Source organism: Streptomyces sp. NPDC051218 (assembly GCF_044455475.1).
Lineage (GTDB): Bacteria > Actinomycetota > Actinomycetes > Streptomycetales > Streptomycetaceae > Streptomyces.
The window spans coordinates 287,187-515,799 of the sequence record NZ_JBITEU010000005.1; the positions used below are offsets into that span (position 1 = coordinate 287,187).

Below are 228,613 nucleotides of genomic sequence, written 5' to 3' on the forward strand. Positions count from 1 at the left end.
TGGCAGCACCGGCGCGGGCGCCGGCGCCGGCGCCTCTCAACTCCCGGCAGGCCGCGGCGAAGCAGCAACCCGCGGCCTGCCGGGCTTCACCACGGGCGAGCTGACGAGTGACCGCCTGGTGGGCCGCCGGGCGGGAAGCCGGACGGCGGGGCGGGGCGGGCGCTACGGCGGCCTGCTGGGCTCCGCTGCGGCCAGCTCCGGCAGCGTCGCTTGGCGGGCCGGAGCTCGCGGTGCCGTTCAAGCCGCGCTCGCCGTCACCTACGCGGCTACCGCCGCCCGCCCCCTCTTCCATGCCGCGCTCAACCCCTCGCCCCAGCTCACCCAACGGGCGGTCGGCGGCGGCATCCGGGCCATGATCCCGCTCCAGGCCGCCCTCTCCGCCCGGGCAGGGTCCATCGCGCCCGCCATCCTGACCGCCGCTCTGGCCCCGGCGGCCCGCAAGTTCGGCCGGAAGGTGAGCGTCACATGACGGAGACGACGGACCGAATGAACCGGACGCATCAGATGGACCGCACGGACCGCACGGACCGCACGGACCGCACGGACCGCACGGACCGGGCGAGCACCCCGCAGCCGCAGGCGGGACCGGCAGTTTCGTCCCCCCTCCGCTTCGGATACGGCACCAACGGCCTGACCGACCTCCGGCTGGACGACGCCCTGGGCCTCCTCGCCGACCTCGGCTACTCCGGCGTCGGACTCACCCTCGACCACATGCACCTCGACCCCCTCGCCCCCGACCTCGCCGCCCGCACCCGCCACGTGGCCCGCGGCCTGGAACGGCTCGGTCTGACGGCGACGATCGAGACCGGCGCCCGCTACGTACTCGACCCGCGCCGCAAACACGGCCCCTCCCTCCTGGACCCCGACCCGGACGCCCGCGCGGCCCGCGTCCGCCTGCTGATCCGTGCCGTGCAGGTCGCCGCCGACCTAGGCGCCCACGCCGTGCACTGCTTCAGCGGCATCACCCCTGAAGGCACCCCCGAGGAAACCGCCTGGCAGCGGCTGGCCGAAGCACTCGGTCCCGTACTGGACGCCGCGCTCGGTGCCGGCGTTCCCCTGGCCATCGAACCCGAACCCGGCCACCTCCTCTCCACACTCGCCGACTTCCACCGGCTCCGTCACGAACTGGACGACCCTCCGCTCCTCGGCCTCACCCTCGACATCGGCCACTGCCAATGCCTCGAACCGCAGTCCCCCGCCGACTGCGTACGCGCCGCCGCCCCCTGGCTACGGCACGTCCAGATCGAGGACATGCGCCGCGGCGTCCACGAGCACCTCCCGTTCGGGGACGGAGAGATCGACTTCCCGCCCGTCCTCGAAGCCCTGGCCTCCACCGGCTACCAAGGCCTCACCGTCGTCGAACTGCCCCGCCACTCCCACGCGGGCCCCCAACTCGCCTCCCTCTCCATCGAGTTCCTCAACAAGGCAGCGACCGAAGCCCTCCGTCAAGGTCAGACCCCCATCCCCGCCGGAGGAGGAACACCGTGACCGAAGCCCCCGTCATCGACGACCTCCGCACCCGCCTCGAAGCCACCCTCGGCGGAGCCGCCCGCGCCTGGCTGGACCAGGCCACCGCGGAGGCCACCGCCCACCGCGGGCGACCGGAGCAGAACGACACCCCCACCTGGGAGTTGCGCTTCGCCGAAGCCGGCCGACGCTGCGGCCAGGACCACGCCGACGCCGCCCGCGTGCTGCTCCTGCACGCCGCCGACGCGGCCCCCGCCACTCTCACCCGCGTCTACGAACAAGGCACCGCGGCCGAACGCCGCGCCGTCCTGCACGCCCTGCCCCACCTGGTCCACGGCCCTGAGGCACTGCCCCTGGTCGAGGACGCCCTGCGCACCAACGACACCCGGATCGTCGCCGCCGCCGTCGGTCCGTACGCCGCCCGGCACCTCGCCCCGCACGACTGGCGCCACGCGGTGCTCAAGTGCCTGTTCACCGGCGTCCCCGTGGAAGCCGTCGCCGACCTGGACCGCCGCGCCCGCGCCGACGCCGAGCTCGCCCGGATGCTCGGCGACTACGCCGCCGAACGCACCGCCGCCGGCCGCCCCGTCCCCAGCGATCTGCACCGCGTCCTGGCCCTGACCAACGCCCCTACAGCCCCCGCGACCCCTTCCACCGGCGAGGAGCAGGAGTCCTGATGCGCATCTTCGACCCCCACATCCACATGACGTCCCGAACCACCGACGACTACCAGGCCATGTACGCCTCGGGCGTCCGTGCCGTCGTCGAGCCCGCGTTCTGGCTCGGCCAGCCCCGCACCTCACCCGCCTCCTTCTTCGACTATTTCGACTCCCTTCTCGGCTGGGAGCCCTTCCGCGCGGCCCAGTACGGAATCGCCCACCACTGCACCATCGCCCTCAACCCCAAAGAGGCGAACGACCCCCGCTGCACGCCGGTCCTGGACGCCCTGCCCCGGTATCTCGTCAAGGACAACGTCGTCGCCGTCGGTGAGATCGGCTATGACTCCATGACCCCTGCCGAGGACGCCGCGCTCACCGCCCAGCTCCAGCTCGCCGCGGATCACGAACTGCCCGCGCTCGTCCACACCCCGCACCGCGACAAGCTCGCCGGTCTGCGCCGCACCATCGATGTCATCCGGGAATCCGCGCTGCCCCTGGACCGGGTCCTCATCGACCATCTCAACGAGACCACGGTCAAGGAGGCCAAGGACAGCGGCTGCTGGCTCGGGTTCTCCGTCTATCCCGAGACCAAGATGGACGAAAACCGGATGGTGGCCATCCTGCGCGACCACGGACCCGAGAAGGTCCTGGTCAACTCTGCCGCCGACTGGGGCAAGAGCGACCCGCTCAAGACCCGCAAGGTCGCCGACACCATGCTCGAGTCCGGGTTCAGCGAGGACGACGTCGACCTGGTGCTGTGGCGCAACCCGGTCGCCTTCTACGGACTCAGCGGCCGCCTCGCGCTCGACGTCACGGACACCGAAGGCACCCACGAGGGCAACTCCATCCTCCGCGGCGGGGAGTGAGCCATGCGCTTCCGGCACCCCGACGGCAGCGTCGTCCACCTCGCGTACTGCACCAACGTTCACCCCGCCGAGACCCTCGACGGCGTCCTGGCGCAACTGCGCGACCACTGCGAACCCGTGCGCAAACGGCTCGGCAGGGACCGCCTCGGCATCGGTCTGTGGCTCGCCAAGGACGCCGCGCACGCCCTGGTCACCGACCCGGCCGCCCTGCGAGGGCTGCGTTGCGAACTCGACCGGCGCGGCCTCGAAGTCGTCACGCTCAACGGCTTCCCGTATGAAGGGTTCGGCGCCGAGGAGGTCAAGTACCGCGTCTACAAGCCGGACTGGACCGACCCCGAGCGGCTCTCCCACACGACTGACCTGGCCCGCCTCCTTGCCGCCCTCCTCCCGGACGACGTCACCGAAGGCACCATCTCCACCCTTCCTCTCGCCTGGCGCACCCCCTTCGACACCCACGACGCCGAGGCCGCTCGCGCCGCCCTCACCGTGCTTGCCCAACGCCTCGATGCACTGGCGGAGTTGACCGGAAAGTCGATCCGCATCGGCCTCGAACCGGAACCGGGCTGCACCGTGGAGACCACGGGCGACGCGATCGCCCCCCTCACCGCGATCGGCCACGACCGCATCGGTGTCTGTGTCGACACCTGCCACCTCGCCACCTCCTTCGAGGACCCCCAGACCGCGCTCGACGCGCTCGCCACCGCGGGCATCCCTGTCGTCAAATCCCAGCTCTCCGCCGCCCTGCACGCCGAACACCCCCATCTCCCCGAAGTCCGCGAGGCCCTCGCCGCCTTCGACGAACCCCGATTCCTGCACCAGACCCGCACCCGCACCGCGGCCGGACTACGAGGCACCGACGACCTCGGTGAATCCCTCGCCGGCGGCGCCCTGCCCGAGACGTCAGCCTGGCGCGCCCACTTCCACGTCCCCCTGCACGCCGCTCCCGCGCCGCCCCTCACCTCCACTCTCCCCGTACTCAAGGACGCCCTCGCCCACCTGGTCGGCGGGCCCGAACCCCGCACCCGTCACCTCGAGGTCGAGACCTACACGTGGCAGGCGCTGCCGCCCGAACTGCGACCGCGCTCCCGCCCCCAGCTCGCCGACGGCATTGCCGCCGAACTCACCCTTGCCCGCGATCTCCTGACGGACCTCGGCCTGAAGGAACTCCCATGAGCCCCACACCCCTCCTCGTCCTGGACGTCGTCGGCCTCACCCCCCGTCTCCTCGACCACATGCCGCACCTCAAGTCCCTCGGCCAGTCCGGCTCCCGGGCGCCGCTGGGCACCGTCCTGCCCGCGGTCACCTGCGCCGCCCAGTCCACCTTCCTCACCGGCACCACCCCCGCCGAGCACGGCATCGTCGGCAACGGCTGGTACTTCCGCGAGCTCGGCGACGTACTCCTGTGGCGGCAGCACAACGGCCTGGTGGCCGGAGACAAACTGTGGGACGCCGCCCGTCGCGCGCACCCCGGCTACACCGTCGCCAATATCTGCTGGTGGTACGCCATGGGCGCCGACACCGACATCACCATCACCCCCCGTCCCGTCTACTACGCCGACGGCCGTAAGGAACCCGACTGCTACACCCGGCCCCCGGCCCTGCACGACGAACTCACCGAGAAATTCGGCACGTTCCCCCTCTTCCACTTCTGGGGCCCTGGCGCCGACATCGTCTCCAGCCGCTGGATCGTGAACGCCACACGCCACATCATCAGCACCCGCCACCCCGACCTGGCGCTCTGCTACCTCCCTCACCTCGACTACGACCTGCAGCGCTTCGGCCCCGACGACCCGCGCTCCTTCCAGGCCGCAGCCGAACTCGACGCGACCATCGCGCCCCTCCTCGACGACGCGAAGGCGGAGGGCCGCACCGTCGTCGCCCTGTCCGAGTACGGCATCACCCGCGTGGACCGCCCCGTCGACATCAACCGTGCCCTGCGCCGTGCCGGCCTGCTCGAAGTGCACACCCAGGACGGCATGGAGTATCTCGACCCGATGGCTTCGCGCGCCTTCGCCGTGGCGGACCACCAGATCGCCCACATCTACGTGCGCAGGCCCGAGGACCTGGAGGTCACCCGCCAGGCACTCGCCGACCTTCCCGGAATCGAGCAGCTCCTCGACGACGAGGGAAAGAAGACCCACCACCTGGACCACCCGCGCTCCGGCGAACTCGTCGCCGTCGCGGAGCCGGACGCGTGGTTCACGTACTACTACTGGCTCGACGACGACCGCGCGCCCGACTTCGCGCAGCTGGTCGAGATCCACCGCAAACCCGGCTACGACCCTGTCGAGCTCTTCATGGACCCCGAGGACCCGTACGTCCGCGTCAAGGCCGCGTCCGCCCTGGCCCGCAAGAAGCTCGGCATGCGCTATCGCATGGCAGTCGTGCCCCTGGACCCGTCACCTATTCGCGGCAGCCACGGACGCCTCCCCACGAGCGACGACCCCGATTCCGGACCGCTCATCCTGTGCTCCACCCCCCGCGCTGTCGGTGACCGCGTCGCGGCCACCGATGTGAAATCGCTGTTGCTCCAACTCGCGGGCCTGCACTGAGCCCTGGTAGGCCACGCACAGGCGAGTTGGAATCGCTGGAATCTGCTTGATCTCCACTGAACCAGACGGCTCGGGCCGTGCCATCAGGGTCGGCCCCTGATCCACCCCTGATCCGTTGCTCGAACCCATCCCTGATCCATCCCTGACTCGATCCCGGGAGACCCGCATGACCCGCAACCACACCCCGGCCGACCCCGAGCTGGCCCAGAGGCTCAGCAGACGCGGAGTTCTCGGCGTCGCGGCAGGCGCCACCGCCGCGGCCCTGATCGGCACCGCCGCCACCGCGACGACCGCCACCGCCGCCCCCGCCACCGACGCAGCGGGGAAGGGCCGCGGCCGAGCCGTCCTGCCTCCGGGCCGACTCGGCATCCAGCTCTACAGCCTGCGCGACAAGGTCTCCACCCTCGGATTCGCTCCGGTCTTCGCCGAGTTGGAGAAGTACGGCTACGACGAGATCGAGTTCGCCGGATACACCCAGGGCTCGGCGGGCGACATCACCCTCGCCCAGCTCAAGAGGCTGGCCCACGACCACGGGCTGAACCCGATCGGCAGCCACGTCGGCTACTACGACGACAACAACCCGAACGCCTACACCTTCGCGCAGAACCTCACGAAGGTCCTCGACGACGCCGAGGCGCTCGGGCTCAAGCACATCGGAACCGCGTCGGGCCCCTTCCGCTATGGATCGACCGTCGACGGCTGGAAGCGCGCCGCCGAGGACTTCAACACGTACGGAGAAGCCGCCCGCAAGCGCGGCATGAAGTTCTACCAGCACAACCACGCCGAAGAGTTCTCCTTCGCCACCGACAAGCCGAAGGTCCGCCTCTACGACGTGCTGCTCGCGGAGACGGACCCCGACTTCGTCTTTCTGGAGATGGACATCTACTGGGCGTTCTCGGCACAGTTCCGCTTCGGCAAGCGGGCGGACGGCACGCCGGCGCCGTTCGAGCCGATCAGCTACGTCCTCAAGCAGCCGCACCGTTATCCGCTGTTCCATGTCAAGGACGGCATACGTGACGAGACCACCCGCGACGGCTTCCGCATGTCGGACGTCGGGGATGGCGACATCGACTACAAGAAGTTCCTGTCCAAGGTGACCGCGCGGACCCACAACGGCCGCCGCTACCACCACTGGCAGACGGAGCACGACAACCCGGTCGAGTCCTTCGCCTTCGCCCGCAAGTCCAGTGCGCACCTGCACTCGCTCCGCGAGCGCTGCGGGGACTGACCCGGGCCTCGGCGCCACTGAGCGCGGAACACAACAGCGGCCGCCCCGTGCACCTGAGTGCACGGGGCGGCCGCTGGTCTTACGGCACGTGACGGGGCTCGTGCGATCAGGCCATCTCCTCACCGAGGGGTTGCGGATTGGGTTTGATGCCTTTGTCCTTCGGCCTTCCGGGCTGGGACAGGAAGAGCGCGATGAATCCCGCGAACAGGGAGATCGATCCTGCCAGTGTGAAGGCCCCGGTGTGGCCCCAGTTGCTCACCACGACCGCGCCCATTCCGGAGCCGAGGAGACCGGACACCAGCTTGGAGCTGTAGACCAGGCCGTAGTTGGAGGCGTTGTTGTTCTCGCCGAAATAGTCCGCCGTCATCGCCGCGAACATCGGGAAGATGGCGCCGCCTCCGAAACCGGAGATACTGGAGAAGACCAGGAACAGCGGAAGGTTCTCTATGTCCGCGGCCCACAGAATTCCGTACTGTGAAAGGCCGAGCACGATACAGACGAAGATCAGGCAGCGTTTGCGTCCGTAGAGGTCCGAGAGCCAGCCGATGACACCTCGGCCCGTGCCGTTGACGATGGCCTTCAAGGACATGGCCGTGGCGACGATTCCACCGGCGAATCCGGCTTCCTTTCCGATGTCCACCTGGAAGGCGATGCCGAAGATGTTCACGCCGGATGTGCACAGCAGACAGAACCACATCAGCGCGACCCGGCCGGTCTGCCACGCCTCCTTGGGCGTGTACTGCCGCACGGCGGGCGGGTTCATCGCCAGCGCGCGCCTGGCCCGCGGGTCGTCCGGGGGCCGCAGCGGGTCCACGTCGGCCGGCCACCAGTTCTTCGGCGGGTCACGGAAGAAATATCCGGCCACGGCGACCATCGCCGCCAGGAAGAGACCGACGCTCACCAGCACCCAGCGGAAGTTCGTCAGGTCCATGTAGCCGGTGAAGATGAACACGAACGGCACCGAGCCGTAGGCGAATCCGCCGTTGACGAATCCGGTCTTTCCTCCCTTCCGTTCGGGATACCACTTGCCGACCATGTTCACGCACGTCGCGTACACCATGCCGGCGCCCATACCGCTGAACATGCCGAAGCCGATATAGGCGACGATGACATGCGGCGCGAACGCCAGTGACAGATACCCGAGCAGCGTTCCGACAGCGCCGCACATCATCGCCCAGCGTGCCGGAAGCCTGCCGCTCTCGCGCAGCTTGCCCGCCGGGAAGGCCACCGCTGCCTGGAAGAAGACCCAGACTCCCAGCATCCAGAAGATGTGCGTGTCGCCCCAGGAATGCGCGGTGTGCAGGGTGTCCTCGGCCGACGCGAACGCGTACTCGGCCGAGCTGATGCCCATCATGCCGATCCACGGCAGGATGACCATCCACTTGCGTTTGCGGCCCATGATGTCGATGTCGGTCTCGCCGACCCGGTACATCCGGCCGTTGGTGTCCGTCACCTCCCTGTACGGGACGGCTGTGTGTATGTCGGTTGTCGTCATGTTGGTTCAGCACCCCTTGCGTCGAAAAGATCCTGGCCAGCGCCCCCTGTCCAATTCCTTTCGTGTGCGCACGGGTCCCGGGGCCGGCCGGCGCGCACCGCCGACCGGCCCCCACACCGGTCACCTCATGGGCCGCCCCCCAACAGACCGGCCGCTCGGGCCCACCGGTACTTCGCGCCGAGCGCGGCCACCGGCTTCTCCGTCGTGTACGGGTACGCCACGACGCCTCGCTCGAAGAGGTACTGGCAGGCCTCCTCCACCTCGACATCGCCCGCCAGGGATGCCACGACGGGCTTCTCGATGCCGCGCTCCCGGAACTCCGCGATCACCCGGGCCGTTAGTTCGGCGAAGACCATGGGAGGGGTGACGATGGTGTGCCAGTAGCCCAGGACGAGTGCGTGAATGCGGGGATCCTCGAGGCCGAGCCTGATCGTCGCCTCGTACGTCGACGGGGGCTCGCCCCCGGTGATGTCGACGGGGTTCCCCGCCGCCCCGAAGGGCGGGATGAACGCCCGGAAGGACGCGTCCAGGTCGTCGGGGATCTCCATCAGCCGCAACCCGTTGTCGGTCACCGCGTCGGAGAGCAGCACCCCGGACCCGCCCGCCCCCGTGATGATCACGATGTTGTCGCCCTGTGGTGTGGGAAGCACTGGCAACGCGCGCGCGTACTCCAGCATCTCGTTGAGGCCGGGGGCCCTGATGACGCCCGCCTGCTTGAGGATGTCGTCGTACACGGCGTCATCGCCCGCCAGGGCACCCGTGTGCGATCCCGCGGCCTTCGCTCCGGCAGCCGTGCGCCCGGCCTTCAGGACCACGACCGGCTTCTTCGGGACGGTCGCCCGCGCGGCCTCCACAAAGGCACGGCCGTCCTTGAGATCCTCCAAGTGCATGGCGATGCACTGGGTGTTGGGGTCCTCGCCGAACCACGTGAGGAGATCGTCCTCGTCGAGGTCGGACTTGTTGCCGAGCCCGACGATCGCCGAGACGCCCGTCTTCGTGGTGCGTGCGAAGCCGAGGATGGCCATCCCGATGCCGCCGGACTGACTCGTCAGAGCGACCCCGCCCTTGACGTCGTACGGCGTGCAGAACGTCGCGCACAGGTCCTGCCAGGTCGAGTAGTAGCCGTAGATGTTCGGGCCGAGCAGCCGCACGCTGTGCCGCTCGCCGATGGCCACGATCTCGTCCTGGAGGGCCTGTTCACCGGTCTCGGCGAATCCGGAGGGGATCAGGACCGCGTTGGGAATGCCCTTGCGACCCACCTCCTCCAAGGCCGAAGCCACGAACTTGGCGGGGATCGCGAAGACCGCCACATCCACCTCACCGGGAACGTCCGTGACACTCTTGTACGCCTTGCGGCCCAAGATGTCATCGGCCTTCGGGTTCACCGGATGGATCTCGCCGGAGAAGCCGCCGTCGATGAGGTTGCGCATCACCGAATTGCCGATCTTGCCCTGCTCGTTGGAGGCGCCGATCACTGCGACGGAGCGGGGCTCCATCAGCCGCCTCATGGACGTGAGTATCTCCTCGCGCGTGTACGTAGGGCGCGGTTTCGTGACCCCTTCGGAGAGGATGACGCGGATGTCCGCGGCGATCGCGCCCTCCGGGGTGGCGATCACCGGGTTGAGGTCCACCTCCGCGATCTCCGGGAAATCGGTGACCAGTTGGGAGACCCGGCGTATCTGCTCGGCGACGGCCCAGCGGTCCACAGCCGGCGCGCCCCGCACCCCGCGGAGGATCTCTGCGGCGCGGATCGAGTCGAGCATGGAGGCGGCCTCGTCCGCGTCGACCGGCGCGAGACGGAACGTGACGTCCTTGAGGACCTCGACGAGTACACCGCCGAGCCCGAAGGCGACGACCTTCCCGAACGTCGGGTCGGTCACCGCCCCGACGATCACTTCCTGGCCGGAGGGCAGCAGCTCCTGCACCTGCACGCCCTCGATCCGTGCCTCCGGCGCGTACGCACGCGCGTTGTCGACGATCTCGCAGAAGGCGGCCCGTACGTCGGTGGCACCTTCCACGCCGACCATGACGCCGCCCGCGTCGGTCTTGTGCAGGATGTCGGGGGAGACGATCTTCATGACGACGGGCCCTTCGAAGCGTGCCGCGTACGCGACCGCCTCGTCCACGTCCGTCGCCAGCTCCTCGCCCGGTACGGCGATCCCGTACGCGTCAGCGAGCACCTTGCCCTCCGGCGCCGTCAGCGAGGTGCGTCCCTCGGCGCGCACGGCGTCCAGGAGCGCCCGCACCGTCAGTGCGCGGTCTTCGGCCATCAATCAGATCACTCCGTTCGACTTGAGCAGGCGCAGTTCCTCGTCGCCGAGGCCCAGCTCACCGACGAAGACCTCCGCGTTGTGCTCGCCGAGGAGCGGCGAACTGACCACGTCGACGGGGGAGTCCGACAGCTTCAAGGGGGAGCCGACCGTGGTGAAGGAGCCGCGCTGCGGATGCGCGACCTCGACGACCATCTCGTTCGCGGCCAGCGAGGCGTCCTCGATGATCTCCTTGGTGGAGAGGATCGGGCCGCACGGGATGTTGTGGGCGTTGAGCCGCTCGAGGACGTCCCACTTGGGGAGCGTCGCGGACCACTCCTCGATCAGCTGGAACATCTTGCCGAGTTTGGGCAGCCGGGCCTCCGGGGTGGCCCACTCGGGATCCTCGGCGAGCTCGGGGCGTCCGATGAGCTCGGTGAGCGGCTGCCAGCCCACGGGCTGCACGATGACGTACACGTAGTCGTTCGGCCCGCCGGGCGCGCACTTGACCGCCCAGCCGGGCTGTCCGCCGCCGGAGGCGTTGCCCGAGCGCGGCACCTCGTCCCCGAAGTCCTCGTTCGGGTACTCGGCGAGCGGTCCTTGTGCAAGGCGCTGCTGGTCGCGCAGCTTGACCCGGCACAAGTTGAGCACCGCGTGCTGCATGGCGACGTTCACGCGCTGCCCGCGACCGGTGTTCTCCCTCTGGAAGAGGGCGGCGAGAATGCCGGCGACGGCGTGGATGCCGGTCCCGGAGTCGCCGATCTGGGCGCCGGTCGCGAGCGGCGGGCCGTCCTCGAAGCCCGTGGTCGACATGGAGCCGCCCATGGCCTGTGCCACCACTTCGTAGGCCTTGAAGTTGGTGTAGGGGCCGTCTCCGAAGCCCTTGATCGAGGCGTAGACGATCCGGGGGTTGATCTCCTGGATGCGTTCCCAGGTGAAGCCCATCCGGTCCACGGCGCCGGGCCCGAAGTTCTCGACCATCACATCGGAGCGCCGGATCAGCTCGGTCAGGAGCTCCTTGCCTCGCTCCGTCTTGGTGTTGAGGGTGATGCTCCGCTTGTTGCAGTTGAGCATCGTGAAGTAGAGCGAGTCGACGTCCGGGACATCACGCAGCTGCTTGCGCGTGATGTCCCCCGAAGGGGCCTCGAGCTTCACCACGTCCGCACCGAGCCAGGCGAGCAGCTGGGTGGCGGACGGCCCGGACTGGACGTGTGTCATGTCGAGGACGCGTACGCCCTCAAGAGCCTTGGTCGTCATCGCACGGGCTCCTCACTTGTACATGGTCTGGTTCATGGTTCCGGGGGCGTACGCGTCCGGATCGACCCATACGTTGATCAGCGAGGGCTTGCCCGACTCGCGCGCCCGCCGCAGCGCGGGGCCGATGTCGGCGGGGTCGCGGACCTCTTCGCCGTAACCGCCCAGCATCTGGGCGAACTTGTCGTAGTGGACGTCTCCGAGGGTGTTGCCGATCCGCTCGCGCTCCTCGCCGTACTTGGCCTTCTGGCCGTAACGGATCTGGTTCATCGAGGAGTTGTTGCCGACGATCCCGACGAAGGGCAGGTTGTAGCGGACGAGCGTCTCGAAGTCCCACCCGGTCAGGGAGAAGGCGCCGTCTCCGAAGAGGGCCACCACCTCCTTGTCGGGCCGCGCCTGCTTGGCGGCAAGCACGAAGGGGACGCCGACGCCGAGCGTGCCGAGCGGTCCCGGGTCCATCCAGTGCCCCGGCGACTTGGGCTGCACGACCTGTCCGGAGAAGGTGACGATGTCGCCGCCGTCGCCGATGTAGATCGAGTCTTCGGTAAGGAAGTCGTTGATCTCGCTGACGAGGCGGTAGGGGTGGATGGGCGAGGCGTCGGACTTCAGGTTCGGCAGCCGCTTCTCGATCGCCGTCTGCTCGGCGGCACGCAGCTCGTCGAGCCACTCCTTGCGCTTGGAAGCACCTCCGTTGAGCCGCCCGGACGCCGCCTCGGTGACCGACTTCAGGATCAGCCCGGCGTCACCGACGATGCCCAGGTCGATGTCCCTGTTCTTGCCGACGGTGCGGTAGTCGAGGTCGATCTGCACGACCGTCGCGTCCGGGGAGAGCCGCTTCCCGTAGCCCATACGGAAGTCGAAGGGCGTCCCCACGATGACGATGAGATCGGCGTTGGAGAAGGCGTACCGCCGCGAGAGCTGGAAGTGGTGGGGGTCCCCGGGCGGCAGGGTCCCGCGGCCCGCGCCGTTCATGTAGGCGGGCACGTTCAGGGCCCGCACGAGCTCGATGGCGGACGCGGTGCCCCGCGTCGTCCAGACCTGGCTGCCGAGCAGGATCGCGGGCTTCTCGGCGTGCACGAGCAGGTCGGCGAGCTTCTCGATGGCCTCGGGGTCGCCGGCCGAGCGGGTGGACGCGCGGTACTGCCCGGCCTGCGGCACCCGGGCCTTGTCCACCGGCACCTTGGCGTCCAGCACATCGCGCGGGATCTCCAGGAAGGACGGTCCTGGAGCGCCGTGATAGCACTCGCGGAACGCCATCGACACCATGTCAGCGGCGCGTGCCGTGTCCGGCACGGTCGCGGCGAACTTGGTGATGGGCGTCATCATGTCGACGTGCGGAAGATCCTGCAGTGACCCCATCTTGTGCTGGGTGTGCGCTCCCTGGCCGCCGATCAGCAGCATGGGGGACTCGGCGCGGAAGGCGTTCGCTACGCCAGTGACGGCGTCCGTGGTTCCCGGCCCAGCCGTCACCACCGCGCATCCCGGCTTACCGGTGAGGCGCGCGTAGCCGTCGGCCGCGTGGGCGGCGACCTGCTCGTGGCGTACGTCGACGACATCGATCCCCTCGTCGACGCAGCCGTCGTAGATGTCGATGATGTGGCCGCCGCACAAGGTGTAGATGACCTCCACACCCTCTGCTTTGAGTGCCTTGGCGACCAAGTGCCCACCGGAGATGTGGGTTTGGTTCGTGTCGCTGCTGCCGTCGGGCATGGCGAAGTCCTGTCCCTTCGTAGGGGAGTTGGAGCGCTCAGATGCTGCTCGCACACTGCTCGGAGGTGCTCTCGCGGTAGATTGCATACAGTCGACGAATACTGTATGAAGCTTGTTATCCCGCATCCGGTCAGTGGTGTCCAGGGGGCGTGCGGCACTTTTCGGAGGCGGGGGGTTCGCTCCCCGGAACGACACGGCGTCAGGAGCCGGAATGGACCTGTTCGAGCACCAGGCAAGGGAACTCTTCGAGGAATACGGCATCTTGGTGCCGCATGCGGTGGTCGCCGACACGGCGAAGGAGGCACGCGCGGGCGCCGAACGCCTCGGCGGCCGAGTCGTCGTCAAGGCCCAGGTGAAGACCGGCGGACGCGGCAAGGCCGGCGGCGTCAAGGTCGCCGCGAACCCGGCCGCCGCCGAGATCACGGCACGGCAGATCCTCGGCATGGACATCAAGGGCCACACCGTGCGCAAGGTGATGGTGGCCCAACCCGTGGAGATCGAGAGTGAGTTCTACGTCTCGTACGTGCTGGACCGCGCGGCGGGGCGCTTCCTCGCGATCGCGTCCGCCGAAGGCGGCATGGACATCGAGGAGGTGGCGGCGAGCAGGCCGGAGGCCGTCGCGCGCGTCGAGATCGACCCGGCAGCGGGAGTGTGTGAGGCGAAGGCGGCCGAGATCGCCGCGGCGGCGGGGCTCCCCGAGGCCACCGCCGACGTACTGGTCAGGCTGTGGCAGGTGCTGACCCGCGAGGACGCGCTCCTCGTCGAGGTGAACCCCCTCGTCCGCACCGCACAGGGAGAGATCCTCGCCCTCGACGGCAAGGTCACCCTGGACGACAACGCCCGCTTCCGCCAGGCACGCTGGGGCGCGGACGACTCCGCCCACGACGACCCCCTGGAGGCGGCGGCCGCGTCCAAGGGCCTCAACTACGTCAAGCTCGACGGCGAGGTCGGCATCATCGGCAATGGCGCGGGCCTCGTCATGTCCACCCTCGACGTGGTCGCGGGCTGCGGAGCACGCCCCGCGAACTTCCTCGACATCGGCGGTGGCGCCTCCGCCCAGATCATGGCCGACGGCCTCTCCGTCATCCTCTCCGACCCCGCAGTCAAGTCCGTCTTCGTCAATGTCTTCGGCGGGATCACCGCATGCGACGCCGTCGCCGACGGCATCGTCCAGGCGCTGGAAGCAGTCCAGTTGACCAAGCCACTCGTCGTCCGCCTCGACGGCAACAACGCCGTACGGGGCCGCGCCATCCTCGACGCCCGCTCCCACCCCCTCGTCCAGCAGATCACCACCATGGACGGCGCCGCACGACGCGCCGCCGAACTCGCCGGTCACACCAACGCAGCCTAAGGAGCCGGGACATGGCGATCTACCTCACCAAGGAGAGCAAGGTCCTCGTCCAGGGCATGACCGGCGCCGAGGGCATGAAGCACACCCGTCGCATGCTCGCAGCGGGCACGGACGTCGTCGGAGGCGTCAACCCCCGCAAGGCCGGCCGGACCGTCGACTTCGACGACCGCGCCGTCCCCGTCTTCGGCACCGTCCGCGACGGCATCGAGGCCACGGGCGCCGACGTCACCGTGGTCTTCGTGCCCCCGGCCTTCTGCAAGGCGGCGGTCACCGAGGCCGCCGACGCCGGAATCGGCCTCGCGGTGGTCATCACGGAGGGCATCCCTGTGCACGACTCGGTCGCCTTCCACGCGTACGCCAAACAGCGCGGCACGCGCGTCGTCGGCCCCAACTGCCCGGGGCTCATCACCCCCGGCCAGGCCAACGCGGGCATCATCCTCGCCGACATCACCAAACCCGGACGCGTCGGCCTGGTCTCGAAATCGGGCACGCTCACCTACCAACTCATGTACGAACTGCGCGACATCGGCTTCTCCACCTGTGTCGGCATCGGCGGCGACCCCGTCGTCGGCACCACGCACATCGACTGCCTCGCCGCCTTCGAGGACGACCCCGACACCGAACTGATCGTGCTCATCGGTGAGATCGGCGGAGACGCGGAGGAACGCGCTGCCGCCTACATCGAGCAGTCCGTCAGCAAACCCGTCGTCGCCTACATCGCCGGCTTCACCGCCCCTGAGGGCAAGACCATGGGTCACGCGGGAGCCATCGTCTCGGGCTCGTCCGGCACCGCGCGCGCGAAGCAGGAGGCACTGGAGGCGGCCGGGGTACGCGTCGGCGCCACACCTACGGAAACGGCCCGCCTCGTTCTCGACCAACTCGGGGCATGAGGAATCCCGCCTCGTTCTCAGCCCGTACGAGCCATGCACCTCCCGCCCCGATCTGTGCACCGTGAGCGGAGACATACGAATGGCACCCACCCTCCCCAAACCTCGTGTCCTCAAGGCCGGTACAGCCTGGAGCGAAGCCTGGCGCCGCTGCCTCGCCGTCGCGCCGGAGGCCTTCCGCGACGACCGCGTCCTCAATCTCTGGAACGGCACCTGGCAGGCGGACGGCCGGGCCCTGCCCGCCACATCGCCCGTCGACGGCAGCCCCATCGCGGGCCCGCCACGCCTCGACTCCGCCGCCGCCCAGCAGGCCGTACGCGCCTCACTCGACCAGCACCGGGCCTGGCGTCACGTCCCGTTGGACGAACGGCGTGCCCGCGTCGCCGCCACCCTCGACGCTCTCACCGAGCACCGTGAACTGCTCGCCCTCCTCCTCGTCTGGGAGATCGGCAAGCCCTGGCGCCTCGCCCAGGCCGATGTCGACCGGGCCATCGACGGCGTGCGCTGGTACGTCGACGGCATCGAACCGATGGTCGACGGGCGGAGCCCGCTTGACGGTCCCGTATCCAACATCGCGAGCTGGAACTACCCGATGAGCGTGCTCGTTCACGCAGTGTTGGTACAGGCACTCGCGGGCAACGCGGTCATCGCCAAGACCCCGACCGATGGCGGCGTCGCCTGCCTCACCCTGGCCTGCGCGCTGGCCGCCCGCGAAGGGATCCCCGTCACCCTCGTCAGCGGCAGCGGCGGGGAACTGTCCGAAGCGCTGGTCCGCGCACCGGAAATCGGGTGCGTCTCCTTCGTCGGCGGACGTGACACGGGCGCCGCCGTCGCCACCGCCGTCGCCGACCTCGGCAAGCGGCACATCCTCGAACAGGAAGGACTGAACACCTGGGGCATCTGGAACTACAGCGACTGGGAAGCGCTCAGCGCCGTCATCCCCAAGCTCTTCGACTACGGGAAGCAGCGCTGCACCGCGTATCCGCGGTTCGTCGTCCAACGGGGCCTCTTCGACGAGTTCCTCGCCGCCTATCTCCCGGCCGTGCGCACCGTCCGCATCGGTCACCCCCTGGCGGTCGAACATGCCGAGGACCCCTTCCCGAAGCTGGACTTCGGCCCGCTGATCAACGCGGCGAAGGCGAAAGAGCTGGGCGACCAGGTGGCGGAAGCGATCGATCGCGGTGCTGTGCCGTTGTACCGCGGCGCTCCCGCGGCGGACCGCTTCCTGCCGGGCCAGGACACCGACGCGTACGTCCACCCCGTCACGCTCCTCAACCCGCCGCCGTCCTCGCCGCTGCACCACGCGGAGCCGTTCGGTCCGGTCGACACCATCGTCCTCGTCGACACGGAGGCGGAGCTGCTCGCCGCCATGAACGCGTCGAACGGGGCGCTGGTCGCCACGCTGTCGACCGACGACGCCGCGACGTACGAACGTCTCGCGCCGCAGATCCGCGCGTTCAAGACCGGCCGCGGCAAGCCGCGTTCGCGTGGGGACCGGGACGAGCTGTTCGGCGGGTTCGGGGCGTCATGGCGCGGGGCGTTCGTCGGTGGCGAGCTGCTGGTGCGCGCGGTCACCCACGGCCCGGCGCTGGAACGGCCGCCGGGGAACTTTCCGAGTTACCACTTGATGGCGTGAACCGGGGTCCGATGGCGTGAGCCCGGGGCCGGCAGGGGATCGGTTGCCTAGCCGATGCCCTGCCGGTCGGGCTGCAGTGCGAACGCGCGGTCCGCCGCTTCCGGGACCGTGCGTTCCACGGCCTGCGCGAGCAGCTCGCGGTGGCGCAGGAGCGGCTTCCTGCGGTCCTCGGGAACGAGCCGCAGCAGGTCGTCGAGGCCTGCCAGCATGCGCCGGGTGACCTGCGGGTTGCCGACCGCGCACCCCCGGATCTCGGCGAACCCGAGATCCACGAGCGCGGTCCAGTCCGGCACGGGCTGCACCATCCGCACGGCCCCGCGCCGGTCACGGTGGCGCAGGGCGCCCAGCGGATAGTGGGCCACCGAGGCCAGGAACAGGATGATGCGGTCAAGGGCCTGCACGGCGGTGGTCGGGTCGTTCACCGCGGGGGAGAGGGCCCGCAGCGCGATGTCGGCGAGCTGACGAAGACCGAACCCGAGGTCCTGGTGGAAGGTGCGCTCCACGCCCACGTACACCGTGTACCGCAGTGCACGCCGGGGCGGCGCCGTTCCGCCGTGGACGGTGAACACCGGGGTCCCCGGCACCACGAAGTCCCCGATGCGTGGCAGCAGCCGCAGCACCACACCGTGGCGGCCGGCCGCTCTCACGACGCGGGCGATGTGCACGTCCCGCAGCACACCGGCCCGCCCCTGGTGAGTGATGCGGGCGGTCGCGGGGCCGAGGTGCTCGTCGTCCAGGGCGCCTTCGGTCGGGTACTTCACCGCCACCCGCAGCGCCTCCCGGGCGATCCGGTCGATGACGAAGCTGATCCGCATCATGCGGAGCGTGCCGTTCACGTACGCCACGAAGAGCAGCAGGCTCAGGAACACCATGGCCATGGCCAGGAGGGACTCGATCAGCGGCACGTTCGTCAGGAGCCGCGGATCCTGCTCGCTGTCGAAGGACGTCAGCGTCATCAGCGAGAAGAGGAACGTCGCCAGGAACACGGTGAGCGTGGTCTTGGTGATCCGTGACCTGATGTACAGCCGCACCACCCGCGGGCTGAACTGCCCGCTCGCCATCTGCACGGCCACCAGGGAGATGCTGAAGACGACACCGATGAAGGTCAGCATCGCCGAGCCGATGGTCTTGATCACCTCCTTGGCGTCGTCGGCGATCCCGATCATGTTCTCGAGAAGGTCGTACTCCCCGGCGTCCTGCGCCGACGTCACGATCTGGCTGTCCAGCTCCGATGCGACGAACCACAGCACCATGGCCCCCACCAGCCCGGCCGTCGGCGCGAACCACATGGTGTCCCGCAGATGCTCACGCAACGGGGACAGCAACCGAGGCCGCCGCACCTTCACGCCACCGAGCGCTCCCGTAATCAAGCCGTCACTCATGGTGAGACTGTAGACGCGCGGGTACGGGCCGCCGGGCAGCCGCCCGCCGACGGGCGGATACGCAGGTGAAAGGCACTCCGAAAGCTTGGTATTGTTGTCCATGTCGCCGCGGGGAACACCCCGCGAACGGCAAACACCTAGTCCGGGTGGCGGAATGGCAGACGCGCTAGCTTGAGGTGCTAGTGCCCTTTATCGGGCGTGGGGGTTCAAGTCCCCCCTCGGACACCAGCCAGAACCCCACGGCCTCTCTGAGGCCGTGGGGTTTTGTCATGCTCCCGAGAGAGGCTGTCATGCCTCCCGAGGGATGCAAGGGGATCAGGCCGTGGCTTCCGACGTCGGGCGCGGGTCGGTCTCCGTCTCGGGGGTGTCGGTCCCGGCGTCCGCCTGGCGGACCGGAATGAATGCCGCGACCACCGCAGCCGCGAGGCCCACCCCGCAGCCCATCAGCATGGCGGCGCGGAAGCCGTTCTCCGACGGCAGGAAATGACCGCCGAAGTCCGTCGTCATCTGGGCAAGGACCACACCGATCACGGCTGCCGCCGCGGAGCTGCCGATCGAACGCATCAGGGTGTTGAAGCTGTTGGCCGACGCGGTCGCCGACTGGGGCACCGCGCTCATGATCAGGGCGGGCATGGCGCCGTACGCGAGGCCTACGCCCGTGTTGCAGATGAGCGTCACGACCAGCAGGCCCCAGGTCGAACCCATCAGGAGCAGGGAGGAGCCGTAGCCGAGAGCGATGACCAGGGCTCCGACCGACAGTGTCACCTTGGGGCCGCGGGCGGCCGAGAGCTTGGCGCCGAGCGGTGCGAGGGCCATCATCATCAGGCCGGCCGGGGCCATCCACAGACCCATGGCCATCATCGACTGGCCGAGGCCGTGGCCGGTGGCCTCGGGCAGCTGAAGCAGCTGGGGCACGACCAGCGACTGGGCGTACATCGCGAAGCCGACGAGCACCGAGGCCGCGTTGGTCATCAGGACCTGCGGCCGGGCGGTGACGCGCAGGTCGACCAGCGGCTCGTCGCTGCGCAGCTCCCACCGGCCCCAGACCAGCAGGACGACGACCGACGCGGCGAACAGGCCGAGGGTGGTGCCGCTCGTCCAGCCCCAGTCGGAGCCCTTGGACACGGTGAGCAGCAAGCAGACCAGACCGCTGCCCAGACCGATCGCGCCCAGGGCGTCGAAGCGGGCAGACCCGGTCGCCGATCGTCCCGCGGGTACGAACAGCCAGGCCAGGAGGGCGACCAGGAGACTCAAGGCGGCGGCGACCCAGAACAGCACCCGCCAGCTGGCGTTCTCGGCGACGGCCGCGGCGAACGGCAGGCCGAGCGCACCGCCCACACCCATGGACGCGCTCATCAGGGCGATGGACGAGCCGAGCTTCTCGGGCGGCAGCACGTCACGCAGGAGGCTGACGCCCAGCGGCACCACGCCCATGCCGAGGCCCTGCATCCCCCGGCCGACGATCATCGGCACCACGGAGGAGGCAAGGGCGCAGACCGCCGAGCCCGCGACGAGCGGCACCACGGAGACGAGCAGCATGCGCCGCTTGCCGTACATGTCACCGAGCCGCCCGGCCACGGGTGTCGCCACCGCCGCCGAGAGCAGTGTGGCCGTGACCACCCACGAGGCGTTCGGCGGGCTGGTGTCGAGCATGCGGGGGAGGTCGCCGATCAGGGGCACTACCAGCGTCTGCATGACCGCGGCCACGATGCCCGCGAGGGCGAGTACCCCGACGACGCGCCCCGGGCGGACGTCGGGCTCCGAGCTGACCACTGGCTTCTCCTTCGGCTTTCCGGGCGGCGCCGGACGGGTCCCGGGCGGCTTCCGGACGATCGCGTGAGCTGAGAGGGCATCGCGATATGCACTATACATATGAAGTGCATGATGCATATGACGGATAGAATGTCTGCATGGACAAGCACGGTCGTCGCATGGACAAGCCCGCTGGCCGCACGGAGAAGCCCGTTCGGCAGGTCGAATTCGAGACGATGCTGCTCGGTCGGCACTCGCATCTGTTCAACCCGCGCACACGTTCTTCGGGCGGGCGCCTGGACCGGAGCGCGTACATCCTGCTCAGCCGCATCCAGATGGACGGCCCCATGTCCATCGGCCAGCTCACCGATGCCTTCGGCCTCGACGCGTCCACGCTGAACCGGCAGACCGCGGCCATGCTGCGCGGCGGCCTCGTCGAGCGCATTCCCGACCCCGACGGCGGCATGGCCCGCAAGTTCCGCATCTCCGCCGAGGGCGCGCGGCAACTCGACGCCGACCGGGCCGAGTACACCCAGGGCCTTGAGAAGGTCATGGACACTTGGTCGCCGGAGGATGTGGCGTCGTTCGCCGCGCTGCTCCAGCGCTTCAACAGCGACATCGAGCGCCTGGAGGGGCATCCCTGGCCGCGCCCGTGAGCCCACCCACCCCGTGAGCCCGCCCGTGAACCCCCTCGTACCTCCGAACGGGCGATCGCGGGCCCGGGGCAGCTGTCGTACCGGCGCGCGGGCGTAACGGCGCCTGCCGTACGTGCGTGGCGCGGGGCCGCTGTGCGGGACACGGGCGGCCCTGCGCCCGTCGGGAGGCCGAGTGTCCGACGATGATGCAAGAAGTCGATCGGAGAACTCGATGCTCATCAGACACGCTCACCGCCGCCGTGCCGGCCGGTGCCACGGCCCTGTTGCCGACCACGCCCGTCAGCAACGGGGAGCAGCGCCCGCCACGCCAGCGCCCGCCACGCCCGTGCCCGCCACGTCCGCTCGGTCAGCCGTCACACCCGCCACCGGTCACCGCGGCGGCCTCATACGCCTGCGGGAACGCGCCCCCTCCGTCGGCGGTCACCCGTACGCGGGCCACCGCCCCGGGGCCGGGTTCGACGTCGCCGCCCACCTGCCGCCGCACCCCGAGAACACGGAAGAGAAACGCACTACATGACCCTCCGCGTCCTGCTTGCCGACGACCAGGCCCTCCTCCGGGCGACCTTCCGCATCCTGATCGACTCCTGCGACGACATGGAGGTGGTCGCCGAGGCCACCGACGGCGATGAAGCCCTTGAACTCGCCAGGACCCATCTCCCCGACCTCGCCCTCGTGGACATCGGCATGCCCAGCACGGACGGCCAGGATGCGACCGCCCTGATCTGCGCCGCCCCGGAGCTCGCCGCCACCCGCGTCCTCATCCTCACGACCTCCGAGACCGGCGAGCACGTGGCCCAGGCCCTGCGCGCGGGCGCGAGCGGATTCCTCGGCAAGGACGTGGGCGTCGAAGAACTCCTCGACGCGATCCGGACCGTGGCCGCGGGCGACTCGCTGCTCTCCCCGACGGCCACGCGCGCCCTCGTCACCCGCTTCCTCACCACCCCCGAGGCCGGCGACCACCTGGCGCCGCCCGAGAGCCTCGCCGCGCTCACCGACCGCGAGCGGGAGGTGATGACCCTGGTCGCCGAGGGAAAGTCCGACGCCGAGATCGCCGAACTGCTCTCCGAAAACCCGCAGACCGTGCGCACCCACGTCCAGCGCGCCATGGCCGGGCTCGACGCCCGCGACCGCGCCCAACTGGTCGTCATCGCCTACCAGTCGGGCCTCGTCCGCCCCGCGCCGCCCCTGTGCTGAGCCCAGGAACCCCCGAGCCGGTACCTCACTTCTTGAGCCCGTCCATCGCCGCACGCGTGTCGGACTTGAGCATCTCCTCGACCTCCGAGGCCGTCGGCGGCTCGGTCTTGTCGTCCGCGCCGCCGTAGTAGCTCCAGCGCGTCTCGATGGTGAACCAGCCGTCGCGCACGGCGAGGGTCATGCCGTTGAGATCGTCATCGTCGGAGCCGCTGGTGTCGGTCACCAGGTACGCCTCGTCGCCGATACCGCTCACGGCCTTGGTCTTGTAGGTGTACGTCTTCTGCGACTGGTCCTCGTAGGCCTTCTGCTCCGAGGCGAACTCGCCCTTCGGGTCGGTGGCCTTGTGCCACCGGGCGGTGGAGTAGACGTAGATGCTCGAATAGGTGTCGGCTCCCGCCTCCGGGTCCTTGAGCTTGCGGCTGCAGTAGCTCTGGTCGAAGCCCTTCTGCCGGGTGCCGTAATTGGTGGTGGCGGTGGAGTCCGAGTCGAGCTCGTACTTCTTCTTGAAGGCGTCGAGCGGGGAGACGTCGCAGAGGTTCTTCGTGTACTGGTATCCGGCGAGGTCCGCCTTCGCCTCGTCGCCGCCGCTGCCGCTGTCGGAGCCGAGATTGCCGGTGGCGAAGAGCGCTCCCGCCCACAGGGCCGACGCGACCACGACACCGCCGATGCCCCACACCCAGCCGGGCGTGGGCTTGCGCGGTCCTGCCGGGGGCGCCGGAGGTGCGGGCGGCTGGCCGTAGGGGCCGGGCTGCTGTCCGTACGGGCCAGGTGGCTGGCCGAAGGGTTGCGGGGAGCCCTGGGGCGGAACCGTGCCCGGCGGCTGCTGATACGGATTCGGGGTCTGCTGGTATGGGTTGGGCTGATTCGGTTGATTCGGATGATTCGGCTGGTGGGGCTGATTGGGCTGGTTGGGCTGGGAATTCGGTATCGACATAGGCGGCAATGTACCGCTGGGCTCCGGGCGGGTGGAGGTGGCCCGGACCTGGTCGCCCCCGGGGTGGCCTGCTCAAGTAAGGTCACCCTTAGCTGCGCGTACGCGATGACCCCCTGGAGGCTCCCCCATGCCGCTCACCGCTCCTCCCGACGGGGCCACCCGCCGGCCGCCCCGCATCCCACGGCCGCGGCCGGTCGAGCGCGTGGACAGTGCGTGGGTGGGCCGGGCCGTGGAGCGGGGCGACTTCTGGGGTGCCGTACGGGCGGCGGGCGGTGCGCCGGTCGTCGAGCCCGACCCGCAGGGCGACGACCAGTACCGGGTGGTCACCTTCCTGTGGCGCGGCACGGACGCGACCCGGGCGGTCCTCGTCATGCCGAACAAGATCGTCGATCCGCGTGACATGGCCCCCAACCTGATGGAGCGGGTGCCGGGAACGGACATCTGGCACTGGTCGATCCGGATGCGCGCGGACTGGCGGGCGACGTACAGCCTGTGCGTGGATGAAGGGGGCGGCCCTCGGCGACCGGAGGGCGAGTACTGGCCCTGGCTGCGCCAGCAGCAGCGCGCCGACCCCCTCAACCCGCGTACGCTGACGCGTCGTTGGGGCGGCGAGCCGGTCTCGTGCGTCGAGCTGCCGCAGGCTCCGGCCGGTGACGACTGGCAGCGGCGCGAGGGTGTCGCACGCGGCACCGTCAGCACGCACACGGTCCGCAGCGAACTCCTCGGCAACGAGCGGCGGGTGCATCTCTACGAGCCGCCGGGTGGCGGACGCGACCTGTCCGTCCTGGTCCTGATGGACGGCGAGATGTGGCAGCCGGGCCTGGACGTCGCGGCGCTCCTCGACAACCTCATCGCCGACGGCCGCATCCCGCCGCTGGCCGCCGTGCTCCCCGAATCCCTGAGCGCGGACCAGCGCTGGGCCGAACTCGCCTGCAACGAACGGTTCGTCGGGTTTCTGGAGACCGAGCTGCTGCCCTGGGCGGGCGGCCTGCTGCCCCTGACCGGCGATCCGGCACGAACCGTCGTCGCCGGTCAGAGCCTCGGCGGCCTCACCGCGGCATACGCGGCCGTCGTCGCGCCGGGGCGTTTCGGCCATGTCCTCGCGCAGTCGGGTTCCTTCTGGTGGCCGGACGGGCCCGACCTCGAACGCTCCGAGTGGCTGACCGCCCGTATCGCCGAGAGTGAGCGGCTGCCGGTCCGGTTCTGGCTGTCGGCGGGCGAGCAGGAGTGGGTGGCGCTACCCGCCATGCGCAGGCTGCGCGCCACCTTGCGCGAGAAGGGTTACGAGGACGCCGTGTACCGCGAGTTCAACGGCGGGCACGACTACTTGTGCTGGCGCACGGAACTGGCGGACGGGCTGGTCGGGCTGCTGGGTGCGGAGTCCGCGGGCGAGCCGTCGGCGGGGGCCGCTGCCGCGTAGGCATGGGCGCAGGCCTCGTGGGGTGGGGGAGGCGCCCTGTCCCGGGGGCCTACAGAGCCGGGGACTTCGCCGTGGCGACTGCTGCCGCGTAACCCTCGGGTGCGGCGACGTCTCGTACCGTCCAGCCTCGGACGTCAAGGGATGCGGTGCCTGTGCCCACCAGGAGCGATGCCATGCCGCCGCCGGCGAGGCCCTCGCCCGTTCCCTTGAGGCAGGCCTCCTTGCGGGTCCAGCAGCGGGCGAAGGCCAAGGGCCTTTCGCCGGATGGGAGTTCGGCCAGCTCCGACTGCTCCCGGGGGTGCAGGGACGCCGCCACGTCTGCCATCGTGCTCGCGGACGGGAGTCTCTCCACGTCGGCACCGACCGGGCGGTCCGCGAAGGCGAGCAGGGCCAGGCCTTGCGTGTGGGAGAGGGAGAAGTGCGGGCCCGCCCCTCCGGCGACGGCGGGGCGGCCGTGCGGCTCACCGCACAGCGGGCACGGCAGCCGCACCAGCTCAACCGCCGCCGGCTCGACGCAGAGATACGCGCCGAGCCGCAGACGGAGCGCGGTATGCGCCGCCGCGTACAGCTCCTGGTCCGCCGGGCGCCGCAACGCCGCGGCCCGGCGCCGCTCCTGCGTGTCGAGGAGCGACACGTCGAGCGGGGCCGGGCGGACGAACTGGATCTCCGTCACGTGGCCGGCTCCTGGAGGCGGGCCACACAACGGCCGTACGTCTCCGGCCCGTACACCGTGGTCCATCCCTCGGGCACGGCGCGGAAGACCGGCCACAGGGAGTGCTCCCCGAGCGCGTTCTCCAGGACCAGGTGGGTCGGCTCCGTGTCGGCGTCGGTGTTCACCGCGTCGAAGGGGCCTGGCGTGTTCGTCATGCGTGGTCCAGCTCCTTGAGGCGGGCGGCGAGTACGGCACAGACCTCGTCGAGGCGCCGCGGCTGCGTCAGCTCCGGGTGCAGGCAGTCCACGTCGTGGTTGCTGATCGAGCCGCTGATGTACGGCGCCCAGGCGTCCCTCGTCAGCCAGTCCTCGGCGCGCGGCGCGGCGGCCGTGAAGAACAGGGCGTCACCGTCGAAGGGGCGGTGGTCGTGCTCGCGCATCAGGCGGGCGTTGTTGACGACGATGTCGAGGACCGCCGACAGGGTCCTGTCCGGCAGGCCGGCCAGGGCGCTGCCTTCGCGCTGGAGCGTGGCCAGGACATCCTCGCGGGTCAGCTCGTGCGTCAGGTCGTAACCGGCCATCCGCAGCAGCGCCTTGAGGGCGTCCGCCTCCGCGGGGACCGCGGCGTCGCGCCACTGGTCGGAGGGGTAGGCGTCGAGCAGCGCGAGCAACTCGACCTCCTCTCCCCCCTCTTGGAGCAGCACCGCGACCGTGTGGGCGAGCACACCGCCCACCGACCAGCCGACCAGCCGGTAGGGGCCGTGCGGGCGCACCGCCCGCAGCGCGTCCACGTACTCCGCCGCCATCTCCTCCATCGTGGCCGGGAGTTCACCCTCGCCGTGCAGGCCGCGCGCCTGAAGGCCGTACACCGGCTGCCCGGGGTCGAGCCGTGAGAGCAGACCCGAGTAGCACCAGCTCATGCCGCCCGCCGGGTGGAAGGCGAACAGTGGGGTGCGGTCGCCGCGAGCGCGCAGCGGAAGCAGTACGTCCAGGGCGTGGTCGGCCTCGCTGTGGTCAGCGTCCAGGTGGGCGGCGAGCGCCGCCGGGGTCTGCGCCTGGAAGAGCGTGCCGATGGTGAGCTCGGCGCCCAGCGTGTCGCGGACCCTGGCGACCAGCCGGGCCGCAAGGAGCGAGGTGCCGCCCAGGTCGAAGAAGGCGTCGTCCACACCGAGTTGGGGCACACCGAGGATCTCTGCGAAGAGCCGGGTGAGCGTCTCCTCGCGGTGGCCGCTCGGCACCCGGCTGCCGTCGCCGGAGCCCTCGAAGGCGGGGGCGGGCAGTGCGCGCCGGTCCAGCTTGCCGTTCGGGCTGAGCGGGAAGTCGTCCAGGACGAGGATGGCGCCCGGCACCATGTAGTCGGGCAGTGTGCGGGCGAGCCCTGCGCGCAGCTCTTCGGGGTCGGGGACGGCTCCGGTGTCGGCGGGTGTCACGTACCCGACGAGCCGCTGGTCGCCCGGCCGGTCCTCGCGAACCAGCACGCCGGCCGCGCCCACCGCAGGGTCGGCGGCCAACTCGGCCTCGATCTCGCCCAGTTCGACGCGCAGGCCCCGCAGCTTGACCTGGTGGTCGGTGCGGCCCAGGTACTCGATCTCGCCGTGCTCGGTCCAGCGCGCCAGGTCGCCCGTGCGGTACATGCGGGTGCCGGGCGGACCGTAGGGGTCGGCGACGAAGCGGGAGGCGGTCAGTTCGGGCCGCCCCAGGTACTCGGTTGCCAGCTGGGTCCCTGCAAGGAACAGCTCGCCCTGGATGCCGGGCGGGCACGGCTGGAGCGCCGCGTCCAGGACGTACAGGCGCGTGTTCCAGACGGGCTTGCCGATCGGGACCGGGCCCGTCGCGTCGGTGCCGCACGAGTGGTACGTCACGTCGACGGCCGCCTCCGTCGGACCGTAGAGGTTGTGCAGCGGTACGCCGTCCAGTACGCGCCCGAACTCCCGCACCGTCTCGCGCGGCAGCGCCTCGCCGCTGCAGAAGACGTGCCGCAGGCCCGCGCAGTCAGCCGCGGCGGGCTCGGACAGGAACACCTGGAGCATCGAAGGGACGAAGTGGCAGACGGTGACGCCCTGTTCGCGGATGACGCGCGCCAGATACGCCGGGTCCTTGTGGCCGCCGGGTTCGGCGACGACGAGCGTCGCGCCCACCCGCAGCGCCCAGAAGAACTCCCACACCGACACGTCGAACCCGGACGGCGTCTTCTGCAACACCCGGTCACCGGCGTCGAGTTCGTACTCGGCCTGCATCCAGCGCAGCCGGTTGTCGATCGCCGAGTGCGGCACGACGACACCCTTGGGGCGGCCGGTCGACCCGGACGTGTAGATGACATAGGCGGGGTGGTGCGGGGTGAGCGCGCGCGGCGGGTCGTACGTGCCGTACGGCGCCGTGTCCAGCCGGTCCAGGGCGACGATCGGCACACCCGAAGCGGCGGGCACCCGGTCGGCACGGTCGGCGATCACGCAGGCAGGACCCGCGTCCTGAAGCATGTACGCGAGCCGGTCCGCCGGATAGTCGGGGTCCAGCGGGAGATAGGCGCCGCCCGCCTTGAGCACGGCGAGGAGCGTGATCACCAGGTCCAGGGAGCGGGGCACGGCGACGGCCGCGAGCGCGCCCGGACGTACGCCGACCTCGATGAGATGGTGGGCGAGCCGGTTGGCGCGGGCGTTCAGCTCGGCGTAGGTGAGCTCCTGGTCGCCGAAGACCAGGGCGGTGGCGTCCGGCGTGCGGACCGCCTGGGCCTCGATCGGGCCGATCAGCGTGGTGGGCGGCACCGGCTGCGCGGTGGCGTTGAACTCCTCCGTGACGAGGGGCAGTTCGACACGGCGGGCGATCGTGTGCTCGGCCAGCGGCGTGTGCGGGCCCGCGTCGGCGATGCGCTCCAGAAGCTCCATGAACCGCGCCTGGTGGACGCCGAGTTCGTCCGGCTCGTACAGGGCGGGATTGCCGTCGTAGTCGATGCGCAGGCCACTGCCGTCGGCGCGGTCGTAGACGTTGACCGTGAGGTCCTCGACGGGGCCCGCCGAGAGGTTGTGCGCGTCGGTGCGGGCGCCCGCGAAGGTCAGGCCGTAGTCGAACGGCATGACGTTGACCAGCGGACCGACCAGGGATCGGCCATCGCCGAGGAGGCCCAGGTCGCGGCGGATGTCCTCGTAGCGGTAGCGCTGGTGGCGGCGGGCCGCGCGGATGCCGAGCACGACCTGCCGGGTCAGCTCGGCGAAGGTGGCCTGCGGGGTCACGGTGAGCCGCAGCGGCAGCACGTTCATCACCATGCCGGGCACGCGCAGGGCCACCGAACCCATGCGGCCCATCATCGGCAGGCCGAGCACCACCTCGGCGGAGCCGGTGGCCCGCGAGACGTACAGGGCCTGCGCGGCGACGAGCACCTCGGGCCAGGTCGCCCGCATCGCGGACGCCGACTCCCGAAGGCGTGAGGTCGCCTCGGGGGAGAGGCGTGCGCTGCGGCGGTGGAAGGTGCGGGACGGCAGCGCGGTGCGCCCGGCCAGGTTGGGGGCGTCGGGGCGGTCGGCGAAGGCGCCGTCCCAGTGGCGGCGGTCCGTCTCGAACGTCTCGGACGCGCGGTACGCGGTGTCCTCGGCGACGAGGTCCTCAAGGCGCCCGAAGGGGCTCTCGGCCGGCTCCTCACCCGCGGCGAGCGCGGTGTAGACCTCGGCGGTGCGGCGGGCGAGCAGCGAGTAGCCGAAGCCGTCCATCACGATGTGGTGCACCCGCTGGTACCACAGCCAGCGCTCGTCGCCGACGCGGAACAGCGCGTGCGCGAACAGCGGTCCGGCGGCCAGGTCGAACGGCGTGGCCAGGTCCTCGCGCATCCACGCCTGCGCCTCGGCGTCCGGGTCGGCCGCGGCACGCAGATCGCGCACCTTCAGCGGAAGCGCCGGATCGGCGACCTCCAACTGAGCGGGCCCGTCGGCCCCTTCGATGATCCTCACACGCAACGCGTCGGCCTCGGACACCACCTGACGCAGCGTCCGCGCGAAGACGGACGGGTCGATGGGACCGTGGATCTCCAGGCACTCGGCCGTGTTCTGGGCCGGGCTGCCGGGGTCGAGCGCCTGCGCGAACCACATGCCCGACTGGGCAGCGGTGAGCCTCATGTGGAGGCTCCCAGAATCGGCGCCCAGGCCTCGATGGCGGGCTGCTCGGCCAGGTCCACGAAAGTCGCGGTGATGTCGTGCTCGCGGCGCCAGCGCTCGATCAGCGACATGATGCGCACCGAGTCGAGACCGTAGTCGACGAGGTTCTCGTCGAGAGGGATGTCGGCGGGCTCCTCGCCCAGGACGTCGGCGACGTCGGCCCGTATGAGTTCCACGCTCAGCGCCATGTCAGATCCCCTTCAGAACAGCGTCGGTGGTGGTGACGACCGCGCACCGTCCTGCCGCGTAGCGCAGCGCCATGTCGTGGTCCTCGCGGGAGAAGTCGGCCACCGCGTCCGCGACGACGAACGCCTGCACGTCACGCATCCACGCGTCGCAGGCCGTCATCAGGACACCGATGTGCGCGTACACGCCGACGATGACGATCTGGTCCCGGCCCGCCTCGCGCATGCGCTCCTCGAGGTCGGTGCGGACGTACGCGCTGTACTTCCACTTCGTGAGCACGGTGTCGCCGGGCTCCGGCGCGACCGGGCCCGCGATCGCCTTCGCGTGCTCGTCGTCGGGAAGGCCGGGGCCCCAGAAGTCCTGCTGCAGGCCGCGCTCCTCCGGCGTCTGACCGCCCGGCTGGGCGGAGTACAGGACGGGGATGCCGGACGCACGCGCCGCCTTCGCCAACTCGCCGACGTTGGCGAGGAGTTCCGTGGTCGGCGAGGTGCCGGGCGTGTAGGCGGTCAGGAAGTGGTTCTGCAGGTCATGGACGAGCAGCACCGCACGCTGCGGGTCGATGGTCCACGCGACCCGGTTGGCGGGCAGCTCCTCGGGCGAGGGCATCGGGTACGGCGTGACGGCGGGGAGCGCCATGGTGGGGCCTTTCGGGAACTCAAGTAGCTGGGTGGTTCGGGCGCTGCCGGGCGGAGGTCAGCCGACCGGAGCTGATGGCGGGGGTCAGCCGACCGGAGCCGCGGCGGTCGTCCGCTGGTCCTTCTTGCTGATCTTGCCGATGCCGGTCTGCGGGAAGGCGGTCACGAACTCGACCCGGTCGGGCACCTTGTACGCGGCCAGACCCCGCTCCCGTACGAACTTCTTGATGATGACGGGCTTCAGCGGTTCGGCGTCCGCGCGCAGGATCACGTAGGCGAGGGTCCGCTCGCCCAGATACTCGTCCGGGACGGCGACGACCGACACGTCATGGACGTGGGGGTGGGCGAGGATGATGTTCTCGACCTCCTCCGGCGCGATCTTCTCGCCGCCGCGGTTGATCTGGTCCTTCGCACGGCCCTCCACCACCAGATGCCCGGTGGGGGTGCGGCTGACGATGTCGCCGGTGCGGTAGAAGCCGTCGGCGGTGAACGAGCGGGCGTTGTGGTCGGGCGCGCGCCAGTAGCCGCGGATGGTGTACGGACCGCGGGTCAGCAGATGGCCCGCCGCGCCGTCCGGCACGTCCTGGTCGAGGTCGTCGACGATGCGCACCTCGTCGTCCGGGGAGATCGGACGGCCCTGGGTGGTGACGATCGTCTCCGCGGGGTCGTCCAGACGCGTGTAGTTGACCAGGCCCTCGGCCATCCCGAAGACCTGCTGAAGGGTGCAGCCGAGCGCGGGCGCGACCCGGCGCGCCGCCGACTCGCTGAACTTCGCGCCGCCCACCAGGAGCACCTCGAGGCTGGAGATGTCGTACGGCGTGCTGCGCCCCGCGTCCGTCCACACCAGCGCGAGCGGCGGGACGAGACCGGTGATCGTCACCCGCTCCCGCTCGATGAGCGGGAACGCGGTGTCCGGGTCGGGCTGCGGGCACATCACGACACGGCCGCCCGCGTAGAACAGACCGAGCGAACCGGGCGAGGACAGCGGGAAGTTGTGCGCCGCGGGCAGCGCCACGAGGTAGACGGAGTCCTGCGTCACGCCACAGATCTCGTTCGAGCCCCACAGCGAGTACATGTAGTCGTCGTGGGTGCGGGGGATGAGCTTGGGCACGCCGGTGCTGCCGCCCGACAGCTGGAGGAAGGCCAGGTCGGAGGGCTCGGGCCCGTCGATCTCGATCGGCTCGCGCGGTACGTCGGACAGAGCGGTGTGCTCGCCCGGGTCGCCCACCACGAACACGTCACGCAGGGTGGGTACTTCGGCGCGGACCTTGGACGCGAGGTCACGGTGGTCGAAGCCGCCGAGCCGGTCCGGGATCACATAGGCGACGGCCTCGGTGAACTCGCAGAAGTAGTGGATCTCCGTCTCGCGGTGCGCGGGCAGCGCGAAGACCGGCAGGGCGCCGATCCGGAAGAGCGCGAAGATCACCTCGAAGAACTCGGCGACGTTCGGCAGCTGGACGACGACCCGGTCACCCTTGCCGATGCCACGGGCGGCGAACCCGGCGGCCAACTGATCGGTGCGCACGTCGAGTTCGCCGTACGTCCAGTTGCGGTCCCCGTCGGTGATCGCGACCCGTGCGGGGTGCGCGTCGGCGCGCTCACGGAGCATGCCGCCGAAGGTCTCGCCGCGCCAGTACCCGGCGGCGCGGTACCGCTCGGCGAAGACCTCCGGGATGCGCGGCGCGTCCACGCGGCTCTCTGCCGTCGTCATCGGTCGACCCCCACGGCATCGAGGAACGTACGGAACTTGGCGCCCGTCTCGGCGCGTTCGGCCTCCGGCGAGGAGTCGGCGACGACACCCGCGCCCGCGAAGAGCCGCAGCCGTCCGGTGCCGTCCTGCGTCTCCTCGGCCTCCGCGCAGCGGATCGTGACGACCCACTCGCCGTCGCCGCGCGCGTCGCTCCACCCCACCATGCCGGTGTAGTGCCCGCGGCCGAAGGGCTCCAGCTCCCCGATCACGTCACGGGCGTGCCCGGTAGGGGTACCGCAGACAGCCGGAGTCGGGTGCAGGGCGGTGGCCAGCTCCAGGGCGGAGGTGGCCGGCTCGGCGAGGTCGCCGGTGATGGTCGTCGACAGGTGCCACATGGTGGCGGTGCGGACCAGGGTGGGCCGCTCGGGCACGTCGAGGTCGGTGCAGAACGGGGCGAGGGCCTTGTGCACGGCGTCCACGACGACCGCGTGCTCGTGCAGGTCCTTCGCCGATTCGAGCAGCGCTGCGGCCCGGCGCACGTCCTCGGCGAGATCGGCCGAGCGCGGCGTCGAACCGGCCAGCGGGTTCGCGGTCAGGCGACTGCCGTGCCGCGAGACGAGCAGCTCCGGGCTCGCACCGAGCAGAGTGCGGCCCGCGCCCGACGGCACGGCGAAGGAGTAGCCGCGCGGGTCGCGGCGGGCCAGGCGCTGCAGCATCGCGGGCAGGTCGAGCGGTCCTGCCGTGGACAGCTCCAGGGTGCGGGCGAGGACGACCTTGTCGAACTCGCCGCTCTTCATGCGGGCGACGGCGGCCTCGACGGACGCGGCGTACTCCGCGCCCGAGGGGACCTCGCGCACCTGCCAGCCGCCGGCCGTCGAGGGCGGCGGCGTGGGCAGCGCGACGAGCGGGTCGGTGCGCAGGGCGGGCGCCCAGCGCGCCGCCTCGGGCACCGCGAGCACGGCGGGCTCGGCGGGGTCGAAGGGGATGGAGCCCACCACGACCGGGGCGTGGTTGCCCGCGCGCAGCTGCGCGTCGAGGGTGGCGGCGACCCGATCCGTCAACGGCTGCTCGTCGTGCGGCACTTCGGCGGCCGTGCCGTGGGCGAGGAGGGTGCGGGTGGGCGACGCGAAGAACCGGGTGTCGCCGGGTCGGTAGGCGTCGAGCAGTGCGGTCGCCGCGCCGACGGCCCCGGGGGTGGTGGGGGCGGCGTCTGCGACCACGTCATGGGGGGGTGTCACGGATGACTCCTCGTCAAGTAGGGGAGGGCGGCGCGGCTTTCAGGCGCGCAGGGTGGCGCCGCCGTCCACGTACAGGTCGTGCAGGGTGATGTGCCTTGCCCGGTCGGAGACCAGGAAGGCGACCGCGTCGGCGATGTCGGAGGGGTCGGCGATCCGGCCGAGCGGAATGCCGACCCGGTACGAGTCCGGGTCGCCGTCGATGACCCGGGCGGCGGCCTGCTCGTGGTCGCCCGTCCACAACTGCCGCTGCATGTCGGTGTGCGTGGAGCCCGGCGACACGACGTTGCAGCGCACGCCGTCGCGGGCGACTTCCAGGCCGAGGCATTTGGTGAACATCGTGGCGGCCGCCTTGGACGCGGCGTACGCGGCCATCTGGGTGCGGGGCACCCCGGCGGCGTTCGAGCCGACCGTCACGATGGAGCCCTTGCCGCGCGCGGTCATGCGGCGGGCCGCGGCGCGCGAGGTGTGGAAGACGCCGTTCGTGTTGACGGCGAAGGTCTCCGCCCAGTCGGTGTCGGTGAGTTCGACGACCGGGGCGGGCCGCAGGATGCCCGCCACGTTCACGAGGATGTCCAACGGCCCTACGGTGCGCTCGACTTCATCGACCGCGGCGTCCACGGCTGCCGCGTCGGTGACGTCGAGGACGATGCCGCTGATGCGGCCGCCCGCCGCCCGCTCGGTGGCGTCCTGTTCCTTGACGTCGGGCGACCGGTCGGCGGCGACGACCCGCGCGCCGCGCTCGGCGAGCGCGCGGGCCACTGCCTGACCGATACCCCGGCCCGCGCCGGTGACCAGGGCCACCCGGCCCGCGAGCTCAGGGTCGGTTATGCCGGAAGTCACTTGCCCATCGCCTTCTCGACGTCATCGAGGACGGAGACGGCGGCCTGCGCGCCACCGAGGCTGGTCCACTTCGAGCCATCGATCTCGGTCGTGTGGTTCTTCTTGACCGCGTCGAGCTGCTTGTACGCGGCCTTGCCCTTCAGCTCCTTGAAGAGGTCGGCGTCGGGACCGGCCGACGCGAGGGTGCCGATGAACAGCCAGTCGGCGTCGATCTGCTTCAGGTCCTCGTCGCTGAGCGGCGTCGAGTGGCCCTCGCCCTTCTTGTTCTGGATGCCGGGCCGCTTGAAGCCGAGGTCCTTCAGGACGTCGGAGATGAACACGCCCTGCTGCATGACGGCGGTGCCCTTGGCGGAGTAGCGCGCCACGGAGACGCTCGCACCCGCGTTGTCGCCGAGGTTCTTCTGCACGGCGGCGGCCTTGGTGTCGTAGTCCTTGAGGTACGCGCTCGCCTCGTCGGACTTGCCAAGCACCTTGCCGGTGATCTCCAGGGACTTCTTCCAGTCCTTGGTCCTGTCGATCGTGACGACGGTCGGGGCTATCCCCTTCAGCTGCTTGAGCACCTGCGGGTCGGCGAGCTGCCCGGCGAGGATGACGTCCGGCTTGGCCTGGAGGACCTTCTCGATGTCGGGTCCGGTGACCGCGCCCACGACCGGGATGCCCTTGGCCTGGTCGGCCAGATACTCGGGGGCGCCCTTCTGGCCTCTGCCCGCGGACAGACCGACGGGCTTGACCTTCAGGGCGAGGGCCGAGTCCAGGTCCATCTCGCTGAGCGCGATGACCTTCTTGGGATTGGCCGGAACCTTTACCTCCGCACCGGAGGCGTCGGTGACGGTGACCTTCCCGGCGTTTTTGGCCTTGGCGCTGGATCCGGAGTCGTCGGACGAGTCCGAACCGCAGGCGGAGAGGGTGAGCGCGGAGGCCAGGGTGAGGGCCGCAACCGCGGTCAGCCGGGTGCGCGGGGAGTGGTTCGAGGACATGTCCGTGTCTCCATGCTTCAGTTGCCCGGCGGTCAGTCCGGACATAAGGGTTATTCCTGGCCGTGTCGGGGCATGGCGAAGTACCCCTGAAAGGACAGGGAGTTCGCCGCCACCCCGACTCGGGGCTCCAGGTCAAGGTTAGGTTAGGCTAACTTCATGTTGGTTGCGCAAGAGGGGCGGGTCCCAACGTCCGGATCCAGACCTCCGATACCGGGCTTGGCGAAGATGCATCGCCCCACGCTGTGGGCGGCTGCCGCCCTTGTTGTCCTGCTCCTGTTGCTCGGCCTGCTCTCGCTCCTGGTCGGATCCGGGTCGACGCCGATGGGCCGCGCCTGGGACTTCCTGACGGGGGACCCGTCGGCGCGGGCCGACGCCCAGATACGGCTCGCCGTCATGGACGTACGCCTTCCGCGTACGCTCGCCGGCGTCCTGGTCGGCGTCGCCCTCGGCGCGGCGGGCTGCCTGCTGCAGGCCGTCACGCGCAACCCGCTCGCCGAGACGGGCCTCCTCGGGGTCAACTCGGGAGCGGCGCTCGGCGTGGTGATCGGTCTCACATATTTCGAAGTGACCTCGGCGTACGGCGTGTTGGTGTGGGCCCTGGTCGGCGGCATGGCCGCGAGCGCGGTGGTGCTGCTGCTCGCCGCGTCGGGGCGGGCCGCGGGCTCGCCGCTGCGGCTCGTGCTCGCCGGGTCGGCGCTCGGCGCCACCTTCCACGGCATGACGTCGTACGTGCTCCTCGGCGAGCAGGCCACCTTCGACACCTACCGCTACTGGACCATCGGTTCGCTGGCCGGCATCAAGACGTCCGAGACGTATCCCTTGATCCCGCTGATCGCGGTCGGGCTGCTGATCGCGTTCTTCTGCGTACGCCCGCTCTCGGCGCTCGCGCTCGGCGACGACAGCGCACGCTCCCTCGGCCATCACCCGGGGCGGATCCGCATCACCGTCGCGGCGGCGGTCACCCTCCTCGCGGGCTCGGCGGTCGCTCTCGCCGGCCCCATCGCCTTCCTCGGCCTCCTCGCCCCGTACGCCGCGCGTGCCGTCACCGGCCCCCGGATGGCGGGCCAGTTGGTGCTCTCCGCGCTGGTCGCGGCGAACGTGATGATCGCCGCCGACCTCCTCGCCAGGGTCGTGATCCGCCCCTGGGAGACCCCCGTCAGCGTGCTCCTCGCCTTCATCGGCGGCCCGTTGCTGATCTGGATCGCCCGCTCGCAGCGGATGTCCACGGCGGGGGTCGCCGCGTGAGTACGGAACGCACGCCCGGCCCGGGGGCCGCGGACATCACCCCGCCCGACTCCACCGCCGTCCGCGTCGGCACCTTCTCCTGGCTCTTCCCTTACCGCAGCGCCCTCGCCGCCGTCGGGCTCACACTGGTGATCGCTGCGGTCGTCTCGCTCGCCACCTTCGCCAGCTCCACCGGAATGAGCTTCTCCGACAGCCTCTCCGGACTGCTCGGAACCGGCGACTCCGCGACCGTCATGCTGGTGCAGGACTTCCGCCTTCCGCGGATCGCCGTGGGGCTCATGGTCGGCGCCGCGCTCGGCATCGCCGGGTGCCTGACCCAGACGCTCGCCGGAAACCGGCTCGCCACCCCCGACATCATCGGCGTCAACGAAGGAGCCACGGCGGCCGTCGTCGCCTCCGTCGTCGGATCGTCCACCGGCATGATCGGTGACTGGTGGCTCGGGCCGCTCGGCGCCGCGGCCGCGGCCATGGTCGTCGTCGCCTGCGCGGGCGGTGCGGGCAGTGGGGGGTACCGGATCCTGGTCGTCGGCATCGGCGTCTCCACCGTCATCGGCGCCGTCACCGACCTCGTCATGTCCCGCGAGAACGACAACACCGCGGGTGGTGTCTTCCTCTGGACCGTCGGCTCGCTCAGCGGCCGCGACTGGAGTGTGGGTACGCCCCTTTCGCAGATCCTGCTCGTCCTCGTGCCGCTGGCCCTCGTGGCCGGGGGGCGCCTCCAACTCCTGCGGTTCGACGACGACATGGCGGCCACCCTCGGCGTGAACGTCCGCCGCGTCCGCGCCGTGACCCTCGCGCTCGCCGTCGCCCTGTCCGGCGTGGCCGTCGGCATCGGCGGACCGATCGCGTTCGTCGCGCTCGCCGCGCCCGTCGTCGCCGGGCGGCTCAGCGGTCCGACCCGCGTCCCGATCATCGGCTCGGCCCTGGTCGGAGCGGCGCTCGTGGGCGCCGCCGACGCGCTCGGCCGGGTCGTTGCCCCCGTGGAGATCCCCGTCGGCGTCATCACCAGTGTCCTGGGCGGACCCTTCCTTCTCTGGGTCCTCTTCGGCAAGAATTCCGAGCAGCAGACCGGAAAGGCCTGACCCCGTGCAACTGACCGTCGAGGCGCTCACCTCCGGCTACCCCGGCCACACGGCCGCCGTGGACGGCGTCGACCTCACCATCCCCAGCGGACAGGTCGCCGCGATCGTCGGCCCGAACGGCTGCGGGAAATCGACACTCCTGCGCTCCATCTCCCGCCTCCACAAGCCGAGTTCTGGCACGGTGCGGGCCGGGGACGAGGACGTGTGGCGGCTCACCCAGCGCCGCGCGGCCCACCGCATCGCGCTGCTCGCCCAGTCGCCGCAGGCCCCCGAGGCGGTCACCGTCGCCGGCCTCGTCCGCTACGGGCGCCACCCCCACCAGGGCCTGTTCCGCCAGTGGTCGCGTGAGGACGAGGCCGCTGTGCGCGAGGCCCTCGAAGCCACCGGCACCACGGAACTCGCCACGCGCCGCCTCGACCACCTCTCCGGCGGCCAACGCCAGCGCTGCTGGCTGGCGATGGTCCTGGCCCAGCAGACACCGATCGTGCTGCTCGACGAACCGACCAGCGCCCTTGACCTCGGGCACGCCGTAGAGGTCCTCTCCCTGGTCCGGGAGGTGGCCGCCGCGGGCCGCACGGTCGTCATGGTCCTGCACGACCTGGCAAGCGCCGCCCGCTACGCCGACACGGTCATCGCCATGAACGCAGGCAGGATCGTCGCGAATGGCCCGGCTCTCGAGGTGGTGACCGCCGAGCTGGTCAAGGAGCTGTACGGAATCGATGCGGACATCCTCCAGGCACCGGGCGACGGCTCTCCGGTGGTCGTACCGACGATGACGGCGAGGCCGCCGAGCAGGACGCCGGAGGCATCGGCGGAGCAGGCGCGGGAGAGGACGTCCGAGGGCGCGCCCAGCAAGCTACCGGAGCAGACCCCCGAACCGCCCACCGCGACGGCCTCCACCACGACCTCTCGCAAAGGCGGCTGATCGGGGCTGACGGGCGCCGGCGGGGCGGTACGGGGTGCCTCTGCTTGCGGAGGCGGGCAGGGCGGCTGGCTGGTGGTTCAGTCGGCGGCTGCCCGTGTGAGCGTGACGGCTGCGTCGGGCGTGGGCTGTTCGGCGGCTGGCTTGGTGGCCGCGGTGGTGGTGAACTGCGACTGGTGCGGGGTGCAGCCGCCCCTGCTGATGTCGGGCATGGGGTGGAGGGCCTGGGGGAGCGGCCGGAGAAAGCGCTGCTGCATGCCCCCGCCCGCGGAGGGGCGATGAGTCTGGCGGCGGAGCGAACTCCGGCCGGTGCGGGGTGCAGCCGCCTCCGCTCATGTCGGGCGCGGGGTGGCTGGCCAGGGCGGGTGCGTCGGGGAGGGGTGCCAGGGGGGGGGCTCTGCCTGCGGAGGCCGTTCAGGGTGGCTCTAGGACCGGCTGACAGCGAGGTCTGCTGCCGTCCACGCGAGCCCGACCGCCCCGTCGAGCATGGCCTGTTCGGCGAGGGGTGTGGCTGCCGCGGTGGTGAACTCCGGCTGGTGTGGGGCGCAGCCGCCTCCGCTGATGTCGAGTACGGGGTGAATCGACGGCACGACGTGCGAGACGTTGCCCATGTCCGTGGACGCGAAGGGGCCGCGCTGCTGCGGTTCGGGGCGGCCGAGGGCGCGGGCGTTCGCCTCCCACAGGGCGAGGAGGGCGGCGTCGGAACGGAAGTCGAGATAGTCCGGCGCGGGCTGTTCGAGCTCCACCGCGCAGCCCGCCGCGAGCGCACCTGCCCGGAAGCAGTCCGCCACCCGCTCGCGCAGCTCCCGCAGTTCCTCCACCGACGGCGTCCGCAGCGCGTACGCGGCGCTCGCCCGCTCCGGGATGGCATTGAGCGCCGTCCCCGCCTCGGTGGTGATGCCGTGCACCTTCCACTCGCCGGGCAGCTGCTGCCGGAGCAGCCCGAGGGCCACCTGCGCCACGGTCAGCGCGTCGGCCGCGTTCCGCCCGTCCTGCGGGTTGAGCGTGGCGTGCGCGGACTTGCCCGTGTACGTCGCCGACAGCGCCCCCATCGCGTACGAATGGAAGTCGGCCACCTCGAACGGGCACGGGTGCACCATCATCGCCGCGTCGACCCCCTTGAACGCCCCGGCGTCGAGCAGCAGCGCCTTCCCGGCCCCGCTCTCCTCGGCCGGGGTGCCCAACACGCGCACGGTGAGACCGAGTTGGTCGACGAACGGAGCGAGGCCGAGTGCGGCTCCCACGCCCGCCGCCGCGATCAGATTGTGCCCGCAGGCATGCCCCATACCGGGCAGCGCGTCGTACTCGCAGGCCAGCGCGACGGTCACGGGCCCCGACCCCAGGGTCGCCTCGAAGGCGGTCTCCAACCCGTACGCGGGCGCGGTCACCGCGAAGCCGTGTCCGCGCAGCACATCCGCGCACCACCCGGCTGCCTGCCGCTCCTCGAACGCGATCTCCGGGTGAGCGTGAATACGCCGGCTGAGCCCGATGAGCTCGTCCCGCACGTCACCGATCCGAGCCCGGATCTCCTCCTTGACCTGCTCCACGCCGCCTGCCACGTCGTCTCCTCGCCGCTCCGCTCACCGCTGCCGGGACAGCTTAAGGCGGCTCGGTCCGGGTGTACGGCTACCGGGTGCGGCGCGGAGCCGGGGCAGACACCGGCAAAAAACTTCTCGAATGGGCGTGGGTTTTGGGGCCGGTGGTGCATATAAGCATCATGGAACATCTACGGGGAGCACCGAGTGGTCCCGCAACCCCTCCGGCGAACGAGGGCCGGTACGCCGACGCTCTGCCGCGGGAGGTCCGTGATGACCTGGCGATGTACGGATACAGCACGTTGCTGAACAAGATCCGCTCGCAACAGATCTACGCGGACTGCGCCGCCAGGAACCGCGTCGTGCGCCCGACCTCGGCCGAACTGGAGGCCCTGCGCCACTCGCCCGACGAACGCCACGTCCTGGCCGGCGACACTCTCCTCGACTTGCTCAGGAAGCCGGACGGAATGTGGTCCACCTGGGACGAGGACAAGGGCGCGGCACTGAAGACGTACTTTGTGGGTGCCCTGATCGCGCGGTTCCCCCGGATCTTCCTCAAGTGGCAGGAGACGCGCCTGAGCCTGCCCCTCCCGATCGGCGTCGACGTGGCCGCACTGTCCGCCCGGGCCGTCGAGCCCGACCCTGCCCTGGGTGTCGTGACCCGGGACCGGTTGGAGCGGGCCCTGCGGTCAGCGGAGCCGGAGGTTCGCGCGGTGCTGGGACTTGTGGCCGCCGGCTACCAGCACAGCGAGATCGCCGACCGACTGCGGCTCAGCGAGCGTGCCGTCGAGGGGCGGATCTACCGCTTCCGCAGGAGCATCCGGAACCCGGTGCGCGGGACCGGCACACCCGGCACGTCCTGACCGGACCTCGGGAGCCGTTGTCCTGCCCGTCCATCCCGCCACGAGCCTGGGAGGGACACCAGGCCAAGCCGCTTCGCGGTCGCGCAAGCGCGAGCCTGGTGTCCCTCCCAGAACCGTGGCCGAATGGTGCGTGCAGGACGAACGACCCCCGAGGTCCGGTAGCTGAGTGACTGAGCAACCGAGCAACTGAGTGACCGGCCCCCGGAAGTCCATACGCCAACACCAGTCGAAGCCCCGCCTCAAGCAGGCGGGGCTTCGTGGTTTTCCCACTCCCTGGAGGACCGCAGATGAGCTCCAAGAACACACAGACGCCCGCCACGCCGTTCTTCGAACTGCGCATCGGCGGGATGCGCGTGACGATCCAGCAGGTCCCGTACCGCCTGATCGCTTTCGCCGCCGCAGTCGGCGGACCGCTCGCGGGCGCGAGCTGGTTCGCCCGGTGACGTGGCGACGAGCCGGACGGTTCAGACCGGCAGCAGCCGTTCGATCAGCGCGCTGAGCTGCCGTGCGTTGCGGCACTCGTGCATCTCCACAAGGTCGGCGTACGTGCCCGCCGCCGAGTCGCCCGTCTGCCACTGGGCTCGGCCCTCCGGGTTGAGCCAGTAGACCCGGCGGGCTCGGGAGGCGACCGCGCGGAGGGCGGGGACGTTGGGGTCGCTCATGTTTGTGCGGGCGTCGCCGAGCACGAAAACCGTGGAGCGCGGGGTGACCGCCTCCGCGTAGCGCTCGGCGAACTCGCCCAGGGCGGAGCCGTAGTCACTGCTGGCGTGGTAGCCGGTGACCGCCGCCCCCGAGATGATGCGGCTGCCCAGGCCCTCGGGGTCGGCCGTGCCGTGGGCGATGAGATCAGTGACCTCGTCGACACGGTTGACGAAGGCGAAGACCCGCACCTTGCTGAACTGGTCGTGCAGCGCCTGCACGAGCAGCATCGTGAAGTTGGCGAAGCCCGCCACCGAGCCGGACACGTCGCACAGGAGCACCAGTTCGGGGCGTGCGGGGCGGCGCCTTCGCAGCACCGGGCGCATCGGGATACCGCCCGTGGACAGCGAGCCGCGCAGCGTTCTGCGCAGGTCGATCCGGCCGCGCGCCGCCCGGCGGCGGCGCGCGGCGAGGCGCGTCGCCAGCTTGCGGGCCAGCGGCTGGACCGCTCTGCGAAGCTCGTCGAGCTGGGCGCGGCCCGCGATGAGGAAGTCGACCCGGTCGGCGGTCGGGGCGATGGCCCGCCGCGCGATCTCGTCCGCGCCGCGCCGCTCCGCGACCCGGCGGCGCGCTTCGGCGCCCACGAGCGTGCGGAAGTTCTCGATGCGGCGGCGGACCTCGTCGGCGGCGAGACGGTCGGTGAACTCGGCGTCCCCGTGAGCCCCTTGGCGGATACCGGCCATGATCCGCGCCAGCAGGGTCTCCGGGCGCAGCCGGGACAGCGTCTGGTGCGACGACCAGCCGTCCGAGCCTCCGGTGCCTCCCGACCCGGGCCGCGTCCCGTAGCCGCCCATGCCCTCCACCGCCTCGGCCGCCAACTGGGCCAGCAGGGAACGGTCGTTGGCGGCCAGGGCGGCAGCCAGACGGTCACGGAGGTCTTCCCTGTCGAATTCCTGCGCGGCGTCGAATTCCTGCTCGGCGCCACGGGAACTCGTCGCAGCGTCCGGAGCCCCGATCCCGCGCGGAAAGTAGAGGTCGAAGACGGGATCGAACACCGGACGCTGCCCCTCACTGTGCAGCAGCGCCGCGGCGAGCCCCTCCCGTACCCGCTCGCGGTCGGCGAGGCCGAGGGCCTCGATGGCCTGCCCGGCATCCACCGTCTCGCCCGTACCGATCCGGATGCCGTGCGAACGCAGCGCCTGCACGAGTGCGGTGAGCCGTTCCGGGACGCCGGTGGCCGCAGCGGTATCCACCCCGGTCACACGGCGTCCAGGTCCAGCTTGGCCGCCGCCTTCAGGACGTCGTCCTGGTGCTTGAGTACGACACCGAGGCTGTCGCGTACGACGCCCTCGTCGAGGGAGTCGGCGCCGAGGGCGAGCAGCGTACGGGCCCAGTCGATCGTCTCCGCGACCGACGGCACCTTGCGCAGGTCCATCGCGCGCAGCGCGCCGACCACCCGGACGACGGACCGCGCGAGGGCCTCGTCGAGGCCTGGCACCTTCAGACGCACGATGCGGCGCTCCAACTCCTCCTCGGGGAACCCGATGTGGAGGAAGAGGCAGCGGCGGCGCAGCGCCTCGGAGAGCTCGCGGCTCGCGTTCGACGTGAGGACGGTGAAGGGACGGCGCGTCGCGGTGATGGTGCCGAGCTCGGGGACCGTGACCTGGAAGTCGCTCAGGACCTCCAGGAGCAGCCCCTCCACCTCGACGTCCGCCTTGTCGGTCTCGTCGATCAGGAGCACCTTCGGCTCGTCGCCGCGGATGGCGGTGAGCAGCGGGCGCGGGAGCAGGAACTCCTCGCTGAAGATGTCCGTGCGCGTCTCGTCCCACGTCTCGTCGCGGCCCGCGGTGATGCGCAGCAGCTGCTTGGCGTGGTTCCACTCGTAGAGCGCGCGGGACTCGTCCACACCCTCGTAGCACTGGAGCCTGACCAGGCGCGCGTCCGCGACCTCGGCGACCGCCTTCGCCAGCTCGGTCTTGCCGACGCCCGCCGGCCCCTCCACGAGGAGCGGCTTGCCCAGGCGGTCGGCCAGGAAGACGGTGGTGGCGACGGCCGTGGAGGCCAGATAGCCCGTATCGGCGAGCCGCGAGGCGACATCGTCCACGGATGAGAAGAGCAACGGGGCCTCCGGGGCTGAACGAATCGGCGCGATGCCTCTCCTCACTTGATCAGCAGTACGCGCCGCTCCACAACGGCGGCACCGCGTTTGCGTCGAACGTCACGTGAGGGCGCCGGTACCCGCCGCGGGCTGCTGAGTCCGGTCCCGAGACCCACCGGGGAACGTGGACCCTTCTCGTATCCTTGCGGAATGAGGCGGACCTCCTTTGCCGACTGGCCCTGCTCCATCGCCCGCACCATGGACCTGCTGGGCGACTGGTGGACCCCGCTCGTGCTGCGCGAGGCGTTCTACGGGATCAAGCGCTTCGACGCCTTCCAGCAGGAGCTCGGCATCGCGCGCAACACCCTGACCGACCGGCTGCGCCGCCTGGTCGACGAGGGTCTTCTGGAGAAGCGCCCCTATCAGAGCGAGCCGGTGCGCCACGACTACGTGCTCACCGAGAAGGGCCGCGACTTCTTCGGCGTGCTCGCGGTGATGAACAGCTGGGGCAACCGCTGGCTGAGCGGCGACGAGGGCGCGCCGGTCGTCTTCGAGCACGACCGCTGCGGGCACGAGGCCGACGTGGAGGTCGTCTGCGGCCACTGCAAGCAGCCGATGTCGGCCGACGACACGCACGCACGCCTCGGCCCCGGCTACCCGGCCCGCCTCGCCGAACGCCCGGACATCCGGGCCCGCTTCAGCCGCTGACCCACCCCGCGTCTGCCGCGCCCTCACCCTTGACGAGTTAGTCTATCTACGCAACTCTCATGGTCAGCGAGGCAAAGGATGCCAACAGAGAGGCGACCCACGATGGAGTGGACAGGCGCGCGCTACGCGGACAAACCGACCGCCGAGGTGCGCACACGGATAGCCGCGCCACCGGAACGCGTGTGGGAGCTCGTCTCCGACATCGGTCTGATGCCCACCCTCAGTACGGAGCTGCGGTCGGTCGAGTGGCTGGACGGCGCGGCCGGGCCCACCCCCGGCGCGCGGTTCGTCGGCCGCAGCGAGCACGCGTCGTTCGGCGCGTGGCAGACCACGTCTTACGTCGTGGAATGCGAGGCCCCGCGCGTGTTCGCCTGGGCGGTCGAAGACCCCGAACAGCCCAGCGCGCTCTGGCGGTTCAGCCTCGCCGAGGCGGTCGGTGGCGGTACCGAGCTGACCCAGTGGATGCAGATGGGACCGGGCCGCTCCGGTCTGTCGTACGCGATCGACCGGATGCCGGAGAAGGAGCAGAAGATCGTGTACGTGCGGATGCGGGAGTTCGAAGCGAACATGACGGCCACGCTGGACGCGATCAAGCAGCTGGCCGAGGGCGCCGCTTCCGGGAAGGCGGACGCCTGATGCGCACCTCGACGACCATCGAGGCGTCCGGGGCGAACTGGCGGGAGACCGTCGACTTCGTCACCGAGGCCGAGAAGCTGGGGATGGACATCTGCTGGGTCGCGGAGGCGTGGGGCTCCGAAGCGCCGTCCCCGCTCGGCTACTTGGCCGCGCGCACGGAACGCATGCTGCTCGGCTCCGGCATCATCCAGCTCGCGACCCGCACCCCCGCGGCCATCGCCCGCGCGGCGATCACCCTCTCGAACATCTCCGACGGCCGCTTCCTCCTCGGGCTCGGCCCGTCAGGACCGCAGGTGATCGAAGGCCTGCACGGAGTGCCGTTCGCGAGGCCGCTGACCCGGATGCGGGAGACCGTGGAGATCATCCGCCGGGCGGCCACGGGGGAGAAGATCTCGTACGCGGGACGGGAGTTCACGTTGCCCCTGCCCGGCGGCGAGGCCAAGCCGATGCGGCTGTCCATGCGGGCCGAGCACGAACTGCCCATCTACCTGGCCACGCTCTCGCCCAAGATGCTGCGGCTGACCGGTGAGATCGCCGACGGCTGGCTGGGCACGAGCTTCGTCCCTGAGGGCGCGAAGGAGGCCTACTTCGACCACCTCGACGCGGGCCTGGCCGCCTCCGGCCGCACCCGCGGCGCCCTGAACATCTGCCAGGGTGCCGAAGTGGCCTTCGCCGATGACGAGGACGCGCTGCGTGCGATGGTCGCGGGCCGCAAGAAGGAGCTGGCCTTCAGCCTGGGCGGCATGGGCTCCGCCAGCACCAACTACTACAACAACGCCTACAGCAGGCAAGGTTGGGCCGACACCGCGGCGGAGGTCCGCACCCGCTGGCAGTCCGGCGATCGGGACGGCGCCGCCGCCCTGATCACCGACGCCATGGTCCTCGCCACCACCCTCATCGGCACCGAGGACATGGTCCGCGAGCGGCTGAGGGTGTGGTGCGGGGCGGGCGTGGACACGGTCCGCTTCTATCCGGCGGGCGAGAGCCTGGAGGCACGGCTCACGACTCTCGGGCGGGCGATCGATCTCGTACGGGATCTGGAGAGGACCGAGGTGGACAGGGGTGCGACCTGGGCATCCGAAGATCGCCAACTTCCGCTGCGGTAGGCGCCGTTGGCTCCGGGAACCCCCTGATCTAGTCTGGTAGCCGCCTGAGGGGGAGACGAATGAGCGGAAGCGTCGAGCACACCCGGGACAGCAAACGGCCTGGCCCGGCCGGCAAGGGTGAACGGGTGGCGGACTGGGCGGACGGCCGCCTCGGCATCCACACCTTGGCCAAGAGCCAGATGCGCAAGATCTTTCCCGACCACTGGTCCTTCATGTTCGGGGAGATCTGCCTCTACAGCTTCCTGATCCTGATCCTCACCGGGGTCTGGCTCACGCTCTTCTTCGAGCCGAGCGGCTCCGAGGTCATCTACGACGGTGTGTACACGCCGCTCAAGGGCATCCAGATGACCCGGGCCTTCGAGTCCACGGTCGACATCAGCATGGAAGTACGCGGCGGTCTGCTGATCCGGCAGATCCACCACTGGGCGGCGATCGTCTTCGTCGCCGCCATGCTCGTGCACATGATGCGGGTGTTCTTCACCGGCGCCTTCCGCAAGCCGCGTGAGGTCAACTGGCTGTTCGGCTGGACGCTGCTGTTCCTCGGGATCATCACCGGCCTCACCGGATACTCGCTCCCGGACGACCTGCTCTCGGGCACCGGCATCCGCTTCGCGCAGGGCGCGATCCTCTCCGTCCCGGTTGTCGGGACGTATCTCTCCTTCTTCCTCTTCGGCGGAGAGTTCCCGGGCGACGCGATCATTCCACGGCTCTTCAGCGTCCACGTCCTGCTGTTGCCGGGGATCATGCTGGGGCTCGTCGTCGCCCACCTGATCCTGGTCTTCTACCACAAGCACACCCAGTTCGCCGGGCCCGGCAAGACCGAGAAGAACGTGGTCGGGGCGCCGTTCATGCCCATCTACATCGCCAAGGCCGGCGGCTTCTTCTTCCTCGTCTTCGGCATTCTGGCGATCATGGGCGCGGTCGCCACCATCAACCCCGTGTGGGTGATCGGGCCCTACCGCCCGGATCTGGTCTCCACGGGCGCTCAACCCGACTGGTATCTGGGCTTCTCCGAAGGTCTGATCCGGGTGATGCCCAGCTGGGAGATCAACGCCTGGGGGCACACGCTCGAACTGGGCGTCTTCATCCCGTTCTCGCTCTTCCCGCTCATCCTGATGGCCATCGCCGTCTATCCGTTCATCGAGGCCTGGGTCACCGGCGACAAACGCGAGCACCACATCGCGGACCGGCCGCGCAACGCCCCGGTGCGCACCGGGCTCGGCGTGGCGTGGCTGACGCTGTTCGCCGTGCTGATGGTCGGCGGCGGCAACGACATCTGGGCCACGCACTTCCATCTCTCCATCAACGCGATCACGTGGTTCGTGCGGATCGCCTGCTTCGTCGGGCCGGTCCTCGCCTTCTACGTGACCCATCGATGGTGCATGGGGCTCCAGCTCCGCGACCGCGAGAAGGCGCTGCACGGCCGGGAGAGCGGCACGATCAAACGCCTGCCCCACGGTGAGTACGTGGAGGTCCATGTGCCGCTCACACAGGGCGAGTTGTACAAGCTGACCGCGCACGAGCAGCCGAAGCCGTACGAGATAGGCCCGGCGGTCGACGAGCACGGCGTGGCACGCAAGGTCACCCGCGGCGAGCGGGTGCGGGCGCGCCTGGGGCGTGCCATGTACGGCCCGTCGGCGCAGGTGCCGAAGGCGACGCCCGAGGAGTACCTGGAGATCCAGCAGGGCGGCGGCGGGGACGGGCATCACTGAAGCTGATCGCACCCCGCGCGGTCAGCGCTGCGGTTAGCCTCGCGGAGTGAGACAAGTGCCCGAGAAGACGCCGAAGTTGTACGCCATCAGCGATCTGCACGTCGCGTACGACGACAACCGCACGTTCCTCGACTCCCTGCGCCCGGAGACCGACGAGGACTGGCTGATCGTGGCGGGGGACACCGCGGAGCGCATGGCCGACGTCGAATGGGCGCTGCGCACCCTCACCGACCGTTTCGCCAAGGTGGTGTGGACACCGGGCAACCACGAACTGTGGACGCCCCGCGACGACCCGAACCAGCTGCGGGGCGAGGCCCGCTACCGCCATCTGGTGGAACTGTGCCGCTCCTTGGGCGCCGTGACCCCGGAGGACCCCTACCCCGTGTGGCGCGGCGAGGGCGGCCCCGTCACGGTGGCCCCGCTGTTCCTGCTCTACGACTACACCTTCCGCCCCGCGGGCACGCATACCAAGGCGGATGCCCTGGAGGCGGCCCACGCGGCGGGCATCGTCTGCACCGACGAGGTGTTCCTGCACCCCGACCCCTACCCGGGCCGCGACGACTGGTGCCGTGCCCGCGTGGCGTTCACCGAGGAGCGGCTCGCCCGGCGGACGCCGGGCCTGCCCACGGTCCTGATCAACCACTGGCCGCTGGTGCGCGACCCCACCCGGATCCTGACCTACCCCGAGTTCGCCCTGTGGTGCGGCACCGAGCTGACCGCCGACTGGCACGTGAAGTACGAGGCGGCGGCCGTCGTCTACGGCCACCTCCACATCCCCCGCACCACCTGGCACGACGGAGTCCGCTTCCAGGAGGTCTCGGTCGGCTACCCCCGCGAGTGGCGCCGCGACCGCCATCCCGCCCCGCGGCTCCGCCAGATCCTGCCGGAGCCGCTGGACGCCGGGTAGCGGGGGCGATCAGGGGCGTGCCGGTGAGGGCAGGCCGGCCGTCTCCTCCATCTGCCGGTCGGCGGCGATGCCGAACTCCCTGAGCCAGTCCGGGCGTACGGCCGCCATGCCGAACCCCGACGGGGTCGGCAGCGGTCCGTGCGACAGGTCCTCCTCGCGGTAGCGGCGGCAGTCGCGGTGCCAGGTGTAGATGCCGGCCATCCAGTTCTGCAGCTCGCGCACATAACCGTCGAGGATGCCCCGCGTCACCTGCGGCAGATTGAACTCGTCGTAGAGGGCGGGGAGTTCATGGGTGACGATGTGCTGGAACTGGCTCAGCCGTGACTTCATCAGGTCGTCGATGATGCCGAGCGCCGTCGGGTAGTCGCAGCCGAAGAAGTTCTGGACGACGAGGATGCCGTTGTGGATCTCGCCCTCGTACTCGATCTCCTTCTGGTACGAGAAGACGTCGTTCATCAGGGCGGAGTAGTCGCTGGCCGCGTTCTCCAGGTTCTGCATCGGGCCCGTGCGGTAGATGTCCGGTGGGACCTGAGGGCCGTGGCCGAGGCGGCACAGGCTCATCGTGAGCGGGGAGCCGAAGGTCAGGCGGCGCATCTCGATGTAGTCGACCGGGTCGGGGATGCGGTTCTGCGCCTGGTTGTCCAGCTCCCAGAGCCAGCTGGCCGTCATCACCTCGATGGCGGCGCGCAGCGTGCGACGCCCTTCCTGGTCCATCGGCTCCGCGGTGCGCACCCACAGGTCGGCGAGCCCGCGCTCCATGGCGCATGTCGGCGCCGGCATGCCGGCGAAGTCCAGCGGCATGAAGAGCGAGAGCCGTTCGTTGCAGAGCTTCGCTCCCGCCAGGTCGCGTGGCCTGCCGAACACCACGGGGAAGTAGTCGTCGCCGTACGTCCCCCAGGTCAGCCACTGTGAGCCGAGGTCGAGCGCATCGAGGTCCGCGTCCGGGTGGATGCCCGCCGCGCAGAGCGGGAAGTCGTAGCCGTACACCTTGCGCGCGTCCCAGATGCCCGAACTCGGCACTCCTGCCTGGGGTTCGAGCATGCCCATCCGGTCCGCCCACCGCACGGCGCGGGGGCGCGCCTCGTCCAGATGCGGCGAGAGCCGGGTCGCGTACGGCAGGTTGAACTCGGGCAGCCGGGAGGGGCCCACCCGCTGGAAGGGGATGTGCGTGTAGCCGCGCAGCCGCTGCGCTCCCGTCGCGGCGATCAGCGCCTTGATCCCGGCGGCCGCCGTACCGGGACCCGTCGGGCCGTCGAGCGGCGAGGGCGCGGCGCCGCCGTTGTTCATGTAGCGGCTGGACACCATGTGCCACTCCTGCCCGCCGGACTGCCAGTCCTGAAGGCCCTTGGTGTACGCGAGGACATCGGCGCACTCCTTCGGGGGCAGCCCGGTCTCCGCGAACAGCGGGGCGAGTTCGGTCAGCGCCGTGTTCTCGAACTGCTGCATCCGCGAGGTCAGGAGATCGTTCACGGCATCCGCCGCCTCCTGCGTGGAGCAGCCGAGGAACGTCTCAAGTACCAATACACCATTGGAGAGTTCACCCTCGTCCTCGATCTCCCGCTGGTACGAGAAGAGGTCGTTGCGCAGGTGGACGGCGTCGGAGAACGTCTCCTTGAGGACCCGCAGCGGCCTGGAACCGGCGACGGCCGGGGGAACCTCCGCGCCCGTCGCGTACTCGATGAGCCCCGCTGACCAGGGCGCGCCGCCCACTTTGCGGCGCATCTCGATGTACTCGACGGGGTTGGCGATCCGGCCCTCGTTGATGTTCGCGAGTTCCCACAGGGATTCGTTGAGCAGATTCGTCGTGCTTTCGGCGAATCGCGCACGCCAGTCCCGCGACATGAACGGCACCGTCCGCGCCCACAGGTCCGCGAGACCCGCCTCGACCGGATTGGTCGGCTCCGGCACGGGAGCGGAGAGGTCCATCGGCATGAAGGCGGGCAGCCGGTCAAGATAGGCCTTGCCGCCCTCGCGGTTTTGGGTCCGTTTGAACAGTTCGAGGAAGTGGTCGTCGAAGAAGAACACCCACACGTACCAGTCGGTGACCAGGGACAACGCGGGGCCGTCACAGTCGGGGTGGGTGTACGCGCACAGCAGCGCGTAGTCGTGGGCGTCCAGGTCGCGCTGATCCCAGACGCCCGACCCCTCCAGCATCCCCATGCCACGTGCCCACTCCCTGGAGTGCTCCCTCGCCTCTTCCAGGTGCGGGTTGAGACGAGCGGGATGCACCATGTAGAAGCTGGGGAGTTCAAAGGGCTGCGACATACGGCGTTCTCCTCGCGACGGCGGCTCGGGACCAGCGGAGCACTACCCGAGCGGGGATGACCGATGCCGGGACCGCCGCAGCGTCACACCATCGCGTGACCCAGCGTGGTTCAAACAGCGAGTCGGCGCACCGGAGTTCGGGCGGGTGAGTCAGCGCACCGGTGCGCCGGGTCCGAGCGGGATGCCGAGCGCCCACCAGGCGAGGAACAGCAGCGTCCAGGCCACGGTCATCGCGACGGCGAGCGGCAGCGTGTAGGAGGCGAGGGTGCCGAGCCCCGCGGACTTGCGGTACCGCTGGAGGAACCCGAGTGCCATCACGAAGTACGGACTCATGGGCGTGATGGCCGTCGAACCGGAGTCCGCGATGCGGAAGAGCGCCTGCGTGGTCTCGGCGGGGACGTCCACGAGCATCAGCATCGGTACGAGGACGGGGGCGGCCAGGGCCCACATCGCTGACCCGCTGGTGACCATGACGTTCACGACGGTCAGGAGCAGCAGGATGAGCAGGAAGACGGCCACGATCGGCAGTTGACTGTGTTCGAGTGCCTCGGCCGCCCTGACCGCGAGGACGTCGCCGATGTGCGTCCAGTCGAAGTAGGCGAGGAACTGGGCGATCGCGAAGAACAGGACGAGCACCGGAGCCATCTGCTTGACGCCCTCGACCATGAGCTTGGGCACGTCGCCTGGCTTGCGGACGGAGCCGGAGCGGACTCCGTAGACGGTGCCGACGAGCGCGAACAGGAAGGCCACGATCGCCGCGATGCCGGCCAGGAGCGGTGACTCGACGATGCTGCCGCCCTCGCCGCGCAGGGGTGATCCGGCCGGTATGACGGCGGCCGTGAGGGCGGCGACGGCCACGAGGAAGGTGAGGCCCGCCCGGCGCAGGGCCGAACGCTCGCGGTCGCTGAGGCTGAGTGCCCCGATGTCGTCGAGATCGGCGTCCGGGTCGGCGTCGAGGTCGGGCCGCTTGCTCAGGACGAAGCGCGTCACGAGGGTGATGACGGCGGCGAGCAGGAAGGAGGAGGCGATGTTGAAGAACCAGTTGCTGAGCGGCGAGACGTACGCGTCGTCGCCGCCCGCTATCTTCGCCGCCGTCGTGGTGATCCCGGCGAAGATCGCGTCGTTGGGAGTCGGGACGGGGCTCGCGTCGTAGCCGGAGGCGATGGCGGTGTAGGCGACGACGATGCCGAGGACGGGGGAGCGGCCCACGGCGCGGAAGGCGAGCCCGCCGAGCGGTACGAGGATGACGTAGGCGGCGGCCGACGCGACATGCGCCACCGTGCCCGCGAAGGCGACCGCGAAGACCACCCACGAGGCGGGGACGCGGGAGACGCCGACCTTCATCAACGCGGCCAGGAATCCGCTGCGTTCGGCGACCGCGACGCCCATGATGACCACCACGATCGTCGCCATCGGAGGGAAGGCGGCGAAGTTCTCGATCATCGTCGAGACGGCCATAGCGAGCCCGTCCCCGCTGAGCAGGCTCTGCACGGCGACGCTCTTGCCGTCTCCCGGTGCGATGACGGAGACGTCGAACCCGGCGAGGACCGCGCTGATCACGGCGAGGACGCCGGAGAGGATCCAGAACAGCCAGAAGGGATGCGGCAGCGCGTTCCCGGCACGCTCGACGACGGCCATCGCGCGGATCAGGCGGGGGAGCGGGGGCCCGCCGGGTGGTGGAGGCGGGGCGTCCGGCAGGGCGGGGGTCGGGGAGGACATGGCGGCTCCGCGGGGATGGGTGAGGAGGGGAGGGGGGGGAAGGTGAGGGGTGAGAGAGAAGGTGGCGAGGGGAGCGGCTCAGCGCAGGTGATGGCGGCGTAGGAACTTCCACATGACTTCGTGGGCCTCGATGCTCTGGGTGGTGTGACCGCCGCCGCTGTAGCTGTCGGCGCCGGGCCAGGTGTGACCGCCGCCCGCGACGGCCACATGCCGGACCTCGGCGCCGCCGGCGCAGTGCACCCAGCGGGACTCGGTGATGTCCGGCGCCGTCGACCGGTCCGGTGTGCGAATGCGGCAGCCGTCGCGGTCGGCCCAGGCGGTGAGCCAGTCACGGAGAGCAGGCAGGCCGCGGTCGGGATCTCCCGCGTACGGGATGGTGGCGTCCGCGGTGCCGTGGAAGTCGATCACCGGAACCGGGCGCGCGGGCCGGCAGTTCTCGCCCGTGCCCGGGTAGAAGGCTCCCGCCACCGGGGCGATCGCGGCGATCCGGTCCGACATCCGGCAGGCCAGGAGCGCGGTGAACCCGGCGCCGTTCGACTTCCCGGTGGTGTACACCCGCCGCCGGTCCACGCAGAGGCCGGTCTCCAGCGCGTCCAGCAGATCACCGGTGAACGTCACGTCATCCACGCCGGGCGCGGCGTACGGAGCGCCCTGCCATGCCTGCCGTTGCCCGTCACCGGTACCGACGACACCCTCCGGGTACGCGACGATCGCTGGCAGGGTGGACAGCTTGCTGAACTCCTCCGTTCCGCTGCCGGTGTTGCCACGCCCGTGGAAGGCGAGGACCACGGGCCACGCACGGCCGGCGGTGTATCCCTCCGGCAGGTGCAGCTGATAGGTCCTGGTCAGGCCGCCGCTGACGAGGGTGTGTGGGGTGGTGGTGCCGGGCGGCTGCGGCCCGGCCCGGCGGCAGCCGGGCGCTTCCCCCTGCGCGTACGAGGGAGTGGTCAGGCCCGCCCCCGCGAGGAGGGTGAGACCGGCGATGACAGAGGCGGCCGTGCGGGACAGTGCGCGTTTCAAGGCAGGCTCCTTCCGCCGACGGCGCGAGGCGCGGAGGGCGCGATGCGTGGACGGCTGAGAGAAGAGGGTCAGTGACGAAGTGTCAGCTGGTGGTGTCCAGCCACTCCTTGGCGAAGGTGACGATGCGGTGGACCGCGGCGCCGACGATCGCGCGGCCGTCCTCGGGGGAGGCGCGGCGCGGGTCGCCGAGCACGCCGTTGGGGCTGAGCCGGTCGTACGGCACGGTCAGGGCGGGGTGGCCGCCACGGCGTGCGAGTCGGGAGAGCGGGTCGAGGTCCGCCTGGGTGACGGCCCCCGGTGCGAGGCGCTCGCGATGCACCAACTCCGGTGCCAGGTGCAGCATTTGGGCGGTCTCTGCCTCGCCGCTGTGCCCATGGACCTCGCTGGGCCGCATGGCCGCGACGGCGTCCGGGGCGAGCGTGGTCAGTGGCGTCCAGGCGAACCGCAGGCCGGGGTGGGTGACGAGCAGGTCCTGCGCGACGGTGGTGAGCGTGGCATTGTTGCCGCCGTGCCCGGTGATCACCAGGACGTCCCGCCAGCCGTGCCGGTGCAGGCTGTCGACGTAGTCACGCACGAGCGCGGCCAGCGTCCCCGTCGACAGGCTCACCGTCCCGGCGAAGGCCAGATGGTGCGGGGAGACGCCGATGCCGAGCGAAGGTCCGATCACGGCCCGCCCGGCGAGCTGCGCGGCGACCAGGCCGGCGACGTGTTCGGCGCGGATGGTGTCGGTGGCGAGCGGCATCCCGGGTCCATGCTGCTCGAAGGCGCCCGCGGGAATGATCACGAGTGGACTGGCGCGGACCGCCGCGGCGGCCTCGACCGTGGTCATCTCAGCCAGCCGGTAAGGCAGTTGAGGGGCGGGAGGGCCGGGCTCTTCGGGGGTGTGGTCGGCCGCGGACCCGGGCCGCTCGGTGGAGTCGCTCATCGGGCGTCACCCTCCGGGAAGTCCGCCGCGAGTACCGCGTCACGGATCGACGTCAGGTGCTCGCGGGTCAGGCGCTCCGCCGCCGCCGCGTCGCCGGACCGTACGGCCTCGTAGATCTCGACGTGTTCGGCGTGGTCGCGCTCGCGGTCGTTGTAGCGGTGCCGGATCTCCACCTGCTCGCGCGCCCGTACGTGCAGCAGGGCCTCGACGGCCTCCCGCAGCAGTGTGTTGCCGCTGGCCGCCGCGAGCGCCACGTGGAAGTGGACGGACTGGCGCAGTGACTCTTCCGGCGGCAGCAGGGCGTTGCCCGCCGCGATGGCCAACTGCCGTACACCGTCGTCGGCTTGGGCACGTGCGGCGGTCGCCGCGATCGCCGGTTCCAGGACGAGGCGGGCCCCGACGAGTTCGAGGACCGAGGCGCGGTCGCTGCGCGGCTGATGCGGGTTGGCCAGGAGCCTGCGGTCCACGCCCGGTCCCACATACGTCCCTGATCCGTGCCGGAACTCCACCACTCCGGTGGCCTCCAGCCTGCGCAGCGCCTCGCGCACGGTCGGCGTGGTGACCTCGAAGCGCCGTGCCAGCTCACGGGACGAGGCCAGCGCGTCGCCGGGGGTCAGACGCTCGGTGCGGATGATGTCGACTATGTCGTCCGCCAGGCGCTCGGACAGGGAGGGATGACTGCCGTAACTCATGAAGTGAATAAATCACTTGGTCTCTTGGTGGTCAATGGCCGTGACAGATCTGGCGCTCCCCGCCCTCTTGTATGGGGCAACTTTCTCGATCTAGCCTTCTGGCGCGCAAGCGCTTTCCCGCGGACGAGGAGAACTGCCAGTGATCCAGCCGTGGTTCACGGACGCCAAGCTCGGGATCTTCCTGCACTGGGGCATCTACAGCGTGGACGGAGTGGCCGAGTCCTGGTCCTTCTACGACGACCGGGTGCCCTACGACCACTACATGGCGCAGCTCGACGGCTTCACCGCCTCCGCCTACGACCCCGAGGCCTGGGCCGACCTCTTCGTCCGCGCGGGCGCCCGCTACGCCGTCCTCACCGCCAAGCACCACGACGGTGTAGCCCTCTGGGACACGGCGGCGAACGACCTGTCCGTCGTCAAGCGCACCCCCGCGGGCCGCGACCTCATCACCCCGTACGTCACCGCACTGCGCGCCCGAGGCCTCAAAGTAGGCCTGTACTACTCGCACCTGGACTGGTCCCACCCCGACTACGCGTCCGTGCGCCCCGAAGGGCAGGACCCCGCCGTACGCGGCAACCGCTACTCGATGCCCGCCGCCGGCGAGGAGTCCGAGGAGAGGTGGGCAGACTTCCTCGCCTTCCACCGCGTACAGGTGCGCGAATTGCTGGAGCGCTTCGAACCGGACCTCCTGTGGTTCGACGGCGAGTGGGAGCGCGGCGCCGAACAGTGGCGGATGGCGGAACTCGCCGAAGAGATCAGGGCGCTCTCCCCGCACACCGTCGTCAACGGCCGCCTCACAGGACACGGCGACTACGCCACCCCCGAACAGGGCGTACCGATCGAACCGCCCACGCAGCCATGGGAGTTGTGCCTCACCGTCAACGACTCCTGGGGCTACCAGCCGCAGGACACGCACCACAAGTCACCGCGTCAGCTCGTCCGCATCTTCGCCGAGACCATCGGAGGGGGCGGCAATCTGCTCCTCGACATCGGCCCGAAGCAGGACGGCTCGCTCCTCCCCGAACAGGCCGAGCGGCTCGAAGCGCTGGGGGAGTGGACGGGCCGCCATGCCGAAGCGGTCCACGGGACGGTACGCGGCCTCCCGCACGGCCACTTCTACGGCCCTTCGACACTCTCCGCCGACCGCCGCACCCTGTATCTGTTCCTCTTCGACCGGCCCAACGAGTACGTGGTCCTGCGGGGCGTGCGCAACGGCGTGGCGTCCGCCCGCGTGCTGGGCACGGGCACCGTCGTCCGGCACGAGCGTGTCGGCGGCCTCGGTGACGTACCCGGCTGGGAGTACGTCCATCTCACCGACGACCAGCTCGATCCGCTGTGCACTGTCGTCGCCCTGGAACTCGACGGTGAACTCGACCTGTACCACGCGCATACGCGCGACTGAGCGCCCCGCTAGGTGTCGGTGCATGCACTGCGGGCCGGTGGGGGCTGGTCGCGCAGTTCCCCGCGCCCCTAGCGCGTCCCTCCGGCGCTCCCGCCCCTGACCCCACCCGCACCCCCATCCCGAAGTTCGGAGGCCCTATGCCCCGCACCACACGCGCTCTCAGACCCCGGACGGCGCTTCTCGCGCTCGCCGTCCTGGCGGTCCCCCTGGCCCCTTCGGCTGCCGCCGCACCGCCGTCGGCTCAGGAGGAGGCCGCTCAGAAGGGGGCCGCTCAGGAGGACACCGTGACCCGCAAGCTTCCCGTCGTCTCCCCGACCCCGCAGCGCATGGCCCGAGCGGGCGGAGACGTGCCGCTCTCTCGGCGCGCCGAACTGGTCGTAGGCGACGACACGGACGAGGTGGCCCGGCAGCGCGTCACCGAGACACTGCGCGCCCACGGGGTGCGCGACATCGACGTACGCGCCAAGGCGTCTGGCCGCGCCCCGCTGACCGTCCTGCTCGGCCCGGCGACCCGGCCCGACATCGCGAAGGCGCTCGGCGGGACCAAGGTTCCGGAGCAGGCGGAGGGCTACGCCCTGCGGGCGAAGCACCGCACCGTCGCGCTCGGCGGCAAGGACGCGACCGGCCAGTTCTATGCGGCGCAGACCCTCGGGCAGCTCATCTCCCGGGGGCGGATAGCGGGTGTCGAGGTCTCCGACTTCCCCTCCATGCCCCTGCGCGGCAGCATCGAGGGGTTCTACGGCCCGCCCTGGACCGAGGCCGAACGGCTCGACCAGATGGACTTCCTGGGCGACACCAAGGCCAACACCTACGTCTACGCGCCCAAGGACGACCCCTACCACCGGGAGAAGTGGCGCGAGCCCTACCCGGCGGACAAGCTCACCGAGCTCGGCAAGCTGATCGACCGCGCGAGCGCCAACCACGTGCGCTTCACGTTCGCGGTCTCACCGGGCGGCTCCATCTGCTACTCGGACCCGGCCGACGTCAAGGCGCTGACGGCGAAGCTCCAGGCGATGTACGACCTCGGAGTGCGGTCCTTCTCCGTGCCGCTCGACGACATCAGCTACACCAAGTGGAACTGCGATGCCGACAAGGCGAAGTTCGGCGAGCCGGGCCGCGGGCCCGCGGCGAAGGCGCAGGTGGGGCTCCTCAACACCATCCAGCGGGAGTTCATCGCCGAGCACGAGGACGCCAACCCGCTGCAGATGGTGCCCACGGAGTACGGGGACCTCACGGACACCGCGTACAAGCAGACGATGCGTGGCGAACTCGACGGCGCCGTAGAGGTGATGTGGACGGGCACGGACGTGGTCCCGCCCGAGATCACCAACTCCCAGGCGGAGAAGGCCGCCGAGCTCTTCGGGCGGAAGGTGTTCGTCTGGGACAACTACCCGGTGAACGACTTCGCGCGTACGGCGGGGCGGCTCCTGCTCGCGCCCTATGACAAGCGCGAGCCCGGCCTCTCCGGACACCTCAGCGGCATCGTGTCCAACCCGATGAACCAGGAGGGGGCCAGCAAGCTCGCCGTCTTCACCATGAACGACTTCTCCTGGAACGACCGGGGGTACGAGCGGGCGCGGTCGGGGCGGCAGGCGGCGCTGTATCTCGCCGGGGGTGACGACCGGGTCGCCGACGCGGTGCAGACGTTCGTGGACCTCAACCACGCGGCGCCCACGTTCGGTGAGTCGAACTGGCTGCCGCAGTCCCCGGTACTCGGGCCGAAGCTGGACGCCTTCTGGAAGCGGTACGAGAGTGACCCCGCCGGGGCGCTGCGGGCGCTGCGGCCCACGGCTCGGGAGATCGAGAAGGTCCCCGCGGTGCTGCGTGCCGGGGTGCCGGACCAGCAGTTCCTCCACGACGCGAAGCAGTGGCTCGACGCCACCGAGCTGTGGGGTTCCGCGATGCGGCACGGGCTCGCCGCGCTGACCGCCGCCCAGGAGGGGGACTCCGCGGCGGCGACGCGGGAGCGGGCGTCGATGGAGTCCCTCGCGGGACGGGCGCGGGCGATTTCCGTGGACCCGGCGGAGCATCATCAGCTGGGGGCGGTGAAGATCGCCGACCCCTACCTGGACGAGTTCGTGAAGGGGGTCCAGGACCGGACGTAGTCCGTAGCTACGCGACGGAACCTTCTCCCACCCGCCCTGTTGCCCCCGCGGGGGCAACAGGGCGGGTGTGCGTGGGCCCACCCGACGCCCTCGCTGTACGCGGTGACTGAGTCATCAGTCAGCATCTCAATCATGCCCGTGATTGCGGAGATGGTCACCTGTTGGATTGCGATCTGCTCAATTCACGGGTAGCGTCACCGCCCATGCAGCAAGACCCCGAGGTCGCGGACAGGGTCCGCAAGGTCATCGCCGACGCCGGCGCGACGCAGCGCGAATTCGCCCGCCGCATCGTGATGGACCCCTCCAAGCTCTCCCGCTCCCTCGGCGGCACCCGCCGCTTCACCGCGGCCGAACTGGCCCGCATCGCCGACACCGGCGGCGTGGACGCGGGCTGGCTCCTGGGTGCTCAGGTCCAGGTCCAGGCGCCGGCCGCCTCCCCCCAGGCGCGACGCGAACGCACCGCGGCGGCCCCCGAGGGCGGCCGCCCCCTCCAGATCGTCCGCGAGACCGTACGGCTCGTCGCTGAGCGCGGATTCCACGCCGTACGCGTGGCGGACATCGCCGAAGCCTGCGCCACGAGCACTGCCGCCATCCACTACCACTTCCCCGGGCGCGACGACCTCCTTGAGGCCGCCGTCCGCTGGTGCATGGATGAGGACACCGCCCGCCGGGCGGCCCGCATCGCCGAAGCGGCCGATGCCGCCGACGAGCTGGACCAGCTGATCGAGCTCCAGACTCCCCGCACCCCGCAGCAGCGCTGGCAGTGGAGCGTCTGGCTGGACCTGTGGGCGGAGGCCGCCCGCTCCACCGCCGTGGGGCGGCTGCATGCCGAGTACTACCGGCAGTGGCGCGCGACCGTCGCCGACGTCATCCGGCGCGGCGTCGACCAGGGTGTGTTCCGCCTCGTCGATCCGCAGTCCGCCGCGCTCCGGCTCACCGCGCTGATCGACGGCCTCGCGACCCAGGTGCTCGCCTCCACCCCGGGCGCCGACGGCACGACCCCCGACGACATGCACGAGGCGCTGCTCGTGTACGTCGACGCGACGCTCGCCGCGCCGAGACCCGCGTAAATACCGACAGAGTCCCGCCAGGACCCCGCAGTACTCCAACACCCCACCCCTGAGGGAGAGTTCGCCATGCCCGTGAACCAAGACGTCATCATCACCGCCGCCCTCACCGGCGCGGGCGACACCGTGCGCAAGAGTCCCCACGTGCCCGTCACCCCCGAGCAGATAGCCACCTCGGCCGTGGAGGCCGCCGAGGCCGGCGCCGCCGTCGTACACATCCACGTACGCGACCCCGAGACCGGCGACCCGTCGCGCGACCCCCGCCTGTACCGCGAGGTCGTCGAGCGCATCAAGGAGACCGGCACCGACGTCGTCATCAATCTCACCGCCGGGATGGGCGGCGACCTGGTCATCGACCCGGTCCAGCCGCTGAAGCAGCTCGGCGAGCTGCCCGGCACCGACCTCGTCGGCGGCCTGGACCGTCTCCCGCACGTCGAGGATCTGCTCCCCGACATCTGCACCCTCGACTGCGGCTCCCTCAACTTCGGCGACAACCTCTACATCTCCACCCCCGACATGCTCCGCCAGGGCGCCAAACGCATCCAGGAGCTGGGCGTACGGCCCGAGTTGGAGATCTTCGACACCGGCCAGCTGTGGTTCGCCAAGCAGCTGCTCGCCGAGGGGCTGCTCGACAACCCCACCGTCTTCCAGCTCTGCATGGGCATCCCGTGGGGCGCCCCGGCGGACCCGGGTGTGCTCCAGTCGATGGTCAACCTGCTTCCGGACGGCGCCCAGTGGGCCAGCTTCGCGCTCGGCCGCATGCAGATGCCGTGGGTCGCCCAGTCCATCCTGCTCGGCGGGCAGGTCCGCGTGGGCCTGGAGGACAACCTCTACCTCGGCAAGGGCAACAAGGTCAGGAACGCCCAACTCGTCGAGCGGGCCGTGCAGATCACCGAGAACCTCGGCTCGCGCGTCGCCACGCCGGACGAGGCCCGCCAGAAGCTCGGCCTCAAGCCCCGCGTCTGACGCCCCTCCCCCACGACGAGTAGGACCAAGGACCCGCATGAACGACACCATCACGACACCCCCCGCCCCCTGCGCCCCCGAGGACGTACGCCGTATCGCCTGCGTCGGCGCCGGAGTGATCGGCGGCGGCTGGGTCGCCCACTACCTCGCCCGCGGCTACGACGTCACCGCCTGGGACCCCGCCCCCGACGCCGAGCAGAAGCTGCGCCGCCTGGTCGACGCGGCCTGGCCCGCGCTGACGCAACTGGGCCTCGCGGAAGGCGCCTCCCCGGACCGCCTCCGCGTGACCCCCACTCTCGAAGAGGCGGTGGCCGACGCCCAGTTCGTGCAGGAGAGCGCCCCCGAGAAGCTGGAGCTCAAGCGCGACCTGCTGGCCGAGCTGGACGCCGCCGCGCCCGCCGGAGTCGTCATCGCCTCCTCCACCTCCGGCTACCCGATGACCGACATGCAGACCACGGCCGCCGACCCGGGCCGCCTCGTCGTGGGACACCCCTTCAACCCGCCCTACCTCATCCCGCTCGTCGAGGTGGTGGGCGGCGACAAGACGGCCGCGCACGCGGTCACTTGGGCATCGCGCTTCTACGAGGTCGCGGGCAAGTCCGTGATCACCATGGCGAGCGAGGTGCCCGGCTTCATAGCCAACCGCCTTCAGGAAGCCCTGTGGCGCGAGGCCCTGCACATGGTCGCCAACGGCGAGGCCACGGTGAAGGAGATCGACGACTCGATCACCGAAGGCCCCGGCCTGCGCTGGGCGTTCATGGGCCCCATGCTCACCTTCGCGCTCGCGGGCGGCGAGGGCGGCATGGCCCACATGCTCGACCACTTCGGCCCGTCCCTGAAGTCCCCTTGGACGCGCCTCGAAGCACCCGAGCTGGACAAGGAGTTGTACGACGCCGTGGTCGCCGGATGCGACGACGCGGCGGACGGCCGGACCATCGCCGACCTGGTCGCCGAGCGGGACCAGGGAATCATCGACGTACTGCGGGCGACGGGACGCCTGCCGCAGCAGCGGGCAGCACAGGAGGACACCAAGTGACCGAGCCGCTGCCTCTTGTGCACCGGACCGTACGTCCGGAATGGATCGACTACAACGGCCATATGAGCGAGGCGTTCTACGTCCTCGTCTTCGGCTACGCCACCGACGCCATGATGATCGAGACGGGCCTGCACGCGGGCTACCGCGAGTCGACCGGCTGCTCCCTCTACACGGTAGAGGCGCACATCCGTTACCTCGACGACGTGGCGGAGGGCGCCCACCTTGCCGTCCGCACCCGCATTCTGGGCGCGGACGCCAAGAAGGCCCGCTTCACCCACGAGCTGTACGTGGTCGACGAGCCCGAAGCGCCCGTCCCCCCGGACGCGACCCCGGTGTCGACCACCGAGCTCCTCGCCCTCCACGTCGACCAGAACGCGGGCCGGACAACCCCGTTCCCGGACCCGATCCGCGACCACCTGACGTCCCTCGCGGAACCGGCCCCCGAGTGGGCGGGCCGCTCCATCACCGAGGTCCCGCGTCAGCCCTGACGGCGCGGCCGCTCAGCTGTCACAGCCGACACCGTCACCGTCACGGTCGAGGTGAGGCCCGTAGCCGGGCTCCCCGCGATGCACGGGCGCGGCGCCCGCGGCACGGGCCTCACTACAGTTCCCGAAGGCGACGCCACCGCCCCCTCCGCCCCCGGAGTCACTGCCACCGGATCCGGGCGCGGCGGCCTCCGGCTGGGCGGTGACGGTCGCCTTCACCGTCTTCGTGGCCTCGACGGTCTTGGTGACCGTGGGACCGGGCTTCGGCTTCGCCGTCTCGGTCGCCGTTGCTGTCGCCGTGACGGTCGGCGTCGGGCTTGATTCCTTTGCGGCAGCCTTCGCCGAGGTGCTGCCGTCGTCACCGAGACCGGCCCCCAGGCCGATGAAGAAGGTGAGGGCGAGGGCGGGAAGCACGAAGCGCTTGCGAGCCCACTTGGGCGCGGGCCTCGGCGATGACGGCGGCGCGGGATACGGGTTGGCCATGGTTGCCCCCTTGCTGCGACGAAGAGGCATGACGCTAGTCCCGCGGTGTCAGTTGTGAAGGCTATTTGTGGAACCAGTGATGGAGCCGTGACCCCTCTGTCCCGGTTAGCGGTCCAGCTCCTTGTGGGCGGTTTCCGGGAGTTTCAGATATACCGCCGATGACGTCAGGCAGAGCGCGGCCACGTACCAGGGGAACAGGCCCGGGTTGCCCAGCTCCTTGAACAGGGTGCCCATGTACGGGGCCGTGCCGCCGAACAGTGCGACGGTGAGGGAGTACGGGAAGCCGATCCCCGCGGCCCGGACGTGGGCGGGGAAGATCTCCGCGTTCACGGCCGCCGAGATCGACGTGAAGCCGGTGAGCAGTACCATGCCCGCGCACTGCACCAGCAGGAGCGAGGCGAACGAGCCGTTCAGGGAACGCAGCAGCGGCACGCTCAGGACGGCGAAGCCGAGTCCGAAGAAGAGCAGGAGCGGCCGGCGGCCGAAGCGGTCGGAGAGCAGTCCGCCGATCGGTTGCAGCAGTGCGAAGAACGCGAGCGAGAGCGTGCCGGACAGGAGCGCCTGGCTCTTGCTGATGTCGGTGTTCAGCTCGGCGTACGTCGGAAGGTACGACGTCCACGTGTAATACGCGATCGTGCCGCCGGCGGTGATGCCGCAGATCAGCAGGGACTGCCGCGGATACGTGCGCAGGGCGTCGAACAGCCGGGGGCGTTCGGCGTCGTCACGCGGCGCCTCATGGGTCTCGTACGCGCCCTGCCTGATCCAGAAGCCGACCAGGCTGAGCACCGCGCCGATGACGAACGGCAGCCGCCAGCCCCAGCCGTCCATCTGCCCGTCCGAGAGCACGCTCACGAGCAGCGCCGCGACGCCGGAAGCGGCGAGCTGGCCCGCGCTCGTCGACACGTACTGGAAGCTGGAGAACAGGCCACGCCTGCCGGGCCCCGCGGACTCGACGAGGAAGGTCGTCGACGCCGCGAACTCGCCGCCCACGGACAGGCCTTGGAGCAGCCGCGCCAGGACCAGGACGACCGGGGCGAGCACCCCGGCCGACGCGTACGTCGGCGTCAGGCCGACCAGCAGACTGCTGCCGCCCATCAGCAGGATCGTGACGGTCAGGGCGGCACGCCTGCCGCGTCGGTCGGCGACCGCGCCCATGAGCAGACCGCCGACCGGCCGCATGAAGAAACCGACAGCGAAGACGGCGAACGTGGAGAGCAGCGGGACGAGGGAGTTGCCCGAGCCCTTGGGAAAGACCTGATCGGCGATGTACGTGGCGAGGAACGTGTACGCGTACCAGTCGTACCACTCCACGGCGTTGCCCACCGACGCGGCGAGCAGCTGCCGTATGGGACGGCGGGACGGGGCGGGGAGGGCGGCGGACCCGGGTCCGTGCCGGTGTTGCTGTGTCATGATCGCGACCATCCCCCGCCCGGCCCCTCCGCACACGTCCAGCGGGCCGGCTCAGCCCGTCGTCGGCTTGTACGAGTAGACCGACGTCGTCACCAGGCACGGCACCGGCGGTACGACCTCGGCGCGCAGCGTGCGGCGCTCGGAGTCGTAGTCGACACCCTCCGTCTCGAACGTGCCGCTGCAGATGCTCCGTTGCGGTACGGCGAACAGGCTCGTGACCTTGCCCGTGACGGGCTTGCCGTCGAGCTCGTGCGCCAGGTCCACCTGGAGGACGGGCCGGTCCTCGGGCCACAGCTCCTTCGACGCGTCGTTGGACGCGCACACCAGACGGGTCCCGGAGACGAAGTCGCAGCCCTGGATGTCACGGACCGGCTTGTCGAGCGAGATCTGACCGGCCTGGGGGAGCGCCCCACCGGCGGGCGGGGTCGAGGAGTTGAGGAGCGGCGCGGGGAAGACCTGGAGGCGGTCCTGGTCGCCCCACTCGCCCGACACCAGCCACTGGTTGTCGGGGGACACGGCCGCGAAGGAGTTGTTGAGTTTCTCGCCCGCGTCGAGCTGGTGCTCGTAGAGGTAACGCTTGCCGCCGGGCGTCGTGACGGCGAACATCTTCGACTTGGCGTCGTCGCCGCCCTGATAGGCGTCGACGGTGTGGCCGGCGGCTATGTCCGGGTCGCCGACGTGGCTCCAGCCCTTGACCCGCAGGTCGAGCGGGATCGAGGCGAGGCCCCGGTAGAGCAGGCTGCCGTCGGCGCGGCTCGCCAGGCCCTGGCTGCCGGTGAGGGAGTTGACGGACGAGACGCCGGTCTCCTGCCAGCCGCCGGGGGATCTGGGGGCGGTGTCGGCAGAAGCGCCGCCACCGGTCGCCATCGTGAGCGCGAAGGCGCCGAGCAGGGCCGCGGATGCCTTCGCGGACGTCTTGAGGAGTGTCATCGGTGCGCTACCTCCGTGGGGGGTCGATCGCTGCCGGGCAATCGTACGTAACGTGACCTCTGTCGACGGGTGAGTTCTGACAGGTCGACAGATGTGCGTGCGCCGGTTCCGACAGAAGGTGGTTGAGACGTGAAGCTGGTCATTCTCGGTGGCGGCGGATTCCGCGTTCCGCTCGTGTACGGCGCGCTCCTCGGCGACCGCGCCGAAGGCCGGGTCACGGAGGTCGTGCTGCACGACCTGGACGCGGGGCGGCTCGGCGCGGTCGCCCGTGTGCTGGCCGAGCAGGCGTCGGGGGTACCGGACGCCCCCACCGTCACGGCGACCACCGACCTGGACGAGGCGCTGCGGGGCGCGGACTTCGTGTTCTCCGCGATCCGGGTCGGGGGCCTGGAGGGGCGAGCGGCCGACGAGCGGGTAGCCCTCGCGCAGGGAGTTCTCGGGCAGGAGACGGTCGGCGCGGGCGGTATCGCGTACGGCCTGCGGACCGTGCCCGTCGCCGTCGACATCGCACGGCGCGTGCGGCAGCTGGCCCCGGACGCGTGGGTCATCAACTTCACCAACCCCGCGGGCCTGGTCACCGAGGCGATGTCCCGGCACATCGGAGACCGCGTCATCGGCATCTGCGACTCACCGGTGGGCCTGGGCCGCCGCGTGGCGCGCATCCTGGGCGCCAACCCCGACGAGGCGTTCATCGACTACGTCGGCCTCAACCACCTGGGCTGGCTACGGGGCCTGCGGATCGCGGGCCGCGACGAGCTGCCGCGACTGCTCGGCGACGCGGAGCTGCTGGGCTCGTTCGAGGAGGGCCGGCTGTTCGGCGCCGACTGGCTCAAGGCGCTCGGATCCATCCCGAACGAGTACTTGCACTACTACTACTTCAACCGCGAGGCGGTACACGCCTATCAGGAGGCGGAGCAGACACGAGGAGCGTTCTTGCGTGACCAACAGGTACGCTTCTACGAGGAGTTGGGACGCCCGGGGACCACTTCCTCCGCACTGAAGGCGTGGGACGCGACACGTGCGGAACGCGAGGCGACGTACATGGCCGAGAACAGGGAGGCCGCGGGTGTCGGGGAACGTGCGGCGGAGGACCTCGAATCCGGCGGGTACGAGAAGGTCGCCCTCGCCCTGATGCGGGCCATCGCACGGGACGAGCGGACGACGCTGATCCTCAACGTCCGCAATCGCACCACGCTTTCGGCACTGGACGCCGACGCGGTGATCGAGGTCCCGTGCTCTGTGGACGCCAACGGCGCGCACCCCATGGCGGTGGACCCGCTGCCGGGTCACGCGACGGGGCTCGTGTGCGCGGTGAAAGCGGTCGAAAGAGAGATCCTCTCCGCGGCGGAGAGTGGCTCCCGCGCCACGGCGGTCAAGGCGTTCGCGCTGCACCCGCTGGTGGATTCCGTGGCGGTGGCACGGAGGTTGATGGAGGGGTACGGGGAGGCGCATCCGGGGCTGGGGTACTTGGGCTGAGGGAGCCCCCGGGCTGAGATGATCACCGGATGAGCCCCGTCATCTCCATCGGATCCGCCGCCGCCCGCCCCTGCACACTGGTCGTGTGCCGAGGCTGCTGCTGCGGCGACGCACGGAAGCATCCCGGTACCGACCATGCCTGGCAGCTGGCTCGGATGCGGGCCGCCGCCGCGGAGTCGGCGGGGCGGTTCGCGGTCCGTACGAGTGAGTGTCTCGGGCCGTGCGGGCAGGCGAACATCATCGTCGTACAGCCCTCGCCCGAAGGGCGCAGGCGAGGTGGCAGAGCCGTCTGGATCGGCTTCGCCCTGGACGACGACTCGATCGACGAGATAGTCGCGTGGGCCGAGGCGGGCGGCCCGGGGATCGCCGCGCCGTCACCGGCGCTCACGCTGCAGGTGGTGGACCCCCGCAAAACCTGAGGGGGCCGCCGGTCAGGCCGTCGCCGCCGAGCCCTCGAGAACCTTGTCGAGGAAGCCGTGCAGGTTTGCCACCGTGCGGGCGTTCTGCTCCTCCAGGGTGAGGCTCTCCTCGAAGCGGCGGGCCAGCGCCGTGGTCTTCTTCCCCCTGACGTAGAGGGAGCAGGCGAGGTCGGCGCAGATGTAGATGCCGACCGAGTTGCCCTGCCGGCCCGCGGGGCCGGCGAGGGGTGCCACGAGCAGCGTGATGCCCGAACCGGACTGCGGGGTCACGCAGACCGAGCAGATGCTGGACTTCAGCAGGCTCCTGCGGGCCCCTGCCGATGCGCGCAGCGCGACGCCCACGTACGCGCCGTCCCGCTCCGTCACGATGTACCCGCGGTCCGGGGCCTTGGGGTCCCGCCAGCCGAGGAAGTCCAGGTCGGACCAGGGGGTGTCCGGGAAGCCCGCGGGGAGCGTGAGTCTGCGGGCCTCGCCCTTGGAGCAGTTGACGAAGGCCGCGCGAATCTCTTTCTCACCAATGGGTTCCATGATCGGCAACCTACCAACGCCCCCACGGTCAAGTCCTCCCCTTTTCCCCCCACAGCCACGGGCCCCGCACCGAAGCCCTCCTCCCGCCAACCGGCCTGGTCACCCCGCATCCACCAGCACAAGAACGGGCCTCTCCCACCCACCCGCCCGATCACCCCGCATCCACCAGTGCGAGAACAAACCTTTCCCACCCACCCGCCCGATTGCCCTGCGGCGGGCGGCCGGGGGCTGGGGACACCACCCTGCCCCGACACACCACCCGACCCAAGGCGACGGCCCCCGACATCCGCAGTCGGCAGCGAGACGCGAGGGGACGTGCCGGTATGTCTGCCCGGAGCACGGTTCGCGGCGCTCCCTCGCCGAAGTAGCAAGTCGGCCACCGGACGATAGCGAGGACGGACATACCGGCGCGGCCCCGCACCCACACACGGACCAGAACCGCCCGCGCCATCCCACCGCTTCGACCATGCCGACGACCTGGTCCCCCACGCACCAACCCCCACGCACCACCCGCAAAAACTGAACACCCCACAAAGTTTTCCCCGCACGAGCCTTGACCTTCACTGTTCAACCAATCAAGACTCAGGCCCCGTAACACCGCACTGGCGCGGACGACCCATTCAAAGCTTGGCGTCGCCGACCAGTTCGGCACGCCCAGAGCTGCGTTCAGAGCCCCGTTCGGAGGCCATCCCGCCATGCCTGCCACCACACGTCGTCAACTTATGAAGCAACTGGGCGGCACCGCAGCCGCCTTCGCCTTCGTCGCCGCCGCAGGTGGCTCCGAAGCAGCCGCGACCGCACCAGCCGCCTCCTCCCCAGGCGCCGCCGCCCCACGCACCGCCACCTCCCCGGACGCGGCCGCCGCCACGCGCCGCGTCCGGGGGCTCATCGCCCGCCTCACCCTCGACGAGAAGATCAGCCTCGTCCACGGCGCCACCGACCCGCGAAGACTGGGTCAGGCCGGATACCTGCCGGGCGTCAAGCGCCTCGGCATACCGGAGCTGCGCCTGAGCGACGGCCCCGCCGGCGTGAACGTCACGAAGTCCGCGACCGGCCTCCCGCCGGTCGCCACACTCGGCTGCTCCTTCAACCTCGAACTCGCCCGTGAGTACGGCGAGGTGATGGGCCGCGAGGGCCGCACCCTCGACATGGACGTCCTGCTCGCCCCGCAGATCGAGCTCTCCCGCACGCCCTACTTCAGCCGCAACAAGGACCAGTCCGGCGAGGACCCCTACCTCAACGGCCTGATCGGCGCCGCCCAGGTGGAGGGCGTCCAGGCGCAGGGCATGCTTGCCCAGGCCAAGCACTTCCTCGCCAACAACCAGCGCCTGCACGAGTTCGACCGCGAGAAGCCGGAGAACTCGTACGACTTCGTCGTCGACGACCGCACCCTGCACGAGCTGTACCTGCCCGCCTTCGAGGCCGTCGTCCGCGCCGGAGTCGCCTCCGTCATGTCGGCGTACAACCACCTCAACGGCGAGTGGAACTCCGAACAGCGCACGACCCTCACCGACATCCTCCGCGGCGAGCTCGGCTTCAAGGGCTTCGTCACCTCGGACTGGGGCGCCACCCACTCCACGGCCGCGCTCGAAGCGGGCCAGGACATGCAGATGTGGGACGGCTCGTTCTACGGGGAGCCCCTCAAGAAGGCCATCAAGGACGGCTCCATCCCCGAGGCGGCCCTGGACACCGCCGTCTCCCGCATCCTCGGCCAGTACGACACCTTCGGCATGCTCGACGGCAGCCGCGTACCCGCCCGCAGGAACATCGACGTCAGGGCCGGAGCCCGCGTCGCCCGCGAAGTCGCCACGCAGGGCGCGGTGCTGCTCGCCAACGACGGCGGACTCCCGCTCTCGCACACCGCGTTGCGCGACCTCGCCCTCATCGGCCCGACCGCGGGCCAAGTCGCCACATCGGTCTCGGGCGAGCGCGCGTACGGCTTCGAGGACCGCCTGATCAGCCCGCTCGACGCGCTGCGCCGCAGTACCAAGCGGAAGATCGCCTACGAGGTCGGCGTCGACCTCACGGGCACGGCAGTCCCCGCGTCCGCGTTCCCCAAGGGCCTGACGCGCAAGAGCAGCGGCGGCGCGAACAGGACCGACAGCAAGGTGGACTTCGTCGGCGACAAGGCCCTCCCCGTCGGCACGACAGCCGAGTGGACCGGCACCTTCGTGCCGCCCGCCACGGGCGAGTACGCGCTCAAGATCCAGGGCTGGGGCGCGGCCGTCTCGCTGACCCTCGACGGCAAGGAGCTGACGACCGCGGCGGGCGCCCGCGACAGCTTCGCGCGCAAGTGGTCCTCGATCGTCCCGACGACGGACGGCCTCGACAACGGCCAGGCGGACCCCGTCGAGCTCACCGGCGGCAAGTCCTACCAGGTCGTCGTCAAGGCCACCGGCTGGGCGGCGACCATCGCCGAACGCGGCCCGGTCCAGGTGCGGTTGGCCTGGGTGACACCGCAGCAGCGCGCAGCTTCGATCGCCGCCGCGGCGAGGCTGGCCCGGCGCGTCCACACCCCGGTCGTCTTCGCCTTCAACGGCTCGGGCGGATCGGTGGGCGGCAGCGGCGACTTCACCACGCTCACGCTCCCCGCCCACCAGGACGAGCTGATCGCGGCGGTCGCCGAGGCCAACCCGCGCACGGTCGTCGTCCTCACCACCGGCTGCCCGGCGACGATGCCCTGGCGCCGCGATGTCGGCACGATCCTGCACACCGGTTACGTCGGCCAGGAGGGCGGCTGGTCCACCGCAGACCTCCTCACCGGCCGCGCCAACCCGGGCGGCAAGGCCACCATGACCTGGCCGAAGAAGGACACGGACCACCCCACCCTGGACCCGGCCCACCCCGAGCGCTACTACGGCGTCGACGGAGTGGTCACGTACAGCGAGGGCATCTTCACCGGCTACCGAGGCTTCGACAAGGCGGACATCGAGCCCCTCTTCCCCTTCGGACACGGCCTGTCCTACACGGAGTTCGGCTACCGCGACCTGTCCGTGCGCAGGGCGGGCGAGGGCTACGAGGTGTCGTTCACGGTGTCCAACCGGGGGCGGCGCAAGGGCGCGGAAGTCCCACAGGTCTACGTGGGCGCGCCGCGCGGTGCCGACGTCGAGATGGCGGTGAGGACTCTGGCCGCCTTCGACCGCGTCGAGCTGCGCGCGGGGGAGTCGCGCCGGATCAGGGTGCGGGTCGCCGAGCGGCAGTTGTCGTACTGGGACACGGACCGCGGCCGATGGGTACGCCCCGAGGGGCGGCGCGCGGTGTACGTAGGGTCGTCGTCGCGCGACATCCGGCTGACGGGGGTGGCGCGCTAAGGGGGACGCGCAAGGGGTGCCGCGCTAGGGGCGACACGCACGGGTGCCGCGCTAGGCGGACGAGGGCCCGCCTGCCGGTTCACCGCACCCGAGCCCGTTGCCGTCCACGGTGAGGGCTCGGGTGAGCCGGTCCAGGTGGGCTCGGTACAACCCGACGAAGTCCAGGCGTCCTTCGGCGATGGCCCACTGGACCTGGAGCCCGTCGGACACGGCGAGGATCTCCCGGGCAACGCCCTCCGGGTCGGTCCCGGGTTTCAACTGCCCCGCGTCGACCGAGCGTTGCAGCACGGTGGCGAGGGAGCGCGCGACGCGTTCGTACCGCTCGGTGAAGTAGACGTGTGCCGGGTGCGAGGGATCGCCGGCCTCCGCGGACAGCTTGGTGTGGAGCTGGATGAGCCCTGGCTGGGTGAGGTTGTACGCGGCCAGCGCGAGCACCTCCTCGAACAGCGCACGCACGTCATCGCCGCCGGAAACGGGCCCGAGCCGTCCGAAGGTGCGGATGGTGCGCTCCTCGCGGGCTTCGAGCACGGCCATCAGGAGCCGCTGCTTCGACCCGAAGTGATGGGTGATGACGGTGGCCGACGTGCCCGCCTCCTCGGCGATCTTCGCGAGGGAGGAGTTCAGATAGCCCGCCTTGGCGAAGAACGCGAGAGCCGCGTCGATGATGGCCGCCCGGCGGGAGTCGGCGGCGGCGTACTGCCCGGTGGGGCGGTGTCGGGGGGTGTGCTGCTCCATGGGGGCAGATTACGTTCCCCCGCCCGCCGGACCTCGGCATCTCACGCCCCAGCCCGCACCTCAACCCACACCCTCACACCTCAACCCACACCTCTCACGTCAACCCGCACCTCACACCCCAACCCTCACCTCAGCCCCCGGTACAACGCCCCCACCAGGTGCACGCTCCGTAGATCCTCCCCCGAGGTCCCGCCGCCCATCCGGTTCATCACGTACGCGTACGAGACGCGGTTCTCGGGATCGGCGAACGCGTACGACCCGCCCGCGCCCCCATGCCCGAAGGCCCGCGGATTGGGTCCGGCCTGCCCGTACAGGTTCAGCATGTAGCCGAGGCCCCAGTCCCACTTCTCACCCCACGCCGTGCCCGCCGCGAGCACCAGGTCCGGCTCGTCGCGCTCACCCTGCCGCGTCCGGAGCCGCTCCAGGGCCGCGGGGCTCACCAACTCCCCACCCCCCAGCGCCGCGTACACCGTCGCGAGACCCTGGGCTGACGCATGGCCGTTGGCAGCGGGGATCTCGGCGGACCGGTAGGCCGCGCGGTTCACGTTGCCGACGGGCAGGTACCGCAGGGCGAGCGTGACGACGGCCATCGGGTGGTCGTCGATCGACGTGACCGGCGGCGCGGGCGGCGGAGCGGAGCCGAGCGCGCTGCGCGGACCGTCCGAGGCGAGCGGCTTCGCCATGTCCGCGCACCGGCCGTGCTCGCTCTCCGGAGTGCCCACGTACACATCCGCGCCCAGCGGCCCCGTGACCTCGCTGCGCAGAAACGTACCGAGGGAGACCCCGGTGATCCGCCGGACGACCTCACCGACCAGATAGCCGTACGTCAGCGCGTGGTAACCCTGCGCCGAACCCGGCTTCCACCACGGCGGCGTCGCGGCAAGGGCCCCGCACACCTTCTCCCAGTCGAGGAGATCCTCCGACGTCATGGGCTCGCGCGGCGCGATCACCCCGGAGCGGTGGCTCAGCAGCCAGCGCACCGGGATGTCCGCCTTGCCCTCCTGGGCGAACTCCGGCCAGTAGCGTGCGACCGGCGCGTCCAGATCGAGCTCGCCCCGGTCGGTGAGGAGATGCGCGCACAGCGCTGTCATGCCCTTGGTCGTGGAGTACACGTTCACCAGCGTGTCGCGCTCCCACGCGCGCGTGCCCGCCTTGTCCGCGTCGCCTCCCCACAGGTCGACGACGAACTCGCCGTCCACGGTGGCCGCGACGGCCGCGCCGAGGTCGCCGCGTTCGGCGAAGTTGCGCTCGAACTCCTCGCGTACGCTCTCGAGGCCCGGGGCGCAGGTGCCGTGGATGTGTGCGGTCATGACTCTCCTCGATCGCTCGAAGCGCCGGCCCGGCATGAGACAGCAGGAGACAACATGAGACACGAGGAGACAAAAAGAAAGGCAAGGAGGTGTTCCCACTCCTTGCCACTCTTAATTTATAGCGTAGTGGGGGGCTTGCGGCAAGGCCCCGGTGATGCCGCACAATCGCAGGCCTATCCCCAGGACCTGCGAAAACGGGAGATTCATTAAGTGCCTGCGTTGCTGTCTGCGTTCGACCTTCCTGCCCACCTCGCCCCCAAGGCCGACCCGGCGCTGATCGCCAGGGACGAGCGGCACTTCGCGTCCGTCGCACAGACCCTGGAGCAGACCCTCGCCGAGGTGTCCGAGCGCCTCGACGCACAGCGCAGGGCGCCCGGCGGCATCGGCCGTGAGGCGATGGACCGGGACCTGGAGATCCACCGCCTGTCCGGTCGTCTGCGCACCCTGAGCCGCTTCGGCCTCGACCTGTGCCTCGGACACATCGTGACCGCGGACGACCCCGAGCCCGTGTACATCGGCAGGCTCGGCCTCACCGACAGCGAGGGCCGTCGGCTGCTCCTCGACTGGCGCGCGCCCGCGGCCGAGCCGTTCTTCGCGGCCACCCACGCCGACCCGATGGGCCTGGTGAGCCGCCGCAGATACCGCTGGACCGACGGCCGGATCAGCGACTACTGGGACGAGGTGTTCACCGCCGACGGGCTCGAAGGGCACGCGGCGCTCGACGACCAGTCCGCGTTCATCGCCAGCCTGGGCAGCAACCGCTCGTCCCGGATGCGCGACGTGCTCGCCACCATCCAGTCCGACCAGGACGCCATCATCCGGGCGAGCTCCCGTGGCGCGCTCGTCGTCGACGGCGGTCCCGGCACGGGCAAGACCGTCGTCGCCCTGCACCGCTCCGCCTACCTCCTCTACTCCGACCCCCGTCTCGGGCACAGCCGGGGCGGCGTCCTGTTCGTCGGCCCGCACCGGCCCTACCTCAACTACGTCGCCGACGTCCTGCCCAGCCTCGGTGAGGAGGGTGTGCAGACCTGCGTCCTGGAGGACCTCGTCACCGAGGGAGCCAAGGCGGAGCCCGAGGCCGACCCGGAGGTCGCCCGCCTGAAGTCGTCCGCGGACATGGTGAAGGCGATCGAGAAGGCCGTCAGGTTCTACGAGGAGCCGCCCACCAAGGGCATGACGGTCTCGACCGACTGGGCCGACGTCCGGCTCACCGCCGACGACTGGGCCGAGGCGTTCGACGCGGCGGGCCGCGGCACCCCGCACAACGAGGCGCGCGAGCAGATCTGGGAGGAGCTCGTCGCGATCCTCCTCGACAAGCTCGACGGCGACGTCCCCGGCGAGCTCTTCGAGAGGTCGCTGCGGCACGACGAGGAGCTGGTCACCACCCTGCACCAGGCGTGGCCGCTGCTCGAAGCGGCGGACCTCGTCGGGGACCTGTGGTCGAACTCCGCCTACCTGCGGATGAGCGCGCCCTGGCTCGACCGGGACGAGGTGCGCACCCTGATGCGCAAGGAGGCGCCCCAGGCCTGGACGGTCTGCGATCTGCCGCTCCTGGACGCGGCGCGACAGCGGCTCGGCGACCCGGAGGCGGCCCGGCAGAAGCGCCGGCACGAGGCCATCCTCGCCGCCCAGCGCGAACAGATGGCGCAGGTCGTCGACAACCTCATCGACGCCGCGTCGGCCTCCGGCGCCGACGGTGACGACGGCGAGGGCCTGGTGACGATGTTGCGCGGTCAGGACGCCCAGGTCAGCCTGGTCGACGAGTCCGAGCTGCCGCCCGCCGACCCGGACCGCCTGGCGGGACCGTTCGCGCACGTCGTCGTGGACGAGGCCCAGGAGCTGACCGACGCGCAGTGGCAGATGCTGCTGCTGCGCTGCCCGTCCCGGAGCTTCACCATCGTCGGCGACCGCGCGCAGGCCCGGCACGGGTTCACGGAGTCGTGGCAGGAACGCCTCGAGCGGATCGGCCTCGACCGTACCGAAGTGGCGTCCCTGAGCGTCAACTACCGGACGCCGGAGGAGGTCATGGCGGAGGCCGAGCCGGTCATCCGGGCCGCGCTCCCGGACGCCAACGTGCCGACCTCCATCCGCAGCAGCGGCATCCCCGTCGTGCACGGCTCGGTGACGGAACTCGACTCGGTCCTGGACGGCTGGCTCGCCGCCAACGCCGACGGGATCGCCTGTGTCATCGGCGATCCCGCCTTCGAGGCGACGTCCCGTGTCCGGTCGCTGACCCCTGAGCTCTCGAAGGGACTCGAGTTCGACCTGGTCGTCCTCGTCGACCCGGAGAACTTCGGCGAGGGCATCGAGGGAGCGGTCGACCGCTATGTGGCGATGACCCGGGCGACCCAGCAGCTCGTCGTCCTCACGAGCTGACCGGGCTGCCCCAGGGCACCCGGCGTCAGAGCCAGCTGCCGTAGCGCCGGATGTACCGGCCCTTCACCACCTGGGTGAGCGTGCAGTACGCGAGCAGCGTCCCGATCAGCCACGGGAAGTAGCTCATCGGCAGCGGCCGCATCGACAGGGCCGAAGCCAGCGGCGAGAACGGCAGCCAGAGGCCGAAGGCCATCACCGCGCCCGTCATGAGCAGCACCGGCAGTGACGCGCGGGACTGGACGAACGGGATCCTGCGCGTGCGGATCATGTGCACGATCAGCGTCTGCGACAGCAGACCCTCCACGAACCAGCCCGTCTGGAAGAGGGTCTGCTGCGCGGGCGAGTTCGCCTGGAAGACGTACCACATCACCAGGAACGTGGTGATGTCGAAGACCGAGCTGATCGGACCGACCCGGATCATGAACCGGCCGATGCCCTTCGCGTCCCAGGTGCGGGGCTTGCGCAGGTACTCCTTGTCCATCCGGTCCCAGGGGATCGACAGCTGGCTGATGTCGTAGCAGAGGTTCTGCACCAGGAGGTGGATGGCGAGCATCGGCTGGAAGGGGAGGAACGCCGATGCGACCAGGACGGAGAAGACGTTCCCGAAGTTCGACGACGCCGTCATCTTGATGTACTTGATGGTGTTGCCGAACGTCTGACGGCCCATCAACACACCCTGTTCCAGGACCATCAGGTCCTTCTCCAGGAGGATGATGTCCGCGGACTCCTTGGCGATGTCGACGGCCGTGTCGACCGAGACACCCACATCCGCTTCGCGCAGCGCCGCCGCGTCGTTGATGCCGTCGCCGAGGAATCCGACCGTGTGCCCGTCGGCCTTCAGGGCCCGTACGATCCGCGCCTTCTGGACCGGGTTGACCCTCGCGAACACCGTGGTCGTACGGGCGAGACGGCGCAGCTCCGCGTCGTCGACCAGGTCGACCGTGGCGCCCGTGATGAGCTCGCTGACGTCGAGGCCGACGTCCGCGCAGACCCGTGCGGCGACGAGTTCGTTGTCGCCGGTGACGACCTTGACGGCGACGCCGTTCCCGGCGAGCGCGCGCAGGGCGTCGGCGGCATCCTGCTTCGGCGGGTCGAGGAACGCGAGGAACCCGACGAGGGTCAGGTCCGACTCGTCAGCCGTCGTGTAGGTGTCGCGGGCGGCGGGCACGGCGCGCGTCGCGACCGCGAGGACACGCAGCCCCTCACGGTTGTGGCGCGCGCTGACCTGCGTGACGTGGGCGCGCAGAGCAGCGGTGAGCTCGACGCGCTCCCCGCCGTCCATGACGTGCCGGCACCGTTCGACGACCTCTTCCACCGCGCCTTTGGTGACGATGACGTGCTCGTCGGCGGGGCCCGACAGCTCCTCGCGGCGCAGCACGACGGACATCCGTCGCCGGGCGAAGTCGAAGGGGATCTCGTCGACCATCGTGAAGAGCCGGTCGACGACAACCTCCTCGGCCTCGTCGATGCGGTCGATGACCGCCTGATCCATGAGGTTGCGCAGACCCGTCTGGAAGTGCGCGTTGAGGTAGGCGTACTCGAGCACCTCGCGGTCCTCGTGTCCGCGGGCGTCGAGATAGCGGTCGAGGACGATGCGGTCCTCGGTGAGCGTGCCCGTCTTGTCGGTGCACAGCACGGCCATCGCGCCCAGGTTCTGGATCGCGTTGAGCTGCTTGACGACGACCTTGTGCTTCGACATCGCGACCGCGCCGCGCGCCAGGTTCGCCGAGACCACCATCGGCAGCATCTCGGGGGTGAGCCCGACCGCCACGGAGACCGAGAACAGCAGCGCCTGGTCCCAGTCGCCCTTGGTGAAGCCGTTGACCGCGAAGACGACCGGGACCATCACCAGCATGAAGCGGATGAGCAGGAAGCTGACCCGCCGTACGCCGAGGTCGAAGGCGGTCTGCGGGCGGTCGCCGGCCAGGGCTCCCGCCATGGAGCCGAAGTAGGTGTCGGCGCCCGTGGCGACGGCCACGCCGGTCGCCGTGCCCGAGGTCACCGACGTACCCATCAGGCAGAGGTTGTCGGCCTCGACGGGGTCGACGGTGGTGCGCTGCCCGAGATCCGGGGCGCGCGTGTCCGCCTTGGCCGCCGGGAGCGACTCGCCCGACAGGGCGGCCTGGCTGACCATCAGGTCCTTGGCGGTGAGCAGCCGCAGGTCGGCCGGGACCATGTCACCCGCGGCGAGCTTCACGAGGTCGCCGGGTACGACCTGCTCCATCGGGATCTCTTCGGTGCCGGGGCGCTCGCTCCACCGGCGCTGGACCGCGCAGGAGGTGGTGACCAGGGCCTTGAGCGCCTGGGCGGAGCGGGTCGAGCGGAACTCCTGCCAGAACCGCAGCAGGCCGCTGATCAGCACCATCGAGGTGAGGATCCAGACGCCGGGGTCGGCCGGGTCCTGCCAGTACATGACCGCGGCGAGCACGACCAGTACGCCGATGAAGGGGTTGCGGAAGGACTTGGCGAGCTGCGCCGTCCAGTGCGGCGCACGCTCCTGGGCGACGACGTTCTCGCCGTGCCGCTCCAGGCGCTCCAGGACCTGGTCCTGGCGCAGGCCGCGGGTGCCCGCGCCGAGGCCGCGCAGGACGTCTCGGGCGGGGCTCGCGCTCAACTCGGCGAGGCGGACGCCGACTTCACGGGTCCGGGCGTCGAGCTCCGCGGCCTTGCGCTCGCGGGGTGTGGTGCGGGTGGGGTTCTCGCCCGGGGGTGCCGGGCGTACCTGGGGAATCAGCTTGTTCATGGCAGACCTCCCTCCGTGCGGGGGGCATGGCGAAGCACGCCCGTGCACAGGGACGTAGATGTGATGGGTGACCTGGGTGACCGCCCGCGGGCATGGCGGACTACCGCGCAGGCGTTACTGCGCGTGCATGACCGCGTGGCGGAGAAGGGGCTGGGCGGTATGCCGCCTCAGCCGGGGGAGCGGGGCTCGGCCGCGCTTCAGAGAGACGTGGCGCCGACGCAAGGACTTCCTTCGGGACTCATCCCGAACACCTCCTTGCGATCGCGGAACACGGAAGAACGCACCATCCAGCGGTGCAGGGCCAAGTCAGGCACGCCATTTCACCTATGTCAAATATGGGACTTAGGTCCCCAAAAGGTCAGGCCTTGTGTCCTGCCCACCAAGGGTTGGACTTCTCTTCACATACAGGTCACGGGCTCTTCCCTGATCCTTGCTCCCCTTGAAACACTTCACCCGCTCACGTCCCCCCACACCCCACACCACGAGGTCGAATCAACTCATGCCAGAACTCAATCGGCGCCGGTTCATGCAACTCGCCGGAGGCACCGCGGCCTTCGCGACGCTCTCGCAGAGCATCGCCCGCGCCGCCGCCCTGCCCGCCCAGCGCCGCTCCGGTTCCATCGAGGACGTCGAGCACGTCATCGTCCTGATGCAGGAGAACCGTTCCTTCGACCATTACTTCGGCACGATGAAGGGCGTACGCGGCTTCGGCGACCCGCGCCCCGTGACCCTGCCCAGCGGTAAACCCGTGTGGAACCAGTCGGGCGGTGGCAAAGAGGTGCTGCCTTTCCACCCCGACGCCGAGGACCTCGGCATGCAGTTCATCGCGGGACTCGACCACGACTGGGCGGGCGGACACAGCGCCTTCAGCAACGGCAAGTACGACAACTGGATCGCCGCCAAGTCCGAGCGGACGATGGCGTACCTGACGCGCGACGACATTCCGTTCCACTACGCACTCGCCGACGCGTTCACCGTCTGCGACGACTACCACTGTTCGTTCATCGGGGCCACCGACCCCAACCGCTACTACATGCTGACGGGCCACGTCGGGAACGACGGCAAGGGCGGCGGCCCCATCCTCGGCAACCAGGAGGCGGGCTACGACTGGACGACGTACGCCGAGCGCCTGGAGCAGGCCGGGGTCTCCTGGAAGGTCTACCAGGACATCGGCGACGGCCTCGACGCGGCGGGCCACTGGGGCTGGATAGACGACGCCTACCGTGGCAACTACGGCGACAACTCGCTGCTCTACTTCAACAAGTACCGCAACGCCAAGCCCGGCGACCCCCTCTACGACAAGGCGCGCACCGGCACGAACGTGAAGGCGGGCGACGGCTACTTCGATCGCCTGAAGGCCGACGTCAAGGCCGACAAGCTGCCGCAGGTCTCCTACATCGCCGCGCCCGAGGCGTTCTGCGAGCACCCCAACTGGCCGGTGAACTTCGGCGCCTGGTACATCGCGCAGGTCCTGGACGCGCTCACCTCCAACCCCGCCGTGTGGGCGAAGACGGCGCTGTTCATCACGTACGACGAGAACGACGGCTACTTCGACCACATCGTCCCGCCGTACGTCCCGAAGGACGCCAACCAGGGCAAGTCCACCGTCGACACGGCGCTCGACCACTTCCCCGGCAACGCGCAGTACGCCGCGGGACACTACGGCCTCGGCCAGCGCGTCCCGATGCTCGTCGTCTCCCCGTGGAGCACCGGCGGCTTCGTGAACTCCGAGGTCTTCGACCACACGTCGATCATCCGGTTCATGGAGAAGCGCTTCGGAGTCCGTGAGCCGAACATCTCGCCCTGGCGGCGCGCCATCTGCGGCGACCTCACCTCCGCCTTCGACTTCGCGGGCAAGGACACCGACCCGGCGCAGCTGCCGGACACCGACGCCTACGAGCCGCCGGACAAGGAACGCCACCCCGACTACGTGCCCAAGGCCCCCGCGCAGGGGAACCTGCCCAAGCAGGAGTCCGGCTCCCGGCCCGCGCGCCCGCTGCCGTACGCGCCGCTGGTGGACGGAGCGGCGGCCCCCGCGGTCGGCAAGTTCACGCTCACCTTCAGCGGCGGCGACGCGGCCGGCGTCTGCTTCCACGTCCGCTCCGACAACCGTACGGACGGGCCCTGGACGTACACCACGGAAGCGGGCGCAACAATCTCCGACACTTGGAACACGGCGTACTCGAAGGGTGCGTACGACCTGTCGGTGTTCGGCCCGAACGGTTTCCTGCGTGTCTTCAAGGGGCCCGGCAAGACCGCGGGCCCGGAGGTGACAGCCCGCCACGACAAGGCGACCGGCAACCTCAAGCTGACCCTGAAGAACGCGGCAAGCGCCGACGTGAACCTCAGCGTCTCCAACGCTTACGGCGGCGCGGCACAGACGTTCAAGGTGAAGGCGGGCAGCACCGTCGAGCACACGGTCGACCTGCGGTCGAGCAAGCGCTGGTACGACGTCACGGTGAAGTCCGACACGGACACCACCTACCTGCGCCGCTTCGCAGGCCACGTGGAGAACGGCCAGGCAGGCGTCAGCGACCCGGCGATCGTCTCCGCCTGAGGCACAGCTTGAAGAGCACTGCCTGAAGAGCACTGCCTGAAGACCTGAAGGGGCCGCCGCCGGATCACAACTCCGGCGGCGGCCCCTTCGCGCATCGGGCCGCGCTCCCCGATTTCCTACGACCTCGGGAACATCACGTCGCTGGCCGCGTTCACGAAGGGTGCGGCCATGCTGGCGAATGCCGAAGCACCTTGGGCGAGCGGCTTGAGGGGGTCGACCGAGGCTGACTTGCCGCTGGGCTTGCCGTGCGGCTTGTGGCCGTCGGCGACGGCGGATGTGCCGCCCGAGAGGGCGGCCACGGCTACGAGGAGGACAACGGCACGCTGAAGGGTACGAGATCGCATGCTTGCCTCAACGACGTGCGTTGCCCCTGGTCACAGGCCTGCCGAAAGTGTGATCTAAGGGGCAGCCGCGGGGCGTGAGGTCAACGGCGTACCTGCCGCCATTCCTTCGGTGGACGCGGTCGGCGCTCGGGCACGCCTCGCCGTGTCGCCGCACGAGGTCGCGGATGATCGTGACTCATCCCTCATCCCTCCCGCATGCCTCGTCCCGCATGCCTCGTCCCTCGTCCTTTCGCCGGAAAGGTGTATGCCGCCATGGAATTGCGACTGACCGAAGTGGAACTGCCGTCGCTCTACTGCCCGTTGGAATCCGCTGTTCACCCGCATGTCCGGGACATCGAAAGGCAGGCCGTGGAATGGATCGAAAGCAGCGGTATGTGCGCGTCGGAAAGGGAGAAGGCGGGGACGGTGGCGACGCACAGTGCCGATTTCTTCGCCCGTTTCGCTCCTGTGGCGGACGATGACCGGTTGCTGGCGGCTGTCCTGTGGGTGTACTGGGGATTCGCGTTCGACGACGCGCGGTGCGACAGCGGACCGCTGAGCAGTCGTCCCGCTCAGTTCAACGCCCTTGCGGGGTTGGTGCAGAGGGCGTGCGAGACCGACGGGGCCGCGGCCGTCGACCGGTTCATCGGCGCCTTGCAGGACATCATGCGTCGCTTCCGCTCCTTCGCCTCGCCCACGCAGGTGCACCGGTTCGTGCAGGCGCACCGGGCGTGGCTGTCGGGAGTGGCCTGGCAGATCGGCAACCAGGCGGCGGGTCGCATGCCGGGTCTCGATGAATTCCTCGCGATGCGGCTGCTGGCGGCGGGCGGATATCCCACGATGGCGCTGCTGGAACTGGCCACCGGGGCCGAGGTGCCCGACCGGGAGATGCACCACCCGGCGGTGCGGGCGTTGACCGAGATGGCGGCCATGGTGGCCTCCCTCGACAACGACCGGCACTCCTTGAACAAGGAGATGAGCCACAGCCAGGCCGACCAGAACGTCTACACCGTGCTCATCGCTGAGCGGGACGTCCCGTTGCAGGAGGCCGTCCACCTGGCCAACGCGCTGCGCGACCGTATCCTGCGGCGGTTCCTGCAATTGCACGACCGCGTCAGGCCGGGTGCCGGCGCGGACCTCGCCACGTATCTGCAAGGTCTGCGCCACGGAGTGCGCGGGAACAACGAGTGGGGGTTGCGCGTCCCCCGGTATCTCAGCCTCGGCCACTGGCCCACGACGGAAGAGGACGTGACCATCACGTGGGCCGACGAGCCGTCCGACCTCCGGCCGGGACCGGTGGAGAACGCGCCCTGCGTCGCCTGGTGGTGGGACCCGGGCCTCGGCTGACTCATCGGGGCGCGGCCAGATCCACCGCCCACCAGAGGCCGTACTCGCCCGCCGCCACACCGACGCCCGCATCCGCGTAGTGGCAGGCGAGGATGATGTCGCGGTGCGGTGGACTGTCCATCCACCGCTCCACGGCGGCAGCCGCGGTGGAGGGTCCGACGACGAGGACCTCGCCACTGGAGGCGGGCCGGTAGCCGGCGGCGCGCATCCGGTCGGCCGGACGGCTCCCGTCGTGCCCCCTGTGGGTGAGCTGTTCATGGTGGGCCATGTCGGCGCTGTGCCCCTGCGCGGCCCGGTTGAGCGAGTGCAGCAGCCGGATCGCCGGACAACCCGCCTCGGCACGGCGCCGGTTGATCTCATGGGCCATCTCGTCCTGCGGGTCGCCCTCGGCGACGGGGTGGGGTGACGCTCCGGGATCACGGGGTTCGGCCCACGCCGAAGGCGCGCAGAGCAGCAGCAACAGCAGCGCGAGGAAATACATCACGCGGCGCACCATCCCGCCTTTCCGGTCATCATTTTTCCCTTTTCCCTTCCCGCTTTCCCTTTTCCGGTGAGCTTTGAGAAAGTCGGCATCGTCCGGCCCGGCGTCAGTCGTGAAACTACTAGGCTGAAATCGTTCACTCCCCCCGCATTTCCCTTTCTTTCCGTAGGAGGACTCTCATGACGTTGCGTCTTCGTCACCTCGCTGTCGTGTCGCTCGCAGCTCTCGCCCTGACGGCGGGCGGCGCGGCCACCGCCGCCGCCTCGTCCCTGCCGTCGCAGACCGTGACCTACCCGGGTCCGGGCGGCTACCCCGTGCCCGACCACGACCACGACTACGACCGCGACGAAGACCCGCTGCGCGTCGGGCCGTTCGACGTCCCGCGCGAGGGCGCCGTCTCCGGCGGTTTCCGCTGGGACCTCAACGACTAGACACATCCCGGGCCGCGGCGGCCTCCTCCCGGATCGCCGGGAGGAGGCCGCTCGTCCGTGTCCGGCCACTCGTCCCTGTCCGGCCGTCCGTCCTGGGCCGGCCGGTCTCATCGCTTCAGGGTGGCGGCGCTCGCGACGAGCACGAGGATCACGCAGGCCAGGATCAGCAAGGCGTCCCGGACGAACAGCCCGGTCACGCCGGAGTGTTTGGCGGCCTCGCCCGCGGCCTGGACGGCGTACGTCATGGGCATCACCTGGGCCGCGCCCGACAACGCCCCCTGCATCTGGTCGCGCGGCACGAAGAGGCCGCACACCAGGAACTGCGGCAGGACACCCGCCGGCAGGAACTGCACCGCCTGGAACTCGTTGCGGGCGAAGGCACTCACCAGGAGCCCCAGAGCCAGACCCAGCAGGGCGCCGAGCATGGCGATGACCATCAACAGGTAGGCGGGGCCCTTGATGTCGAGTCCCAGCGGACCGACGGACAGGAGCGTGGAGAGCACCGCCTGGGCCAGGGCGAGGACGGTGAAGGCGAGGCTGTAACCGAGCACGATGTCCAGCCGCCGTACCGGCATCGTGAGCAGACGCTCGGCGGTGCCGGTGGTGCGTTCGCGCAGCGTGGACACGGACGCCACCAGGTACATCACGATGACCGGGAAGATGCCGAACACCTGAGGGCCCACCCGTTCGAAGCTGGACTCCGAGTCGTGGAACATCAGCTTCAGCAACACCATCAGCATGCAGGGGATGCCGAGCAGCAGGGCGGTGCTGCCCTTGTCGCGCGAGATCTGCTGCAGGACGCGCAGGGCTGTCGCGCCGGTGATGGTGGGCGAGAAGGGCAGCCGCTCGGCCAGACGGGTCTGGTTCACGAGCGGGCGTCCGTCGCGAAGTAGGCCCGCTCCGCGTCAGGCGCCGACGCCTGGTCGAGCAGTCCGGGGACGTCGGTCAACAGGCTCTGTGCGGCGGCCCGTTGCCGGGCGCGCGCCTCGGCCGTGGCGGAGGCCTCCACCAGATGCATGAACGCCTCTTCCACATCCGTGCATCTGGTGTGCCCGAGGAGCGTGGCCCGGTCCGCACTGGCGAGCAGCCGGCCGGCCCGCATCAGCAGCAGCCGGTCGCAGCGGTCGGCCTCGTCCATGGCATGGCTGGAGATCAGGAGCGTGGTGCCCTCCGTGGCCAGCCGCTGGAAGACCAGCCACAACTCCCGGCGCACCATGGGATCGAGCCCCACGGTCGGTTCGTCCATCACCAGCAGATCGGGCTTGTTCAGGAGGGCCACGGCGAGCGAGACCCGGGAGTACTGGCCGCCCGAGAGGCGGGTGACGAGCTTGTCGGCGTAGTCGGCGAGGTCGACCTCCTTGACCACGCGGACCACCGCGTCCTCGCGACGCCAGCCCCGCATCCCCAGGGCGGCGGCGAAGTACCGCAGGTTCTCCAGGACGGTCAGGTCCGCGTACACCGAGGGTGCCTGCGTGACATAGCCGACGCGGGTCTTCAGCTGTTGGGCGCCGGCCGCGTGGCCAAGTACCTGGACGTGGCCCGCCGTTGCCTGCTGCACACCCACCACGGACCGCAGCAGCGTCGTCTTCCCGCAGCCGCTGGGACCCAGCAGGCCGACGACGCAGCCGCGGGGGACGGTGAAGGTGACGTTCGACAGAATCGTCTGGCTGCCACGGGCCACGTGCAGCCCGTATGCGGAGACGGCCGGAAGATCGCCCGGGAGGTCTGGACTTGGCTCGGTCTGCTGCACAACTTCCCCGCGTTTCTTCACCACGTTCCGTTTCGCGCACCCACGCCACAGCGGGGCAGATGCCACAAAACGGCCACCGCACGGACAACGGCCCACCCGGGCCAAAGTCACGCCCGCGCGCTGCTCCTCTTCCGCGGACGCCGCCGGTCAGGAGTCGCTTTCGGCGGACGGCGGCCGGTCAGGAGTCCCTATCGTCGGACGGCGGCCGGGTCAGGATTCCCTGCGGATCATCGCCCAGGCGATCTCCTGCAGCTGCCGGTAGGCGTCCGCCGTCGGCCGGGCGCACGACAACGCCCGCAGTGCGGCGGCCATCTGGCGGTGTGCCTCCTGCTCGGCCGCCTGCCGCCCACCGGCCTTCTCCACCAACTCACGCATCAGGGCGACATCCTGTTCCCCGAGCGGGTGCGGCGAGCCGTACAGGGCACGCAGCTGGTCGGCGGCCGAGTCGGTTCCGGCGAGGGCCGCCGCCACCGGGAGCGACTTCTTGCGCGCCGCCAGGTCCGCTCCCACCGGTTTTCCGCTCCGCGCGGTGCGGCCCCAGATGCCGAGCAGGTCGTCGGCGCACTGGAAGGCGACGCCCAGGCCACGGCCGAACTCCCTCAGCCCGCGCACCCTTTCGGCGTCGGCGCCCGCGAGGACGCCGCCCAGCGCGCAGGCACAGCCCATCAGCGATCCGGTCTTGCCCTCGGCCATGGCCAGGTACTGCGCCACGGAAACCTCGGCCGCCTCTTCGAAAGCGACGTCCAGGCTCTGGCCTTCGACCAGGTCGAGCAGGGCCCGTACGAGCTCCTGCACCGCCGCGGCGGCAACGGGGGCCGGCGTCTCGGTGACGGCCCGCAGCGCGGCGACAAGGAGGGCGTCGCCGGTCAGGACCGCCGACGGAGTGCCGAACACCGACCAGGCGGCCCGCCGGTGACGGCGCAGGGCGTCGCCGTCGATGACGTCGTCGTGGAGCAGGGTGAAGTCGTGCACCAACTCCACCGCCACCGCGCCCGGCAGCGCGCACGGTGCGTCGCCGCCGACCGCCACCGCGGAGAGCAGGGTCAGCGCCGGGCGGACCGACTTGCCCCGGCTCGTCACCACCGGCAGGGGCGTCCCCTCGGTGTCGCACCACCCGCGGTGGTAGCCGGCCACTCTCCTCTCGGCTTCGGGGAGGGCGGCCACCGCCGCCGTGAGGGCCGGACGAAGCAGATCGTCGACCCACCCGAGACGTGGGAACACGGCGCCGGGGACGGGGTCGGTGAGCTGCGACATGCACTACTCCTCAAAGGCGTACGGGAGATGGCGCCGGCACCTGCCAACGCGCCACGTGCGCTCAGTCAATCGGCGGCGTCGGCCACGAAGCAGCCGCGGCGCTCCGCCCGCCGAAATGATCACTGAGGCGGACCAGCCTTCATACGGTGCACTCAGCCGACCATCGCAAGACGCCTCTCCCCGCCGGTGAGTCCGACGTCACAGGGGCCGCGCAGGGCTGGCGGACCGCCCCTGCCCGCGGGGTAGTGTGCCGGGGTGACAACGCATTCGAACACTCCTGCAGGTTGGTATCCGGACCCCCAGGGCGCGCCTCAGCTGCTGCGCTGGTGGGACGGTTCCCAGTGGACCGAGCACACCAACCCGGGCCAGCAGACCGCCGGTCAGCCCGCGCAGGCGCAGCAGCAGGCCCAGCCGATTCCACCGCAGGCCCAGCCGGCTCAGTCACAGCAGGCCCAGGCCGCGTACGGTCAGCAGCAGGCTCAATACGCCCAGCAGCAAGGGCAGTTCGGCCAGCAGCCGCAGCAGCAGGGCGCGTACGGTCATCCGCAGCAGGCGGCGCCGCAGGCGGACCCGGCCAAGGTGCAGCGTCAGGTCCAGCAGCAGGCGGGTGTCGCGCCCACGTCGCAGGGCGGCGGCTCGCTCTTCACCGAGCCGGTCCTGGTCGTGAACCAGAAGGCCAAGCTCATCGAGCTGACGAACGAATACAGCGTCATGGACCAGGCGGGCAACACGCTCGGCTCGGTCGTCCAGGTCGGTCAGACCACGCTGAAGAAGGTCGCGCGCTTCGTCTCCAGCGTCGACCAGTTCATGACGCACAAGCTGGAGATCCGCGACGCGTACGGCCAGCCGGTGCTCCAGCTGACCCGCCCCCGCAAATTCATGAAGTCGCGGGTCATCGTCGAGCGCCCCGACGGCCAGCCGATCGGTGAGATCGTCCAGCAGAACATGATCGGGAAGATCAACTTCGCGATCATGGTGAACGGCCAGCAGGCCGGAGCGATCAAGGCCGAGAACTGGCGCGCCTGGAACTTCTCGATCGTCGACCACGCGGACAACGAGGTCGCCCGGATCACGAAGACCTGGGAAGGCCTCGCCAAGACGATGTTCACGACGGCGGACAACTACGTCCTGCAGATCCACTACCAGCTGCCCGAGCCCCTCCTGAGCCTCGTGGTGGCGACGGCCCTGACGGTCGACACGGCACTGAAGCAGGACTCACGCGGCTTCGGGTGAGGTTGTTCCTCGCGCAATCCCCGCGCCCCTTACGGGACTACGGCAGGTGTAGTGCGGCCGGCTTCCGCCTGGCTCGGGATCGACGCGAGGAAGTCCTCGTTCCGCGGTGACCGGGTCAGGACCACCACTCCGTACGCCGCGATCGCCGCGCCCCCGGCCGCCAGGAAGAGCCCGGCCACGCCTCCCTGCAGCCGTTCGCCGAGCAGGGTCAGACCGATGGCGGCCGCGGCCACCGGGTTGGCCAGGGTGACGACGGCGAGCGGCGCCCCGAGGCCCCCGCGGTAAGCGGTCTGGGACAGGAGCAGGCCGCCCGCGGCGAACGCGGCGACGAGCAGCGCCACGACGATCACCTGCGGGTCGAGCAGCGGGCCCGAGCGGTCCGTCGCGGCGACCGTCACGGTCTGGGTGAGCGCGGACGCGACGCCCGAAGCGAACCCGGAGGCGGTCGCGTGACGCAGCCCCGGCCGCGTACCCGGACGGGACAGGACGCCGATCACGGCCATCGTCGCGCCCGCGACAGCCAGCGCCTCCGTCAAGGTCAGCGTGTCGTCGGGCGCGGGCCCGGAAGCGGTGAGGAGCAGGGCGCCGAGCCCGATGAGCGTGAGCCCCGTGCCGCGCCACTCCAGCGGGGTCACCCGCCGGCCCGCGAGCCGCGCGCCCAGCGGCACGGCGGCGACCAGGGTGAGCGCGCCGAGCGGCTGGACCAAGGTGAGCGGACCGTACTTCAGCGCCGCCACGTGGAGCAGCGCCGCGGAGGCGTTGAGCCCGACGGAGGACCACCAGGGGCCGCTGCCGAGCAGCCGCAGGACGCCGTTGCCGGTCCCCGTGATGCGGGAGGCGAGGCGTTCCTGGGCCACGGCGGCACAGGCGTACGCGGCGGCGGAGACGAGCGAGAGCGCGACGGCGAGGAGTGTGGCGTTCATCGCCCGGCCCCCGGGGCGGCCAGTTCACGGGCGGGCGCGTGCCGCCGTACGACGAGCGAGCGCGCGGGGTCCGGCAGCTTGATCACGGCGAGTGCGATGCCGAGCAGAGCGGTCACCGCGAGGGCGTCGAGCCAGTAGTGGTTGGCGGTGCCGACGACCACGAGCAGAGTGATCAGCGGATGCAGCAGCCACAGCCACCGCCACCGCGACGAGGTCGCGACGACGAGTCCGACGGCGAGCATCAGCGCCCAGCCGAAGTGCAGGGAGGGCATCGCGGCGAACTGGTTGGCCATCGAGTCGGTCTGCGGGGTGGAGCCGTAGACGGTCGGCCCGTACACCTGCCCGGTGTCCACGAGCCCCGTCGCCGCCAGCAGCCGGGGCGGCGCCAGGGGGAAGGTCAGGTGGAGCACGAGGGCCGCTGCGGTCAGCGCGGCGAGCACCCGTCGGCTCCAGACGTAGTGCCGGGGCCTGCGCAGGTAGAGCCAGATCAGGAACAGCGCGGTGGCCGGGAAATGCACGGTCGCGTAGTAGGTGTTCGCGATGTGCACCAGGGTGTCGCTGCTGAGCAGCGCGTCCTGGATCGCGCCCTCGCCCGGCAGGCGCAGCGTGCGTTCGGCGTCCCACACGTGGTGGGCGTTGCGGAAGGCCTCACCGGTGTGGCCATTGGCCAGCTGCCTGCCGAATTTGTAGACGAGGAAGAGTCCTACGACGAGGAGGAGCTCGCGGACGAGGGGCGGTCGGGCAGACGTGTCCGGCTCCCGGACGGCTATGTCCGGTTCCCTTTCGGCAGGCTCGGTTCGGGATTCCATCCCCCGGCCCCTTTACGTGATGACTGAGTGGTGCGGGTACTGAGTGGACGAGCGCCTCGCGCAGTCGGGGAACGCCCCACTCATCGATACGCCAGTGTACCGATACGCCAGTGTACCGATACGGAGGCGTACCGGTACACTGGCGTATCGATAGGGTCGGCACAGGCCACCGCACCGAGGAGAAGAGTCATGACGTCGCCGGATCGGGCAGTAGACGCAAGCACGGTGGACCCTGTGGGCTCGTCGCGCCGTTCCAAGATCACGCCGGAGCGTGAGCAGGAGTTCTACGAGGCCGTCCTCGACCAGCTCCGCGAGTGCGGGTACGACGCCGTGACCATGGAGGGCGTCGCGTCGACCACCCGGTGCAGCAAGTCCACGCTCTACCGCCAGTGGAAGACGAAGCCCCAGTTCGTGGCCGCCGCGCTGCGCGCCAACCGCTGCGTGCGGTTCGCGGGCATCGACACCGGCACGCTCGCCGGTGATCTGCGCGAGGCGGCGCGCGCCGCGGGGCAGTGGTCGACCCGGGACAGCATGCTGGTACAGGCGCTGAGCCACGCGGTCCTGCAGGACGAGGATCTGCGCAGCGCGCTGCGTGAGGCGCTGGTCGAGCCGGAGACGAAGGCGCTCGATGAACTGGTCAAGCGCGGGGTGGCCCGGGGCGAGATCGCCGCGGACCATCCGGCCACCAAATTCATCACGGCTCAGCTCATGGGCGTGGTCCGTGCCCGGCCCGTCCTGGAGGGCAAGCAGGCGGACGAGGCGTATCTCGCCGACTTCGTGGAGGCGTGCGTGCTGCCCGCGCTGGGTCTGACCCGGCCCACCTGATCGTGGACCGGGGCCCGGTGGATGACGGGCTCCGATCTGCCTGCCGCGCCGCACCGTGGGGACGGGGGTGGCGTGGCCGCTCCTGGCCGGGTGGGCGGAACCGTCGTGGTTCCGCCCACCCGGCTCCGACGCGCTCGGCCGGAGTCCTTCGACGCCCCGTCAGACTTCCTTGCCGTTGCCGCCCCCGCCGCCGGCCGCGGCCTTGATCCCCTTGGTGATCTCGTCCATGACGGACAGCTTCGGGGACTTGTCGTCGACGTCGATGCCGAAGCGGACGATGACGAGCTGGGACTTCAGGGTGGGGGAGGGAAAGGCCAGCGACTGGACGTACCCGTCGTCGCTCTTCTCGGTGACGGCCTTCCAGCGCACGAGGTAGCCCTTCTGGCCGGCCACGGTGACCGCCTTGGACTCCAGCTCCTTGTGCGAGGTGATCTTGCCGTAGGTCTTGCCGCCGTAGGACTCCTTGGCGTTGACGGAGATGTCGGCCTTGGCGGCCGCCTCCGCCGTCTTGGCGTCGATCTTGAAGCCTTCGGCGAGCCCGGCGTACGCGCCGCCGCGGGTACAGGTCTTGGCGGGCTCCCTGGGGCAGGGGTAGGGGCCCGTGGTCACCGAGGCGCCGCCCTGCTGCCCGCTCGTGCCGGTCCAACCGTCCGGCACCGGGATGCTGACGCCGCTGAGCAGGTCGGTGGCGTACCCCTCCTCGCTCGGCGGCGCGGCGGAGGGGCCGCCGCCGGGGGGCTGGGACTGCTCGGGGTCCTGCGGGTCCTGGGGCGCGCCGGGCTTCGAAGGGGCGGAGGACGAAGGGGGCTTGGCGGTGTCGTCGCTGTCCCCGTTGTCGTCGTCGGCGGTCAGGAAGTACACGCCGCCGCCTATCCCGGCCAGGACGACCAGGGCCGCGCCCACGGCTATGCCGGTGCGAAGGCCGCGCCTGGGGGCGGTGGGCTGCCCCGGGTAGGAGGGGTAGGCCGGATAGGCATCCGGGGCGCCCGGAGGATGGGCCGGGGGAGCCGCGGGGCCGGACCCGCCCCACCCGGCGGCGGATCCCACCGCGCGGACCTGGTCCGTCCATACGTTCCCGTCCCACCAGCGTTCGGTACGGGGGCCGTCAGTCGTCTGTCCGGGGTCGGGGTACCAGCCGGGAGGGGTTACCTGGGTCATGGGCGCCAGGGTATGAGCATTCGGTGAAAGTGGGATGAGAGGGGGCCTGTACGGGGGCTATGGCTCGGGAGCGGTGCATGGTCGACGGGGCGGCTGCTCGGTTGGCGGGGAGGCTGTCCGGTTGGCGGGGAGGCTGTCCGGCCGAACGGGAGGCGGAATCCGCCCGGGGGAGAGGTGAGTTCATCTCCCGTGGCCGTCCACCACCAACCGCACCGGTCCGCCTCCCTCAGGAGCGGGCACCCGCACCCCGGCCCTCCCCGGGGTGATCGACCCCAGCACGCTCGCGTGCCGGGCCCCCGTGCTCTCCGGCACCGTCCCCGGCAGCCCGTGCGCCGTCAGGAAACCGAGGACCGCGAAGGCGTACGCCTCCTTCGCCGCCGACGGCAGCCCGAGTTCGTCGGAGGTGCGCACCGGCACTCCGGGTCCCGAAGTGGCCGCCGATGCCTTTGCCCTCAACTCGTCCCGCAGGAAGGCCATCAGCGTCGGATTACGGGTGCCGCCACCGGAGGCGATGACCTCGGAGGCGTGCACCGACCTGACGGCATCGGCGACCGTGCGGGCGGTCAGGCGGGTGAGCGTGGCGACGATGTCCTCCGGGGTGAGGGCCTCGTACCCGGTGAGCGCCCTCCGTAGATAGGGCAGATTGAAGAGCTCCTTGCCGGTGGTCTTCGGGGCGGGGCGCGCGTAGTACGGGTCGGCGAGCAGGACCGCGAGCAGCCCTTCGTCGACCGTGCCGCGGGCGGCCATCTCCCCGTCCACGTCGTACGTGAGCCGCTGCCGGGTCAGTTCGTACACGGCCGCGTCGATGAGCGCGTTCGCCGGGCCCGTGTCGAAGGCGGTGCCGTCCGAAGCGGTGATGTTCGCGATGCCGCCGAGGTTCAGCGCCGCGGGGGCGCCGGGCCTGCCGCGCAGCCACATCCGGTCGACGATGCTGACCAGGGGTGCACCCTGGCCGCCCGCGGCGATGTCGCGGGGGCGGAAGTCGGCGACCACCGGAAGCCCCGTCGCCTCGGCGATCCACGCGGGCTGCCCGATCTGCAGGGTGCCGTGCACCCGGCCGTCCTCCACCCAGTGGTAGACCGTCTGCCCGTGCGATGCCACCAACTCGGCGCGTCCGTCGCACAGTTAGCGGTCCGCTTCGGCGGCCGCGGTGGCGAAGGCCCGGCCGACGAGAGTGTCGAGGCGGCAGACCTCAGCCAGCGTGGTGGCGGAGGGCGGCAACGCGGCACCGAGCGCCGAGCGCAGCTCCGCGTCGTACCCGCGGGTGATCAGGCCCAGCGGGGAGAGCAGCAGGCGGTCGCCGTCGATCGTCAGGTCGGCCGCCGCGGCGTCGATGGCGTCGTACGAAGTCCCCGACATCAGCCCGATCACGCGCACGTGCTGCCCCTTTCGCTCTCCTCACCAGTGCCTCCCACCAGTGCGTTTGATCATCGCAGCGACGAAGGGGCGCGCGCACTCGCACGTACGATCCAGTTCAGGCCATAGACGCCGAGGGAGGCGCGACTCGTCCATGTCCGACACAGGATCGCCCGGTCAGCGCCGGGGGACGCGACGCACGAACCTCACTCGAACCGACGGAACCTGGACCGGCCTGCTCCTGGAGGTGGCTGCACGGCCACGACCGGGCCTGCGCCCATGGACCGCCGAAAACCGCCTGCTCCTGACACAGGGGACCACCGGGAGTCCGCTGCTGTTGGCCCTGGTGGACCCTGACCGCGCCGGAGTCGACTTCTACCGGACGGGCCGCTACCGCCCCTTCGTCCCACCCCTGCGCGCGCACCTGGCCCGCGCCTACGAGGGCTCCCCGCAGCGCTGGTCCCACCACTTCGCGACCCTGCTCACCACAAGCCCCGACAGTCCTTTGCACGACGGGCGTTGGGTGCTGTCCGCGGAGCCGCGGCTGCTCCGGTGGAGGCGCGCCGGCGTCGGCGACGGGGAGTACTGGGGCTCGCTGGTCATCGGTGGCGATCCTGCCGGGTACATCGACTGGTTCGTCCACAGCGGTTCGTGGGAGATCTTGCCGATGCGGGCCATGCCGGATGACGGCGACCCGCGGGTCAAGGCGTACCGCAAGCAGGCCAGGGACGGCACTCTGCCGCCCGTACTGCTCTGGTGGGTGAGCGGGCTCGACTGCCATCTCGTCCTGGACGGTCACGCCCGGCTGGCCGCGGCGATCGCCGAATCCGTGGAGCCGGCCGTCCTGGAACTGCGAAGGACCGCCCCTCAGGAAGAGGTGGACGTCGGCACGGAGCGGGCCGTGGCGGCGTACGAGGCCGAGCTGGCGCGGTTCGGCGAACTGCGCGCCACGCAGGGCGCGAAGGTCCCCGACGGCGAAGAGTTCGCGGGGCCCGCCCTCGCCCGCCGCCTCGCCGAGCTGCGCACCGCGCCCCGCCCCACCTGGGCCTGGCCGCTCCCGGGCGGCGTTCGGGAGTGGCGCGAAATCGCCCGGGAGCAGGTGGGTGAGGGGGGTTGGGAGTGCGGGTGGTGATGGCCCGGGTCAGCGCAGGGAGAGGACGCAGAAGTCGTTGCCCTCCGGGTCGGCGAGGCACGTCCACGGCACATCGCCCTGGCCGACGTCGGCGTCCGTGGCGCCCAGGGCACGCAGCCTGGCCACCTCCGCCGCCTTGTCGTCATCGGCGTACGGCGCCACGTCGAGGTGGGCGCGGCTCACCGCGGTCCTCGTGCCGGACGTGCGGATGAACTCCAGATACGGGCCGACGCCCTTGGACGAACGCATCCGCGCGTGATCGTCGGTCACCTCGTGCAGGGTCCAGTCCATCGCCTCGTCCCAGAACCGGGCCATGGCCCGCGGATCGGCGCAGTCGACCACGAGCGCGGCGACCGGCCCGGTGTCCTGGTAGATCTCCCGGGGCTCCAGCACGCAGAACACGTTGCCCTCCGGGTCGGCGAGTACCGTCCAGGGGACGTCGCCCTGGCCCACGTCGGCGGGCGTAGCGCCGAGGTCCTTCAGGCGCCCGACCAGCTCCGCCTGGTGGGCGACAGAGGTGGTGGCGAGGTCGATGTGCACGCGGTACCGCACCGTCTCGGGGTCCGGGACCTTGACGATGTCGACGCAGATGGCGGAGGGGTCCGGCCAGGTGCCGCCCACGGGCTCGACGTTGGTCACCCCGGGGCCCTCGCTGGAGATGCCCCAGCCGAGCGCCTCCGCCCAGAACCGGCCGAGCGTCGATTCGTCCCGAGCCTTGAGATTCACGTTCACAAGTCGCAGTGCCATGCTGTCGATCATAAGTACACGTGGCTGACGATCAACTGCCGCGAACTCCGGACAGCACCAGCCGCCTGCATTCGCTCGGACTGCCCCAAGTCCCGCGCAGGGCCCGCGCCTTGGTCAGCCAGAGAGACAAGTCGTACTCAGCGGTGTAACCGATGGCCCCGTGCAGTTGCAGGGCCGCCCGCGCGGCGCCGTACGCTGCTTCGCTCGCCGTCACCTTCGCCGCCGCCACATCCGCCGTCCGCAGGGTCAACGCCGCCCCGAACAACAGGGGCCGCGCGAACTCAAGGCTGATGAGGACGTCCGCGAGGCGGTGCTTGACCGCCTGGAAGCCGCCGATAGTCGTACCGAATTGAGTCCGCTGCTTCACATACGTGACTGTCTTGTCGAGCAGTGCGAACCCGACACCCAAGGCCTGCGCGGCCGTCGCGAGGGAGGCCCAGTCGGCCGCCGACCGGGCAGCCTCCGTCACCGCCCGGCCCGAAGCGAGGAGTTCACCGCCCGGCCGGAGCCGGGCCAGGCGCCGGGCCGGGTCCAGCGACCGCTCCACGCGCGCGTGCCCGGAGGCCAGGCGCAATTCGCCCTCCGCGGCGGTCAGCCGCAGCGTCGCCGCGTCCGCGTCCAGGGCGAACGGCCCTCCTTCGGGGAGAGAGAGCGTCGTGACGGCCTCCCCGGAGGCCAACGGCGGCAGGAGCCGCTTGGCCGGGGCCGCCTCGCCCAGCTCGGCGAGGCGGGCGAGCAGCGCGCCCGCAGCGACCGTCTCCACCACCGGCCCCGGGACCGCATGCCGCCCCAACTCCACGAGGGCGACGGCCATGTCGACCGGCAGCAGCCCCACCCCCTCGTACTCCTCGGGGACGGCGAGAGCGAAGACACCCGCGTCCGCGAGGCGCCCCCACACGGCACGCCCCGGTGTGTGGTCCCCGGCGGCCCACGCCCTCGCGGCGGCCGGGGTGTCCGCCGCCGTCAGCATCGCGTCGAGGGAGCGCGCGAACTCGCGCTGCTCGTCGTCGAGGAGGAACCTCATCAGCGGCGTCCCTTCGGAAGTCCGAGCAGCCGCTCGGCGATGATGTCGCGCTGGATCTCGTTCGTGCCCGCGTAGATCGGCCCGGCGAGGGAGAAGACGTACCCCTCGGCCCATTCGCCCCGGCCGCCGCCGTCGCCCTCGCCGTCCCCTTCCGCCAACTCGCCCTCCGGGCCCAGGAGATCGAGCGCGGTCTCGTGCAGCGCGATGTCGTACTCGGACCAGAAGACCTTGTTCAGGCTCGATTCCGCGCCGATCGTCTCGCCCGCCGCGAAGCGCGAGGCGTTGGCCCAGGTGAACAGCTGGTAGGCGCGGGCGCCGATCACGGCGTCGGCGATCCGGTCGCGCAGCGCGGTGTCCGTGGGGTCGCCGTGCTCGCGCCACTGTCGCACCAGGCGGTCCGCCGTGGCGACGAAGCGGCCGGGGGAGCGCAGTGTCAGGCCGCGTTCGTTGCCCGTCGTGGACATGGCGATCCGCCAGCCCTGGCCCGGCTCACCGATCACGTCCTCGTCCGGCACGAAGACGTCGTCGAGGAAGAGCTCGGCGAACGCGGGCTTTCCGTCGAGGCGGCCGATGGGGCGGACAGTCACGCCGTCCGCGTCGAGCGGGAACATCAGGTAGGTCAGGCCACGGTGCGGCTTGCCCTCGTCGTTGCCGCGCGGATCGCTGCGGAACAGGCCGAACGCGCGGTCGGCGAACGCGGCCCGCGACGACCAGGTCTTCTGACCGCTGATCAGCCAACCGCCGTCCGTGCGGCGTGCGGTGGAGCGCAGAGACGCGAGGTCCGAGCCGGACTCGGGCTCGGACCAGGCCTGCGCCCAGATCACCTCGCCGCGCGCCATCGGCGGCAGCACCCGGGCGCGCTGCTCGTCGGTGCCGAAGTCGAAGAGGGTCGGGGCGAGGAGGTTGATGCCGTTCTGCGATACCCGCCCCGGGCCGCCCGCGGCGAAGTACTCCTCCTCGAACATCAGCCACCTGACGATGTCGACGCCCTGCCCGCCGAACTCCTCGGGCCACGAGACCACCGACCAACGGTCGGCCGCGAGCTCGCCCTCCCAGGCGCGGTGCGCCGCGAAACCCTCACGGGTCTCCAGCGACGGCAGCGGCGCGGCGGGCACGTGCCCGGCCAGCCAGTCGCGCGCCCGTTGCCTGAACTCTGCTTCCCCGGCGGTGAAGTCGAGGTCCATCAGTGCGCCCACCTCTTCGTCCGGTTCTTCTCCAGTCTTCCCTAACAAGTGTTTGGTAGATTACTCTGGGTCGGGTCAGCCGTCGAGAGCGAGTCGAGAGCCACGAGAGTTGAGGGGGCCGAGCATGGACGCGCCCACGTACGTGCCGGGGCACGGTCTGCTCGCGGGCCGCACCGCCGTCATCACCGCCGCGGCCGGAGCGGGCATCGGCGGCGCCACCGCCCGCCGCTTCCTGGAGGAGGGCGCGCGGATCGTCATAGGTGACGCCCATCCGCGCCGCACCAAGGAGACGGTGGAGGCGCTGGCCGGGGAGTTCGGCGGCGACCGGGTCGAGGGGATGCCGTGCGACGTCACGGACGAAGCTCAGGTGCAGGCTCTGTACGACCTGGCGGAGCAGCGCCACGGCGGCCTGGACATCGTCGTGAACAACGCGGGACTCGGCGGCACCGCCGAGCTCACCGAGATGACCGACGAGCAGTGGGACAGAGTCATCGACGTGACGTTGAACGGCACGTTCCGCTCCCTCAGGGCCGCCCTGCGCCGCATGCGGGCCGCCGACCGGGGCGGCGTGATCGTGAACAACGCCTCGGTGCTCGGCTGGCGCGCCCAGGCCGGACAGGCACACTACGCGGCGGCGAAGGCGGGCGTCATGGCCCTCACCCGCTGCGCAGCCGTCGAGGCCGCCCCCCATGGCATACGGATCAACGCGGTGTCGCCCAGCCTCGCCATGCATCCGCACCTCGCGAAGGTCACATCGCCGGAACTGCTCGAAGAGCTCACCGCGCGCGAGGCGTTCGGGCGCCATGCCGAGCCGTGGGAGATAGCCAACGTCATCGTCTTCCTGGCCAGTGAGTACTCCTCGTACATGACGGGGGAGACGGTGTCGGTCAGCAACCAGCACGCCTAGGCGGAGAATGACCGTGTGTCGAAACAGAAGCAGAGCAGCACCACGCATCAGCAGAGCAGCACCACGAACCAGCAGACCAGCACCACCAAGAAGAAGGCCCCCGTGAGCTCGCCCGAGCGCCGCGGTGAACTCCTCGCCATCGCCGCCGACGTCTTCGCCGAGCAGGGGTACAACGCGACCACCGTCCGCAAGATCGCGGACGCCGCCGGCATGCTCGCCGGCAGCCTCTACTACCACTTCGACTCCAAGGAGTCGATGCTCGAAGAGATCCTCTCGACCTTCCTCACCGAGCTGTGGGAGGGGTACGACACCGTGCTCCAGTCGCGGCTCGGCCCCCGCGAGACCCTCGAAGCACTCGTCACCGAGTCCTTCCGGGAGATCGACCGGCACCGCTCCGCCGTCGCCATCTACCAGAAGGAGTCCAGGCACCTGGTCGCGCAGGCACGCTTCCAGTACCTGACCGACTCGCAGCAGCGCTTCGAGAAGACCTGGCTCACGACACTGGAGCGCGGAGTCGCCGAGCGCGTCTTCCGCGACGACCTGGACATCCGGCTCGCCTACCGCTTCGTACGCGACACCGTCTGGGTCGCCGCGTCCTGGTATCGGCCCGGCGGCGGCCACAGCCCCGAGGAGATCGCCCGCCAGTACCTGTCGATGGTCCTGGACGGCATCGCCATCCGCACCACGTAGAGCGCGCGTCGCCGCCCGGCGACCGCACCGACCGAGGAGCACGAGGAGTACGCAGCCATGGCAGAGGCCTACATCGTCGAAGCGGTCCGCACCCCCGTCGGCAGGCGCAAGGGCGGCCTCTCCGCCGTCCACCCCGCCGACCTGGGAGCCCATGTCCTGAAGGCACTCGTCGAGCGCACGGGAATCGACCCCGCCGCCGTCGAGGACGTCGTCTTCGGCTGTCTGGACACGGTAGGGCCGCAGGCCGGTGACATCGCCCGCACCTCCTGGCTGGCGGCAGGTCTGCCCGAAGAGGTGCCCGGCGTGACCATCGACCGGCAGTGCGGATCCTCGCAGCAGGCCGTGCACTTCGCGGCGCAGGGCGTCCTGTCCGGCACCCAGGATCTCGTCGTCGCGGGCGGCACACAGAACATGTCGATGATCCCCATCGCCTTCGCCTCCCGACAGGCAGCCGAACCCCTCGGCCTCACCGAAGGCCCGTACGCGGGCAGCGAAGGCTGGCGCGCCCGATACGGCGACCGGCCCGTCAACCAGTTCCACGGCGCCCAGCTGATCGCGGAGAAGTGGGGCATCACCCGCCGCGACATGGAGGAGTTCGCCCTGCGCTCGCACCAGCGAGCCGTCCGCGCCATCGACGAGGGCCGCTTCGACCGCGAACTCACCGCCTATGGGGACGTGACCACCGACGAGGGCCCGCGCCGCGACACGACCCTGGAGAAGATGGCAGGCCTCAAGCCCGTCCTGGACGACGGCACCATCACCGCCGCCTGCTCCTCACAGGTCTCCGACGGCGCAGCCGCCCTGCTCATCGCCGGCGAACGAGCCGTGCGGGAACACGGGTTGACGCCCCGCGCCCGCATCCACCACCTCTCCGTGCGCGGCGAGGACCCCATCCGGATGCTGTCCGCGCCGATCCCCGCGACCGCGCACGCCCTCAAGAAGACCGGCATGACCATCGATGACATCGACCTCGTCGAGATCAACGAAGCCTTCGCGCCGGTCGTCATCGCCTGGCTGAAGGAGACCGGCGCCGACCCGGAGAAGGTCAATGTCAACGGCGGTGCGATAGCCCTCGGCCACCCTCTCGGCGCGACCGGCGTCAAACTGATGACGACGCTCCTGCACGAACTGGAGCGCACAGGCGGCCGGTTCGGCCTCCAGACCATGTGCGAAGGTGGTGGCCAGGCGAACGTGACCATCATCGAGCGCCTCTGACGGCGTCCAGCAGCGGACCCGACCTTCACCCCTTGCGGGAGTTGCTGCCCGGACCCCGCACCGCGAGGCCTACTCCCCGGCTAGTCTCGATGTCTGTACGTCGATTGAGCGACCTCGGGAGGTAGCGCGATGACGCAGGGACGGCCCGGAGGTGGCACCTGGGCCCCGCTGTGGGAGCGCGACGTGGAAGTCGCCGCGGCCGCACGGGCCGTTGACGAGCTGTGTTCCGACGCGACGACCACGGGCGGGCTGCTCGTCTTCCAGGGAGAGGCGGGCATCGGCAAGACGGCGCTGCTCGCCGAGGTGCGCCGCATCGCGGAGGGGCGGGCCACGGTGTGGTCCGCACGGGGCGGTGAGACCGTCACCTCCGTCCCCTTCAACGTCGTACGCCAGTTGCTGCAACCGGCGCTCGTCGGTCTCTCCCCGGAATTGGCGCGGGAGTACCTCGGCGACTGGTACGAGATCGCGGGCCCCGCACTTGGCATAGCCGAGCCGACCGGTGTCCAGGCCGACCCGCAGGGCGTGTGCGACGGCCTGGTCGAGGCCGTCGCGCGCCTCTCGGGGCTGCACTGGCCGCTGGTCCTGCTCATCGACGACGCGCACTGGGCCGACCAGGAGACCCTGCACTGGCTGGCCGCCTTCGCCCAGCGCCTCGGCGAACTGCCCGTCCTCGTCGTGGTCGCCCACCGGCCCGACGACGCCACCGGTGACAGCGCGCGCCACCTGGCGGCGGTCGGCGCCGCGGCCCGCCCCTCACCCCCGCTGCGCGCGCTCACCCCGGACGCGGCCGCCGGTCTCACCCGGGCGACGCTCGGCGAGCACGCGGACGCCCCGTTCTGCCGCGAGGTGTGGGCGGTCACCGGCGGCAATCCCTACGAATCCGTGGAACTGCTCGCCAAGGTGCAGGACAGCGAGCTCGAGCCGGTGGAGAGCTCCGCCGCCGAGCTGCGCGCCCTGAACCGTTCGGCGCGCGGCCGCGGACTCGTCGCCCGTCTCGAGGGCCTCGGCACGGACGTCACGCGGTTCGCGTGGGCGGCCGCGATCCTGGGCACCGCCATCCCGCTGGACCTCGCCGCCTCGCTCGCCGGGATGACCCGCGACACGGCCGAGCGGTGCGCGGAGCGGCTGCGCACCGCGCGCATCCTGCTCGGCGCCGACGACGCGCTGGAGTTCGTCCATCCGCTGATCGCGAGCACCGTCTACCGCTCGATCCCGCCCGCCACCCGCACCGCGTTCCACGGCCAGGCAGCCTGGGCCGTCACGCTGTCGGGGCGTGGCGCGGCGGCCGCGTCCCGGCACCTCCTCGAGGTTCATCCGGACGACGACCCCGAACTGGTCAAGCAGTTGCGCGAAGCGGCGGCCGAGCATCTCGCGGTCGGCGCCCCGGACGCGGCCCGCCGCTGTCTCGAACGGGCTTTGCGGGAACCGCCGTTGCCCGAGACCCACGCGCGCGTGCTCTATGAACTGGGCTGTGCCACGCTCCTCACCTCGCCCGTCACCACGATCGGTCACCTGCGCGAGGCGCTCAACACGCCGGGTCTCGACCGCAAGCTGCACGTGGACGCGGTGTGCCGCCTCTCCCAGGCCCTGGTGCACAACGACCAGTTGGAAGAAGCCCTGCGCGTCGTGGACGCCGAGGCCGAGCGGCTCGATCCCGGCCCCGACCGGATGCGTCTGCAGGGTGTCCACTACATGTGGGAGGGCATCTATTCGCGCGAGGAGGACGCGACGGGTCGTTCGCGCCGCCTGGCCGCGCTGGCAGGACCGCTGCCGGGACGCGACAACTCCGAGCGCGCCCTGCTGATCCTGCGCGCCTTCGACGCCATGACCCGCGGGGAGAACGCGGAGGTGATCGTCGACCTCTGCGACCGCTCCCTCGTCAACGGCCGCCTCGCGCCGGGGCTCGGCTGGACCGACACGGAGTGGGGCTTCGAGCTCCTGACGATGCTGGGCGGTTCGTACATCTTCACCGACCGCCTCGACCGCGCCGAGAGTGTCTTCGCCGAGGGGGTCCGTGCCTACGAGGCCGCGGGCTGGAGCGGCGGCCATCTGGCGGTCGCCAAGGCCTGGTTGGGTCTGGTGTACCGCAGGCGCGGACGTCTCGTCGAGGCGGAGGCCTCGCTGCGGGAGAGCCTTCGCCTCACCGACCGTGTGGGCAGTGGTCTGCCGATGCACTGGGACGCCGCGTGCAAGCTCATCGACACGCTGCTCGCCCGGGGCAGGGCCGATGAAGCCCAGGAGGTCGCCGACCGCTACGGCATCGCGCCGCCCTACCCGTCCACGATCCTCCTGCCCGACATCCACTCGGTGCGGGCCCGCCTGCTGATCGCCACGGGTCAACGGCCCGATTGCATCAGCGAGTTGGAGGTGGCGTCGAAGGCGGCTGACGAACGTGGCCGTTACAACACGGTCGTCAACCCCTGGGCCTACGACCTCGCCCGCGTGCTCGCCGAGGAGGATCCCCGCCGGGCCGCCGACCTGGTCGCGGACGCACGGGTCCAGGCGGAGCTCTTCGGCACGGACACGGCGATCGGCGAGGCGCTGCGATGCGCGGCCTACCTGGAGACCGGCCAACGGGCGATCGAGCTCTACGCCCGAGCCGCCGCCTGCCTGGAGGCGTCACCGTGCGCCTACGAACACGCGGTCGCACGGGTCGAGTACGGAATCGCGGCAGGCTCCGAAACCGAACTGGCCCGAGGCCTGGCCCTGGCAAAATCCTGCGGAGCCGACGGCTTGGCCGCCAGGGCACGGGCTTCTATGGAGGTGGCGGGGGTTTGAGCGGGCCTCCCCGTTAGCGGAACCGGGGCACACCCCGCGCAGCCCCGGGGGCTCCGCTGTGGGCCGCATTGCTCGTTCGCTGGGCAGGCGGGTTTCTTCAGCCGGAGGCGACAACTGGCGTTCCGGGCGCGGTGCGTCTGTGGAGGTGGCGGGGGTTTGAGTGGGGCGTCCCCGGTAGTGGAACCCGGGCGGCACGCCCCGCGGGCCCCAGAGGCTACGCCCCCGGGGCTTTGCCGCGGGCCGCGTAGCCGGTTGCTGAGCGGCCTTCGGGGCTCTGCTGTGGGCCGCATTGCTCGTTCGCCGGGCAGGCGGGCTCCCTCAGCCGGGGGCGACAGTTGGCGTTCCGGGCGCGGTGCGTCTGTGGAGGCGGAGGGGGTTTGAGTGCGGGGCTCTGCCCCGGGCGGCGCTGGTGAGGGCTCCCACGGCTCTTGGTGCCGGGGGCCAGCCTTCCGGGCCCCGGCGCTGCACTCCGCCTCCCGGGGTCCCGACGCCGGGCCGTGCTCGGCGGCGCGCAAGGTCCGGGCAGAGGGGGGCTGGCTGCGGCGAGGGCAGGGGTCTGTTCAGGGCAGGGGTAGCCGCCGTGCCACCTCCGTCGCTTCCGTCATCACGCGCGTGACCAGCTCCTCGCACGACGGCAGGTCTTCGATGATGCCCGCCACCTGGCCCGAAGCCATGACTCCCGCCTCCGGCAGCCCGTCCACCATCGCCGACTTCAGCATCATCGGCGTGTTCGCGGCCAGCAGGATCTGACTCCACGTCATCCCCTTGCCGTGGCGCATCGCGAGGCCGTCCCGGGCCATCTCCGCCCACCCCATGCCGGATATCTTGCGGAACGCCGCCGCGTGCCGCACGGCCCGTGCGAGGGATGCCGCTCGCCCCGACTTCTCCAGGGACGCGACCAACTCCGTCCGCAGCATCCGATGGGGGAGGCCGTCCACCCGCGTGGTCACCGTGACGTCCTTGACCGACGCGGCAAGATAGCGGGCCTTGACCGCGTTCGGCACCGTCGAGTCCGACGTGAGCAGGAAGCGCGTGCCCATCGCGACCCCCGCCGCGCCATAGGCGAGCGCGGCCACGAGCCCCCGGCCGTCGAAGAAACCGCCCGCCGCGATCACCGGAATGTCCACCGCGTCCACGACCTGCGGCAGCAGCACGGTCGTGGCGACCTCGCCCGTATGCCCGCCGCCCTCACCGCCCTGCACGACGACCGCGTCCGCACCCCACGCCGCGACCTTCTCGGCATGCCGACGCGCACCGATGGACGGGATGACGACCACTCCCGCGTCCTTCAGCTCCGCGATCAGCTCCTTCGAGGGGGCCAGCGCGAAGGACGCGACCCGCACCCCCTCGTCGACGATGACCCGCACCCGGTCCCGCGCGTCGCCCGCGTCGGCACGGAGGTTGACCCCGAAGGGCTCGCCCGTACGGGACTTGACCTCGCGCACTGCCGCACGCAGCTGGTCCAGGGTCATCGTCGCGGAGGCCAGGATGCCGAGCGCGCCCGCGTTCGCCGTCGCGGAGACCAGACGAGGGCCGGCCACCCAGCCCATGCCGGTCTGCACGATCGGGTACCGGACACCGACCAGCTTCGTCAGCGCCGTCTCCATGCCCGCCGGGGCCGCCGTCACGAACGCACCTCGCGCTCGCGCAGAGCCCGCGGGTCCACCACGTCCCGGATCAGCCGCAGTTCCTCCGAGGTGGGCTCGCGGGTGTGCGGGACGTCATCCGGCATCGCGAGCGCGAAGCCCGTCGACTCGCGCACCTGCTCGGCCGTCACGCCCGGATGCAGGGACACCAGCCGCATCGCATGGCCCGTGGCTCCGAAGTCGAGGACACCGAGGTCCGTCACGACCCGGCGCAGATCGTGGAACCGGGTCGCGGAAGGGCCTGCCGCCGCGGCACTGTCGTAACCGACGCCGCTGATCATGTCGACCTTCTCGACGAAGACGCGGGTCGAGTGACGCGGAATCCAGTAACTCACCGGGTTGTTCAGGGTGTTGACCGGCGCTCCCCGCACCCCGAGGAGCTGGCGCTTGGGCCGCTCCCAGTCGCCGATGCAGGAGATGTTCTGGTTCCCGAAGCGGTCGATCTGGCTCGCGCCCATCATCACGTGCCGTCTGCCGCCCATGACCATGGTCAGATGCCTGCGGTACGGCAGCCAGCCCTCCGTCACCGCCGACCGCGCCCCCACGGCGGGCACATCGCCGATCAGGAGCGCCTCCCCGTCCGTGAGCAGGAGGTCCGGCGAGAACGTCAGCTTGGCCAGCCGGGCGGCGATCGAAGGGATCGTGCCCATGGGGGACGCGAGGATCTCGCCGGCGTCCCGCCAGGCCTCGGCGCAGGCGATCACGCAGTACTCGGCGCGGGTGACGGAGGCCGGCACGGAGGCGTCGGCGGTGGCCGTCGGGTCGGTTCGCGTCATCGCTGCTCCTTGTGCCAGGCCCGGACGGCCGTTTGATAGTCCCGTTCGGTGCCGGCGAGGAAGCGCTCCTCGAATTCCTTCCAGGCGTCCGGGTCCCCCGCGGCTGCGGCGTAGGCCTTCTGGAAGGGCTCGTCGCGGCCGTAGTCCGGGACGCACGACGTGAAGTGCGCGCCGTCGGGCGTCTCGGTCACGCCCGTCACCGCGTGCCGGGAGATCAGCATCGTCTGCGGCGCCGCCTGCTCGGTGAGCTCGCTCGACTCGACGATCCGCTCGCACGACACGTACGCCGTGTCGGCCGCCTCGCAGAACAAGTCGTCGAAGTACGGGTCCGGGCCCAGATACTGGGCGTTGCCCAGGCGGTCGGCGCGGTTCAGGTGCACCAGCGCGGCGTCCATCCGCAGGGCGGGCACCGCGACCAGCTCCTCCCTGTCCGCGTACGGCGAAGTGACCGTACGAAGCTGGGGGTTGACCCGCAGGACGTCCGAACCGAGGCCCGCCCGGATCGGCAGGAACGGCAGCCGCTGGGCACCGGCCGTCAGGCCCTGCATGAACATCGCCTCGTCCAGCTCGACCAGTTCGAAGGCGCCACGCTCGCGAGCCGCGCGGAAATGCGGCTCCAGAGGGATGGAATCGAGGGTAGTGAACGCCGTGACCAGCTTGCGGATCTTCCCCGCCGCTGCGAGCAGGCCGACGTCCGGACCGCCGTACGACACGACGGTGAGGTCCGTGATCCCGGACCGCAGAAGGGCCCGCACCAGCGCCATGGGCTTGCGGCGCGACCCCCAGCCGCCGATGCCGAGCGTCATCCCGCTCCGCAGCCGCCCCACGATCGCGTCGGGCGTCATGGTCTTGTCCGTCATGCCCTGCCCTCCCCCTTCTTTCCCTCTCCGATGCCTGTCCCGGAGTCCGTCGCAGAGTCCGTCCCGAAGTCCTCGCGGATCCGGTCGGCCAGGCCGCTCAAGTTCGCCTCGAAGGTGAAGCCCTGCTCGAATCGGTAGCTCCGGTGCACGTCCACGGGGTCGATGCCGTTGATCGCGGCCTTGGCGAACCGCAGCAGCGTCCCGTCCTTCCGTGCGATCTCGTACGCCAACTCCAGCGCCGCGTCGCGCAGTTCCTCGGGCGGCACGACGCGCCAAACGGAGCCGTGAGCGTGCAGCTCGGCCGCGGTGGCCGTGCGCGAGGTGTAGTACAGGGCGCGCATCAGGTGCTGCGGCACCAGGCGGGCGAGATGCGTCGCGGCGCCGAGCGCGCCCCGGTCCAGCTCGGGCAGGCCGAACGTCGCGTCCTCGCTCGCCACGATCGCGTCGGCGTTGCCCACGAGGCCGATGCCGCCGCCCAGGCAGAAGCCGTGCACCGCGGCCACGACCGGCACCTCGCATTCGTACACCGCGGAAAAGGCCTCGTAGCACCCGCGGTTGGCGCCTATCAGAGCGGCGTGGCCGCTGTCTCGCTGCATCTCCTTGATGTCCACGCCCGCGTTGAAACCGCGGCCCTCGGCGGCGAGGACCACGCACCGCGTCTCGGGGTCGCGCCCCGCCGCGCGCACCATGGCGGCGAGGTCGAACCACCCCTGCACGGGCAGGGCGTTGACCGGTGGGAAGTCGACGGTGACGACGGCCACGCCCTTGTCCGGGGCGGAGGTGGAGACAGACATCAGAGGATCCGCTACCTTTCAACCAGGCTCTTCAACCAAACATTTGTTAGTTGGAAAGGTAGCAGCGATGACTGACACCCGACAGGTGGTGGTCGTCACCGGCGGCACCCGAGGCGTCGGCGCCGGTATCGCCCGCAGCTTTCTCGCCGCCGGCGCGCGGGTCGTCGTCTGCGCGCGCAGGCCGCCGGACCACCCGGTCGAAGTGGCGGGCGCAGCCGCCGAGTTCCGGCCCCTCGACCTGCGCGACGCGGAGGCGGCCCACGCGTTCTTCGCGGACGTCGCCGCCGACCACGGCCGGTTGGACGCCCTGGTGAACAACGCGGGCGGCACGCCCTTCGGGCTGCTCGCCGAATCCGCGCCCGCCCGGCAGGCGAAGATCGTCGAACTCAACCTGCTGGCACCGCTGTACGCGTCCTTGGCGGCATACGAGGTAATGCGGTGCCAGGACGGCATCAAGGGCGGCGGGGGCAGCATCACCATGATCGGGAGCGTGAGCGGCTCCCGCCCCTCACCAGGCTCCGGTGCCTACGGTGCGGCCAAGGCGGGCCTGGAGAATCTCGCGCGCACGATGGCCGTCGAATGGGCCCCGAGGGTGCGTGTGAACACCGTCGTGCTCGGCCTCGCCCGCACCGAGAGCGCCCACTTGCACTACGGCGACGAGGACGGCATGGCGGCGGTCGCCCGCACCGTGCCGCTCGGCCGCCTCGCCGATCCGTCGGACGTGGGGGACGCGTGCGTGTTCCTCGCCTCCGACAGCGCGCGCTACATCAGCGGCGCCGCACTGCATCTGCACGGTGGCGGCGAACGCCCCGCGTTCCTGGACGCCGCGTCCGTCAACCACTGAACGCATCTGGAAGCGAGGAGTTCCGCATGACCTCAGCCAGCAAGCCGGACCCGGGAATCTGCGCGGGCCGCGTCGTGATCGTCACAGGTGCGGGCCGTGGCCTCGGTCGGGCGCACGCGCGCGCGTACGCCGCCGAGGGCGCCAAGGTCGTCGTCAACGACCTCGGGGTGGGGCCCGACGGCTCCGGAGCTTCCGGCGGGCCCGCGCACGACGTCGTGGAGGAGATCCGCGCGGCGGGAGGCGAGGCCGTGGCGCACGGCGGTGACATCGCCACGTCCGAGGGTGCCGCATCCCTGGTGCGGGCCGCCCTCGACGCGTACGGATGCCTCGACACCCTCGTCAACAACGCGGGGTTCCTGCGGGACCGCATGCTGGTCAACCTCGGGGACGGCGACTGGGACGCGGTGATGCGCGTCCATCTGAAGGGGCACTTTCTGCCGCTGAAGCACGCGGCCGCGTACTGGCGCGGCGAGGCGAAGGCGGGACGCGCGCGGCACGCGTGCGTGGTCAACACCAGCTCCGGGGCGGGCCTGTTGGGGAGCGTCGGGCAGGGGAACTACAGCGCGGCCAAGGCCGGGATTCTCGGGCTCACGCTGGTGGCCTCCGCGGAGTTCGCCGCCTACGGAGTGCGCGTGAATGCCATCGCGCCCGCCGCGCGTACGCGGATGACGGAGCAGACCTTCGCGGACACCATGGCCGCGCCCGAGGGAGGCGGTTTCGACGCGATGGCTCCGGAGAACGTGTCGCCGGTCGTGGTGTGGCTCGGCTCCGAGGCGTCCGCGGGTGTCTCGGGGCGTGTCTTCGAAGCCGAGGCGGGGCGCATCACCGTCATGGAGGGCTGGCGCCCCGGGCCGACGGCCGACAAGGGGGCCCGCTGGACCCCGGCGGAGGCGGGCGACGCGGCGTTCAAGCTCCTCGCCGCGGCGCAGGCGCCTCAGCCGGTGTACGGGGCGCGTTAGAGGCGCGGAGCCACCGGGTGGGCCCGGCAGCGGAGCCCGCCCGGGGCATGGAGACCGCGCGGACCGTCAGGCCCCGGACGCCACCCGCACCGGATCCGTGCCCTCCGCGCTGTGCCGCGCCGCCCAGTTCTCCAGCGACGTACGGCACGCGTGGTCCAGATGCCACAGCCCCGTGAGTTCGAGCTCGATCGGGCGGTCCTGAGGCAGCGCCTCGAGCGAGTCGAGGAGCTTGGGGAGGCACAGGAACGTGGCTTGCCCCGACAGGTGGACGTGGACCGGGCCCGCGCCCTTGTCGACGACAGCCACGCGCACGCGTGGCGTCTCCCAGGCAATCTTTATGACGGCGAGGGCCAGCCCGATCAGGACCCCCTCGAACATGTTCACCGAAACGATCGCCACGGCCGTCACGACCAGGACGACGGCTTCACCGCGATGTTCGCGCCACAGCTTCGCCAACTGCCTGACGGGGATCAGCTTGCAGCCCGCGTGCACGAGGACTCCGGCCAGCGCGGCGACCGGGATGAGGCCGAGCGCGGCGGGCAGCAGCGCCGCGAAGAGGAGCAGCCAGACGCCGTGCAGGACGCGGGACGCCTTCGTCCGCGCGCCTGCCTGGACGTTGGTCGCGCTGCGGACGATGACGGCGGTCATCGGCAGGGCGCCGAGCAGGCCGCACACGGTGTTGCCCGCGCCTTGCGCGATGAGTTCCTTGTCGTACGACGTGCGCGGACCGTCGTGCATGCGGTCCACCGCGGCCGCGCTGAACAGGCTCTCCGCCGACGCGATGAGGGCGAACGCCAGGACGGTGCCCAAGGCGCCGAGGCTCATCAGACCCCCGAAGCCGGCGGCGTCCGGCATCCGCACCGCCTCGATGAGCCCCTGCACCTCTACGGTGGCCACCGGCAGGGAGAGGGACAGCGAGGCACCCGTGGCGAGCACGACGGCGCCGAGCTGCGCGGGCACCACGCGGAGCTTCGCGGGGAGCCTGTTCCAGAGCACGAGCACGGTGATCGTGCCCATGCCGAGCCCGAAGGCTGCGAAAGCGCGCTCCGAGCCGATCACCCCGGAGAGCATCCCCGGCAGCCCGGCGATCTTGTCGAGGCCGCTCGCAGGGGCTTCGCTGTCCGTCATGGCGTACAACTGCCCGGCAATCAGGACGAGTCCGATCCCGGCGAGCATGCCTTCGACGACGGCGACGGAGATGGCACGGAAGAAGCGGCCGAGGCGGAGGAAGCCCATGACCAGCTGGAGGATCCCGGCGACGAGCACGAGGGCGCCGAGCGCGGCGATGCCGTACTCCTGCACGGCCTCGTAGACGAGGACGGTGAGTCCCGCGGCGGGGCCGCTGACCTGGAGGCTGCTGCCGGGCAGCAGGCCGGTGACGAGACCCCCGACGATGCCGGTGATCAGGCCGAGTTCGGCGGGCACTCCGGAGGCGACGGCCACGCCCAGGCACAGGGGCAGGGCGACGAGAAAGACGACTACGGAGGCCGCGACATCGTGCCGCATGCCGTGGGATGCCGTGAACAGCGAGCGGGCGCGGTCGAGCGGGGAGACAGGTGGATGCTGCATGTCGGTTGACTCCTGAGCACCGTGGGGGCGCGTCGGTGTGACATGGACCGGTGTTCGGGTCCGGCCGACGGCGCGTCAGGCGTGGGGGCCCGACGGCATGGCCGTGCCGGGGACCCGATCAGCAGCGGAAGACCTGGAGGAGGGCCGGCAGTTCGCGGCCCGTTTGTCTCGTCCGGCGCAGAGCGACGGAAACCGGAGGGCACGCGCGCGTGCCGTCGTCCATGGACGCGTCCGTACGGGCGTGGAGTCGTGGTTCCGGGTCGGGGGTGGCGTCACGGCAGTGCGAGCGGCCGCGGGCCCGGAAGCGCTCGGATTCCTCCGGGTGCGCGTCACCGCCGCACTGGGCGTACGGCGCTGTGGCTGGTGGAGTACGGGATTCCACGGCGGACGCGGATTCGTTGATCCCGTGCGCGAAGAACTGGACGATCACCAGGAGCACGGCGATCAGCGCCGCGGGCAGCACCCGCCTGCGCACTCCGGCTCCCGTCACAGTGGCAAGTCCTCACGTGGCTGCGCAACTCGCATGGTCACCAAGTAACTTAACCGCCAGAAGTGTCACCGCGGTGTTCAGCTGGTGCCATGGCGTGAGAGCCACCCTTCGATCAGGCGTACGTGAGGAGGGTGCGCGGGCGGCGCGGCGCGGCCCCGCCCGGCGCAGGTCAGTGCACGTGTGGCCCCGCGGTCAGCAGCGGCTTTCCGCGCGGGACGAGTACGAACGTGGCGGCCGCGCTGACCACGGCGGCCACGGCGCACACGGTGAACGCGTCCGTGAAGCCGCCGGCGGTGCCGCGTTCGATCCCCGTGGCGGCGACCGTCGAGACCACGGCGACACCGATGGAGCCACCCACCTCGTGGAAGGTGTTGACCACGCCGGACGCGACGCCCGCCTCCTCGTGCGCGATGAATCCCAACGCGGTGGTGGTGGCCGCCACGAACACCGAGCCGAGTCCCAGGGCGGCGACGGACATCCCCAGGGCGACACTCGTCCACGCGTTGCCGGCCGGCCCGGCGCCGGTGAGCAGAGCGGTGCCGAGCCCCGCGAGCGCGAGCCCCGCGGCCGCCGTCGGCCGCGCCCCCCACCGGCCCACGACCCGCCCGCCGAGGTGTGCGCCGACCCCGGTGGCGACGGCCACCGGCAGGAACAGCACTCCGGTCCGCAGGGCGCTGTAGCCGCGTACCTCCTGGAGGAACACCGACCCCAGGAAGAACAGCGAGATCAGCAGCGCCGTGGCGACCAGCATCAGGTAGGAGCCCGCGACCACCGGACGGCGGCGCAGGACGGCCAGGTCGATCAACGGCGCACGCTGTGCGCGCTCGACGGCGGCGAAAGCCCCGTAGACAACCGCAGCCGCGGCCACCGGCGCCAGCGTCCGCAGGTCCGTCCAGCCTGTGTCGCCGGCCGCGACGAGGCCGTAGATGAGCGAGCCGGTGCCCGCCGTGACGAGCAGCGCGCCGGGGATGTCGAGGCGCGCGGGCCGGGGTGCGCGGGCGGGCACGACGGCGGGCAGGGCGAGCAGCAGGGCCACCCCGATGGGCACGTTGACGTAGAAGATCCACTCCCAGCCGGGGCCGTCGCTCAGGACGCCGCCGAGCAGGACCCCGATCGCGGCGCCCGCACCTCCGATCGCCGACCACACGCCGAGCGCGCGATGCCGGTCGCGGCCGTGGAAGGTCGTGGTGACGATCGCGAGGGCCGCGGGGGAGAGCAGCGCGGCCCCGATGCCCTGCGCGGTACGCCCCGCGAGGAGGGTCGCCGGGCCCGTGGCGAGGCCGGTCAGGAGCGAGGCGCCGGTGAAAAGGGCGAGGCCGCAGAGGAGGGTGCGGCGCGCCCCGAGGACGTCGGCGAGCCGCCCGCCGAGCAGCATGAGCCCGCCGAAGCAGAGCGTGTACGTCGTGACGACCCAGGTCAGCGCGGTGCGGCCGAGGTCGAGATCGGCGGCCATGCTCGGCAGCGCGACGTTCACGACCGTCACATCGAGCACCAGCATGAACTGGGCGGCGCACAGCAGTGCGAGCGCCAGCCATGGGCGTGGGCCCGCGGGTGGCGGCGCGGAGGCGTGCGGCGCGGCGTCCGGGGCCGGGTGGGCATGGGTCATGGCGGTTCCTTGGCAGGAGGGAGAAGGAGAGAGAAGGGAGGAGAAGGAGAGAGCACGAGAGAGGCGGGGTGACGGGAAGCAGGCACGGCGCCTGCTCCTCACGCTTCTGAACTGTACTGTCTAGTTCATGTGAACTCAACTGTTCAGTTCAGTTCGCTGGTAAAGTGCGACGCATGCGACGTGAGGGAAGCGGCGAGCCGAAGGCGGAAGGTACGGGCCCCACCGGGCCACGCGCGGAGCGCAAGCGCGAGGCGATCGTCCGGGCGGCCCGCTCGCTGTTCCTGCGTGAGGGATTCGGCGTCGGCGTGGACGCCATCGCGGCCGAGGCGGGCGTGTCCAAGGTGACCGTCTACAACCACTTCGGGAACAAGGAAGCCCTGTTCGTGGCGGTGATCGCGGGCGCGCTCGACGAACCCCTGGACGCCTCGTCATCGGTCGCCGCGCTCGACGGCCTCACCGAGGCGGACGACCTGCGCGAGGCGTTCCTGAACGTGGCCCGAGCATGGGTCGACGTCGTCCGCACCGACCAGGAGATGACGGCGCTGCGCCATCTCGTCGCCCGGGAGATCCACCGCTTCCCGTCGCTCGGCGAGGCGTGGGGGCAGCGCGGCCCGGAGGGTCATCACCCCGCGATCGCGGGCGCGTTGCGCGAACTTGCCGAGCGAGGGCGGCTCACCGTCCCGGACATGGAGACGGCGGTCATCCAGCTCTATTCCCTGCTGGTCTTCCCGCACCTGGTCTTCGGTTCCTACGGAACCGACATCAGCGACGACCTGACGGACCGTCTGATCGTCGCCGGTGTCGACATGTTCCTGGGGTACTACGCGGCCACGTAGCGGCACCGTGGCGACGCGCCCGCGCCCCCGGCGTCTAACGGGCCCGGCGTCTAGCGGGCCCGCCAGACCGTCATGTCCGCGGTCAGGAAGCTGAATCCGTCATCCGGCAGCGCGGTCGACTTCACCTGGACCACGAGCAGGGCGATGTCCCCGGAGGGGTTCTTCACGCAGATCTCGCTGCCCGCCGCCACCGCGGCGAGCGGGAGGTCGTGGCTCTCGGCGCCCTTGAGGGCGAGACGGCATGAATCGAGGGTGGCACCCGGCTTGCTGTACAGCATGGTGATCAGGCTCTTGTCGCTCTCCAGCGCGCACCTGCCCTGCCCGCAGACGAAGCGGATGTCGCCCTTGCGGTCCTTCCGGTCGACCGGCTCCCTGAGGCTCACGGAGTTCTTCTCGTCGAACCATTGCTGGGGGTACGCGATCGGGCGCGGCGGGGTGGACGCGGTCGAGGAGGACTTCGAGGTGGGGCGCGACGCGTCCGACGCCGCGTCGCCCTTCTCACCGGCGCCGGAGTCCGCACCGGTGGCTGACCGCTCACCGGCCCCTGACCCCGACGAGGACCCCGAACCGGACCCCGATGTGGTCCCCGACTCCGACCCCGAGGACCGTCCGGACGCACCCGAACCGGCCTGCGATGAGGTGCCCCGGAAGCGGAGGCCCGTCGCGTCCAGGACCGCCCACGTCAGGCCGAGCACCAGCAGCGCGCTCACCGTCATGATGCCCACGATGAGCGCGTTGCGTCTTCGGCGGGCCCGCCGCCCGTCCGGCCCCGTCGGCAGAGGCGGCCACTGCTGCGGCGGCGCGACCAAGGGCAGCGTGTGCACCGGAGTGGGGTGGGGCACCGGTGCGGGGACCGGGACCTCCGGCCCCGCGACGTCCCGCCAGAGCGCCAACCCCGCGCCCGCGTCGGTCTCCCGGCCCAGATGCCGGCGGCACCACTCGATGATCTCCGCGGGGGTGGCGCGCTCCGCCGGATCGGCGGCGAGGCACCTGGCGAACAGCGGACGGAGCTGCGCGGGCAGCAGGGACAGGTCGGGCTCCGAGTGCACGATCCGGTACAGCACGCTCACCGAGGGGCCGTCCCCGTACAGCGGCTCACCCAACGCCGCGAACGCCGCTGTCTGGCCGAGCGCGAAGACGTCGGTGGCCGGGGTGACCTCGCCCGCGGACGCCTGCTCGGGAGCCATGAACTGAGGCGTGCCGACGCTGGAGCCCGTGGCGGTGTACGCGGAAGTGGCCCCGGAGGTCAGCGAGATGCCGAAGTCGATCACGCGCGGCCCGTCGGCGGCCAGCAGCACGTTCGACGGCTTCAGGTCACGGTGCACGATCCCGGCGGCGTGGATGGCTTGCAGCGCCTCGGCGACCCCGGCCATCAGCCACAGCACCGCGGGCACCGGCAGCGGTCCGCGCCGGGCGACGGCCTCCGTGAGGGAGGGCCCCGGCACGTACACCGTGGCCAGCCAGGGCGGTACGCCGTCCGCGTCGGCGTCGATCAGCTCGGCCGTATAGGCGCCACGTACGCGCCGGGCCGCCTTTATCTCCCGGCCGAACCGCCGCCGGAAAGCCGGGTCGTCGGCGAGCTCCGGCCGCACCACCTTGATCGCGACCGGTCGGCCGCCCTGGGTGTGCGACAGATAGACGCGGCCCATGCCTCCCGCGCCCAGCCGGGCCGCGAGGCGGTACCCGGCCACCACAGGCGGGTCCTCCGCCCGCAACGGCTGGAACACCTCAGACGCGTCGTTCATCGCCCTTTGCCCCCCTGTTCTCCCCAGAACCCCTGATCCCCCTGATCAGAGCAGCAGCCTAAAGGGTCCGGGGCGGCCCCTACTCCTCGGCGAGAACGCGCTGTGCCACCGCGAACGCGGAATTGGCGGCGGGCACACCGCAGTAGACGGCCGTCTGGAGCAGCACCGCGCCGATCTCCTCGGGCGTGAGCCCATTGCGGCGGGCCGCCCGCACATGCATGGCCAGCTCGTCGTAGTGCCCGTGCGCGACCAGGGCCGTCATGGTGATCATGCTGCGTTCGCGGTGCGCGAGGGTGGGGTCGGTCCAGATCTCGCCCCAGGCGTAGCGGGAGATGAAGTCCTGGAAGCGGGCAGTGAAGGGCGTGGTGTTCGCCTGCGCGCGGTCCACGTGGGCGTCCCCGAGGACTGCCCGGCGTACGGCCGTCCCGCTCGTCGCCGCCCCCGTCAAGTGCGTGCGCAACGCGGCGGTCACGGCCTCCGGGCGTTCGGCCGGCGCCAGATGTGACGCGCCCGCCAGCTCCGTGAGGGAGGCGCCCGGCACCCCATCGGCGATCTCGCGCGCGTGGGCGGGCGGCGTCGCCGGGTCCTCGCGGCCCGCGACGACGAGCGTCGGAGCGGTGATCTCCGCCAGCGACTCCCTGATGTCGTACGAGGCCAGCGCGTCGCAGCACGCGGCGTACGCGGCGGGGTCGGTGGTCCGGAGGTCGTCCACCAGGCGGGGGACCGTGAAGCCGGGGGTGAACCAGCGCTCCGGCGCACTCTCCGCGAGGCCGGCGAGCCCTTCGCGGCGTACGAGTGCGGCCCGCTCCTCCCAGCGCGCACTGCCGCCGAAGTGCGCCGAGGAGCAGATCACGGCGAGGCTCTCCACCCGCTCCGGGTGGTGCGCGGCCAGATGCAGGCCGACGGCGCCGCCGAGGGAGACGCCCGCGTACGCGAAGCGGTCGATGCCGAGGGAGTCGGCGAGCGCGATGACGAGGGAGGCCAGGTCGGCGACGGTCGCTCCCGGAGCGATCAGCTCGGCGGGGGACGTGCCGTGACCGGGCAGGTCCCAGCGTATGACCCGGTGGGTGGTGGAGAGTTCGGGCGCCACGGCGTCCCACAGGGCGGTGGAGGTGCCGACGGAGGAGCCGAGGAGAAGCGGGGGAGCGGTCGGGGCGCCCTCGGTGGTGTGGTGCGGCAGCTTGCTGGTCATCGTCGCTCCAGGGCTCGGTCCGTGAGGGCTCCCGCGGAGCCGGTGTAACGGGCGGGGTCGGTGAGTTCGGTGAGGTCCACGGTCTCCAGGCCGGGTTCTTCGGCGAGTACCTCCGCCAGGGTCCTGCCCTCGTCGCGGGTGCGGCGGGCCGCCGACGTGAGGAGCTCCTTCGCGCGGGCCCGGCCCAGGAGAGGTGTCAGCGCGGCGGTGAGGCGCTCGGAGACGATCAACCCGTGGGTGAGAGCGAGGTGTTCGCGCATCGCCTCCGGGTGCACCCGGAGGTTCTCGGTGAGCTCCGCCGCGTGGTGGCTCGCCCCGCCGACCGTGCGCAGGAGGTCCCGCAGTGGCTCCCACTCCGCGTGCCAGGCGCCTGCCGGGCGTTCGTCCTCCGCGGCCATCGACGCGTGGAGTGCCGCCGCCAGGGCGGGGGCACGGCGGGCGGCGGCGGCGACGAGCGTGGAGTGCACGGGGTTCGCCTTGTGGGGCATGGCGGATGAGCCGCCGCCAGCACCCTCGGTGACTTCGGCGAGCTCCGTGCGGCTGAGCGTGAGGACGTCCACGGCCACCTTGCCGAGGGCCCCGGCGGTGAAGGCGAGGACTCCGGCGAGGTCGGCCACCGGGGTGCGGAGGGTGTGCCAGGGGAGGGTGGGTTCGGCCAGCCGCAGTTCCCGGGCGTAGACGGCGACGAGCATCTCCCCGTGGTCGCTTTCCGTCGGGGGAGTGGCGGCCGGGGGTGCGTCGACCGGGGACGCTTCGGCTGAGGGCGAGTTGGGCGGGGAAGTCTCGGACGGGGTGGCCCATGCGTGGTCCGGCGACGCGCCCGCCGAAGAGGCACCCGAAGAGGCCCCCGCAGAAGCTCCGGCCGAGCCCGCCCACGCCGCGCCCTCGTCGGCCGCGTACGCCCCGAAGGCCGCCAACGTGCCTGCCGCGCCACCCAGTTGGGCCGGGAGCGAGCCGCGCACCGCGCGCACCCTGTCCCGCGCGTCGAGGACCAGCGCCCGCCAGCCTGCCGCCTTCAGGCCGAAGGTCGTCGGGACCGCGTGCTGCGTCAGAGTGCGGCCCGGCAGCACCGTGTCCCGGTGTTCCGCCGCGAGGCGGGCCAGCGCCGCCTCCGTGCGGGTCAGGTCCGCAAGGACCAGGTCGAGCGTACGCCGCGCGATCAGCATCATCGCGGTGTCCATGATGTCCTGGCTCGTCGCCCCCCGGTGGACGTACGGCGCCGCCTCCGCGGGCACCGCCGCCGTCAGGTCCGCGACCAGCGGGATCACCGGATTGCCGCCGGCACGAGCGCGGAGAGCCAGCTCTCGTACGTCGAAGCGCCCCGCATCGACCGCCGCGCTGACGGCCGTTGCCGCCGCCTCCGGGGCCAGACCCACTTCGGCCTGGGCCCGCGTCAGTGCGGCCTCCGCCGCCAGCATGGCCTGAAGGAAGGCGGTGTCGCCCGTCGCGGTCTCGGCCGGTGAGCCCGCCCGCCCGGGGGCGAGCAGGCCGACGTCGAAACAGCCGGAATGGTCAACACTCACTGGAACTCCAGGAACACCGTTTCGCCCTCGCCCTGAAGGCGGATGTCGAAACGGTACGTGTGGCTCGCCTCGGGGCGCGCGACCAGCGTCATACGCCGCGCCGGTTCGAGGGAGCCGAGGAGCGGGTCGCCGGGCTCGTCGACCAGGTAGGCCCGCGTGTACAGGTGATGGAGCAGACCGCGCGCGAAGACCGCGATCGCGACGTACGAGACGCCGCCCGGCGGGAGCGTACGGACCGTCCAGTGTCCGTCCGCGTCGGTCGGGACGCGGCCGAACCCGGTGAACGCGACGCCGTCACGGCCGACGACCTCGCCCGTGACCGGGTCGTGCCGCAGTGAACCCGGCGCACCCGTGCGGGAGCCGTCGGGCGCGGGCTGCCAGGTCTCGATGAGCGCGTCGGGCACGGGGTTTCCCGCGCCGTCGTACACATACCCGTGCAGGGTGATCGTGTCCGGGTGGCCGGCCGGCGCGACCTCGCCGCCCCGCGGGAAGGGCAGCGCGTAGCCGTAGAAGGGGCCCACCGTCTGGGAGGGGGTCGGAGCGTACGACATCAGTGGTGGTCGCCTTCCTCGAAGAGCGTCGCGGCGGGACCGTCGAGCACGATGTCCCAGCGGTAGCCGAGCGACCACTCGGGGGCGGAGAGATCGTGGTCGTAGGCGGAGACCAGGCGCTTGCGCGCCGACTCGTCGGTGACCGAGCGTAGGACCGGGTCGTACGGGAAAAGCGGATCGCCCGGGAAGTACATCTGCGTCACCAGGCGCTGCGTGAAGGCCGTGCCGAAGACCGAGAAGTGGATGTGTGCGGGGCGCCACGCGTTGACGTGGTTGCGCCACGGGTAGGCGCCCGGCTTGATGGTCGTGAAGGAGTACGTTCCTTCGTCGTCGGTCAGGCAGCGGCCGAAGCCCGTGAAGTTCGGGTCGAGAGGCGCCGGGTGCTGGTCCAGCTGGTGGGCGTACCTGCCGGATGCGTTGGCCTGCCACAGCTCGACCAACTGGCCGCGCACGGGCCGCCCTTCGCGGTCCAGGACGCGGCCGGATACGGTGATCCGCTCGCCGAGCGGCTCGCCCAGGTGCTGGCGCGTCAGGTCGCGGTCGAGCGCCGTGATGTCGGTGACGCCGAACGCGGGGCCGCTCAGTTCCACCGCCTCCGGGTCGCGCAGCGGGATCAGCGGCTGCTTGGGGTGGCGGAAGTGGCTGCTGCGGTACGGGGGATAGTCGCGCGGCGGGTGATCGGCGGGCGCCGCGGCGGCCTGCGCCTTGGCGACCTCGGTGTCCATCTCCTGCTGGCTCAGCCCGTCGGGCAGGGGTTCGGTGAGGGGCATGTCTGTCGGCTCCGTGAGTCCGTGAGTCCGTGAGTACGGCGTGCTGCGGGGTGGGGCTGGGGGCTGGGGGGCTGGGGGCTGTGCGTCAGCGTTCGAGGACCAGGGCCAGGCCCTGCCCGACGCCGATGCAGAGGGTGGCGACGCCCGTACCCGAGCCGCGCCGGGCGAGCTGGTGGGCGACGGTCCCGGCGAGCCGCGCACCGGACGCGCCGAGTGGATGGCCGAGCGCGATGGCGCCGCCCTGCGGGTTCAGGACCTCAGGGTCGAGGTCGGGCCATTCGGCCACGCACCCCAACACCTGTGCCGCGAAAGCCTCGTTCAGCTCCAGCGTGCTCAGCTCACCGAAGGACCGGCCCGCCTTGGCGAGGGCGCGGTGGACGGCCTCGACCGGCGCGAGGCCGAAGTAGTGCGGCTCGGTCGCGGAGACGGCGGACGCCGAGACGCGGGCCAGCGGCTCGCGGCCCGTCGCCGCCAGGCCTTCGTCGTCGACCAGGAGCAGCGCGGCGGCGCCGTCGTTGAGCGGCGACGCGTTGCCGGGTGTGACCGTGCCACCCGGGGTGCGGAAGGACGGCTTGAGCTTGCCCATCGCCTCCAGGGATGCGTCGGCGCGTACGCACTCGTCGCGCTCGAAGAGGACGGGCTCGCCCTTGCGCCGGGGGACGGCGACCGGCGCGATCTCCGCGTCGAAGAGACCGTTCTGCTGCGCGGCGGCCGCTTTCTGATGACTGCTCAGGGCGTACGCGTCCTGCTGTTCGCGCGTGATCCCGTGCTTGTCCGCGATGAGTTCGGCGCTCTCGCCCAGCGGGACCGTCCACTGCGGCTCCATCCTCGGGTTGACCATGCGCCAGCCCAGAGTGGTGGAGTACAGCTCGGTGTGTCCGGCGGGGAACGGGCTCTCGCTCTTCGGCAGCACGTAGGGGGCGCGGGTCATCGACTCGACCCCGCCGGCCAGGGCGATGGAGACGTCACCGAGCGCGATGGCCCGCGCGGCCTGGATGACGGCTTCGAGCCCGGAGGCGCAGAGCCGGTTGACGGTCACACCCGGCACCGTCACGGGCAGACCCGCGAGCAGGGCGGCCATGCGGCCGACGTTGCGGTTCTCCTCGCCCGCGCCGTTGGCGTTGCCGAAGTAGACGTCGCCGATCCGGGCCGGGTCCAAGTCCGGTGTACGGGACAGGAGTTCGCGGATCGCGTGGGCGCCGAGGTCGTCAGGGCGGACGCTCGCCAGCGCGCCGTTGTACTTGCCGACGGGGGTGCGTACGGCATCGACGATGTAGACGTCACGCAGGGTCATGACGGGGTTCCTTCGGAGATCTCGGCGGAAAAGGCTTCGGGCACCCGGACCCTGGCCGCTGTCTTGGCGGTGATCTCCCCGGGAGTGACGCCGGGTGCCAACTCCACAAGCTCCAGGCCGGTTTCGGTGACGTCCAGGACGCCGAGATCCGTGATGATCCGGTTCACGCAGCCTCTGCCGGTCAGCGGCAGCGCGCACTCGTCGAGGATCTTGGGTGAGCCGTCCTTGGCGGTGTGCGTCATCGCCACGATCACCGTGCGCGCACCGTGCACCAGGTCCATCGCCCCGCCGATCCCCGTGATCATCTTGCCGGGGATCGCCCAGTTGGCCAGGTCCCCGCACTCGGACACCTGCATGGCGCCGAGCACCGCGACGTCGATGTGACCGCCGCGGATCATCCCGAAGGACAGCGCGGAGTCGAAGTACGAGGCGCCGGGGCGGACGGTGACCGTCTCCTTGCCCGCGTTGATCAGATCCGGGTCCACCTCGGCGTCCGTGGGGTATCGGCCCACGCCGAGGATGCCGTTCTCGGACTCCAGGACCACCTCGACGCCCTCGGGGAGGTAGTTGGGGATGAGGGTGGGCAGTCCGATGCCCAGGTTCACGTACTGGCCGTCGCGCAGTTCGCGTGCGGCGCGTGCGGCCATCTGCTCGCGGGTCCAGGCCATCAGCCGCTCACCGTTCCTTGCGCGTCGGGCTGATCCTCGGGCGCGGAGACCGTGCGCCTCTCGATCTGCTTGTCGGTGGCCTGCTCGGCTGTGAGCTCGACGACCCGCTGGACGTAGATCCCCGGCAGATGCACCGCGTCGGGGTCGATCTCGCCCGGCTCGACCAGCTGCTCCACCTCGGCGATCGTGACCCGTCCGGCCATCGCGGCCAGGGGGTTGAAGTTGCGGGTGGACTTGTTGAACACGAGGTTCCCGTGCCGGTCGCCCTTGGCGGCCCGTACCAGCGCGAAGTCGGTCCTGATGCCGCGCTCCAGGACGTACTCCTGCCCGTCGAACTCCCGCACCTCCTTGGCCGGCGAGGCGAGCGCCACCCCGCCCGAGCCGTCGTAACGCCAGGGCAGTCCGCCGTCGGCGACCTGCGTGCCCACTCCGGCAGGCGTGTAGAACGCGGGAATCCCGCACCCTCCCGCGCGCAGCCGCTCGGCGAGCGTCCCCTGCGGGATCATCTCCACCTCCAGCTCGCCGCCCAGGTACTGGCGGGCGAACTCCTTGTTGGCGCCGATGTACGAACCGGTCACCCGCGCGATCCGGCCCGCCGAGAGCAGTACGGCAAGGCCCGACTCCATCGCCCCGCAGTTGTTGGACACCACCCGCAGGCCCGACACCCCGACCTCGTACAGCGCCCCGATCAGCACGCCGGGCACACCGCTCAGCCCGAACCCGCCCACCGCCAGGGATGAACCGTCCCCCACGTCGGCCACCGCGTCGGCGGCCGAGGCCACCACCTTGTCCATCCGTCGAGCCCCATCTCTTCCAGGCCTTCGATGCCCTGCCAATTAATCAGGGCACTGACTATTTCTACGAGGTGGAACGTACGCTGCCACTCGTTACCTGGGCCGTCAAGAGCGAGTAGTGTTCAGTGCACCTACAGAAATCGCAGGCCCGAACAGGCTCAAGGCAGTGGAGGAACTCATGGCCGCGGTGGACCTGACCACCCACCCCGGGCACCTGGCCCGGCGGCTGCAGCAGGCGCACTACCTGCTGTGGAACACGATGGTCTCCGAGGAGATCACCTCGCCGCAGTTCGCGGTCCTGAACGCGCTCGTCGCCGAGCCCGGACTCGACCAGCGCACCGTCGGCGAGCGGGTCGGCCTCGACCGGTCGACCATCGCGGAGGTCATCAGCCGCCTGATGCGCCGCGAGCTGCTCGACAAGGTCCGTGACCCGCAGGACGGCCGCCGGTATCTGCTGCACCTCACCGACGAGGGCAGGCGCACCCACCGCAAGCTGACCGTGCGCACGGCCCGGATGAACCAGGTCTTCCTCGGGCCGCTCTCCGCGGCCGAGCAGACCGTGTTCTTCGACCTCATCCAGCGGGTCTCGGACGCGGCAGAGGGTCTGCGCCATCCCGCGGAGGCCGTCGCCGCCCCCCGGGCCTGAGTCACGCCTTCGCGTACACCACCCACACCTGGCCCTTGGCGAACGGCAGTTGAGCGCCGCCGTCCGCCGTCGTGAACTCCGTGCCGTCCTGCGGCAACGGCCGCTCCCAGCGCGCCTCGTAGGCACGGCCGTCCCGCAGGACCCGCGCCTTCCCCGAACCGACGGTCTCGGTGAGCGGCGTGTTGTTGCCCGAGCGGTCGTGGAAGCGGGACTCGCGCACCTTCACGTACTGCACGACGACGGTCGACGCGGCCAGCGTCCCGCCGTCGGTGGTGCGGGCCCGCTCGCCGTCCATGGAGACCAGCCAGCGCTCCCGCTCCGCGGACCAGGTGAAGGTGAACCGCGCCGCCGGGAATCGGACGGTCGCCTCACGTTCCGGGGTGCCGCCCTTCGGACGCGGGCCGAAGCGGAAGCCCGTGCTCTCCAGGCCGCCATCGCCCGGATCGGCGTCCAGCGCCTTCGGGCGTACGAAGAGGTTGTGCGGTGCGGCCTTGTCACCGCCCCGGAAGTAGGCGTCGCCCGGCGCCTTGCCGGGGGACAGCTGCCGCAGGGGAGCCGCCGAGATCAGCGGCAGGAGCTTCGACTGTGCCCCGGAGAACACGAGAGCCGGATCGTCGAACTGCCGCAGCAGCTCCAGATCCGTCTCCCGCGCGCTGCGCACCGGCCCGACGGCCGGCGGCAGCCTGCCCGCGTACACCGCCATCAGGCGGCTCAGCCCCGCCTCGACCTGCTCCGCGTACACGACGTCGGCCGCCTCCAGGCCCGTCTGGGGGCGCGCCGGGCGTACGTTGTCGATCTTCACGGCGAGTACGCGGCCACCGTCCGACGGCGGGTTCCCGTCGGCACCGCCGGTCTTGCTCAGGGTGCAGCCGGGCGCCAGGGCCAGGGCGGCGACGGCCGCCACCGCCGCCACCCTGGTGTGTCGCTTCCGTGTCCCTGCCCCAGTCCGCGTTCCCATGCAGGCTTCCTACCCCGTACGCCCCTGCTCTCCCCCTCCACTCAACCCAGATCGAGGGCGTTGCGCAGGCCGAGCCGGTAGCGGGTGCGGTCGTGGCGCTTGAGGAGCTCGATCGCGGGGGCGCGGAACAGGGAGGCCACCGTGCAGGGCTCGGCATCCGAACCGACCCTCTCCAGAAGGGCGTTCACCGCCTGGCGTGCCGACGTGTTGGCGCCCTCCATCGTCGCGAGGTCGATCGGCACGGCTACGTAGTCGCCCGCCAGATAGAGGTTGGGGATCTTCGTAACGGCGGACGGGCGGTTGTGCAGGGTGCCGACCGGGTGGATGAGCAGCTCGTCCTCGTTGGTCGGGTTCGGCGTCCCGAGGCCGTCGACCCCGGGGTCCAGGAACCACGAGTGCAGCTTGCTGTCGCTCAGGACCACCTTGCCGGTGTCGTTGAGCGCGGCCTTGAGCTGCGCCCACACCTCCTTGGCGACCTCGTCGCGCGTACACTGCTTGGCCGTCCTGCCGTAGAGGATCCCCGGCTTGTCCCACTCGGAGATGTCCACGGAGAGGCAGTCGACCGCCACGCCGTCCCCGTAGTCGGCGGGGAAGTCACGGTCCGGCCAGTGGCCCGCCTGGGCGATGCCGGTGAGGGACCAGGGCGAGTCGATGAGGTTGAAGTGGCCTTTCACCACCGGCGGACGCTCCGTCAGATAGAACTGGATGCCTGTCATCCAGTCCGTCTCCAGCTTGTCGCACCGCGCCAACTGAGGGTCGGCCGCCTTCAGTTCGGCGCTCCACGTCCTGCGTGCATGTTCCACCGGCATGGCCTGGACGTACTGATCGGCGGTGATGTCACGGCGTACGCCGTCGGGGTCCTCGATGACGGCCTTGGTGATGCGGCCGCCCGCGAAGCCCAATTGGCGCACGCTCCAGCCGATCTTGAACTCCACGCCCAGGGACGTCAGATGGGTCACCCAGGGGTCGATCCACGCCTCGTTCGTCGGCGCGTCGAGCAGCCGGTCCGGCGGGCCGTCCGCGCCCTGGCCGAGCGCGTTGAAGACGAACGCCTCGCCGAGTGTGCCGACGGTGCGGGTGCTCGCCTCCTCGGCCTTGGTCGCGACGATGTTGCGGGTGACGCCGATCGCGAGGATGCGCTGGTAGTCCTTGGACATCTTCGCGGCGCGCACGAACTCCCACCAGGGTGTCGACTCCCAGGTGTCGTCACGGCGTTCGTCGCAGCTGGTGAGGAAGACCAGGGCCCGGTTCACGAAGTACGCGACCTCGTGCGCGGGCAGGTTGAAGGCGGTGTCGAGGAGCGCGGTCAGCGCCCGCGCGATGTCGTCCAGGCTGCACTTCTCCGGCTCGCTGCCCGGCCATGGGATCGGCATCCGGATGTCCTCGCGCCCGGTGCGCGCGAACGACATCTCGCGGGGCGCCGCGAGGTTGTCCCAGACGCCGTTGGCGTTCCCGGGGAAGGGGATGCGGCGCATCGTGTCCGGGAGGTTGTGGTAGATCCCCGGGATGAAGCGGAACCCGTGCTCGCCCGGCAGCGGCCTGCGGTTGCCCTTCGCGCTGTTCGGTACGTCCATGCTGCGGGCCTTGCCGCCCAGCGCCCTGCGTTCGTAGACCGTGACGGCGAAGCCGCGCTCGGCCAGTTCGTGCGCGGCGGTCAGGCCCGCGACGCCACCCCCGAGCACGGCCACGGACGTCTTCGCCGGATCCGCACGCGGGGCACGGTCGTCGGCTGCCGCCGGCAGCGCCCCCGCCCCCAGCGCCGCCACGCCGCCCGCCGCGGCGGCCCCCGCGACGAACGTCCGTCTCGTGCTGCCCGTAGCGCCCGAAAACCCCATGCCCCGGCCCCCTTACCGTAGGTAACTCCTGCATCAGGCGCAGGAGCTTACGGTCGGGGTCCTTGACGGGGAAGCGGCGTGAGGGCGCGGGCGCGAACATTGGCGCGATTGTGTTCTCGGCGGGGGGCGGGGCCGGGTCAGGGCCGGGGCGACGCCGGGTAAGGGCCGGGCCGGCGCCGGGGTCAGCGCAGTACGTCCGCCAGGTCGTAGCGGACCGGCTCCTCCAGCTGGGCGAACGTGCAGCTGTCGGGGGTGCGGTCCGGCCGCCAGGTGCGGAAGCGCGCGGTGTGCCGGAAGCGCTGCCCGTTCTCCATGTGGTCGTACGCCACCTCGCAGACGCTCTCGGGGCGCAGCGGCACCCAGGAGAGGTCCTTCTTGCCCGACCAGCGGCTCGGCGCCCCCGGCATCCGGGACGTCTCGTGCGCGGCCTCGTCCGCCCAGGCGGCCCAGGGATGGCCTTCGGGCGACTCCATCCGCAGCGGTTCGAGCTCGTCCACCAGCGCCGCGCGGCGTGCCATGGAGAACGCGGCGCAGACCCCGACGTGCTGCAGAGTGCCCGAGTCGTCGTGCAGGCCCAGCAGCAGCGAGCCGACGATGGGGCCGCTCTTGTGGAAGCGGTAGCCCGCGACCACGCAGTCCGCCGTGCGCTCGTGCTTGATCTTGAACATGAGGCGTTCGTTCTGCCGATAGCGCAGGTCGAGCGGTTTGGCGATGACGCCGTCCAGGCCCGCGCCCTCGTACTGCTCGAACCACTCCTGGGCCAGTTCGGGGTCCGTGGTGGCGGGCGCGAGGTGTACGGGGGCGCTCACCCCGTCCAGGGCCTCCGTCAGCCGTGCGCGGCGGTCGGTGAGGGGCGTGTCGAGGAGGGCCTCGTCGTCCAGGGCGAGCAGGTCGAAGGCCACGAAGGAGGACGGGGTCCGCTCGGCGAGCGTGCGCACCCGGGACGCGGCGGGGTGGATGCGCTCCGTGAGGGCGTCGAAGTCGAGCCGCCCGTCCCGTGCGATTACGATCTCGCCGTCCACGACGCAGCGCGCGGGCAGGCGCTCCAGCAGGGCCGCGGCCAGCTCCGGGAAATACCGGGTCAGCGGCTTGCCCGTACGGCTGCCGATCTCCAGATCAGCCCCGTCCCGGAAAACGATCGCGCGGAAGCCGTCCCACTTGGCCTCGTACTGCATGCCAGCCGGGATCCTCGCCACGGGTTTGGCGAGCATGGGCTTGACGGGGGGCATCACCGGCAGATCCATGGCTCGATTCTCTGCCCATGCGCCACTTTGTGCCCGGTATGCGCCTGTCGTCCATTGCGCCTAGCGTGGCCGCATGGGTGGAAGAGCGGTCGAGCTCGACGCGGGCGGGCGGACGGTGCGGTTGTCCAGCGCGGACAAGGTCGTCTTTCCGGAGCGGGGCTTCACCAAGCTGGACGTGGCCCAGTATTTCCTCGCGGTCGGCGACGGGATTGTCCGCGCCCTGCGGGAGCGCCCCACCACGCTCCAGCGCTTCCCGGACGGCGTCACCGGCGAGTTCTTCTACCAAAAGCGCGTTCCCAAGAACCATCCCGACTGGATCCCCACGGCCACCATCGCCTTCCCCAGCGGCCGCACGGCCGACGAGATGTGTCCCATGGAGGTCGCCGCGGTCATCTGGGCCGCCCAGTTCAACACGCTGACCTTCCACCCCTGGCCGGTACGGCGCGACGACCTCGACCACCCCGACGAACTCCGCATCGACCTGGACCCGCAGCCCGGCACGGACTACGCGGACGCGGTGCGCGCGGCGCATGAACTGCGCGCTCTGCTGGACGAGTTCGGCCTGAAGGGCTGGCCCAAGACGTCCGGCGGGCGCGGCCTGCACGTCTTCGTGCCGATCGAACCGCGGTGGGACTTCACCGGGGTGCGCCGGGCCGCGATCGCGGTCGGGCGCGAGCTGGAGCGCCGTATGCCGGACGCCGTCACGACCGCGTGGTGGAAGGAGGAGCGGGGAGCGAAGATCTTCGTCGACTACAACCAGACCGCCCGCGACCGCACCATCGCCTCCGCCTACTCCGTGCGCCCCCGTCCGCACGCCCCCGTGTCGGCGCCGTTGCGCTGGGACGAGGTCGACGACGCGGTGCCGGAGGACTTCGACATCGGCACCATGCCGGGGCGGTTCGCCCAGGTCGGCGACGTGCACGCGGACATGGAGAAGCACGCCTTCTCCTTGGAGTCACTCCTCGAACTCGCCGCCCAGGACGAACGGGACCACGGCCTCGGCGACCTGCCCTATCCGCCCGAGTACCCGAAGATGCCGGGCGAGCCGAAGCGGGTGCAGCCGAGCCGTGCCAGGCACGACGACTGACACCACCTGAACGCCGACGGCCCCCGCTCCCCAGGGCGGGGTGCGGGGGCCGAAGCGTGATCGGTCAGGCGCTGACTACAGCTCCTTGATCCTGATGTCCCGGTAGGAGATCACATCGGTGACCCCGTGTACCTGGAGCCCGACATAGCCGGACGAGTAACGCCGTCCGTCCGTGCCCGGGTCGTCGCCACGCGGCGGTGTGAAGACCTGGCCGCCCGTGTTGTCGAACTCGTTGATCAGGACGCCGTTGCGGTAGATCGAGTAGTGCTGGTCCACCACCTTGATCTCGTAGTCGTTCCACGTGCCCTTCGGGGTGACCCCGGCGCCGCCGAGCCCCACCCGGTCGAAGCCGTAGATCGACCCCGTCTTGTACATGTCGCCGTCAGGCCGGTCGAGCATCTGCACCTCGTGCCCGTACTTGATGGCGACCCACTCCGGACGCGACTCCTCCGGGTGGTCGTGGACCTGCGGGAAGCGCACGAAGGCGCCGCCGTTGGCGTTGCCGTTGCCCGGCGCGTCGTCACGCCACTGGAGCTTCAGCGAGAAGTCGCCGTACTTGCGCTCCGGGAACCACAGCATGCCCATGCCCTCGACGGTGGTGCTGCTGGTGATCGAACCGTCGGGGTTCAGGCCGAACTTGCCGCCGCCGACCTGTTCCCACTTGTCCAAGGACTCCTGGGTGCCGTCGAAGATCTTGCGGTAGCCCTCGGTCTGGCCCGGCTTGCCGATGCCGGACTGCTTGGCGGCCTTGTTGATCTTGTTGTACTCGCGCTGGTCGATCTCACCGGCCTTGAGGAGCCTGTCCGTGACGCTCTTGACGTGCTTCAGGAAGAGCGCGTGGGACGTCCACTCCTTCTCGTCCTCGATCATCTCGTTGATGCGGCACCGGTTGTTGGTGACCCGGTTCGGGATGCCGGTGTCGACGGTGCCGACGATGACCGTCAACCGCTCGTCGTACTCGGCGCAGTTGGGGGACGGCACGCCGCCACCCTCGGCGACGGTGAAGGACACGTCCTTCGCCTCCGCCGTGTTGCCTGCCTTGTCGCTCGCGCGGTACGCCACCGTGTGCCGGCCCACGCGGTCGACGACGACCGGGTCGGCGTAGGCGAGGTACGGACCGCCGTCGAGCGAGTACTCGACCTTGTCGACACCGGAGTCGGCGTCGGTCGCGGCGACCGTCACCTTCGCCTTGCCGACGTACGCGCCGTCCGAGTTCTTGTCGCCCTCGACCTTCGCGGAGGTCTCCGGCGGCGTCTTGTCCTCGACCGGCGGCGTGACCACGGTGAACTCGACGGCCTTCTCCGCCGCCTGGTTCCCCGCCTTGTCGGACGCGCGGTAGCGGATCTTGTGCGCGCCCGTCGCGTGGACCATGACCGGCGCGGTGTACGCCGTCCACTCGCCGCCGTCACCGACCGCGTACTCGATCTTGTTGACGCCGGAGCCGGTGTCGGACGCCGTCACGGTGACGGTCGCCATCCCGAGATACTCGCCCTTGTCGTTCTTCTCACCGGTCACCGTCGCCGAGGTCTCCGGTGGCGTCTTGTCGTCGGACGAGGGCGGGACCACCGTGAAGTCGACGGCCTTCTCCGCCGCCACGTTGCCCGCCTTGTCGCTCGCGCGATAGCGGATCTTGTGGGTGCCGACCTGGTCGACGACCACGGGCGCCGTGTATGGCTGCCAGGCGCCGTCCGCCCCGACCGCGAACTCGGTCTTGTCGACGCCCGAACCCGCGTCCGTCGCCGTCACCGAGACGGTGGCGGAACCGACGTACGCACCATCGGAGTTGGTCTGCCCCTCGACCTTGGCCGCCGTCTCGGGAGCGGTCGTGTCCTCACCGCCGCCCTCGGTCACCACGAGGATGCCCTGCATGGACCCGTGGCCGGGAATCGTGCAGTGGTAGCGGTACCGGCCCGGCGTGAGGGTGACCTCCGCCGTGTGCTTGCCGCCCTGGTCGTCATTCGGGTTGGCCAGGATGTTCAGCGGTACGTCGTTGTTGTACTCGGGGTCCGAGACGTCGAACGTCAGCGTGTGCGGCATGCCGGTGTCGTTGCCGGTCGCCTCACTGTTCTCGAAGACGATCGTCGTCGCGCCCGCGACCGCGGTGGTGGGAGCGGACGCGTACTTGTCGATGGCGTTGTTGGCGGTCCAGGTCAGGGTCTGGGCCGCGGCGCGGCCCGGGTTGTCGGGCTGGCTCGCCGCCGTCGACGTCAGGCCGAGCACCATCAGGAGCGACGCGAGAAGCGCCGTCCAGAGTCTTCGCTTGCGTACCGCGGGCAACGTCATCCCGCCCTCCTTGCCAGGTCCTTGGCGGCCGGTGTGGCCTCGCCGCCGGAGTAAGTGACGCGCCACAGCGCCGACTTGGAGTCCGAGGTGAAGAACCCGCGGCCGTAGTCGAGCACATAGAGCGAACCGTCGGGAGCGAACTTCCAGTCCATGAGGTTCTTGATGCCGTCGTTGCCGATCGGGATGATCTTCTTGAGGGACTCGGCGTGCGTGGGCAGGCCGCCGCTGCCGACCGTCTTGGGGTCGGTCACGACCGCGTGCCGGGGCTGGTCGGCGTCGTAGAAGTCACCGACGAACCACTTGCCGTCCCAGTACGAAGGCCACTTGTCCGCACTGGAGTTGGCGGCGTCGAAGCGGTACACCGGGCCGTTCATCGTGGCCTGGCCGCCGCCCTTGAGCCACGGCAGGAGCGTCTTCTGCTCCTCCGTCTTGTAGCTCGGGACGCCGTTCGCGTCGCGCGGATAGTCCACGCCACCGCCCTGCGGCGAGTACCAGATGTTGTTGGGCTCGGCCGGCGGGATGTTCACCAGACCGTCGTTGTTGGGCGACTCGTTCTTGAGGTTCTTGCAGTCGTACCAGCCCAGCGGCTTCGTCGGGTCCGGCAGATTGCGGTCACGGTAGGGCTGGTTGTTGCCCATGCAGTACGGCCAGCCGCGGTTGGAGGCGTGGGTGATCGCGGCGAACGTGTCGTACTTCGCCGGGCCCCACGTGGTCGACGGCGCGCCGGCGTCCGGACCGACCCAGCCCGCGTAGAGCGTGTCGGTCTTCTTGTCGATGGAGATACGCGCCGGGTTCCTGACACCCATCACATAGATCTCACCGCGCGTCTTGCCGCCGCCCTCGTCCGGCTCCTTGCCGGTGAAGAGGTTGCCCGAGGGGAGCGTGTACGTCCCGTCGTCCTCCGGGTGGATGCGCAGGATCTTGCCGTTGAGGTTGTTCGTGTTGCCCGCCGTGCGGCGCGCGTCGGCGAAGGAGACGCCCTTGAAGTTGGGCTGCGGGTTGTTGCCCGAGTAACCATCGCTGAACTGCGAGGAGTTGTTGTCACCGGTCGCGATGTAGAGGTTGTTCTTGGAGTCCCAGGCCATGCCACCACCAGCGTGGCAGCAGCTGTGGATCTGCACCGGCCACTTGAGCAGGACCTTCTCGCTCGCGAGGTCCAGCTTGTTCGTGCTCTGGTCGAGCGTGAAGCGGGAGACGTAGCGCTCGGCCATGTGCGTCTCACGGTTGATCTTCGAGTGGGGTGTGTAGTGCAGATACACCCAGCCGTTCTGCTCGAACTCCGGGTCCAACTCGATGCCGAGCAGGCCCTCTTCGACCTTGATCAGCTCATCGCCGCCGCCCTTGTTGCCGAAGATCGTCAGCGCTCCGGCGAGGGTCGTCTTCTTGGTCTCGGGGTCGTAGACGTGGATCTCGCCCTTGCCCTTGCCGATGTCCGGGTTGTTCCAGTCGGTGATGACCGGCTGCGAGGAGTCGGCGCCGCCGCGTCCGATGTAGAAGACACGGCCGTCGGGCGCCGTGACCAGGCCGTGCGGTTCGCCGATCTGGTCGTTCTGGCCCGGCTGATTGGGCTGGGTCAGGCGCGACGCCTTGTAGTTGGCGGTGATGGTCGACTTGCAGTCGGCGCGCGCGATGCGGCTCGTCCAGAGCAGGGCGCCGCGCAGGTGCTGACGGAAGTCCGTCTCGTCGTACGAGGCAGCCGTGCCGCCCATCCCGGTGTAGAAGGAGCGCCCGCCGTCGTAGTCACGGCACCAGGAGACCGGGTGGTCGGCGCCGTTCTTGCTCTCGCCCGGCTGGTACGTCGACTCGCGTACGCGGGCCACGGTGTGGACCTCGCCGGTCGGGTTCTTCGTCCAGTTGAGCCACTGGTCGGGGCGCTTCCACTCCAGGGGCAGGTCCTTGGTGGCCGGATTCTGCCGGTCGCCGACCTCGACGGTGGCGCGCTGCACGTTCGTCGGGCTGGAGTCGGCGGGGCGGGCACCGATCAGGCCGGTGAACCAGGTCGAGTACGGCTCGGCGCGGGCCGCGTCATGGATGCCGACGAAGCCGCCGCCGGCCTCCATGTAGGCCTCGAGGCCCGCTTCCTGCTCGGCGTCCAGGACATCGCCGCCGCCGGTCAGGAAGGCGACCGCGTTGAACTTGCCGAGCTTGGCCTCGTTCGTGAAGACCGCCGGGTCGTCCGTCGCCTCGATCCTGAACCGCTGGGCAGCAGGCCCGGATTGGCCGATCTTCTCGATGGCCTCGATACCGGCGTTCACGACCGGTGACTCGTCGCCACCGGCCGCCGATCCGTGGAAGACGAGCACGCGCACGTTCGCCTGGCCGGGCGGCGAGGGCAGGGACATCGTTGTCAACGGCGGTTCGGGATAGGGCCGCGCGGTGGCGGCCTGTGTGGAGAGCGCGCCGGTGACCATGACCCCGGAGATCAGGGCGGCGGCCCAGGCGCGGCGCGAGCCGATCCGGTTCCGTGAGCCGATCAGGTTCCGGTTCAGGTCTTGCTTGCGCATCCGGCGGTTCGATCTGCGTCTGACTCTGCTCAACCCTCGTACAGCCAAGGGCTCTTGATGCGGTGTGAGCCGCATGAGTACACCCACCCCTCTTCGGTCACAGCAACAGGCGCGGATGAAGCTAGACCTCTTTCTGCCACTCGCCAAGAGTTAGCACCGGAATTCCGCGAACTTTGTCCTGCGTGTGGATAAACAAAGATCCCCCCGATACCGTGTGGCCGTCTCGGGGCCACCTGCGCCCCGTCAGTCTCCGTACCGCAGTGGGGAGTTCGGCATGGACCGACGGAGCTTCAACCGACGGAGCTTCAACCGGCGGATGCTCGTGGGCGGTGTGGCCGCGACGGCCGGGGTGACATCGTTGTCGCTCGCCACCGCGCCCGAGGCGAGCACGGCCGAAGGGCCGAAGACCGCGCCCGCGGGCGGCGAGGTCCGCCGCATCACGATGTACGCCGAGAAGCTGGCGGACGGGCAGATGGGCTACGGCCTGGAGAAGGGCAAGGCGTCGATCCCCGGTCCGCTCATCGAGCTGAACGAGGGCGACACCCTGCACATCGAGTTCGAGAACCTGATGGACGTCGACGCCAGCCTGCACGTCCACGGCATGGACTACGAGATTTCCAGCGACGGCACCAGACACACCAAGAGCCACGTCGAGCCGGGCGGCAAGCGGACCTACACCTGGCGCACGCACGCGCCGGGCCGCCGCAAGGACGGCACTTGGCGCCCCGGGACCGCGGGCTACTGGCACTACCACGACCACGTCGTCGGCACGGATCACGGGACGGGCGGCGTACGCAAGGGGCTCTACGGCGCGCTGGTCGTGCGCCGCAAGGGTGACCTGCTGCCGGACAAGACGTTCACGATCGTCTTCAACGACATGACGATCAACAACAAGGCGGGGCACGACAGCCCCAACTTCGAGGCCACGGTGGGTGATCGGGTCGAGTTCATCTCGATCACGCACGGCGAGTACTACCACACGTTCCACGTGCACGGTCACCGCTGGGCGGACAACCGCACGGGCCTCCTGACCGGCCCCGACGATCCGAGCCAGGTCCTCGACGACAAGATCACCGGGCCCGGTGACTCCTTCGGCTTCCAGGTCATCGCGGGGGAGGGGGTGGGCGCGGGCGCCTGGATGTACCACTGCCATGTGCAGAGCCACTCCGACATGGGGATGGCGGGGTACTTCCTGGTCAAGAAGGCGGACGGCACCATCCCGGACTACGAGCCGCATCATCCTCCGGCCGCGAAGAAGTCCGGCGGGTCAGATGACGCTTCCGGTTCCAAGTCCGGCGCCTCCGGGCACGATCACGGCTAGGCGGCGCTGATGGGCCGGGCCTAGAGGTCGCGCAAAGCCTCGATGAGCTCGGGGAGCAGCTCGGCCCGGTCGGCGATGCTCAGGACCTCCACGTTCGGACGGGCCGCGGCGGGCTCGGGCGCCTGCCGGTGCGCCCAGCCCGCGTCGCGCAGGGCTTCGAGGCGTTCGATGAGCGCTTTGCGCACCGGGCGCGAGGGGAGGACGAAGCCGGTGTCGGTGGGCACGTGCAACAGCCCCCTCAACAACTCGCTGTGCACGTACGGAGCTTCGAGCGCGGCCAGCAGCCGGTCGTACGCGTCCGGGGCTCCGCGCCGCAGGGCGTCGGCAACACTGTGCGCGCGAAGCTCGGGGTCGGCCGCGTCCGCCTGACGCTTCAGCGCCTCGGCTCCGGCGCGGGAGTGGCGCTCCTCGCTGTACTCCATCCACCGCAGCGAGCTCGCGGCGTGCCGCCGTACCGTGACGTCTGGGTCATGCTCCAGAAGCCCGATGAGCCCCTCCACGGCCTGCCCTTCCGCGGCCGTACCCACCGCGATCGGGTGGAGCCCTTCTGCGGCAGAGGCGCGAACACCGGGGTCGGGGTGCCGGAGACCGTCCAGAAAGAGGTCGAGGGGCGGGGTGTCCAGGGGCAACAGGGTGTGGAGGTTGCTGTAGCAGTCCAGGGTCCGGCTCAGGATGAAGGGGGCCGGGAGGGTGGAGGGGTCGGAGTCCTGAGGGGTGTGGGACGGGGCGATGGCGGCTGCGCGGGTGAGGAGGCGGGTCAGAGTGTTTAGTACCTCGTCGCGTCGTACCGCCTCGGCGAAGAGGAGCTTGGGCAGGGCTTCGGTGCCCAGTGTCACCAAGTCCGGGTCCTCGCTCGCGCAGAGGGACAGTGCCTCGTCGACGCGCGCACCCGCTCGCGCGCGGTCGGTCCACGAGACCAGCTGCGTGTTCCGGGGGAACGGGCCGAGGATGGCCGCACGTTCGGCGCTCCCCGGCGCGTGGGGCAGCGCCTTCTTGAGCCTGGCGCGCTCGTCGGCGCGGACCTGCTCCGCTTCCTCGGCAGGCAGCGGCGTGTTGCGGCGCATCACCACGCACGCCAGCAGGATCGCGAGGTCGAACGCCAGCTCGCTCACGAAGTGATCCGGCCGGCCGAGGCCGGCTAGGCCCTCCGCCGTCCAGCCCTGCTCCTTCAGGGAGGCGAGGCGGGCCCGCATGTCGTCGCGCAGGTCGGCGGGCACCTCGCGCACGGCGGGGGCTCCGCCGAGCTCCGCCGTCAGCTCGGTCCAGGCGCGCACGAAGCCCTCGGGGTCGTCGAGATGCCCCGCGAAGATCCGCTCCGTACGCTCGCGGACCGGCCGCTCGCGGCGCAGCGCGGCGGCGAAGCCGTCCACCACCGTCTCGGAGAACTCCTCCGCCCACGGTTCACGCTCGACGGCCTGCGCCAGCTCACGCAGTGCCCACCGCGGATCGGCGCTCACGGCCGCGGTGTCGGCGGCCTTGCGCCGGACCCCCGCGTCCGGGTCCCGCAGCGCGGCGGCAAGCTCCTCGTGCAGCTCCGACTGCTTGCGCGCTCTTCGCTTCTCGAACATCCGGACAGCCTAAGCGCCCCGCGTCACACGCAGAGCGTGCTGATGTCGAGGACGGACCACGCGGTGTACGGCTCCTCCTGTGTGCTGGGCTCGGCCTCGCCCTTTCTGGTCGTCATGTGGAGATCGTGTGGGGCAGGCCGATCCTCGCGCCATCCCTTTACCCAGAGGTCCACGATGGGTGTACTCCTTGTACGCCTCATCCATGCGCCTCATCCACGCGCCACCCCTGCCGTGAACTGCCATTCGAGGGAGTCGAGTTGAGCAAGGACAGCGTGTACGACTACGTCATCGTCGGCGCCGGCTCCGCGGGATGCGTTCTCGCCGCGCGGCTCTCCGAGGACCCCGCGGTGCGGGTGGCGCTCGTCGAGTCGGGGCCGCGCGACCGGAAGTCCGAGATCCGTATCCCGGCGGCCTTCCCGAAGCTGTTCAAGACGCCCTGCGACTGGGACTACTCCACCGTGAAGCAGTCCGCGCTCGACGGCCGCGAGCTGTACTGGCCGCGCGGTCACATGCTGGGCGGCTCGTCCTCGATGAACGCCATGATGTGGGTCCGCGGCCACCGCGCCGACTACGACGCCTGGGGCGAGGCCGTGGGACCCGAGTGGTCCTACGACGCGATCGAACCGTACTTCCGGCGGGCGGAGCGGTGGACGGGCGGGCCCGGTGGCCGGGGCGGCTCGGCCGTGGGCAGCGTGTACGGGAGTGCGGGGCCGCTCTGGATCTCTCCGCCACGTTCCCTCAACCCGACCACCGGCGCCTTCCTTGACGCCTGCCGCGACGCGGGCCTGCGCGAGCTGACGGAGCTGAACGAACCCGACCACACCGGCTTCGCCCCCACCCCGGTCAACCAGCGCCGCGGGCGCCGGTGGAGCGCCGCCGACGGCTATCTGAAACCGGCCAGGCGCCGCCGCAACCTCGACGTGCTGACCGCCGCGAGGGTCCGCAGACTGGAGTTCGACGGCACGCGCGTGGCCGGCGTCATCGCCGACGGTGTCCCGGGGAAGCTGATAGCCCGCCGAGAAGTGCTGCTGTGCGCGGGCTCCATAGGCTCGCCGCAGCTCCTCCAGGCCTCCGGCGTCGGCGACCCGGACGCCCTCACGAAGGCCGGCATCGAGCCGCGTGTGGAGTCCCCGGGCGTGGGACGCCACCTCCAGGACCACCTCGCCTACGCGGTGACCATGCGCTGCCCGGAGCCTGTCACGCTGACCGGCGCGGACTCCCTCGCCAACGTCGGCCGCTTCCTGCTCGCCGGGCGCGGCCCGCTCACATCGAACGTCGGCGAGGCCGTCGCCTTCATCAAGACCAGGCCCGAACTGGCGGCCCCCGACATCGAGTTGATCTTCGCCCCCGTCCCCTTCGTCCAGCACGGCCTGACCCCGCCCACCGAACACGGCATCACCATCGGCGTCGTGCTCCTCCAGCCCGAGAGCGAGGGCCGGATCACGCCGAGGGGGCCGGGAGTCGGCTCCGCGCCCCTCATCGACCCCGGCTATCTGACGGCGGAGGCCGACATCCGTACGCTCGTCGCCGGGGTGCGCCGCGCGGAGGAACTCCTCGCCGGGCCTGCCCTCGGCCCGTACACGTCGGGGCCGTTGGCGCCGCATCCGGGCACGGTGGACGACGCGACGCTCGCCAGGACGATCCGCGGGGCGTCCGAGACGCTCTACCACCCGGTCGGCACCTGCCGGATGGGCAGCGACGACGCCTCCGTCACCGACCCGGCGCTGCGGGTGCGGGGAGTGACGGCGCTGCGGGTCGTGGACGCGTCGGTCATGCCGCGGATCACGCGCGGCCACACGCACGCCCCCACGGTGGCGCTCGCGGAGAAGGCGGCCGAGCTGATCATGGCGGACGCCGGCAGGTGATACGGGCAGGTGACGTGGGCAGGGGGTGTCTCCGTGCCCCGCCCACCGGTCGTATCCTGACCGGCGCACACCAGCAGGACCGCCCCCGAGGAGCCCCACGTGACCGAGCCGCCGAGCGCCGCCCCGCGCCCCACCCTGGAGGCCGTGGCCGCGCGGGCCGGAGTCTCCAGGGCCACGGTCTCCCGCGTCGTCAACGGCGACGCGGGCGTGCGCGAGGTGCTCGCGGAGAAGGTCAGGCGGGCGGTCGACGAGCTCGGCTACGTCCCCAACCGCGCCGCCCGCAGCCTGGTGACCCGCCGCCATGACGCGGTCGCCGTGGTGATCGCCGAGCCCGAGACACGGGTCTTCGCCGACCCCTTCTTCGCCCTGCAACTGCGCGGCATCAGCAAGGAGTTGACGTCACGTGACGTACAACTGGTGCTGCTGCTCACGGAGGGGCGCGACGATCACGAGCGGGTCGGCCGCTATCTGGCGGGAGGCCATGTGGACGGCGCTCTCGTCTTCTCCCTGCACCTGGACGATCCGCTGCCCGGCATCATCCAGGGGGCGGGTATTCCGACGGTGTTCGGCGGCCGCCCCGGGTGGCCGGACGGGACGGTGACGTCTCCGTACGTCGACTGCGACAACCGAGGCGGTGCGAGGGACGCGGTCCGCCACCTCCTCTCCCTCGGCCGCACCCGCATCGCACACATCACCGGCGCGCTCGACCAGACATCGGCGGTGGACCGCCTCGACGGGTTCCGTGACGTCCTGCCGGAGGCGGGGGAGAGGTTCGTCGCGCAGGGCGACTTCACCCCGGCGGGCGGCGAACGCGCGATGCGTGAGCTCCTGGACCGTGTCCCCGACGTGGACGGCGTCTTCGCCGCCAACGACTTGACGGCGTCGGGTGCGCTGCGGGTGCTCCGGGAGCGGGGCAAGCGGGTGCCGGAGGATGTCGCGGTGGTGGGTTTCGACGACATGCTGGCCGTGGCCGAACAGGTGGACCCACCCCTGACGACAGTGCGCCAGGACATCGAGGAGATGGGCCGCCTGATGGCCCGCATGCTCCTGGCACGCGGCGAGCTGCCGACGGAAAGCGTGGTCCTGCCGACGGAGCTGGTGCGCAGGGGCTCGGCGTAGGAGGCGTTCCGGGGGCTCCGCACGGCTCCGGAAGGGCGGCATTCGGTCCATCGGTCCCACGAACGGGTGCCCTCGTTACACCGCACGGTCCACCGGCGTTTTTGGCGTGGCGTGCGGGGGTGAGGCTCGGTTCAGCACTTCCCCTCATCCGGAGGTAACACCATGCGCAAGTGCGCGATCCTGGCAGCGGCGGCGTTCGCCGCGGTCACCGTCATCGGCGGGGCCGGCTCCGCCGTCGCAGGCCCCGGCCCCGGCTCGTACGCCGAGGCCACGGCCAAGGAGTCGCCGGGCGTCCTCAGCGGCAACGTCGTCCAGGTTCCCGTGGACGCTGCCGTCAACGCGTGCGGCAACTCGGTGAACGTCGTCGGCGTCCTCAACCCGGCCGCCGGCAACAAATGCAAGTAGGTCTCAGGACCGGCGGGCCAGTCCTGCCGTAACGCCACCCGCCCCGTCGCGATCAGCTCGCGGCGGGGCGGTGTATGTGGGGGGGTGGGTCCTGTCCGGGACGCTCAGGAGCCGACGCTCACCGTGAAGCGGCGCGGGTTGCCGTCGTGGGCCGCCCCTGAGACGTCGGGCTCGCCGTCCGGCCGGACGTCGTCGTACGGGAACGCGTACCCGATGGGCGAGTTGGCGTGCACCACACGCGCCCAGTGGTTGGTCACGTCGCCCTTGTAGTAGTCCCCGGCGCCCGCGCCGTTCGGCTGCTCCGCGTGCGTCAGCATGATGCTCCGGTTGAACCCGGCGGCGAGCCGCGCGAGCAGGCCCTTCTTGTCGTCGGAGTCACCGGGGTTGTTAGTGAAGGGCCCGTGGTTGCAGGTGAAGATGTCCTTCGACGTCGGCTTCGGGAACGAGTGCCCGCCGTTGAACGTCAGCGTGTCGCCGCTCACCCGGCCCGTGAACACGCCTCGGCCGCCCTGCAGATCGATCTTGAGGTCGGTGCCTCGGTACTTCTCCCACGTCTGGTCGATGTAGCTGTTCCACACGTCGCGGAAGGGCATCTGGTCGGGGCGGTCGAAGTAGGGGGCCATGAGGTTCTGCGGCGAGATGACCCGGAGTACGTCCCCGCCGTCGCCGCGGATCACCAGATCACCCCAGGGCTGCCCGTCCTTCTGCCCCTGGGCGATGAGGTCGGCGGCTATCTTGCCGACGGCGCCGTCCGGCAGCGGGGCCACCGTGTGCGTGGCGTCGCCCTCCAGGGTCAGGCCGATGGGGAGGGCCGTGACGAGGTCCACGTAGCTGATGTTGGCGTACAACTGCGTGCTGTTGAAGGTGAATTCGCAGAACGACCAGGTGCGCCCGTAGTTGGGGTCCTCCTTGGTCGCGAAGGCGGGCTCGACCAGCGAGGGGCCCGGGTTCAGGAAGAAGTCCAGCTTGTCGTCGCGTACGAAGTAGACGCGCGCGCCGAACATCTGAGGCAGCGTCAGCACCTTGGGCGCGGAGCCCGCCGCGCCGAGGGGGATCGCGCAGTCGACGGGCAGCGGGGTCTGCGGCGCCGACGGCGAATCGGGCCGGTAGACGCCCCCGTCCGGCTTCAGCAGGACCCAGCGGTCGGTGCCCTGCTCGTGCCCGGTGACGTAGGCCCGCACCTCGCCGGGCAACGACTTGTTCTGCAGGGCGAGTTCACAGGTCGCGGGGGCCGCCTTGGCGTCTGGGCTGAGGGCGCTTCCCCAGACGGGATAGGTGAGGGCTCCGGCGGCACCGGCGGCAGTGGACAGGAACACTCGACGCGAAATCACGGAAGGTCTCCCGGGATGAGTGGGGGGATGTCATGCGGCCGTGGGGTGGGGTGGCCGTGTGGTGCGACCACTGTCGCGGCGGCGAATTCGACCGTCAAGAGTTGTGACTGAGAGCGCTCTCAGAATCTTGTTTTCTTTCACAAGATGGCAGCGCGCGCGCACTGTCAGTGCCGGGTGTCAGACTCGGAAGGACGGCAGAGAGATACGACAAAGGAGTCGATCATGCTCAGTACCCGTTATGTCGCGGGCGCCCCGACCTGGGTCGACCTGGGCACCCCGGACCTGGACGGCGTCCATGACTTCTACCGTGCCCTCTTCGGGTGGGAGTTCCATTCGGGCGGCGCGGAATTCGGTGGGTATGGCACCTATCAGGCGGACGGAAAGACCGTGGCGGGCGCCATGACCGTCCCCGCCGACCAGGCGCCTCCTGCCTGGACGATCTACTTCAAGACGACGGACGCCGACGCCACGGTCAAGGCGGTCCAGCAGGCCGGCGGCAGCATGGTGTACGAGCCCATGGACGTCGGCGACCTCGGCCGCATGGCCGTCCTCGACGACGCCCAGGGCGTCGGTTTCGCGGTGTGGCAGCCGGGCACGAACAAGGGCCTGGACCTGGTGGACGCCCCGAACAGCATGTGCTGGAGCGAGCTCTACACCCCGGACATGAAGGCAGCCCTGGAGTTCTACGGCTCCGTGTTCGGCTGGGGCACCACGACCCAGGCCTTCGACGGCGGTTCGTACACGATGGTGCACCCCGCGGGCGGCACGGAGAACGACATGTTCGGCGGCCTGTGGCCGCTGTCCGACGCCCCGGAAGAAGTCGAGGCCGGGCCGTACTGGACTCCGTACTTCCAGGTGGCCGACATCGACGCGGTGCTCGCCGAGGTCGAACCGGCCGGGGGCACGGTGCGGGTGGGCCGCATGGATCTCGCGGGCGTCGGCAGCTTCGCCAAGCTCGCCGACCCCGCCGGTGCACGGTTCGCGCTGATGCAGCCGGAGGCGCCGGGAGGAGCCTGAAACAGCGCCGTCACGGCGTTGATCGTTCGTTGATCCCTTGTTTCGCGCGCCCTGCCAGCATCGGCGGCATGCAGATCGACATGACAGCCGAGCCGGAACTCGCCTGGCAGGAGCAGGCCCTGTGCGCCCAGACGGGATCCGAGTTCTTCTTCCCCGAACCGGGAAGCTCGGTGCGCGAGGCCAAGTACATCTGCCGGCTGTGCGAGATGCGCCCCGCGTGCCTCGAGTACGCCCTGGCCCACGACGAGCGGTTCGGCGTCTGGGGCGGCCTCTCGGAAAAGGAGCGGCTCGGCCTCAGACGCACCTGACCCCTCGGGCGCACCTGACCCCTCAGCCGTGCCCGAGCCGGTAGCTGAAGGGGTCCTCGTCGGCCTCGTAAATCGGTTCGGTACGGCGGTCCTTGCGAGGTTACGATCCCGGAGCGCGGGTCGGCCGAAGTCTCCAGGTCGGTGCGTGCGCGGGGTCCTGTAGAGCAGAGGCAGACTCACCGCCATGCCATGGCGGGTACGCCGGTTCGAATCCGGTCGGGACCACGAGCGGACGGTGCGCGTGGGGCGGGGATGGATGAGTGAGAGCGGCGGGGTGGGCGGCGAGTTCACCGGCGAGGCCACCGGTGAGGTGATCGCCTCGCTGAGCAGCGAGGCGATCAGCGAGGCGGACGTCGCGGTCTTCCACGACGTGGTCGGCCGGCTTCGCGAGCTGCCGGTCGATGATCCCGTGCGGTTGCGGGCCGAGCAGGTAGCCGCGTCATTCGCCCGCGACGGACGGCTGCGCAGACGCAAGGCGCGCGGGGCCGAACTCTCCGCCGCTGACGCGGCGGTGACGGCCGCCACCGCCACCGGGGCCGACGACCGGCGCGAGGACGCGCCCCTGGTCGCCGAGGGCGCGGCGGGGGTCTTTCTGAGGCCACGGCCCTGCTATGTCTGCAAGGCGTCGTATCGACAGGTCGACCCCTTCTACCACCGCCTCTGTCCCGACTGCGCGGGCGACAACCGTGCCCGGCGCGCGCTCGCCACCGATCTGAGCGGACGCCGTGCGCTGCTCACGGGGGGCCGGGTGAAGATCGGCTTCCAGCTTGCCCTGATGATGCTGCGCGACGGCGTCGAACTCCTGGTCACCAGCCGCTTCCCGCATGACACGGAGCGGCGTTTCCGCGAGGTTCCCGGCAGCGAGAAGTGGCTCGACCGGCTTACGGTGCTCGCCGTCGACCTGCGTGATCCGCGCCAAGTCCTTGGCCTGTGCGAAGAGTTGCGAAAAGAGGGCGAGCCCCTGGACATCCTGGTCAACAACGCGGCGCAGACCGTCCGCCGGCCGCCGGAGTCGTACGCGGCGCTCGCGGCGGGGGAGTCGGCGCAGCTCCCCGCCGGGGCCCGTGGCGCGCCCGGGTTCCGGCCGATGGGGTCGCTTGAGGATGCCGCCGCGCGAGACGCACTGTCCCTGGTCCTGCCCGAGACCGAGGCCCCTCCCACGGTGGACCTCCTGCGCACGGCGGACGAGGCGGGCCTGCTGCGCGACCCGTCGCCGGAGAACTCCTGGTCCGCACGGCTGGGTGGCCTCGACCCCGCCGAGGTCCTGGAGACCCAGCTGGTCAACGCGCTCGCCCCGGCCCTGCTCTGCGACCGGCTGCTGCCTCTGCTGCTTGCTTCGCCGCGCCCCCGCACGTACATCGTCAATGTCACGGCGGTCGAGGGCCGCTTCGCCGTACGCAACAAGACGGCAGGGCACCCGCACACGAACATGGCCAAGGCCGCCCTGAACATGCTCACGCGCACCAGTGCCGCCGAACTCGCCGAGCGCGGCGTGCACATGTGCGCGGTCGACACGGGCTGGATCACCGACGAGAACCCCGCCCCGAAGAAGGACCGCATCGCCGACGCGGGCTTCCGCACGCCCCTGGACGTGGTGGACGGCGCGGCCCGGATCTACGACCCGATCGTGAGGGGCGAGGCGGGGGCGCCGCTCTCGGGGGTCTTCCTCAAGGACTACCGGGAAGCAGAGTGGTAGGTGGTTCGCGGACATGCCACGGGACATGCCACGGGATGTGCCTCGTTCCGCTGCCGGGTCGTTGGGGGCTGGTCGCGCAGTTCCCCGCGCCCCCTACGGGGCGCTGTGCCTCGCCCCGAACTGCACACAGCCGGAGGCTGCTGCGCGCGTGCGGCTGGAGGGTACGATCCGTCCCAAGGGCGGGGCGTAGCGCAGAGGCAGTCGCGCTGGTCTCCAAAACCAGAACACGCTGGTTCGATTCCAGCCGCCCCGCCCCCAGCCCCCAGGGCGAACCGCCTACTTCCCCCGAGCCGCCATCCGCGCCTTGCGTGCAGCCAGCTTCTCGTCGAACTTGGAGGCCTCGGTGTCGAGTCCGTTCATGTACAGGCCGAGTTCATCCTGTGCCTTCAGGCCCTCCGGGCCGAGCCCGTCGATGTCCATGACCTTGAGGTAGCGCAGGACGGGCTGGATCACGTCGTCGTGGTGGATGCGCATGTTGTAGATCTCGCCGATCGCCATCTGCGCGGCCGCCCGCTCGAAGCCGGGCATGCCGTGGCCGGGCATCCGGAAGTTGACCACGACGTCGCGCACGGACTGCATGGTCAGGTCGGGGGCGAGCTCGAAGGCCGCGCCCAGGAGGTTGCGGTAGAAGACCATGTGGAGGTTCTCGTCGGTGGCGATCCGCGCCAGCATCCGGTCGCAGACCGGGTCGCCCGACTGGTGACCCGTGTTGCGGTGCGAGACGCGGGTGGCGAGCTCCTGGAAGGCCACGTACGCGACCGAGTGCAGCATCGAGTGGCGGTTGTCGGACTCGAAGCCCTCGGCCATGTGCGCCATACGGAACTGCTCGAGCTTGTCGGGGTCCACGGCGCGCGAGGCCAGGAGGTAGTCGCGCATCACGATGCCGTGGCGGCCCTCCTCCGCGGTCCAGCGGTGCACCCAGGTGCCCCAGGCGCCGTTGCGGCCGAACAGGGAGGCGATCTCGTGGTGGTAGCTGGGGAGGTTGTCCTCGGTCAGGAGATTGACGACGAGGGCGATCTTGCCGATGTCGGTGACCTTGGACTGCTCGGGCTCCCAGGCCTCGCCGTCCTCGAAGTACCCGGGGAAGTTCCGGGCGTCGGAGAACGGCACGTACTCGTGCGGCATCCAGTCCTTCGCCACCTTCAGGTGGCGGTTGAGCTCCTTCTCGACCACTTCTTCCAGGGCGAACAACAACCGGGCATCGGTCCAGTCGTCCGTGCTGCCGAGATGAGGAGAGGTGATCGTCACGGGGGCTCCAGGGGGACGGGAGTTTTCTTACGGATTACGTGCGCAGGGGTTACGCGGTGGCACGAGCGGGTGCTACCTACCTACGGTCTCGTAGGTTACGTTGCCGTAGGTTAAGCCCTCCGTAAAGTGGCTGAGACAGAGGGGCCCACGGGCCTCCCGCGCCCCACCCGCCCCAGGACTGGTCAGGCGTACAGCTCCCTGAGACGCACTGAGAGGCATGTCACACAGCCTTCGAGCTTCTCGAATTCGCCGATATCCACCACGACGGGATCAAAACCGAGACCCGAGAGCAGCTCCGCGCTCTTCGGCGCGCTCGCGGCGAGCAGCAGTTTCGCGCCACCGAGCAGCACCACGTGGGCCCCGGACTCCTCCGGCACCGGCAGGAAGCGCGGGAAGAGCGAAGGGGAGTCCACGAGCGGCGGGTATCCGATGACCGTGCCGTCCGGCAGCGCCGTCACCGCCGACTTCAGATGCAGGACCTTGCTGACGGGGACGGCCACGACCCGGGCCCCCAGCGGCTCGAACACGGCCCGCAGCTGCCGGACCCCCGCGGCATTCGTCCGCCCGCCCCGACCCACATAGATCGTGTCGCCGATCTTGAGGATGTCGCCGCCGTCCAGCGTGCCCGGCTCCCACACCCAGTTCACCGAGGCGCCGAGCCGGGCCACCGCCTCCTCCACGGCCACCGTCTCCGCCCGCCGTGACTCGGCGCCGGGCCGGGCGATCAGGGCCACGTTGCGGAAGACGACGACCGTGTCCTCGACGAAGACCGAGTCGGGGCAGTCGTCGGCCGGCTCCACCTCGACCGTCTCCCAGCCGTGCGCCCGCAGCGCGTCGGCGTACGCCTCCCACTGTTCGACGGCGAGGCCGACATCCACCGGGGTCCGCTCGACATGCGTGACCAGGCCGTCGGCGAGACGCGGTCCTGGCCGGCGGATCAGCGCTTTCCTGCTGGGCACGGGATGTTCTCCGTAAGGGTGGAGCGGTGGGGGCGCCCCCGTCCGGCGGGCGCCGGGGCGGGGGGTTCGTGCTCATCATGCAGCGTGCGAGGGGTCCAGGCCCAGGTCTCGTCGCAGATGTGCGGCCGTGAATGAGCCCTCGGCCTCGATCAGCTGCCCCGGCGTGCCCTCGAAGACGATCCGGCCGCCGTGCTTGCCGCCGTCGGGGCCGAGATCGATCACCCAGTCCGCGTGCTTGACGACCTGGAGGTTGTGCTCGACGACGATCACGGTGTTCCCCGCGTCGACCAGCCGGTCAAGGAGGGCCAGCAGGCCGTCCACGTCCGCCATGTGCAGGCCGGTCGTCGGCTCGTCAAGGACGTAGGTCGTGCCGGTGCGGTGCAGTTGCGTGGCGAGCTTGATGCGCTGGCGCTCGCCGCCCGACAGGGTGCTCAGCGGCTGCCCGAGCGTCAGGTAGGTGAGCCCCACGTCGTGCAGGGCCCGTAGCCGCCGGCGCATGGCCGTGTCGTCCACGGCGGCGAGGAAGCCGAGGGCGCGCTCGGCCGTCATGTCGAGCACGTCGGCGATGGAGCTGCCGCCGACGGTCAGCCGCAGCACCTCCTCCTTGAAGCGGCGCCCCTCGCACGTCTCGCAGGTCGTGGTCACCGGATCCATGAAGGCCAGGTCGCTGTAGATGACTCCGCGGCCCTGGCAACTCTCGCACGCGCCACTGGAGTTGAAGCTGAACATCCCCGCGTCCCTGCCGGTCTCGCGCGCGAACAGCTTGCGCAGCGAATCCATGATCCCGAGGTACGTCGCCGGGGTCGAGCGGCCCGAGATGCCGATGCTCGACTGGTCCACGACCACGGCGTCCGGATGCTCGGCCACGAACGCCCCCGACACCAGCGTGCTCTTGCCCGAGCCCGCGACCCCTGTCACCGCGGTGAGTACCCCGGTCGGCACGCGCACGCTGACGTCCTTGAGATTGTGCAGGTCGGCGCCCTTGACCCACCGACCGCCGATGGCCTCGCGCGGGCTCTCCTTGACGCCCGTGGAGCGCCGCAGGTGCCGGCCGGTGAGCGTGTCGGCGCGGCGCAGCTCGTCCGGTGTCCCCTCGAAGACGACCAGGCCGCCGCCCGTGCCCGCCGCCGGGCCCATGTCGACGATGTGGTCGGCGACGGCGATCACATCGGGGTCGTGCTCGACGACCAGGACGGTGTTCCCCTTGTCGCGCAGGCGCAGCAGCAGGTCGTTGAGCCGCCCCACGTCACGCGGGTGCAGGCCGACGCTCGGCTCGTCGAAGATGTACGTCATGCCGGTCAGGCTGGAGCCGAGGTGCCGCACCGTCTTCAGGCGCTGGCCCTCGCCGCCGGACAGCGTGGACGTCTCGCGGCCGAGGCTGAGGTAGCCGAGCCCGATCGCCTCGATCCGGCTCAGCGCCGCCACGGCGGCCGACGCGACCGGTCCCGCCACCGGGTCGTCGATCGGCTCCAGGGCGGCGATGAGGTCGGTGACCTCCATGCGCGAACAGTCGGCGATGTTCATGCCGCCGATCCGGGTGGCGAGCGCCGCCGCGTTGAGCCGTGCACCGTCGCAGGCGTCGCACTCGCCCTCGGCGAGGAAGCGCTGGACGAGGTCGCGGGTCTTCTGGGAGAGCGTCGAGAGGTCGCGATTGAGGTAGAGCCGCTCGAACCGGTCGGCGAGTCCTTCGTAGTCGATGTCCCGTGCGCCTCCGGTGTTGTCGACGTTGACCTTGCCGCCGTGCCTTCCGTCGCGCATGCCGCGCATGAGGAAATCGCGCTCCCGCGCGCTGAACCGGCCCACCGGCTTGTGCGTGTCCAGGTCGGGGGTGTTGGTGTACGTCTGGCCCTGCCAGGTCCCCACGGCGAACGGCGGGAAGAGGATCGCGCCGTCCGCCAGGGACTTTGCGGGGTCCAGGATGCGGTCGTAGTCGGGCCGCACGGTCTTGCCCAGGCCGTGGCACCGGGGACACATGCCCGACGGGTCGTTGAACGAGTACGCGGTGGCCGGACCGGCACTCGGTGTGCCGTGCCGCGAGAACAGCACGCGCATCACCGAGTAGATGTCGGTCATCGTGCCCACCGTGGACCGGGAGTGGCCGCCGATCGGCCGCTGGTCGACGACGATCGCGGGCGAGAGGTCCTCGATGGTCTCCGCGTGCGGCCGCTCGTACTTCGGCAGCCGGTTGCGGACGAACCACGTGAAGGTCTCGTTCAGCTGACGCTGCGACTCGACCGCGATCGTGCCGAAGACGACCGACGACTTCCCCGACCCCGATACGCCGGTGAACACCGTGAGCCGGTCCTTCGGAATGCGCAGGCTCACCTCCTTGAGGTTGTTCTCACGGGCTCCGGTGATGGTGATGTATTGGTGCATACACGCGAAGCTAGCCGGAATACCGGACACCTTCTGTCGTGATTTCCTTCATCTCGCCGTCGAGGAGCAGCCAGCGCGTGATGCCGATCGACTCCAGGAACGGCACGTCGTGACTGGCCACGATCAGCGCTCCCTCGTACGACTCCAGGGCCGAGGCAAGCTGTTTCACGCTCGCCATGTCGAGGTTGTTCGTCGGTTCGTCGAGCATCAGGAGCTGCGGCGCGGGCTCCGCGAGCAGCAGTGCGGCCAGTGCCGCACGGAACCGCTCGCCGCCCGACAGGGTCGCCGCCCGCTGATCGGCCCGTGCCCCCTTGAACAGGAAGCGGGCCAGGCGGGCCCGGATCCGGTTGTTGGTGGCGTCGGGTGCGTAGCGTGCCACGTTCTCGGCGACGGTCAACTCCTCGTCGAGCACGTCGAGGCGCTGCGGCAGGAAACGCAGCGGGACGTGGGCGAGCGCCTCTCCCTCCACGGCCTCCAGCTCTCCGGCGATCGTCCGCAGCAGCGTGGTCTTGCCCGAGCCGTTGCGGCCGACCAGCGCGATCCGCTCGGGGCCGCGGAGCTCGAACTCGCCCTGCACGCGCGCTCCGTACCGCAGGGAGAGCTCGCGCAGTGTGAGCACCGTGCGGCCCGGTGGGACCGCCGTGAACGGCAGGTCGACGCGGATCTCGTCGTCGTCCCGCACCGCCTCCACGGCGTCGTCGAGGCGCTCCTTCGCCTCGGTGAGCTTCTCCTCGTGCATGATGCGATGCTTGCCCGCGGACACCTGGGCCTGGCGCTTGCGCTCGCTCATGACGACCTTCGGCTCGCGCTTGGTGTCCCACATCTTCTGGCCGTACCGCTTGCGGCGGGCCAACTTGACGTGTGCGTCGGCGAGTTCGCGCTTCTGCTTCTTCAGATCGGACTCGGCGACGCGCACCAAGCGCTCCGCCGCCTCCTGTTCGGCGGCCAGCGCTTCCTCGTACGCGGTGAAGTTCCCTCCGTACCAGTTGAGTTCCCCGTCCCGCAGATCGGCGATCTGGTCGACCAGATCGAGGAGTTCACGGTCGTGGCTGACCACGACCAGGACCCCGGTCCAGTTCTCGACGGCCGCGTACAGGCGCCGACGGGCGTACAGGTCCAGGTTGTTGGTGGGCTCGTCGAGCAGCAGCACGTCGGGCCGGCGAAGCAGCAGCGCGGCCAGGCGCAGCAGCACGGACTCGCCGCCCGACACCTCGCCGGTGGTGCGGTCGAGGCCGATGTGCCCGAGGCCGAGCTGATCGAGGGTCGCGACGGCGCGCTCCTCCACGTCCCAGGCGTCACCGACGGCCGCGAAGTGCTCCTCGGTCACGTCGCCCGCCTCAATGGCGTGCAGGGCGGCGCGTGTTGCCGCGATGCCGAGCACCTCGTCGACGCGCAGCGTGGTGTCGAGCGTGACGTTCTGCGGCAGATAGCCGATGTCACCCGCGACGCGGACGGCGCCGTCGCTCGGCGCGAGTTCACCGGCGATGAGCTTCAACAGAGTTGATTTCCCGGAGCCGTTGACGCCGATGAGGCCGGTCCTGCCGGTCCCGAAAGCGGCCTGGAAACCGTTGAAGACCCCGGTGCCGTCAGGCCAGGTGAAGTCGAGCGACGTGCACGTGATGGAGGTGGGGGAAGGAGACATGTGGGCCTCGCGGTTGCGTGAGATGAAGCGCGGTCAGGGGCAACGCGTTTCGGGACACCGCGGGGCGCGACAGGAGGACGGGAGCAGCGTCGTCACGGAGACGAGGGCAGAAAAATGGGCCCTGCGTCAGGGGAGACGGCTCGTACGCCGAGGTCGCACGCTACGCACACGGCTGAGCCGTGTGACGCGGTGACTCCAGACCTCAGACGAGCAACGTCCTACTCCTATCGGCGACAACAGAACCGCTATACACCGTAGGTCGCACCCCGGTCACTGTCAACGAATTATCGTGACCGCGAAGAAGGCCGCGAAGAAGGAGGCCCCCATGCCGTTCGGCTCGCTCTCACTTCCGACCCGGATCTTCCTGCTGGCCTGGGACCCCGGTCGGAACAGGATCGCCGGCGCCCCCGACCTGCACTACGCCGTACGGGCGTGCGCGCTCGCCGAGCTGGCCCAGCGCGGACTGCTCTCGGACGTGGGCGGCATCGTCACGCCGGTCCTCGACGCCCGCACCGGAGACCCGGCGCTCGACAGCGTCCTCGAACTCGTCGAGGAGTCCCGGCCCCGCAAATGGAACGGCTGGATCACCCACAAGTCCCGCCACAGCTTGGACACAGTGCGCGAACAGCTGGCGTCCGAGGGGTATCTACGGATGGAGCGCACCCGGATCCTCGGGATCTTCCCCTCGCGGCGGTACGAGCTGGAGCGCGCCGGATACGTCGAGGTGCTGCACGCCGAAGCGCTCGCGGTCCTGCGCGGTCCCGTGCCGGTGTCCGAGGTCCCCCCGGGCGACGCGGCCCTGGTGGTGTGCGCGGCGACGGGCAAGCTGCGGGCGGTCATCTCGGGCAAGGAACGCCGGCAGTACAAGGAGCGGCTCGACGCGCTCACCGACCGCAGCGGCGCACCGGCCCCGGATCTCCCCGAAGTGATGCGCGGGCTGCGCAAGGCGCTGGCGTCGGCGGTGACGTACGCGGAGGCCGCCAGGTCGGGCGGCGGTGGCGGTGGTGGAGGCTGAGGGGACGGTCAGGGGGATAGCGGGCCGGTTTCAGCAGGCGTCGCGCATCAGATCGGCGAGGTCCTGGTCCAGGTCGACGTGCAGATGCTCGTCACCCGTGGGCACCAGGGTCTGTGTGCGCTGCAAGAAATGGCGCAGCTCGCCGGTGCGGATGTGGACGATGGCCGTGCCCTCGGGGGCGTGGAACTCGACGACCGTGCGGTCGAAGCCGTAGGGCCGCACGCGGACGTCGCCGTCGCCCACCGCCTGCTCCATGCCCTGCGCGAGCAGTTCACGGGCGAAGGTCCAGTAGACCTCGACGCCCTCCAGGGTCGCCGGGGCGGGAAAACTCATCCGGACGGCGAACGGATCGCCCTGGTCGTAGTGCAGGGAGGCGGGAATGGTCGACATCCGCGGTGCGGCGGCGACGAGGCGGGCCTCTACGGCTTGATCGATGCTGGTGGACAACGCCTGCTCCCTCAACTACAGCTGGACGACTCGGGTCGGCACTTGGATAGACGTCGGAATGACGGAATCCGTGCACGCGAACACCGAGTGACCTCGGTCACCGCGTGCTCTTCACTGTCTTCACAGAAACCCCGGAAGGAATCCTGTGTTCCGGTGGTAGCTTCGGCCGCCATGAGGTCCTTGGGGAAGACGAGATGGTCGCGGTCCGTGGGCCGTGCGGTGTCGGTGGGACTGTGCGGGGCGGCCCTCGCGGTGGCCACGCTCTCCGCACCCGGGCCGGCCGAGGCGGCGCCCGAGCGTCCCTCGCAGCGGGGCGGCGGCTGGGACCTCAAGGACAGCGGCACCGACGCGCGTTTCCGTGGACTCGCCGCCGTCAGCAGGAACACCGCCTGGGTGGCCGGCGCGCAAGGCACCGTGCTGCGCACCTCGGACGGCGGTCGGCACTGGCGGAACGTCTCACCGCCCGGAGCCGGAGCGCTGGAGTTCCGGGACGTCGAGGCCTTCGACGGCCGCCGTGCGGTGGTCCTCGCCATCGGCGAGGGCGAGGCCTCGCGGGTCTTTCGCACCGTGGACGGCGGAGCGACCTGGAAGGAATCCTTCCGCAACACCGACCCCAGGGCCTTCTACGACTGCATGACGTTCTTCGACCGGCGCCACGGCCTGGCGATGAGCGACCCGGTGGACGGCAGGTACCGCATCCTGTCCACCGCCGACGGCGGCCGCTCCTGGAAGGTCCTGCCCAGCGCCGGCATGCCCGCCGCGCAGGAGGGTGAGGCGGGCTTCGCGGCGAGCGGCCAGTGCCTGGTGAGCTCCGGCTCCCGCGACGTGTGGCTGGCCACCGGGGGAGCGGCACGCGCGCGTGTCCTGCACTCCGCCGACCGCGGCCGCACCTGGACGGCCACGGACGCCCCGATCCCGGCCGGCGATCCGGCGCGCGGCGTCTTCGGCCTCGCCTTCCGCGACCGTACGCACGGCATCGCGGTCGGCGGTGACTACCGCGCCGACCAGCCGTCCCCGCAGGCCGCGGCCACCACCGGCGACGGGGGCCGCACCTGGGCCACGGCGGCCGAGCCGCCGCCCGCCTACCGCTCCGGGGTGGCCTGGCTGCCCGGGAGCCGCCGGGGCGCGCTCGCGGTCGGGCCGACCGGCACGGACGTCACGACGGACGGCGGGCGCAGCTGGCGGACGGTCGACACGGGGTCGTACGACACCGTGGACTGCACGCGCGACCGGGCCTGCTGGGCGTCCGGCGAGAAGGGCCGGATCGCGCGCTGGGAGCGGGGTTAGGGCAGTACCTGCCGGTAGGCGGCGAGTTCCGGGGCGGTCTTCGTGGCGATGAACTCGGTGACGCGGTACTCGCAGACCTCCTGGAGCACGAAAGGGTCGCTCGCCACGATCTTCTCGATCGCCGCACGGTCCTCCGCCACGGCGAGGATCACGCCGCCGTCGCGCGGGTTCTTGCGCCCGGAGGCGATGAAGACGCCCTGCGCGTACAGCTGGTCGAGCCAGGCGACGTGGGCCTCCAGCTCCTTGTCGACGGCGGACACGGGCGCGGTGTAGGTCAACTCGAGAACGAACATGATCGCGAGGCTACCGCCGCTCATCGCCATGTGCGGCCCCGGGGCGGGGTGTTCGCTTCGTCCCGTATCCGTAGCAAGTGTGAACGCGTGTCGTGAGCACGGTGTGAAATCACCTCGACCACTTGCGTAATCACCCCCTATGCTGACCGCTCAACCGGCCGCGCCATGGGGTGATTTCGTGCTGCGCGCCGGTCCATTTCTGCCAGGAGTTCACTTTGCTGTACAGGAAGACCGCTTTGCGCGTTGCCGCTCCCGTGGCCGTGCTCGCCCTCGCGCTGACCGCCTGCGGTGGCGGCGACGACAAGAAGGACTCGGCGGACAAGCCGAAGGCCGGGGCCAACGAGCCGAAGGCCAAGCCGAAGCCCGAGTCGGGCGGCGAGCTCGGCACCGGCGAGAGCGCCACCGGCAAGGTGGAGGAGGGCGACGCCTCCGTCACCTACGAGATCACCGCGCAGAAGGTCGATCTCGGCACGGAGGCCGACACCAAGAAGATGGTGGCGGACCCCAAGGAGGCCAAGGGCCTGGTCCCGGCCATCGCCTACGTGAAGTACACGCACAAGTCCGGCGCGCCGCTCACGGAGACCCCGGACGCCAACGACGGCACCACGGTGTGGGCGGACGGACAGCGCGGCACCCTGGTCATCGGCGCCGCCGACGACGCCCCGGGCTGTGAGGACCCCTCGTCCATCGAGGGCTGGAAGAAGGGCCAGACCCACGTCCTGTGTGAGACCTATCTGGTCCCCAAGGACGCGAAGGACCTGGAGATCCACTGGTCCGAGGAGGACGGCGAGCCGTTCATCTGGAAGTTCGCGGCCAAGTAGCGCACTGCCGGGCGGGCGGGGTGGGGAAGGCCGAAGGCCTAGTCTTGACCGCACCATGACGACCCACGCCGCCGCCCTCGCGCACATCCCGGCCGACTGGCCCGCCGACGAGCCGACCGCCCGCGCGGTCCAGGACGTTCTCCGCGCCCGGGTCGTACTCGACGAAGCGGGCCCCGAGCCGGGCACGGGACATGTCACGGGCGTCGACGTCGCCTACGACGACGAGCGCGACATCGTCGCCGCCGCGGTCGTCGTCCTGGACGCCGCGACGCTCGACGTCGTCGAGGAGGCCACCGCCGTGGGCCGGGTGGCCTTCCCGTACGTGCCGGGCCTGCTCGCCTTCCGCGAGCTCCCCACCGTCCTCGCCGCCCTGGGCGCGCTCGAAGCCGCCCCGGGCCTCGTGGTCTGCGACGGCTACGGCATCGCGCACCCCCGCAGGTTCGGCCTCGCGAGCCATCTCGGTGTCCTCACCGGCCTGCCCACGATCGGCGTGGCCAAGAACCCCTTCACGTTCACGTACGAGGCTCCGGACGCGCCCCGGGGCAGCGCGGCCCCGCTCCTGGACGGCGGCGAGGAGATCGGCCGCGCCCTGCGCACCCGCGAGGACGTCAAGCCGGTCTTCGTCTCCGTCGGCCACCGCGTGAGCCTGGACAACGCCTGCGCCCACACGCTCCGGCTGACGCCGCGCTACCGCCTCCCGGAGTCGACGCGGCGCGCGGACGCCCTGTGCCGCCGGGCCCTGCGCGAGGCGACCGCCCAGGCCCTCCTCTAGCGCGTCGCCGCCACCCGGAAGCTGAGCCCGGCCGCCGTCAGGCGCGCCGTCAGCGCGTCGCCCATCGCCACCGCGGTGGTCACCTGCCCGGCCACGTCCGGCAGGTCGTCGTCGGTGGCCAGGCACAGTGCCGCCTCGGCCAGCATCTTCGCCGTCTCGTCGTACCCCGGGTCGCCGCCCGAGACCTCCGTGAACACCCGCTTGCCGCCGCCCTCGCCGACGAACCGTACGGAGAACCAGCTCTCCGCGCGCCGCTGCTCGCTCGGCCCGTCGCCCGGCTTCAGGCGTGACGACAACCACCGCCGCGCGGGCGGCAGTTGGGCCGCGGCCAGCAGACCGCCGACGGCCGCCGCGCCGCCCAGCGCGAACGGCAGGGTCTTCACGGCCGCGTAGTGCCGGTAGCGGAAGTCGGGCCCGTAGCGTTCCAGCGCCCGCGCCGAGCGCTGCACCACCTGCGGGTCGATCGTCGGCAGCGGCAGGGCCCAGGCGCCGACCTCGCCCGCGTACCGGGGCGCGCTCGGCGGCGCGTACGCCTTGCGGTCCACCAGGCGCGGTTCGTGCCGGCGCCGGTCGCGCGCGGCGGACAGCATCTGCGGGCCGCGTCCCATCTGAGCGAGCGCGGAGGCGAACGTACCCCCGGAGAACGTCGCGTTGGTGCGCACGAAGCCGTCGACGCGCAGCGGCACGCCCGCCGGGAGCTGTCGCACGGTGAAGTGCGCGCCCAGGTCGTGCGGGACCGAGTCGAAGCCGCAGGAGTGCACGAGGCGCGCGCCCGTCTCGCGTGCGCGGGCGTCGTGCCGCACGTACATGAGATCGACGAACTCCGGCTCACCGGTGAGGTCCACGTAGTCCGTGCCCGCCTCGGCGCACGCGGCGACGAGTTCCTGGCCGTACTCGAGATAGGGCCCGACGGTCGTGGCCACCACGCGCGCGTGGCCCGCCATGTCCCGCAGGGACGCCGGATCCGCCACGTCCGCTCGGACGAGGGGGAGTTCCGCGCACGCCGGGTGGGCGTCGGCGAGCCGCTCCCGCAGCCGCTCCAGCTTCCCGGTGTCACGCCCCGCGATCGCCCAGCGCAGCCCTTCGGGGGCATGCGCCGCGAGGTACTCGGCGGTGAGCACGCCGACGAAACCGGTCGCCCCGAAGAGCACGATGTCGTACGCGCGGCCCGCCGCACGCTCCTTGCCGTTGCCGTTGCCGTTCTGACTGGTCATGGCACCTCTCTTCCGTGCACCCCGCGCCGATGTCGGTGGCCGAGGCTAGCGTGAGGGTGTGGAGCGGTTACCAGGAGGTACCCCATGGCTGTCCCGAAGAGTGCCCTGAAGAAGTGGGAGCGGGTGCGCGAGTTCGCGCTCGGCATGCCGAGCGCGACCGAGGACTTCCCGTGGGGCGAGACCGTCGCCAAGGTCAACAAGAAGGTGTTCGTCTTCCTTGGGACGGACGACGGCAGTTACCCCCTCGGTATCACCGTCAAGCTCACGGACGAGGCGGTCCACGCCCATGCCCTGACGGCGCCGGGCGCCGAGCCCGCCGGGTACGGCCTGGGCAAGGCGGGCTGGGTGAGCGTCCCCCTGGAGGGAAAGGGCGCACCGGGCGCAGACCTGCTCTGCGACTGGGTCGAGGAGAGCTACCGCACGATCGCCACGAAAAAGCTCGTCGCGGAACTGGACGCCCGCGCCGGCTGACCGACAGATCCCCGAAATTGCCTAAGCGCTTGCTTGCTAGGGTCTTGTGCGGAGTGGAACACGTTCTTAGCATCACTGGTGTTACATCAGTTGTGTCATAGCTGTGCCATAGCGCTGGGGGCTCAATGGCAGTTCCGGACAAGGGCGTTCACGGACCGCTCGCAGGGGTGCGCGTCGTCGAGCTGGCGGGCATCGGTCCCGGCCCGTTCGCCGCGATGCTCCTCGCCGACCTCGGCGCCGACGTCGTACGCGTCGACCGGCCGGGCGGCGGTGGCCTGGCGATCAATCCCGAGTACGACGTCACCAACCGCAACAAACGCTCCGTGATCGTCGACCTCAAGGCGGCCGACGGAGCCGGCCGCGTCCTCGACCTGGTCGAGCGCGCCGACATCCTCATCGAGGGCTACCGCCCCGGCGTCGCCGAGCGCCTCGGCGTCGGGCCGGGCGACTGTCACGCCCGCAACCCGAAGCTCGTCTACGGCCGGATGACCGGCTGGGGCCAGGAGGGACCGCTCGCCCAGCGCGCCGGGCACGACATCGCGTACATCGCGATCACCGGCACCCTCGGCATGATCGGCAACCCGGGTGAGCCGCCCACCGTCCCCGCGAACCTCGTCGGCGACTACGCGGGCGGCTCGCTCTACCTCGTCGTCGGCATCCTCGCGGCCCTGCACCACGCCCGCGCGACCGGAGCCGGGCAGGTCGTGGACGCCGCGATCGTGGACGGCACGGCGCACCTCACGTCGATGATCCACGGCATGCTCGCGGCCGGCGGCTGGCAGGACCGGCGCGGCGCCAACCTCCTGGACGGCGGCTGCCCGTTCTACGGCAACTACGAGACCGCCGACGGGGGTTACATGGCCGTCGGCGCCCTTGAGCAGCAGTTCTACGACGAGTTCATCGCGCTGCTCGGCCTCGCGGACCAGGCGCCCGCGCGCAAGGACCTCGCACGCTGGGGCGAGCTGCGCGAGGGGGTCGCCGCCCGCTTCAAGGAGCGGACGCGCGAGGAGTGGACCGCCGTCTTCGAAGGCTCCGACGCGTGTGTGGCGCCCGTGCTCTCGCTGTCCGAGGCCCCCGCGCACCCCCACCTCGCCGCCCGCGGCACCTTCGTCGAGCACAGCGGCATCACCCAGCCCGCCCCCGCACCCCGCTTCTCCACGACCCCCACGGACATCCGCAGCGGCCCCGCCCAGCCGGGCGCGAACACCGATGCCGTGGCCCGCGACTGGGACGTACCGGCGCTCGTCCAGCATGGCGACGCCACCACGAAGGAAGACAGCTGATGGAGATCTCCGCACCTCTCGCCTACGCGGGCGACCCGCGGCAGGCCGCCGACGACATCGCGGCCCTGGAGTCCGCCGGTCTGGACGCCGTCTGGGTGGCGGAGGCGTACGGCTTCGACTCGCCCACCATCATGGGCTACCTGGCCGCGCGCACCGAGCGTATGAAGATCGGCGCCGCGATCCTGAACGTCTACTCGCGCACCCCGGCCCTCATCGCCCAGACCGCGGCCGGACTCGACGCGATCTCCGGCGGCCGGGCGATCATGGGGCTCGGCGCCTCGGGCCCGCAGGTCGTCGAGGGCTGGCACGGAAAGCCGTACGACAAGCCGCTCGCCCGTACCCGCGAGGCCATCGAGCTGACCCGCCGCATCCTGCGCCGCGAGGTCATCGACCACCAAGGCATCACGGACATGCCGCTGCCGCCGGAGAAGGGCGGCAAGCTGGGCAAGCCGCTCAAGATCCTCACCAAACCGGTCCGCTCCGAAGTGCCGCTGTACGTCGCCTCCCTGGGCCCCGCCAACGTCCGGATGACCGCCGAGATCGCCGACGGCTGGCTGCCCACCCTCTTCATCCCGGAAAAGGCCCACCAGGTGTGGGGCGCTCCGCTCGCCGAGGGCAAGGAGAAGCGCGATCCGGCGCTCGGACCGTTGCAAACGGTCGCGGGCGGACTGCTCGCCATCGGTGACTACGCGGCGGCCGTACGGGATCTGGCCCGACCCCAGATCGCCCTCTACGTAGGCGGCATGGGCGCCCCGGGGAAGAACTTCTACAACGACCTCGCGGTCGCGTACGGCTACGAGAAGGAAGCGGCGCGCATCCAGGAGCTGTACCTCTCCGGCAAGAAGAAGGAAGCCGAGGCCGCCGTCCCGGACGAGTTCTGCGAACTCATGTCGCTGTGCGGACCCGAGAGCTACGTCCGCGAGCGCGTCGATGCCTTCCGTGAGGCGGGCGTCACCATGCTGAACGTCATCCCCGTCGGCCCCGAGCCGGCCAAGTCGATCGAAACCGTCAAGGGCTGGCTCTAGGGCTGTAGGAGGCCGAACGTGAAGCGACAGATCTTCTCCGCCGAACACGAGGCGTTCCGCGAGACCGTCCGCACCTTCCTGGCCAAGGAGGTACTGCCCCACTACGAGGAGTGGGAGAAGGACGGCATCGTCAGCCGTGACGCCTGGCGTGCGGCGGGCAAGCAGGGGCTGCTCGGGCTCGCCGTGCCCGAGGAGTACGGGGGCGGCGGCAACGCGGACTTCCGCTACAGCGCCGTCCTCGCCGAGGAGTTCACCCGCGCGGGCGCGGCCGGGCTCGCGCTCGGCCTGCACAACGACATCATCGGCCCGTACCTGACCTCCCTGGCCACCGAGGACCAGAAGCGGCGCTGGCTGCCGGGCTTCTGCTCCGGCGAGATCATCACCGCCATCGCGATGACCGAGCCGGGCGCGGGCTCCGACCTCCAGGGCATCCGCACCACGGCCACGGACCAGGGCGACCACTGGCTGCTCAACGGCTCCAAGACGTTCATCTCGAACGGCATCCTCGCCGACCTCGTGGTCGTCGTCGCCAAGACCTCGCCGGAGGGCGGCGCGAAGGGCCTGTCCCTCCTGGTCGTCGAGCGCGGCATGGACGGCTTCGAGCGGGGCCGCAACCTCGACAAGATCGGCCAGAAGTCCCAGGACACCGCCGAGTTGTTCTTCAACGACGTACGCGTCCCCAAGGAGAACCTCCTCGGTGAGCTCGACGGCGCCTTCATCCACCTGATGACGAACCTCGCGCAGGAGCGCATGGGGATCGCCGTCGCGGGGATCGCCGCCGCCGAGAACCTCCTGGAGATCACCACGACGTACGTCAAGGAGCGCGAGGCCTTCGGGCGGCCGCTCTCCAAGCTCCAGCACATCCGCTTCGAGATCGCCGAGATGGCCACCGAGTGCGCGGTCACCCGTACGTTCCTCGACCGGTGCATCGTCGATCACTCGAACGGCGAACTCGACGCCGTGCACGCCTCGATGGCCAAGTGGTGGGCCACCGAGCTGCAAAAACGCGTTGCCGACCGCTGCCTGCAACTGCACGGCGGATACGGCTACATGACCGAGTACCGCGTCGCCAAGGCCTTCACCGACGGCCGCATCCAGACGATCTACGGAGGTACGACCGAGATCATGAAGGAGATCATCGGCCGCTCCCTGCTCGCCTGAGTCCGACCGACCCTCATCTTCGAAATCTGCAAAGTTCTTATGCGAAAGGCTGCTGTCTTGACCACCGAAGCGTACGTATACGACGCGATCCGCACCCCGCGCGGACGCGGCAAGGCCAATGGCGCCCTGCACGGCACCAAGCCGATCGACCTCGTCGTCGGCCTGATCCACGAGATCCGAGCGCGGTTCCCCGACCTGGACCCGGCGGCCGTCGACGACATCGTCCTCGGCGTCGTGGGCCCCGTCGGCGACCAGGGCTCCGACATCGCGCGCATCGCGGCCATCGCCGCCGGTCTTCCCGACACCGTCGCGGGCGTGCAGGAGAACCGCTTCTGCGCCTCGGGTCTGGAAGCCGTCAACATGGCCGCGATGAAGGTGCGTTCGGGATGGGAGGACCTCGTCCTCGCGGGTGGCGTCGAGTCGATGTCACGCGTGCCGATGGCCTCGGACGGCGGCGCCTGGTTCGCCGACCCGATGACCAACTACGAGACAGGCTTCGTGCCGCAGGGCATCGGCGCAGACCTGATCGCCACGGTGGAGGGCTACTCGCGGCGTGACGTCGACGAGTACGCCGCCCTGTCCCAGGAGCGCGCCGCGGCCGCCTGGAAGGACAACCGCTTCGAGAAGTCCGTCGTGCCGGTGAAGGACCGCAGCGGACTGGTCGTCCTGGACCACGACGAGTACATGCGCCCCGGCACCACCGCCGACTCGCTCGCCAAGCTGAAGCCGTCCTTCAAGGACATCGGCGACCTCGGCGGCTTCGACGCCGTCGCGCTGCAGAAGTACCACTGGGTCGAGAAGATCGACCACGTCCACCACGCGGGCAACTCCTCCGGCATCGTGGACGGCGCCGCGCTGGTGGCCATCGGCACGAAGGAGGTCGGCGAGCGGTACGGCCTGGCGCCGCGCGCCCGGATCGTCTCCGCGGCCGTCTCCGGCTCCGAGCCGACCATCATGCTCACCGGTCCCGCCCCGGCCGCGCGCAAGGCGCTCGCCAAGGCGGGTCTGACCATCGACGACATCGACCTCGTCGAGATCAACGAGGCCTTCGCGGCGGTCGTGCTGCGCTTCGTCAAGGACATGGGCCTGTCCCTGGACAAGGTCAACGTCAACGGCGGCGCGATTGCGTTGGGCCATCCCTTGGGCGCGACCGGGGCGATGATCCTGGGCACGCTGGTGGACGAGCTGGAGCGGAGGGACCTGCGGTACGGCTTGGCCACCCTGTGCGTGGGCGGCGGGATGGGTATCGCCACGATCGTGGAGCGGATCCCCGGCTGAGCGCCGCGGGGGCTGTTGTCCGTCGCCGACCGCAGGTGCGTCGTGGTTGCTCGCGCAGTTCCCCGCGCCCCTGAAGGCATGCGGCTCCGCCGCAGCCTTCCCCGGTACGCGTCCCTGAGATGGCGCACGCAGTGCGCATCTCAGGGACGCGGGGAACTGCGCGACCAGCCCCCACCGGCCTCACGCCGGCAACGAGACAGCACCGCCCTCCCCAGTAGCCGCTCATCACAGACTTCACGGAGACGAAGACCATGACCGAAAGCACCACGATCCGCTGGGACATGGACGCCACCGGCATCCTCACCCTCGTCCTCGACGACCCCAACCAGTCCGCCAACACCATGAACCAGGGGTTCAAGGACTCCATCGCGGCGATCGCCGAGCGCGCGGAGGCCGAGAAGGACTCCATCCGCGGCATCATCTACACCTCCGCCAAGAAGACCTTCTTCGCGGGCGGTGACCTGAAGGACATGATGAAGGCGGGGCCCGAGAACGCGCGCGACGCGTTCGAGGCGGGCGTCGCCATCAAGAGCTCCCTGCGCCGCATCGAGACCCTGGGCAAGCCGGTCGTCGCCGCGATCAACGGCGCGGCCCTGGGCGGCGGTTACGAGATCGCCCTGGCCAGCCACCACCGCGTCGCGCTGGACGCGCCCGGCTCCAAGATCGGCCTGCCCGAGGTCACTCTCGGCCTGCTCCCGGCGGGCGGCGGCGTGACCCGCACCGTGCGCCTGATGGGCATCGCGGACGCGCTGCTCAAGGTGCTGCTCCAGGGCACCCAGTACAACCCGAAGCGCGCCCTGGAGAACGGCCTGATCCATGAAGTGGCCGCCACTCGCGAGGAGATGACCGAGAAGGCTCGCGCCTTCATCGACGCCAACCCCGAGTCGGCTCAGCCCTGGGACAAGCCCGGCTACCGCATCCCCGGCGGTACCCCGGCCAACCCGAAGTTCGCGGCGAACCTGCCCGCCTTCCCGGCCAACCTCAAGAAGCAGATCAACGGCGCCCCCTACCCGGCCCCGCGCAACATCCTCGCCGCCGCCGTCGAGGGCTCGCAGGTCGACTTCGAGACGGCACTGACCATCGAGGCGCGGTACTTCACCGAGCTGGTCACCGGGCAGACCGCCAAGAACATGATCCAGGCGTTCTTCTTCGATCTCCAGGCCGTCAACTCCGGCGCCAACCGCCCCAAGGGCATCGAGCCGCGCCAGGTCCGCAAGGCCGCCGTGCTCGGCGCCGGGATGATGGGCGCGGGCATCGCCTACTCGTGTGCTCGCGCGGGCATCGAGGTCGTCCTGAAGGACGTCTCCGCCGAGGCCGCCGCCAAGGGCAAGGCCTACTCCGAGAAGCTGTGCGCCAAGGCGGTGCAGCGCGGTCGTACGACCCAGGAGAAGGCCGACGCGCTGCTCGCCCGCATCACGCCGACCGCCGACCCGCAGGACCTCGCGGGCTGCGACGCCGTGATCGAGGCGGTCTTCGAGGACACCGCGCTCAAGCACAAGGTCTTCCAGGAGATCCAGGACGTCATCGAGCCGGACGCGCTGCTCTGCTCCAACACCTCGACGCTGCCGATCACCCAGCTCGCCGAGGGCGTCACGCGGCCCGTCGACTTCATCGGCCTGCACTTCTTCTCGCCGGTCGACAAGATGCCGCTCGTCGAGATCATCAAGGGCGAGCGGACCGGGGACGAGGCGCTCGCGCGCGCCTTCGACCTCGTACGCCAGATCAACAAGACGCCGATCGTCGTCAACGACTCGCGCGGCTTCTTCACCTCGCGCGTGATCGGGCACTTCATCAACGAAGGCGTCGCGATGGTCGGCGAGGGCATCGAGCCCGCGTCGATCGAGCAGGCGGCGGCCCAGGCGGGCTACCCGGCGAAGGTCCTCTCCCTGATGGACGAGCTGACCCTCACCCTGCCGCGCAAGATTCGCAACGAGACCAAGCGCGCCGTCGAGGAGGCCGGCGGCACCTGGGCCGGGCACCCCTCGGACTCCGTCATCGACCGCATGGTCGACGAGTTCGAGCGTCCCGGCAGGAGCGGGGGAGCGGGCTTCTACGACTACGTGGACGGCAAGCGCGCCGGGCTCTGGCCGGGCCTGCGCGAGCACTTCACCAAGCCGGGCACACAGATCCCGTTCGAGGACATGCAGGAGCGGATGCTCTTCTCCGAGTCGCTCGACACCGTGCGCCTGGTGGAGGAGGGCGTCCTGACGTCCGTAGCCGACGCCAACATCGGCTCCATCTTCGGCATCGGCTTCCCCGGCTGGACGGGCGGTGTGCTCCAGTACATCAACGGCTACGAGGGCGGCCTGCCCGGATTCGTGGCACGCGCGCGTGAGCTGGCCGACCGCTACGGGGAGCGGTTCACGCCGCCCGCGCTGCTCGTCGAGAAGGCGGACAAGGGCGAGAAGTTCAGCGACGCCTGACAGCAGGAGGGCGGGAGTGGCTCAGCCTTCGTCGAGCCACTCCCGCAGCTCCTCCTTGAGGGAGCGCTGGAACGCCGTCACCAGGGCCTGCACCACCATCGGCTGCATATGGGCCGACAGGGAGCGCATCGCCGCCACGTGTTCCGGATCCGATTCCCGGTCCCGGTAGGGCCCCCACACCTCGTCGCGGAAGAGCCGCGAGAGCTCGACGGCGGCCGAGCGGGTGTGCTCCATCAGGACCGTGCGCGCCGCCAGGATCGTCTCGTGCGCGATGGGTACGTCGAGCAGTTCCACGCCCAGGCGCAGCAGCCCCGGGTCGACGCGGTACGACCCCTGGGGCTCCGTCGGCGCGACGACGCCCATCGCCGAGAGCCGGTCCAGGTCGGCGGGGGTCAGCGAACGGCCCGCCCTGCGTTCGAGCTCCGCGTGGTCGGTGTCCTCGGCCGAGTCGGGGGCCCAGGAGGCCACCACCGCGCGGTGGATGGCGAGGTCGTGGGCGCTCAGGTCGGGCGGCAGCTGTTCCAGGTACCGCTCGATCGCGGCCAGCGTCATGCCCTGGTGCTGCAACTCCTCGATGAGCCCGAGCCGGGACAGATGCTCCTGGCCGTAGTGGCCGACCCGGCGCGGGCCGATCACCGGTGGCGGCAGCAGGCCCTTGGTGCTGTAGAAGCGGATCGTGCGGACGGTGACGCCCGCGCGCGCGGCCAGTTCGTCGACCGTGAGCGTCGGCTCGTCCGTGTCCGACGTCGTCGTCATCGTCATGGCAGCGCTTCGCCTCCCCAGTTGTGCACCGACAGTCGTGCACCGGCAGTTGTGTACCGGTAGTTGAGCACCAGTAGTGCAGCACCCCCGGCAGCCCACCGTCAGTTGTGCACCGATCAGGTGCAACAGTATTGCTGTCTCACCACTGTTGTGAAAGCGTCCGGGCCAGTCACTTGCTTCGTCGATGACGCCAGGAGGCGGTCATGACCACGATCCTGCGACTCCCCGGGGAACCCGCCGACATCACCCTCCCCGCCCTGCTGCTCCGCAACGCCGAGGACCACGGCGACCGCCCCGCACTCTCCTGGCGCGCCACCCCCGAAGGGGAATGGTCGACACTGACCTGGCGCGAAGCTCGCCGCAAGGTCGCCGTCCTCGCCGCCGGGTACACGGCGCTCGGCGTACGGCGCGGTGAGCACGTCCTGATGATGATGGGCAACCGCCCCGAACACTGGCTGAGCGACCTCGCCCTGGTGCACATCGGCGCCATTCCCGTCACCGTGTACGGCACGTCGGCCCCCGAGCAGATCGCGCACATCGCCCGGCACAGCCGCGCCCGGTTCGCGATCGTCGAGGGCGCCCGCGAGCTGGAACGCTGGGAGCCGCTCCTGACGGACCCCGACGCGCCGATCGAGCGCCTGGTGGTCGTCGAGGCGGCGGATGCGGGCGCCCACCGTACGTACGGCTCCCTGCACGCCACCGGCGGCCGGCTGTTCGACCCTGATGCCTTCGAGAAGGGCTGGCGCGAGTCACGGGCCGACGATCCGCTCACCGTCGTCTACACCTCGGGCACCACCGGCGACCCGAAGGGCGTGCGCATCACGCACCGCAACGTCGTCCTCAACGGCGTCGCCCTGGACGCCGTCGTCGAGCTCCCCGACTTCGTGGAGCACATCAGCTATCTCCCCTTCGCGCACGTCGCCGAGCGCATGCTGGGCATCTACCTGCCCGTGTTCCGCGCCTCACACGTACACCTGTGTGCCGATCCGACCGCCGTCGCCGCGACCGCGCGCGAGCTGCGTCCCGCACAGTTCTTCGGGGTCCCGCGCGTGTGGGAGAAGCTGGCCGCGTCCGTGAAGGCCGTGCTCGCCGGGCTGCCGGAGGAGCAGCGGGCGTCGATCGAGGCGGCGAACGAGACGACACGCGCGCGCGTGGAGTACGTCGAGCGCGGCGAGAGCCCGCCGGCCGACGTGGAGACGGCGTACCGCGAGGCCAAGGAGAAGATCCTCGGCCCGCTGCTCTCCCTGGCCGGATTCGACCGCCTGGTGTGGACCGCGAGCGCGGCGGCTTCGATGCCCCTGGACGTCGTGCGCTTCTGGGCGGGCTTCGACATCGTGATCATGGACGCGTGGGGGCTCACGGAGACGACGGGTGTCGTCACGATCAACACCCCGGCCGACTTCCGGCTCGGCTCGGTGGGCAAGCCCCTGGACGGCCTGGAGATCCGCACCACCGACGACGGCGAGATCCTGGTGCGCGGCGCGACCGTCTTCGACGGCTATCTCCTGCCGGACGGCGGCGTCGAGTCGGCCTGCGACGCGGACGGCTGGTTCGCCACCGGTGACGTCGGGCGCATCGACGAGGACGGCTTCCTCTGGCTCACCGACCGCAAGAAGGAACTGATCGTGACGTCGACGGGCAAGAACGTCTCGCCCGCGCTCGTCGAGAACACCCTCAAGGAGCACCCCCTCATCGGCCAGGCCCTGGTCCACGGCGACGGCCGCTCCTACCTGGTGGCGCTGCTCGTCCTGGACGCCGAGATGGCCCCCGTATGGGCCGCAGCCCGGGGGATCACGGGAGACCTGATGGCGAGCGAGGCCGTACAGGAGGAAGTCGCGCGGGCCGTCGACGCCGCCAACGCACGCCTCAACCGCACCGAGCAGGTCAAGCGCTACCGGCTCCTGGGGGAGGAGTGGGGCCCCGACACGGGGGAGCTGACGCCATCCCTGAAGCTGCGCCGCAGGGTCATCAAGGAGAAGTACGGGGACGCCATCAACAGCCTGTACACCCAGTGATCAACAGCTGTACACCCCCCGCTCACCATGTGAGAAGTCCCGCTATGTGACGTGTGCCACCGCATGTCGGGGGATCTCTGGGGGAAGGTGTCGCGTCGGTCCACGTACACGTCAGGGGTGCCGTGGGCCGGAGCACATCCGGACACCGGAGTTTTCCGGGCACCAGAGAGTAGACCCCCCACGTGAGCAAGGAAGCCGTAGACACGGCCGCTGCGGACGCATCCCGCACAGATGCGTCCCAGGCCCCCGCGGACGCGGGCGACGCCGGTTACAGCAAGGACCTCAAGGCCCGTCACGTCAACATGATCGCGATCGGTGGCGCGATCGGAACTGGACTCTTTCTCGGTGCGGGCGGCCGCCTGCACTCCGCGGGCCCCGCGCTCGCCGTCGCGTACCTCGTGTGCGGCATCTTCGCCTTCTTCGTCGTGCGCGCCCTCGGCGAGATGGTCATCTACCGGCCCTCGTCGGGTTCGTTCGTCAGTTACGCGCGTGAGTTCCTCGGCGAGAAGGGCGCCTACGTCGCAGGCTGGATGTACTTCGTCAACTGGTCGACCACCGGCATCGCCGACATCACCGCCATCGCGCTCTACACGCACTACTGGAGCTTCTTCACCGACATCCCCCAGTGGGTGCTCGCGCTGATCGCCCTCGCCGTCGTCCTCGTGATCAACATGATCTCGGTGAAGTACTTCGGCGAGATGGAGTTCTGGTTCGCGATCGTCAAGGTCGCGGCCCTGGTCGCCTTCATGCTGATCGGCATCTTCCTGCTGGTCACCCAGCAGGACGTGGGCGGCCAGACGCCGGGTCTGAGCGTGATCACCGACAACGGCGGGTTCCTGCCGAACGGCATCATGCCGGTCGTGATCGTCATGCAGGGCGTCGTCTTCGCGTACGCGTCGCTCGAGCTGGTCGGTGTCGCGGCGGGCGAGACCGCCGAGCCGCACAAGGTCGTCCCGCGCGCGGTGAACTCGATCATGTGGCGCGTGGGCCTCTTCTACGTCGGCTCGGTCGTCCTGCTCGCGCTGCTGCTCCCGGGGTCGGTGTACTCGGCCGACCAGAGCCCGTTCGTGACGGTCCTCTCCAAGATCGGCGTCCCCGCGGCCGGTGACGTGATGAACCTGGTCGTCCTCACGGCGGCGTTGTCGTCGCTGAACTCGGGCCTGTACTCCACGGGCCGCATCCTGCGCTCGATGGCGATGGCGGGTTCGGCGCCGAAGTTCACGGCGCGGATGAACAAGAGCCAGGTTCCCTACGGCGGCATCCTGCTCACCTCCGCGGTGTGTGTGCTCGGCGTCGGCCTGAACTTCCTCATGCCGAGCCAGGCCTTCGAGATCGTCCTGAACGTGGCGTCCCTCGGCATCATCAGCACGTGGGTGATCATCATGATCTGCCACCTGGCGTTCGTGCGCCGCGCCAAGGAGGGCTTGATCACCAGGCCCGGCTTCCGGCTCCCCTGGAGCCCGGTCACGGAGATCGTCACGATCGTCTTCCTGCTCTCCGTGCTCGTCCTGATGTGGAAGGACCCGGAGATCGGCCGCAAGACGCTCTACCTCATCCCGATCATCGCGGCGGCGCTGGTCGCCGGCTGGTACGGGATCCGCCGCCGGGTGGACCGCGAGGCGGCGAGCCTCACCAAGTAGCCGCACGGAGCAGCAGGTCAACGGCGACTGTCAGTGGCGGCGCCTACGGTGGCGTCATGTCGGAGATCACATATGTCCGAGGTGACGCCACCGCGCCGTTGGGCAAGGGCGTCAAGCTGATCGCCCACGTCTGCAACGACCTCGGGGGCTGGGGCAAGGGCTTCGTCGTCGCGCTCTCGCGCCGCTGGCCCGAGCCGGAGGCGGCGTACCGCCGGTGGCACCGCGAGCGCGCCAAGAACGACTTCGGCCTGGGCGCCGTCCAGTTCGTCGAGGTCAGCCCCTACATCTGGGTGGCCAACATGATCGGCCAGCACGGCATGCGCACCGGCTCCAAGGGCGTCCCCGTGCGGTACGAGGCGATCGACACCGCCCTGGACGCACTCGCCGACAAGGCGGCCGAACTGGACGCCTCCGTGCACATGCCCCGCATCGGCTGCGGGCTCGCGGGCGGCAAGTGGTCGCGCGTCGAGCCGCTGATAACCCGGCGTCTGGTGGAGCGGGGCATCGGAGTGACGGTGTACGACTTCGGGGACTGAGCCCACGTCCGGGCAGCGGGCGAGTGGCGAGCATCACTCAACTGCCGTACAGGTGTGCGTTGTTGTGCACGCATGAGCGGGTAGATCGGCGGCATGCAGCTCATTCCCATGCCGCTAGGGCCGATCAACCCGGACGTCGAGAGCATCGCCGTTGGAGCCGTGCTGTTCGGCTCCCTCTACTTCTTCGTCCGGCGCATGATCCTCCGCGTCAACCGCGTACTCCAAGAGCGCGCCGCGATCCTGGAGGGGGCGACCGGCGGCCCGGCGGCGGAGCTGCGCCGCGAGGCCGAGCGGATACGGTCCGAGCGTGAGGCGATGCTGGCTCAGGCCCGTCGCGAGGCCGCATAGGTGCGGCAGCGGGCCCGGGAGGACGGCGCAGCCCTGATCGCCGCCGCCCGCGAGGACGGCCTGCGCGAACGGGACCAGGTGCTCACCGCGGGCCAGGCCGCGATCGCGACGGAACGTGCGTCGACGGAAGGGGAGCTGCGGACTCAGATCCCCGAGCTGGCGTCGTCCCTCGCGAGCAGGATCGTGGGAGAGCCACTCCCGACGGCGACGACTTCGGCCCGCTAGAGAGGCGGCGGGCGCGGAGGCAGGCCGAGTTCCGTCTGGTGCTCGGGCCGCCTCCACGGCACGCTCGCACCATGGAACTCATGGTGCCGGTCAAGGACGGCGAAGTCTGGGCAGAGGACTCCGGCGGCGAGGGGCTGCCGCTGGTCCTGCTGCACCCGGGCGTCGCGGACTCCCGCGTCTGGGACGGGATCCTGCCGCGCCTGGCGGATGGGCGCAGGGTCATCCGCTACGACGCGCGGGGGTACGGCAGGTCTCCCGACCCCACCGCGTCGTTCTCGCTGGTCGAGGACCTGAGCGCGGTCCTCGACCACTTCGGCGTCGAGCGGGCGTTCCTCGCGGGATCGAGCATGGGCGGCGGCACGGCCATCGGTCTCGCCCTGAGCGACCCCGGCAGGGTCGCGGGGCTCGCTCTGCTGGTCCCGGGGATCACCGGTAATCCGGACTTCGCCATGGCGGAGTTCACCGCCGAGGTGGGCCGCCTGGCGGAGGCGGGGGACATGGAAGGCATCGTGGCCCTGGTGAAACGGACGTCGGCCGCGGCGGGGTCAGGGAGCGACCCCGAGGCGGACAAGCTCATCCGGGCGGTGATCCCGGCCTGGTTCGCCGTCCACCCCCACCACGTACCCGACCCGCCGGCCTTCGACCGGCTCGGCGAACTCGACGTGCCGTGCGTACTCGCCCTGGGGGAGCGCGACGACCCCGAGGTGGTCCGCTGCAACGAACAGATGGCGGCCCGCATCCCGGCCTGCCGACTCGTAAGGCTGCGGGACAGCGACCACTTCCCGAGCTTGCGCGAGGCGGCAGCGGTAACGGGCCTGGTCCTGGAGGCATACGCCACGGCGCGATAGGCCGCCGCCGCTCGCGGCCCGGCTACAGCTCCAGGAGCGGCCCGCAGATGTTGACCTGGGCGTCGCGCCAGGAGGCGGCCCTGCGCCGGGTCGCACGGCTCGTTCGGGGGCGTGATGGCGTTCGTAGTGGCGTTGGTGCCGCCACCCCGCAGGTCGCCGTGACCTCGACAGTCGCATACTGGAAAACACACATACCGGGCACCGACCGGCGGGCCCGCCGACCTGTGAGCATGTGATGTCAAACCGCCGCCAGGCTCCCGAGCCGCCCCCGCCCGGCGGGATCCTGTGGGACATCGCGGGCGACGTCCGCGCCCTGCTCGCCCTGCCCGCCGCGCTGACGATGCAGGTCGCACACCCCGCGGTGGGCGCCGGCGTCGACCTGTACTCCGTCTTCCGCACCGACCCCTGGGGGCGCGGCGAGCGGTCGCTGCGGTCGCTGCAGACCTGGGTCTACGGAGGCGAGAGCGCGGCCGATGAGGGGCGCAGGCTGCGCGCATTGCACAAGCGGATACGGGGCACGGACGCGCACGGCCGCGACTACCACGCGCTCACGCCCGCCTACTACGCGTGGGTCCACGCCACGGGCTTCCCCGTCTACCGGCACGCCCAGAAGTACCTGGGCCGCCCCTTCACCGAGGCGCAGGAGCGGCAGCTGTACGCGGAGTGGCTCCAGGTCGGCCGCATCCTCGGCATCCATGACCGGGACATGCCGCAAACGGTCGAGGAGTTCTGGCCGTACTACGCGAAGGTCCTCGCCGATGAGCTGGAGGAGACCGAGGTGGTCCGCGACCTCGTCGCCACGGACCGTCCGCTCCCGCCGCCGGATCGCGGCCCCTACCCGGTGCGGGTGGCGCTGCGCGCGCTCTGGCCGCTGCTCCTGCCGCTCCTGGCCCGCTTCCGCCGCTTCCTCACGATCGGCCTGATGCCGCCGGACGCGCGGTCGGCCATAGGCCTGCCGTGGACCGCCGTCCAGGAACGGCGGCTGTGTCGCTTCGGCCGAGTGGTGCGAATGGTGGTCCCACGGCTACCGGAACGCCTGCGGTACCTCCCCCAGGCCCGCAGAGCCCGCTCCCACCACGTTCCCCCGGCCCCCGCTTTGCCGCTCCACCGGGGCTGATGTCCCCCGCCTCACCGGCTCCGCCGAGCCGCACCTCAACCGGGGCTGGTCCCCCCCCGCATCACCGGCTCCGCCGAGTTCGTCCTCAAACGCCGGACGGGCTGATTCCCCCGCCCACCCGCCTCATCCAGTCCCGCCGATTCCCGCACCCGCCCGCCTCATCAGTCACGCCGACTCCCGCACCCACCCGCTTCACCAGGCGTGCCGCGCCCACCCGCCTCATCAGCCACGCCGACTCCCGCGCCCACCCGCCTCATCAGTCCCGCCGACTCCCGCAACCACCCCGTCCGACGCGCGGAACCCACCCCACCCACCCGCCCTTCCCAGCAGCTCGCCGCCGGGTGATCGGGTGGGTGGGTGGGAGACATCCGCCGCGAAGCGGCGGTTCAGGATCAGTGACCGCTACCGCTACCGCTACCGCGACCGTGCCCGTGCCCGTGCACACCATTCGTCGCAGCAATCGACTTCCACGACTTCGGCGCGGCAGCCGGAGCCGCCGAGGACCGAGCGATCCCCGCGCCCCGCGCAGCGGGAGCATCCGGGCGCGACGGCTGGAACAGCCACGCGTCGAAGAGCGAGGCCAACGGCTTGCCGGAGACCTTCTCCGCGTACTTCACGAAGTCACCCACCTTCGCGTTCCCGTACGCGTGCTCCTTCGGCCACCCCTTCAAAATCGCCGAGAAGGACTTCTCGCCGATCTCGTTGCGCAGCGCCTGCAGGGCCAGCGCCCCACGGTCGTACACAGCGATGTCGAACTGGTTCTCCGGACCCGGATCACCCGGCTTGACCTTCCAGAACGGGTCATCGGCGGGGTGCTGGGCGTACACGTAGTCCGCGAGCTCCTGAGCCGTGCCCTCACCCTCCTTCTCCGACCACAGCCACTGGCTGTACCGCGCGAAGCCCTCGTTGATCCAGATGTCCTTCCAGCCGTCGACGGACACGCTGTCGCCGTACCACTGGTGGGCCAGCTCATGGACCACGACGGACACGTTCGACCCGCCCGCGAACTGCTTCGGGCTGTAGAACGGCCGCGTCTGCGTCTCCAGGGCGAAGCCGCTCGTCACGTTCGGGACGTATCCGCCGAGCGCGTTGAAGGGGTACTTGCCGAAGACCCCCTCCAGCCACTCCGCGACCTCCACCGACCGCTCGATGCTCGCCCGCGCGGCCCCCGCATTGTCGCCGAGGTCCTTGCTGTAGGCGTTCAGGACGGGCAGGCCGTCCGAGGTCTTGTCCGTCGTGATGTCGAACTTGCCGACGGCGAGCGTCGTCAGATAGCTGGCCTGCGGCTTGTTCGAGCGCCAGTTGAAGCGCGTCCAGCCGAGCTTCGAACTCTGCGACTGCAGCACGCCGTTGGAGATGGCCTGCGAGCCGTCCGGCACGGAGACCGAGACGTCGTACGTCGCCTTGTCGAGCGGGTGGTCGTTCGAGGGGTACCACCAGGCGGCCGACTCCGGCTCCTGCGCCGCCACGCCACCGTCCGGCGTACGCGCCCACGCCGTGAAGCCGTTGATCTTCACCTGGGACGGCTTGCCCGCGTAACGGACGACGACGGTGATCGGCGTGCCCTTGGGCAGGCCGGCCGCCGGAGTGATCTCCAGCTCCTGCTCGCCGGACTTCTTGAAGGCGGCCTTCTTGCCGTTGACGCGCACCTCGCTGACCTTGAGACCGAGGTCGAGGTTGAAGCGGGAGAGGTCCTGCGTCGTGGTGGCGTTGATGGTCGCCGTGCCTTCGAGCAGGTCGGTCTTCGGCTGGTACTTCAGCCGCAGGTCGTAGTGCGAGACGTCGTAGCCGCCGTTGCCGCTCGCCGGGTAGTAGGGATCGCCGATACCCGGGGCCCCGGGCGTGAAGTCAGCGGCCGATGCCGGGATCGCCAGCAGGAGAGAGGCCGCGAGCGCGCCCGGCGCGATGAGTCTGCGGTGCACAAGAGCTCCAAGTCGTACAAGTCGTAGGGCCACTTCAGTAGATGCATCCGTAGACGCGTCCGAAGATGCGTCCGACCTTATTGAGCCCCGCGGCCACGCGTCATGTCCATGGTCGCTGCTGTCACACGATCGCCATTCGGCCGACATGTGCCAAAACGCCCCATGAGGCTGTCATCGGTGCGTACCGCCCTCTGTCGCGCGGGAGTTGACCGGTGTACCTTCCGCGCCATGCCGATACGTGCGCGTCGCACGCGCTTGTTCTGGAGAGCACTGCTGACGGCGGCCCTCGCCGCCCTGTTGGCCACGCTCGTGGCCCCGGGTCCCGCACAGGGGGCGCCGAGCGCCCCACGCGAGAGCAAGCCCGTCTACTCGTACGAGAGCGCGATCCGTGAATCCGTCTGGGTCGACACGAGGGTCGACGGGGACGGTGACGGGAAGTCCGACCGTGTCGCCGTCGACATCGTCCGGCCCCGCGAACCGGCCGCGCAGGGCCGGAAGATACCCGTGATCATGGACGCGAGCCCGTACTACTCCTGCTGCGGGCGCGGCAACGAGAGCCAGAAGAAGACGTACGACGCGAACGGCGACCCCGTCCAGTTCCCGCTCCACTACGACAACTACTTCGTCCCCCGCGGCTACGGATTCGTCGCCGTGGACCTCGCGGGAACGAACCGCTCCGACGGCTGCGTGGACGTCGGCGGCCGCTCCGACGTCCAGTCCGCCAAGGCCGTCGTCGACTGGCTGAACGGCAGGGCCCGCGGCTACACCACCCGTACCGGCGGCAAGAACACCAAGGCGACCTGGACGAACGGCGCCACCGGGATGATCGGCAAGAGCTACGACGGCACCGTCGCGCAGGGCGTGGCCGCCACCGGAGTGCGAGGTCTCAGGACCATCGTGCCGATCGGCGCGATCTCCTCCTGGTACGACTACTACTTCGCCAAGGGCGCCCCGCTCTACGACAGCGGCCCCGAGTGGCTCTCGGACTACGTGGAGAGCCCCGAGGCGAGAGCCCGCTGCGGCGCCGTACAGCAGCGGCTGATCGACGAGGCGCCCCGCACCGGCGACTGGACCCGGCTGTGGAGCGAGCGCGACCACGTCCCGGACGCGGACAAGGTGCGGGCCAGCGTCTTCGCCGTGCACGGCATGCAGGACCTGAACGTCCGGATGAAGCACTTCGGCCAATGGTGGGACGCGCTCGGCGACGCGGGCGTCGACCGCAAGGTGTGGCTCAGTCAGACCGGTCACGTCGATCCCTTCGACTTCCGTCGTGGTGAGTGGGTACGCACCCTGCACCGCTGGTTCGACCACGAACTCCTCGGCTACGACAACGGCATCGACCGCGAGCCCATGGCCGACATCGAGCGCGCGCCCGACCGGTGGACCACCGACCGCGTCTGGCCCCCGCGCGGCACGGGCACGGTCAAGCTCAGCCCCGGCAAGGGCACTTCACCCGGCGTCGGCACCCTCGGCACCCGCCGCGGCACCGGCAGCGAGACCTTCACCGACGACCCGAAACTGAGCGAGACCGACTGGGCCGCGCAGATCGGCACCTCCACCCCCTCGAAAGCCGGGTTCCTCAGCAAGCCGCTGAGCCGCGACCTGCGCCTGTCCGGTTCCTCCGAGGTGACCGTCACCGCCACCCCGACGACCCGCACCGCCCACCTCTCCGCGGTCCTGGTCGACCTCGGCCCCGCCACCATCCGCGACTACGCGAGCGCGGGCGAGGGCATCACCACGCTCCCGGAACGCACCTGCTGGGGCCCGAGCACCAGCGGTGACAGCTCCTGCTTCAAGGAGACGAAGGCGAAGACCGCCGACGTCGACCACACGATCTTCAGCCGCGGCTGGGCCGACCTCGGCAACTGGGCCGACGATCACAAGGGCCGCCCCCTCACGCCGGGCAAGATGCACACCATCACCCTCGACCTCGCCGCGAGCGACCACGTCGTACCGAAGGGCCACCGCCTCGCGCTGATCGTCGCGGGCACCGACAAGGACCTCATCGATCCCCCCGCCGACACCCCGACGCTCGCCATCGACCTCGCCCGTACCTCGGCGAAGGTGCCGCTCGTCGGCGGCGCCGACGCGTTCCGTACCGCCAAGACCGTCACCCCCCACGAGTCCCGTCTCGACGGCGTGGCCCCGCCGCGTCCGTTCCGCCCCGTACCTGGAGGCAGCACTTCATGAGAGCCCGCACCGGCCTCACGCCCCGCGTCCGCACCGTGGCGCTCGCCTGCGCCACCGTCGCGCTCGCCGCACCGCTCCTGACCGCGCCCGCGCAGGCGAAACCGTCCCCGCCCCGCACCGGGTTCGAGGAGAGCAACGGCGCACGCTGGACCAGTCAGCCGCAGGAGCAGAAGTTCCTCGCCGCCGTCGACAGGGCGAGCGACCGGGTCTCGGTGTCCCGCATCGGCACCACCAAGCAGGACCGGCCCGTGCAGCTGGTCCGCATCGGTGAACGCCCCACGAAGAACACGGTGTTGCTGATCTGCAGCCAGCACGGCGACGAGCCGTCGGGCCGCGACGCGTGTCTGTCGACCATCCGCGATCTCGCGTACGCGAAGGACAAGAAGACCCGCACGTTCCTCTCGCGCACCACGCTCCTCGTCGTTCCCACCGCCAACCCGGACGGCCGCGCCGCGAATACCCGAGGCAACTCCGACGGCGTCGACATCAACCGCGACCACATCTCCCTGCAGACCGCGGAAGCCCGCGCCATGGCCGCCGTCATACGCGACAGGAAGCCCGACTCCATCTACGACCTGCACGAGTACGGCGCAACCCCGAAGTACTACGACAAGGACCTCTTCGACCTGTGGCCGCGCAACCTCAACACCGACGAGGCGGTGCACAAGGAGGCGCAGACCCTGTCCGAGGCGTACGTCAGGCCGGCGGCCAACAAGTCGGGGTACACGACGGGGACCTATGGAATCTGGACGGATCCCGTGACCGGTGAGCCCGTCAAGCAGACGGCGGGCGACGGTCAGGAGCGCATCCTGCGCAACGTCTCCGGCATCAAGCACGCGGCGGGCCTGCTCATCGAGAGCCGTGTCGACCCCCTGACGGACGCCGAGAAGAAGGACGAGGCGCTGAACAACCGACGCCGCGTGAAGTCCCAACTCTCCGCGCTCGGCGGCCTGTTCGCCTACACCGACGAGAGGCGCGGCCAGTTGGAGGCGGCCACCGGCGCGGCCCGCATCGAAGGGTTCCGTGACCGCGGCCCCATCTATCTCGGCGGCGCGGACAACGACCCGGCCGAGCCCTCCGAAGTGATCCAGGACCCGCCCTGCGGTTACCGGCTCGACGCGGCCCAGTACGGCGACATAAAGGACGAACTCGCCCTGCACGGGGTCAAGGTAAGGCGGGACGGAGGGGGAGCCTATGTGCCGATGCGGCAGTCGGCGCGTTCTCTCGTACCGTTGCTCCTCGACGAGCGCGCTTCGTATCACCTCGTCACAGGTCGACCCGACACTGACTGTTGAGTAGGTGAGAGGTGCGTCACATGTGGTAGGGGGTAGCGGAGTACAGATATTGCACGTCGTCGACATCCGTGAAAGGTGCACTTGTGACGCAAGACCAGCAGAAATCGGACGACGGGGGAGGGGGAGGGGGAGCGATCATGACCCCGGCCCCCGGCGGCCGGACTCCGCAGACGGACCGGATCGTGTTCGGAGTGACGGCCGTGCTGACCCTGGCCTTCGTGGTCTGGGGCGCCGTGGCGACGGATTCCCTCCAGGACATCTCCACGGACATGCTCAACGGCCTGATGCACAACGGCGGCTGGTTCTTCATGCTGACCGCCAGCGGCTTCGTGGTCTTCGCGCTCTGGCTTGCCATCAGCCGGTACGGGAAGATCACCCTGGGCAAGGAGGGTGAGGCTCCGGAGTTCCGCACGGTGTCCTGGGTGGCGATGATGTTCAGCGCCGGCATGGGCATCGGCCTGATGTTCTACGGCGTGAGCGAGCCGCTCGCGCACTTCACGACGCCACCGCCGGGCACCGACCCCGCGGACTCGGCGGCGGCGATGGAAACCGCCATGGCCACCACCCTCTTCCACTGGACGCTCCACCCGTGGGCGATCTACGCGGTGGTGGGTCTTGCGATCGCGTACAGCACCTTCCGGCGCAACCGGCGCCAGACGATCAGTGCCGTGTTCACGCCGCTCATGGGCGAGAAGCGCGCCAACGGCGGCTGGGGCCGCGTCATCGACATCCTGGCCATCTTCGCCACGCTGTTCGGCTCGGCGGCCTCCCTCGGTCTCGGCGCGCTGCAGATCGGCAGTGGTGTCGAGGTGCTCGACTGGATGGAGAACGCCGGCACGGGTCTGCTCGTCGTCATCATCGCCGTGCTGAGCCTGGCCTTCGTGGCGTCCGCCGTCTCCGGTGTGGAGAAGGGCGTCCAGTGGCTGTCCAACATCAACATGGTGCTCGCCGGGCTTCTCGTGCTGTTCGTCTTCATCGCGGGCCCCACGGTCATCATGCTGGACATGCTGCCGACGTCCCTCGGCGCCTACTTCAACGACCTCCCGCAGCTGATGGGCCGCACCGAGGCCTCCAGCGGCAAGGGCGTCGCGGAGTGGCTCAGCGGCTGGACCGTCTTCTACTGGGCCTGGTGGATCTCGTGGACGCCCTTCGTGGGCATGTTCATCGCCAGGATCAGCCGGGGACGTACGATCCGCCAGTTCGTCGGCGGCGTCATCCTGGTGCCCAGCACCGTCAGCCTGATCTGGTTCGCCGTCTTCGGCGGCTCCGCCATGACGGTCAGCGAGCGGGGCGGCCTGAAGGACGAGACCACGCCCGAGGCCCAGCTGTTCGGCCTGCTGGCCGAGTACCCGATCGCCACGGCCACGAGCCTGCTCGTGATGATCCTCGTGGGCATCTTCTTCGTGTCGGGTGCCGACGCGGCGTCGATCGTGATGGGCACGCTCTCGCAGAAGGGCGCGCTCGAACCGGGCAAGCTCGTCGTCATCTTCTGGGGCATGGTGACGGGAGCCGTCGCCGCGATCATGCTGCTCATCGGTGACGGTTCCGACGACGCTCTGACCGGCCTACGAAATCTCACGATCCTGGTCGCGGCGCCCTTCACCCTGGTGATGATCGGGATGTGCGTGGCCCTGATGCGCGACCTGCGCCACGACCCGCTGATCGTCCGGGGCGAGCACGGCACGGAGGCCGTCGAGAAGGCCGTGATCGCGGGTCACGAGCAGTACGACGGTGACTTCGAGATCCGCATCGGCCCGAGCGAGAACGGGGACGAGGAGGAGGCTCCGACCAAGTCGGTCTGAGTTCGCACCACTTCAGGAGGCGGCCGCTTCGTTCGCGAGGCGCGCCGCCTCCTGCGCTCGTTCCGCGGCCGTCCGTCCAGCCGGGACGCGCCTTGTACTCCATCGACCATGCGTACGCCGGTCCGGGCCGGCCGGGGAGTCAACTCCTGGTACACGAAGAGGGGTTGAATCGCCCACATAGTGGAATGTGCCATGCCGTGCTCATATCGTCCCCCAGATGGGGATACTCACACCATGTCTGCCGAGTACGCGACCTTCGGTCTGGCACCGGCCATCCGCGCCGGTGGGGTCCTCGCCAACGGTGATGTCCAAGTCCACCGGGACTTCGTCGACTTCATCGTGAACGGGCGCCCGCTGCTGTTCCAGCTCTCCGACCTCGACGCGGTGTCCCCGCTCGCCTCCGACGTACCACCCGCGATCTTCACCCACCATGTGCGTGGACTCCTCCTGGAGGCCGAGGCGCCCCTGCTCGACCAACGGCACGTCATCTACGGCTGCCCCGAGTGCGAGGGCCTGGAGTGCGGGGCCGTCACGGCGGTCATCGAGCGGGCGCCGGACGGTACCGACACCTATGTGTGGCGGGACTTCGCCTGGCAGACGGCCGAGCGGGCCGACCTGACACTCAACGGCTACCACGGCATAGGGCCCTTCCACTTCCAGGGCGCCGAATACCGCGAGGCGCTACGGCAGTTGCTGGCCGACGGCGAACCCGCGGCGCGCCGCAGGGTGCTCCTGATCGGCGCCCGCGTCGCCGTCCTCGCCAAGCTCGCGGCGGCGCTGCGCACGATCGGTGTCGGCGCCGAGATCGCCGCGGACGCGGCGGGCGTGCCGCCGGACGAGCTGCGGACGTACGGGGCGGTGGTCTTCGGGCGCTCCGTTGCGGAGGGGACACGCGACGAGGTGCGCGCGGCGTTCGAGGGTGCGGGGCTCCACGTCGCGTACGTCGACGGCCTCGCCCCGATCATCCCGCTCCTGGTCGCCCAGATAGAACACGCTCTGGACCGCAGCCCGTTGGCGCAACGCCGCCTGACCCGGCTCGGCGCCTCGAACGGCACGGCGGACGTGGAGATCACCTCGACCTGCCGGGTCCAGCTCATCGCGTACCGCCTGGACAGACTCTCCCGCACCCAGATCCACCAGGTCTTCGACGGAGTCCTGGAGCCGGGCGAGCACCGCGTGTCCCTGGACGCGAAGGCGACCAAGGGCGAATCGTTCGTGGTGGCCCGCACGACGGACAGCGTCCTGACGGCGCCGATAGGGAGGTAGCGCGCGAGCCCCGGGGCGGGCCGGTCGTGCCGCTGGATGGGCGGGTCCCCGCCTCGCCTAAACTCGACCCCCTGATGACCGCAACCCTCGTCGCCAAGAATCTCGCCGCCGGCCACGGCGACCGCTCTCTCTTCTCCGCCCTGGAGCTGGTCGTCGCCCCCGGTGACGTCATCGGGCTCGTCGGTGCCAACGGCGCCGGCAAGTCGACCCTGCTCCGTCTCCTCGCGGGGCTCGACACCCCGGAGAGCGGTGAGCTGCGCCTCTCGCCGCCCACCGCGGCTGTGGGGCACCTCCCGCAGGAGCCCGACCGCCGCCCCGGCGAGTCCATCCGCGCCTTCCTGGCCCGCCGCACCGGCGTGGCCGAGGCCCAGCGGACCATGGACGAGGCCACGCAGGGCCTGGTCGACGGAACCCCGGGCGCCGACGACGCGTACGCCCTCAGCCTGGAGCGCTGGCTGGCGCTCGGCGGCGCCGACCTGGACGAGCGGGCGGAGGAGGTCGCCGCCTCCCTCGGCCTCGACGTCAGCCTGGATCAGCCGATGACCTCCCTCTCCGGCGGCCAGGCCGCCCGCGCGGGCCTCGCCTCGCTGCTCCTGTCCCGCTACGACGTGTTCCTCCTGGACGAGCCGACCAACGACCTCGACCTCGCGGGCCTCGAACGCCTGGAGAGCTTCGTCCGCGGACTGCGCGCCGGCACGGTCGTCGTCAGCCACGACCGCGAGTTCCTCGCCCGCACGGTCACCAAGGTCCTCGAACTCGACCTCGCCCAGCAGCAGATCAACCTCTACGGCGGCGGTTACGACGCCTATCTGGAGGAGCGCGACGTCGCGCGCAGGCACGCCCGCGACGAGTTCGAGGAGTACGCCGACAAGAAGTCCGCCCTGGAAGGCCGCGCCCAGATGCAGCGGAACTGGATGGACAAGGGCGTCAAGAACGCCCGCCGCAAGGCGGGCGACAACGACAAGCTCGGCCGGAACTTCCGCAGCGACGCCAGCGAGAAGCAGGCGGCGAAGGCACGCCAGACGCAGCGCATGATCGAGCGGCTCGACGTCGTCGAGGAGCCCCGCAAGGAGTGGGAGCTGCGCATGGAGATCGCGTCGGCGCCGCGCTCCGGCAGCGTCGTCGCCACCCTCCGCGACGCCGAGGTGCACCGTGGCCACTTCACGCTCGGCCCGGTGACGCTGCAGATCGACTGGGCGGACCGAGTGGCGATCACCGGTGCCAACGGCTCCGGCAAGTCGACCCTGCTCGGCACCCTGCTGGGCCGCATCTCGACGGACGCGGGGCATGCGGCCCTCGGTTCGGGCGTGCTCGTCGGCGAGGTGGACCAGGCCCGTGCGCTGTTCCACGGCCCCGAGTCGCTCCTGGACGCGTTCTGCGCGGCCGTGCCCGACACCGAACCGGCCGAAGTCCGCACCCTGCTCGCCAAGTTCGGCCTGAAGGCGGCACACGTCCTGCGCCCGGCGGCCACGCTCTCCCCGGGCGAACGCACCCGCGCGGGCCTGGCCCTGCTCCAGGGCAGGGGCGTCAACCTCCTGGTCCTCGACGAGCCGACCAACCACCTCGACCTGCCGGCGATCGAGCAACTGGAGGCGGCCCTCGACGCGTACGAGGGCACGCTGCTCCTGGTGACGCACGACCGCAGGATGCTGGACGCCGTCCGTGTCACGCGGCGCCTGGAGGTGACGGAGGGCAAGGTGACCGAGCTGTCACCCTGACCTCCGCCGACTCCAAGGACGCCCCGGCCTTCCCTGGATCAGCGCTTCTTGGGGTCCAGGAGTCCGGCCCGCCGCAGCGCGTCCGCCATCGCGTCATTGGCCGGCGGCGGGCCCTGCCGCTCCTTGCGCTGACCCTGACCGCCGCCCTGCTGCCGCGGGGGCCGCTGTCCCCGCTGCTGCGGCGGGCGCCCGCCGCGCTTGGGCTGCTCGTCACCGGCGGGCGCCGCCTCATCGTCCAGGCGCAGCGTCAGCGAGATCCGCTTGCGCGGGATGTCGACGTCCATCACCTTCACCTTGACGATGTCGCCCGGCTTCACCACGTCACGCGGGTCCTTGACGAACGTCCTGGACATCGCGGAGACATGGACGAGCCCGTCCTGGTGGACGCCGATGTCCACGAAGGCTCCGAACGCCGCCACGTTCGTGACGACCCCCTCCAGGACCATCCCGGACGCGAGGTCGGAGATCTTCTCGACACCGTCCTTGAAGGTCGCCGTCTTGAAGGCGGGACGCGGGTCGCGACCCGGCTTCTCCAGCTCCTTCAGGATGTCGCTCACGGTGGGCAGACCGAAGGACTCGTCCACGAAATCGTCCGCCCGGAGCGAGCGCAGCGTCCCTGTGTCGCCGATCAGCGAGGCGACCTCGCCGCCCGTCTTCTTCGCCATCTTGCGCACCACGGGATACGCCTCGGGGTGCACGCTCGACGCGTCCAGCGGGTCGTCGCCGCCCCGGATGCGCAGGAAGCCCGCGCACTGCTCGTACGCCTTGGGGCCGAGCCGTGCCACGTCCTTGAGGCCCTTGCGGGAGGAGAAGGGGCCGTTCGCATCGCGGTGCGACACGATGTTCTCCGCGAGGCCCGCGCCGATGCCGGAGACCCGGGAGAGCAGCGGGGCGGACGCGGTGTTCACGTCCACGCCGACGCCGTTCACACAGTCCTCCACGACCGCGTCCAGCGAGCGGGACAGCTTCACCTCGGAGAGGTCGTGCTGGTACTGGCCGACGCCGATGGACTTCGGGTCGATCTTCACCAGCTCGGCGAGCGGGTCCTGAAGCCGCCGGGCGATCGACACGGCGCCGCGCAGCGACACGTCCATGTCGGGCAGCTCCTGCGAGGCGAAGGCCGACGCGGAGTACACCGAGGCGCCCGCCTCGGAGACCATCACCTTCGTGAGGTTCAACTCCGGGTGCTTCGTGATGAGTTCACCGGCCAGCTTGTCCGTCTCGCGGGACGCCGTGCCGTTCCCGATCGCGATCAGGTCGACCGAGTGCTCCTTGGCGAGCTTCGCGAGCGTGGCCAGGGACTGGTCCCACTTGTTCGCCGGGACGTGCGGGTTGATGACGTCGGTGGCGACGACCTTGCCGGTCGCGTCGACCACGGCGACCTTCACACCCGTACGGAAACCGGGGTCGAGCCCCAGCGTCGCGCGCGTGCCCGCCGGTGCGGCGAGCAGCAGGTCGCGCAGGTTCGACGCGAAGACGCGGACGGCCTCGTCCTCCGCGGCCGTACGAAGGCGCAGGCGCAGGTCGATCCCCAGGTGCACCAGGATGCGGGTCCGCCACGACCAACGCACCGTGTCCTGCAGCCACTTGTCGGCCGGACGGCCGCGGTCCACGATGCCGAAGCGGTGGGCGACCATCCCCTCGTACGAGGACGGGCCCTCCGTGGCCTCCTCCGGTTCGAGGACGAGGTCGAGGACGTCCTCCTTCTCGCCGCGCAGCATCGCGAGGACGCGGTGCGAGGGGAGCTCCTTGAAGGGCTCGGCGAAGTCGAAGTAGTCGGCGAACTTGGCGCCCGCCTCCTCCTTGCCCGCGCGGACCTTCGCGGCGAGGCGGCCGCGCACCCACATGCGCTCGCGCAGCTCGCCGATCAGGTCGGCGTCCTCGGAGAACCGCTCGGCGAGGATCGCGCGCGCCCCGTCCAGGGCGGCCTGCGGGTCTGCGACGCCCTTGTCGGCGTCCACGAAGGCGGTGGCCGCGGCGAGCGGCTCCACGGACGGGTCGCCGAGCAGCCCGTCGGCCAGCGGCTCGAGCCCCGCCTCACGGGCGATCTGCGCCTTCGTACGACGCTTCGGCTTGAACGGCAGGTAGATGTCCTCGAGGCGCGCCTTCGTCTCCGCCGCGCGGATCTGCGCCTCGAGCTCGTCGGTGAGCTTGCCCTGCTCGCGCACCGATTCGAGGATCGCCGCACGCCGCTCCTCGAGCTCCCGCAGATAGCGCAGCCGTTCCTCGAGCGTGCGCAGCTGCGCGTCGTCGAGCATCTCGGTCGCTTCCTTGCGGTAGCGAGCGATGAAGGGCACCGTCGAGCCGCCGTCGAGCAGGTCGACGGCGGCCTTCACCTGCCGCTCCCTCACGCCGAGTTCTTCGGCGATCCTGCTTTCGATCGATGCTGGAGTGGACGTCTGCAGAGGTGCCACGTTTCCCGCCTTCTCACTGGGGTTGCGGGGCAATTGTGGCAGGTGGCACCGACAGCGGGGGGATCAGACCCGGCGTGCCCGCCCGGGGCGGCGTCCCGACCGGCGCCCGCCTCGCCGGGTGGAGCTCGAGGCACCGCCGAAGAGCCGGGCAACGGCGCGGAACGGCAGCGTCACCACGGTGGCGAGTGCCGCGCCGATCTGACGCAGGACATCTGCGATCGCTCGGAACACGGGATTTCCCCTTTCGTCGCCCGCTCCCGCGCCAAGCGCGCGGGGCCGGAGACGAACGGGTACCTCGCCCGGCGCCGTCCATGCCTGCGCCAAGGCGCTGCCTGTTCGGCGGGCCCGCCTACTCCTTGCCGAGCAGATCCGCGGGGAACGCCCCGGCCTGGAGCGCCGCTCCCGCGAACACGGTCCCCAGCTCCGTCAGACGCTCCACGCCGGCCGCGCCCAGGTGCTCGTACGGCGCCCGGTCGAGGCGGTCCGTCGCCTCCTCGACCTCCTGGCGCAGCGCGGCTCCCGCTTCCGTCAACTCGGAGAGTCCGTCGTGCAGGCCGCGGGCGCGGAGCCGCTCCACGGCGGCGTCCCAGTCGTCCTGGTTCCAGCCGCGCGTGGTGAAGTTCCACTTCGGCGTCATGCCCTTGCCGGTCGCCGTGTGGCTCACCAGCGCCTCCAGGCCGTCGAGTTCGGCGTACTGGAGGGCGGTGAGGTGCCCGTCGCCCCGGTGCTCGCGCAGCAGCGTCGCGGCGTGCCAGAGCGCGAGGTGCGGCTGCTCGGGTACGGGCAGGTCCGCGTGGGCGGCGTAGAGCGGGCGTGCGGAACGGGAGCACGCCTCGGTGGCGCGCAGCGCGAGCTCGGCGGCCTCCGCCATCTCCGGGGACGCGAGGGCTTCCTCTCCGAGGAGGCGCCGCAGCGTCGAATCGACGGCACGCGCGCGTGCCGCGAGGACGTCCTTGGGGGACGCGGTGCTCCAGATGCCGGGCACGTGCCGGGCGACGGTCTCGTGCTTGTAGTTGTAGAACGCCGCCGTGACCACTCCGGCGCCGACCGGACCCATCGCCGCCGTGCGCACGGCGAAATTGACGGCCCGGGGGTGGGTGATCCCGAGCTCGCCCAGTTCGCGCCCCACATCGGGCGAGAAGTAGTGCGTCGAGTGCAGCGAGTTCAGCACGGTGTGACACCGACGACCCGCGCGCGGGTGCGGCGCCGCGGCCGGGGTGGGAGGCGTAAGAGAAGTCATGACCGCACGTTACCGACTGGTTGGTATGACGTGAAGTCCGGGGGCGCCCCACTCGGACCCGTCCATGGCAGGAAAGGAGGGGCATTCGGCATTGCGGCCATCACGACCGGGGTCAACAATCAGGGCATGGAGCAGCGAACTGTCCTGGTCGTCCTCTTCGACGGGGTCCAGAGCCTCGATGTCACGGGGCCGGTGGAGGTCTTCGCGGGCGCCGCCGCCTGCCGCGGCGGTGACGTCCCGGCGTACCGCATCCGCACGGCGTCCCTGGACGGCGCTCCCGTACGCACCTCCAGCGGACTCACGCTCGTCCCGGACTCGTCCCTCCCGGACGCCCCCGTGCCGCACACCCTGCTCGTCCCGGGCGGCCACGGCAGCCGCGAGGCCGACCCCCGCCTGATCGACTGGCTGCGCACGAACGCACCGCGCGCGCAGCGCCTCGTCTCGGTCTGCACCGGCGCCATCCTCTTCGCCGAGGCCGGGCTCCTGGACGGCCGCCGGGTGGCGACCCACTGGGCGTACTGCGCCCAGCTCGCCCGCGACCATCCCACCATCGAGGTCGACCCCGACCCGATCTTCGTCCGTGACGGTCATGTCGCGACCTCCGCGGGCGTGACGGCCGGCATCGACCTGGCCCTGGCCCTCGTGGAGGAGGATCTGAGCCGCGACGAGGCACTGACGGTCGCGCGCTACCTCGTGGTCTTCCTGCGGCGTCCGGGGAACCAGGCACAGTTCAGCGCCCAGCTCTCCGCGCAGACCGCACAGCGCGAGCCCTTGCGCGAGGTCCAGCAGTGGATCACCGAACACCCGGACGAGAACCTCTGCGTCGAGTCGCTCGCCGCCCGCGCCCGGCTCTCGCCCCGGCACTTCGCGCGGGCGTTCCAGACGGAGACGGGGATGACGCCGGGCAAGTACGTCGAGCGCGTGCGCGTCGAGCACGCGCGCCGTCTCCTGGAGGACACCTCCCACGGCGTCGAGGAGGTCTCGCGCGCCTGCGGCTACGGCACCCCGGAAGCGATGCGCCGCGCCTTCGTCAAGACCCTCGGCGCGGCGCCCGCCGAGTACCGGCGGCGCTTCCACGCCCCTCTCGCACCTCGGCGGGCCACCGCCCTCAACGGATAGGTACTCCATGCAGATCGCCATCGCCCTGTTCGAACGCTTCACCGCCCTGGACGCGGTCGGCCCCTACGAGACCCTCAGCCGCATGCCCGGCGCCGAGACCCTCTTCGTGGCCGAGCGCCCCGGCCCGGTGCGCAACGACAACGGCTCCCTCGCGCTCGTCGCCGACCAGGCCTTCGCCGACGTACCCACCCCCGACGTCGTGGTCGTCCCCGGCGGCCCCGGGCAGAGCGAGCACATGGCGGACGAGGCGCTCCTGGGCTGGCTGCGGTCCGCCGACGCCACCAGCACCTGGACCACGTCCGTGTGCACCGGGTCCCTCCTGCTCGCCGCCGCCGGGCTCCTCAAGGGGCGGCGTGCCACCTCGCACTGGCTCGCCCTCGCGGAGCTGGAAAGGTTCGGCGCCACGTCCACGGAGGAGCGCGTGGTGTTCGACGGCAAGTACGTGACGGCGGCCGGGGTCTCCTCCGGCATCGACATGGGGCTCGCACTGATCGGCCGGATCGCGGGCGAGGAAGCGGCCCAGGTCGTGCAGCTCCTCACGGAGTACGACCCCCAGCCGCCTTACGACGCCGGCTCCCCGCACAAGGCGCCCGCGCACCTCGTCGAGAAGTTCCGCGCGGGCAGCCGCTTCAGCCAGTAGCGCCGTCGGCGGGAGAGCTGTCGCCGAAAGAGCCGCCGCCGGGAGTCCAGGTGAAGTGCGGCTCGCGGCGCTCCAGGAACGCGGTGACGCCCTCGGCGGTGTCGCCGCCCTCGCGCGCCTGCCCGGTCCAGTACGGGTCCCGATCCGTGTGCCCCGCGGCGAACTCCTTGGCCGCGGCCTGCGTCAGCTGCGAGCGCGAGGCAAGGACCCTGGTGAACTCGGCGACCCGCTTGTCCAGTTCCCCCGCGGGCAGCACCTCGTCCACGAGACCGGTGCGCAGCGCGCGCCCCGCGTCGATCAACTCTCCCGAGAACAAGAGGTACTTGGCGGTCGCGGGCCCCACGAGCGACACCAGCCGCCGGGTGGACGACGAGGGATAGACGATCCCCAGCTTCGCCGGAGTGATGCCGAACAGCGCTCCCTCGTCCGCGAAGCGCAGATCGCAGGCCGCGGCCAGCTGACTTCCCCCGCCCACGCAGTAGCCGCGCACCGCGGCCAGCGTCGGCTTCGGAAAGGCCGCGAGCGCCTCCTCCGCCCGTACCGCCAGATCCTGCGCCGCACCGGGCGCCTCCCGCAGCGAGGAGATGTCGGCCCCCGCGCAGAACGTCCCGCCCTCGCCGGTCAGCACGACCGCCCGTACGGCCGGATCGGCGGCGAGCCCGGCGAGCAGCGGCGGCACCTGCCGCCACATGTCCGCCGTCATGGCGTTGCGCTTCGCCGGATGGTCGATGACGACGGTGGCGACGCCGTGCGTGACGGCCTGCCTCAGCTGCGGCTCCATGCGCAGGATGCTAACCGCACTACTCGAACGTACGATCAAGAAGGGGCGGCCCTGAGAACTCTGCGCACCGGGGGAAGCAGGACGGAGACGCTGATGGCCCGATCCAAGAGCGCCAAGACCGCCACGAGCGCCAAGACCTCCCCGACGGACGCCCAGGGCGCCAAGCAGCTCAGCCGCAGTCTGGGCTGGCTCGCCCTGCTGGGCGCGATCCTCGCGGTGGCGGGGATCGTCGGCCTCGTCTACACGGGCGTCGCCACCCTCACCTCCATGCTGCTCTTCGGCTGGCTGCTCCTGATCGGCGGCGCGGTCGGTCTGCTGCACGCGGTGCAGTCGCGCGGCACGAACTTCTTCTGGCTCGGCGTGGTCGTGGCGGCCCTGAACCTCGCGGCGGGAGTCGTGATCATCCGCAGGCCGGAAGTGGCTGCGGAGGCGCTGACGATGTTCGCCGCGCTGCTCTTCCTGACCGGTGGTGTCTTCCGTCTTGTCGGCAGCCTGGTGGTGCGCGGCCCGCAGTTCGGCTGGACGCTCGTACAGGGCGCCTTCGGCCTGCTGCTCGGCATCCTGGTGCTCGCCAACTGGCCGAGCAGCAGCCAGTACGTGATCGGTTGTTTCTTCTCGCTCGCACTGCTCTTCGACGGCCTCGGCCTGCTCGCCACCGGCCTGGGCGGGCGCCGGATCGTGAGCATGGTCGCCGATGACCGGCCGCCGCACGGGCCGAACGACCCGAGCGGCCCGGACGAGCCGAGCGGCCCGAACAACCCGTACAAGCCGAAGAACGCTTGAAAGCGAAACCGCGCGGACAGGACAAGTCGCTCGACCGACATGTTCGGGCGTCAGCGATCAAATGCCGTCGATAGTCGCTGACTTCTGGTCAGTCCTACGGTCCGGACCAGGACATTCCCAACACTCGATGCGTGGTGACAATCGAGCGCAAGGGCGGCGACCCGACGATGGGCGACGACGGCGGGAGTGGGCCCGCCCCTCTCCCTCGGGAGGCCGCGAAGGTGCCCTACGAAGGCGTATGGCGGTTCACCGCCGCCGCCGTGGACGCCTCCGTGCCCCAGGCCCGGCACGCGGTACGCGACCTGCTCGTCCGGCAGGGCGTGCCCGTTTCGGACGACGTCGTGCAGGGCCTGCTCCTGATCGTCTCCGAACTGGTCACCAACGCGGTGCGGCACGCGGCCCTGCTCTCGCCGATGCTCGCGGTGGAGGTGGCGGTCGGCGCCGAGTGGGTGCGGGTCTCCGTGGAGGACGACCACCCCTACCGCCCGACCGCCCTGGTGGCCGACCACGGCCAGACCGGCGGCCGCGGCCTTCTCCTCGTGCGCGAGATCACCCAGGAGGCGGGCGGCGCCTGCGACGTCGAACACACCGCGAGCGGGGGCAAGGTCATCTGGGCGGCCCTGCCCCTGAAGCCCAACGGCTCCGCCCCGGACGGGGATTGACTCACCAGCCCGCGGCAGGCCCCGTCAGCTCCCTGATCGCGGGCCGCGCCGCGTCGAGGACGGTCATGAACCACGCGGAGAACGGCCCCTGCGCATGCCGCTCCGCCAGCTCGGCGGCCGTCACGAACGCGGTCTCGCCGACCTCGGACGCGTCGGGCCGCAGCGGCGACTGGACCATCCCCACGAAGAGATGGTTGAACTCCTGCTCCACCAGGCCCGAGTCGGGGTCCGGGTGGTTGTAGCGCACCGTGCCCGCCTCGGCGAGCAGTGAGGGCGAGACGCCCAGCTCCTCGTACGTCCGGCGCGCGGCGGCCGCGAACGGCGCCTCGCCGGGGTACGGGTGGCCGCAGCAGGTGTTCGACCAGACGCCGGGGGAGTGGTACTTGCCCAGGGCGCGCTGCTGCAACAACAGCCGCCCCTGCTCGTCGAAGAGGAAAACGGAGAACGCCCGGTGCAGCTGCCCGGGCGCCTGATGCGCGGAGAGTTTCTCCGCCGTGCCGATCGTCCTGCCGTCCTCGTCGACGAGTTCCAGCAAGATCGCTTCTCCGGTGCCGTTCGACGAGTTGTTCGCCGCGGTGGCAGGTGTGGTCGGCATACGCATCCTTCGCTTCGGGCTTCGAACCTCAAGTCTGCCGTACGCGACCGGCCCTACCGGCAAGGAACCACCGGAAGCCACCCTCACCGGTGTCAGTGGCAGAGCTTCGCCTCGTGCTCGGCGTGGCCGACCGGCTCCAACTGGAAGGTGCAGTGCTCCACGTCGAAGTGGTCGCCCAGGCATCCCTGCAGTTCGTGCAGCATCTTCTCGTGGCCGATCGCGTTCAGCGTCTCCGTGCTGACGACCACATGTGCGGAGAGGACGGGCATCCCCGAAGTGATGGTCCAGGCGTGCAGGTCGTGGACGTCCTCGACGCCCGGCAGATCCAGTATGTGCGAGCGGACCTCGCCCATGTCGACGCCCTTGGGCGCGGACTCCAGGAGCACGTTCAGGGTCTCGCGCAGCAGCTTCACCGTACGCGGGACGATCATCAGGCCGATGACGAGCGAGGCGATCGGGTCCGCCGCCTGCCAGCCGGTGGTCAGGATGAGCACGGCCGCGACGATCACGGCCAGGGAGCCGAGCGCGTCGGCCATGACCTCCAGGAAGGCGCCGCGCACGTTCAGGCTGTCCTTCTGGCCGCGCATCAGGAGCGAGAGGGAGATCATGTTCGCCACCAGGCCGATGACGCCGAAGACGATGGTCAGTCCGCCCTCGGTGTCGGCGGGCGTGATGAACCGCTGGATCGCCTCGAACAGGACGTAGCCGCCGACGCCGAGCAGCAGCAGACAGTTGGCGAGCGCGGCCAGGATCTCGGCGCGGGCGTAGCCGAAGGTGCGGTTCTCCGTCGCCGGGCGGCTCGCGAACTGGATCGCGAGCAGCGCCATGCCGAGGCCGAGCGCGTCCGTCGCCATGTGCGTCGCGTCCGCGATGAGCGCGAGCGAATCCGCCATGATGCCGCCGACGATCTCGACCACCATGACGGTGATCGTGATGGAGAGCGCGATGCGCAGCCGCCCCCGGTACGCCGCCGTCGCCGTCCCCCCATGTGTGTGTCCGTGATCGTGCCCAGCCCCCATGGAAGCCGCCTCCGTGTGCTCGGTATCGGTCTTCTGTTCCCTGGTCGCGCGTCTGTCGCGATCACAGTGAACTACGGGTGGGGGGTATCCGGCAACACGGCACTGAACACCGTTGTCATATGCTCTGACCTGCGGAAATGTCCGCAGGTCAGAGCGCTGACGTGATCAGGTGCGGAGCGCCTCGGGGTGGTGGAGGCACCAACCCGCCCACGCGGACTCGACCATCTCGCGTACCCCGCGCCGCGCCTTCCAGCCCAGCGCGTCGGCGGCCAGGCCCGCGTCCGCGACGGCGCGCGGGGCGTCACCGTCGCGGCGCGGCTCGACGATGGCGGGGCGGTCGTCGCCGGACACCTCGCCGATGAGCGTGACGAGTTCGCGTACGGAAACACCCTCGCCGCGGCCGATGTTCACCGTCAGGTCGCCCTCGGGGTGCGCCTGGACGCGGCGGGCCGCCGCGAGGTGGGCGTCGGCGAGGTCGGCGACGTGGATGTAGTCACGGACGCAGGTGCCGTCCGGGGTCGGGTGGTCGGCACCGAAGATCCGCGGCGCCTCGTCACGGGTGAGCCGGTCGAAGACCATCGGGATCACGTTGAAGACCCCGGTGTCCGCGAGCTCGGGGGTGGCTGCCCCCGCCACGTTGAAGTAGCGCAAGCACACGGTCGCGATGGAGTGCGCACGCCCGGCGGCCCGCACCAGCCACTCACCGGCGAGCTTCGTCTCGCCGTAGGGGTTGATCGGCACGCAGGGCGTGTCCTCCGTCACCAGGTCCACGTCCGGCGGGTTGCCGTACACCGCGGCCGACGAGGAGAAGACGAACCGCTTGATGCCGGCCTCGGCCACCGCGTCAAGCAGCGTCACCAGGCCGCCGACGTTCTCCCGGTAGTAGCGCAGCGGCTGCTCCACGGACTCGCCGACCTGCTTGCGGGCCGCGAGATGCACCACACCCGTCACCCCGTGCTCGGCGAACACCCGCCGCAGCAGCTCGCCGTCGAGTGAGGAGCCCCGCACGAGAGGGATGTCCGCGGGGAGACGCTCCGGCACCCCGGACGAGACGTCGTCAAGGACGACGACCCGCTCCCCGGCGCCGGCCATCGCCCGCGCCACATGTGCCCCGATATAGCCCGCCCCGCCTGTGATCATCCATGTCATGGGCGTCGACTTTATGTCGTTTGTGCCGGTCGCATGAAGCGCGGTTTGTGGGTGCCGCCTCCCATCGACCATGATGATCGAGTCGGCACGGGCCCTGGCAGGCCGTGCTTGTCGGGCCGTAAACGGGCGGTGAACGCCCGCTTCCCGTCATCCGATAGCCTCTGCCGACGTGCCGCCCGGCCGCTGCCGGCCAGGGGCGCGCCCCTCATCACGCACGTGCCCGGCGCGAGCCGCGCCGGCAATCAAGGAGTGAGTTCGTCTGTCGACCGCCATCCTGACCGGTCAGCCGGTCCCCGGGTCGCCGCTCGAAGGCGATCTGCGGTCCCTGGGGTTTGACGTCCGGGTCGCCTCCGACGCTGCGGACACCGAAGCGCTGCTCGCCGCCGTCCCCGCCGGGCAGCGGGTCGCGGTCGTCGACGCGCGCTTCGTGGGCCACGTCCACGCGCTCCGCCTCGGCCTGACCGACCCGCGCTTCGCCGCGTCGGCCGTTCACGGCGCCGTCACCGCGCAGCCCGAGGCCCGCGCCGACCTGACGCGCGCCCTGCACGCCACCACCGTCGCCGGCAACGGCGGCGGCTCCGCCGTGGTCGTCGAGGCGCTCGCGGACCAGGTGGCCCAGGCGATCGAAGCCGAGGGCCGCGCCCTGCACCGCCCCGACCTCGGCACCCTCGTCGCCACCGTGCCCAGCGATCCGCAGACGCGGAACGAGGCACGCCAGGCCGTCGCCGCCGTGGACGACGAAGCCGTACGTCTGCGGACCGCGGTCAAGTCGCGGGACGGCTTCTTCACGACGTACTGCATCTCTCCCTACTCGCGCCACATCGCCCGCTGGTGCGCGCGTCGCGGCCTCACCCCGAACCAGGTCACCACCGCCTCGCTGCTCGTCGCCCTGATCGCGGCGGGCTGCGCGGCCACCGGCACCCGCGGCGGCTTCGTCGCGGCCGGACTCCTGCTCCTCTTCTCCTTCGTCCTGGACTGCACGGACGGGCAGCTCGCCCGCTACTCCCTGCAGTACTCGACGCTGGGCGCCTGGCTCGACGCGACCTTCGACCGCGCCAAGGAGTACGCCTACTACGCGGGCCTCGCGCTCGGCGCCGCCCGCGGTGGCGACGACGTATGGGCGCTCGCGCTCGGCGCGATGGTGCTGCAGACCTGCCGGCATGTCGTGGACTTCTCCTTCAACGAGGCGAACCACGACGCCACCGCCAACACCAGCCCCACCGCGGCCCTCTCCGACAAGCTCGACAGTGTCGGCTGGACGGTCTGGCTGCGCCGCATGATCGTGCTGCCGATCGGCGAGCGCTGGGCGCTGATCGCCGTGCTCACCGCGGTGACCACCCCGCGCATCACGCTGATCGTCCTGCTCATCGGCTGCGGCCTCGCCGCCTGCTACACCACGGCGGGCCGCGTCCTGCGCTCGCTGACCCGCAGGGCGACCCGTACCGACCGTGCCGCGCAGGCACTCGCGGACCTCGCCGACACCGGACCGCTCGCCTCAGCCTTCGCGGCACTCGGGCTCCGCGGACCGTCGCTGCCCGCGCCCGTCCTCGCCTTCGTCGGCGGGGCGGCCCTCGCCTGCGTGGCGGGACTCACGTCGTACGGCAGCCCGTGGGTCGTCGTCGCCGCGGTGATCTACGTCATTACTTCAGGGCTCGCCGTTGCCCGCCCCCTCAAGGGCGCCCTCGACTGGCTCGTCCCGCCGTTCTTCCGCGCGGCCGAGTACGGGACGATCCTGCTGCTCGCCGCCAACGCGGACGTGAACGGTGCCTTGCCCGCGGCTTTCGGGCTCGTGTCCGCTGTCGCCTACCATCACTACGACACGGTGTACCGCATTCGCGGCGACGCAGGCGCGCCGCCGCACTGGCTGGTGCGGGCGATCGGCGGGCATGAGGGCAGGACGCTGCTGGTCGCTCTCGCCGCCGCTCTGCTCACCGACACAGATTTCACCGTCGCGCTCACGGCTCTCGCCGTGGCCGTGGCACTCGTGGTGCTCGTCGAGAGCATCCGCTATTGGGTGACCGCTCACAAGCGCGGAGCACCCGCCGTACACGATGAAGGAGAACCCGCATGATCGGCCTCGTGCTGGCGGCCGGCGCCGGACGGCGTCTTCGCCCCTACACCGACACGCTCCCCAAGGCCCTGGTGCCGGTCGACGGTGACACCACCATCCTCGACCTGACCCTCGGCAACTTCGCGGAGATCGGTCTGACCGAGGTCGCGATCATCGTCGGCTACAAGAAGGAGGCGGTCTACGACCGCAAGGCGGAGCTCGAGGAGAAGTACGGCCTCAAGCTCACGCTGATCGACAACGACAAGGCAGAGGAGTGGAACAACGCCTACTCCCTCTGGTGCGGTCGTGACGCGATCAAGCACACGGTGATCCTCGCCAACGGCGACACCGTGCACCCCGTCTCCGTCGAGAAGACGCTGCTCGCCGCCCGCGGCGACGGCAAGAAGATCATCCTCGCCCTCGACACGGTGAAGAACCTCGCCGACGAGGAGATGAAGGTCATCGTGGACCCCGAGAAGGGCGTCCAGAAGATCACCAAGCTGATGGACCCCGCGAGCGCCACCGGTGAGTACATCGGTGTCACGCTCATCGAGGGCGACGCCGCCGAGCAGCTGGCCGACGCCCTGAAGACGACCTTCGAGCGCGACCCCGACCTCTACTACGAGGACGGCTACCAGGAGCTCGTCAACCGCGGCTTCAAGATCGACGTGGAGCCGATCGGCGACGTCAAGTGGGTCGAGATCGACAACCACGACGACCTCGCCAAGGGGCGGGAGATCGCGTGCCAGTACTGACGAGGCTCATCCCCTCGCCGGTCGTCGTGGACATCCGGCCGGGGGCGCTCAACGACCTGGCCGGTGTCCTCGCGGACCAGCGGATCTGCTCGTCCACCGGCAAGCTCGCCATCGCGATCAGCGGCGGCTCCGGCGCGGTGCTCCGGCAGCGGCTCGAACCGTCGCTGCCCACCGCCGAGTGGTTCGAGGTCGGCGGCGGCACGCTCGATGACGCCATCAAGCTCGCCGACGCCATCAAGAAGGGCCGCTACGACGCGGTCGTCGGCCTCGGCGGCGGCAAGATCATCGACTGCGCCAAGTTCGCCGCGGCGCGCGTCGGCCTGCCGCTGGTCGCCGTCGCGACGAACCTGTCGCACGACGGTCTGTGCTCGCCGGTCGCCACGCTCGACAACGACGCGGGCCGCGGCTCGTACGGAGTGCCGAATCCCATCGCGGTCGTCATCGACCTCGACGTGATCCGCGAGGCCCCCGTACGGTTCGTGCGCTCCGGCATCGGCGACGCCCTGTCCAACATCTCCGCGATCGCGGACTGGGAGCTCGCGGCGCGCGAGCGCGGCGAGGACATCGACGGACTCGCGGCCGCGATGGCGCGCCAGGCCGGCGAGGCCGTCCTGCGCCACCCCGGTGGCGTCGGCGACGACGGCTTCCTGCAGGTCCTCGCCGAGGGTCTGGTCCTCACCGGCATCGCGATGTCCGTGTCGGGCGACTCCCGCCCGGCGTCCGGCGCCTGCCACGAGATCAACCACGCCTTCGACCTCCTCTTCCCCAAGCGCGCTGCCAGCCACGGCGAGCAGTGCGGCCTGGGCGCGGCCTTCGCGATGTTCCTGCGTGGAGCGCGCGAGGAGTCGCTGTACATGGTGGAGGTGCTGCGCAGGCACGGCCTCCCCGTGACGCCGGAGGAGATCGGCTTCACCGTGGACGAGTTCGTCCAGGTCGTGGAGTACGCCCCGCAGACGCGCCCCGGGCGCTACACGATCCTCGAGCACCTCAATCTGAATTCCGACCAGATCAAGGACGCATACGCCGACTATGCCAAGGCCATCGGTAGCTGAACTCCGCCCCGTCGTTCACCCCGCAGGGGTGAAGGACCGGCGCAGCGGTGAGCACTGGGCGGGACGCCTGTACATGCGAGAGATCTCGCTGCGCTGCGACCGCTACCTGGTGAACACCAGGATCACGCCCAACCAGCTCACGTATCTGATGACCGTGGCCGGCGCCCTCGCCGCCCCGGCGCTTCTGGTGCCGGGGATCACGGGCGCCGTGCTCGGCGTGATCATGGTCCAGCTGTATCTCCTGCTCGACTGCGTCGACGGCGAGATCGCCCGCTGGCGCAAGCAGTACTCCATGGCCGGGGTCTACCTGGACCGCGTCGCCGCCTATCTGTGCGACGCCGCGGTCCTGGTCGGCTTCGGTCTGCGCGCCGCCGACCTGTGGGGCTCGGGCCGTATCGACTGGCTGTGGGCCTTCCTCGGCACGCTCGCCGCGCTCGGCGCCATCCTGATCAAGGCGGAGACCGACCTCGTCGGTGTCGCCCGCCACCAGCAGGGCCTCGCGCCGGTCAAGGAGTCGGCCTCCGAGCCGCGCTCCTCCGGCATGGCCCTGGCGCGCAAAGCCGCGGGCGCGCTGAAGTTCCACCGGCTCGTGCTCGGCATCGAGGCGTCCCTGCTGATCCTGGTCCTCGCGATCGTGGACTCGGTCCGGGGCGACCTGCTCTTCTCGCGGATCGGTGTCGCCGTCCTGGCCGGCATCGCGATGCTGCAGACCCTGCTGCACCTCGTGTCCATCCTCGCCTCCAGCAGGCTCAAGTGAGTGCGGCGGGGAGCCGGCCCCTGAAGGTCGGCGCGGTCATCATCACCATGGGCAACCGGCCGCAGGAGCTGCGCGCCCTGCTCGACTCGGTCGCCAAGCAGGACGGCGACCCGGTCGAGGTGGTGGTCGTCGGCAACGGCGCCCCCGTGCCCGAGGTCCCCGATGGCGTACGCACCGTCGAGCTGCCGGAGAACCTCGGCATCCCCGGCGGTCGCAACGTCGGCATCGAGGCCTTCGGCCCCGGCGGCACCGACGTCGACGTCCTTCTCTTCCTCGACGACGACGGCCTCCTGGCCAACACGGACACGGCCCAGCTGTGCCGCGAGGCCTTCGCCGCCGACCCGAAGCTCGGCATCATCAGCTTCCGCATCGCCGACCCGGACACGGGGGAGACCCAGCGCCGGCACGTGCCGCGCCTGCGGGCATCCGACCCGATGCACTCCTCCCGCGTGACCACCTTCCTCGGCGGCGCCAACGCCGTCCGTACGCAGGTCATGGCCGAGGTCGGCGGCCTGCCCGACGAGTTCTTCTACGCCCACGAGGAGACCGACCTCGCCTGGCGTGCCCTGGACGCGGGCTGGATGATCGACTACCGCGCCGACATGGTGCTCTTCCACCCCACGACGGCCCCCTCGCGGCACGCGGTCTACCACCGGATGGTCGCCCGCAACCGCGTCTGGCTGGCCCGCCGCAACCTGCCCGCGCTCCTGGTCCCGGTCTACCTTGGTGTGTGGATGCTCCTGACCCTGGCCAGGAAGCCCTCGCGCCCCGCGCTCAGGGCCTGGTTCGGCGGCTTCAAGGAGGGCTGGACGACGCCCTGCGGACCTCGTAAGCCGATGAGGTGGCGTACGGTGTGGCGCCTGACCCGACTGGGCCGACCTCCCGTCATCTGACAAGCTCGGGTCTGAGAACATCTGGGCCATACTCCGGTCCCTGGCCCACGCCTACGCCCGACCGGCTGCGCATCTGAAGACGAAAGTTTCCACTCGTGAGTGAGACAACGCATGACGGCGGGGTCGCGGTGACCGCGCCTCCGTCGCCCGATGACGGGCTCTCCCGGGCCGATCTCGCCGCCAAGTACGGTCTGACCGTCAGTGGCGCACGGCCCGGACTTTTCGAGTACGTCAACCAGCTCTGGGGACGGCGCCACTTCATCATCGCCTTCTCCCAGGCGAAGCTGACCGCCCAGTACAGCCAGGCCAAGCTCGGCCAGCTGTGGCAGGTGGCGACGCCGCTCCTCAACGCCGCGGTCTACTTCTTCATCTTCGGACTGCTGCTCGGCGCCCGGGACGGCATTCCGCACCACATCTACGTGCCGTTCCTGGTCACCGGTGTCTTCGTCTTCACGTTCACGCAGAGCTCGGTCATGGCGGGCGTGCGGGCGATCTCCGGCAACCTCGGCCTGGTCAGGGCCCTGCATTTCCCACGGGCCTCGCTGCCGATCTCCTTCGCGCTCCAGCAGCTGCAGCAGCTGCTGTTCTCGATGATCGTGCTGGTCATCATCATGTGTGCGTTCGGGATCTTCCCCGCCCTGTCCTGGTTCCTGGTCCTGCCGGCGCTGCTGCTGCAGTTCGTCTTCAACATGGGCCTGGCGCTGATCTTCGCCCGGATGGGCAGCAAGACGCCCGACCTGGCGCAGCTGATGCCGTTCGTGATGCGGACCTGGATGTACGCGTCGGGCGTGATGTTCAGCATCCCCGCCATGCTCGCGACCAAGGAGAGCGTGCCCAGCTGGATCGGGGACGTCCTCCAGTGGAACCCGGCCGCGGTCTACATGGACCTGATCCGCTTCGCCATGATCGACGACTACGGCAAGGAGTACCTGCCGGAGCACGTGTGGTTCATCGCCGGCGGCTGGGCGGTCCTGTTCGGCGTGGTCGGCTTCGTGTACTTCTGGAAGGCTGAGGAGCGTTACGGCCGTGGCTGACGAAGACAAGAGCGTCGACAGGACGCACATCCCCACCGTCATCGCCGACGAGCTGCACATCGTCTACCGCGTGAACGGCGCGAAGACGGGCAAGGGCAGCGCCACCTCCGCGCTGAGCCGCATCCTCAAGCGCGGCGAGGAGCGGGGCGTGCGCAAGGTGCACGCCGTGCGCGGCGTCAGCTTCACCTCCTACCGCGGCGAGGCCATCGGCCTGATCGGCTCGAACGGCTCCGGCAAGTCGACCCTGCTCCGCGCCATCGCGGGCCTGCTGCCCGCCGAGAAGGGCAAGGTCTACACCGACGGCCAGCCCTCGCTGCTCGGCGTCAACGCGGCCCTGATGAACGACCTGACGGGCGAGCGGAACGTCATACTCGGCGGGCTCGCGATGGGCATGACACGCGAGCAGATCAGGGACCGCTACCAGGACATCGTCGACTTCTCGGGCATCAACGAGAAGGGTGACTTCATCACCCTGCCGATGCGTACGTACTCCTCCGGCATGGCGGCCCGTCTGCGCTTCTCCATCGCGGCCGCCAAGGACCACGACGTACTGATGATCGACGAGGCGCTCGCGACGGGCGACCGGAAGTTCCAGAAGCGCTCCGAGGCCCGCATCCGCGAGCTCCGCAAGGAGGCCGGCACGGTCTTCCTCGTCAGTCACAACAACAAATCCATCCGTGACACCTGTGACCGCGTCCTGTGGCTGGAACGCGGTGAGCTGCGCATGGACGGACCGACCGACGAGGTCATCAAGGAGTACGAGAAGTTCACGGGCAAATAGCCCACCGCGTACGCCCGAATGGGTCAGGGCCCCGCCGGAGTCAACCTGGCGGGGCCCTGCCGCGTCCTGAGTGTTCGGCAGCCCCTTTGGTTGCCTCAAGTCCCTTGAGCCCGGGGAAGATTGACGTCAATCGGTGTGTTGTTGTGATGCGCGGAACACCCCGACGACGCATGCCGCGTTGTACAACGTAAGCTGTACCGGTGCTGATTCGCGGCAAGTGGGGCGATATCGCGCGGCGCCCCGGCCCGTGGCACGGTCCGCCTCGCGGAGTGCCGGGCGGCGTGTCCGAAATAGGATGTATTGGGTCGGCAGTGTAGAACGGGAGATGTGACGGCAATGGCTACGGATGATCTCCAGCTACGCGACGCATCCGCCGTCCTCGCGAAGGCTGCGGACGAGAACTTCCCCGTGGCGCCCTTCTTCCTGCCCCGCGCCTGGCGCGACGACCTCATGGCCGTGTACGGCTACGCCCGCCTCGTCGACGACATCGGCGACGGCGACCTGGCCCCCGGCGGCGCCGACGCCCGGTACCTCGGCGTGGACCCCGAGGCCGCCGACGACCGGTTCGCTCTCCTGGACGCCTTCGAGGCCGACCTGCACCGGGTCTTCGACTCCACACCGCGGCACCCGCTGCTGCGCGCCCTCCAGCCCACCGTGCGGCGCTGTCGCCTCACGCCCGAACCCTTCATCGGCCTGATCGAGGCCAACCGCCAGGACCAGCTCGTCGCACGCTACGAGACGTACGACGACCTTCTGGCCTACTGCGAGCTGTCCGCGAATCCGGTGGGCCGTCTCGTCCTCGGCATCACCGGTACCGCGACGCCGGAGCGGATCCGCCGCTCGGACGCGGTGTGCACCGGCCTCCAGATCGTCGAGCACCTCCAGGACGTCGCCGAGGACCTGGGCCGGGGCCGCGTCTACCTGCCCGCCGATGACATGAAGCGATTCCATGTCCAGGAGCGGGATCTGGCCGCACCGACAGCAGGCGCGTCGGTGCGCGCACTGGTTGCATATGAAGCAGAACGCGCCCGCTGCCTCCTGAATGAAGGCACCCCCCTGGTGGGTAGCGTCCACGGCAGGCTGAAGGTGCTGCTTGCAGGTTTCGTGGCTGGGGGGAGGGCGGCGGTCTCCGCGATCGCCGCCGCCGGATACGACGTACTTCCTGGACCGCCGAAACCCACCAAACCGCGTTTGCTGCGCGAGGTGGGGGCGGTTCTGCGAGGAGAGGGGTGAGCCGGACCGTGGAGTCAGGCCCGAACGTGTCCGCGCCGGTACTCGCCGCATACAGCTACTGCGAGGCCGTCACAGGGCAGCAGGCACGCAATTTCGCGTACGGCATCAGGCTGCTCTCGCTGCCCAAGCGCCGCGCGATGTCGGCGCTCTACGCCCTCTCGCGGCGCGTGGACGACATCGGCGACGGCGCGCTCGCGCCGGCCGTCAAGGCCGAGCGCCTCGACGAGACCCGGGCCCTGCTCGCCCGGATCCGCGCGGGGAACGTGGACGAGGACGACACCGACCCGGTGGCGGTCGCGCTCGCGCATGCCGCGGAGCACTTCCCCATCCCGCTCGGCGGGCTCGACGAGCTGATCGACGGGGTCCTGATGGACGTCCGCGGCGAGACGTACGAGACGTGGGAGGACCTCAGGGTCTACTGCCGGTGCGTCGCGGGCGCCATCGGACGGCTCTCCCTCGGCGTGTTCGGCACGGAACGGGGGGCGCTCAACGCCGAGCGCGCGCCGGAGTATGCCGACACGCTCGGCCTCGCGCTCCAACTCACCAATATCCTCCGTGACGTTCGCGAGGACGCGGAGGACGGCCGCACCTATCTGCCCGCCGACGATCTCGCCAAGTTCGGCTGCTCCGCCGGGTTCTCGGGTTCCGAGCCGCCCGCCGGTTCCGACTTCGCCGGGCTCGTGCACTTCGAGGTGCGCAGGGCGCGGGCGCTGTTCGCCGAGGGGTACCGCCTGCTTCCCATGCTCGACCGGCGCAGCGGGGCCTGCGTGGCCGCCATGGCGGGCATCTACCGGCGGCTTCTGGACCGCATCGAGCGGGAGCCGGAGGCGGTCCTGCGCGGTCGTGTCTCGCTGCCGGGCCGCGAGAAGGCGTACGTCGCCGTGCGTGGTCTCTCCGGTCTCGATGCGCGCACCATCTCCCGACAGACCGTCAGGAGGCGTGCTTGATGGGCATCCGCGGCGCATGCGGTGAACGTAGGGCAACCCCCTGCAACCGGCGGGCAACCCTCCGCCGCGCCTCGGCGTCCCAGACTGCAACCGCCCAGGGGGAAAGCGCATGAGAGACGAAGACACGCGATCGGCCGCGGATGCCGACGGGCAGGCGGGCCGCGGGGCCGCCGTGGTGGTCGGCGGCGGGCTCGCCGGCATCACCGCGGCGCTGTCCCTCGCCGACGCGGGGCTGCGCGTGACGCTGCTCGAAGGGCGGCCGCGCCTCGGCGGGCTCGCCTTCTCCTTCAAGCGCGGCGACCTGACCATCGACAACGGCCAGCACGTCTACCTGCGCTGCTGCACCGCCTACCGCTGGTTCCTCGACCGCGTCGACGGCGCGGCCCTCGCGCCCTTGCAGGAACGTCTCGACGTGCCCGTACTCGACGCCGACCGGAACCGGCTCGGCCGCCTTCGCCGCACCGCGCTGCCCGTGCCGCTGCACCTGGCGGCGAGCCTCGCCACGTATCCGCATCTGTCGCTCGCGGAGCGCGCCAACGTCGGGCGCGCCGCACTCGCCCTCAAGGGGCTCGACCCGGCCGACCCCAAGCTGGACGGCCAGGACTTCGGCAGCTGGCTCGCCGCGCACGGCCAGTCGCCGCGCGCCGTCGAGGCCCTGTGGGACCTTGTCGGTGTGGCCACGCTCAACGCCGTCGCGGGGGACTCCTCGCTGGGGCTGGCCGCGATGGTCTTCAAGACCGGGCTGCTGTCGCAGCCGGGCGCCGCCGACATCGGCTGGGCGCATGTGCCCCTCGGTGATCTCCATGACACGCTGGCCCGCAAGGCGCTCGACTCCGCGGGCGTACGAACCGAACTGAGGACACGAGTCACCTCCATCTCCCGTACGGACAACGGCGGTTGGAAGGTCGAAGTTCCCGGCGAGACGATCGAGGCACAGACCGTCGTGCTCGCCGTGCCGCAGCACGAGACCCACGATCTGCTCCCCGACGGCGCCCTGGACGAGCCCGACCGGCTGCTCGACATCGACACCGCGCCGATCCTCAACATCCACGTCGTCTACGACCGCAAGGTCCTCAAGCGGCCCTTCTTCGCGGCCATCGGCTCGCCCGTGCAGTGGGTCTTCGACCGGACCGAAGCCTCCGGGCTCACCGAGGGGCAGTACGTCGCGCTGTCCCAGTCCGCGGCCCAGGACGAGATCGACGCGCCCGTCGCCGCGCTGCGCGAGCGCTATCTGCCGGAGCTCGAGCGGCTGCTGCCCGCCGCGCACGGCGCCGAAGTACGGGACTTCTTCGTGACCCGGGAGCGCACCGCGACGTTCGCGCCGACTCCCGGTGTGGGCCGGCTGCGGCCCGGTGCTCGCACCAAGGCTCCCGGCCTGTACCTCGCCGGGGCGTGGACCGCCACCGGGTGGCCCGCGACCATGGAGAGCGCCGTCCGCAGCGGCATCAGCGCCGCAAGGGAAGCTCTCTCCGCCCTAGACCGCCCACGCGATCACCTCTTCGACGTCGAGGAGGCCGCGTGAAGCCAGCCCTCCTGGGGTCAGGTCCCCAGGAAAACAGCACCGGAACAACCAGTACCGGAACAAGAGGAGAGACTGTGCCGACTGTGCCCTCGGCCGAATCGGCTGCCGACACGGTGGACGTGACCTCACTGCTCGAGCGCGGAAGGACGCTGGCCACCCCGGTGCTGCGGTCCGCCGTGGACCGCCTCGCGCCGCCCATGGACACCGTCGCCGCCTACCACTTCGGCTGGATCGACGCCGAGGGCAACCCGTCCGACGGCGACGGCGGCAAGGCCGTGCGTCCCGCCCTCGCCCTGCTCTCCGCGGAGGCGGCCGGCGCCGCACCGGAGGTCGGCGTACCCGGAGCTGTAGCGGTCGAACTGGTGCACAACTTCTCGTTGCTGCACGACGACCTGATGGACGGCGACGAACAGCGCCGCCACCGCGACACGGTGTGGAAGGTGCACGGCCCGGCCCAGGCCATCCTCGTCGGTGACGCCCTCTTCGCGCTCGCCAACGAGATCCTCCTGGAGATCGGCACCGTCGAGGCGGGCCGCGCCACGCGCCGCCTGACCACCGCGACCCGCGCCCTGATCGACGGCCAGGCGCAGGACATCTCCTACGAGCACCGCGAGCGGGTCACCGTCGAGGAGTGCCTGGAGATGGAGGGCAACAAGACCGGCGCCCTGCTCGCCTGCGCGGTCTCCATCGGCGCCGTACTCGGCGGCGCCGACGACCGCACCGCCGACATCCTGGAGAAGTACGGCTACCACCTCGGCCTCGCCTTCCAGGCCGTGGACGACCTGCTCGGCATCTGGGGCGACCCGGAGTCCACCGGCAAGCAGACCTGGAGCGATCTTCGCCAGCGCAAGAAGTCGCTGCCCGTCGTGGCCGCGCTCGCCGCGGGCGGGCCCGCGTCCGAGCAGCTCGCCGAGCTGCTCGCGGCCGACGCCAAGAGCAACGACTTCGACAGCTTCTCCGAGGAGGAGTTCGCCGCACGCGCCGCCCTGATCGAGCAGGCGGGCGGCCGTGAGTGGACCGCCGACGAGGCCCGGCGCCAGCACACCATCGCCATCGAGGCGCTCGACACCGTCGAGATGCCCGACCGGGTGCGGGAGCAGCTCGTCGCGCTCGCCGACTTCGTCGTCGTACGGAAGAGATGATCACTATCGAGCAGATATAGGACTCGCAGTCGCCGGCCGGCGCCCAGCGCGTCGGCCGACGGCGGACCCACAGCAGAGAAGACGACTGCACGAAGGGGAAGCCATGACAGCGACGACCGACGGAAGCACCGGAGCGGTGACGCCCCGCGCAACCTCGGCCAGCCAGCCACTCGACCTGACCACGGTGACGGCACCAGGGCCACGTGACGCCGCCGCGCGCGCCATACAACGCTCGACCGAGTTCCTGCTCTCGCAGCAGGACGCCCAGGGCTGGTGGAAGGGCGGCCTCGAAACGAACGTGACGATGGACGCCGAGGACCTGCTGCTCCGTCAGTTCCTGGGCATCCGGGACGAGAAGACCACCCGCGCCGCCGCGCTCTTCATCCGCGGCGAGCAGCGCGAGGACGGCACCTGGGCCACCTTCTTCGGCGGCCCCGGCGAACTCTCCACCACCATCGAGGCGTACGTCGCGCTGCGTCTGGCGGGCGACGCTCCGGACGACCCGCACATGGCGAAGGCCTCCGCCTGGATCCGCGACCAGGGCGGCATCGCCGCGAGCCGCGTCTTCACCCGCATCTGGCTCGCCCTCTTCGGCTGGTGGAAGTGGGGCGACCTGCCCGAACTCCCGCCGGAGCTCATCTACTTCCCCAAGTGGCTGCCGCTCAACATCTACGACTTCGGGTGCTGGGCGCGCCAGACGATCGTGCCGCTCACCGTCGTCTCCGCCAAGCGCCCCGTCCGCCCCGCACCCTTCCCGCTGGACGAGCTGCACAGCGACGCGCGCGTACCGAACCCGGCCAAGCCCCTCGCGCCCATGGGGAGTTGGGACGGCGTCTTCCAGCGCCTCGACAAGGCCCTGCACCTCTACCGCAAGGTCGCCCCGCGCAAGGTGCGCAAGGCCGCGATGAACAGCGCCGCCCGCTGGATCATCGAACGCCAGGAGAACGACGGCTGCTGGGGCGGCATCCAGCCGCCAGCCGTGTACTCCGTGATCGCCCTCCACCTGCTCGGATACGACCTGGAGCACCCGGTCCTCAAGGCGGGCCTGGAGTCGCTCGACCGGTTCGCCATCTGGCGCGAGGACGGCTCCCGGATGATCGAGGCGTGCCAGTCGCCGGTCTGGGACACCTGCCTCGCGACCATCGCGCTCGCCGACGCGGGCCTGCCCGCCGACCATCCGCAGCTCATCAAGGCGGCGGACTGGATGCTCGGCGAGGAGATCGTACGGCCCGGCGACTGGTCCGTGCGTCGCCCGCAACTCGCCCCCGGCGGCTGGGCGTTCGAGTTCCACAACGACAACTACCCCGACATCGACGACACCGCCGAGGTCATCCTGGCCCTGCGCCGGGTGGAGCACCCCGACCGCCCGCGCCTGGAGAACGCGATCGAGCGCGGCATGCGCTGGACCCTCGGCATGCAGTCCAAGGGCGGCGCCTGGGCCGCCTTCGACGCCGACAACACCAGCCCGTTCCCCAACCGGCTGCCGTTCTGCGACTTCGGTGAGGTCATCGACCCGCCGTCGGCCGACGTCACCGGACACGTCGTCGAGATGCTCGCCATCGAGGGCAAGTCGCACGACCCGCGCACCCGGCGCGGCATCGAGTGGCTACTCGCCGAACAGGAGCCGGACGGCTCGTGGTTCGGCCGCTGGGGCGTCAACTACGTATACGGCACAGGGTCCGTGGTGCCCGCGCTCATCGCGGCGGGGCTGCCGGCCTCGCACCCCGCGCTGCGCCGCGCCGTCGGCTGGCTGGAGTCGGTGCAGAACGACGACGGAGGCTGGGGCGAGGACCTGCGCTCCTACCGCTACGAGGAGTGGCGGGGCCACGGCGCCTCCACCGCTTCGCAGACCGCCTGGGCGCTGCTCGCGCTGCTCGCGGCCGGAGAGCGGGACGCCAAGGCCGTGGAGCGGGGCGCCACCTGGCTGGCCGAGGCGCAGCGGAACGACGGCTCCTGGGACGAGCCGTACTTCACCGGCACCGGCTTCCCCTGGGACTTCTCCATCAACTACCACCTCTACCGGCAGGTGTTCCCGCTCACCGCGCTCGGCCGGTACGTCAACGGGGAGCCGTTCGTGGGCCTCTCCACCAAGGGGGGCTGATGGAGAGGACCCCGGCCGTACCGGGCCCCGTACCGCTGCTGATCGCCTGCGCGCTCGGCATCGAGCACCTCGCCCTGCGCACGGGCGACCGCGGCGGCGCGCACGGGCGGCCCACCGTGCTCCGTACGGGGATGGGCCCCAAGAACGCCGAGCGCGCCGTCACCGGCGCCCTCGGCAAGGAGTCGCTGCGCCACGCCGCCGTCGTGGCCACCGGCTTCTGTGCCGGGCTCGCCCCCGGCATGCACCCCGGCGATCTGGTCGTCGCCGACGAGACCCGTCACGCTGACGGCCACACGCCGTGCGTCGGCACCGATCTGCTGGTCAAGGAGCTGGAGCGGGCCGTACCCGGCCGCACCGTGCACACCGGCCCGCTCACCGGCTCCGACCATGTCATCCGCGGTCACGAACGGGCCGCTCTGCTCGCCACGGGCGCGATCGCGGTGGACATGGAGTCCGCCGCGACGCTGCACAGCGCGCTGCGGGCGGGAGACCGTCCTGTTGCCGCCGTCCGGGTGGTCGTGGACGCCCCACAGCACGAACTCGTCCGCATCGGCACGGTGCGCGGTGGAATATCAGCTTTCCGTGTTCTCCGTTCCGTGCTTCCCGCTTTTTTCGAATGGCACCGTTCTTCTTTGCTCCCCCGGAGGTGAGCCAGATGGCCATGCCGCTGCGCCAGACCATCAAGGTCGCGACGTATCTCTTTGAACAGAAGCTCCGCAAGCGTGACAAGTTTCCGCTGATCGTCGAGTTGGAGCCGCTCTTCGCGTGCAACCTCGCGTGCGAAGGATGCGGCAAGATCCAGCACCCGGCCGGTGTCCTCAAGCAGCGCATGCCGGTCGCCCAGGCCGTGGGCGCCGTCCTTGAGTCCGGCGCGCCGATGGTGTCCATCGCGGGCGGTGAGCCGCTGATGCACCCTCACATCGACGAGATCGTGCGGCAGTTGGTGGCGAAGAAGAAGTACGTCTTCCTCTGCACCAACGCCATGCTGCTGCGCAAGAAGATGGAGAAGTTCACGCCTTCCCCGTACTTCGCGTTCGCCGTGCACATCGACGGAATGCGGGAGCGGCACGACGAATCCGTCGCGAAGGAGGGCGTGTTCGACGAGGCGGTGGAAGCCATCAAGGAAGCCAAGAAGCGCGGTTTCCGGGTGACCACCAACTCCACCTTCTTCAGCAACGACACGCCGCAGAACATCATCGAGGTCCTCAACTTCCTCAACGACGAGCTGGAAGTCGACGAGATGATGCTCTCGCCCGCCTACGCCTACGAGAAGGCGCCGGACCAGGAGCACTTCCTGGGCGTCGAGCAGACCCGCGAGCTCTTCAAGAAGGCCTTCGCGGGCGGCAACAGGCGGCGCTGGCGCCTGAACCACTCGCCGCTGTTCCTCGACTTCCTGGAGGGCAAGGCGGACTTCCCGTGCACCGCCTGGGCGATCCCGAACTACTCGCTCTTCGGCTGGCAGCGCCCCTGCTATCTGATGAGCGACGGGTACGTCCCGACGTACAAGGAACTCATCGAGGAGACCGACTGGAGCAAGTACGGCCGCGGCAAGGACCCGCGCTGCGCCAACTGCATGGCGCACTGCGGCTACGAGCCGACCGCCGTCCTCGCCACCATGGGCTCCCTGAAGGAGTCCATCCGCGCCGCCCGCGAAACGGTCTCCGCGAACCGCGCGGGGTGACGTCATGAGCCTCGGAACGCCCGTGGCACTGGGCCTTCCCGAGCTGCCGGTCCGGCCGATCTCGGAGCGCCGCCTCGCGCGGCGCATCGAGGTCGGGCCGGTGGCCGTGGGGGGCGGTGCACCGGTGTCGGTGCAGTCGATGACGACGACGCGTACGTCCGACATCGGGGCGACGCTGCAGCAGATCGCCGAACTGACGGCGTCCGGCTGCCAGATCGTGCGGGTGGCGTGTCCGACGCAGGACGACGCGGACGCGCTGGCGACGATCGCGCGGAAGTCGCAGATCCCGGTGATCGCCGACATCCACTTCCAGCCGAAGTACGTCTTCGCGGCGATCGACGCCGGGTGTGCCGCGGTGCGGGTGAATCCCGGCAACATCAAGCAGTTCGACGACAAGGTGCGCGAGATCGCCCGCGCCGCCTCGTCGGCCGGTACGCCGATCCGGATCGGCGTGAACGCGGGCTCGCTCGACAAGCGGCTGCTCGTCAAGTACGGGAAGGCGACCCCGGAGGCCCTGGTCGAGTCGGCCCTCTGGGAGGCGTCGCTCTTCGAGGAGCACGGCTTCCGTGACATCAAGATCTCGGTCAAGCACAACGACCCGGTGGTCATGGTCAACGCCTACCGCCAACTGGCCGCCGCCTGCGACTATCCGCTGCACCTGGGCGTGACGGAGGCGGGCCCCGCGTTCCAGGGCACGATCAAGTCGGCCGTGGCCTTCGGGGCGCTGCTGAGCGAGGGCATCGGCGACACCATCCGGGTATCGCTGTCCGCGCCGCCCGCCGAGGAGGTCAAGGTCGGCATCCAGATCCTGGAGTCGCTCGGCCTGCGACAGCGCCGCCTGGAGATCGTCTCCTGCCCGTCCTGCGGGCGCGCCCAGGTGGATGTGTACAAGCTGGCCGACGAGGTGACCGCGGGCCTGGACGGCATGGAAGTGCCGCTGCGTGTGGCGGTCATGGGGTGTGTCGTGAACGGGCCGGGGGAGGCCCGTGAGGCGGACCTCGGCGTCGCGTCCGGCAACGGCAAGGGGCAGATCTTCGTGAAGGGCGAGGTCATCAAGACCGTCCCCGAGTCGAAGATCGTGGAGACCCTCATCGAAGAGGCGATGAAGATCGCCGCACAGATGGAGGACGACGGCGTCACCTCAGGGGTGCCCGACGTCACCGTGAGCTGAGTTCCACCAGAGAGGGGGCCGAGCATGACCATTCTGGAATCCATTCGGGGGCCGCGCGACCTGAAGGCGCTGACCGAGGACGAGCTCGACGAACTGGCCGAGGAAGTCCGGGAGTTCCTGGTGCACGCGGTCGCCAGGACCGGAGGTCACCTCGGTCCCAACCTGGGCGTGGTGGAACTCTCCCTCGCCCTCCACCGGGTCTTCGAGTCGCCGCTCGACCGCATCGTGTGGGACACCGGCCACCAGAGCTACGTACACAAACTCCTGACCGGCCGGCAGGACTTCTCCAAGCTGCGCGGCAAGGGCGGCCTGTCCGGCTACCCCTCGCGCGCCGAGTCCGAGCACGACATCGTCGAGAACAGCCACGCGTCGACAGCCCTCGGCTGGGCCGACGGCCTGGCCAAGGCCCGTCAGGTCCTGGGGGAGCGGGGCCATGTCGTCGCCGTCATCGGGGACGGCGCGCTCACCGGCGGCATGGCGTGGGAGGCACTCAACAACATCGCGGCCGCGAAGGACCGGCCGCTGATCATCGTCGTCAACGACAACGAGCGTTCGTACGCGCCCACCATCGGCGGTCTCGCGAACCACCTGGCCACACTGCGCACCACCGACAGCTACGAACGGGTCCTGGCCTGGGGCAAGGACATCCTCCAGCGCACCCCCGTCGTCGGACACACGCTGTACGAATCACTGCACGGCGCCAAGAAGGGTTTCAAGGACGCCTTCGCGCCGCAGGGCATGTTCGAGGACCTGGGCCTCAAGTACGTCGGACCGATCGACGGGCACGACACCGGGGCCGTCGAGTCGGCACTGCGACGTGCGAAACGCTTCCACGGACCCGTCATCGTCCACTGCCTCACCGAGAAGGGGCGCGGCTACGAGCCCGCGCTCGCCGACGAGGCCGACCGGTTCCATACGGTCGGCGTGATGGACCCGCTGACCTGCGAGCCGCTCGCACCCTCCAACGGCCCTTCGTGGACCTCGGTTTTTGGCGACGAGATCGTACGCATCGGGGCCGAGCGCGAGGACGTGGTCGCGATCACCGCGGCCATGCTGGGACCGGTCGGCCTGACGAAGTTCGCCCAGTCCTACCCCGACCGGGTGTGGGACGTCGGGATCGCGGAACAGCACGCCGCGGTGTCGGCGGCCGGGCTCGCGACCGGGGGCCTGCACCCCGTCGTCGCCGTCTACGCCACCTTCCTCAACCGCGCCTTCGACCAGCTCCTGATGGATGTCGCACTGCACGAGTGCGGCGTCACCTTCGTCCTGGACCGCGCCGGGGTCACGGGCGTCGACGGCGCCTCGCACAACGGCATGTGGGACATGTCGATCCTCCAGGTCGTGCCGGGGCTGCGGATCGCCGCGCCGCGTGACGCCGGCCAACTGCGCGCGCAGCTGCGGGAAGCGGTGGCCGTGGACGACGCGCCGACGCTGCTGCGCTTCCCCAAGGAGTCGGTCGGACCGGCGATTCCCGCGGTCGACCGGATCGGCGGCATGGACGTGCTGAGCCAAGGCCCCCAAGACGCCGACACGGACGTGCTGTTGGTGGCGGTCGGCGTGATGGCGCCCGTCTGTCTGCGGGCCGCGGAGCTGCTGCGGGAGCGGGGGCTCGGCTGCACGGTGGTCGACCCGCGCTGGGTCAAGCCGGTCGACGCCGAACTGCCCGACCTGGCAGCGCGGCACCGTGTCGTGGGCGTCGTCGAGGACAACAGCCGCGCGTCCGGGGTCGGCGCGGCGATCGCCCTCGCGCTCGGGGACGCCGAAGTCGACGTACCCGTCAGGCGGTTCGGCATCCCCGAGCAGTTCCTCCCGCACGCCAAGCGGGCCGAGGTGCTCGCGGACATCGGACTCACCCCGGTCGAGATCGCGGGCCGCATCAGCGCCACACTGGCAGCCAAGGAGCACTGAGCATGACCAAGGAGTTCGACCTCGGCAGACTCCTCGCCGAGCGGGGCGCCGAGCGCTACGAACTGCACGCGCGGCATCTGAACCATCAGCTGCCGCGCATGCTGCACACCATCGGCTTCGACAAGGTCTACGAACGGGCCGAGGGCGCGTACTTCTGGGACGCGGAAGGCAACGACTACCTCGACATGCTCGCGGGCTTCGGGGTGATGGGCCTCGGCCGCCACCACCCCGTCGTACGCAAGGCGCTGCACGACGTCCTGGACGCGTCGCTCGCGGATCTGACGCGCTTCGACTGCCAGCCGCTGCCCGGCCTGCTCGCCGAGAAGCTGCTGACCAGAAGCCCGCACCTGGACCGGGTGTTCTTCGGCAACAGCGGCACGGAGGCCGTCGAGACCGCGCTGAAGTTCGCGCGGTACGCGACGGGCAGACCAAGGGTGCTGTACTGCCGCCACGCCTTCCACGGCCTGACCACCGGCTCCCTCTCGGTGAACGGCGAGTCGGGCTTCCGGGACGGGTTCGCACCGCTGCTCCCGGACACCGCCGTACCACTCGGTGATCTGGACGCCCTGCGCAGGGAGTTGGCGAAGGGCGACGTGGCCGGGCTCATCGTCGAGCCCATCCAGGGCAAGGGCGTGCACGAGCCGCCGCCCGGCTATCTGCTCGCCGCCCAGGAGCTGTTGCGCCGGCACAAGGCGCTGCTCATCGCCGACGAGGTGCAGACGGGCCTCGGCAGGACCGGTGACTTCTACGCCTACCAGCACGAGGAAGGCGTCGAGCCGGACCTGGTGTGTGTCGCGAAGGCGCTGTCCGGCGGCTATGTGCCGGTGGGTGCGACGCTCGGCAAGGACTGGATCTTCAAGAAGGTCTACTCGTCCATGGACCGGGTGCTCGTGCACTCGGCGAGCTTCGGGTCCAACGCGCAGGCCATGGCGGCGGGGCTCGCCGTCCTCTCCGTCATGGAGGACGAGAAGATCGTCGAGAACGCGCGCGTCACCGGCGAACTCCTGAAGTCGCGGCTCGCCGCGCTCGTCGGCCGCTATGAGCTGCTGAGCGAGGTACGCGGCCGTGGCCTGATGATCGGCATCGAGTTCGGGCGGCCCAACTCGCTGAAGCTGCGCAGCCGTTGGACGATGCTCCAGGCGGCACGCAAGGGGCTCTTCGCGCAGATGGTCGTCGTGCCGCTGTTGCAGAAGCACCGCATCCTTACCCAGGTCTCCGGTGACCATCTGGAGGTCATCAAGCTGATCCCGCCGCTGACCATCGGGGAGCGGGAGGTCGACCGGTTCGTGGAGGCGTTCACCGCGGTGATGGACGAGGCGCACAGCGGGGGAGGGCTGATGTGGGACTTCGGGAAGACACTGGTCAAGCAGGCGGTGGCGAACCGCTGAGGCACACCGGTCGAAGGGCTGAGCAGTCCTGAGTAGTGCTGAGCAGGGTGGGCTTTGCCTCTGAGGCAAAAAAGTTGCCGCAGAGGCAAGGGCCTGGCTCAATCGAGGCATGAGCAACGCCGAGCCCGAACCGCTCGACCCGGAAGCCGCCGAGGCCCTGCCCGCGGTCGCCCCGCAACTGCGCGAGCTGCGGCGCCGTGCCGCGCTGACGCTGGAGGCGGCGGCCAGGGCCGCCGGGCTGTCGCCCGCTCATCTCTCCCGTCTGGAGACCGGTCAGCGCCAGCCGTCCCTGCCGCTGCTGCTCGCGCTGGCCCGTACCTACGGTACGACGGTCTCGGAGCTGCTCGGCGAGACCCCCGCCGACCGGGACGCGGTCGTCCGGGCCGTGGACATGGAACCGACGCGCGCGGGCGGCTGGACCTACTGGCAGGCGGGCGCGCAGGCCCGTGGCATGCAGGCGCTGCGGGTGCATGTGCCGCACGGGGCGCAGGGCGACATCGTGCGCGTCCATCCCGGCGAGGAGTGGCTGTACGTCCTTGAGGGGCGGCTTCGGCTGCGGCTCGGCGACACCGCCCACACGCTCGAACCCGGGGACAGCGCGCACTTCGACTCGCTGACCCCGCACCGGATCGCCGCCGCGGACCACGCCGGCACCGACCTTCTCTTCGTCCACACCCTGCTGCAGAGCCCCGCCACCGCGCTGTGCCTCGGCGGCCCCACCATGGGAGAGACGCGATGACGGAACCCGAAGAGCGGCGGCCCGACCCCGCTCCCGCGAAGAAGGCGATGTCCCTGGAGGAGAAGTTCCCCCGCGGACTCTGGATCCGGCTGATCGTCTACGTGGCCGTGGGCCACCTCTTCGCGGCCTTCATCTACCTGCTGTTCTCGCTGGGCGCGCAGAACCAGTAGCGGGCGCAGGCGGCGCTGCGGGTCAGTCCAGGAGGTGCTCGCGCAGCCGCGCGCGGGTCTCCGGGGCCAGTTCGAGGCCCTCGGTGAGGTAGGTCTCCGTGTCGCCCCAGATCTGCTCGATCGTCTCGAAGGCCGCGGTCAGATACTCGATGCGGGCCTCGAAGAGCGGGCTGAGCAGCTGCATGACCTCGGGGGACATGGCGCTCGGGGAGTTGTCGCCGCGGCGGACCTTGTAACGGCGGTGGGTGGCGTTCGACTCCAGGTAGTCCGCCTCGATGGCGTCGCGCTCGACACCGACGGCGAGGAGCGTGACGGCTATGGACAGGCCCGCGCGGTCCTTGCCCGCGGCGCAGTGCATCAGGGCGGGCACGCTGTCGGCGGCCATCTCGTGCAGCACGCGGCTGTGCTCTGCGGTGCGGTCCTTGATGATCTCGCGGTACGTGTCGGCCATGCGCCCCGCGGCCTGCCCGTCGGCGAGCACCTCGCGCAGCTGGTCCAGATCGCCGTCGCGGACCATCGTCCAGAACTCGGCGCCGTGGGCCGGGTCGGTCAGCGGCAGATTCACGTTGCGCACGCCGGGCAGCTCGACGTCCGGGCCCTCAAGACGCTGGTCGGCGCCGTTGCGGAAGTCGTAGATCGTGTGCAGTCCCAGGGTGGAGAGGAACGCCGCGTCGGCCGCCGTGGCGTGCGCGAGGTGGCCACTGCGAAAGAGCCGGCCCTGCCGCACCCGTCGGCCGTCCGCGGTCGGCAGCCCGCCCACGTCACGGAAGTTGCGGACTCCGGTCAGCTCGGGCTCCGACAGCTCTGTCGGCGGGACTTGCTGCGTCACGGGGGCTCCTCCCGTCCGGCCGCCGGCGCGACTCGCCGGTGGGGGTGCGACTTCGACGATACGACATGGGTTCCTGAGGCAATCACTGCCCGCGCACGAGCGTTGCCTCACAGGCGAACCCCCTCGATGATGTGCGTACGCGCGCGAGCCTGTTCGTTTCCGGTCGGACCCATGTCTGTGTCTGTGAGGGATTGATGATCGAGGTCGGCGAAGACGGTCGGACGTGGCTCCTCTCCGGGCCCACCAGCAGTTACGCGCTGCGGCTCACGGACGACGACGAGCTGCTGCACCTGCACTGGGGGCCGCGTATCGCACTGGCCGACGCCGAAGCGCTAGCGGCGGAGCCGCTGCCCGCGGAGTGGGCCTTCGAGTCACGGCTCGACGGGCACGAGGAGTATCCCGTGGAGGGTGGGCGGCGCTTCGTGCGTCCCGCACTGTCCGTACGGGGCGCCGGAGTGCGCGGCAGCGAGTGGCAGTTCTCGGGGGCCGTGACCGAGGGCGACGAACTGCGGCTCCAATTCGGCGATCCCGTCCACCAGTTGGGCATCCAACTCGTCTACCGGACGCGTGGTGACGTCATCGAGCGGTACGCCGTCCTGCGCCACGAGGGGCAGAGCGGCGCGCCCGAACTGGAGCTGCTCCGCGCCGACTCCGCGACCTGGACACTGCCCGCGCGCGAGCACTGGCGACTCTCTCAGCTGCACGGGCGTTGGGCGGCGGAATCACGGCTCGTGCGGTCGGAGATCACGTACGGCGAGAAGGTCATCGGCAGCCGCCGCGGGCACACCGGGCATCAGCATCTGCCCTGGGTCGCGCTCGACGCCGAGGGGGCGACCGAGGAGCGCGGCGAGGTCTACAGCTGCGCGCTCGCCTGGTCGGGGTCCTGGCGGATCGGGGTGAGCCAACTGCCGGACGGCGCCGTGCAGATCACCGGGGGCCAGGGGTACGACGACTCCGGGCAGGAGGTGCTCGCTCCCGGCGCGCGGATGGTGACGCCGGTCTTCGCCGGGCTGTGGAGCGACGGCGGTTTCGGCGGGGCGAGCCGGGCCTGGCACGCCTATCAGCGCGCGCACGTGATCCCGGACGCCGCCGTGCCGCGGCCCGTCCTCTACAACTCCTGGGAGGCCACCGGTTTCGACATCTCCGAGGAGCAGCAGCGGGTGCTCGCCGAGCGGGCCGCGGCGATGGGGGTCGAGCTGTTCGTGGTGGACGACGCGTGGTTCGGGCAGCGCGTCAGCGACCGGGCGGGGCTCGGCGACTGGACGCCCAACCCCGACCGCTTTCCCGGCGGCCTCAAGCCGCTCGCCGACGACGTGCACGCGCTGGGGATGCGGTTCGGTATCTGGGTCGAACCGGAGATGGTCAACCCGGACAGCGATCTCTACCGGGCCCATCCCGACTGGGTGCAGCATCAACCCGGCCGTCGGCGCACGGAGTTCCGCAATCAGCTCGTGCTCAACCTCGCCCGCGACGACGTCCAGGAGTATCTGTGGGAGCGGCTCGACACGCTCCTCTCCGGTGCGCCCATCGACTATGTGAAGTGGGACTTCAACCGCTGCTTCACCGACGCCGGTTGGCCGGGCGAGCGATATCCGCAGCGGATCTGGAACGCCCATGTGCACGCTCTCTACCGGCTGTTGGACCGCCTGCGGGCCGCGTACCCCTCCGTGGCCTTCGAGTCCTGCTCGGGTGGCGGTGGCCGGATCGACCTCGGGATCCTCTCCCGCACCGACCAGGTGTGGACCTCCGACAACACCGACCCCCTCGACCGGCTCGCCATCCAGCACGGCTTCAGCCAGCTCCACCCGGCGCGGGTCATGGCCGCCTGGGTGACGGACAGCCCGAACACGCAACTCAACGGCAGGGTCAGTACGTTGCGCTTCCGCTTCGTGAGCGCGATGGCGGGCGTGCTCGGCATCGGCGGCGACCTCACCGAGTGGAGTGCCGGTGAGCTCGCCGAAGCGGGCGACTGGGTGAGCCTCTACAAGGAGATCAGGCCCGTGGTGCAGCTCGGCGACCTCCACCGGCTGCGGCCGCCGTCGGACTCGCTGAGTGCGGTGCAGTACGTCCACGGCGACGAGACCGTGGTCCTGGCCTGGCTGCGGGCCCAGGCGCACGGGGAGGAGCCGCCCAGGGTGCGGCTGCGGGGCCTCGATCCCACGGCGGCCTACGTGTGCCGGGAGACGGGGAGCACCCACCGGGGGGCGGTGCTCCTGCACCACGGGCTGCGCACGGGGCTTCGCGGGGACCTGGACGCGGCGGTGTTCCGCTTCCGGCGGGTGTAAGCGGCGCAGGACCCCGTCGCGTATTCCTGGCTTGGACGAAACTTGACCGGTGGCTTATCTCACCCCCCGTCAACCCCTCCCTACGGTGGCGTAGGTCACTTGCCGAGGTGAAAGATACGACGACGTGAGAGCAGAGTCGACATCCTTCATCCCTGACCCATTCACCTCCTACGCAGCGGTCGGCGACAGCTTCACCGAGGGCGTGGGGGACCCCGGCCCCGACGGCACGTTCGTCGGCTGGGCCGACCGTCTTGCCGTGCTGCTCGACGACCGGATGCCGGAGCACACGTTCCGGTACGCCAACCTCGCCGTGCGCGGCAAGCTGCTCGACCAGATCGTCGCGGCCCAGGTGCCCCTGGCCAAGCAACTGGCCCCCGATTTCCTGACGTTCTGCGCGGGCGGCAACGACATCATCCGCCCCGGCACCGACCCGGACGAGGTCGCCGAGCGGTTCGAGCGGGCCGTCGCCGACCTCACGTCGTCGGTCGGCACCGTCATGGTGACCACGGGGTTCGACACCCGCACGGTGCCGGTACTCAAGCACCTGCGCGGCAAGATCGCCACGTACAACGGCCATGTCCGCGCGATCGCCGACCGGTACGGCTGCCCGGTCCTCGACCTGTGGTCCCTCAAGACCATCCAGGACCGCCGCGCCTGGGACGGTGATCGCCTGCACCTCTCCGCCGAGGGGCACACGCGCGTGGCGCTGCGCGCGGCCCAGGTCCTCGGCCTTGAGGTCCCCGCGGACCCGGACCAGCCGTGGCCCCCGGAGCCGCCCCGCGGGACGCTCGAGGTGCGGCGCGACGACATCAACTGGGCGCGCGAGTACCTGGTGCCGTGGTTCGGTCGGCGCCTGCGGGGGGAGTCGTCGGGGGATCACGTGGAGGCGAAGGGGAGCGTGGACCCGTACACGGTGCGGATGCACATCAAGACGGGGTCCTGAGCGGAGTCCCTGGCGGGGCGGTCAGCCGGCCGCCGACTCGGCCGCCGACAGGCCGAGTTCACGGTTGAGGGCCTCGTCCACCCACGCCAGCATGCGCGTGCGGGACAGGGCGCCCTCGTAGGCGGTCATCTGCACCGCGAGGCCGTCCAGCAGGGCCGTGAGGCGCAGGGCCGTGGCCCGGGGGTCGGGGCAACTGAACTCGCCCGCCGCGACGCCCTCCCCGATGACCTCGGCGAGGGCCGCCTTCCACTGCTGGTCCAGGTCGCGCGTCACCGCGCGCAGGGCGGGCTCGCGCAGCGCCGCGGACCAGCCCTCGATCCAGAGGCGCCAGCCCTTGGCCTGGCCGGTGGGGGCGTACCAGCGGACGGCGGCACGCAGGCGGCGCAGGGCGGTGGTGCGGCGGCTCAGGATGGCGCGGAGGTGGGCCAGGTCGGCCTCGGCGGCGTGCGTGAAGGCCGCGGCCACCAGCTTCTCCTTACTGGAGAAGTGATAGAGCACCAGCGCGTTGCTCACGCCGAGCGCCGCGGCCACATCCGCGATGCGCACGGCGGTCACCCCGCGCGCCTCGATCTGCTCAACGGCGGCACCAAGCATCTCAGCCCGCCGCTCCACCACACCCAACCGCGTCCTCACCACGCCGGGCAGCCTATCTACACCCCGAGCACGCGCGCGGACACAGCCGGTCGCGCCCGGCGAGCGGGCGCCACCCGGCAACCAGGGCGTGGGGCCGCGCCCGGCACCTCGGTCTCTTCGACGGTGCCGGTGGCGAGCAGCTCCACCTGCCGGGCGCCTCGGTCTGTTCGACGGGGCGGCAAGGAGTCCGTAACGGCCGGAGCGCTCTCAGCCGCGTGCCTCGGGCTGTCGAACCGGTGGCCGCAACGCGGCGACGCGTTCGCGTCCGGGCTGGGTCGCTTTCCGGTTGGCGGCGGCGGGCGGGCGCGGTCGCGCCGGCGGACCGGCCGTCGCTCGCGGCTACGCGTCCGCGTACCAGCCGAAGCGTTCCCCGATTACCGGCAGTCGGTCGGCGGCCACGGCGTGGGCGGCCGTGCGTGGTGTTGTGCCGTCTGTCTCTGCGCGTCGCAGCATCTTGTCGACCAAGGCCCGCATCGAGCGGCGTGTGTGGGCGAAGGCCTCGTCCGCGGCGGGGCAGATGTCGCCGAAGAGCGTCCACCACCACCAGGCGTTGGTCCCGGAGTTGACGACGACGTCCGGCAGGACGGTGATGCCGCGCTCGGCGAGCAGGTGCTCCGCCTCCGGAAGCACCGGCATGTTGGCCGCCTCCGCTATCCAACGGGCCGTGATCCGGGCTTGGTTGGTGGGATTGATGGTGTACGACACCGCTGCGGGGACCAGGATCTCCGCCTCCGTGGACAGCCAGGCCTCGCCCGGCAGCTCGCGGTCGCCGGGGCGCAGGGCGGAGCGGTCCACCGTGCCGTGCGCGTCGCGGGCGGCGAGCAGTGCCTTCACGTCGAGCCCCGCCGGGTTGGCGATCGTGCCCCTGATGTCGGCGACGGCCACCGTGGTGAGGCCGGCGCGGGTGAGGAACCGGGCGGTCGCGCCGCCCATCGTGCCCAGGCCCTGCACGGCCACGCGCGCACCCGCGTGCGCGTGGCCCGCCCGGTCGAGGGCAGCGAGGATCGCCTCGGCGACTCCGTGGCCGCCGACCAGCTCGCCCAGGCCGATCCCGTCGACCTCCACGGCGAACGCGTCCGCCAGCCGCGCGCGGGCCGCAGCCTCGTCGTCCAGGAGGGGATAAATGGCCTGGATGGAAGAGATCAGGCCCGCTTCCGCCGCCGCCTCGTCGACCAGGTCCTGGGTCAGCCCCAGGTCCTCGCCCGTGGCCCAGGAGCTCTCGACATACGGGCGCATCGCCCGCAGATAGCGGACCAGGACGCCGTACGCCTCCGGGGCGCGCGGATCGCAGTCGATGCCGCCCTTGGCACCGCCGAGCGGGATGTAGCGCGCGGAGGGGTCGTAGTGCAGGGCCTCCTTCATCGTCATCCCGCGGGCGAGGCCCGCGACCTCGTCGAGGGTGCAGCCGGGCCGCATCCGCAGGCCACCGCTGCACACACCCCGTACGAGACGGTCGATGACCAGGAACCCACGGTGGCCGGTGACGTGGTCGGTCCAGGTGAGGGAGAGGAGGGGCGGCATGGAGCGTACTCCTACTGAATGGGGGGTCAGTAGGAGTACATCATGCGCCGACGCGCGCGTGGCCGGTGCGGGCCCCTCCGGACGGCCGCTGTCGGAGGCGGCGCTCATAATGGAGATCCGACCTACCCCTTCCAGGAGGTGCTGTGTCCCGTTCGCTGAGCTATGGGCTCCGTTCGCTCAGGACCGCGCCCTTCGGCGCGGATCCGGCCGGTGAGCGGCTCGCGAGGATCCGCCGATCGCCGAACTTCGCTGATGGGTCCTTCCAGAATCCCGACGGCGCGCGGATCCGGCCCACCGGTTCGACACTCGAGTTCGCGAAGATCTACTTCCGTAAGGAGGAGCGGATCAGGCGCGGCCCCATGGGCACCGTCCCGGTGCATGCCACGACCCTCGCCGACCTCGCGAGGCCCCCGGCCAGTGGGCTGCGGATCACCTGGATGGGGCACTCCAGCGTGCTGGCCGAGATCGACGGGCGCCGGGTGCTCTTCGACCCCGTCTGGGGAGAGCGCTGCTCTCCCTTCTCCTGGGTCGGGCCCAAGCGGCTGCACCCCGTGCCGGTGCCGCTCGCGGCGCTCGGCCCGGTGGACGTCGTGGTGATCTCGCACGATCACTACGACCACCTGGACATGCCCACGATCCAGGCCCTTGCGGGCACGGACACGGTCTTCGCGGTGCCGCTCGGCGTCGGAGCCCACCTGGAGCGCTGGGGCGTCCCCGCGGACCGGCTGCGCGAGCTCGACTGGAACGAGGCGGCGAAGGTGGGCGGCCTGACCCTGACGGCGACGCCCGCGCGCCACTTCTGCGGCCGCGGTCTGCGCAACCCGCAGCACACGCTCTGGGCGTCCTGGGTCGTCGCGGGCCCCGAACACCGCGTCTACCACAGCGGCGACACCGGCTACTTCTCCGGCTTCCGGGAGATCGGCGCCGAGCACGGCCCGTTCGACGTCACGATGATCCAGATCGGGGCGTACAGCGAGTTCTGGCCCGACATCCACATGACGCCCGATGAGGGCGTGCGCGCGCACCTCGACCTCCAGAGCGGGGACCGCCATGGCGGGCGGCCCGACGGTGTGATGCTGCCGATCCACTGGGGCACGTTCAACCTCGCGCCGCACCCGTGGTCCGCACCGGGCGAGGGCACGGTCGCGGCGGCGGGCCGCGGGGGAGCGAAGATCGCGTTGCCCGTCCCCGGAGAACCGTTCGAGCCCGCTTCGGACGCCGTTCCCGCCGAGCCGTGGTGGCGCGGCGTCGCGATCGAGCCCGAGGGCGGCTGGTCCCTTCCGGACGTCACCGCCGCTGCCGCCGAGCTCTCCGCACCCGCCGGGCGAGCGGAGGGCACCGGGGAGCCCGAGGCGGCACGCATCGGCTGACCTCAGCTGACATCAGCTGACGGGGAGCTGCGGCTAGCTACCGCCGGCCGCCGAACTCCCAGTCGTGGACCTCGATGCTGTCGTACCGGTCCGGGGCCAGGACCGCGCGCGCCGCTGCCGGGCCCGGCGCCCGGACCAGCGCCGCCGTGCCCAGCCAGGCGGCGCCGTCATCGGACAGGAGCGGCCCGTACGCGATCAGATCCTCCCGGCCGGACGGCACGTCGAGGTCGGCGGCGTGCCCGGTGCCGAGGCCGATGACCGCGTACCGGCGGCCACCGCTGCGGCCACCGGGGAAGTCCCACATGGTGCGCCCCAGCGTGTTGTGCCAACGGCGCAGCAGTACGTCCCGGAAAGCGCCCGCCTGGCAGCAGGGCTCATCGAAGGCGAACGCGCGCGCGGCCGCGGGGTCGGGCAGGTCGACGATGTGCACGCTGCCGCTGGGCGTCTCGCCGTCGGCGGCGAAGGTCGGCCCCCGTGCGATCAACTCCGCCGCGTACCCGTCCATGTAGGACCAGTGGTCCTCCACCAGCTTCTCGCGCAACGTCGTCGAGCCGGGCCGGTCGCGGTGATAGCAGAAGAACTCCATGGCACGGACTCTCGCGGACGTACGGCGGAGGCTCAACTGGATTCCGTCCCCGGATTCGGACGGCCGTGCGACGTGTCATACCAGAGCGGGACGCTGGGTGCCGGACTTTGTCAACTGCCTCCCGCACATGAAGTGTTGGTGACTACCGTGAGTGTCCGCCGGTCGACGCAGGGATCATGGCAGCGGTGCTGCCTGCGCCCCTCCCGACCGGTACGGCGATGCCGCGAAGCCACCGGTCGCGCGCCCGTCGGAGCCCGTTCCCCGACCGAGGACGCTGATGTCTCACCTCCGTGCACCGGCCGCCCGCGCAGACCGCCGTGAGGGCGGGCGGCACGGCAGGCCCGGTGGCCGACCCGTCACGGCGCTGCCCGAGGCCCGGATACGGCCCCAGCTCCTGCGTATCGCCGTGCTGCCCGCCGTCGCGGTGACCCTCTGCGCCGCGGCCGCCGTGTTGTTCATCGTCCGGTCGACCCCCGGCCCGTTCGAGCCGGCCCTGCTGCTCATCCTCGCCGCCGCCGGCGCCATCAGCCTGGCCAGCGTCGTGATCGCCGCCATCGCGGCAGGCCGCACCGCGACCTCCGTACGCGAACGGGTCGGCACCCTGCGCCGCACCACCGCGCGCGGCCAGGCCGAGCTGCGCGAAGTCGTCGAGCAGCTGCGCCGCGGCGACGGCCCGCCCCCGCGCAGGGCGCCCGCCAGATCCGCCCCGGAGGGCGACGACTTCGGGCTGCTCGCCGTCGAGCTCTCCCGGGCCCAGGACGTCGCCGTCACCGCCGTCGTGCAGGCCTCGCAGCTCTCCAGCCACGCGGGCAGCGAACAGAAGGTCGAGGTCTTCGTCAATCTGGCCCGGCGGCTGCAGTCCCTCGTGCACCGCGAGATCTCGATCCTCGACGAACTGGAGAACGAGGTAGAGGACCCGGAGCTGCTCAAGGGCCTCTTCCACGTCGACCACCTGGCCACCCGCATCCGCAGACACGCCGAGAACCTCGCCGTGCTCGGCGGCGCCATCTCGCGCCGCCAGTGGAGCAACCCGGTCTCGATGACGGAGGTGCTCCGCTCGGCCATCGCGGAGGTCGAGCAGTACTCGCGGGTCAAGCTGGTGCCGCCGATCGCCGGGACCCTGCGCGGCCACGCCGTCGCCGACGTCATCCACCTCCTGGCCGAACTCGTCGAGAACGCCACGGTGTTCTCCGCCCCGCACACCCAAGTCCTGCTGCGCGCCAACCTCGTGACCGCCGGGCTCGCCGTCGAGGTCGAGGACCGCGGTCTCGGCATGCCACTGACCGAGCAGAACAAGATGAACCACCTGCTCGCCGACCCGGACCAGGTCAACGTCGCGAGCCTCCTCCAGGACGGCCGGATCGGTCTCTACGTGGTCTCCGCGCTGGCCCGGCGCCACGGCATCGCGGTCCGCCTCCAGACCAACATCTACGGAGGCGTGCAGGCCGTACTGATCCTGCCGCAGGGGTTGCTCGGCACCGAGCCGCAGAACGAGCCCGTCGCCGCGGGGCGCCCGCAGGGGGCCCCGGAAGCGGTGGCCGTGCCGCGGCAGCCGCAGCAGGACGTGCCACCGCCCCCGCCGCCCGCCGCCCGGCCCGTTCCCGTGCCCCACGGCTCCCCGCCCGCCCCGCTGCCCGTACGGGGCCGGGAGGGCAGGGAGGGCAGGCCGACGCCGGCCGAGGCCGTGCCGGGCATCCGCCCCGAGGACCGGCAGGCCGCGGCCGCGAACGCGGGGGCACCGCCGATCCCGCTGGGCGGCGACGCCGTACGCGGCCGGGTGGGCAAGCCCCACCTGCCCAAACGGCGCGCCCAGGAACATATCGCGCCCCAGCTGCGGGACGCGCCGACGCCCCGCCCGGAGAGCGAACAGCACGTGGGCCACGACCCGGGCCTGATGGCGGCCTTCCAGCGCGGCATCGGGCTCGCGGCCGCGCAGGAGATGCGCGACCCGGCGCCGCGGCCCGAACTCCATGTCCCCCACGACGGGGGCGACCAGGGTGGCTGAACCGCACCACCCCGCCGGCACCACGTCTGCCCCGGCAGACCCTCGTACCTCAAGGAGTCGATCCACCATGGCGAGCGATGCGCCGACCGGGCAGGTTTCCGACCTCGACTGGCTGATGAGCGGACTCGTACAGCGCGTGCCGCACACCCACAGCGCGGTCCTGCTCTCCTCCGACGGGCTCGTGAAGTCGGTCCATGGCCTCGACCCGGACAGCGCCGACCACATGGCGGCCCTCGCTTCCGGGCTCTACTCACTGGGGCGCAGCGCGGGCATCCGCTTCGGGGACGGCGGCGACGTGCGCCAAGTCGTCGTGGAACTCGACTCCACCCTCCTGTTCGTCTCCACGGCGGGCTCCGGCACCTGTCTCGCGGTGCTCGCCGGGCGGGACGCGGACGCCGCTGTGCTCGGCTACGAAATGACGATGCTGGTCAAGAGCGTGCGCCCCTACCTGCTCACCGCACCCCGGCAACCCGCCGGTGAACCCGCCCCGATGAGGCATTGAGCGTGGCGGCCCCGCACGACGGGCCCTGGCTCGACGAATCCGCCGGACGGCTCGTCCGGCCCTACACGGTCAGCGACGGGAGGACCCGGCCGACCGCCCAACTGGACCTCCTGACCCAGGTGATGGCCACCGGGGGCCCGGTCATCGGCTACCTCGGACCCGAGCACACGGAGGCGCTCGGGCTCTGCACGGCACCCACATCGGTCGCGGAGATCGCCGCGCAGCTGAAGCTGCCCGCGGTCGTGACCAAGGTCCTGCTGTCCGATCTCGTCGACTGCGGGTCGCTCACCCTGAGAGCCCCGGATTTCTACCACAACCCCACCGACCGGTCCCTGTTGGAGGCAGTGCTCGATGGACTACGACGACAGCTCTGACCCCTTCCCCACCGCACTGAAGATCCTGGTCGCGGGAGGTTTCGGGGTCGGCAAGACGACCTTCACGGGCGCGGTGAGCGAGATCGCGCCGCTCAGCACGGAGGAACTCCTCACCACCGTCAGCGAGGGCACCGACGACCTGTCGGGCGTCGAGAACAAGACCACCACGACCGTGGCCATGGACTTCGGCCGCATCACCCTCGACCCGGAGCACGTCCTCTACCTCTTCGGCACGCCCGGCCAGGAACGCTTCTGGTTCATGTGGGACGAACTCTCCGAAGGCGCCCTCGGGGCGGTGGTCCTCGCCGACACCCGCCGCCTGGAGGACTGCTTCGCCGCGGTGGACTTCTTCGAGCAGCGCGGCATGGGATTCATCGTCGCGATCAACGAATTCGACGGCGCCCACCGCTACGAACCCGAAGAGGTACGGGCCGCCATCGACCTGGATCCGCAGGTGCCCGTCGTGCGATGCGACGCGCGCATCTCCAGCTCGGGCATCGCCACCCTCCTCACCCTCGTCAAACACCTCCTCGCCCACGCCCCGGCCGCCCCGAGCTACGGAGCCCACACCTGATGTACGACTCGACCGCGCCCCTGCTGCTCACGCCCGTCGACAGGGAGGCGCCGAGCCGGGTGCGGCGGCTGCGCAGGCTCGGCATAGGACACCGTCCCGACCTCGCCTTCGACGCCTTCGCCGACCGTCTCGCCGAGGTCACCGGCGCCCCGTACTCCATGGTCAACTTCATTGACGAGAACCGGCAGTTCTTCGCGGGCCTGCACACCCCGGACGACTCCGGGGAAGGCTCGGAACTGACCTCGACGGCGGCCGCGGAGACCACGGCGTTCCGCTACATGGCGCGCGATCACGGCTACTGCCCGCATGTGATCGTGCGACGCAAGGCCCTCGTCCTGGAGGACGTCTGCGACTATCCGCGGTTCGCGGGCAACCCGGTGGTCGACGAGATCGGCATCCGTTCCTATCTGGGCGCCCCGCTCATCGACCGCACGGGCATCGCGCTCGGCACGGTCTGTGTCGTGGACGTCGAGCCACGGCCCTGGGGCAGAGCGGGCCTGGAGACGATCAAGGCGATGGCGGCGGAGCTCGTCGAGCAGATCCACCGCCGGGAGGACGGCGGGATCTGACGCTCACACCTCCAGCAGGGTGCCGTCGGGGAAGCGGATGCGGGCTGTGTCGCCCTCCACCGTGCAGGTGATGGACTCCCTCAACGCCCAGGGCTGAACGGCGTCTTGAGACAGCGCGACCAGCGTGATGTGGGTGCTAGCGCCGCCCTGGTGGCCGCTGAAGGTCAGGTATGGCGTCGCCGAGTGCGGCCCGTACGCGTTGGCGGCCACCTCGCGGGCGATGCCCGCCTCCTCGTCCCAGCCGTGGAGTGCGACGACGGCGCTGGTCAGGCCGGCTTCCGTACGGGTGAGGGCCCAGCCGGGTCCCTGTTCGGCGTGCGGCTGCGTCTCGTCGGCGACCGCGTAGCCGCCCTCGCGGACCGTCACGCCTGCCGGGGCGTGGACGCGGTGGACGCGGATCTCCCAGGGGCCGTGCAGCGCGCTGGTCGACTGGATAGGGAACTCGCCGTCGATGCTCGGCAGTTGCGCGTCGTGGCGGGAGGCTGCCGTGCGTCCCTCGCACCGCACCGGGTGGATTCGGCGGCGGCGTGACGGTGTGCCGTCCGGCGCGAGGAGCGCGAGGTGGTTGTCCACGGTGCGCTCCCATGCGCTCGGGGCGGTCTCGGGGGCGGTCGCCGTGGAGTAGCCGAACTTGGCGTAGTGCGGGTCGTCGGCCGCGGGGCCTTCGAGCGGGTTGTGGTCGCTGCCGTGGTTGATCAGACGGACGATGCCGTCGTGCCGGGTGCCGTGCAGGAGCCAGCCGGGCTGGGGGAGTGCCGTGTACTGGTCGGACTCCTCGACCGGGAGCGGGAGTTCGGCTTCCGTCCACACCGGGTGGTCGGCCGGCAGGAGCAGACCGAGGAAGCCCTTGCTCGCCCAGTACGGTGACGCGGGACCCGAGTAGGCCTGGGTGGACGGCAAGAACGTGCCGTACCAGCCGAGCGGAAGCAGCCCTCGCTCGTCGGGGACGCCGCGCTCCACGAAGTGCCGAGCGGTGCCGGACGCGAGGCGCCGGGTCAGGCCGGGCGCCAGGGGCGTGCAGCTGGCCAGGGCGCCCATCCAGACGGGCGCGGTCGCCGCGAAGCGGTACGTCAGGGAGCGGCCCTGGTGGACGGGGGCGCCGTCGGCGCCGAAGAAGTGCGGGTAGGAGCCGAGGAACTGGGTCAGCCGCTCGCGGTAGACCTTGCCGCGCCCCTCGTCGTCCGGGCCCGCCATGCGCGCCCAGAGCAGGGGGTACAGATGCATCGCCCAGCCGACGTAGTAGTCGAAGTTGCGCCCGTCGCCGTCGCTGTACCAGCCGTCGCCGCGGTACCAGTCCTCGATGCGGTCCAGGCCGCCGTCGATGTCTGCCTTGCTGTGCGGCGCGCCCACGGAGGCCAGGAACTGCTCGGACACCACCTGGAAGAGCCGCCAGTTGTTGTCCCAGGTCCTGCCGCCGACGAAGCCGGAGAACCAGTCGACGACCCGCTCCTGGACCCGGGGATCGAGCTTGTCCCAGAGCCAGGGGCGGGTCTCGTGCAGGCCGATCGCGATCGACGCCGCCTCCACCATCTGCTGCGAGCAGTCGCTGAGTTCGGGCCACGCCTCACCGCCCGCCGCGTCGCGGTCCGTGCCCGTTGTCAGACCCTGCGCGTAGCGTTCGAGGAGGTGAGGATCCACCTCGCCGCCCGCTCCCGCGATCCGGAAGGAGGCGAGGAGGAATGACCGTGCGTACCCCTCCAGGCCGTCCGACACGACCCCCGACCAACTGCCACGCCCCGGCAGTCGGTACTGCGCGAAGTTCGGCGTCGCGTACGGGACGAGTGCCTCCAACTGCCGGTCGGCGAGCGCCTCCCAGTGTGCGCGGGTCCAGCCCGTGAGCGGGGAAAGGACCCGGTCGGTGGGCGGCAGCGGCAGGTGCGGTGCGGGCATGGTGGGTCGGTGCTTCCTGTGCGGGGGAGTCTTCCGGGCTAGCGTGCCGGTCACCTCAGGTGCGCGGTGTGCGTGTGGCCGCGCGAGCCCTCGACGCGGACGGTGACGACGGGGCGCCGGCCCGGAGCGACGGTGACCGTGTCGTCGGCGCGGACCACCTTCCGTACGGGGAAGGGCAGTTCCAGGGTGACCGTGGTGCCGGTGCGGCCCGGGTCGGCCACGGCCAGCGACATCCCGTCGCCGCGGCGTCGCGCGAGCACGGTGCAGGGCCCCGATGCCGATATCCCCGCCGCGCTGCCCGGCCCCCAGAAGTGCACGGCGACGAGGCCGTGCCGCCGGGCCTCGACGGCCTGGGTGGTGGCGTTGTTGGCGAGGACGCGGACCGGCCGTGAGTGGGACCAGACGGCGGTCGCGGTGGCGCTCGCTCCGGGCAGGAGCACATAGGCGTACGAGGAAGCGGTGGGGGAGGTGCCGTGGTCGAGCCATAGCGTCAGATAGCGGCGGGTGAGGGGAGTGGTGCTGCCGCCGGTGTCCGCGCCGGTGTTGATCTCCCGCCAGGTGCCGGTGCGCTCCTCGCGCAGGGCGTGGAGGCGGGCGCCGTCCTTGCTGTGCGAAGGCCGGCCGGGGTGGTCGGGGAAGACATAGCCGCCGGTGCCGTCCAGGTGGGCCCAGCGGGCGCCGGTCAGGGGCGCGGACCAGCCGGTGTGCGAGGGCTGGCGCCGGCCGTCGACCGTGAACCGGGGTGCCCCGTCCTCGTACAGATTCCGGTTCTCGACGACCGTCTCGATGGTGCGGCCGTCGCTCGCGGTGATGTCCGCGCCCAGGGCGACGACCGCGTTGTCCAGGAAGAACCACGTCTTCTTGGCCCGGAGCGTGCTGCCGTCGGCGAGGAGTTCCATCGCGGCGGCGCCGAATCTCCCGTCGAGCACGGCGCCGCCCGCGACGGCGTTCTTCGGCAGATAGGTCGCCGTGCCGCCGCCCGAACCGATGTCGGCGCGGGTCCGGGTGTCCACGGTGGTGCCCGGCAGGCGGTACGGGTCGACCGTCGCCCAGAAGCCGTCCCCGAACTGCCCCAGGTCGTCGCCGTCGTACAGGTAGGCCATGCCGTCGCCGGTGTACCAGCCGTGCAGGTTCTCGCCGTTGCCCGCCTCATAGGCGGCGATGCGCTTCGAGGAGAGCGAGAGCGTGAGCGCCCAGCCGGGGCGCCGGTGCACCACCCGGTCCATGTCGGCGAACGCGAAGTGCCCGGTGAGCCGGTCGGTGGCAGGGACGGCGGTGTCGTCGAGGACGGCCTTGGCGCGGGCGAGAGCGGGTACGCCCACCAGGCCCAGGTAGGGGTGTGAGGTGTTGCGCCTCATCCACCCCTTGGCCAGCGCGCGCCAGCGTGCGGCGTACGCGGCGGGGGCTCCGTCGGCCAGCTGCAGGATGTTGGTGAGGGCCGCCGCGCCGTCCTTGTGGTCCGGTGCCTTCTCGCGGGAGGTGGCACGGCCGCGCACCGCGTCCATCATCAGTCCGTCGAAGACCACCGGCGAGAAGGTACGGTCGACCGCTTCGTACAGCACGGACGTCTTCGGGTCGGTGACGGCCCACTCGGAGTCCGCGAGCAGCGCGATCAGCACTCCGGCGCTGCCGAGCAGGACGCTTCCGTACGTCCCCGTGTACGCGACGGAGCCGTGCTGCACGAACGACCCGTCCTCGTAGAACCCGTCGCCCGAAGTGACGTACGTGAACAGGCTGTTCTTGCCCTTGTCCCTGACGTCCGACAGGCTGTCGCGTGCGAGGGCCAGGGTGGCCGCGTCCTTCGCGAGGAGCCCGCGCAGGGCCACGATGACGGCCTTGTCGGCGCGGTTGGCTCCCGTCTCGGACAGCGTCGGGATGCTGGTGCGGCGGTCGGGGTCCGGGCAGAACTTCGCCACGGTGGAGACGTACTTCGCCAGGTCGGCCGCGAGGATCTTCTCGCGCAGCAGCACGCAGGTGTCCATCAGGGCGCGGGGTGCGCCGATCTCCCAGAACCACCAGTTGCCGGTCTCGGGGAGATCCGGGTTGTAGGCGTCGGAGTGCAGGAAACGCAGGGCTTCGAGCAGCGCGTCCGCCGCTTCGGCGCTGCCGCTGAGGGACGTGCCGGGGGTGGCCCAGGCCGTCGTGATCGTGCGCAGTCGGGTGAAGCTCTGGCCGAAGTTGCCCGGGTCCTTGGCGGGGGAGAGGTCGGCCCACAGGGCGCTGCGGCCCGCGGACCTGTCCAAGTCCCGCCACCAGCCGGACGCCTGGGTGTCGAGGACCTTCAGCGCAGCCGCGAAGTCAGGATCGGCGGCGTCGAACTCGCCTCCGGTGAGTTGCGCCGCGGCGCGGGCGAGCAGGGGGCCGAACGCATCCGCGGCCACGTCCGCGTCCGCGGCCCACGCCGCACCGCCGATCGACGGTGCCACCAGAGCGGATGCGGCACTCGCGGCGAGAAGCGTGCGGCGGCTGGGACCGGTGGAGCCGGAGCGAGGCGTGCGCATAGGGAACTCCCGTGAGGCGTCGGGGCATCGGAGTGTGGGGGAGCGACGGACGTGAGCGATTCCGCGACAGCATGTAAGCGGTTGCTATGCGGGGGCAAGGGGGTGCGGCATCTTTCTACGTTCTTTCTGTCCGTGCCAGGCCTCGGAGTGGCGAGGTCGGTGTTGACGCTGACGGTAAGCGATTACTACGTTGCGACCCCATGGCTGAGAACAGGACCCGAACCGTACGTGCTCGCAGTACTCGCACCGTCCGTGCCGCGACGGCGTCCGCAGCCGCGGCCGCCACCCTCGCGCTCGCCCTCCCCGCCCATGCGGCGCCCTTCGACCCGGCCCCGGGCGCGGACGGCGTCGGCGACCCGTTGTTCCCGACGCTCGGCAACGGCGGCTACGACGTCCGCCATTACGATCTCTCCTTCGACTTCACGCCGGTGACGTACGACTTCACCGGCACCATGAAGATCAAGGCGAGAGCCACCCAGGACCTGTCGTCCTTCAACCTCGACGTCGACTCGCTGGCCATCGACGCCGTGCAGGTCAACGGCAAGAAGGCCACCTGGGCGAGCACGCCAGGACAGAGCGGCCAGGAGCTCACCGTCACCCCGGCGGGCGGTCTGCGCGACCGCCGTGCCTTCGACGTCGAGCTGACCTACCACGGCAACGGAAAGACCAAGCCGATCAGCCAGCCGGGCTGGCGTCACATGTCCGACGGTGGCTTCGCCTCCGCCGCCCAGGCCTCCCGCGCCGACACCTTCGCGCCGGTCAACGACCATC

At 70.7% G+C, this 228,613-nt stretch carries 196 protein-coding genes, 3 tRNA genes and 2 pseudogenes (2 of these 201 only partly in view); 112 read left to right on the forward strand and 89 right to left on the reverse strand.

Going from position 1 to position 228,613, the window contains the following annotated elements; all coding sequences use genetic code 11:
• From ACIBCK_RS17595 to ACIBCK_RS17625, 7 genes are all read left to right on the forward strand, one after another.
• Positions 1–469, forward strand: the 3' portion of a protein-coding gene (locus ACIBCK_RS17595) for a hypothetical protein (RefSeq protein WP_399391547.1). Its footprint begins 215 nt before the window's first position; the window shows 469 of its 684 coding nt (coding positions 216–684); its start codon lies off the left edge, out of view; the stop codon is at positions 467–469.
• Positions 466–1,488 carry a sugar phosphate isomerase/epimerase family protein gene (locus ACIBCK_RS17600; RefSeq protein ID WP_399391124.1) on the forward strand — a complete coding sequence of 341 codons (1,023 nt, stop codon included), beginning with the start codon at positions 466–468 and terminating at the stop codon, positions 1,486–1,488. The genes ACIBCK_RS17595 and ACIBCK_RS17600 overlap by 4 nt, the downstream gene beginning before the upstream one ends.
• A complete protein-coding gene (locus ACIBCK_RS17605; protein ID WP_399391126.1) occupies positions 1,485–2,144 on the forward strand; it encodes an EboA domain-containing protein in 660 nt (219 codons plus the stop codon). Before ACIBCK_RS17600 ends, ACIBCK_RS17605 begins: the two co-directional genes overlap by 4 nt.
• Positions 2,144–2,992 carry a TatD family hydrolase gene (locus ACIBCK_RS17610; protein WP_399391127.1) on the forward strand — a complete coding sequence of 283 codons (849 nt, stop codon included), beginning with the start codon at positions 2,144–2,146 and terminating at the stop codon, positions 2,990–2,992. The genes ACIBCK_RS17605 and ACIBCK_RS17610 overlap by 1 nt, the downstream gene beginning before the upstream one ends.
• 3 nt (positions 2,993–2,995) lie before the next feature.
• The gene (gene eboE, locus ACIBCK_RS17615; protein WP_399391129.1) at positions 2,996–4,165 is read left to right on the forward strand and encodes a metabolite traffic protein EboE; all 1,170 of its coding nucleotides are present in this window, start codon (positions 2,996–2,998) and stop codon (positions 4,163–4,165) included.
• Positions 4,162–5,544: a nucleotide pyrophosphatase/phosphodiesterase family protein gene (locus ACIBCK_RS17620; protein ID WP_399391131.1), complete on the forward strand. Its 1,383-nt coding sequence runs from the start codon at positions 4,162–4,164 to the stop codon at positions 5,542–5,544. Before eboE ends, ACIBCK_RS17620 begins: the two co-directional genes overlap by 4 nt.
• A 166-nt stretch (positions 5,545–5,710) precedes the next feature.
• Positions 5,711–6,772, forward strand: a complete 1,062-nt coding sequence (locus tag ACIBCK_RS17625) for a sugar phosphate isomerase/epimerase family protein (RefSeq protein ID WP_399391133.1) — start codon at positions 5,711–5,713, stop codon at positions 6,770–6,772.
• Between the two features lie 106 nt (positions 6,773–6,878).
• Here the strand turns inward: ACIBCK_RS17625 and ACIBCK_RS17630 are convergent, their stop codons facing one another.
• The 4 genes from ACIBCK_RS17630 to ACIBCK_RS17645 all read right to left on the reverse strand — a co-directional run bounded on the left by ACIBCK_RS17630 (position 6,879) and on the right by ACIBCK_RS17645 (position 13,480).
• Complete coding sequence (locus ACIBCK_RS17630) at positions 6,879–8,267, reverse strand: OFA family MFS transporter (RefSeq protein WP_399391135.1); 1,389 nt, start codon at positions 8,265–8,267, stop codon at positions 6,879–6,881.
• 125 nt (positions 8,268–8,392) lie between these two features.
• Complete coding sequence (locus ACIBCK_RS17635) at positions 8,393–10,537, reverse strand: acetate--CoA ligase family protein (RefSeq protein ID WP_399391137.1); 2,145 nt, start codon at positions 10,535–10,537, stop codon at positions 8,393–8,395.
• Between the two features lie 3 nt (positions 10,538–10,540).
• The gene (gene frc, locus ACIBCK_RS17640) at positions 10,541–11,773 is read right to left on the reverse strand and encodes a formyl-CoA transferase (RefSeq protein ID WP_399391139.1); all 1,233 of its coding nucleotides are present in this window, start codon (positions 11,771–11,773) and stop codon (positions 10,541–10,543) included.
• Positions 11,774–11,785: 12 nt separating this feature from the next.
• Entirely contained in the window at positions 11,786–13,480 is a 1,695-nt protein-coding gene (locus tag ACIBCK_RS17645; RefSeq protein ID WP_399391141.1) for a thiamine pyrophosphate-binding protein, read from the reverse strand.
• A 211-nt stretch (positions 13,481–13,691) separates the two neighbouring features.
• Here ACIBCK_RS17645 and sucC point away from each other — a divergent pair, with 211 nt between their 5' ends.
• The 3 genes from sucC to ACIBCK_RS17660 all read left to right on the forward strand — a co-directional run bounded on the left by sucC (position 13,692) and on the right by ACIBCK_RS17660 (position 17,354).
• Complete coding sequence (gene sucC, locus ACIBCK_RS17650; RefSeq protein WP_399391143.1) at positions 13,692–14,831, forward strand: ADP-forming succinate--CoA ligase subunit beta; 1,140 nt, start codon at positions 13,692–13,694, stop codon at positions 14,829–14,831.
• Between the two features lie 11 nt (positions 14,832–14,842).
• A complete protein-coding gene (sucD, locus tag ACIBCK_RS17655; RefSeq protein ID WP_399391145.1) occupies positions 14,843–15,721 on the forward strand; it encodes a succinate--CoA ligase subunit alpha in 879 nt (292 codons plus the stop codon).
• Positions 15,722–15,800: 79 nt separating this feature from the next.
• The gene (locus ACIBCK_RS17660) at positions 15,801–17,354 is read left to right on the forward strand and encodes an aldehyde dehydrogenase family protein (protein WP_399391147.1); all 1,554 of its coding nucleotides are present in this window, start codon (positions 15,801–15,803) and stop codon (positions 17,352–17,354) included.
• A gap of 47 nt (positions 17,355–17,401) precedes the next feature.
• Here ACIBCK_RS17660 and ACIBCK_RS17665 read toward each other — a convergent pair whose 3' ends face one another.
• Positions 17,402–18,736 (reverse strand): DUF2254 domain-containing protein, encoded by a 1,335-nt coding sequence (locus ACIBCK_RS17665; RefSeq protein ID WP_399391149.1) that lies wholly within the window; start codon positions 18,734–18,736, stop codon positions 17,402–17,404.
• Between the two features lie 140 nt (positions 18,737–18,876).
• Between ACIBCK_RS17665 and ACIBCK_RS17670 the strand changes: the two genes are divergently transcribed.
• Positions 18,877–18,964, forward strand: a tRNA-Leu gene (locus tag ACIBCK_RS17670).
• Positions 18,965–19,051: 87 nt separating this feature from the next.
• Here ACIBCK_RS17670 and ACIBCK_RS17675 read toward each other — a convergent pair.
• Complete coding sequence (locus tag ACIBCK_RS17675) at positions 19,052–20,509, reverse strand: MFS transporter (protein ID WP_399391151.1); 1,458 nt, start codon at positions 20,507–20,509, stop codon at positions 19,052–19,054.
• A gap of 158 nt (positions 20,510–20,667) precedes the next feature.
• Here ACIBCK_RS17675 and ACIBCK_RS17680 point away from each other — a divergent pair, with 158 nt between their 5' ends.
• The gene (locus ACIBCK_RS17680; protein ID WP_399391522.1) at positions 20,668–21,144 is read left to right on the forward strand and encodes a MarR family winged helix-turn-helix transcriptional regulator; all 477 of its coding nucleotides are present in this window, start codon (positions 20,668–20,670) and stop codon (positions 21,142–21,144) included.
• A gap of 513 nt (positions 21,145–21,657) precedes the next feature.
• Complete coding sequence (locus ACIBCK_RS17685) at positions 21,658–22,338, forward strand: response regulator (protein ID WP_399391153.1); 681 nt, start codon at positions 21,658–21,660, stop codon at positions 22,336–22,338.
• A 25-nt stretch (positions 22,339–22,363) separates the two neighbouring features.
• Here the strand turns inward: ACIBCK_RS17685 and ACIBCK_RS17690 are convergent, their stop codons facing one another.
• Positions 22,364–23,272: a hypothetical protein gene (locus ACIBCK_RS17690; RefSeq protein ID WP_399391155.1), complete on the reverse strand. Its 909-nt coding sequence runs from the start codon at positions 23,270–23,272 to the stop codon at positions 22,364–22,366.
• A 127-nt stretch (positions 23,273–23,399) separates the two neighbouring features.
• Here ACIBCK_RS17690 and fes point away from each other — a divergent pair, with 127 nt between their 5' ends.
• Positions 23,400–24,692, forward strand: coding sequence for an enterochelin esterase (gene fes / locus ACIBCK_RS17695; protein ID WP_399391157.1), 1,293 nt, complete (start codon positions 23,400–23,402; stop codon positions 24,690–24,692).
• A gap of 49 nt (positions 24,693–24,741) precedes the next feature.
• Here fes and ACIBCK_RS17700 read toward each other — a convergent pair whose 3' ends face one another.
• From ACIBCK_RS17700 to ACIBCK_RS17740, 9 genes are all read right to left on the reverse strand, one after another.
• The gene (locus ACIBCK_RS17700; protein ID WP_399391159.1) at positions 24,742–25,365 is read right to left on the reverse strand and encodes a 4'-phosphopantetheinyl transferase family protein; all 624 of its coding nucleotides are present in this window, start codon (positions 25,363–25,365) and stop codon (positions 24,742–24,744) included.
• A complete protein-coding gene (locus ACIBCK_RS17705) occupies positions 25,362–25,559 on the reverse strand; it encodes an MbtH family NRPS accessory protein (RefSeq protein ID WP_399391161.1) in 198 nt (65 codons plus the stop codon). Before ACIBCK_RS17705 ends, ACIBCK_RS17700 begins: the two co-directional genes overlap by 4 nt.
• Complete coding sequence (locus ACIBCK_RS17710) at positions 25,556–29,446, reverse strand: amino acid adenylation domain-containing protein (RefSeq protein ID WP_399391163.1); 3,891 nt, start codon at positions 29,444–29,446, stop codon at positions 25,556–25,558. The genes ACIBCK_RS17705 and ACIBCK_RS17710 overlap by 4 nt, the downstream gene beginning before the upstream one ends.
• Positions 29,443–29,673, reverse strand: coding sequence for a phosphopantetheine-binding protein (locus tag ACIBCK_RS17715; protein ID WP_399391165.1), 231 nt, complete (start codon positions 29,671–29,673; stop codon positions 29,443–29,445). Before ACIBCK_RS17715 ends, ACIBCK_RS17710 begins: the two co-directional genes overlap by 4 nt.
• A 1-nt stretch (position 29,674) precedes the next feature.
• On the reverse strand, positions 29,675–30,307 hold the full coding sequence (locus ACIBCK_RS17720; protein WP_399391167.1) for an isochorismatase family protein: 633 nt from the start codon (positions 30,305–30,307) through the stop codon (positions 29,675–29,677).
• Positions 30,308–30,391: 84 nt separating this feature from the next.
• On the reverse strand, positions 30,392–32,017 hold the full coding sequence (locus ACIBCK_RS17725) for a (2,3-dihydroxybenzoyl)adenylate synthase (protein WP_399391169.1): 1,626 nt from the start codon (positions 32,015–32,017) through the stop codon (positions 30,392–30,394).
• Positions 32,014–33,234: an isochorismate synthase DhbC gene (gene dhbC / locus ACIBCK_RS17730; RefSeq protein ID WP_399391171.1), complete on the reverse strand. Its 1,221-nt coding sequence runs from the start codon at positions 33,232–33,234 to the stop codon at positions 32,014–32,016. The genes ACIBCK_RS17725 and dhbC overlap by 4 nt, the downstream gene beginning before the upstream one ends.
• Before the next feature lie 39 nt (positions 33,235–33,273).
• A complete protein-coding gene (locus tag ACIBCK_RS17735; protein WP_399391173.1) occupies positions 33,274–34,074 on the reverse strand; it encodes a 2,3-dihydro-2,3-dihydroxybenzoate dehydrogenase in 801 nt (266 codons plus the stop codon).
• A complete protein-coding gene (locus ACIBCK_RS17740) occupies positions 34,071–35,051 on the reverse strand; it encodes an ABC transporter substrate-binding protein (RefSeq protein ID WP_399391175.1) in 981 nt (326 codons plus the stop codon). The genes ACIBCK_RS17735 and ACIBCK_RS17740 overlap by 4 nt, the downstream gene beginning before the upstream one ends.
• Before the next feature lie 225 nt (positions 35,052–35,276).
• Here ACIBCK_RS17740 and ACIBCK_RS17745 point away from each other — a divergent pair, with 225 nt between their 5' ends.
• The 3 genes and pseudogenes from ACIBCK_RS17745 to ACIBCK_RS17755 all read left to right on the forward strand — a co-directional run.
• The gene (locus tag ACIBCK_RS17745) at positions 35,277–36,296 is read left to right on the forward strand and encodes a FecCD family ABC transporter permease (protein ID WP_399391524.1); all 1,020 of its coding nucleotides are present in this window, start codon (positions 35,277–35,279) and stop codon (positions 36,294–36,296) included.
• On the forward strand, positions 36,293–37,378 hold the full coding sequence (locus ACIBCK_RS17750) for a FecCD family ABC transporter permease (RefSeq protein WP_399391177.1): 1,086 nt from the start codon (positions 36,293–36,295) through the stop codon (positions 37,376–37,378). The genes ACIBCK_RS17745 and ACIBCK_RS17750 overlap by 4 nt, the downstream gene beginning before the upstream one ends.
• A gap of 4 nt (positions 37,379–37,382) precedes the next feature.
• Positions 37,383–38,168 (forward strand): annotated as a pseudogene (locus tag ACIBCK_RS17755) (ABC transporter ATP-binding protein); the annotation flags it as partial.
• 212 nt (positions 38,169–38,380) lie between these two features.
• Here the strand turns inward: ACIBCK_RS17755 and ACIBCK_RS17760 are convergent.
• Both ACIBCK_RS17760 and ACIBCK_RS17765 read right to left on the reverse strand, forming a co-directional pair.
• Entirely contained in the window at positions 38,381–38,512 is a 132-nt protein-coding gene (locus tag ACIBCK_RS17760; protein WP_399391179.1) for a hypothetical protein, read from the reverse strand.
• Positions 38,513–38,725: 213 nt separating this feature from the next.
• Positions 38,726–39,847, reverse strand: a complete 1,122-nt coding sequence (locus ACIBCK_RS17765; protein ID WP_399391525.1) for a M20 family metallopeptidase — start codon at positions 39,845–39,847, stop codon at positions 38,726–38,728.
• 170 nt (positions 39,848–40,017) lie between these two features.
• Between ACIBCK_RS17765 and ACIBCK_RS17770 the strand changes: the two genes are divergently transcribed.
• Together ACIBCK_RS17770 and ACIBCK_RS17775 are read left to right on the forward strand one after the other, a co-directional pair.
• Complete coding sequence (locus tag ACIBCK_RS17770; protein ID WP_399391181.1) at positions 40,018–40,698, forward strand: RNA polymerase sigma factor; 681 nt, start codon at positions 40,018–40,020, stop codon at positions 40,696–40,698.
• A 287-nt stretch (positions 40,699–40,985) separates the two neighbouring features.
• Positions 40,986–41,141: a hypothetical protein gene (locus ACIBCK_RS17775; RefSeq protein WP_399391182.1), complete on the forward strand. Its 156-nt coding sequence runs from the start codon at positions 40,986–40,988 to the stop codon at positions 41,139–41,141.
• Between the two features lie 21 nt (positions 41,142–41,162).
• Here the strand turns inward: ACIBCK_RS17775 and ACIBCK_RS17780 are convergent, their stop codons facing one another.
• Together ACIBCK_RS17780 and ACIBCK_RS17785 are read right to left on the reverse strand one after the other, a co-directional pair.
• On the reverse strand, positions 41,163–42,599 hold the full coding sequence (locus ACIBCK_RS17780; RefSeq protein ID WP_399391184.1) for a VWA domain-containing protein: 1,437 nt from the start codon (positions 42,597–42,599) through the stop codon (positions 41,163–41,165).
• Positions 42,596–43,456: an AAA family ATPase gene (locus tag ACIBCK_RS17785; protein ID WP_399391186.1), complete on the reverse strand. Its 861-nt coding sequence runs from the start codon at positions 43,454–43,456 to the stop codon at positions 42,596–42,598. Before ACIBCK_RS17785 ends, ACIBCK_RS17780 begins: the two co-directional genes overlap by 4 nt.
• Positions 43,457–43,645: 189 nt before the next feature.
• Here ACIBCK_RS17785 and ACIBCK_RS17790 point away from each other — a divergent pair, with 189 nt between their 5' ends.
• The 5 genes from ACIBCK_RS17790 (at position 43,646) to ACIBCK_RS17810 (ending at position 48,504) form a co-directional block, all read left to right on the forward strand.
• Positions 43,646–44,143, forward strand: coding sequence for a winged helix-turn-helix transcriptional regulator (locus ACIBCK_RS17790; RefSeq protein WP_399391188.1), 498 nt, complete (start codon positions 43,646–43,648; stop codon positions 44,141–44,143).
• 102 nt (positions 44,144–44,245) lie between these two features.
• On the forward strand, positions 44,246–44,779 hold the full coding sequence (locus ACIBCK_RS17795) for an SRPBCC family protein (RefSeq protein WP_399391190.1): 534 nt from the start codon (positions 44,246–44,248) through the stop codon (positions 44,777–44,779).
• Positions 44,779–45,885, forward strand: coding sequence for an LLM class flavin-dependent oxidoreductase (locus tag ACIBCK_RS17800; protein WP_399391192.1), 1,107 nt, complete (start codon positions 44,779–44,781; stop codon positions 45,883–45,885). The genes ACIBCK_RS17795 and ACIBCK_RS17800 overlap by 1 nt, the downstream gene beginning before the upstream one ends.
• A 59-nt stretch (positions 45,886–45,944) precedes the next feature.
• Complete coding sequence (locus tag ACIBCK_RS17805; protein WP_399391193.1) at positions 45,945–47,597, forward strand: cytochrome bc complex cytochrome b subunit; 1,653 nt, start codon at positions 45,945–45,947, stop codon at positions 47,595–47,597.
• 46 nt (positions 47,598–47,643) lie between these two features.
• On the forward strand, positions 47,644–48,504 hold the full coding sequence (locus ACIBCK_RS17810) for a metallophosphoesterase family protein (RefSeq protein WP_399391195.1): 861 nt from the start codon (positions 47,644–47,646) through the stop codon (positions 48,502–48,504).
• 9 nt (positions 48,505–48,513) lie between these two features.
• Here the strand turns inward: ACIBCK_RS17810 and ACIBCK_RS17815 are convergent, their stop codons facing one another.
• The 5 genes from ACIBCK_RS17815 to ACIBCK_RS17835 form a co-directional block, all read right to left on the reverse strand.
• Positions 48,514–50,769 carry a germacradienol/geosmin synthase gene (locus ACIBCK_RS17815; RefSeq protein ID WP_399391197.1) on the reverse strand — a complete coding sequence of 752 codons (2,256 nt, stop codon included), beginning with the start codon at positions 50,767–50,769 and terminating at the stop codon, positions 48,514–48,516.
• 150 nt (positions 50,770–50,919) lie between these two features.
• Positions 50,920–52,488: an AbgT family transporter gene (locus ACIBCK_RS17820; RefSeq protein ID WP_399391198.1), complete on the reverse strand. Its 1,569-nt coding sequence runs from the start codon at positions 52,486–52,488 to the stop codon at positions 50,920–50,922.
• A 78-nt stretch (positions 52,489–52,566) separates the two neighbouring features.
• Complete coding sequence (locus ACIBCK_RS17825) at positions 52,567–53,508, reverse strand: alpha/beta hydrolase family esterase (RefSeq protein ID WP_399391200.1); 942 nt, start codon at positions 53,506–53,508, stop codon at positions 52,567–52,569.
• A gap of 82 nt (positions 53,509–53,590) precedes the next feature.
• The gene (locus ACIBCK_RS17830; RefSeq protein WP_399391202.1) at positions 53,591–54,433 is read right to left on the reverse strand and encodes a creatininase family protein; all 843 of its coding nucleotides are present in this window, start codon (positions 54,431–54,433) and stop codon (positions 53,591–53,593) included.
• Positions 54,430–55,125 (reverse strand): FadR/GntR family transcriptional regulator, encoded by a 696-nt coding sequence (locus ACIBCK_RS17835; protein ID WP_399391204.1) that lies wholly within the window; start codon positions 55,123–55,125, stop codon positions 54,430–54,432. The genes ACIBCK_RS17830 and ACIBCK_RS17835 overlap by 4 nt, the downstream gene beginning before the upstream one ends.
• A gap of 142 nt (positions 55,126–55,267) precedes the next feature.
• Here ACIBCK_RS17835 and ACIBCK_RS17840 point away from each other — a divergent pair, with 142 nt between their 5' ends.
• The 6 genes from ACIBCK_RS17840 to ACIBCK_RS17865 all read left to right on the forward strand — a co-directional run bounded on the left by ACIBCK_RS17840 (position 55,268) and on the right by ACIBCK_RS17865 (position 62,189).
• Positions 55,268–56,527 (forward strand): alpha-L-fucosidase, encoded by a 1,260-nt coding sequence (locus ACIBCK_RS17840; protein ID WP_399391527.1) that lies wholly within the window; start codon positions 55,268–55,270, stop codon positions 56,525–56,527.
• A gap of 137 nt (positions 56,528–56,664) precedes the next feature.
• Entirely contained in the window at positions 56,665–58,632 is a 1,968-nt protein-coding gene (locus ACIBCK_RS17845) for a beta-N-acetylglucosaminidase domain-containing protein (RefSeq protein WP_399391205.1), read from the forward strand.
• A gap of 203 nt (positions 58,633–58,835) precedes the next feature.
• Positions 58,836–59,702, forward strand: a complete 867-nt coding sequence (locus ACIBCK_RS17850) for a TetR family transcriptional regulator C-terminal domain-containing protein (RefSeq protein ID WP_399391207.1) — start codon at positions 58,836–58,838, stop codon at positions 59,700–59,702.
• Between the two features lie 66 nt (positions 59,703–59,768).
• On the forward strand, positions 59,769–60,665 hold the full coding sequence (locus ACIBCK_RS17855) for a 3-keto-5-aminohexanoate cleavage protein (protein WP_399391209.1): 897 nt from the start codon (positions 59,769–59,771) through the stop codon (positions 60,663–60,665).
• Positions 60,666–60,702: 37 nt separating this feature from the next.
• Positions 60,703–61,701 carry a 3-hydroxyacyl-CoA dehydrogenase NAD-binding domain-containing protein gene (locus ACIBCK_RS17860; RefSeq protein WP_399391211.1) on the forward strand — a complete coding sequence of 333 codons (999 nt, stop codon included), beginning with the start codon at positions 60,703–60,705 and terminating at the stop codon, positions 61,699–61,701.
• Positions 61,698–62,189, forward strand: coding sequence for a thioesterase family protein (locus ACIBCK_RS17865; RefSeq protein WP_399391213.1), 492 nt, complete (start codon positions 61,698–61,700; stop codon positions 62,187–62,189). Before ACIBCK_RS17860 ends, ACIBCK_RS17865 begins: the two co-directional genes overlap by 4 nt.
• A gap of 12 nt (positions 62,190–62,201) precedes the next feature.
• Here ACIBCK_RS17865 and ACIBCK_RS17870 read toward each other — a convergent pair whose 3' ends face one another.
• From ACIBCK_RS17870 to ACIBCK_RS17880, 3 genes are all read right to left on the reverse strand, one after another.
• Positions 62,202–62,669 (reverse strand): excalibur calcium-binding domain-containing protein, encoded by a 468-nt coding sequence (locus ACIBCK_RS17870; RefSeq protein WP_399391215.1) that lies wholly within the window; start codon positions 62,667–62,669, stop codon positions 62,202–62,204.
• Between the two features lie 105 nt (positions 62,670–62,774).
• Positions 62,775–64,091, reverse strand: a complete 1,317-nt coding sequence (locus ACIBCK_RS17875; protein ID WP_399391216.1) for an MFS transporter — start codon at positions 64,089–64,091, stop codon at positions 62,775–62,777.
• Between the two features lie 39 nt (positions 64,092–64,130).
• Positions 64,131–65,009, reverse strand: a complete 879-nt coding sequence (locus tag ACIBCK_RS17880; RefSeq protein ID WP_399391218.1) for a hypothetical protein — start codon at positions 65,007–65,009, stop codon at positions 64,131–64,133.
• 129 nt (positions 65,010–65,138) lie between these two features.
• Here ACIBCK_RS17880 and ACIBCK_RS17885 point away from each other — a divergent pair, with 129 nt between their 5' ends.
• Together ACIBCK_RS17885 and ACIBCK_RS17890 are read left to right on the forward strand one after the other, a co-directional pair.
• Positions 65,139–66,485 (forward strand): 6-phospho-beta-glucosidase, encoded by a 1,347-nt coding sequence (locus ACIBCK_RS17885; protein WP_399391220.1) that lies wholly within the window; start codon positions 65,139–65,141, stop codon positions 66,483–66,485.
• Positions 66,486–66,514: 29 nt separating this feature from the next.
• The gene (locus ACIBCK_RS17890) at positions 66,515–66,904 is read left to right on the forward strand and encodes a (2Fe-2S) ferredoxin domain-containing protein (RefSeq protein WP_399391222.1); all 390 of its coding nucleotides are present in this window, start codon (positions 66,515–66,517) and stop codon (positions 66,902–66,904) included.
• 12 nt (positions 66,905–66,916) lie between these two features.
• On the opposite strand, the gene ACIBCK_RS17895 is transcribed toward ACIBCK_RS17890, so the two are convergent.
• The gene (locus tag ACIBCK_RS17895) at positions 66,917–67,432 is read right to left on the reverse strand and encodes an FBP domain-containing protein (protein WP_399391223.1); all 516 of its coding nucleotides are present in this window, start codon (positions 67,430–67,432) and stop codon (positions 66,917–66,919) included.
• A gap of 695 nt (positions 67,433–68,127) precedes the next feature.
• Here ACIBCK_RS17895 and ACIBCK_RS17900 point away from each other — a divergent pair.
• Positions 68,128–70,743, forward strand: coding sequence for a glycoside hydrolase family 3 protein (locus ACIBCK_RS17900; protein ID WP_399391224.1), 2,616 nt, complete (start codon positions 68,128–68,130; stop codon positions 70,741–70,743).
• Positions 70,744–70,794: 51 nt separating this feature from the next.
• On the opposite strand, the gene ACIBCK_RS17905 is transcribed toward ACIBCK_RS17900, so the two are convergent.
• Entirely contained in the window at positions 70,795–71,478 is a 684-nt protein-coding gene (locus ACIBCK_RS17905; protein WP_399391226.1) for a TetR/AcrR family transcriptional regulator, read from the reverse strand.
• 125 nt (positions 71,479–71,603) lie between these two features.
• Positions 71,604–72,788: a serine hydrolase domain-containing protein gene (locus ACIBCK_RS17910; RefSeq protein WP_399391227.1), complete on the reverse strand. Its 1,185-nt coding sequence runs from the start codon at positions 72,786–72,788 to the stop codon at positions 71,604–71,606.
• 210 nt (positions 72,789–72,998) lie between these two features.
• On the opposite strand from ACIBCK_RS17910, the gene helR reads away from it, so the two are divergent.
• Positions 72,999–75,164, forward strand: coding sequence for an RNA polymerase recycling motor ATPase HelR (gene helR, locus ACIBCK_RS17915; RefSeq protein ID WP_399391228.1), 2,166 nt, complete (start codon positions 72,999–73,001; stop codon positions 75,162–75,164).
• Positions 75,165–75,189: 25 nt separating this feature from the next.
• Here helR and mgtA read toward each other — a convergent pair whose 3' ends face one another.
• Positions 75,190–77,907: a magnesium-translocating P-type ATPase gene (mgtA, locus tag ACIBCK_RS17920; RefSeq protein ID WP_399391230.1), complete on the reverse strand. Its 2,718-nt coding sequence runs from the start codon at positions 77,905–77,907 to the stop codon at positions 75,190–75,192.
• 499 nt (positions 77,908–78,406) lie between these two features.
• Between mgtA and ACIBCK_RS17925 the strand changes: the two genes are divergently transcribed.
• Complete coding sequence (locus ACIBCK_RS17925) at positions 78,407–80,464, forward strand: phosphocholine-specific phospholipase C (RefSeq protein WP_399391232.1); 2,058 nt, start codon at positions 78,407–78,409, stop codon at positions 80,462–80,464.
• A 116-nt stretch (positions 80,465–80,580) separates the two neighbouring features.
• Here ACIBCK_RS17925 and ACIBCK_RS17930 read toward each other — a convergent pair whose 3' ends face one another.
• Complete coding sequence (locus ACIBCK_RS17930; RefSeq protein WP_399391234.1) at positions 80,581–80,808, reverse strand: hypothetical protein; 228 nt, start codon at positions 80,806–80,808, stop codon at positions 80,581–80,583.
• A 252-nt stretch (positions 80,809–81,060) separates the two neighbouring features.
• Here ACIBCK_RS17930 and ACIBCK_RS17935 point away from each other — a divergent pair, with 252 nt between their 5' ends.
• Positions 81,061–82,134 carry a hypothetical protein gene (locus ACIBCK_RS17935; protein ID WP_399391236.1) on the forward strand — a complete coding sequence of 358 codons (1,074 nt, stop codon included), beginning with the start codon at positions 81,061–81,063 and terminating at the stop codon, positions 82,132–82,134.
• Between the two features lies 1 nt (position 82,135).
• Here ACIBCK_RS17935 and ACIBCK_RS17940 read toward each other — a convergent pair whose 3' ends face one another.
• Complete coding sequence (locus tag ACIBCK_RS17940) at positions 82,136–82,615, reverse strand: CAP domain-containing protein (RefSeq protein ID WP_399391529.1); 480 nt, start codon at positions 82,613–82,615, stop codon at positions 82,136–82,138.
• Between the two features lie 179 nt (positions 82,616–82,794).
• Here ACIBCK_RS17940 and ACIBCK_RS17945 point away from each other — a divergent pair, with 179 nt between their 5' ends.
• Entirely contained in the window at positions 82,795–83,046 is a 252-nt protein-coding gene (locus tag ACIBCK_RS17945; RefSeq protein WP_399391238.1) for a hypothetical protein, read from the forward strand.
• A gap of 107 nt (positions 83,047–83,153) precedes the next feature.
• Here ACIBCK_RS17945 and ACIBCK_RS17950 read toward each other — a convergent pair whose 3' ends face one another.
• The 3 genes from ACIBCK_RS17950 to ACIBCK_RS17960 form a co-directional block, all read right to left on the reverse strand.
• Positions 83,154–83,915 (reverse strand): ABC transporter permease, encoded by a 762-nt coding sequence (locus ACIBCK_RS17950; RefSeq protein ID WP_399391240.1) that lies wholly within the window; start codon positions 83,913–83,915, stop codon positions 83,154–83,156.
• Positions 83,912–84,796 carry an ABC transporter ATP-binding protein gene (locus ACIBCK_RS17955; protein ID WP_399391242.1) on the reverse strand — a complete coding sequence of 295 codons (885 nt, stop codon included), beginning with the start codon at positions 84,794–84,796 and terminating at the stop codon, positions 83,912–83,914. Before ACIBCK_RS17955 ends, ACIBCK_RS17950 begins: the two co-directional genes overlap by 4 nt.
• 210 nt (positions 84,797–85,006) lie before the next feature.
• On the reverse strand, positions 85,007–86,050 hold the full coding sequence (locus tag ACIBCK_RS17960) for a polyprenyl synthetase family protein (protein WP_399391244.1): 1,044 nt from the start codon (positions 86,048–86,050) through the stop codon (positions 85,007–85,009).
• Between the two features lie 255 nt (positions 86,051–86,305).
• Here ACIBCK_RS17960 and ACIBCK_RS17965 point away from each other — a divergent pair, with 255 nt between their 5' ends.
• Positions 86,306–87,283, forward strand: a complete 978-nt coding sequence (locus tag ACIBCK_RS17965; RefSeq protein ID WP_399391246.1) for a phospholipid scramblase-related protein — start codon at positions 86,306–86,308, stop codon at positions 87,281–87,283.
• A gap of 29 nt (positions 87,284–87,312) precedes the next feature.
• On the opposite strand, the gene ACIBCK_RS17970 is transcribed toward ACIBCK_RS17965, so the two are convergent.
• Both ACIBCK_RS17970 and ACIBCK_RS17975 read right to left on the reverse strand, forming a co-directional pair.
• Positions 87,313–88,206: a DMT family transporter gene (locus ACIBCK_RS17970; protein ID WP_399391248.1), complete on the reverse strand. Its 894-nt coding sequence runs from the start codon at positions 88,204–88,206 to the stop codon at positions 87,313–87,315.
• Complete coding sequence (locus ACIBCK_RS17975) at positions 88,203–89,015, reverse strand: phosphatase PAP2 family protein (RefSeq protein WP_399391250.1); 813 nt, start codon at positions 89,013–89,015, stop codon at positions 88,203–88,205. The genes ACIBCK_RS17970 and ACIBCK_RS17975 overlap by 4 nt, the downstream gene beginning before the upstream one ends.
• Before the next feature lie 189 nt (positions 89,016–89,204).
• Between ACIBCK_RS17975 and ACIBCK_RS17980 the strand changes: the two genes are divergently transcribed.
• The gene (locus ACIBCK_RS17980; protein WP_399391252.1) at positions 89,205–89,840 is read left to right on the forward strand and encodes a TetR/AcrR family transcriptional regulator C-terminal ligand-binding domain-containing protein; all 636 of its coding nucleotides are present in this window, start codon (positions 89,205–89,207) and stop codon (positions 89,838–89,840) included.
• Between the two features lie 159 nt (positions 89,841–89,999).
• Here ACIBCK_RS17980 and ACIBCK_RS17985 read toward each other — a convergent pair whose 3' ends face one another.
• Together ACIBCK_RS17985 and ACIBCK_RS17990 are read right to left on the reverse strand one after the other, a co-directional pair.
• Complete coding sequence (locus tag ACIBCK_RS17985) at positions 90,000–90,998, reverse strand: DUF2510 domain-containing protein (protein WP_399391254.1); 999 nt, start codon at positions 90,996–90,998, stop codon at positions 90,000–90,002.
• Between the two features lie 180 nt (positions 90,999–91,178).
• Positions 91,179–92,375: pseudogene (locus tag ACIBCK_RS17990) on the reverse strand (anhydro-N-acetylmuramic acid kinase).
• Positions 92,376–92,508: 133 nt separating this feature from the next.
• On the opposite strand from ACIBCK_RS17990, the gene ACIBCK_RS17995 reads away from it, so the two are divergent.
• The gene (locus tag ACIBCK_RS17995; protein WP_399391256.1) at positions 92,509–93,486 is read left to right on the forward strand and encodes a hypothetical protein; all 978 of its coding nucleotides are present in this window, start codon (positions 92,509–92,511) and stop codon (positions 93,484–93,486) included.
• 9 nt (positions 93,487–93,495) lie between these two features.
• On the opposite strand, the gene ACIBCK_RS18000 is transcribed toward ACIBCK_RS17995, so the two are convergent.
• Genes ACIBCK_RS18000 through ACIBCK_RS18010 form a run of 3 tightly spaced genes read right to left on the reverse strand, consistent with a single transcriptional unit; the run spans position 93,496 to position 96,441 of the window.
• On the reverse strand, positions 93,496–94,233 hold the full coding sequence (locus ACIBCK_RS18000) for a VOC family protein (RefSeq protein ID WP_399391258.1): 738 nt from the start codon (positions 94,231–94,233) through the stop codon (positions 93,496–93,498).
• 31 nt (positions 94,234–94,264) lie between these two features.
• The gene (locus ACIBCK_RS18005; RefSeq protein ID WP_399391260.1) at positions 94,265–95,257 is read right to left on the reverse strand and encodes an acyl-CoA dehydrogenase family protein; all 993 of its coding nucleotides are present in this window, start codon (positions 95,255–95,257) and stop codon (positions 94,265–94,267) included.
• Positions 95,257–96,441, reverse strand: a complete 1,185-nt coding sequence (locus ACIBCK_RS18010) for an acyl-CoA dehydrogenase family protein (RefSeq protein ID WP_399391261.1) — start codon at positions 96,439–96,441, stop codon at positions 95,257–95,259. The genes ACIBCK_RS18005 and ACIBCK_RS18010 overlap by 1 nt, the downstream gene beginning before the upstream one ends.
• A gap of 124 nt (positions 96,442–96,565) precedes the next feature.
• On the opposite strand from ACIBCK_RS18010, the gene ACIBCK_RS18015 reads away from it, so the two are divergent.
• The 4 genes from ACIBCK_RS18015 (at position 96,566) to ACIBCK_RS18030 (ending at position 102,031) form a co-directional block, all read left to right on the forward strand.
• On the forward strand, positions 96,566–97,348 hold the full coding sequence (locus ACIBCK_RS18015; RefSeq protein ID WP_399391263.1) for an SDR family oxidoreductase: 783 nt from the start codon (positions 96,566–96,568) through the stop codon (positions 97,346–97,348).
• A 102-nt stretch (positions 97,349–97,450) separates the two neighbouring features.
• Entirely contained in the window at positions 97,451–98,038 is a 588-nt protein-coding gene (locus tag ACIBCK_RS18020; RefSeq protein ID WP_399391531.1) for a TetR/AcrR family transcriptional regulator, read from the forward strand.
• A 57-nt stretch (positions 98,039–98,095) separates the two neighbouring features.
• The gene (locus ACIBCK_RS18025; RefSeq protein WP_399391265.1) at positions 98,096–99,253 is read left to right on the forward strand and encodes an acetyl-CoA C-acetyltransferase; all 1,158 of its coding nucleotides are present in this window, start codon (positions 98,096–98,098) and stop codon (positions 99,251–99,253) included.
• A 129-nt stretch (positions 99,254–99,382) separates the two neighbouring features.
• Positions 99,383–102,031, forward strand: coding sequence for an ATP-binding protein (locus ACIBCK_RS18030; protein WP_399391267.1), 2,649 nt, complete (start codon positions 99,383–99,385; stop codon positions 102,029–102,031).
• 560 nt (positions 102,032–102,591) lie between these two features.
• Here ACIBCK_RS18030 and ACIBCK_RS18035 read toward each other — a convergent pair.
• The 4 genes from ACIBCK_RS18035 to ACIBCK_RS18050 are packed head-to-tail and all read right to left on the reverse strand — an operon-like array spanning position 102,592 to position 106,107.
• Positions 102,592–103,659: an NAD(P)H-dependent flavin oxidoreductase gene (locus ACIBCK_RS18035; RefSeq protein ID WP_399391268.1), complete on the reverse strand. Its 1,068-nt coding sequence runs from the start codon at positions 103,657–103,659 to the stop codon at positions 102,592–102,594.
• Positions 103,656–104,453 (reverse strand): CoA-transferase subunit beta, encoded by a 798-nt coding sequence (locus ACIBCK_RS18040; RefSeq protein ID WP_399391270.1) that lies wholly within the window; start codon positions 104,451–104,453, stop codon positions 103,656–103,658. Before ACIBCK_RS18040 ends, ACIBCK_RS18035 begins: the two co-directional genes overlap by 4 nt.
• Positions 104,450–105,313, reverse strand: a complete 864-nt coding sequence (locus ACIBCK_RS18045) for a CoA transferase subunit A (protein WP_399391272.1) — start codon at positions 105,311–105,313, stop codon at positions 104,450–104,452. The genes ACIBCK_RS18040 and ACIBCK_RS18045 overlap by 4 nt, the downstream gene beginning before the upstream one ends.
• On the reverse strand, positions 105,310–106,107 hold the full coding sequence (locus ACIBCK_RS18050; RefSeq protein ID WP_399391274.1) for an enoyl-CoA hydratase family protein: 798 nt from the start codon (positions 106,105–106,107) through the stop codon (positions 105,310–105,312). Before ACIBCK_RS18050 ends, ACIBCK_RS18045 begins: the two co-directional genes overlap by 4 nt.
• Positions 106,108–106,174: 67 nt before the next feature.
• Between ACIBCK_RS18050 and ACIBCK_RS18055 the strand changes: the two genes are divergently transcribed.
• Together ACIBCK_RS18055 and ACIBCK_RS18060 are read left to right on the forward strand one after the other, a co-directional pair.
• Positions 106,175–106,951: an SDR family oxidoreductase gene (locus ACIBCK_RS18055; protein ID WP_399391276.1), complete on the forward strand. Its 777-nt coding sequence runs from the start codon at positions 106,175–106,177 to the stop codon at positions 106,949–106,951.
• 26 nt (positions 106,952–106,977) lie between these two features.
• The gene (locus ACIBCK_RS18060) at positions 106,978–107,910 is read left to right on the forward strand and encodes an SDR family oxidoreductase (protein WP_399391278.1); all 933 of its coding nucleotides are present in this window, start codon (positions 106,978–106,980) and stop codon (positions 107,908–107,910) included.
• A 66-nt stretch (positions 107,911–107,976) separates the two neighbouring features.
• On the opposite strand, the gene ACIBCK_RS18065 is transcribed toward ACIBCK_RS18060, so the two are convergent.
• From ACIBCK_RS18065 to ACIBCK_RS18075, 3 genes are all read right to left on the reverse strand, one after another.
• The gene (locus tag ACIBCK_RS18065; RefSeq protein ID WP_399391532.1) at positions 107,977–109,416 is read right to left on the reverse strand and encodes a SulP family inorganic anion transporter; all 1,440 of its coding nucleotides are present in this window, start codon (positions 109,414–109,416) and stop codon (positions 107,977–107,979) included.
• Between the two features lie 181 nt (positions 109,417–109,597).
• Complete coding sequence (locus ACIBCK_RS18070; RefSeq protein WP_399391280.1) at positions 109,598–109,969, reverse strand: hypothetical protein; 372 nt, start codon at positions 109,967–109,969, stop codon at positions 109,598–109,600.
• A gap of 169 nt (positions 109,970–110,138) precedes the next feature.
• Positions 110,139–111,575, reverse strand: coding sequence for a DHA2 family efflux MFS transporter permease subunit (locus ACIBCK_RS18075; RefSeq protein WP_399391282.1), 1,437 nt, complete (start codon positions 111,573–111,575; stop codon positions 110,139–110,141).
• 173 nt (positions 111,576–111,748) lie between these two features.
• Here ACIBCK_RS18075 and ACIBCK_RS18080 point away from each other — a divergent pair, with 173 nt between their 5' ends.
• Positions 111,749–112,411: a TetR/AcrR family transcriptional regulator gene (locus tag ACIBCK_RS18080; protein ID WP_399391283.1), complete on the forward strand. Its 663-nt coding sequence runs from the start codon at positions 111,749–111,751 to the stop codon at positions 112,409–112,411.
• A gap of 50 nt (positions 112,412–112,461) precedes the next feature.
• Here the strand turns inward: ACIBCK_RS18080 and ACIBCK_RS18085 are convergent, their stop codons facing one another.
• From ACIBCK_RS18085 to ACIBCK_RS18120, 8 genes are all read right to left on the reverse strand, one after another.
• The gene (locus ACIBCK_RS18085) at positions 112,462–114,156 is read right to left on the reverse strand and encodes a serine/threonine-protein kinase (RefSeq protein WP_399391285.1); all 1,695 of its coding nucleotides are present in this window, start codon (positions 114,154–114,156) and stop codon (positions 112,462–112,464) included.
• A 79-nt stretch (positions 114,157–114,235) separates the two neighbouring features.
• Complete coding sequence (gene pcaD, locus ACIBCK_RS18090; protein ID WP_399391287.1) at positions 114,236–115,348, reverse strand: 3-oxoadipate enol-lactonase; 1,113 nt, start codon at positions 115,346–115,348, stop codon at positions 114,236–114,238.
• The gene (locus tag ACIBCK_RS18095) at positions 115,345–116,871 is read right to left on the reverse strand and encodes an adenylosuccinate lyase family protein (RefSeq protein ID WP_399391289.1); all 1,527 of its coding nucleotides are present in this window, start codon (positions 116,869–116,871) and stop codon (positions 115,345–115,347) included. The genes pcaD and ACIBCK_RS18095 overlap by 4 nt, the downstream gene beginning before the upstream one ends.
• A complete protein-coding gene (gene pcaG / locus ACIBCK_RS18100) occupies positions 116,868–117,422 on the reverse strand; it encodes a protocatechuate 3,4-dioxygenase subunit alpha (RefSeq protein ID WP_399391291.1) in 555 nt (184 codons plus the stop codon). Before pcaG ends, ACIBCK_RS18095 begins: the two co-directional genes overlap by 4 nt.
• A complete protein-coding gene (gene pcaH, locus ACIBCK_RS18105) occupies positions 117,422–118,147 on the reverse strand; it encodes a protocatechuate 3,4-dioxygenase subunit beta (RefSeq protein ID WP_399391534.1) in 726 nt (241 codons plus the stop codon). Before pcaH ends, pcaG begins: the two co-directional genes overlap by 1 nt.
• 130 nt (positions 118,148–118,277) lie before the next feature.
• Positions 118,278–119,480 (reverse strand): thiolase family protein, encoded by a 1,203-nt coding sequence (locus ACIBCK_RS18110; protein WP_399391536.1) that lies wholly within the window; start codon positions 119,478–119,480, stop codon positions 118,278–118,280.
• Between the two features lie 2 nt (positions 119,481–119,482).
• Complete coding sequence (locus ACIBCK_RS18115; protein WP_399391293.1) at positions 119,483–120,154, reverse strand: CoA transferase subunit B; 672 nt, start codon at positions 120,152–120,154, stop codon at positions 119,483–119,485.
• The gene (locus ACIBCK_RS18120; RefSeq protein WP_399391295.1) at positions 120,154–120,948 is read right to left on the reverse strand and encodes a CoA transferase subunit A; all 795 of its coding nucleotides are present in this window, start codon (positions 120,946–120,948) and stop codon (positions 120,154–120,156) included. Before ACIBCK_RS18120 ends, ACIBCK_RS18115 begins: the two co-directional genes overlap by 1 nt.
• A 178-nt stretch (positions 120,949–121,126) precedes the next feature.
• On the opposite strand from ACIBCK_RS18120, the gene ACIBCK_RS18125 reads away from it, so the two are divergent.
• The gene (locus ACIBCK_RS18125; RefSeq protein ID WP_399391538.1) at positions 121,127–121,594 is read left to right on the forward strand and encodes a MarR family winged helix-turn-helix transcriptional regulator; all 468 of its coding nucleotides are present in this window, start codon (positions 121,127–121,129) and stop codon (positions 121,592–121,594) included.
• Between the two features lies 1 nt (position 121,595).
• On the opposite strand, the gene ACIBCK_RS18130 is transcribed toward ACIBCK_RS18125, so the two are convergent.
• The 3 genes from ACIBCK_RS18130 to ACIBCK_RS18140 form a co-directional block, all read right to left on the reverse strand.
• Positions 121,596–122,552 carry a DUF3048 domain-containing protein gene (locus ACIBCK_RS18130; protein WP_399391296.1) on the reverse strand — a complete coding sequence of 319 codons (957 nt, stop codon included), beginning with the start codon at positions 122,550–122,552 and terminating at the stop codon, positions 121,596–121,598.
• Between the two features lie 41 nt (positions 122,553–122,593).
• Entirely contained in the window at positions 122,594–124,387 is a 1,794-nt protein-coding gene (locus tag ACIBCK_RS18135) for an FAD-dependent oxidoreductase (RefSeq protein WP_399391298.1), read from the reverse strand.
• A 182-nt stretch (positions 124,388–124,569) separates the two neighbouring features.
• Complete coding sequence (locus ACIBCK_RS18140; RefSeq protein WP_399391300.1) at positions 124,570–125,631, reverse strand: ATP-dependent DNA ligase; 1,062 nt, start codon at positions 125,629–125,631, stop codon at positions 124,570–124,572.
• A gap of 73 nt (positions 125,632–125,704) precedes the next feature.
• Here ACIBCK_RS18140 and ligD point away from each other — a divergent pair, with 73 nt between their 5' ends.
• The gene (gene ligD, locus ACIBCK_RS18145) at positions 125,705–126,718 is read left to right on the forward strand and encodes a non-homologous end-joining DNA ligase (protein WP_399391302.1); all 1,014 of its coding nucleotides are present in this window, start codon (positions 125,705–125,707) and stop codon (positions 126,716–126,718) included.
• Between the two features lie 75 nt (positions 126,719–126,793).
• Here the strand turns inward: ligD and ACIBCK_RS18150 are convergent, their stop codons facing one another.
• Both ACIBCK_RS18150 and ACIBCK_RS18155 read right to left on the reverse strand, forming a co-directional pair.
• A complete protein-coding gene (locus ACIBCK_RS18150) occupies positions 126,794–129,001 on the reverse strand; it encodes an OmpL47-type beta-barrel domain-containing protein (RefSeq protein WP_399391303.1) in 2,208 nt (735 codons plus the stop codon).
• Positions 128,998–131,412, reverse strand: coding sequence for a ThuA domain-containing protein (locus ACIBCK_RS18155; RefSeq protein WP_399391540.1), 2,415 nt, complete (start codon positions 131,410–131,412; stop codon positions 128,998–129,000). The genes ACIBCK_RS18150 and ACIBCK_RS18155 overlap by 4 nt, the downstream gene beginning before the upstream one ends.
• A 367-nt stretch (positions 131,413–131,779) precedes the next feature.
• Between ACIBCK_RS18155 and ACIBCK_RS18160 the strand changes: the two genes are divergently transcribed.
• Positions 131,780–132,826: a multicopper oxidase domain-containing protein gene (locus ACIBCK_RS18160; RefSeq protein WP_399391305.1), complete on the forward strand. Its 1,047-nt coding sequence runs from the start codon at positions 131,780–131,782 to the stop codon at positions 132,824–132,826.
• A gap of 20 nt (positions 132,827–132,846) precedes the next feature.
• Here ACIBCK_RS18160 and ACIBCK_RS18165 read toward each other — a convergent pair whose 3' ends face one another.
• Positions 132,847–134,394, reverse strand: coding sequence for a HEAT repeat domain-containing protein (locus ACIBCK_RS18165; RefSeq protein WP_399391307.1), 1,548 nt, complete (start codon positions 134,392–134,394; stop codon positions 132,847–132,849).
• A gap of 257 nt (positions 134,395–134,651) precedes the next feature.
• Between ACIBCK_RS18165 and ACIBCK_RS18170 the strand changes: the two genes are divergently transcribed.
• The 3 genes from ACIBCK_RS18170 (at position 134,652) to ACIBCK_RS18180 (ending at position 137,783) form a co-directional block, all read left to right on the forward strand.
• On the forward strand, positions 134,652–136,259 hold the full coding sequence (locus tag ACIBCK_RS18170; RefSeq protein ID WP_399391309.1) for a GMC family oxidoreductase: 1,608 nt from the start codon (positions 134,652–134,654) through the stop codon (positions 136,257–136,259).
• Positions 136,260–136,358: 99 nt separating this feature from the next.
• Positions 136,359–137,378 (forward strand): LacI family DNA-binding transcriptional regulator, encoded by a 1,020-nt coding sequence (locus tag ACIBCK_RS18175; RefSeq protein ID WP_399391311.1) that lies wholly within the window; start codon positions 136,359–136,361, stop codon positions 137,376–137,378.
• Positions 137,379–137,540: 162 nt separating this feature from the next.
• On the forward strand, positions 137,541–137,783 hold the full coding sequence (locus tag ACIBCK_RS18180; protein WP_399391313.1) for a chaplin: 243 nt from the start codon (positions 137,541–137,543) through the stop codon (positions 137,781–137,783).
• Positions 137,784–137,887: 104 nt separating this feature from the next.
• On the opposite strand, the gene ACIBCK_RS18185 is transcribed toward ACIBCK_RS18180, so the two are convergent.
• Positions 137,888–139,114, reverse strand: a complete 1,227-nt coding sequence (locus tag ACIBCK_RS18185; protein ID WP_399391315.1) for a glycoside hydrolase family 64 protein — start codon at positions 139,112–139,114, stop codon at positions 137,888–137,890.
• 222 nt (positions 139,115–139,336) lie between these two features.
• Between ACIBCK_RS18185 and ACIBCK_RS18190 the strand changes: the two genes are divergently transcribed.
• From ACIBCK_RS18190 to ACIBCK_RS18210, 5 genes are all read left to right on the forward strand, one after another.
• Positions 139,337–140,131 carry a VOC family protein gene (locus ACIBCK_RS18190; RefSeq protein WP_399391317.1) on the forward strand — a complete coding sequence of 265 codons (795 nt, stop codon included), beginning with the start codon at positions 139,337–139,339 and terminating at the stop codon, positions 140,129–140,131.
• A gap of 68 nt (positions 140,132–140,199) precedes the next feature.
• Entirely contained in the window at positions 140,200–140,439 is a 240-nt protein-coding gene (locus ACIBCK_RS18195; protein WP_399391319.1) for a WhiB family transcriptional regulator, read from the forward strand.
• A 153-nt stretch (positions 140,440–140,592) separates the two neighbouring features.
• Positions 140,593–140,664, forward strand: a tRNA-Gly gene (locus ACIBCK_RS18200).
• Between the two features lie 31 nt (positions 140,665–140,695).
• Entirely contained in the window at positions 140,696–142,135 is a 1,440-nt protein-coding gene (locus ACIBCK_RS18205; RefSeq protein ID WP_399391321.1) for an SDR family NAD(P)-dependent oxidoreductase, read from the forward strand.
• Positions 142,136–142,313: 178 nt separating this feature from the next.
• Positions 142,314–142,393, forward strand: a tRNA-Trp gene (locus ACIBCK_RS18210).
• An 18-nt stretch (positions 142,394–142,411) separates the two neighbouring features.
• Here the strand turns inward: ACIBCK_RS18210 and ACIBCK_RS18215 are convergent.
• The 4 genes from ACIBCK_RS18215 to ACIBCK_RS18230 form a co-directional block, all read right to left on the reverse strand.
• On the reverse strand, positions 142,412–143,383 hold the full coding sequence (locus ACIBCK_RS18215) for an acyl-ACP desaturase (RefSeq protein ID WP_399391323.1): 972 nt from the start codon (positions 143,381–143,383) through the stop codon (positions 142,412–142,414).
• 182 nt (positions 143,384–143,565) lie between these two features.
• Positions 143,566–144,342, reverse strand: a complete 777-nt coding sequence (gene ddaH, locus ACIBCK_RS18220) for a dimethylargininase (RefSeq protein ID WP_399391325.1) — start codon at positions 144,340–144,342, stop codon at positions 143,566–143,568.
• A gap of 75 nt (positions 144,343–144,417) precedes the next feature.
• Positions 144,418–146,718, reverse strand: a complete 2,301-nt coding sequence (locus tag ACIBCK_RS18225) for an ATP-binding cassette domain-containing protein (RefSeq protein WP_399391327.1) — start codon at positions 146,716–146,718, stop codon at positions 144,418–144,420.
• A 10-nt stretch (positions 146,719–146,728) separates the two neighbouring features.
• Positions 146,729–148,360, reverse strand: a complete 1,632-nt coding sequence (locus ACIBCK_RS18230) for an ABC-F family ATP-binding cassette domain-containing protein (RefSeq protein WP_399391329.1) — start codon at positions 148,358–148,360, stop codon at positions 146,729–146,731.
• Positions 148,361–148,649: 289 nt separating this feature from the next.
• Here ACIBCK_RS18230 and ACIBCK_RS18235 point away from each other — a divergent pair, with 289 nt between their 5' ends.
• The gene (locus ACIBCK_RS18235) at positions 148,650–149,375 is read left to right on the forward strand and encodes a GPP34 family phosphoprotein (protein WP_399391331.1); all 726 of its coding nucleotides are present in this window, start codon (positions 148,650–148,652) and stop codon (positions 149,373–149,375) included.
• Positions 149,376–149,405: 30 nt separating this feature from the next.
• On the opposite strand, the gene ACIBCK_RS18240 is transcribed toward ACIBCK_RS18235, so the two are convergent.
• A complete protein-coding gene (locus ACIBCK_RS18240; protein ID WP_399391333.1) occupies positions 149,406–149,822 on the reverse strand; it encodes an SsgA family sporulation/cell division regulator in 417 nt (138 codons plus the stop codon).
• Positions 149,823–149,993: 171 nt separating this feature from the next.
• Between ACIBCK_RS18240 and ACIBCK_RS18245 the strand changes: the two genes are divergently transcribed.
• On the forward strand, positions 149,994–151,109 hold the full coding sequence (locus tag ACIBCK_RS18245) for a WD40/YVTN/BNR-like repeat-containing protein (protein ID WP_399391335.1): 1,116 nt from the start codon (positions 149,994–149,996) through the stop codon (positions 151,107–151,109).
• Here the strand turns inward: ACIBCK_RS18245 and ACIBCK_RS18250 are convergent.
• Positions 151,106–151,402: a YciI family protein gene (locus ACIBCK_RS18250; protein WP_399391336.1), complete on the reverse strand. Its 297-nt coding sequence runs from the start codon at positions 151,400–151,402 to the stop codon at positions 151,106–151,108. The genes ACIBCK_RS18245 and ACIBCK_RS18250 overlap by 4 nt on opposite strands.
• 215 nt (positions 151,403–151,617) lie before the next feature.
• Between ACIBCK_RS18250 and ACIBCK_RS18255 the strand changes: the two genes are divergently transcribed.
• On the forward strand, positions 151,618–152,223 hold the full coding sequence (locus ACIBCK_RS18255; protein ID WP_399391338.1) for a hypothetical protein: 606 nt from the start codon (positions 151,618–151,620) through the stop codon (positions 152,221–152,223).
• Between the two features lie 55 nt (positions 152,224–152,278).
• On the forward strand, positions 152,279–152,995 hold the full coding sequence (nfi, locus tag ACIBCK_RS18260) for a deoxyribonuclease V (RefSeq protein ID WP_399391340.1): 717 nt from the start codon (positions 152,279–152,281) through the stop codon (positions 152,993–152,995).
• Here nfi and ACIBCK_RS18265 read toward each other — a convergent pair.
• Entirely contained in the window at positions 152,992–154,209 is a 1,218-nt protein-coding gene (locus ACIBCK_RS18265; RefSeq protein ID WP_399391342.1) for a saccharopine dehydrogenase family protein, read from the reverse strand. The genes nfi and ACIBCK_RS18265 overlap by 4 nt on opposite strands.
• 84 nt (positions 154,210–154,293) lie before the next feature.
• On the opposite strand from ACIBCK_RS18265, the gene ACIBCK_RS18270 reads away from it, so the two are divergent.
• The 6 genes from ACIBCK_RS18270 to ACIBCK_RS18295 all read left to right on the forward strand — a co-directional run bounded on the left by ACIBCK_RS18270 (position 154,294) and on the right by ACIBCK_RS18295 (position 161,850).
• Complete coding sequence (locus tag ACIBCK_RS18270; protein WP_399391344.1) at positions 154,294–154,680, forward strand: MmcQ/YjbR family DNA-binding protein; 387 nt, start codon at positions 154,294–154,296, stop codon at positions 154,678–154,680.
• Between the two features lie 125 nt (positions 154,681–154,805).
• Positions 154,806–155,963 (forward strand): CaiB/BaiF CoA transferase family protein, encoded by a 1,158-nt coding sequence (locus ACIBCK_RS18275; protein ID WP_399391345.1) that lies wholly within the window; start codon positions 154,806–154,808, stop codon positions 155,961–155,963.
• Positions 155,963–156,988, forward strand: coding sequence for an LLM class F420-dependent oxidoreductase (locus ACIBCK_RS18280; protein ID WP_399391347.1), 1,026 nt, complete (start codon positions 155,963–155,965; stop codon positions 156,986–156,988). Before ACIBCK_RS18275 ends, ACIBCK_RS18280 begins: the two co-directional genes overlap by 1 nt.
• Positions 156,989–157,006: 18 nt before the next feature.
• Positions 157,007–158,149 (forward strand): acyl-CoA dehydrogenase family protein, encoded by a 1,143-nt coding sequence (locus tag ACIBCK_RS18285; protein ID WP_399391349.1) that lies wholly within the window; start codon positions 157,007–157,009, stop codon positions 158,147–158,149.
• 57 nt (positions 158,150–158,206) lie between these two features.
• A complete protein-coding gene (locus ACIBCK_RS18290) occupies positions 158,207–159,427 on the forward strand; it encodes an acetyl-CoA C-acetyltransferase (RefSeq protein WP_399391351.1) in 1,221 nt (406 codons plus the stop codon).
• A gap of 251 nt (positions 159,428–159,678) precedes the next feature.
• Entirely contained in the window at positions 159,679–161,850 is a 2,172-nt protein-coding gene (locus tag ACIBCK_RS18295; RefSeq protein ID WP_399391352.1) for a 3-hydroxyacyl-CoA dehydrogenase NAD-binding domain-containing protein, read from the forward strand.
• A gap of 21 nt (positions 161,851–161,871) precedes the next feature.
• Here ACIBCK_RS18295 and ACIBCK_RS18300 read toward each other — a convergent pair whose 3' ends face one another.
• Positions 161,872–162,606, reverse strand: coding sequence for a MerR family transcriptional regulator (locus tag ACIBCK_RS18300; RefSeq protein WP_399391541.1), 735 nt, complete (start codon positions 162,604–162,606; stop codon positions 161,872–161,874).
• Between the two features lie 209 nt (positions 162,607–162,815).
• Between ACIBCK_RS18300 and ACIBCK_RS18305 the strand changes: the two genes are divergently transcribed.
• The 7 genes from ACIBCK_RS18305 (at position 162,816) to ACIBCK_RS18335 (ending at position 169,341) form a co-directional block, all read left to right on the forward strand.
• Positions 162,816–164,627 carry an AMP-dependent synthetase/ligase gene (locus ACIBCK_RS18305; protein ID WP_399391354.1) on the forward strand — a complete coding sequence of 604 codons (1,812 nt, stop codon included), beginning with the start codon at positions 162,816–162,818 and terminating at the stop codon, positions 164,625–164,627.
• Between the two features lie 182 nt (positions 164,628–164,809).
• Positions 164,810–166,267: an amino acid permease gene (locus ACIBCK_RS18310; RefSeq protein ID WP_399391356.1), complete on the forward strand. Its 1,458-nt coding sequence runs from the start codon at positions 164,810–164,812 to the stop codon at positions 166,265–166,267.
• A gap of 56 nt (positions 166,268–166,323) precedes the next feature.
• The gene (locus tag ACIBCK_RS18315; protein WP_399391358.1) at positions 166,324–166,803 is read left to right on the forward strand and encodes a macro domain-containing protein; all 480 of its coding nucleotides are present in this window, start codon (positions 166,324–166,326) and stop codon (positions 166,801–166,803) included.
• Positions 166,804–166,896: 93 nt separating this feature from the next.
• A complete protein-coding gene (locus tag ACIBCK_RS18320; protein ID WP_399391360.1) occupies positions 166,897–167,151 on the forward strand; it encodes a hypothetical protein in 255 nt (84 codons plus the stop codon).
• Positions 167,152–167,376: a hypothetical protein gene (locus tag ACIBCK_RS18325; protein WP_399391361.1), complete on the forward strand. Its 225-nt coding sequence runs from the start codon at positions 167,152–167,154 to the stop codon at positions 167,374–167,376.
• A gap of 71 nt (positions 167,377–167,447) precedes the next feature.
• Entirely contained in the window at positions 167,448–168,224 is a 777-nt protein-coding gene (locus tag ACIBCK_RS18330; RefSeq protein ID WP_399391363.1) for an alpha/beta fold hydrolase, read from the forward strand.
• Between the two features lie 235 nt (positions 168,225–168,459).
• Complete coding sequence (locus tag ACIBCK_RS18335) at positions 168,460–169,341, forward strand: oxygenase MpaB family protein (protein ID WP_399391365.1); 882 nt, start codon at positions 168,460–168,462, stop codon at positions 169,339–169,341.
• Between the two features lie 392 nt (positions 169,342–169,733).
• Here ACIBCK_RS18335 and ACIBCK_RS18340 read toward each other — a convergent pair whose 3' ends face one another.
• Complete coding sequence (locus ACIBCK_RS18340) at positions 169,734–171,263, reverse strand: M1 family metallopeptidase (RefSeq protein ID WP_399391367.1); 1,530 nt, start codon at positions 171,261–171,263, stop codon at positions 169,734–169,736.
• 228 nt (positions 171,264–171,491) lie between these two features.
• Here ACIBCK_RS18340 and ACIBCK_RS18345 point away from each other — a divergent pair, with 228 nt between their 5' ends.
• From ACIBCK_RS18345 to ACIBCK_RS18365, 5 genes are all read left to right on the forward strand, one after another.
• Complete coding sequence (locus ACIBCK_RS18345) at positions 171,492–173,453, forward strand: Xaa-Pro dipeptidyl-peptidase (protein WP_399391370.1); 1,962 nt, start codon at positions 171,492–171,494, stop codon at positions 173,451–173,453.
• On the forward strand, positions 173,450–174,748 hold the full coding sequence (locus ACIBCK_RS18350; RefSeq protein WP_399391372.1) for a M14 family metallocarboxypeptidase: 1,299 nt from the start codon (positions 173,450–173,452) through the stop codon (positions 174,746–174,748). The genes ACIBCK_RS18345 and ACIBCK_RS18350 overlap by 4 nt, the downstream gene beginning before the upstream one ends.
• A gap of 137 nt (positions 174,749–174,885) precedes the next feature.
• Positions 174,886–176,550, forward strand: a complete 1,665-nt coding sequence (locus ACIBCK_RS18355; protein ID WP_399391374.1) for a BCCT family transporter — start codon at positions 174,886–174,888, stop codon at positions 176,548–176,550.
• Positions 176,551–176,784: 234 nt separating this feature from the next.
• On the forward strand, positions 176,785–177,816 hold the full coding sequence (locus ACIBCK_RS18360; protein WP_399391376.1) for an oxidoreductase: 1,032 nt from the start codon (positions 176,785–176,787) through the stop codon (positions 177,814–177,816).
• Between the two features lie 74 nt (positions 177,817–177,890).
• The gene (locus ACIBCK_RS18365; RefSeq protein WP_399391377.1) at positions 177,891–179,534 is read left to right on the forward strand and encodes an ABC-F family ATP-binding cassette domain-containing protein; all 1,644 of its coding nucleotides are present in this window, start codon (positions 177,891–177,893) and stop codon (positions 179,532–179,534) included.
• Positions 179,535–179,572: 38 nt separating this feature from the next.
• On the opposite strand, the gene ACIBCK_RS18370 is transcribed toward ACIBCK_RS18365, so the two are convergent.
• The 3 genes from ACIBCK_RS18370 to ACIBCK_RS18380 form a co-directional block, all read right to left on the reverse strand.
• Positions 179,573–181,948: a Tex family protein gene (locus tag ACIBCK_RS18370; RefSeq protein ID WP_399391379.1), complete on the reverse strand. Its 2,376-nt coding sequence runs from the start codon at positions 181,946–181,948 to the stop codon at positions 179,573–179,575.
• Between the two features lie 63 nt (positions 181,949–182,011).
• Positions 182,012–182,179, reverse strand: a complete 168-nt coding sequence (locus tag ACIBCK_RS18375; RefSeq protein WP_367046715.1) for an LPFR motif small protein — start codon at positions 182,177–182,179, stop codon at positions 182,012–182,014.
• 118 nt (positions 182,180–182,297) lie between these two features.
• Entirely contained in the window at positions 182,298–183,188 is an 891-nt protein-coding gene (locus ACIBCK_RS18380; RefSeq protein WP_399391381.1) for a hypothetical protein, read from the reverse strand.
• Positions 183,189–183,314: 126 nt separating this feature from the next.
• On the opposite strand from ACIBCK_RS18380, the gene ACIBCK_RS18385 reads away from it, so the two are divergent.
• Positions 183,315–184,307 carry a GlxA family transcriptional regulator gene (locus tag ACIBCK_RS18385; RefSeq protein ID WP_399391383.1) on the forward strand — a complete coding sequence of 331 codons (993 nt, stop codon included), beginning with the start codon at positions 183,315–183,317 and terminating at the stop codon, positions 184,305–184,307.
• A gap of 7 nt (positions 184,308–184,314) precedes the next feature.
• Positions 184,315–184,947 carry a DJ-1/PfpI family protein gene (locus tag ACIBCK_RS18390; RefSeq protein WP_399391385.1) on the forward strand — a complete coding sequence of 211 codons (633 nt, stop codon included), beginning with the start codon at positions 184,315–184,317 and terminating at the stop codon, positions 184,945–184,947.
• Here ACIBCK_RS18390 and ACIBCK_RS18395 read toward each other — a convergent pair.
• Positions 184,937–185,728, reverse strand: a complete 792-nt coding sequence (locus tag ACIBCK_RS18395; RefSeq protein ID WP_399391387.1) for an enoyl-CoA hydratase/isomerase family protein — start codon at positions 185,726–185,728, stop codon at positions 184,937–184,939. The two genes, ACIBCK_RS18390 and ACIBCK_RS18395, sit on opposite strands and share 11 nt — an antisense overlap.
• 93 nt (positions 185,729–185,821) lie before the next feature.
• Here ACIBCK_RS18395 and ACIBCK_RS18400 point away from each other — a divergent pair, with 93 nt between their 5' ends.
• Both ACIBCK_RS18400 and ACIBCK_RS18405 read left to right on the forward strand, forming a co-directional pair.
• Positions 185,822–186,511 (forward strand): HdeD family acid-resistance protein, encoded by a 690-nt coding sequence (locus tag ACIBCK_RS18400; protein WP_399391389.1) that lies wholly within the window; start codon positions 185,822–185,824, stop codon positions 186,509–186,511.
• Positions 186,512–186,642: 131 nt separating this feature from the next.
• Complete coding sequence (locus ACIBCK_RS18405) at positions 186,643–187,173, forward strand: ATP-binding protein (protein ID WP_399391391.1); 531 nt, start codon at positions 186,643–186,645, stop codon at positions 187,171–187,173.
• 1 nt (position 187,174) lies between these two features.
• On the opposite strand, the gene idi is transcribed toward ACIBCK_RS18405, so the two are convergent.
• The 4 genes from idi to ACIBCK_RS18425 form a co-directional block, all read right to left on the reverse strand.
• Positions 187,175–187,768 carry an isopentenyl-diphosphate Delta-isomerase gene (gene idi / locus ACIBCK_RS18410; RefSeq protein ID WP_399391393.1) on the reverse strand — a complete coding sequence of 198 codons (594 nt, stop codon included), beginning with the start codon at positions 187,766–187,768 and terminating at the stop codon, positions 187,175–187,177.
• Positions 187,769–187,860: 92 nt separating this feature from the next.
• On the reverse strand, positions 187,861–188,787 hold the full coding sequence (locus tag ACIBCK_RS18415; protein ID WP_399391394.1) for a cation diffusion facilitator family transporter: 927 nt from the start codon (positions 188,785–188,787) through the stop codon (positions 187,861–187,863).
• A gap of 165 nt (positions 188,788–188,952) precedes the next feature.
• Positions 188,953–189,936 carry a UDP-glucose 4-epimerase GalE gene (galE, locus tag ACIBCK_RS18420; protein ID WP_399391396.1) on the reverse strand — a complete coding sequence of 328 codons (984 nt, stop codon included), beginning with the start codon at positions 189,934–189,936 and terminating at the stop codon, positions 188,953–188,955.
• 208 nt (positions 189,937–190,144) lie between these two features.
• On the reverse strand, positions 190,145–190,372 hold the full coding sequence (locus ACIBCK_RS18425; protein ID WP_399391398.1) for a hypothetical protein: 228 nt from the start codon (positions 190,370–190,372) through the stop codon (positions 190,145–190,147).
• On the opposite strand from ACIBCK_RS18425, the gene ACIBCK_RS18430 reads away from it, so the two are divergent.
• From ACIBCK_RS18430 to ACIBCK_RS18520, 19 genes are all read left to right on the forward strand, one after another.
• Positions 190,364–192,007: a DUF5941 domain-containing protein gene (locus ACIBCK_RS18430; RefSeq protein WP_399391400.1), complete on the forward strand. Its 1,644-nt coding sequence runs from the start codon at positions 190,364–190,366 to the stop codon at positions 192,005–192,007. The two genes, ACIBCK_RS18425 and ACIBCK_RS18430, sit on opposite strands and share 9 nt — an antisense overlap.
• Positions 192,004–192,741, forward strand: a complete 738-nt coding sequence (locus tag ACIBCK_RS18435) for a sugar phosphate nucleotidyltransferase (RefSeq protein WP_399391402.1) — start codon at positions 192,004–192,006, stop codon at positions 192,739–192,741. Before ACIBCK_RS18430 ends, ACIBCK_RS18435 begins: the two co-directional genes overlap by 4 nt.
• Positions 192,729–193,793, forward strand: a complete 1,065-nt coding sequence (locus ACIBCK_RS18440; RefSeq protein ID WP_399391404.1) for an iron-containing alcohol dehydrogenase family protein — start codon at positions 192,729–192,731, stop codon at positions 193,791–193,793. Before ACIBCK_RS18435 ends, ACIBCK_RS18440 begins: the two co-directional genes overlap by 13 nt.
• The gene (locus tag ACIBCK_RS18445) at positions 193,771–194,550 is read left to right on the forward strand and encodes a CDP-alcohol phosphatidyltransferase family protein (RefSeq protein WP_344524407.1); all 780 of its coding nucleotides are present in this window, start codon (positions 193,771–193,773) and stop codon (positions 194,548–194,550) included. The genes ACIBCK_RS18440 and ACIBCK_RS18445 overlap by 23 nt, the downstream gene beginning before the upstream one ends.
• Before the next feature lie 20 nt (positions 194,551–194,570).
• Positions 194,571–195,443, forward strand: a complete 873-nt coding sequence (locus ACIBCK_RS18450) for a glycosyltransferase family 2 protein (RefSeq protein ID WP_399391543.1) — start codon at positions 194,571–194,573, stop codon at positions 195,441–195,443.
• A gap of 95 nt (positions 195,444–195,538) precedes the next feature.
• Positions 195,539–196,477: an ABC transporter permease gene (locus tag ACIBCK_RS18455; protein ID WP_399391406.1), complete on the forward strand. Its 939-nt coding sequence runs from the start codon at positions 195,539–195,541 to the stop codon at positions 196,475–196,477.
• Positions 196,470–197,258 carry an ABC transporter ATP-binding protein gene (locus ACIBCK_RS18460; protein WP_399391407.1) on the forward strand — a complete coding sequence of 263 codons (789 nt, stop codon included), beginning with the start codon at positions 196,470–196,472 and terminating at the stop codon, positions 197,256–197,258. Before ACIBCK_RS18455 ends, ACIBCK_RS18460 begins: the two co-directional genes overlap by 8 nt.
• 336 nt (positions 197,259–197,594) lie before the next feature.
• On the forward strand, positions 197,595–198,491 hold the full coding sequence (hpnC, locus tag ACIBCK_RS18465; RefSeq protein WP_399391410.1) for a squalene synthase HpnC: 897 nt from the start codon (positions 197,595–197,597) through the stop codon (positions 198,489–198,491).
• Positions 198,488–199,438 (forward strand): presqualene diphosphate synthase HpnD, encoded by a 951-nt coding sequence (hpnD, locus tag ACIBCK_RS18470; RefSeq protein ID WP_399391412.1) that lies wholly within the window; start codon positions 198,488–198,490, stop codon positions 199,436–199,438. The genes hpnC and hpnD overlap by 4 nt, the downstream gene beginning before the upstream one ends.
• A 109-nt stretch (positions 199,439–199,547) precedes the next feature.
• A complete protein-coding gene (hpnE, locus tag ACIBCK_RS18475) occupies positions 199,548–200,960 on the forward strand; it encodes a hydroxysqualene dehydroxylase HpnE (RefSeq protein WP_399391414.1) in 1,413 nt (470 codons plus the stop codon).
• Entirely contained in the window at positions 200,957–202,102 is a 1,146-nt protein-coding gene (locus ACIBCK_RS18480) for a polyprenyl synthetase family protein (RefSeq protein WP_399391416.1), read from the forward strand. The genes hpnE and ACIBCK_RS18480 overlap by 4 nt, the downstream gene beginning before the upstream one ends.
• Before the next feature lie 103 nt (positions 202,103–202,205).
• On the forward strand, positions 202,206–204,203 hold the full coding sequence (gene shc, locus ACIBCK_RS18485) for a squalene--hopene cyclase (protein WP_399391417.1): 1,998 nt from the start codon (positions 202,206–202,208) through the stop codon (positions 204,201–204,203).
• Complete coding sequence (locus ACIBCK_RS18490) at positions 204,203–204,853, forward strand: 1-hydroxy-2-methyl-2-butenyl 4-diphosphate reductase (RefSeq protein ID WP_399391419.1); 651 nt, start codon at positions 204,203–204,205, stop codon at positions 204,851–204,853. The genes shc and ACIBCK_RS18490 overlap by 1 nt, the downstream gene beginning before the upstream one ends.
• Positions 204,854–204,858: 5 nt before the next feature.
• Positions 204,859–205,884, forward strand: coding sequence for an adenosyl-hopene transferase HpnH (hpnH, locus tag ACIBCK_RS18495; RefSeq protein WP_399391421.1), 1,026 nt, complete (start codon positions 204,859–204,861; stop codon positions 205,882–205,884).
• Positions 205,885–205,888: 4 nt separating this feature from the next.
• On the forward strand, positions 205,889–207,055 hold the full coding sequence (ispG, locus tag ACIBCK_RS18500; protein ID WP_399391423.1) for a flavodoxin-dependent (E)-4-hydroxy-3-methylbut-2-enyl-diphosphate synthase: 1,167 nt from the start codon (positions 205,889–205,891) through the stop codon (positions 207,053–207,055).
• A 24-nt stretch (positions 207,056–207,079) separates the two neighbouring features.
• Entirely contained in the window at positions 207,080–208,963 is a 1,884-nt protein-coding gene (dxs, locus tag ACIBCK_RS18505; protein ID WP_399391425.1) for a 1-deoxy-D-xylulose-5-phosphate synthase, read from the forward strand.
• 2 nt (positions 208,964–208,965) lie between these two features.
• Positions 208,966–210,351, forward strand: a complete 1,386-nt coding sequence (locus ACIBCK_RS18510) for an aspartate aminotransferase family protein (protein ID WP_399391427.1) — start codon at positions 208,966–208,968, stop codon at positions 210,349–210,351.
• A 109-nt stretch (positions 210,352–210,460) separates the two neighbouring features.
• Positions 210,461–211,090 carry a helix-turn-helix domain-containing protein gene (locus tag ACIBCK_RS18515; RefSeq protein WP_399391429.1) on the forward strand — a complete coding sequence of 210 codons (630 nt, stop codon included), beginning with the start codon at positions 210,461–210,463 and terminating at the stop codon, positions 211,088–211,090.
• A gap of 47 nt (positions 211,091–211,137) precedes the next feature.
• Positions 211,138–211,260, forward strand: a complete 123-nt coding sequence (locus ACIBCK_RS18520) for a DUF6126 family protein (RefSeq protein ID WP_160510678.1) — start codon at positions 211,138–211,140, stop codon at positions 211,258–211,260.
• A gap of 22 nt (positions 211,261–211,282) precedes the next feature.
• Here ACIBCK_RS18520 and ACIBCK_RS18525 read toward each other — a convergent pair whose 3' ends face one another.
• Entirely contained in the window at positions 211,283–212,089 is an 807-nt protein-coding gene (locus ACIBCK_RS18525; RefSeq protein WP_399391431.1) for a tyrosine-protein phosphatase, read from the reverse strand.
• 194 nt (positions 212,090–212,283) lie between these two features.
• Between ACIBCK_RS18525 and ACIBCK_RS18530 the strand changes: the two genes are divergently transcribed.
• Both ACIBCK_RS18530 and ACIBCK_RS18535 read left to right on the forward strand, forming a co-directional pair.
• On the forward strand, positions 212,284–214,374 hold the full coding sequence (locus ACIBCK_RS18530) for an alpha-galactosidase (RefSeq protein WP_399391433.1): 2,091 nt from the start codon (positions 212,284–212,286) through the stop codon (positions 214,372–214,374).
• Positions 214,375–214,498: 124 nt separating this feature from the next.
• On the forward strand, positions 214,499–215,317 hold the full coding sequence (locus tag ACIBCK_RS18535) for an SGNH/GDSL hydrolase family protein (protein WP_399391434.1): 819 nt from the start codon (positions 214,499–214,501) through the stop codon (positions 215,315–215,317).
• A gap of 21 nt (positions 215,318–215,338) precedes the next feature.
• Here the strand turns inward: ACIBCK_RS18535 and ACIBCK_RS18540 are convergent, their stop codons facing one another.
• On the reverse strand, positions 215,339–215,953 hold the full coding sequence (locus ACIBCK_RS18540; protein WP_399391436.1) for a TetR/AcrR family transcriptional regulator: 615 nt from the start codon (positions 215,951–215,953) through the stop codon (positions 215,339–215,341).
• A 336-nt stretch (positions 215,954–216,289) separates the two neighbouring features.
• Complete coding sequence (locus ACIBCK_RS18545; protein WP_399391438.1) at positions 216,290–217,471, reverse strand: Glu/Leu/Phe/Val dehydrogenase dimerization domain-containing protein; 1,182 nt, start codon at positions 217,469–217,471, stop codon at positions 216,290–216,292.
• 143 nt (positions 217,472–217,614) lie between these two features.
• On the opposite strand from ACIBCK_RS18545, the gene ACIBCK_RS18550 reads away from it, so the two are divergent.
• Entirely contained in the window at positions 217,615–218,841 is a 1,227-nt protein-coding gene (locus tag ACIBCK_RS18550) for an MBL fold metallo-hydrolase (protein ID WP_399391440.1), read from the forward strand.
• 37 nt (positions 218,842–218,878) lie between these two features.
• Here ACIBCK_RS18550 and ACIBCK_RS18555 read toward each other — a convergent pair whose 3' ends face one another.
• Positions 218,879–219,427 (reverse strand): YciI family protein, encoded by a 549-nt coding sequence (locus ACIBCK_RS18555; RefSeq protein WP_399391442.1) that lies wholly within the window; start codon positions 219,425–219,427, stop codon positions 218,879–218,881.
• 277 nt (positions 219,428–219,704) lie between these two features.
• Here ACIBCK_RS18555 and ACIBCK_RS18560 point away from each other — a divergent pair, with 277 nt between their 5' ends.
• The 5 genes from ACIBCK_RS18560 (at position 219,705) to ACIBCK_RS18580 (ending at position 223,451) form a co-directional block, all read left to right on the forward strand.
• A complete protein-coding gene (locus ACIBCK_RS18560) occupies positions 219,705–221,432 on the forward strand; it encodes a sensor histidine kinase (RefSeq protein WP_399391444.1) in 1,728 nt (575 codons plus the stop codon).
• A gap of 67 nt (positions 221,433–221,499) precedes the next feature.
• The gene (locus ACIBCK_RS18565) at positions 221,500–221,934 is read left to right on the forward strand and encodes a roadblock/LC7 domain-containing protein (RefSeq protein ID WP_160508763.1); all 435 of its coding nucleotides are present in this window, start codon (positions 221,500–221,502) and stop codon (positions 221,932–221,934) included.
• Positions 221,935–221,936: 2 nt separating this feature from the next.
• Positions 221,937–222,308: a DUF742 domain-containing protein gene (locus tag ACIBCK_RS18570; protein ID WP_399391446.1), complete on the forward strand. Its 372-nt coding sequence runs from the start codon at positions 221,937–221,939 to the stop codon at positions 222,306–222,308.
• Positions 222,286–222,882, forward strand: a complete 597-nt coding sequence (locus ACIBCK_RS18575) for a GTP-binding protein (RefSeq protein ID WP_399391448.1) — start codon at positions 222,286–222,288, stop codon at positions 222,880–222,882. Before ACIBCK_RS18570 ends, ACIBCK_RS18575 begins: the two co-directional genes overlap by 23 nt.
• The gene (locus tag ACIBCK_RS18580) at positions 222,879–223,451 is read left to right on the forward strand and encodes a GAF domain-containing protein (protein WP_399391545.1); all 573 of its coding nucleotides are present in this window, start codon (positions 222,879–222,881) and stop codon (positions 223,449–223,451) included. The genes ACIBCK_RS18575 and ACIBCK_RS18580 overlap by 4 nt, the downstream gene beginning before the upstream one ends.
• Before the next feature lie 3 nt (positions 223,452–223,454).
• Here the strand turns inward: ACIBCK_RS18580 and ACIBCK_RS18585 are convergent, their stop codons facing one another.
• Complete coding sequence (locus ACIBCK_RS18585) at positions 223,455–225,341, reverse strand: DUF2264 domain-containing protein (RefSeq protein WP_399391450.1); 1,887 nt, start codon at positions 225,339–225,341, stop codon at positions 223,455–223,457.
• A gap of 50 nt (positions 225,342–225,391) precedes the next feature.
• Entirely contained in the window at positions 225,392–227,842 is a 2,451-nt protein-coding gene (locus ACIBCK_RS18590; protein ID WP_399391452.1) for a polysaccharide lyase 8 family protein, read from the reverse strand.
• Between the two features lie 200 nt (positions 227,843–228,042).
• Here ACIBCK_RS18590 and ACIBCK_RS18595 point away from each other — a divergent pair, with 200 nt between their 5' ends.
• Positions 228,043–228,613, forward strand: partial view of a M1 family metallopeptidase gene (locus ACIBCK_RS18595; protein ID WP_399391454.1) — the 5' portion only. Its footprint extends 902 nt past the window's final position; 571 of the gene's 1,473 nt are visible here — the first part of the coding sequence; the start codon lies at positions 228,043–228,045; its stop codon lies beyond the right edge, outside the window.

Bases quoted from the DNA above. Each gene is read 5' to 3' on its own strand.
- ACIBCK_RS17815 (WP_399391197.1), bottom strand. From the start codon at position 50,769: ATGTCGCAGCCCTTTGAACTCCCCAGCTTCTACATGGTGCATCCCGCT.
- ACIBCK_RS17860 (WP_399391211.1), top strand. From the start codon at position 60,703: ATGAACGACACCATCACGACACCCCCCGCCCCCTGCGCCCCCGAGGAC.
- ACIBCK_RS18400 (WP_399391389.1), top strand. From the start codon at position 185,822: ATGGCCCGATCCAAGAGCGCCAAGACCGCCACGAGCGCCAAGACCTCC.
- ACIBCK_RS18045 (WP_399391272.1), bottom strand. From the start codon at position 105,313: ATGACGGACAAGACCATGACGCCCGACGCGATCGTGGGGCGGCTGCGG.
- shc (WP_399391417.1), top strand. From the start codon at position 202,206: ATGACAGCGACGACCGACGGAAGCACCGGAGCGGTGACGCCCCGCGCA.
- ACIBCK_RS17630 (WP_399391135.1), bottom strand. From the start codon at position 8,267: ATGACGACAACCGACATACACACAGCCGTCCCGTACAGGGAGGTGACG.
- ACIBCK_RS18000 (WP_399391258.1), bottom strand. From the start codon at position 94,233: ATGGCACTGCGACTTGTGAACGTGAATCTCAAGGCTCGGGACGAATCG.
- ACIBCK_RS17970 (WP_399391248.1), bottom strand. From the start codon at position 88,206: ATGAACGCCACACTCCTCGCCGTCGCGCTCTCGCTCGTCTCCGCCGCC.
- ACIBCK_RS18565 (WP_160508763.1), top strand. From the start codon at position 221,500: ATGGCGAGCGATGCGCCGACCGGGCAGGTTTCCGACCTCGACTGGCTG.
- ACIBCK_RS17900 (WP_399391224.1), top strand. From the start codon at position 68,128: ATGCCTGCCACCACACGTCGTCAACTTATGAAGCAACTGGGCGGCACC.
- ACIBCK_RS18575 (WP_399391448.1), top strand. From the start codon at position 222,286: ATGGACTACGACGACAGCTCTGACCCCTTCCCCACCGCACTGAAGATC.
- ACIBCK_RS18380 (WP_399391381.1), bottom strand. From the start codon at position 183,188: ATGACTTCTCTTACGCCTCCCACCCCGGCCGCGGCGCCGCACCCGCGC.
- ACIBCK_RS18265 (WP_399391342.1), bottom strand. From the start codon at position 154,209: ATGACCAGTCAGAACGGCAACGGCAACGGCAAGGAGCGTGCGGCGGGC.
- ACIBCK_RS18590 (WP_399391452.1), bottom strand. From the start codon at position 227,842: ATGCGCACGCCTCGCTCCGGCTCCACCGGTCCCAGCCGCCGCACGCTT.
- sucD (WP_399391145.1), top strand. From the start codon at position 14,843: ATGGCGATCTACCTCACCAAGGAGAGCAAGGTCCTCGTCCAGGGCATG.
- ACIBCK_RS18355 (WP_399391374.1), top strand. From the start codon at position 174,886: ATGACCCCGGCCCCCGGCGGCCGGACTCCGCAGACGGACCGGATCGTG.
- pcaH (WP_399391534.1), bottom strand. From the start codon at position 118,147: ATGGACACCGAGGTCGCCAAGGCGCAGGCCGCCGCGGCGCCCGCCGAT.
- ACIBCK_RS17665 (WP_399391149.1), bottom strand. From the start codon at position 18,736: ATGAGTGACGGCTTGATTACGGGAGCGCTCGGTGGCGTGAAGGTGCGG.
- ACIBCK_RS18025 (WP_399391265.1), top strand. From the start codon at position 98,096: ATGGCAGAGGCCTACATCGTCGAAGCGGTCCGCACCCCCGTCGGCAGG.
- hpnH (WP_399391421.1), top strand. From the start codon at position 204,859: ATGGCCATGCCGCTGCGCCAGACCATCAAGGTCGCGACGTATCTCTTT.
- ACIBCK_RS17875 (WP_399391216.1), bottom strand. From the start codon at position 64,091: ATGGTCGCGATCATGACACAGCAACACCGGCACGGACCCGGGTCCGCC.
- ispG (WP_399391423.1), top strand. From the start codon at position 205,889: ATGAGCCTCGGAACGCCCGTGGCACTGGGCCTTCCCGAGCTGCCGGTC.
- ACIBCK_RS17960 (WP_399391244.1), bottom strand. From the start codon at position 86,050: ATGTCGCAGCTCACCGACCCCGTCCCCGGCGCCGTGTTCCCACGTCTC.
- ACIBCK_RS18120 (WP_399391295.1), bottom strand. From the start codon at position 120,948: ATGGACAAGGTGGTGGCCTCGGCCGCCGACGCGGTGGCCGACGTGGGG.
- ACIBCK_RS18125 (WP_399391538.1), top strand. From the start codon at position 121,127: ATGGCCGCGGTGGACCTGACCACCCACCCCGGGCACCTGGCCCGGCGG.
- ACIBCK_RS17610 (WP_399391127.1), top strand. From the start codon at position 2,144: ATGCGCATCTTCGACCCCCACATCCACATGACGTCCCGAACCACCGAC.
- ACIBCK_RS17870 (WP_399391215.1), bottom strand. From the start codon at position 62,669: ATGGCCAACCCGTATCCCGCGCCGCCGTCATCGCCGAGGCCCGCGCCC.
- ACIBCK_RS17940 (WP_399391529.1), bottom strand. From the start codon at position 82,615: ATGTATTTCCTCGCGCTGCTGTTGCTGCTGCTCTGCGCGCCTTCGGCG.
- ACIBCK_RS17740 (WP_399391175.1), bottom strand. From the start codon at position 35,051: ATGTCCTCGAACCACTCCCCGCGCACCCGGCTGACCGCGGTTGCGGCC.
- ACIBCK_RS18270 (WP_399391344.1), top strand. From the start codon at position 154,294: ATGGCTGTCCCGAAGAGTGCCCTGAAGAAGTGGGAGCGGGTGCGCGAG.
- ACIBCK_RS18445 (WP_344524407.1), top strand. From the start codon at position 193,771: ATGCCAAGGCCATCGGTAGCTGAACTCCGCCCCGTCGTTCACCCCGCA.
- ACIBCK_RS17660 (WP_399391147.1), top strand. From the start codon at position 15,801: ATGGCACCCACCCTCCCCAAACCTCGTGTCCTCAAGGCCGGTACAGCC.
- eboE (WP_399391129.1), top strand. From the start codon at position 2,996: ATGCGCTTCCGGCACCCCGACGGCAGCGTCGTCCACCTCGCGTACTGC.
- ACIBCK_RS18280 (WP_399391347.1), top strand. From the start codon at position 155,963: ATGGAGATCTCCGCACCTCTCGCCTACGCGGGCGACCCGCGGCAGGCC.
- ACIBCK_RS17845 (WP_399391205.1), top strand. From the start codon at position 56,665: ATGCCCCGCACCACACGCGCTCTCAGACCCCGGACGGCGCTTCTCGCG.
- pcaG (WP_399391291.1), bottom strand. From the start codon at position 117,422: ATGTCGTACGCTCCGACCCCCTCCCAGACGGTGGGCCCCTTCTACGGC.
- ACIBCK_RS17770 (WP_399391181.1), top strand. From the start codon at position 40,018: ATGGAACATCTACGGGGAGCACCGAGTGGTCCCGCAACCCCTCCGGCG.
- ACIBCK_RS18275 (WP_399391345.1), top strand. From the start codon at position 154,806: ATGGCAGTTCCGGACAAGGGCGTTCACGGACCGCTCGCAGGGGTGCGC.
- ACIBCK_RS17925 (WP_399391232.1), top strand. From the start codon at position 78,407: ATGCCAGAACTCAATCGGCGCCGGTTCATGCAACTCGCCGGAGGCACC.
- fes (WP_399391157.1), top strand. From the start codon at position 23,400: ATGCCGCTCACCGCTCCTCCCGACGGGGCCACCCGCCGGCCGCCCCGC.
- ACIBCK_RS18335 (WP_399391365.1), top strand. From the start codon at position 168,460: ATGTCAAACCGCCGCCAGGCTCCCGAGCCGCCCCCGCCCGGCGGGATC.
- ACIBCK_RS18060 (WP_399391278.1), top strand. From the start codon at position 106,978: ATGACCTCAGCCAGCAAGCCGGACCCGGGAATCTGCGCGGGCCGCGTC.
- ACIBCK_RS17995 (WP_399391256.1), top strand. From the start codon at position 92,509: ATGTCCGACACAGGATCGCCCGGTCAGCGCCGGGGGACGCGACGCACG.
- ACIBCK_RS17985 (WP_399391254.1), bottom strand. From the start codon at position 90,998: ATGACCCAGGTAACCCCTCCCGGCTGGTACCCCGACCCCGGACAGACG.
- ACIBCK_RS17800 (WP_399391192.1), top strand. From the start codon at position 44,779: ATGCGCACCTCGACGACCATCGAGGCGTCCGGGGCGAACTGGCGGGAG.
- ACIBCK_RS18545 (WP_399391438.1), bottom strand. From the start codon at position 217,471: ATGCCGCCCCTCCTCTCCCTCACCTGGACCGACCACGTCACCGGCCAC.
- ACIBCK_RS18010 (WP_399391261.1), bottom strand. From the start codon at position 96,441: ATGGACCTCGACTTCACCGCCGGGGAAGCAGAGTTCAGGCAACGGGCG.
- ACIBCK_RS17745 (WP_399391524.1), top strand. From the start codon at position 35,277: ATGCATCGCCCCACGCTGTGGGCGGCTGCCGCCCTTGTTGTCCTGCTC.
- ACIBCK_RS17775 (WP_399391182.1), top strand. From the start codon at position 40,986: ATGAGCTCCAAGAACACACAGACGCCCGCCACGCCGTTCTTCGAACTG.
- ACIBCK_RS18515 (WP_399391429.1), top strand. From the start codon at position 210,461: ATGAGCAACGCCGAGCCCGAACCGCTCGACCCGGAAGCCGCCGAGGCC.
- ACIBCK_RS17850 (WP_399391207.1), top strand. From the start codon at position 58,836: ATGCAGCAAGACCCCGAGGTCGCGGACAGGGTCCGCAAGGTCATCGCC.
- ACIBCK_RS17855 (WP_399391209.1), top strand. From the start codon at position 59,769: ATGCCCGTGAACCAAGACGTCATCATCACCGCCGCCCTCACCGGCGCG.
- ACIBCK_RS18435 (WP_399391402.1), top strand. From the start codon at position 192,004: ATGATCGGCCTCGTGCTGGCGGCCGGCGCCGGACGGCGTCTTCGCCCC.
- ACIBCK_RS18520 (WP_160510678.1), top strand. From the start codon at position 211,138: ATGTCCCTGGAGGAGAAGTTCCCCCGCGGACTCTGGATCCGGCTGATC.
- frc (WP_399391139.1), bottom strand. From the start codon at position 11,773: ATGACGACCAAGGCTCTTGAGGGCGTACGCGTCCTCGACATGACACAC.
- ACIBCK_RS17980 (WP_399391252.1), top strand. From the start codon at position 89,205: ATGACGTCGCCGGATCGGGCAGTAGACGCAAGCACGGTGGACCCTGTG.
- ACIBCK_RS17790 (WP_399391188.1), top strand. From the start codon at position 43,646: ATGAGGCGGACCTCCTTTGCCGACTGGCCCTGCTCCATCGCCCGCACC.
- ACIBCK_RS18365 (WP_399391377.1), top strand. From the start codon at position 177,891: ATGACCGCAACCCTCGTCGCCAAGAATCTCGCCGCCGGCCACGGCGAC.
- ACIBCK_RS17685 (WP_399391153.1), top strand. From the start codon at position 21,658: ATGACCCTCCGCGTCCTGCTTGCCGACGACCAGGCCCTCCTCCGGGCG.
- ACIBCK_RS18250 (WP_399391336.1), bottom strand. From the start codon at position 151,402: ATGTTCGTTCTCGAGTTGACCTACACCGCGCCCGTGTCCGCCGTCGAC.
- ACIBCK_RS18560 (WP_399391444.1), top strand. From the start codon at position 219,705: ATGTCTCACCTCCGTGCACCGGCCGCCCGCGCAGACCGCCGTGAGGGC.
- ACIBCK_RS18190 (WP_399391317.1), top strand. From the start codon at position 139,337: ATGCTCAGTACCCGTTATGTCGCGGGCGCCCCGACCTGGGTCGACCTG.
- ACIBCK_RS18155 (WP_399391540.1), bottom strand. From the start codon at position 131,412: ATGGTCACCGGCGCGCTCTCCACACAGGCCGCCACCGCGCGGCCCTAT.
- ACIBCK_RS17805 (WP_399391193.1), top strand. From the start codon at position 45,945: ATGAGCGGAAGCGTCGAGCACACCCGGGACAGCAAACGGCCTGGCCCG.
- ACIBCK_RS17905 (WP_399391226.1), bottom strand. From the start codon at position 71,478: ATGGAGCAGCACACCCCCCGACACCGCCCCACCGGGCAGTACGCCGCC.
- ACIBCK_RS17710 (WP_399391163.1), bottom strand. From the start codon at position 29,446: ATGAGGCTCACCGCTGCCCAGTCGGGCATGTGGTTCGCGCAGGCGCTC.
- ACIBCK_RS17890 (WP_399391222.1), top strand. From the start codon at position 66,515: ATGAGCCCCGTCATCTCCATCGGATCCGCCGCCGCCCGCCCCTGCACA.
- ACIBCK_RS18140 (WP_399391300.1), bottom strand. From the start codon at position 125,631: ATGGATCTGCCGGTGATGCCCCCCGTCAAGCCCATGCTCGCCAAACCC.
- ACIBCK_RS18130 (WP_399391296.1), bottom strand. From the start codon at position 122,552: ATGGGAACGCGGACTGGGGCAGGGACACGGAAGCGACACACCAGGGTG.
- hpnC (WP_399391410.1), top strand. From the start codon at position 197,595: ATGGCTACGGATGATCTCCAGCTACGCGACGCATCCGCCGTCCTCGCG.
- ACIBCK_RS18205 (WP_399391321.1), top strand. From the start codon at position 140,696: ATGAGTGAGAGCGGCGGGGTGGGCGGCGAGTTCACCGGCGAGGCCACC.
- ACIBCK_RS17930 (WP_399391234.1), bottom strand. From the start codon at position 80,808: ATGCGATCTCGTACCCTTCAGCGTGCCGTTGTCCTCCTCGTAGCCGTG.
- sucC (WP_399391143.1), top strand. From the start codon at position 13,692: ATGGACCTGTTCGAGCACCAGGCAAGGGAACTCTTCGAGGAATACGGC.
- ACIBCK_RS18165 (WP_399391307.1), bottom strand. From the start codon at position 134,394: ATGTTCGAGAAGCGAAGAGCGCGCAAGCAGTCGGAGCTGCACGAGGAG.
- ACIBCK_RS18150 (WP_399391303.1), bottom strand. From the start codon at position 129,001: ATGACGTTGCCCGCGGTACGCAAGCGAAGACTCTGGACGGCGCTTCTC.
- ACIBCK_RS18135 (WP_399391298.1), bottom strand. From the start codon at position 124,387: ATGGGGTTTTCGGGCGCTACGGGCAGCACGAGACGGACGTTCGTCGCG.
- ACIBCK_RS17715 (WP_399391165.1), bottom strand. From the start codon at position 29,673: ATGGCGCTGAGCGTGGAACTCATACGGGCCGACGTCGCCGACGTCCTG.
- dxs (WP_399391425.1), top strand. From the start codon at position 207,080: ATGACCATTCTGGAATCCATTCGGGGGCCGCGCGACCTGAAGGCGCTG.
- ACIBCK_RS17945 (WP_399391238.1), top strand. From the start codon at position 82,795: ATGACGTTGCGTCTTCGTCACCTCGCTGTCGTGTCGCTCGCAGCTCTC.
- ACIBCK_RS18345 (WP_399391370.1), top strand. From the start codon at position 171,492: ATGCCGATACGTGCGCGTCGCACGCGCTTGTTCTGGAGAGCACTGCTG.
- ACIBCK_RS18300 (WP_399391541.1), bottom strand. From the start codon at position 162,606: ATGACGACGACGTCGGACACGGACGAGCCGACGCTCACGGTCGACGAA.
- ACIBCK_RS18245 (WP_399391335.1), top strand. From the start codon at position 149,994: ATGAGGTCCTTGGGGAAGACGAGATGGTCGCGGTCCGTGGGCCGTGCG.
- ACIBCK_RS18005 (WP_399391260.1), bottom strand. From the start codon at position 95,257: ATGAGGTTCCTCCTCGACGACGAGCAGCGCGAGTTCGCGCGCTCCCTC.
- pcaD (WP_399391287.1), bottom strand. From the start codon at position 115,348: ATGACCAGCAAGCTGCCGCACCACACCACCGAGGGCGCCCCGACCGCT.
- ACIBCK_RS18360 (WP_399391376.1), top strand. From the start codon at position 176,785: ATGTCTGCCGAGTACGCGACCTTCGGTCTGGCACCGGCCATCCGCGCC.
- ACIBCK_RS18395 (WP_399391387.1), bottom strand. From the start codon at position 185,728: ATGGAGCCGCAGCTGAGGCAGGCCGTCACGCACGGCGTCGCCACCGTC.
- ACIBCK_RS18030 (WP_399391267.1), top strand. From the start codon at position 99,383: ATGACGCAGGGACGGCCCGGAGGTGGCACCTGGGCCCCGCTGTGGGAG.
- ACIBCK_RS18330 (WP_399391363.1), top strand. From the start codon at position 167,448: ATGGAACTCATGGTGCCGGTCAAGGACGGCGAAGTCTGGGCAGAGGAC.
- ACIBCK_RS17880 (WP_399391218.1), bottom strand. From the start codon at position 65,009: ATGACACTCCTCAAGACGTCCGCGAAGGCATCCGCGGCCCTGCTCGGC.
- ACIBCK_RS17690 (WP_399391155.1), bottom strand. From the start codon at position 23,272: ATGTCGATACCGAATTCCCAGCCCAACCAGCCCAATCAGCCCCACCAG.
- idi (WP_399391393.1), bottom strand. From the start codon at position 187,768: ATGCCGACCACACCTGCCACCGCGGCGAACAACTCGTCGAACGGCACC.
- ACIBCK_RS18530 (WP_399391433.1), top strand. From the start codon at position 212,284: ATGATCGAGGTCGGCGAAGACGGTCGGACGTGGCTCCTCTCCGGGCCC.
- ACIBCK_RS17830 (WP_399391202.1), bottom strand. From the start codon at position 54,433: ATGAGCGACTCCACCGAGCGGCCCGGGTCCGCGGCCGACCACACCCCC.
- ACIBCK_RS18230 (WP_399391329.1), bottom strand. From the start codon at position 148,360: ATGTCTCCTTCCCCCACCTCCATCACGTGCACGTCGCTCGACTTCACC.
- ACIBCK_RS17620 (WP_399391131.1), top strand. From the start codon at position 4,162: ATGAGCCCCACACCCCTCCTCGTCCTGGACGTCGTCGGCCTCACCCCC.
- ACIBCK_RS18055 (WP_399391276.1), top strand. From the start codon at position 106,175: ATGACTGACACCCGACAGGTGGTGGTCGTCACCGGCGGCACCCGAGGC.
- ACIBCK_RS17680 (WP_399391522.1), top strand. From the start codon at position 20,668: ATGGACAAGCCCGCTGGCCGCACGGAGAAGCCCGTTCGGCAGGTCGAA.
- ACIBCK_RS17725 (WP_399391169.1), bottom strand. From the start codon at position 32,017: ATGACGACGGCAGAGAGCCGCGTGGACGCGCCGCGCATCCCGGAGGTC.
- ACIBCK_RS17935 (WP_399391236.1), top strand. From the start codon at position 81,061: ATGGAATTGCGACTGACCGAAGTGGAACTGCCGTCGCTCTACTGCCCG.
- galE (WP_399391396.1), bottom strand. From the start codon at position 189,936: ATGACATGGATGATCACAGGCGGGGCGGGCTATATCGGGGCACATGTG.
- ACIBCK_RS18040 (WP_399391270.1), bottom strand. From the start codon at position 104,453: ATGACGCGAACCGACCCGACGGCCACCGCCGACGCCTCCGTGCCGGCC.
- ACIBCK_RS18065 (WP_399391532.1), bottom strand. From the start codon at position 109,416: ATGCGGCACGATGTCGCGGCCTCCGTAGTCGTCTTTCTCGTCGCCCTG.
- ACIBCK_RS18415 (WP_399391394.1), bottom strand. From the start codon at position 188,787: ATGGGGGCTGGGCACGATCACGGACACACACATGGGGGGACGGCGACG.
- ACIBCK_RS18385 (WP_399391383.1), top strand. From the start codon at position 183,315: ATGGAGCAGCGAACTGTCCTGGTCGTCCTCTTCGACGGGGTCCAGAGC.
- ACIBCK_RS18490 (WP_399391419.1), top strand. From the start codon at position 204,203: ATGGAGAGGACCCCGGCCGTACCGGGCCCCGTACCGCTGCTGATCGCC.
- ACIBCK_RS17835 (WP_399391204.1), bottom strand. From the start codon at position 55,125: ATGAGTTACGGCAGTCATCCCTCCCTGTCCGAGCGCCTGGCGGACGAC.
- ACIBCK_RS18180 (WP_399391313.1), top strand. From the start codon at position 137,541: ATGCGCAAGTGCGCGATCCTGGCAGCGGCGGCGTTCGCCGCGGTCACC.
- ACIBCK_RS17910 (WP_399391227.1), bottom strand. From the start codon at position 72,788: ATGACCGCACACATCCACGGCACCTGCGCCCCGGGCCTCGAGAGCGTA.
- ACIBCK_RS17760 (WP_399391179.1), bottom strand. From the start codon at position 38,512: ATGCCCGACATCAGCAGGGGCGGCTGCACCCCGCACCAGTCGCAGTTC.
- ligD (WP_399391302.1), top strand. From the start codon at position 125,705: ATGGGTGGAAGAGCGGTCGAGCTCGACGCGGGCGGGCGGACGGTGCGG.
- ACIBCK_RS17645 (WP_399391141.1), bottom strand. From the start codon at position 13,480: ATGCCCGACGGCAGCAGCGACACGAACCAAACCCACATCTCCGGTGGG.
- ACIBCK_RS17705 (WP_399391161.1), bottom strand. From the start codon at position 25,559: ATGACGAACACGCCAGGCCCCTTCGACGCGGTGAACACCGACGCCGAC.
- ACIBCK_RS18585 (WP_399391450.1), bottom strand. From the start codon at position 225,341: ATGCCCGCACCGCACCTGCCGCTGCCGCCCACCGACCGGGTCCTTTCC.
- ACIBCK_RS17600 (WP_399391124.1), top strand. From the start codon at position 466: ATGACGGAGACGACGGACCGAATGAACCGGACGCATCAGATGGACCGC.
- ACIBCK_RS18115 (WP_399391293.1), bottom strand. From the start codon at position 120,154: ATGGCCTGGACCCGCGAGCAGATGGCCGCACGCGCCGCACGCGAACTG.
- ACIBCK_RS18195 (WP_399391319.1), top strand. From the start codon at position 140,200: ATGCAGATCGACATGACAGCCGAGCCGGAACTCGCCTGGCAGGAGCAG.
- ACIBCK_RS17820 (WP_399391198.1), bottom strand. From the start codon at position 52,488: ATGTCCTCCCCGACCCCCGCCCTGCCGGACGCCCCGCCTCCACCACCC.
- hpnE (WP_399391414.1), top strand. From the start codon at position 199,548: ATGAGAGACGAAGACACGCGATCGGCCGCGGATGCCGACGGGCAGGCG.
- ACIBCK_RS18085 (WP_399391285.1), bottom strand. From the start codon at position 114,156: ATGAACGACGCGTCTGAGGTGTTCCAGCCGTTGCGGGCGGAGGACCCG.
- ACIBCK_RS17795 (WP_399391190.1), top strand. From the start codon at position 44,246: ATGGAGTGGACAGGCGCGCGCTACGCGGACAAACCGACCGCCGAGGTG.
- mgtA (WP_399391230.1), bottom strand. From the start codon at position 77,907: ATGAACAAGCTGATTCCCCAGGTACGCCCGGCACCCCCGGGCGAGAAC.
- ACIBCK_RS17975 (WP_399391250.1), bottom strand. From the start codon at position 89,015: ATGGAATCCCGAACCGAGCCTGCCGAAAGGGAACCGGACATAGCCGTC.
- ACIBCK_RS18080 (WP_399391283.1), top strand. From the start codon at position 111,749: ATGCGACGTGAGGGAAGCGGCGAGCCGAAGGCGGAAGGTACGGGCCCC.
- ACIBCK_RS18555 (WP_399391442.1), bottom strand. From the start codon at position 219,427: ATGGAGTTCTTCTGCTATCACCGCGACCGGCCCGGCTCGACGACGTTG.
- ACIBCK_RS17720 (WP_399391167.1), bottom strand. From the start codon at position 30,307: ATGGCGCTCCCCGCCGTCACGCCGTACCCGATGCCCTCGCCCGAGGAG.
- ACIBCK_RS18160 (WP_399391305.1), top strand. From the start codon at position 131,780: ATGGACCGACGGAGCTTCAACCGACGGAGCTTCAACCGGCGGATGCTC.
- ACIBCK_RS18350 (WP_399391372.1), top strand. From the start codon at position 173,450: ATGAGAGCCCGCACCGGCCTCACGCCCCGCGTCCGCACCGTGGCGCTC.
- ACIBCK_RS17635 (WP_399391137.1), bottom strand. From the start codon at position 10,537: ATGGCCGAAGACCGCGCACTGACGGTGCGGGCGCTCCTGGACGCCGTG.
- nfi (WP_399391340.1), top strand. From the start codon at position 152,279: ATGACGACCCACGCCGCCGCCCTCGCGCACATCCCGGCCGACTGGCCC.
- ACIBCK_RS18075 (WP_399391282.1), bottom strand. From the start codon at position 111,575: ATGACCCATGCCCACCCGGCCCCGGACGCCGCGCCGCACGCCTCCGCG.
- ACIBCK_RS18315 (WP_399391358.1), top strand. From the start codon at position 166,324: ATGTCGGAGATCACATATGTCCGAGGTGACGCCACCGCGCCGTTGGGC.
- ACIBCK_RS18295 (WP_399391352.1), top strand. From the start codon at position 159,679: ATGACCGAAAGCACCACGATCCGCTGGGACATGGACGCCACCGGCATC.
- ACIBCK_RS18390 (WP_399391385.1), top strand. From the start codon at position 184,315: ATGCAGATCGCCATCGCCCTGTTCGAACGCTTCACCGCCCTGGACGCG.
- ACIBCK_RS18225 (WP_399391327.1), bottom strand. From the start codon at position 146,718: ATGCACCAATACATCACCATCACCGGAGCCCGTGAGAACAACCTCAAG.
- ACIBCK_RS18510 (WP_399391427.1), top strand. From the start codon at position 208,966: ATGACCAAGGAGTTCGACCTCGGCAGACTCCTCGCCGAGCGGGGCGCC.
- ACIBCK_RS18320 (WP_399391360.1), top strand. From the start codon at position 166,897: ATGCAGCTCATTCCCATGCCGCTAGGGCCGATCAACCCGGACGTCGAG.
- ACIBCK_RS17625 (WP_399391133.1), top strand. From the start codon at position 5,711: ATGACCCGCAACCACACCCCGGCCGACCCCGAGCTGGCCCAGAGGCTC.
- ACIBCK_RS18305 (WP_399391354.1), top strand. From the start codon at position 162,816: ATGACCACGATCCTGCGACTCCCCGGGGAACCCGCCGACATCACCCTC.
- ACIBCK_RS18050 (WP_399391274.1), bottom strand. From the start codon at position 106,107: ATGTCTGTCTCCACCTCCGCCCCGGACAAGGGCGTGGCCGTCGTCACC.
- ACIBCK_RS17895 (WP_399391223.1), bottom strand. From the start codon at position 67,432: ATGGAACCCATTGGTGAGAAAGAGATTCGCGCGGCCTTCGTCAACTGC.
- ACIBCK_RS18015 (WP_399391263.1), top strand. From the start codon at position 96,566: ATGGACGCGCCCACGTACGTGCCGGGGCACGGTCTGCTCGCGGGCCGC.